This is a genomic window from Dyadobacter alkalitolerans DSM 23607, assembly GCF_000428845.1.
GTDB classification, from domain to species: Bacteria; Bacteroidota; Bacteroidia; order Cytophagales; family Spirosomataceae; genus Dyadobacter; species Dyadobacter alkalitolerans.
The window spans coordinates 1-212,324 of record NZ_AUAS01000013.1; the positions used below are offsets into that span (position 1 = coordinate 1).

183 protein-coding genes, 7 tRNA genes and 1 riboswitch are annotated in these 212,324 nt (G+C 44.9%); of the genes, 110 read left to right on the forward strand and 80 right to left on the reverse strand.

Annotated elements, in window-relative coordinates:
- The coding region (locus G395_RS29855) for a transposase (RefSeq protein WP_035361821.1) at positions 1–189 on the forward strand (189 nt) is incomplete at its 5' end.
- A 150-nt stretch (positions 190–339) separates the two neighbouring features.
- On the opposite strand, the gene G395_RS0120125 is transcribed toward G395_RS29855, so the two are convergent.
- Positions 340–603 (reverse strand): hypothetical protein, encoded by a 264-nt coding sequence (locus tag G395_RS0120125; RefSeq protein ID WP_229204237.1) that lies wholly within the window; start codon positions 601–603, stop codon positions 340–342.
- Positions 604–723: 120 nt separating this feature from the next.
- Here G395_RS0120125 and G395_RS0120130 point away from each other — a divergent pair, with 120 nt between their 5' ends.
- Together G395_RS0120130 and G395_RS0120135 are read left to right on the forward strand one after the other, a co-directional pair.
- The gene (locus tag G395_RS0120130) at positions 724–2,664 is read left to right on the forward strand and encodes an SGNH/GDSL hydrolase family protein (RefSeq protein ID WP_051350271.1); all 1,941 of its coding nucleotides are present in this window, start codon (positions 724–726) and stop codon (positions 2,662–2,664) included.
- A gap of 16 nt (positions 2,665–2,680) precedes the next feature.
- Positions 2,681–2,980, forward strand: coding sequence for a hypothetical protein (locus tag G395_RS0120135; protein WP_026631721.1), 300 nt, complete (start codon positions 2,681–2,683; stop codon positions 2,978–2,980).
- Between the two features lies 1 nt (position 2,981).
- Here G395_RS0120135 and G395_RS0120140 read toward each other — a convergent pair whose 3' ends face one another.
- Both G395_RS0120140 and proC read right to left on the reverse strand, forming a co-directional pair.
- On the reverse strand, positions 2,982–3,890 hold the full coding sequence (locus G395_RS0120140; RefSeq protein ID WP_026631722.1) for a DUF1338 domain-containing protein: 909 nt from the start codon (positions 3,888–3,890) through the stop codon (positions 2,982–2,984).
- A gap of 70 nt (positions 3,891–3,960) precedes the next feature.
- A complete protein-coding gene (gene proC / locus G395_RS0120145; protein ID WP_026631723.1) occupies positions 3,961–4,764 on the reverse strand; it encodes a pyrroline-5-carboxylate reductase in 804 nt (267 codons plus the stop codon).
- Positions 4,765–5,076: 312 nt separating this feature from the next.
- Here proC and G395_RS0120155 point away from each other — a divergent pair, with 312 nt between their 5' ends.
- From G395_RS0120155 to G395_RS0120175, 5 genes are all read left to right on the forward strand, one after another.
- Positions 5,077–8,505 carry a transglutaminase family protein gene (locus G395_RS0120155; protein WP_026631724.1) on the forward strand — a complete coding sequence of 1,143 codons (3,429 nt, stop codon included), beginning with the start codon at positions 5,077–5,079 and terminating at the stop codon, positions 8,503–8,505.
- A 30-nt stretch (positions 8,506–8,535) separates the two neighbouring features.
- Positions 8,536–11,091: a circularly permuted type 2 ATP-grasp protein gene (locus G395_RS0120160; RefSeq protein ID WP_026631725.1), complete on the forward strand. Its 2,556-nt coding sequence runs from the start codon at positions 8,536–8,538 to the stop codon at positions 11,089–11,091.
- A complete protein-coding gene (locus G395_RS0120165) occupies positions 11,081–11,956 on the forward strand; it encodes a transglutaminase family protein (RefSeq protein WP_026631726.1) in 876 nt (291 codons plus the stop codon). Before G395_RS0120160 ends, G395_RS0120165 begins: the two co-directional genes overlap by 11 nt.
- Positions 11,957–12,129: 173 nt before the next feature.
- Positions 12,130–13,110, forward strand: coding sequence for a pyruvate dehydrogenase complex E1 component subunit beta (locus G395_RS0120170; RefSeq protein WP_026631727.1), 981 nt, complete (start codon positions 12,130–12,132; stop codon positions 13,108–13,110).
- A 34-nt stretch (positions 13,111–13,144) separates the two neighbouring features.
- Positions 13,145–13,528, forward strand: coding sequence for a TraR/DksA family transcriptional regulator (locus G395_RS0120175; RefSeq protein WP_026631728.1), 384 nt, complete (start codon positions 13,145–13,147; stop codon positions 13,526–13,528).
- A 67-nt stretch (positions 13,529–13,595) separates the two neighbouring features.
- Here the strand turns inward: G395_RS0120175 and G395_RS0120180 are convergent, their stop codons facing one another.
- A complete protein-coding gene (locus tag G395_RS0120180; RefSeq protein ID WP_026631729.1) occupies positions 13,596–14,819 on the reverse strand; it encodes a metallophosphoesterase family protein in 1,224 nt (407 codons plus the stop codon).
- Between the two features lie 117 nt (positions 14,820–14,936).
- On the opposite strand from G395_RS0120180, the gene G395_RS29860 reads away from it, so the two are divergent.
- Positions 14,937–15,689 carry a polysaccharide deacetylase family protein gene (locus tag G395_RS29860; protein ID WP_051350273.1) on the forward strand — a complete coding sequence of 251 codons (753 nt, stop codon included), beginning with the start codon at positions 14,937–14,939 and terminating at the stop codon, positions 15,687–15,689.
- 2 nt (positions 15,690–15,691) lie between these two features.
- On the opposite strand, the gene G395_RS0120190 is transcribed toward G395_RS29860, so the two are convergent.
- From G395_RS0120190 to G395_RS29865, 4 genes are all read right to left on the reverse strand, one after another.
- Entirely contained in the window at positions 15,692–16,807 is a 1,116-nt protein-coding gene (locus tag G395_RS0120190) for an acyltransferase family protein (RefSeq protein ID WP_026631730.1), read from the reverse strand.
- A 30-nt stretch (positions 16,808–16,837) separates the two neighbouring features.
- Complete coding sequence (locus tag G395_RS0120195; RefSeq protein WP_026631731.1) at positions 16,838–17,359, reverse strand: KdsC family phosphatase; 522 nt, start codon at positions 17,357–17,359, stop codon at positions 16,838–16,840.
- Positions 17,360–17,424: 65 nt separating this feature from the next.
- Positions 17,425–18,228 (reverse strand): Rossmann-like and DUF2520 domain-containing protein, encoded by an 804-nt coding sequence (locus G395_RS0120200; protein WP_026631732.1) that lies wholly within the window; start codon positions 18,226–18,228, stop codon positions 17,425–17,427.
- Positions 18,229–18,278: 50 nt separating this feature from the next.
- A complete protein-coding gene (locus tag G395_RS29865) occupies positions 18,279–18,998 on the reverse strand; it encodes a 3-keto-disaccharide hydrolase (RefSeq protein WP_035361822.1) in 720 nt (239 codons plus the stop codon).
- A 139-nt stretch (positions 18,999–19,137) separates the two neighbouring features.
- Here G395_RS29865 and G395_RS0120210 point away from each other — a divergent pair, with 139 nt between their 5' ends.
- The 14 genes from G395_RS0120210 (at position 19,138) to ftsZ (ending at position 32,880) form a co-directional block, all read left to right on the forward strand.
- Positions 19,138–19,842 carry a hypothetical protein gene (locus G395_RS0120210; protein ID WP_035361823.1) on the forward strand — a complete coding sequence of 235 codons (705 nt, stop codon included), beginning with the start codon at positions 19,138–19,140 and terminating at the stop codon, positions 19,840–19,842.
- A gap of 166 nt (positions 19,843–20,008) precedes the next feature.
- Positions 20,009–20,452 (forward strand): 50S ribosomal protein L13, encoded by a 444-nt coding sequence (gene rplM, locus G395_RS0120215; RefSeq protein ID WP_026631734.1) that lies wholly within the window; start codon positions 20,009–20,011, stop codon positions 20,450–20,452.
- Between the two features lie 3 nt (positions 20,453–20,455).
- Complete coding sequence (gene rpsI, locus G395_RS0120220) at positions 20,456–20,842, forward strand: 30S ribosomal protein S9 (protein ID WP_026631735.1); 387 nt, start codon at positions 20,456–20,458, stop codon at positions 20,840–20,842.
- 87 nt (positions 20,843–20,929) lie between these two features.
- Entirely contained in the window at positions 20,930–21,760 is an 831-nt protein-coding gene (gene rpsB / locus G395_RS0120225; RefSeq protein WP_026631736.1) for a 30S ribosomal protein S2, read from the forward strand.
- 184 nt (positions 21,761–21,944) lie between these two features.
- A complete protein-coding gene (tsf, locus tag G395_RS0120230; RefSeq protein WP_026631737.1) occupies positions 21,945–22,781 on the forward strand; it encodes a translation elongation factor Ts in 837 nt (278 codons plus the stop codon).
- Positions 22,782–22,917: 136 nt separating this feature from the next.
- Positions 22,918–23,520, forward strand: a complete 603-nt coding sequence (locus G395_RS0120235; RefSeq protein WP_026631738.1) for an RNA polymerase sigma factor — start codon at positions 22,918–22,920, stop codon at positions 23,518–23,520.
- A gap of 188 nt (positions 23,521–23,708) precedes the next feature.
- The gene (gene mscL, locus G395_RS0120240; RefSeq protein ID WP_026631739.1) at positions 23,709–24,041 is read left to right on the forward strand and encodes a large-conductance mechanosensitive channel protein MscL; all 333 of its coding nucleotides are present in this window, start codon (positions 23,709–23,711) and stop codon (positions 24,039–24,041) included.
- Positions 24,042–24,189: 148 nt separating this feature from the next.
- Entirely contained in the window at positions 24,190–25,542 is a 1,353-nt protein-coding gene (gene murD, locus G395_RS0120245) for a UDP-N-acetylmuramoyl-L-alanine--D-glutamate ligase (protein ID WP_026631740.1), read from the forward strand.
- A gap of 21 nt (positions 25,543–25,563) precedes the next feature.
- Entirely contained in the window at positions 25,564–26,718 is a 1,155-nt protein-coding gene (locus tag G395_RS0120250; protein WP_026631741.1) for an FtsW/RodA/SpoVE family cell cycle protein, read from the forward strand.
- A gap of 1 nt (position 26,719) precedes the next feature.
- The gene (gene murG, locus G395_RS0120255) at positions 26,720–27,817 is read left to right on the forward strand and encodes an undecaprenyldiphospho-muramoylpentapeptide beta-N-acetylglucosaminyltransferase (protein WP_026631742.1); all 1,098 of its coding nucleotides are present in this window, start codon (positions 26,720–26,722) and stop codon (positions 27,815–27,817) included.
- 33 nt (positions 27,818–27,850) lie between these two features.
- Complete coding sequence (gene murC, locus G395_RS0120260) at positions 27,851–29,242, forward strand: UDP-N-acetylmuramate--L-alanine ligase (protein WP_026631743.1); 1,392 nt, start codon at positions 27,851–27,853, stop codon at positions 29,240–29,242.
- A 103-nt stretch (positions 29,243–29,345) separates the two neighbouring features.
- Positions 29,346–30,044 (forward strand): cell division protein FtsQ/DivIB, encoded by a 699-nt coding sequence (locus G395_RS0120265; protein ID WP_229204238.1) that lies wholly within the window; start codon positions 29,346–29,348, stop codon positions 30,042–30,044.
- 15 nt (positions 30,045–30,059) lie between these two features.
- Positions 30,060–31,421, forward strand: a complete 1,362-nt coding sequence (gene ftsA, locus G395_RS0120270; protein ID WP_026631745.1) for a cell division protein FtsA — start codon at positions 30,060–30,062, stop codon at positions 31,419–31,421.
- A 34-nt stretch (positions 31,422–31,455) separates the two neighbouring features.
- Entirely contained in the window at positions 31,456–32,880 is a 1,425-nt protein-coding gene (gene ftsZ / locus G395_RS0120275) for a cell division protein FtsZ (RefSeq protein WP_026631746.1), read from the forward strand.
- Positions 32,881–32,918: 38 nt separating this feature from the next.
- Here the strand turns inward: ftsZ and G395_RS0120280 are convergent, their stop codons facing one another.
- A complete protein-coding gene (locus G395_RS0120280; protein ID WP_084439741.1) occupies positions 32,919–33,461 on the reverse strand; it encodes an NADPH-dependent FMN reductase in 543 nt (180 codons plus the stop codon).
- Between the two features lie 238 nt (positions 33,462–33,699).
- Between G395_RS0120280 and accD the strand changes: the two genes are divergently transcribed.
- Both accD and G395_RS0120290 read left to right on the forward strand, forming a co-directional pair.
- A complete protein-coding gene (gene accD, locus G395_RS0120285; RefSeq protein ID WP_026631748.1) occupies positions 33,700–34,542 on the forward strand; it encodes an acetyl-CoA carboxylase, carboxyltransferase subunit beta in 843 nt (280 codons plus the stop codon).
- Position 34,543: 1 nt separating this feature from the next.
- Positions 34,544–35,521, forward strand: a complete 978-nt coding sequence (locus G395_RS0120290; RefSeq protein ID WP_026631749.1) for a radical SAM protein — start codon at positions 34,544–34,546, stop codon at positions 35,519–35,521.
- 3 nt (positions 35,522–35,524) lie between these two features.
- On the opposite strand, the gene G395_RS29870 is transcribed toward G395_RS0120290, so the two are convergent.
- Positions 35,525–36,004 carry a nuclear transport factor 2 family protein gene (locus G395_RS29870; protein ID WP_035361825.1) on the reverse strand — a complete coding sequence of 160 codons (480 nt, stop codon included), beginning with the start codon at positions 36,002–36,004 and terminating at the stop codon, positions 35,525–35,527.
- A gap of 60 nt (positions 36,005–36,064) precedes the next feature.
- On the opposite strand from G395_RS29870, the gene smpB reads away from it, so the two are divergent.
- From smpB to G395_RS0120400, 21 genes are all read left to right on the forward strand, one after another.
- A complete protein-coding gene (gene smpB, locus G395_RS0120300) occupies positions 36,065–36,523 on the forward strand; it encodes an SsrA-binding protein SmpB (RefSeq protein WP_026631750.1) in 459 nt (152 codons plus the stop codon).
- 144 nt (positions 36,524–36,667) lie between these two features.
- The gene (locus tag G395_RS0120305) at positions 36,668–37,177 is read left to right on the forward strand and encodes an HNH endonuclease (protein ID WP_026631751.1); all 510 of its coding nucleotides are present in this window, start codon (positions 36,668–36,670) and stop codon (positions 37,175–37,177) included.
- A gap of 199 nt (positions 37,178–37,376) precedes the next feature.
- Entirely contained in the window at positions 37,377–39,203 is a 1,827-nt protein-coding gene (gene rpsA, locus G395_RS0120310) for a 30S ribosomal protein S1 (RefSeq protein ID WP_026631752.1), read from the forward strand.
- Between the two features lie 81 nt (positions 39,204–39,284).
- Positions 39,285–39,355: transfer RNA gene (locus tag G395_RS0120315), tRNA-Cys, on the forward strand.
- Between the two features lie 342 nt (positions 39,356–39,697).
- On the forward strand, positions 39,698–40,936 hold the full coding sequence (locus G395_RS0120320) for a c-type cytochrome (protein WP_035361842.1): 1,239 nt from the start codon (positions 39,698–39,700) through the stop codon (positions 40,934–40,936).
- A 46-nt stretch (positions 40,937–40,982) separates the two neighbouring features.
- Complete coding sequence (locus tag G395_RS0120325; RefSeq protein WP_026631754.1) at positions 40,983–44,075, forward strand: TAT-variant-translocated molybdopterin oxidoreductase; 3,093 nt, start codon at positions 40,983–40,985, stop codon at positions 44,073–44,075.
- A gap of 48 nt (positions 44,076–44,123) precedes the next feature.
- The gene (nrfD, locus tag G395_RS0120330) at positions 44,124–45,557 is read left to right on the forward strand and encodes an NrfD/PsrC family molybdoenzyme membrane anchor subunit (protein WP_026631755.1); all 1,434 of its coding nucleotides are present in this window, start codon (positions 44,124–44,126) and stop codon (positions 45,555–45,557) included.
- 34 nt (positions 45,558–45,591) lie between these two features.
- Positions 45,592–46,122 (forward strand): DUF3341 domain-containing protein, encoded by a 531-nt coding sequence (locus G395_RS0120335; RefSeq protein WP_026631756.1) that lies wholly within the window; start codon positions 45,592–45,594, stop codon positions 46,120–46,122.
- Positions 46,122–46,745: a c-type cytochrome gene (locus G395_RS0120340; protein ID WP_026631757.1), complete on the forward strand. Its 624-nt coding sequence runs from the start codon at positions 46,122–46,124 to the stop codon at positions 46,743–46,745. The genes G395_RS0120335 and G395_RS0120340 overlap by 1 nt, the downstream gene beginning before the upstream one ends.
- 33 nt (positions 46,746–46,778) lie before the next feature.
- On the forward strand, positions 46,779–48,131 hold the full coding sequence (locus G395_RS0120345; protein ID WP_026631758.1) for a hypothetical protein: 1,353 nt from the start codon (positions 46,779–46,781) through the stop codon (positions 48,129–48,131).
- Between the two features lie 22 nt (positions 48,132–48,153).
- Positions 48,154–49,260, forward strand: a complete 1,107-nt coding sequence (locus G395_RS0120350; protein ID WP_026631759.1) for a cytochrome c oxidase subunit II — start codon at positions 48,154–48,156, stop codon at positions 49,258–49,260.
- A gap of 28 nt (positions 49,261–49,288) precedes the next feature.
- Complete coding sequence (locus G395_RS0120355) at positions 49,289–51,169, forward strand: cytochrome c oxidase subunit I (protein WP_051350275.1); 1,881 nt, start codon at positions 49,289–49,291, stop codon at positions 51,167–51,169.
- The gene (locus tag G395_RS0120360; protein WP_035361826.1) at positions 51,147–52,172 is read left to right on the forward strand and encodes a COX15/CtaA family protein; all 1,026 of its coding nucleotides are present in this window, start codon (positions 51,147–51,149) and stop codon (positions 52,170–52,172) included. Before G395_RS0120355 ends, G395_RS0120360 begins: the two co-directional genes overlap by 23 nt.
- Before the next feature lie 18 nt (positions 52,173–52,190).
- Positions 52,191–53,084 carry a heme o synthase gene (cyoE, locus tag G395_RS0120365; protein ID WP_026631762.1) on the forward strand — a complete coding sequence of 298 codons (894 nt, stop codon included), beginning with the start codon at positions 52,191–52,193 and terminating at the stop codon, positions 53,082–53,084.
- Positions 53,085–53,103: 19 nt separating this feature from the next.
- A complete protein-coding gene (locus G395_RS0120370; protein ID WP_026631763.1) occupies positions 53,104–53,691 on the forward strand; it encodes a cytochrome c oxidase subunit 3 in 588 nt (195 codons plus the stop codon).
- 10 nt (positions 53,692–53,701) lie between these two features.
- Positions 53,702–54,472 (forward strand): cytochrome c oxidase subunit 3, encoded by a 771-nt coding sequence (locus G395_RS0120375; protein WP_026631764.1) that lies wholly within the window; start codon positions 53,702–53,704, stop codon positions 54,470–54,472.
- A 29-nt stretch (positions 54,473–54,501) separates the two neighbouring features.
- Positions 54,502–54,831: a cytochrome C oxidase subunit IV family protein gene (locus G395_RS0120380; RefSeq protein WP_026631765.1), complete on the forward strand. Its 330-nt coding sequence runs from the start codon at positions 54,502–54,504 to the stop codon at positions 54,829–54,831.
- Positions 54,832–54,840: 9 nt separating this feature from the next.
- Entirely contained in the window at positions 54,841–55,464 is a 624-nt protein-coding gene (locus G395_RS0120385) for a hypothetical protein (RefSeq protein ID WP_026631766.1), read from the forward strand.
- A 2-nt stretch (positions 55,465–55,466) separates the two neighbouring features.
- Positions 55,467–56,006, forward strand: a complete 540-nt coding sequence (locus tag G395_RS0120390) for a DUF420 domain-containing protein (RefSeq protein WP_026631767.1) — start codon at positions 55,467–55,469, stop codon at positions 56,004–56,006.
- Positions 56,003–56,284: a CAMCR motif-containing small membrane protein gene (locus tag G395_RS0120395; RefSeq protein ID WP_026631768.1), complete on the forward strand. Its 282-nt coding sequence runs from the start codon at positions 56,003–56,005 to the stop codon at positions 56,282–56,284. The genes G395_RS0120390 and G395_RS0120395 overlap by 4 nt, the downstream gene beginning before the upstream one ends.
- Before the next feature lie 130 nt (positions 56,285–56,414).
- On the forward strand, positions 56,415–58,931 hold the full coding sequence (locus G395_RS0120400) for a glycosyl hydrolase (RefSeq protein ID WP_035361843.1): 2,517 nt from the start codon (positions 56,415–56,417) through the stop codon (positions 58,929–58,931).
- A 3-nt stretch (positions 58,932–58,934) separates the two neighbouring features.
- On the opposite strand, the gene murI is transcribed toward G395_RS0120400, so the two are convergent.
- On the reverse strand, positions 58,935–59,744 hold the full coding sequence (gene murI, locus G395_RS0120405; protein ID WP_026631770.1) for a glutamate racemase: 810 nt from the start codon (positions 59,742–59,744) through the stop codon (positions 58,935–58,937).
- Positions 59,745–59,906: 162 nt separating this feature from the next.
- Here murI and G395_RS0120410 point away from each other — a divergent pair, with 162 nt between their 5' ends.
- The 21 genes from G395_RS0120410 (at position 59,907) to G395_RS0120510 (ending at position 81,134) form a co-directional block, all read left to right on the forward strand.
- Entirely contained in the window at positions 59,907–60,497 is a 591-nt protein-coding gene (locus tag G395_RS0120410) for an RNA polymerase sigma factor (RefSeq protein WP_026631771.1), read from the forward strand.
- Positions 60,478–61,278 (forward strand): hypothetical protein, encoded by an 801-nt coding sequence (locus G395_RS0120415; RefSeq protein WP_026631772.1) that lies wholly within the window; start codon positions 60,478–60,480, stop codon positions 61,276–61,278. The genes G395_RS0120410 and G395_RS0120415 overlap by 20 nt, the downstream gene beginning before the upstream one ends.
- Positions 61,279–61,288: 10 nt before the next feature.
- A complete protein-coding gene (locus G395_RS0120420; protein WP_026631773.1) occupies positions 61,289–62,392 on the forward strand; it encodes an outer membrane beta-barrel protein in 1,104 nt (367 codons plus the stop codon).
- Between the two features lie 169 nt (positions 62,393–62,561).
- Positions 62,562–62,644 (forward strand) — tRNA-Tyr (locus G395_RS0120425).
- Between the two features lie 59 nt (positions 62,645–62,703).
- A tRNA-Gly gene (locus tag G395_RS0120430) sits at positions 62,704–62,776 on the forward strand.
- Between the two features lie 121 nt (positions 62,777–62,897).
- Positions 62,898–62,969 (forward strand) — tRNA-Thr (locus G395_RS0120435).
- A gap of 126 nt (positions 62,970–63,095) precedes the next feature.
- Positions 63,096–64,283 carry an elongation factor Tu gene (gene tuf / locus G395_RS0120440; protein ID WP_026631774.1) on the forward strand — a complete coding sequence of 396 codons (1,188 nt, stop codon included), beginning with the start codon at positions 63,096–63,098 and terminating at the stop codon, positions 64,281–64,283.
- A 103-nt stretch (positions 64,284–64,386) separates the two neighbouring features.
- A tRNA-Trp gene (locus G395_RS0120445) sits at positions 64,387–64,457 on the forward strand.
- 16 nt (positions 64,458–64,473) lie between these two features.
- Positions 64,474–64,665 (forward strand): preprotein translocase subunit SecE, encoded by a 192-nt coding sequence (gene secE, locus G395_RS0120450; RefSeq protein ID WP_026631775.1) that lies wholly within the window; start codon positions 64,474–64,476, stop codon positions 64,663–64,665.
- Between the two features lie 36 nt (positions 64,666–64,701).
- A complete protein-coding gene (gene nusG / locus G395_RS0120455; RefSeq protein WP_026631776.1) occupies positions 64,702–65,256 on the forward strand; it encodes a transcription termination/antitermination protein NusG in 555 nt (184 codons plus the stop codon).
- A gap of 77 nt (positions 65,257–65,333) precedes the next feature.
- On the forward strand, positions 65,334–65,783 hold the full coding sequence (gene rplK / locus G395_RS0120460) for a 50S ribosomal protein L11 (RefSeq protein ID WP_026631777.1): 450 nt from the start codon (positions 65,334–65,336) through the stop codon (positions 65,781–65,783).
- A 37-nt stretch (positions 65,784–65,820) separates the two neighbouring features.
- A complete protein-coding gene (gene rplA / locus G395_RS0120465; protein WP_026631778.1) occupies positions 65,821–66,519 on the forward strand; it encodes a 50S ribosomal protein L1 in 699 nt (232 codons plus the stop codon).
- 1 nt (position 66,520) lies between these two features.
- Positions 66,521–67,051, forward strand: a complete 531-nt coding sequence (rplJ, locus tag G395_RS0120470) for a 50S ribosomal protein L10 (RefSeq protein ID WP_026631779.1) — start codon at positions 66,521–66,523, stop codon at positions 67,049–67,051.
- An 85-nt stretch (positions 67,052–67,136) separates the two neighbouring features.
- The gene (gene rplL / locus G395_RS0120475; protein WP_026631780.1) at positions 67,137–67,523 is read left to right on the forward strand and encodes a 50S ribosomal protein L7/L12; all 387 of its coding nucleotides are present in this window, start codon (positions 67,137–67,139) and stop codon (positions 67,521–67,523) included.
- 321 nt (positions 67,524–67,844) lie between these two features.
- Entirely contained in the window at positions 67,845–71,711 is a 3,867-nt protein-coding gene (gene rpoB, locus G395_RS0120480) for a DNA-directed RNA polymerase subunit beta (RefSeq protein ID WP_026631781.1), read from the forward strand.
- 79 nt (positions 71,712–71,790) lie between these two features.
- Positions 71,791–76,113 carry a DNA-directed RNA polymerase subunit beta' gene (gene rpoC / locus G395_RS0120485; protein WP_026631782.1) on the forward strand — a complete coding sequence of 1,441 codons (4,323 nt, stop codon included), beginning with the start codon at positions 71,791–71,793 and terminating at the stop codon, positions 76,111–76,113.
- A gap of 136 nt (positions 76,114–76,249) precedes the next feature.
- Complete coding sequence (locus G395_RS0120490) at positions 76,250–76,579, forward strand: DUF3467 domain-containing protein (RefSeq protein WP_026631783.1); 330 nt, start codon at positions 76,250–76,252, stop codon at positions 76,577–76,579.
- A gap of 139 nt (positions 76,580–76,718) precedes the next feature.
- Positions 76,719–77,180 (forward strand): (2Fe-2S)-binding protein, encoded by a 462-nt coding sequence (locus G395_RS0120495; protein WP_026631784.1) that lies wholly within the window; start codon positions 76,719–76,721, stop codon positions 77,178–77,180.
- 2 nt (positions 77,181–77,182) lie between these two features.
- Positions 77,183–79,327 (forward strand): xanthine dehydrogenase family protein molybdopterin-binding subunit, encoded by a 2,145-nt coding sequence (locus G395_RS0120500; RefSeq protein WP_026631785.1) that lies wholly within the window; start codon positions 77,183–77,185, stop codon positions 79,325–79,327.
- Between the two features lie 108 nt (positions 79,328–79,435).
- Positions 79,436–80,401 carry an aldose epimerase family protein gene (locus tag G395_RS0120505; protein ID WP_026631786.1) on the forward strand — a complete coding sequence of 322 codons (966 nt, stop codon included), beginning with the start codon at positions 79,436–79,438 and terminating at the stop codon, positions 80,399–80,401.
- Between the two features lie 337 nt (positions 80,402–80,738).
- Positions 80,739–81,134 (forward strand): hypothetical protein, encoded by a 396-nt coding sequence (locus tag G395_RS0120510; RefSeq protein WP_026631787.1) that lies wholly within the window; start codon positions 80,739–80,741, stop codon positions 81,132–81,134.
- A 99-nt stretch (positions 81,135–81,233) separates the two neighbouring features.
- Here G395_RS0120510 and G395_RS0120515 read toward each other — a convergent pair whose 3' ends face one another.
- Entirely contained in the window at positions 81,234–81,485 is a 252-nt protein-coding gene (locus G395_RS0120515) for a hypothetical protein (RefSeq protein WP_035361827.1), read from the reverse strand.
- 255 nt (positions 81,486–81,740) lie between these two features.
- On the opposite strand from G395_RS0120515, the gene G395_RS0120520 reads away from it, so the two are divergent.
- Positions 81,741–82,052 (forward strand): hypothetical protein, encoded by a 312-nt coding sequence (locus G395_RS0120520; RefSeq protein ID WP_035361828.1) that lies wholly within the window; start codon positions 81,741–81,743, stop codon positions 82,050–82,052.
- Between the two features lie 100 nt (positions 82,053–82,152).
- Here the strand turns inward: G395_RS0120520 and G395_RS0120525 are convergent, their stop codons facing one another.
- The gene (locus G395_RS0120525) at positions 82,153–83,517 is read right to left on the reverse strand and encodes a YihY/virulence factor BrkB family protein (protein WP_229204239.1); all 1,365 of its coding nucleotides are present in this window, start codon (positions 83,515–83,517) and stop codon (positions 82,153–82,155) included.
- Between the two features lie 61 nt (positions 83,518–83,578).
- On the opposite strand from G395_RS0120525, the gene G395_RS0120530 reads away from it, so the two are divergent.
- The gene (locus G395_RS0120530) at positions 83,579–83,941 is read left to right on the forward strand and encodes a hypothetical protein (RefSeq protein ID WP_157486752.1); all 363 of its coding nucleotides are present in this window, start codon (positions 83,579–83,581) and stop codon (positions 83,939–83,941) included.
- 106 nt (positions 83,942–84,047) lie between these two features.
- Here the strand turns inward: G395_RS0120530 and G395_RS0120535 are convergent, their stop codons facing one another.
- On the reverse strand, positions 84,048–85,064 hold the full coding sequence (locus G395_RS0120535) for a LacI family DNA-binding transcriptional regulator (RefSeq protein ID WP_026631792.1): 1,017 nt from the start codon (positions 85,062–85,064) through the stop codon (positions 84,048–84,050).
- 128 nt (positions 85,065–85,192) lie between these two features.
- Between G395_RS0120535 and G395_RS0120540 the strand changes: the two genes are divergently transcribed.
- The 8 genes from G395_RS0120540 (at position 85,193) to G395_RS0120575 (ending at position 97,628) form a co-directional block, all read left to right on the forward strand.
- Positions 85,193–86,608: a Gfo/Idh/MocA family protein gene (locus G395_RS0120540; RefSeq protein ID WP_026631793.1), complete on the forward strand. Its 1,416-nt coding sequence runs from the start codon at positions 85,193–85,195 to the stop codon at positions 86,606–86,608.
- A 41-nt stretch (positions 86,609–86,649) separates the two neighbouring features.
- A complete protein-coding gene (locus G395_RS0120545; RefSeq protein WP_026631794.1) occupies positions 86,650–87,399 on the forward strand; it encodes a glucosamine-6-phosphate deaminase in 750 nt (249 codons plus the stop codon).
- Between the two features lie 12 nt (positions 87,400–87,411).
- Positions 87,412–88,713, forward strand: a complete 1,302-nt coding sequence (locus G395_RS0120550) for an alpha/beta hydrolase family protein (RefSeq protein ID WP_026631795.1) — start codon at positions 87,412–87,414, stop codon at positions 88,711–88,713.
- A 60-nt stretch (positions 88,714–88,773) separates the two neighbouring features.
- On the forward strand, positions 88,774–90,042 hold the full coding sequence (locus G395_RS0120555) for a Gfo/Idh/MocA family protein (protein WP_229204240.1): 1,269 nt from the start codon (positions 88,774–88,776) through the stop codon (positions 90,040–90,042).
- Between the two features lie 3 nt (positions 90,043–90,045).
- A complete protein-coding gene (locus G395_RS0120560) occupies positions 90,046–91,083 on the forward strand; it encodes an FAD:protein FMN transferase (RefSeq protein ID WP_084439745.1) in 1,038 nt (345 codons plus the stop codon).
- A 239-nt stretch (positions 91,084–91,322) separates the two neighbouring features.
- Positions 91,323–94,451 (forward strand): SusC/RagA family TonB-linked outer membrane protein, encoded by a 3,129-nt coding sequence (locus G395_RS0120565; protein ID WP_026631798.1) that lies wholly within the window; start codon positions 91,323–91,325, stop codon positions 94,449–94,451.
- An 18-nt stretch (positions 94,452–94,469) separates the two neighbouring features.
- Positions 94,470–96,245, forward strand: coding sequence for a RagB/SusD family nutrient uptake outer membrane protein (locus tag G395_RS0120570; protein ID WP_026631799.1), 1,776 nt, complete (start codon positions 94,470–94,472; stop codon positions 96,243–96,245).
- Positions 96,246–96,419: 174 nt separating this feature from the next.
- Positions 96,420–97,628: a dienelactone hydrolase family protein gene (locus G395_RS0120575; protein WP_211237793.1), complete on the forward strand. Its 1,209-nt coding sequence runs from the start codon at positions 96,420–96,422 to the stop codon at positions 97,626–97,628.
- Between the two features lies 1 nt (position 97,629).
- Here the strand turns inward: G395_RS0120575 and G395_RS0120580 are convergent, their stop codons facing one another.
- Positions 97,630–98,337, reverse strand: coding sequence for a LytR/AlgR family response regulator transcription factor (locus tag G395_RS0120580; RefSeq protein ID WP_026631801.1), 708 nt, complete (start codon positions 98,335–98,337; stop codon positions 97,630–97,632).
- A 24-nt stretch (positions 98,338–98,361) separates the two neighbouring features.
- The gene (locus G395_RS31215) at positions 98,362–99,402 is read right to left on the reverse strand and encodes a sensor histidine kinase (RefSeq protein WP_051350276.1); all 1,041 of its coding nucleotides are present in this window, start codon (positions 99,400–99,402) and stop codon (positions 98,362–98,364) included.
- A 251-nt stretch (positions 99,403–99,653) separates the two neighbouring features.
- Here G395_RS31215 and G395_RS32925 point away from each other — a divergent pair, with 251 nt between their 5' ends.
- From G395_RS32925 to G395_RS0120600, 3 genes are all read left to right on the forward strand, one after another.
- On the forward strand, positions 99,654–100,922 hold the full coding sequence (locus G395_RS32925; RefSeq protein WP_026631802.1) for a TonB-dependent receptor plug domain-containing protein: 1,269 nt from the start codon (positions 99,654–99,656) through the stop codon (positions 100,920–100,922).
- Positions 100,919–101,878, forward strand: a complete 960-nt coding sequence (locus tag G395_RS32930; RefSeq protein WP_169720056.1) for an outer membrane beta-barrel family protein — start codon at positions 100,919–100,921, stop codon at positions 101,876–101,878. Before G395_RS32925 ends, G395_RS32930 begins: the two co-directional genes overlap by 4 nt.
- 207 nt (positions 101,879–102,085) lie before the next feature.
- Entirely contained in the window at positions 102,086–103,552 is a 1,467-nt protein-coding gene (locus G395_RS0120600; RefSeq protein WP_026631804.1) for a Gfo/Idh/MocA family protein, read from the forward strand.
- A 57-nt stretch (positions 103,553–103,609) separates the two neighbouring features.
- On the opposite strand, the gene G395_RS0120605 is transcribed toward G395_RS0120600, so the two are convergent.
- Positions 103,610–104,335: an NUDIX hydrolase gene (locus tag G395_RS0120605; protein WP_026631805.1), complete on the reverse strand. Its 726-nt coding sequence runs from the start codon at positions 104,333–104,335 to the stop codon at positions 103,610–103,612.
- Between the two features lie 151 nt (positions 104,336–104,486).
- Here G395_RS0120605 and G395_RS0120610 point away from each other — a divergent pair, with 151 nt between their 5' ends.
- Complete coding sequence (locus tag G395_RS0120610) at positions 104,487–107,912, forward strand: ThuA domain-containing protein (protein WP_051350277.1); 3,426 nt, start codon at positions 104,487–104,489, stop codon at positions 107,910–107,912.
- 42 nt (positions 107,913–107,954) lie between these two features.
- Positions 107,955–108,338: a hypothetical protein gene (locus G395_RS0120615; protein ID WP_026631807.1), complete on the forward strand. Its 384-nt coding sequence runs from the start codon at positions 107,955–107,957 to the stop codon at positions 108,336–108,338.
- Between the two features lie 80 nt (positions 108,339–108,418).
- On the opposite strand, the gene porU2 is transcribed toward G395_RS0120615, so the two are convergent.
- The 10 genes from porU2 to G395_RS0120665 form a co-directional block, all read right to left on the reverse strand.
- Positions 108,419–110,299 (reverse strand): putative type IX secretion system sortase PorU2, encoded by a 1,881-nt coding sequence (gene porU2, locus G395_RS0120620; protein WP_026631808.1) that lies wholly within the window; start codon positions 110,297–110,299, stop codon positions 108,419–108,421.
- Positions 110,290–110,628, reverse strand: a complete 339-nt coding sequence (locus G395_RS0120625; RefSeq protein WP_026631809.1) for a hypothetical protein — start codon at positions 110,626–110,628, stop codon at positions 110,290–110,292. Before G395_RS0120625 ends, porU2 begins: the two co-directional genes overlap by 10 nt.
- A gap of 38 nt (positions 110,629–110,666) precedes the next feature.
- Positions 110,667–110,981 (reverse strand): hypothetical protein, encoded by a 315-nt coding sequence (locus G395_RS0120630; protein ID WP_157486753.1) that lies wholly within the window; start codon positions 110,979–110,981, stop codon positions 110,667–110,669.
- A 189-nt stretch (positions 110,982–111,170) separates the two neighbouring features.
- Positions 111,171–112,619: a baeRF7 domain-containing protein gene (locus G395_RS0120635; RefSeq protein WP_026631811.1), complete on the reverse strand. Its 1,449-nt coding sequence runs from the start codon at positions 112,617–112,619 to the stop codon at positions 111,171–111,173.
- 82 nt (positions 112,620–112,701) lie between these two features.
- The gene (locus G395_RS32175) at positions 112,702–112,902 is read right to left on the reverse strand and encodes a hypothetical protein (RefSeq protein ID WP_026631812.1); all 201 of its coding nucleotides are present in this window, start codon (positions 112,900–112,902) and stop codon (positions 112,702–112,704) included.
- A 431-nt stretch (positions 112,903–113,333) separates the two neighbouring features.
- A tRNA-Pro gene (locus tag G395_RS0120645) sits at positions 113,334–113,407 on the reverse strand.
- A 115-nt stretch (positions 113,408–113,522) separates the two neighbouring features.
- Complete coding sequence (locus tag G395_RS0120650) at positions 113,523–116,954, reverse strand: efflux RND transporter permease subunit (RefSeq protein WP_026631813.1); 3,432 nt, start codon at positions 116,952–116,954, stop codon at positions 113,523–113,525.
- A 32-nt stretch (positions 116,955–116,986) separates the two neighbouring features.
- Positions 116,987–118,123, reverse strand: a complete 1,137-nt coding sequence (locus G395_RS0120655) for an efflux RND transporter periplasmic adaptor subunit (RefSeq protein ID WP_026631814.1) — start codon at positions 118,121–118,123, stop codon at positions 116,987–116,989.
- A 50-nt stretch (positions 118,124–118,173) separates the two neighbouring features.
- Complete coding sequence (locus tag G395_RS0120660) at positions 118,174–119,535, reverse strand: TolC family protein (RefSeq protein WP_229204241.1); 1,362 nt, start codon at positions 119,533–119,535, stop codon at positions 118,174–118,176.
- Positions 119,525–120,151 carry a TetR/AcrR family transcriptional regulator gene (locus tag G395_RS0120665; RefSeq protein WP_026631816.1) on the reverse strand — a complete coding sequence of 209 codons (627 nt, stop codon included), beginning with the start codon at positions 120,149–120,151 and terminating at the stop codon, positions 119,525–119,527. Before G395_RS0120665 ends, G395_RS0120660 begins: the two co-directional genes overlap by 11 nt.
- Before the next feature lie 344 nt (positions 120,152–120,495).
- Here G395_RS0120665 and G395_RS0120675 point away from each other — a divergent pair, with 344 nt between their 5' ends.
- A complete protein-coding gene (locus G395_RS0120675) occupies positions 120,496–121,977 on the forward strand; it encodes a type III PLP-dependent enzyme domain-containing protein (RefSeq protein ID WP_026631817.1) in 1,482 nt (493 codons plus the stop codon).
- Between the two features lie 236 nt (positions 121,978–122,213).
- Here G395_RS0120675 and G395_RS0120685 read toward each other — a convergent pair whose 3' ends face one another.
- The 5 genes from G395_RS0120685 to G395_RS0120705 all read right to left on the reverse strand — a co-directional run bounded on the left by G395_RS0120685 (position 122,214) and on the right by G395_RS0120705 (position 127,469).
- Positions 122,214–122,744, reverse strand: coding sequence for a D-glycero-alpha-D-manno-heptose-1,7-bisphosphate 7-phosphatase (locus tag G395_RS0120685; RefSeq protein WP_026631819.1), 531 nt, complete (start codon positions 122,742–122,744; stop codon positions 122,214–122,216).
- Between the two features lie 12 nt (positions 122,745–122,756).
- A complete protein-coding gene (gene hemE / locus G395_RS0120690) occupies positions 122,757–123,782 on the reverse strand; it encodes a uroporphyrinogen decarboxylase (RefSeq protein WP_026631820.1) in 1,026 nt (341 codons plus the stop codon).
- Positions 123,783–123,844: 62 nt separating this feature from the next.
- Complete coding sequence (locus tag G395_RS0120695; protein WP_026631821.1) at positions 123,845–124,246, reverse strand: PIN-like domain-containing protein; 402 nt, start codon at positions 124,244–124,246, stop codon at positions 123,845–123,847.
- Positions 124,243–124,917, reverse strand: a complete 675-nt coding sequence (locus G395_RS0120700) for a DUF433 domain-containing protein (RefSeq protein WP_026631822.1) — start codon at positions 124,915–124,917, stop codon at positions 124,243–124,245. Before G395_RS0120700 ends, G395_RS0120695 begins: the two co-directional genes overlap by 4 nt.
- A 101-nt stretch (positions 124,918–125,018) precedes the next feature.
- Entirely contained in the window at positions 125,019–127,469 is a 2,451-nt protein-coding gene (locus G395_RS0120705; RefSeq protein WP_026631823.1) for a TonB-dependent receptor, read from the reverse strand.
- Between the two features lie 38 nt (positions 127,470–127,507).
- Positions 127,508–127,603, reverse strand: a riboswitch (TPP riboswitch).
- 81 nt (positions 127,604–127,684) lie between these two features.
- On the opposite strand from G395_RS0120705, the gene rocD reads away from it, so the two are divergent.
- The 5 genes from rocD to G395_RS0120730 all read left to right on the forward strand — a co-directional run bounded on the left by rocD (position 127,685) and on the right by G395_RS0120730 (position 135,414).
- Positions 127,685–128,938, forward strand: coding sequence for an ornithine--oxo-acid transaminase (gene rocD / locus G395_RS0120710; protein WP_026631824.1), 1,254 nt, complete (start codon positions 127,685–127,687; stop codon positions 128,936–128,938).
- A 6-nt stretch (positions 128,939–128,944) separates the two neighbouring features.
- Positions 128,945–130,336: a S41 family peptidase gene (locus G395_RS0120715; RefSeq protein WP_026631825.1), complete on the forward strand. Its 1,392-nt coding sequence runs from the start codon at positions 128,945–128,947 to the stop codon at positions 130,334–130,336.
- A 63-nt stretch (positions 130,337–130,399) separates the two neighbouring features.
- Positions 130,400–130,654: a GlsB/YeaQ/YmgE family stress response membrane protein gene (locus G395_RS0120720; RefSeq protein WP_026631826.1), complete on the forward strand. Its 255-nt coding sequence runs from the start codon at positions 130,400–130,402 to the stop codon at positions 130,652–130,654.
- Between the two features lie 143 nt (positions 130,655–130,797).
- Positions 130,798–132,312 carry a GH3 auxin-responsive promoter family protein gene (locus G395_RS0120725; protein ID WP_026631827.1) on the forward strand — a complete coding sequence of 505 codons (1,515 nt, stop codon included), beginning with the start codon at positions 130,798–130,800 and terminating at the stop codon, positions 132,310–132,312.
- Positions 132,313–132,315: 3 nt separating this feature from the next.
- On the forward strand, positions 132,316–135,414 hold the full coding sequence (locus G395_RS0120730) for an SbcC/MukB-like Walker B domain-containing protein (RefSeq protein WP_026631828.1): 3,099 nt from the start codon (positions 132,316–132,318) through the stop codon (positions 135,412–135,414).
- Positions 135,415–135,514: 100 nt separating this feature from the next.
- Here G395_RS0120730 and G395_RS0120735 read toward each other — a convergent pair whose 3' ends face one another.
- Both G395_RS0120735 and G395_RS0120740 read right to left on the reverse strand, forming a co-directional pair.
- Entirely contained in the window at positions 135,515–136,624 is a 1,110-nt protein-coding gene (locus G395_RS0120735) for a hypothetical protein (protein WP_026631829.1), read from the reverse strand.
- Positions 136,625–136,716: 92 nt separating this feature from the next.
- Positions 136,717–137,262, reverse strand: coding sequence for a hypothetical protein (locus G395_RS0120740; protein WP_026631830.1), 546 nt, complete (start codon positions 137,260–137,262; stop codon positions 136,717–136,719).
- A 113-nt stretch (positions 137,263–137,375) separates the two neighbouring features.
- Between G395_RS0120740 and G395_RS0120745 the strand changes: the two genes are divergently transcribed.
- The 5 genes from G395_RS0120745 to G395_RS0120765 are packed head-to-tail and all read left to right on the forward strand — an operon-like array spanning position 137,376 to position 141,810.
- Positions 137,376–138,611 carry a hypothetical protein gene (locus G395_RS0120745; RefSeq protein ID WP_229204242.1) on the forward strand — a complete coding sequence of 412 codons (1,236 nt, stop codon included), beginning with the start codon at positions 137,376–137,378 and terminating at the stop codon, positions 138,609–138,611.
- A gap of 34 nt (positions 138,612–138,645) precedes the next feature.
- Positions 138,646–139,032: a sugar 3,4-ketoisomerase gene (locus G395_RS0120750; RefSeq protein ID WP_026631832.1), complete on the forward strand. Its 387-nt coding sequence runs from the start codon at positions 138,646–138,648 to the stop codon at positions 139,030–139,032.
- Positions 139,029–140,126 carry a DegT/DnrJ/EryC1/StrS family aminotransferase gene (locus G395_RS0120755; RefSeq protein WP_026631833.1) on the forward strand — a complete coding sequence of 366 codons (1,098 nt, stop codon included), beginning with the start codon at positions 139,029–139,031 and terminating at the stop codon, positions 140,124–140,126. The genes G395_RS0120750 and G395_RS0120755 overlap by 4 nt, the downstream gene beginning before the upstream one ends.
- The gene (locus G395_RS0120760) at positions 140,123–141,043 is read left to right on the forward strand and encodes a glycosyltransferase family 2 protein (protein WP_026631834.1); all 921 of its coding nucleotides are present in this window, start codon (positions 140,123–140,125) and stop codon (positions 141,041–141,043) included. The genes G395_RS0120755 and G395_RS0120760 overlap by 4 nt, the downstream gene beginning before the upstream one ends.
- Complete coding sequence (locus tag G395_RS0120765) at positions 141,040–141,810, forward strand: class I SAM-dependent DNA methyltransferase (protein ID WP_026631835.1); 771 nt, start codon at positions 141,040–141,042, stop codon at positions 141,808–141,810. Before G395_RS0120760 ends, G395_RS0120765 begins: the two co-directional genes overlap by 4 nt.
- Positions 141,811–141,822: 12 nt before the next feature.
- Here G395_RS0120765 and G395_RS0120770 read toward each other — a convergent pair whose 3' ends face one another.
- Entirely contained in the window at positions 141,823–142,701 is an 879-nt protein-coding gene (locus tag G395_RS0120770; RefSeq protein ID WP_026631836.1) for a PIG-L family deacetylase, read from the reverse strand.
- A gap of 56 nt (positions 142,702–142,757) precedes the next feature.
- On the opposite strand from G395_RS0120770, the gene G395_RS0120775 reads away from it, so the two are divergent.
- From G395_RS0120775 to G395_RS0120785, 3 genes are all read left to right on the forward strand, one after another.
- Positions 142,758–143,552, forward strand: a complete 795-nt coding sequence (locus G395_RS0120775; RefSeq protein ID WP_026631837.1) for an SDR family NAD(P)-dependent oxidoreductase — start codon at positions 142,758–142,760, stop codon at positions 143,550–143,552.
- 85 nt (positions 143,553–143,637) lie between these two features.
- Positions 143,638–144,216, forward strand: coding sequence for a TetR/AcrR family transcriptional regulator (locus G395_RS0120780; protein WP_026631838.1), 579 nt, complete (start codon positions 143,638–143,640; stop codon positions 144,214–144,216).
- Positions 144,217–144,269: 53 nt separating this feature from the next.
- On the forward strand, positions 144,270–145,271 hold the full coding sequence (locus tag G395_RS0120785; protein ID WP_035361846.1) for a quinone oxidoreductase family protein: 1,002 nt from the start codon (positions 144,270–144,272) through the stop codon (positions 145,269–145,271).
- Positions 145,272–145,274: 3 nt separating this feature from the next.
- Here the strand turns inward: G395_RS0120785 and G395_RS0120790 are convergent, their stop codons facing one another.
- The 14 genes from G395_RS0120790 to G395_RS32185 all read right to left on the reverse strand — a co-directional run bounded on the left by G395_RS0120790 (position 145,275) and on the right by G395_RS32185 (position 162,018).
- Positions 145,275–146,660, reverse strand: coding sequence for a high affinity choline transporter 1 (locus tag G395_RS0120790; RefSeq protein ID WP_026631840.1), 1,386 nt, complete (start codon positions 146,658–146,660; stop codon positions 145,275–145,277).
- A gap of 10 nt (positions 146,661–146,670) precedes the next feature.
- On the reverse strand, positions 146,671–147,642 hold the full coding sequence (locus G395_RS0120795; RefSeq protein ID WP_026631841.1) for a hypothetical protein: 972 nt from the start codon (positions 147,640–147,642) through the stop codon (positions 146,671–146,673).
- A 32-nt stretch (positions 147,643–147,674) separates the two neighbouring features.
- Positions 147,675–149,084, reverse strand: a complete 1,410-nt coding sequence (locus G395_RS0120800; RefSeq protein WP_026631842.1) for an MBOAT family O-acyltransferase — start codon at positions 149,082–149,084, stop codon at positions 147,675–147,677.
- Between the two features lie 7 nt (positions 149,085–149,091).
- Complete coding sequence (locus G395_RS0120805) at positions 149,092–150,285, reverse strand: cytochrome P450 (protein ID WP_035361832.1); 1,194 nt, start codon at positions 150,283–150,285, stop codon at positions 149,092–149,094.
- Between the two features lie 49 nt (positions 150,286–150,334).
- Positions 150,335–150,583 carry an acyl carrier protein gene (locus G395_RS0120810; RefSeq protein WP_026631844.1) on the reverse strand — a complete coding sequence of 83 codons (249 nt, stop codon included), beginning with the start codon at positions 150,581–150,583 and terminating at the stop codon, positions 150,335–150,337.
- A 111-nt stretch (positions 150,584–150,694) separates the two neighbouring features.
- Complete coding sequence (locus G395_RS0120815; RefSeq protein WP_026631845.1) at positions 150,695–152,335, reverse strand: fatty acyl-AMP ligase; 1,641 nt, start codon at positions 152,333–152,335, stop codon at positions 150,695–150,697.
- A gap of 78 nt (positions 152,336–152,413) precedes the next feature.
- Positions 152,414–152,728 carry a hypothetical protein gene (locus G395_RS32180; RefSeq protein WP_157486754.1) on the reverse strand — a complete coding sequence of 105 codons (315 nt, stop codon included), beginning with the start codon at positions 152,726–152,728 and terminating at the stop codon, positions 152,414–152,416.
- Between the two features lie 219 nt (positions 152,729–152,947).
- Positions 152,948–153,247: a Dabb family protein gene (locus G395_RS0120820; protein WP_026631846.1), complete on the reverse strand. Its 300-nt coding sequence runs from the start codon at positions 153,245–153,247 to the stop codon at positions 152,948–152,950.
- A gap of 28 nt (positions 153,248–153,275) precedes the next feature.
- Positions 153,276–154,367 (reverse strand): sensor histidine kinase, encoded by a 1,092-nt coding sequence (locus G395_RS0120825; RefSeq protein ID WP_026631847.1) that lies wholly within the window; start codon positions 154,365–154,367, stop codon positions 153,276–153,278.
- Positions 154,368–154,568: 201 nt separating this feature from the next.
- On the reverse strand, positions 154,569–155,843 hold the full coding sequence (locus tag G395_RS0120830) for a Glu/Leu/Phe/Val family dehydrogenase (RefSeq protein ID WP_026631848.1): 1,275 nt from the start codon (positions 155,841–155,843) through the stop codon (positions 154,569–154,571).
- A 292-nt stretch (positions 155,844–156,135) separates the two neighbouring features.
- Entirely contained in the window at positions 156,136–157,950 is a 1,815-nt protein-coding gene (gene typA / locus G395_RS0120835) for a translational GTPase TypA (RefSeq protein WP_026631849.1), read from the reverse strand.
- A gap of 270 nt (positions 157,951–158,220) precedes the next feature.
- Positions 158,221–158,607 carry a hypothetical protein gene (locus tag G395_RS0120840; RefSeq protein WP_157486755.1) on the reverse strand — a complete coding sequence of 129 codons (387 nt, stop codon included), beginning with the start codon at positions 158,605–158,607 and terminating at the stop codon, positions 158,221–158,223.
- Positions 158,608–158,727: 120 nt separating this feature from the next.
- Positions 158,728–159,825, reverse strand: a complete 1,098-nt coding sequence (locus G395_RS31220) for a T9SS type A sorting domain-containing protein (RefSeq protein WP_051350279.1) — start codon at positions 159,823–159,825, stop codon at positions 158,728–158,730.
- A gap of 24 nt (positions 159,826–159,849) precedes the next feature.
- A complete protein-coding gene (locus G395_RS32185; protein ID WP_157486756.1) occupies positions 159,850–162,018 on the reverse strand; it encodes a hypothetical protein in 2,169 nt (722 codons plus the stop codon).
- 653 nt (positions 162,019–162,671) lie between these two features.
- Here G395_RS32185 and G395_RS0120860 point away from each other — a divergent pair.
- From G395_RS0120860 to G395_RS0120885, 5 genes are all read left to right on the forward strand, one after another.
- The gene (locus tag G395_RS0120860) at positions 162,672–166,157 is read left to right on the forward strand and encodes a histidine kinase (RefSeq protein WP_169720057.1); all 3,486 of its coding nucleotides are present in this window, start codon (positions 162,672–162,674) and stop codon (positions 166,155–166,157) included.
- A gap of 524 nt (positions 166,158–166,681) precedes the next feature.
- Positions 166,682–167,428, forward strand: a complete 747-nt coding sequence (locus G395_RS0120870) for a hypothetical protein (RefSeq protein ID WP_026631854.1) — start codon at positions 166,682–166,684, stop codon at positions 167,426–167,428.
- Positions 167,429–167,446: 18 nt separating this feature from the next.
- Positions 167,447–167,668, forward strand: coding sequence for a DUF2158 domain-containing protein (locus G395_RS0120875; RefSeq protein WP_026631855.1), 222 nt, complete (start codon positions 167,447–167,449; stop codon positions 167,666–167,668).
- Between the two features lie 219 nt (positions 167,669–167,887).
- Positions 167,888–169,480, forward strand: a complete 1,593-nt coding sequence (locus G395_RS0120880; protein WP_026631856.1) for a M28 family peptidase — start codon at positions 167,888–167,890, stop codon at positions 169,478–169,480.
- Between the two features lie 11 nt (positions 169,481–169,491).
- Positions 169,492–170,352, forward strand: coding sequence for a TraB/GumN family protein (locus tag G395_RS0120885; protein ID WP_026631857.1), 861 nt, complete (start codon positions 169,492–169,494; stop codon positions 170,350–170,352).
- A gap of 2 nt (positions 170,353–170,354) precedes the next feature.
- Here G395_RS0120885 and G395_RS0120890 read toward each other — a convergent pair whose 3' ends face one another.
- Entirely contained in the window at positions 170,355–171,812 is a 1,458-nt protein-coding gene (locus tag G395_RS0120890) for an NADH-quinone oxidoreductase subunit N (RefSeq protein WP_026631858.1), read from the reverse strand.
- Between the two features lie 102 nt (positions 171,813–171,914).
- On the opposite strand from G395_RS0120890, the gene G395_RS0120895 reads away from it, so the two are divergent.
- Positions 171,915–172,577 carry a hypothetical protein gene (locus G395_RS0120895; protein WP_026631859.1) on the forward strand — a complete coding sequence of 221 codons (663 nt, stop codon included), beginning with the start codon at positions 171,915–171,917 and terminating at the stop codon, positions 172,575–172,577.
- Positions 172,578–172,659: 82 nt separating this feature from the next.
- On the opposite strand, the gene G395_RS0120900 is transcribed toward G395_RS0120895, so the two are convergent.
- The 5 genes from G395_RS0120900 to G395_RS0120920 form a co-directional block, all read right to left on the reverse strand.
- Positions 172,660–173,160 (reverse strand): hypothetical protein, encoded by a 501-nt coding sequence (locus G395_RS0120900; protein WP_229204243.1) that lies wholly within the window; start codon positions 173,158–173,160, stop codon positions 172,660–172,662.
- A gap of 38 nt (positions 173,161–173,198) precedes the next feature.
- Positions 173,199–174,521, reverse strand: a complete 1,323-nt coding sequence (gene ffh, locus G395_RS0120905; protein WP_026631861.1) for a signal recognition particle protein — start codon at positions 174,519–174,521, stop codon at positions 173,199–173,201.
- 132 nt (positions 174,522–174,653) lie between these two features.
- Complete coding sequence (locus G395_RS0120910; RefSeq protein ID WP_026631862.1) at positions 174,654–174,983, reverse strand: DUF6787 family protein; 330 nt, start codon at positions 174,981–174,983, stop codon at positions 174,654–174,656.
- A 129-nt stretch (positions 174,984–175,112) separates the two neighbouring features.
- Positions 175,113–176,261, reverse strand: a complete 1,149-nt coding sequence (locus G395_RS0120915) for a cytochrome-c peroxidase (protein ID WP_026631863.1) — start codon at positions 176,259–176,261, stop codon at positions 175,113–175,115.
- A 15-nt stretch (positions 176,262–176,276) separates the two neighbouring features.
- On the reverse strand, positions 176,277–177,092 hold the full coding sequence (locus G395_RS0120920; RefSeq protein ID WP_035361836.1) for an MbnP family protein: 816 nt from the start codon (positions 177,090–177,092) through the stop codon (positions 176,277–176,279).
- Positions 177,093–177,362: 270 nt separating this feature from the next.
- Here G395_RS0120920 and G395_RS0120925 point away from each other — a divergent pair, with 270 nt between their 5' ends.
- Entirely contained in the window at positions 177,363–178,046 is a 684-nt protein-coding gene (locus G395_RS0120925) for a MotA/TolQ/ExbB proton channel family protein (RefSeq protein ID WP_026631865.1), read from the forward strand.
- A gap of 15 nt (positions 178,047–178,061) precedes the next feature.
- Positions 178,062–178,454 (forward strand): ExbD/TolR family protein, encoded by a 393-nt coding sequence (locus G395_RS0120930; RefSeq protein WP_026631866.1) that lies wholly within the window; start codon positions 178,062–178,064, stop codon positions 178,452–178,454.
- A gap of 4 nt (positions 178,455–178,458) precedes the next feature.
- On the opposite strand, the gene G395_RS0120935 is transcribed toward G395_RS0120930, so the two are convergent.
- The 11 genes from G395_RS0120935 to G395_RS0120985 all read right to left on the reverse strand — a co-directional run bounded on the left by G395_RS0120935 (position 178,459) and on the right by G395_RS0120985 (position 189,907).
- Positions 178,459–179,484 carry a Gfo/Idh/MocA family protein gene (locus G395_RS0120935; RefSeq protein ID WP_026631867.1) on the reverse strand — a complete coding sequence of 342 codons (1,026 nt, stop codon included), beginning with the start codon at positions 179,482–179,484 and terminating at the stop codon, positions 178,459–178,461.
- Positions 179,485–179,607: 123 nt separating this feature from the next.
- The gene (locus tag G395_RS31225) at positions 179,608–180,975 is read right to left on the reverse strand and encodes a M56 family metallopeptidase (RefSeq protein ID WP_051350281.1); all 1,368 of its coding nucleotides are present in this window, start codon (positions 180,973–180,975) and stop codon (positions 179,608–179,610) included.
- A 52-nt stretch (positions 180,976–181,027) separates the two neighbouring features.
- Positions 181,028–182,341: a M56 family metallopeptidase gene (locus tag G395_RS29900; protein WP_051350282.1), complete on the reverse strand. Its 1,314-nt coding sequence runs from the start codon at positions 182,339–182,341 to the stop codon at positions 181,028–181,030.
- 11 nt (positions 182,342–182,352) lie between these two features.
- Positions 182,353–182,727, reverse strand: coding sequence for a BlaI/MecI/CopY family transcriptional regulator (locus G395_RS0120950; protein ID WP_026631868.1), 375 nt, complete (start codon positions 182,725–182,727; stop codon positions 182,353–182,355).
- A gap of 200 nt (positions 182,728–182,927) precedes the next feature.
- On the reverse strand, positions 182,928–183,575 hold the full coding sequence (locus tag G395_RS0120955; protein ID WP_229204244.1) for a Uma2 family endonuclease: 648 nt from the start codon (positions 183,573–183,575) through the stop codon (positions 182,928–182,930).
- Positions 183,576–183,717: 142 nt separating this feature from the next.
- Positions 183,718–185,157, reverse strand: coding sequence for a pyruvate kinase (pyk, locus tag G395_RS0120960; protein ID WP_026631870.1), 1,440 nt, complete (start codon positions 185,155–185,157; stop codon positions 183,718–183,720).
- Between the two features lie 26 nt (positions 185,158–185,183).
- Positions 185,184–187,676, reverse strand: coding sequence for a replication restart helicase PriA (gene priA, locus G395_RS0120965; RefSeq protein ID WP_026631871.1), 2,493 nt, complete (start codon positions 187,674–187,676; stop codon positions 185,184–185,186).
- Between the two features lie 81 nt (positions 187,677–187,757).
- The gene (locus G395_RS0120970; protein ID WP_026631872.1) at positions 187,758–188,057 is read right to left on the reverse strand and encodes a type II toxin-antitoxin system RelE/ParE family toxin; all 300 of its coding nucleotides are present in this window, start codon (positions 188,055–188,057) and stop codon (positions 187,758–187,760) included.
- A complete protein-coding gene (locus G395_RS29905) occupies positions 188,048–188,278 on the reverse strand; it encodes a hypothetical protein (RefSeq protein WP_157486757.1) in 231 nt (76 codons plus the stop codon). The genes G395_RS0120970 and G395_RS29905 overlap by 10 nt, the downstream gene beginning before the upstream one ends.
- A 44-nt stretch (positions 188,279–188,322) precedes the next feature.
- A complete protein-coding gene (locus G395_RS0120980; protein ID WP_026631873.1) occupies positions 188,323–188,925 on the reverse strand; it encodes an aminotransferase class IV family protein in 603 nt (200 codons plus the stop codon).
- Positions 188,903–189,907, reverse strand: a complete 1,005-nt coding sequence (locus G395_RS0120985; protein WP_026631874.1) for an aminodeoxychorismate synthase component I — start codon at positions 189,905–189,907, stop codon at positions 188,903–188,905. The genes G395_RS0120980 and G395_RS0120985 overlap by 23 nt, the downstream gene beginning before the upstream one ends.
- A 123-nt stretch (positions 189,908–190,030) precedes the next feature.
- Here G395_RS0120985 and G395_RS0120990 point away from each other — a divergent pair, with 123 nt between their 5' ends.
- Entirely contained in the window at positions 190,031–191,038 is a 1,008-nt protein-coding gene (locus G395_RS0120990) for a YpdA family putative bacillithiol disulfide reductase (RefSeq protein ID WP_026631875.1), read from the forward strand.
- 1 nt (position 191,039) lies between these two features.
- Here G395_RS0120990 and G395_RS0120995 read toward each other — a convergent pair whose 3' ends face one another.
- Positions 191,040–192,056, reverse strand: a complete 1,017-nt coding sequence (locus tag G395_RS0120995; RefSeq protein ID WP_157486765.1) for a WD40/YVTN/BNR-like repeat-containing protein — start codon at positions 192,054–192,056, stop codon at positions 191,040–191,042.
- 168 nt (positions 192,057–192,224) lie between these two features.
- Here G395_RS0120995 and G395_RS0121000 point away from each other — a divergent pair, with 168 nt between their 5' ends.
- On the forward strand, positions 192,225–192,524 hold the full coding sequence (locus tag G395_RS0121000) for a YtxH domain-containing protein (RefSeq protein ID WP_026631877.1): 300 nt from the start codon (positions 192,225–192,227) through the stop codon (positions 192,522–192,524).
- Positions 192,525–192,577: 53 nt separating this feature from the next.
- Here G395_RS0121000 and G395_RS0121005 read toward each other — a convergent pair whose 3' ends face one another.
- From G395_RS0121005 to tgt, 12 genes are all read right to left on the reverse strand, one after another.
- Complete coding sequence (locus tag G395_RS0121005; RefSeq protein ID WP_026631878.1) at positions 192,578–193,129, reverse strand: DUF4136 domain-containing protein; 552 nt, start codon at positions 193,127–193,129, stop codon at positions 192,578–192,580.
- Positions 193,130–193,153: 24 nt separating this feature from the next.
- Positions 193,154–195,160 (reverse strand): DNA primase, encoded by a 2,007-nt coding sequence (dnaG, locus tag G395_RS0121010; protein ID WP_026631879.1) that lies wholly within the window; start codon positions 195,158–195,160, stop codon positions 193,154–193,156.
- A 435-nt stretch (positions 195,161–195,595) separates the two neighbouring features.
- Complete coding sequence (locus tag G395_RS0121015) at positions 195,596–196,552, reverse strand: glycosyltransferase (protein ID WP_026631880.1); 957 nt, start codon at positions 196,550–196,552, stop codon at positions 195,596–195,598.
- Entirely contained in the window at positions 196,545–197,948 is a 1,404-nt protein-coding gene (locus G395_RS0121020; RefSeq protein ID WP_157486758.1) for an O-antigen ligase family protein, read from the reverse strand. The genes G395_RS0121015 and G395_RS0121020 overlap by 8 nt, the downstream gene beginning before the upstream one ends.
- Positions 197,936–199,321 (reverse strand): CDP-glycerol glycerophosphotransferase family protein, encoded by a 1,386-nt coding sequence (locus tag G395_RS0121025; protein WP_026631882.1) that lies wholly within the window; start codon positions 199,319–199,321, stop codon positions 197,936–197,938. The genes G395_RS0121020 and G395_RS0121025 overlap by 13 nt, the downstream gene beginning before the upstream one ends.
- Positions 199,291–200,013 carry an acylneuraminate cytidylyltransferase family protein gene (locus tag G395_RS0121030; RefSeq protein WP_026631883.1) on the reverse strand — a complete coding sequence of 241 codons (723 nt, stop codon included), beginning with the start codon at positions 200,011–200,013 and terminating at the stop codon, positions 199,291–199,293. Before G395_RS0121030 ends, G395_RS0121025 begins: the two co-directional genes overlap by 31 nt.
- A complete protein-coding gene (gene neuC / locus G395_RS0121035) occupies positions 200,013–201,152 on the reverse strand; it encodes a UDP-N-acetylglucosamine 2-epimerase (RefSeq protein WP_026631884.1) in 1,140 nt (379 codons plus the stop codon). Before neuC ends, G395_RS0121030 begins: the two co-directional genes overlap by 1 nt.
- On the reverse strand, positions 201,149–202,153 hold the full coding sequence (locus G395_RS0121040; protein WP_026631885.1) for an N-acetylneuraminate synthase family protein: 1,005 nt from the start codon (positions 202,151–202,153) through the stop codon (positions 201,149–201,151). Before G395_RS0121040 ends, neuC begins: the two co-directional genes overlap by 4 nt.
- Positions 202,154–202,184: 31 nt before the next feature.
- The gene (locus tag G395_RS29910; RefSeq protein ID WP_051350283.1) at positions 202,185–204,515 is read right to left on the reverse strand and encodes a GumC family protein; all 2,331 of its coding nucleotides are present in this window, start codon (positions 204,513–204,515) and stop codon (positions 202,185–202,187) included.
- Positions 204,516–204,655: 140 nt separating this feature from the next.
- Entirely contained in the window at positions 204,656–205,759 is a 1,104-nt protein-coding gene (gene glf, locus G395_RS0121050) for a UDP-galactopyranose mutase (RefSeq protein ID WP_026631886.1), read from the reverse strand.
- A 103-nt stretch (positions 205,760–205,862) separates the two neighbouring features.
- The gene (locus tag G395_RS0121055) at positions 205,863–207,317 is read right to left on the reverse strand and encodes an OmpA family protein (RefSeq protein WP_026631887.1); all 1,455 of its coding nucleotides are present in this window, start codon (positions 207,315–207,317) and stop codon (positions 205,863–205,865) included.
- A 220-nt stretch (positions 207,318–207,537) separates the two neighbouring features.
- Positions 207,538–208,671: a tRNA guanosine(34) transglycosylase Tgt gene (tgt, locus tag G395_RS0121060; protein ID WP_026631888.1), complete on the reverse strand. Its 1,134-nt coding sequence runs from the start codon at positions 208,669–208,671 to the stop codon at positions 207,538–207,540.
- 110 nt (positions 208,672–208,781) lie between these two features.
- Between tgt and G395_RS0121065 the strand changes: the two genes are divergently transcribed.
- The 4 genes from G395_RS0121065 to G395_RS0121080 all read left to right on the forward strand — a co-directional run bounded on the left by G395_RS0121065 (position 208,782) and on the right by G395_RS0121080 (position 210,986).
- Complete coding sequence (locus tag G395_RS0121065) at positions 208,782–209,912, forward strand: glycosyltransferase (protein ID WP_035361839.1); 1,131 nt, start codon at positions 208,782–208,784, stop codon at positions 209,910–209,912.
- Positions 209,903–210,523 carry a 16S rRNA (guanine(527)-N(7))-methyltransferase RsmG gene (gene rsmG, locus G395_RS0121070; protein ID WP_026631890.1) on the forward strand — a complete coding sequence of 207 codons (621 nt, stop codon included), beginning with the start codon at positions 209,903–209,905 and terminating at the stop codon, positions 210,521–210,523. Before G395_RS0121065 ends, rsmG begins: the two co-directional genes overlap by 10 nt.
- 22 nt (positions 210,524–210,545) lie before the next feature.
- Positions 210,546–210,827 (forward strand): hypothetical protein, encoded by a 282-nt coding sequence (locus tag G395_RS0121075; RefSeq protein ID WP_026631891.1) that lies wholly within the window; start codon positions 210,546–210,548, stop codon positions 210,825–210,827.
- Between the two features lie 85 nt (positions 210,828–210,912).
- A tRNA-Asn gene (locus tag G395_RS0121080) sits at positions 210,913–210,986 on the forward strand.
- 153 nt (positions 210,987–211,139) lie between these two features.
- Here the strand turns inward: G395_RS0121080 and G395_RS0121085 are convergent.
- Positions 211,140–212,263, reverse strand: a protein-coding gene (locus G395_RS0121085) for an IS3 family transposase (RefSeq protein WP_157486759.1) whose coding sequence is annotated in 2 segments (ribosomal slippage) — positions 211,140–212,017 and positions 212,017–212,263 — 1,125 coding nt in all. Because the reading frame shifts where the segments join, the coding sequence is not laid out codon by codon here.
- Positions 212,264–212,324: the final 61 nt, after the last annotated feature.

Sequence of the window (212,324 nt, forward strand, 5' to 3'; positions counted from 1 at the left end):
GACGAGCTGCTAAAAAGTGAGGAAGGCATTGTCAAACGAAAGAAGCGGTGCTATGACGTAGAACCCGTCTTTGGCAACATTAAACATAACCACGGCTTCCGCAAGTTTATGCTCCGCGGCAAACAAAAGGTCGAAATAGAGTGGGGATTGATCGCACTAGCCCAGAATATCAGGAAAAGGGCGGCCTAGGAGGGCTGTTTACGCGCCTACCTGGCAAATCCAGTAAGCTAGCTTTTAACGGCGGATTTTGAATCTTAATTCTCAGTTACAAAAACCAGAAACGAAAGAGGGTGCCCCATTTTGAAATGAGACACCCTCTTTTCATTGATTAGCAACGAATTAATTGTTCTCGCTAAATTCAAGTAACATCTCATCAGTTATATTATTCTTCTCTTTGAAGTCAGAAACCGATTCTGTGAAAGAGGTATGAAGACCTTCTACGAGTTCAAGGTTTTTATAAATACCATCGTAGATTTCATTTAATGTTTTATCCAAACCTTGAACATTCAAATTCATGTTCTCCGTCTCGATCTGACCTATTTTTTTGATCACCGCAGTCTCACTGTTTTTCAAATCCTCGATTTCACGAAGGACTTTCTCCATAGTCTTATATTTCTCGATCTTATCCATAAGTCTTGTTTATAGTTTGCTGTAACACTTAAAATATCATACCAATACGGAAAATTTACCGGTAAATCCGGTCTTCATTTTCCTTTGTTTGCCATGATTAAGAGAAATTTAGCATTTATATATTTCGTGCTTTTTGTGACGTCTGGACAGGTTATCCAGGCTCAGTCCACTGAAAAGACATCATCCTGGAAGGGATTTGCGAAGGTGGAATTCACTTTTGAGAACAGGAATGCCTGGTATGTGAAACCGCAGAAGGCCGCGGCCGGAAACCCCTGGGTGTGGCGCGCACATTTCCCCACCTGGCATACCGAGATGGATAGTATTCTGCTGTCTCGCGGCTTTCACATTGCTTATATCAACACCAACGACATGTTTGCCCATCCCAAAGCCATGGAGGTTTGGGATGCTTTTTATGATTATTTGGTAAACCAAAAACAGTTTGCACCCAAAGTCGCGCTCGAAGGCGTAAGCCGGGGAGGCTTGTATGTGTACGGCTGGGCCAAGCGAAATCCTGACAAAGTAAGCTGCATTTACGCCGAAGCGCCTGTTTGTGATCCGAAAAGCTGGCCGGGAGGGAAGGGAAAAGGGCCGGGATCGGAAAAGGACTGGGCTGCATGGCTGAAACTTTTTAATCTTTCGGAAGAGGAAGCCGCAAAATTTACAGACATTCCTTTGAATGATCTGGCGGGTTTGGCGGCTTTCAAAGTGCCTATAATTCATGTTATCGGATTAAATGACAAGCATGTGCCGGCGGAGGAGAACAGTGATTTATTGGTCAAAAATTACATGCAGCTTGGCGGTCTCATCAGCGTTTATCCGATGACACGCGGCGAGCAGGAAATGGAAGGGCATCATTTTCCCATCGAGCATCCCGAATATTTTGCGAATTTCATTGAGCAGCACAGTGTTCCAGTGCAAAAGCCATTGTCGCATAAGCCTTATATTCAGGTGAATAAGGGTTTGGGGAATGCCTTGGAAAAATTCAGAAAAGAGAAAAAGGGCACGGTTGCATTTCTGGGCGGATCCATCACGCACAACCCTGGCTGGCGTGATAAAACGGCTCAATATCTTCAAGAACATTTTCCGGACACCGACTTTACCTTTATTGCGGCAGGTATTCCGTCGCTAGGGAGCACGCCGCACGCGTTTCGCTTCGAGCGCGACGTGCTGGCAAAAGGCACGCCCGATTTGCTCTTCCTGGAATCGGCCGTGAATGATCGGGGCAATGGTTTCAGCGAAAAAGCGCAGGTAAGAGGCTTGGAAGGGATTTTAAGGCATTTATATGCGGTAAATCCGAATGCTAATGTTGTATTGATGGCCTTCGCTGAGCCTACAAAGAATGCGGAATATGAAAAAGGGAAGGAGCCCATAGAAGTGGCTGTTCATGAGCGCATTGCCAAACATTACGGCACAGCTTACATTAATCTCGCCAGGGAAGTCTACGACCGTATCACCGCTGGGGAATTTTCGTGGAAATACGATTTCAGAGACCTCCATCCTTCGCCCTATGGCCAGGAAGTGTATTTCCAAACCATCAAAGAACTGATCAAAACCGACAGCAGCGCCTCGACAAACGCCATCAAACTGCCCGCGCCTCTCGACAAATTTTCCTACGAAAAAGGAAGTTACCACGAAGTCGCCGAAGCCAAAAATCTGGCAGGATTCACGCTCGTCCCCGACTGGAAACCAGCGGACAAAACGCCCACCCGCCCAGGCTTTGTCAACGTCCCCATGCTCGTAGGCGAACAACCCAACGCCTCCCTCGACTTCGAATTCAAAGGCCGCGGCATCGGCATAGCCATCATTTCCGGCCCCGACGCCGGAAAAATCACCTACACCATCGACAATAACCCACCCAAAACCCTCGAAACCTTCACCCCATGGAGCAACCAACTCCACCTGCCCTGGTATCTCATGCTAAACGACGAACTAAAAAGCGGCAAACACAAAGTCCACCTGACCATCGCTGGGGATAAGAATGAAAGAAGCACAGGAAATGCTTGCCGGATTGTTTATTTTTTAGTGAATGAATGATGGTAACTTTGCAATAATGAATCCGAGGGTAAAAAAAATATTATCGATTGAGCCATTCGTTATCACAGCTTTATGGAGCGATGATAGGGTACGGGCAACCGATTTTGGCTCGTTCCTTTCCGAATATTTTCAAAAAGAGCAAAGCGTTTATTTCAAAGTCTTGAACGAAAACCAATTCCGCAGGGCAAAAACCGACGGAAAAACAATCTACTGGGAAAACATCGCCGAAATGGTCGACTGTGATGGCAAACTAATCCCTGCACCGCTAGATTTCTGCCCGGATGTGCTGCTTCAATATTCGGTTCTGGTGGATTAACTCACTTACCAGTCTGGGTCGTGTACGTACTTTCGAAAATCTTATCGGCGTTGGCGGCTTCGAAGCCGTCTCGGCGGTGTTTTCTGGTGATTTCGGCTGGGGGGATGTTTTGGAATTGGGGGAGGGCTTTTCTTTCGGCAAATTCTACGTAGGAGCCGGAAATTTCCAGGTGTTCGTTGTTGGCGAATTTGGCGTTGATCATTTCGGCAATGGTGGCACTTTGTAGCAGGCCGCCGTCTGGGCTGATCTTTATTTTTCCTCCCGAAGTGTTTAAGCGAATGCCATTCTTTTCCAAAAACTCATTAAATGCTGCCACGGTGTTGTAACCTTCCGGCAGATTATGCACGCTGATCGTGAAGTGGTTGAGATAATAACGATTGTAAATTACCCACGCGGCATACTCGCTTTCCAGCAAAAGGGATTTGTAATCTGCCACCGTCGGCGTGCGCCACAAAGGTTTGTGCAGAAATGCGTCGACTTCTGCGCCATTGTCCAGATCCAATGCGTCAACCGGATCGCTGGTAACTTCATCGGTGTAACTTTTTATAATGCGCTGGCTTTCTTTGGACAGGTCATTTACTCGCAATTCACTTACGAAAATCCGTGGATCAGTTTCTCTGGGCGGGCTGTACCACCATGCATCGAGCTTTTTGCCTTCGAAAAAATAATGATCGCGCTTTTCGTATCCGTAATGCAGGAAGATCTTCTCAAATGATTGCACACCGAGGTTGGCAACGCCCATAGTGCGGAAGGCAATGTGGTCATTTTCAATGTTATCTGCGCTGGTCACAACGCCATCTGCGACCATGGCGTTCAGGATTACACCCACGTCAGGAACGCGCTCTTTGTAGCGTCGCATCAGGCCATTTAGTACAATGTCCAGTGTTTCAAGTCTGTGTGTTGCGCTCATAGTGTAAGTGTTTTAATGTTGTGTTAACGTGCAGCCTATGATGTAATTAGCAAGAAAATTCGCTTTGTAATTAGCCTTTTGACAATTCGGTTGACCTTACTTGTGCTGCTATGATGCCATTCTTCAAGGTCTCGTCCAGTTTTCCGGCTTCGAATTGCCTTAATGCTGCTTCTGTGGTGCCGCCTTTGGAGGCGACGGCTTTGATCAGCTCGTCCAGCGATTTATCTGCGGTGTTGATCAAATGAAAAGATCCCAGCATGGTTTGTTTTACCAATAATGCAGCCACAGACTCTTCAAAGCCCATTTGCTTGCCTGCTTCGATCATTGCTTTTACCACATAAAAGAAATAAGCTGGTCCGCTGCCGCTCAATGCCGTAACCGCATTCAATTGGTCTTCATCTTCCAAAAACACCGAACGCCCCGTCGCATTGATCAAGTTTTCGATTTTTCTTAGTTGATTAATGTCTACTTCCGGCGACGCAGAATAGGCCGTAATGCCCATTCCAAGCATGGCAGGCGTGTTGGGCATGGCGCGGATCACCGCTTTATGGTCGAGTGCATTTTGTATAATTTCAATGGTTACACCCGCCATAATAGAAAGGACAACCTGATTGGGCTTCACAACATCGCGCAGAGACGCGGAAACGGAAGTAAAATCCTGCGGTTTAACAGACAAAATAATAAGATCATATTCACCGATCTGCGGACCAATGATGCCGGTAATGACGCCCGGCTGGAAGCTGTTGAGGCTTTCCATACGGTCTTCGCTTTTCTCAACCAGGAGAAAATCTTCCTTTTTTACCAGATCAAATTTCAGGAACGCGCGGGCGAAGGCCATTCCCATATTGCCGCAGCCGATGATTGCAATTTTCATTGAAGGATAATGTATTTGTATTAAAAGGTTTTGAGCGAATTACGTAACTTTTATACAATTATCGGCTTTGGAAAAACAAATAGCGAAAATTTCCGGCGGAATGAATCCCGCGTGAGGCATGTTAGAAAACATATGCCGTTATTGCAGCGCTTAAATCAGGAATTTCGAAATACACAGTGGAGGAAATATAATATTCTGCATATGTATTTTTATCCTGCTTAATATTTTGAAAAATTGATATAATACATTTTTTTACAAGCACATACATTCTCACGAGCCGAATTAACCTAACACTATTGCAATACTTCAATTATGGCTATAAAAGTTGCTATTTCTCATAAAACCAAATACCAGTTTGACCGGAGCGTTTCCCTTTCACCGCACATTTTCCGACTTCGCCCCGCCCCGCATTCTAGGACAGCCATTGAAGGTTATTCATTAAAAATCACCCCAGAAAATCATTTCATCAACTGGCAGCAGGATCCCTTCGGCAACTATCAGGCGCGGGTTGTTTTTCCTGAAAAAACGACTGAATTAAGCGTGGAAGTGGAAGTGATCGCCAAAATGCAGGTGATCAATCCGTTTGATTTTTTTGTGGAAGAATACGCGGAAATGTATCCGTTTGCTTATGAGCCGACATTAAAAAAGGAACTTGGCCCTTATCTCGAACCCAGAGAGGCGGGTCCGGCGCTGATGGAATGGGTTGAGAAGGCGAAAGTGAACCGTGATATCAAGATCGTAGATTTTCTGGTCTACCTTAATCAGCAGATTTACAACGCTATACACTATAACATTCGCATGGAAGTGGGCGTCCAGACTTGCGAAGAAACATTAAACATTAAAAGCGGCTCCTGCCGGGATTCGGCTTGGTTACTGGTCCAGATTCTGAGACATTTGGGCATTGCGTCGCGTTTCGTTTCGGGTTATCTGGTGCAGCTGACTTCGGACATCAAGTCACTGGACGGTCCGAGCGGCCCGGAAGAAGATTTTACGGATCTGCACGCGTGGACGGAGGCTTATGTGCCAGGTGCTGGCTGGATCGGCCTCGACCCGACTTCCGGACTTTTTGCGAGCGAAGGCCACATTCCGCTTTGCTGCACGCCCGATTATGCCAGCGCTGCGCCGGTTTCTGGCGCGACGGACGTTTGCGAAGTGACCTTTGAATTTGATAACAAAGTTTTTCGGATCCACGAAGATCCCCGCGTTACCAAGCCTTATACAGAGGAACAATGGGCGGCGGTGATGCAGGTGGGGCACGATGTGGAAAAGGATTTGCAGGAAGGTGACGTGCGCCTGACGATGGGCGGCGAGCCAACATTCATTTCGATCGACGACTTCGAATCGCCAGAATGGAACACGGCTGCGGACGGACCATTGAAAAGACAATTGGCCTATGACCTTTCATTAAGGCTTAAAAAGCGCTTTGCGCATGGCGGATTGCTGCATTTCGGTCAGGGCAAGTGGTATCCCGGCGAGCCTTTTCCGAGATGGCAATATGCGCTTTACTGGCGCAATGACGGCGTTCCAATGTGGCGCAATGATGAGCTGGTAACCAAAGAAGGCCAGACCAAATACACATTCCGTGAAGCTGAAATCTTCACAACAGAACTCACAAAATATCTTGGTTTAGACACCAACAACATTACGCCGGCTTACGAGGACCCGATTTACTGGGCGATGGAAGAGGGCAAATTGCCTGTGAATGTGGATCCTTTGAAAGTGAATCTCAAAGATTCTATTGAAAGACGGACACTGGCCAAATTGCTCGAAAAAGGCCTTAACAATCCTGCTGGCTTTGTTTTACCTATTAAATGGAATGAGAAAGGACAGCATTGGTCTAGCTCAGCTTGGCAGTTTAAACGCGACCATTGTTTCCTTGTTCCCGGAAATTCGGCAATCGGTTTCCGTTTGCCGCTGAAATCCTTGCCAGAAGTTGCCAAAGCACATCGCGAGCAGCCGGTGGAGCGCAGTCCGTTTGAAGATTTGCCGACGCTGATCGATTTCAAGCCGGTTGTTGAGTCACGTTATGGGTCGGTGGCGCCTCCTTATGAGCTGCCGGTGAATGCAATTTTTGAAGAGGAGGAGGATGATGGAAAAAAGACATTAACCGAGAAAGAGACCGAGGATAAGCTGCTTTTTGAGCTTCCAATCATTAAAACGGCGCTTTGCGTAGAAGAGCGGGAGGGAATCATTTATGTATATCTGCCGCCGACAGATTATCTCGAACATTATCTGGACCTGATGGCGTCCATAGAAGCCACGGCCGAAAAGCTGAAAATGCCCGTCCGGATCGAAGGCTATGCTGCGCCAACGGATGCAAGGGTTCAAAAACTGATTGTTACGCCCGATCCGGGGGTGATTGAAGTGAACATTCACCCGGCAAAAAACTGGCAGGAACTGGTTGATAATGTGAGTGCGCTGTATGAAGAAGCATTCTTTTCAAGATTAGGCACGGATAAATTCATGGTTGACGGGCGTCACACCGGAACCGGCGGCGGTAACCACGTGACCATTGGCGGCGCCAAACCTGCCGACAGCCCCATTCTGCGCCGCCCCGATCTGCTGAGGAGCTTGCTGACTTACTGGCAGCATCACCCTGCATTAAGTTATCTATTTGCCGGACCATTCATTGGCCCTACAAGCCAGGCGCCGCGCATTGACGAAGGCCGGGATGAGAAGCTTTATGAAGTCGAAATTGCATTTGAGCAAATTCCCGAAGGAGAAGAAGTGCCATTCTGGATGGTCGACCGCATTTTCAGGAACTTGCTGGTGGACATTACGGGCAATACGCACCGTTCGGAGTTCTGCATGGATAAGCTTTATTCGCCGGATTCCGCAACGGGGCAACTTGGGATTCTGGAATTCCGGGCATTTGATATGCCGCCGCACAAGCACATGAACCTGGTGCAAACGCTGCTTGTAAGGGCATTGATTGCGAAGTTTTGGAAAAACCCATATAAGCACAAGCTCATCCGCTGGGGAACGGAACTGCATGACCGCTTCCTGTTGCCGCATTTCGCGTATCTGGACATGGTGGATGTGGTGAAGGATTTGAAAGATGCGGGCTATAACTTTGACATTTCCTGGTTTGACCCATTCTTTGAGTTCCGTTTTCCACATTATGGCGGTATTACGGTGGACAACATTCAGCTCGATCTGCGACTGGGCATCGAGCCCTGGCACGTCTTGGGAGAAGAATTGTCCAACAGCGGCACCGCCCGTTTTGTGGACTCTTCGCTGGAACGCTTGCAGGTGAAAGTGAGCGGATTTGTAGAAGGAAGGCACATTCTGGTTTGCAACGGCTGCCGTGTTCCGCTGCGCAGTTCGGGAATTAAGGGCGAGTTTGTTTCGGGAATTCGATACAAGGCCTGGAACCCGCCATCGGCATTGCACCCGACCATCGGGGCGGATGCGCCGCTGGTTTTTGACATTGTGGATACCTGGAATAACCGTATATTGGGCGGTTGCACTTACTTTGTTTCGCATCCGGGAGGCCGCGCTTTTGACACTTATCCGGTGAACAGTTTTGAAGCAGAATCACGCAAAATAAGCTTATTCCAGGGTTTTGGGCATACGCCATCTGCCAAGCAGGAAGTGCCTATATTGGAAAAATCGACGGGTGCGGTGTCACGGTTTATTGCTGAGACGAAAAAAGAAATGAAGAGCGATACGCCGATCGAATTAATCAATCCGGAGTATCCTAATACGCTGGATTTACGTAAATACTGGAAATCAAAATAGGTTTTCAGTACAAACCCTACTTACTACATTATGCTTACCGAGGCTCCTGTGGATCTTTTACAATCCTATCAAAACGGACTCACTTCTTACGACGAAGTGCTGGATCGGAACGGGAATGTAAAGCCGTACTGGAAAGCACTTTTTTCGCAGCTGGAAAGGCTGGGCATGGATGAACTGAAAATCCGGAACCAGGAAATCATCAGCAAGCTCCGGGAAAACGGGGTGACTTATAATGTGTACGGCACGCCCGACGGCCTCAACCGTCCCTGGCAGCTGGACCCTATCCCTTTTTTAATTGAACAAAAAGAATGGAACGGCATTGCCAAAGGCTTGCAGCAGCGCGCAATCCTGATGGATCTGATCCTGAAAGACCTTTACGGGCCCAGAAAGCTGGTGAAAGACGGCATTATCCCGGCAGAACTCGTTTTTGACAACACCGGCTTTTTCCGCCCGTGCATCGACATAAAAGTGCCGGGCAATAATCAGCTGACCATGTACGCGGCCGATATGTCGCGCGGTCCCGATGGGCAGATGTGGATTGTGGACAACCGCACGCAGGCTCCTTCAGGGTCGGGTTATACATTGGAAAACCGTGTGGTAATGAGCAAGCTGCTTCCTGAATTGGCTGAGGGAATGTATGTTAGCAAGCTGTCGCCTTATTTTAACAGTCTGCAAAACACAGTTTTAAAATTATCGGATAAAAGAAAAGACGCGCCGAACATTGTTTATCTCACGCCGGGGCCAAATAACGAAGCCTATTTCGAGCACGCTTATCTGGCTTCCTATCTGGGTTACACGCTTGCGCAAGGTGATGATCTGCTGGTGCGGAATGGCAGTGTCTGGCTGAAATCCATTGATGGTTTGCAAAAAGTGGACGTGATCATCCGTCGTATCGACGACGACTGGTGCGATCCGCTTGAACTGCGTGAAGATTCCCGTTTGGGCGTTCCCGGATTGTTGCAGGCCATCAGGCTTGGTAATGTGCAGGTTTTGAACCCGCCTGGGACGAGTGTTTTGGAGAATCATGCGTTTCATGCCTTTATGGGCAATATTTCCAATTATTTTTTAGGTGAAAAACTGATTATGCCCTCCGTGGCCACCTGGTGGTGCGGGCATGTGAAAGAGCTCAATTACGTACTGGAACATATGGATGAGCTGATCATTAAGAAAGCAAATCGCAAAACAAAATTCAGGTCGATTTACGGGAGACTGCTGACTTTTGCAGAGAAAGACGAGCTGAAAAAAATGATCATTCAGCGGCCGCACGAGTTTATCGCCCAGCAGGAAGTGAGCTTATCCACAACGCCGTCGCTGATCAATGGCAACATTGAGCCGCGTTATGCTGCATTAAGGGCATTTATGGTGGCCGATGAGAGTGGCTACCACGTCATGCAAGGCGGACTGACGCGGAGCTCACCGGTGAAGGACCGTTTTGTGATTTCAAATCAATACGGCGGGTTGTCGAAAGACACCTGGATTGTGTCGGACAAAACGGAAGACATTCAGGAAAAGATCGTTCTGACTTCACCGATCTCGGTTAACAAGCACGTCTCGCTCCCCAGCCGCAGCGCGGAAAACCTGTTCTGGATCGGGCGTTATTGCGAGCGGACGATGGCGGTGATCAAGTTTATGAACATTACGATCAATGTGCTTAACCTGGACAGGAATTTCGGCGGCTCGGCCAAGCAGGAGCACATTAAGATCCTGCTGCAGTCACTCACACATTTGTCTTCCACTTATCCGGGTTTTCTGGAAGAGGAGGATTTAATGTCAGATCCTTATACTGAGATCATTGACCTGATTTCCAACACCAGCCGTCCCGGCACCATTGCGGCCAATATCGGCGCGTTTCTGAATGCTGTTGGAGCGGTGCGGAACCAGTGGGACCAGGAGATCTGGCGGATCGTGGATCTGATCGATAATGGTTATCATGAGATCCGCAATGCGTCGTCGATGCATAACAATAACATTCAGAAGACTCTGGATGGATTGTTCAATAATATGTTCACGTTTTTGGGCGTGATCGCAGAAAGTATGCCGCGCGACAACAGCTTTTTGCTCCTCGAAACAGGCAAGCTGATCGAGCGCATCCTGTCGCGGATCAGTGTTATCCAATCTAATTTTGGTGTAAAAAACACGCCTGGCGTTGAAAATGAGCTGATCGAGGCGACATTGATCAACCATCATTTGCTGGTGAATTACAGGCAGATCTATAAGTCACATTTGAGCGTGGAAGCGATGCTGGATATGGTTTTGTTGGAAAAAACATTGCCTTACTCGCTGGTTTATATGCTCGATGAGCTGAAAAACAACATTAGCAAGCTGCCCGTCACGACCCGGAGCGAGAGGCTTAATGAAGCGCAGAAATTCGTTTTGAAGGCGGCTACAATGGTCAAGCTGGCTGATGTGAGCGATTTGAGCAAATGTAATGTGGGATTGGAAAGACGGGAATTGTTCAACCTCCTTTCGGAAGTATCCAAGCTCATCAGCTCCGTTTCGGTGAACCTGACGAACATGTATTTCAGCCACACTTTCATGCATCATTCATTTTACGATCCGATGGATTACGATACGGATGAAATATAAGCTGATCCATAAGACGGAATATAAATACGCGGAGGCGGTCAATAATTACCATAGTCTGGTGTGCCTCGCGCCGCGCTCGCTGCCGAATCAGCTGTGCCAGAATTTTGACATTAAAATTTCCCCCGAACCTTCGCAGATCATCGACCGGAAGGATTTTTACGGAAATACAACGCATTATTTTTCCCTGCATTCGCCGCACAAAACCCTTACCGTGCTCACAACGGCCATGGTGGAACGGCTTACCGAGGAAACGGGCTCTTTGTTTTTGCCCTCCGAAATTTCCTGCGAAGCAGCCCGACAGCAACTTCTGCGCGACCGGGCATTGAAGATTTCGCTGCTGGAATACATGCTGCCGAGCCCGATGATCAAATGGGACCACGAGGTGCTGAATTTTGCGAAAGATTGTTTTCAGGAAGGAGTGCCGCTATATGCTTGTGTGGAAGCGCTTTGCGCTAAAATTTTCCATGAATTCGATTTCGTCCCGGATTTTACAACCGTACACACGCCTATTAAGGATGTTATTGCAGCTAAAAAAGGTGTTTGCCAGGATTTTTCGCATCTGGCCATTGCCTGCATCCGGAGTTTTGGCTTCGCGGCGCGCTATGTGAGCGGCTATCTGGAAACGCTGCCGCCGCCCGGAAAGCAGAAATTACAAGGCTCGGATGCGTCGCATGCCTGGATCTCGGTGTACATTCCCGACTTCGGCTGGTGCGATTTTGACCCGACGAATAACATTGTTCCCGGTGAACGGCACATTGTCACTGCCTGGGGCCGCGATTACAGCGACGTGCCGCCATTGAAGGGCATCATTTTCAGTTATGGAAAACACACGCTGAAAGTAGAAGTGGATGTGATTCCGGTGTGAAGAATAGTTAATATAAAGAATTTGAGAATTGGCCTCGTTTCTCTAATTTTACCAGATCATTTTGAAATAAGTATACAAAACGTCTTTTAATGTAACCGAGCAGTTTAAAATCCTACACATCGCATGGATTGGCAATGGTTTCTTCTAAGAATTAAATAATTATAAAATTACGAATGAAAGAATTAGCATTCAGAGATGCCATTCGCGACGCCATGTCGGAAGAGATGCGCCTTGACAAGAGTATTTTTTTAATGGGAGAGGAAGTTGCAGAATACAACGGCGCCTATAAAGCAAGTCAGGGAATGTTGGACGAATTCGGTCCCGAGCGCGTGATCGATACGCCTATTGCTGAGCTTGGCTTTGCCGGGATCGCAGTAGGAGCTGCCGGAAACGGACTTCGCCCGATCGTTGAATTTATGACTTTCAACTTCTCTCTTGTTGCGATCGACCAGATCATCAACAGCGCAGCGAAAATTCTTTCCATGTCTGCCGGCCAGTATGGCTGCCCGATCGTTTTCCGCGGACCAACCGGTAACGCAGGACAGTTGGGAGCGCAGCATTCGCAGAACTTTGAAAACTGGTTTGCCAACACGCCTGGTCTGAAAGTGGTGGTTCCTTCGAACCCATACGATGCGAAAGGACTTTTGAAATCGTCTATCCGCGACAACAACCCGGTGATCTTCATGGAATCGGAAGTAATGTACGGTGATAAAATGCAGGTTCCGGAGGAAGAATATCTGATTCCGCTGGGCAAAGCAGATGTGAAACGTCAGGGCAAGGATGTTACCATTGTTTCTTTTGGTAAAATGATCCCCCGCGTTGTGATGCCAGCCGTTTTGCAATTGGAAAAAGAAGGCATTGACGTGGAAGTGGTTGATTTGAGAACAGTTCGTCCTATCGACTATCCTGCTGTAATCGAATCTGTTAAGAAAACAAACCGCTGTGTGGTTGTGGAAGAGGCCTGGCCGCTTGCGTCTATCTCAACAGAGATCACTTATCACATTCAGCGTCATGCATTTGATTACATGGATGCACCAGTTATCCGCGTAACCAACCGAGATGTGCCGCTTCCATACGCACCAACATTGATTGAAGAAATCCTGCCTAGCGTTAAGCGTGTGGTGGAAGCAGTAAAGTCGGTGCTTTACAAATAAGAAGTTAAAGAAAAAGACAAAGCCATTTCTCGTTATGCAAGAAGAACGCACAAGATATTCGGAGGAAGAGTTGAGGGAATTTGAAGAACTCATTCGCGGAAAACTCGAAGCGACCATGAGTGAGCTTAATTATATCAAGGGAGGTTTAAGTAAGAAGAACGACAGTGGTACAGAAATCACTGCTGGTTCAGCCAAGCTTGTGGAAGACGGCGCCGATGCCAGCGAACGTGAGAACCTGAGCCAGTTGGCTGCCAGATTACAGAAATACTCGATCCAGCTTGAAAACGCCCTGGTCCGCATCAAAAACGGCACCTATGGCATCTGCATCGACACCGGCAAGCTGATTCCTAAGGAAAGACTGAGAATCGTTCCTCATACCCAGCAAACCATCGAAGCAAAACTGAGAAGAGCGAGCTAATTCAGGCTTCTGAAATTTATTGTGAGCGACAAGTGATCTGCGGATCGCTTGTCGCTTTTTTTGTTTGTTAGTTTTCCTCCTCAGTCCCTAAAACCTCCCTAAAAACCGCCATCAAACCCTCCGATGGTTCCTGGCCTTTGTTTTTGGTTTTAAAGTATTCCTGGAAGAGCTTTTCCATGCTTAGGGAAAGGTCGATTTCGGAAGTGGTGGTTGCTAGCTCGCTTTTTTTGATTTGGGGGATGATCTGGATGATGCCGGGATGGGCTTCGTTCAGGCGTTTTTTGTCGGTGGCTTCCAAGTAATTGTCGGAAACGATGGTGAGTTCGATGAGGTCTTCGTTGTGCTCGCCGAGCCATTCGATGGCTTTATCAATGTCGTTGAAGCTTTTTCTGCGTAGTTTTTTGCCTTTGGTGAGCTCGATCGGGCGGCAGGAAACGAGTTTTCCGGCTTCGGCTTCTATCAGGACCACATATTTGGTTTGGTTCGCTTCCGAAAAGCTGTATGCGAGCGGGCTGCTGGAATAAATGGCTGGCGCTGGTGTTTTATCAATAACCTGGTAGCGGTGCAAGTGTCCCAATGCAATGTAATGAACTTTGTTGGGAAAATTTTCAGTGTAAATGGCTTGTGCGCCACCAATGTGCAGGATAGGGCGTTCTTCCTCAGGCTCTTCGGGCATCGGCTCGCCTTTTTTCATGACAAACAAATGGGTAATAAGTAAATTGAAGCCCGCATCATCCAGATACTTGTCTGCCAGTTCCTGCCAATGTTGCTGCAAATGGACACGCAGCGCTTCTTCGGAATCTTCTACACCCAAAAAAGTCTTCAAACGCTGCTCGTTTGCATAAGGCGTGTGCAGAATTCTTAACGGGAAACTGACATTAGGAAGCTCTATTTCCACAAATCCTTTCGTAGTCCGCAGAATGTCAACCTTCGCCTGCGTGCAGAATTGCGAGATTTCGGTATTTGGAAAACCAACAAAAATGATCCCGCAGACTTTCGCCAGTGCATCCGGAACCTGAATGCGTTCAGGGGAATCGTGGTTGCCTGCAATGGCGATTACGGCGCGGCTTCCGTTGGCGGAAAGGCGGTGTAATGTGCTGTATAATAGCTCTGTGGCTTCCGAAGAGGGATTGAAATTATCAAACAAATCTCCTGCTACGACAACTGCATCGACCTGCTCGGCTTCGGCGATCTTACAAATTTCTGCCAGCACGAGCCGTTGTTCTTCGAGCCTGGAATAATTGTCGAGCTTTTTACCAATGTGCCAGTCGGCGGTGTGGAGGATTTTCATTTTGTGTGATTAATTTAGCGAAAATAACATTTCATCCGGTAAGAATTGAAATATTCAACTGCAACATTCCTGCGTCATTGCTTCCTAAAATGCATTTTTCTATGTGTCGGAATCAGCATGACGCATTGTCGGCAAGACGCTGAAACGCATGAAAAAGCGGGTGTAGCAATTTCCTTCGACGATCATTTTATCAACGAGTGGTTTGCATTGCGGCCAATGTTCCGGAAATACAATGCGAAAGTCACTTTTTTCATAACCTGTCCCCACAGCCTGACAGCCGACGAAATTTCTAAACTAAAAACATTGCAAGCCGACGGTCATGAGATCGGTTTTCACGGCACAATTCATGGTAAATCAACAGAATTGATTGCGACAGGACCGGATAATTATAAAAATATAGAACTGACACCCGGCCTTGCACATATGGCCAAAGCAGGCTTTAAACCCACTTCCTACGCGCATCCCGGCGGGAACCATAATGACCAGGTCGACTCCGTGTTACTAGCCAGCGGTTTCAAGATCTTACGCGATGTGGCTATATCAAGAAGGAAAATAATGGGTTTTCAAATGTATGCCCTGGCGCCACGACTAATGCCCTGGATTTACTATAATTTTGATAATGAACGCATTGTGGATGCGCTATTAATCGATGAAGACTCCGGATTAACCGACCCGGAAATGAAAGAAGCGCTGGAAAAAGCAAAAAATGATAACAAGGCTTTAATGTTATTCGGACACGAGCCTTTGTACGGAAAGCCGCAAAATGGTGAATACGGCTTTCATGTGCCGTTTCTCGAAAAAATATTGAAGGAAGCGGCCAGCCAAAATTTGAAATTCTACACCATGTCGGAGTTGGCCGATATGAAATGATATTATCTTCCGAAGCGCTTGTCTTTGTAGGCCAGCAACGGTTTTTCGAAGTAAGAGTAGGAAAGCGATGCCACTGCAACCGATCCTACGAAAGTCAACACATACAAGCCAACATGGTAAGACGTGCCGGTCCAGTTGGGTAGATATTTGTTCAAAACATTGATAATGAACACAATCACAGCTACGTGATATAAGTAAAGTCCATAACTGATTTTACCCAAATGATTCATCACATCATTGTTCAGATTGACTATCGTATTTGGATTACAGGAAACATTCAGAATAAAAAAGGCAAAGAAAAGAGCGTACACTTCAAGGAAACCGTAAAAATGGATTCCGGAGAGAAACAGGGCGATTAGCAGCGTATAAACGACAATTTGAAGATCTTTTCTGAAAACCACTTGCAGGACGTTCATTTTTTGCTTGTAAACCAGCCAGGCGCACAACCCACCCAAAGCCATCGTCTGGATCCGGAATTGGCCCAGAAAAGTTGAGATCATCGTGCTTTTTGTTTCTTCGCCGACATTCACATAATGCAAGCCAATGAACAGGATTGCGGCCGTAATGCCCAGGAAAAGGAGAATGATCGGAATGCGCTTTTTTGGATATTTGATCAGCCAGGGCCACAGATAGTAAAACTGCTCCTCTACACCGATGGACCACGTTTGAGCGCACCAGTAAGGCAAATCATACAGCACGAAAGCGAAATTTGGCAAAACCAAAAGCAGTAATGTTAACCGCTCGGCGGCGTGAATGGTGATTTTCTCGTCGGTCCCGGGAAAACTTAGCAACTCAATGTGCGGGAAAACGAAAAAAGAGAGGCCTATAATGAGGAAGTAAATGGGCCAGATCCGGAAGACCCGTCGCAAGTAGAACTTTTTAGCATCCACATCACCAAAACGCCCGCGTTCTTCCAATAATAAATAAGTGATCAAAAAGCCGCTAAGCACGAAGAAAAGACCGACGCCAAGCCTACCGGCGTGCTGAATAATGGGGAGCTCGTAAACATTGGCAATCCCCAAAGCATGTTTGGCCTGCTCCAAATGATGAAAAACAACCAGCATGGCCGCAATGCACCGGATTCCGTTGAGATTTGGGAAGTAACGCTTTTTTTCCACTTAGTTAAGCCTGATTTCTGCTTTTGAAGATTATTGAAACCAAGCCATCCATTTGCCCTGAGCCTTCATTACTTGTTCGATCAGGTCGCGTACTGCGCCGTGACCGCCGTTTTTAGGAGATATATAGTCGGATAATGCGAGGATTTCATCCACCGAATCTGCCGGGCAAGCGCTCAGCACATTGGTCCGCATCACTTCGTAGTCGGGCAGATCGTCGCCCATGAAAACGATTTCGTCTTCGGTGAGATTGGTTTCTGCGAGATATTTTTTGAAAATGGGCAATTTACCGTCAGGTGAAGTGCCGATGAAAATGTCACTTATGCCCAGATATTCAAGCCGTTTGCGAACACCCATTTGATTTTGTGCAGAAATAATAGCCACCCGGTAACCCATCTTAATCGCACGATTGATGCCGTAACCGTCTTTTACATTAAAACTCCGAGGCTGTTCTCCGCTTTCGAGCGCAATCACGCTGCCATCTGTCATGACGCCGTCGATGTCGAAAATAAAGGTTGTAATGCGTTTAAAGCGGTCTATTAATGCTGCATTCATGAAAAATCCGAATAATGAATCCCGCAAATATAGCCTAACTTTTCAGGAGACAGCACGGGTTCCTATTATTTTGAAATGTAGAAGTTCCTGATTTTATCCGTCAGCAGCCTGTAAATCTCAGTCCAATCCTCATTGGTTTCCTGCAAATATTCCAAATGCCGGTTGGTCGTTTTCCAGTCGCCCCGCCTTGCCGGGCCGGTCTGGCCCAGCGAAGGATCATTGGAAAGTAATGCTTTGTGGATGGTGGTTTGGATAAGGGGTTTTAGTAAATCAAAATTCAGCTGTTCGCTTTCGAGCATATTTTGGGAAACAGTGAGGAGATAATTGGTAAAGTTGCTGGCAAATACGGCTGCCACATGCAGGATAAAACGCTCATCGGAATCCATGCGGCTTACATTGTCACTCACGCTCTGCGCCAATTGAATGAGCTTATTCTCAATCAGTTCGTTTTTTGATTCAATGCAAAATGGAAGTTCTTTGTAATTCATTTCCAATCCTTTTGTGAAGGTTTGAAGCGGGTAAAAAACACCGGTATGCACATATACGTCGCTGTAAATCTCGACCAGGTTCTGGAATTCTGCTAGTGATCTGGTTCCTGAGGTGTGGACCAGCATTACGCCTTCGGGGAGCACGATGCGTTCGATCACACTTTCCAGAGCATCATCGGAAACGGCTATCACGATGAGATCAGCTTCACTCTCAGCAAAATTAAGGTCCGGCTGAATGTTGGTATCATACAGGTAGGAAGCCAGTTGACGGGCTTTCTGGGTGTCGCGGCTATATACTTCACAAATCCAGTGCCCGGCATCTTCAAAGGCCTGGGCAAGGTGCCAGGCCACGTTTCCGGAACCAACGAAAGAGATTTTCATTCACAAAACGTTATATCCGCCTAAGATATGGCATAAAGTTAATTTCACAATCAGTTGACGAGTGGGGCGGTTTGTGCTGCGCTGGTAATGCCATCGGGCAATTCCATAATGCGCATGTTACGGAAATGGATTTCAGCGCCTTCCGCTTCCAGACAAATGTAGCCGCGTTTTCTTTCAGAGTTCCGCAAACCATTGACAAACTTGCCATTAACAGAAAGCTTCACAGTCCCGTCTACGCACACCACTACATATTTATTCCACTCGCCTTTGCCTTTACAGCGCTTTTCGAGGGATTTGCTTCTGATTCCGCGGGGGTTATCCGGAATGGCTGTCATACCCATGGTCGGGAACAGCTCGCCGTGCACGTAATCTTCTGTCGCATTGTGCTGGGGCGCGTAATCCAGTTCCAGCATTTGGACCTCAATGGCCTTGGTAAGCGGATCATGCTCCTGGGGCGTGCCTTCGCTCCATACGAAAATGCCCGAATTGCCGCCCGCTTCCATATGTTTCCATTCCACTTCCAGGATAAAATTTTCATACTGCTTGTCAGATCGCATCACGCCTATGGGCTTGCCGGAACAAATGAGCGTACCGTTTTTTACCTTCCATGTGTCTTTGGAGGTGTTTACATCAATCCACCCGTCCAGGTTTTTGCCGTTAAAGAGCGGCCGGAATGATAGGTTTTCCGCATTCTGAGCAAGGCTCATGTGAAGCGACAGCGCGAAAGCCAGCAATGTCATTGCTAAATGTTTGGGAGAAGTGTTTTTCATGTTAATAATTTTACGTTTAAGGTTTAGGATCGGAAAGGTGCAATATCGCAATTCTTCAAATGCTGTAAACTATATTTGAATCCAGGTTGATTTGTTTAAAATAATTTCTCACACTAAAAATTTAATTAAAATGTTTAGAATGAAGGTTTTCTGCTTTTTCGCAGCGATTACAGCAGCCCTCGGCACAGTTCAGGTTTATGGCCAAGGCCAATCACAGCTCAGTGCGGTTATTGACGTCGGTACCGGTTTCAGCGATGATAGATCTTGGGCACCCTCTGTATTGTATTATGAGCAGATAGGTCTGAACCGTGTTCCATGGTTCCGGCTTGGGCTGGGGATAAGAGCATGGGGTTATTATGCCAACCGGACCAATTTATATACAAAAACCGGCTCTCCGCAGGATTACCTGGAATACAGAAAAGTATCTGCCAATGGGTTAAGCTTTGTGGTTGGGGCAAACCTGCGATTCTGGAAAATTGATCTTGGCGTTAATACCGACGTTATAGGAGCTTCTTTTGGATCAAAAAGGAGGGCTTTTTATGAAAAAACGACAGCCACGCCAGGCACCGGCGCGCCTCATTTCAATCAATGGTTATCGACCTCTCCGGTAATTTTCAACGCGGCTCCCTTGTTTTTGGAAAACTACAACGGGCAGTCCGAAGCATACGCACGCATTTATCTGACCAGGGGAATTGGCCTTAAAATCGGATATCTCTATGGGCACATTGCGTATCGCACACACAATGCAGATGACCGCAAGGTGTTCCTGGACAACAAGCAGCGCCGCGTTTCACAAAACTATGGCATGCCGTATGCGGCGCTGAGTTTCCCGTTGCAACATTAAGCGCCCTACAACCTGAAACAGGCGTTGATTCCCCGCAGCCAGGTGAAATTTCACAAACATACTTGTTATTCAATTTGTTAAACTCTATATTTGCACTCCCATTTTGCGATGGGACTGTCTTGTTACAGTGTAATTTATTGAAAATCAATTAAAATTTTTGTTAATCGTGGATACGTTAAGCTACAAAACCATCTCGGCGAACAAAAACACAGTGAACAAGGAGTGGGTTGTTGTGGATGCTCAGGATGCAATTTTAGGCCGTTTGGCTAGTGAGGTTGCGAAAATTATCAGAGGCAAGCACAAGGCAAATTACACTCCTCATGTGGACTGTGGTGATAATGTTATCATTATCAACGCCGATAAAATCAAGTTGACAGGTAAGAAAATGACCGACAAAATTTATGTTCGTCATACAGGTTACCCAGGAGGTCAGCGTTTTCAAACTCCTCGTGAGTTGCTCGAAAAACACCCAGGTCGTGTAATCGAGAAAGCCGTAAGAGGCATGCTTCCAAAGAACCGTTTGGGACGTCGTTTATTCACAAATCTGTTTGTTTATGCTGATGCAACACACCCGCACAGCGCTCAGCAACCAAAAGAAATCCAGTTGTAATTCATGGAAGTTATCAACACAATAGGTAGAAGAAAAACAGCCGTGGCCCGTATTTATATGACGCCCGGTAAAGGAGATATCAAAGTAAACGGTCGCGATTACAAAGAATACTTTCCATTTGAAGTTCACCAGATTGTTCTTCAGCAACCTTTTGCTGTGATCAGCGGAGGCAATGGTTATGATCTTAAAGTAAATGTAAGAGGCGGTGGAATTTCAGGACAGGCGGAAGCAATCCGTATGGCTGTTTCCCGCGCACTTTGCGAATACAACGGAGAATTCCGTGGCGCGTTGAAAAAAGAAGGATTCCTTACCCGTGACCCTCGTATGGTTGAACGTAAGAAATACGGTCGCGCTAAGGCTCGTAAGAGATTCCAGTTCTCGAAACGTTAATATTCAAATGTCCAGACAGTACTTATCGTGCCCGATGTGCTGTGCTGCGTAATTTATTAAGACATTTTTTCAAAACATTAATCTGTAATGGCACAAATAGAATATAAAGAACTATTGGATGCAGGTGTACACTTTGGTCACCTTACCCGCAAGTGGGATCCACGTATGGCTCCATACATCTTCATGGAGAAGAACGGGATCCACATCATTGACCTGAACAAAACATTGAGCTGCATCAACGACGCTGAGGCTGCGTTGAAGCAAATCGTTCGTTCAGGACGTAAGATCATGTTTGTTGCTACTAAAAAACAAGCGCAGGAAATCGTAACGGAAGAGGCGAAACGCCTTAAAATGCCTTACGTAACTGATCGCTGGTTGGGTGGTATGCTTACAAACTTCGGCACAATTCGCAAGTCTTTGAAAAAAATGCAGACTCTTGAGAAGATGCTAAAAGACGAAACCACGGTTAGCAATATAGCGAAGAGAGAACGCCTGATGCTTACACGTGAAAAGGATAAATTGGAAAGAGTGTTAGGTGGTGTAGCTGACTTAACACGTCTTCCTGCTGCCCTTTTCATCGTTGATGTAAAACGCGAGCACATTGCAGTTTCAGAAGCAAAAAGATTGAACATCCCCATTTTTGCAATCTGCGACACCAACTCAAACCCAGAACTGGTTGACTTCCCAATCCCAAGCAATGACGATGCTTACAAAGCAATTTCATTGATCACTTTGGCGATCGGAAAAGCAATCGAAGAAGGTTTGATGGAACGCAAACAAGATAAAGACGATCAGCGCCTGGTAGAGGAAGAAGAAGCGAAACGTCAGGTTGATAAAGGCAATGAGGAAACTGCAGCAGCAGCTCCTCGCGCCGAAGCTCCTGCGGAGACAAGTGTTGCTGAAAGTGATGAAGAGTAATCAGGGCGATACGGAATAGGTTTCTGACCTTTCCTGTCTGAACAGATAAAGTAGCCCATAGCCTATTGCTATGGGCTACAGTTTTTTAAAATTCTACCGGATGATGATTTGTTAATCGTTTTCTAACACAGCATTAACAGCCGTTTCCTTTCAAATCAGTAATAACCAATATTAAAAATAGATCATGGCAATTACCGCACAAGATGTAAACAAACTCCGCCAAATGACCGGCGCGGGCATGATGGATTGTAAAAAAGCACTTCAGGAAGCTGATGGCGATTTTGACAAAGCCGTTGATATTCTTCGTAAGCAAGGACAAAAAGTAGCAGCGAAACGTGCTGATAATGCAGTTTCAGAAGGAACAGTGGTTGTACAGATCAGCGCTGACGGAACAAATGGTAAATTGATCGCCTTTGCTTGCGAGACTGAGCCGGTTTCTAATGTTGAAGATTTCAAAAACCTTGCACAAAGCATTTTGGACAAAGCCGTAGCAGACAACATTGCTGACAAAGACGCTTTGCTTTCCGCTACATTGCCTGACGGCCGTCCGGTTAGCGAGCACATCGTGGATCTGGTAGGTAAATTGGGAGAGAAACTTGAAATCACTGCTTACGAAAATGTAACAGCTGACAAAGTTGTTCCTTATATCCACTCCAATGGCAAATTGGGCGTTCTGGTAGCGTTCGAAGGCGTAAACGGAACAGACGTTAGCGACCTTGGCAAAGACGTTGCTATGCAGATCGCTGCTATGAAGCCTATCGCTTTGGACAAAGACGAAGTGGATTCTGCAACTGTTGAGCGTGAAATCGAAGTAGGTAAAGAACAAGCAAGAGCAGAGGGTAAGCCAGAAGCAATGCTTGAGAAAATTGCACAAGGAAAATTGCAAAAGTTCTACAAAGACAACACTTTGTTGAACCAGGAATTCGTAAAGGATTCTTCGCTAACAATCCGTCAGTTATTAGAGAAAACCGCTAAGGGCTTAACGGTTAAATCTTTCAAAAGAGTGTCAATCGGCGCTTAGAAGCCACTTTTTATAAAATAATATTGACAACGCCTGGTATCTATTTGTATACCAGGCGTTGTTTTTTAATATTTACAAAAAATTAATTAATCCATTAATTTTTTGGACACGCGCTATACAGTGATTTTGAATTAAAATGGTTGACAAACTTGCAAATTATGCAGCGCATAATGTAACAGACGAGGAATTGGTTAAGCTTTTTCTGGAATCCGGGGAAAACCGATATTTTGAAAAACTCTACGACCGATATGTGCTGAAAGTATTCAAAAAATGCCTTTCACTTACGCGCGACGCCTCCAAGGCAGAAGACATTACCCACGACGTATTTCTTAAATTGGTATTTAAAATGAATACTTTTAAGAAAGGAGCAAAATTCTCCACCTGGCTTTACACTGTTACGTATAACCACTGCATGGATCTCATGCGATCCAACAGAAAGAAAGTGATCATTGTGCATGCAGAAGATGCGGACTGCATTGAGCACATAGATCTGGACAGCGCTTTTACCACCGAGGAGGTCGATACCAAGATACTAAAACAAGCGCTCGACCAATTACCTGCGGAGGAAAAAGCCTTACTTTACATGAAGTATATGGATGACCGGAGCATCCGGCATATTGCAACAATGTCCCAAATAACAGAAAGTGCGGTTAAAATGAGGCTCTTACGCTCCCGCGAAAAGCTGAGAATTATATATCTGGAAATATCATACGCCGTGAATTTCGGGCAAGAGTTATGAATTCTGGTAATCTATTGATTACTTACCGTTGCAGTTTCTCTTCCTACGAGCCAGAGTTGAGACTCTGCATTTGAGCTTGTTTTCAACGCGCTTAATGAAAAAGATTAAAGGCGCAAAGTGCAGTTTGCTCAGGCTTAAAACATCGGATTTTTATACTCATTTAATCTTCTAACTAACCTCAACTTGTTATGCTCCAGGAGTTCAAAATTTTTATTGCAAAGGGAAATGTCCTCGATCTGGCCGTCGGTGTGGTCATTGGTGCTGCTTTTGGAAAGATCACAACCTCCCTGGTTGAAGACATTATCAATCCGATTTTGGGTCTGATTATCGGCGGAGTGGATTTCACTCAGCTGAAAATTGTGTTAAAAGAAGCAGTGGGCGATACGCCCGAGGTGGCCGTTAAATACGGTAATTTCATCCAGATTCTGATCCAGTTTATCATCATCGCATGGGTGATTTTCATGATCGTAAAACTGGCTAACAGGCTCAGGATTTCGGAATCACTGGTTAGAAAAGAATAGTCGGTTTTATATAGAAAAATGGCAAAACGAGGCGCATTTAATGTGCCTCGTTTTTTATTGAGTTATTAGTTCAATAGGCAAAACTTTTTTCTGGAAAAGATTTACCTTCGTGTTCAATGCTGTTTGTTCAACGTTTAAAAGAAGTCTTGTGCGAAAAAGGGTCGTTATTTTGGGTGGGGGAGAAAGTGGCACCGGCGCTGCAATCCTTGCCAAATCAAAAGGTTTTGACGTGTTTTTATCAGATCGTGGCCAATTGAACCAAAAATACATTGACGTCCTTGACCGCGAGCAGATTTCGTTTGAACAGGGAATGCATTCAGAGTCAAGGGTTCTTGAAAGTGACCTCGTTATAAAGAGTCCCGGCATTCCGGATACGGCCGCGCTGATCGTTGCATTGAAGGAAAAAGGAATTCCTGTTATCTCTGAAATCGAGTTTGCTTCCCGCTACACTGATGCCAGGATAATTGCCATTACCGGCAGCAATGGTAAGACCACTACAACGCTGCTCACGTATCACCTTTTGAAAAATGCAGGAATAAATGTTGGCCTGGCAGGCAACATTGGAGACAGTTTTGCATGGCAGGTTGCTGAAAAGGAATTTGACTATTATGTGCTGGAAATCAGCAGTTTTCAATTAGATAATATCCAGGATTTTCATCCGCAGATCGCCGTTCTGCTGAACATTACACCCGATCACCTAGATCGGTATGGCTATGATTTCCAGAACTATATCAATTCAAAATTCAACATTGTTCAAAATCAGACTGCGGAAGATCATCTGATCTTTTTTGAAGACAGCGAAGTGATCGCCGCCGAGCTTTCCAAACGCAACATTGATTCTCATCAGATAAAAGTATCGCTTGCGCATAAACCTGCGGAAGGCGCTTTTCTGCATGAAGGAAAATTGATTTCAAATGTTGCCAACGGCTCGTTTGAACAGGTTTTTGATGAATTACCCATTAAGGGCCCGCATAATGCAATCAATGCAATGTCCGCAATAGCAGTTGCGCAGCTTGTCGGCATTAGTTCCGAGAAGATTTCAGAGGGCTTGAAATCCTTTACCAACGCGCCGCATAGGCTTGAATCAGTGGAAGTTATCGATGGTGTGACTTACATTAATGATTCAAAAGCAACCAATGTTGATTCTGTATTTTACGCATTGGGCAGTTTTGAAAAACCGATCATTTTAATTGCAGGCGGAGTGGACAAAGGCAATGATTATAGCCAGATAGAAACGCTTGTACGTAATAAAGTGAAGGGTTTAGTAGTTCTTAGTAAAGATTCCGAAAAGTTGGAAAAATACTTTTCCGGAATTACTCCTCAAATATACATAACCCAGGACGTCCAGGATGCGGTAAATAAAGCGCAGGAATGGAGTATTCCGGGGGATATTGTACTTCTTTCTCCTGCCTGCGCAAGTTTTGATTTATTTAAAAACTACGAGGACCGGGGTGAAAAATTTAAAGCTGCTGTCAGAAACCTTACCATTCATAATAACTAATAAGCATTACCGGTTACCATTATGGATTTCTTGCTCAAATCAAGAGAAGACACGCAGGCATGGTTCAGCAAAAATCTGAAAGGCGATCCCTGGATCTGGGGGATCTGCATTGTAATGCTGATGTGGAGCATTGTGGTGGTGTACAGCGCAAGTGTAAAGGACGCGTACAGCCAGATGGACGGGAACACCGAATACTATCTTTACAAGCACGTCCTGTTGTGCTTTCTGTCGCTGATGGTTATGTATTTCGTCCATCGCATTCCCTATATCAAATTTGTTTATGTGACCCGGCTCGCCGTCTGGAGTTCAATTTTGCTCTTGATTTTTACAATGTTCTTCGGGACGTCGGTGAATGATGCAGCCCGGTGGATAGAAATTCCTGTTATAGGCCAGCGCTTTCAGCCTTCCGAGTGGGCGAAAGTGGCTTTGATTGCGCATTTATCATTGATCCTGGCCAGGCACATCAAAGGCGGCTGGAACACGCGGGAGCTTTTTACAGAGCCGCTGGCATTGGTAGGAATCGTTTGCGGGCTGATTTTTACAAGTAATGTTTCTACGGCAGTTATGCTGGCGGGCATTTGCTTTCTTTTAATGTTTGTAGGCAAAGTGCCGTTACACTATCTGTTTTTCACCGCACTAGGGCTCGTTTTCTTCGCGACCATTGCCATTTTGCTTAATTCAACACAACGATCGGGAACGGCCCAAAACCGGATTTCCGCTTTTTTTGATAAAGATGTTGTGGTATATCAATCTCAGCAATCTTACATGGCCATGGCCCGAGGCGGATTGTACGGAGAAGGCGTCGCGAAAAGCCGTCAGCGCCGCTTCCTGCCTGAGCCTCAAAAAGACTTTATTTTCGCTGTTGCCGTGGAAGAATACGGCACATTAGGTGGCACCATTCTGATCATTCTCTATCTCATTCTTTTATACAGGGGCTTAAAAGCCATTGAAGCAACAAAACGCCCGTTTGGCGGGCTGCTTTCCGCCGGACTCACATTCATTGTCGTCAGCCAGGCATTCTCGGCTATGGCCGTTACGGTAGGGCTGGTGCCGGTTACGGGGCAAACATTACCATTTTTTAGTCAGGGCGGAACGTCTTTGCTCTTCACCGGGATCGCGATGGGCATGATCCTGAGCGTAAGCCGCGGGGAAACAGTAGAAGAGAAAAAGATTTAAAATGTCAAAAAAGGTCATTATCAGCGGCGGCGGCACGGGCGGACACATTTATCCGGCCATTGCAATAGCCAATGCTTTGCAAAAAAAGGATCCGGATCTCGAAGTGCTTTTTGTGGGTGCTTTGGGAAAAATGGAAATGGAAAAAGTGCCGCGCGCAGGTTACGAGATCGTAGGTTTGCCCATAGCGGGTTTAAAAAGATCCTTGTCTTTGGATAATCTCCTGGTTCCGTTTAAGCTTTTAAACAGCCTATCCAAAGCAAAACGGATCATAGCAGATTTTAAACCCGACGTTGCGGTAGGAGTGGGCGGTTTTGCGAGTGGTCCCTTGCTCATGATGGCGTCACTGGCGGGCATCCCGACATTGATCCAGGAGCAGAACTCTTATGCGGGCATTACCAATAAGTTTTTGGGTAAAAAAGCAAATAAAATCTGCGTGGCATATCCGGGAATGGAGGCATTTTTTCCTGCCGAGAAGATAGTGCTTCTGGGCAATCCGGTAAGGAGCGACATTGTGGATGTTTCTGCCAGAAATAAGGAAGGGCTGGTTGAATTTGGCCTCAATGGTGCGCATAAGACTTTGTTTGTCATGGGTGGAAGCCTTGGAGCCAGATCAATTAATGAGGGCATTAATGCAGGCTTGCCCCGGTTGCTCGAAGCGGGTTATCAGGTTTTGTGGCAAACGGGAAGAAGTTACATTGATACGGCCAAGCAAACCATTGCAGACCTTGGAACAGATAAAATAAAAGCTTTCGACTTCATATATACGATGGACCTGGCTTATGCGGTTGCCGATGTCGTGATTTCCAGAGCAGGCGCATTGTCTGTTTCGGAGCTATGTCTGGCTGCAAAACCATCGATCCTGGTGCCATTTCCGGCCGCGGCTGAGGATCATCAGACGAAAAACGCATTGACATTGGTGGAGCAGGATGCAGCATTAATGATCAAAGATTCAAAAGCCATGCAAGATCTTGTTCCTCAGGCGCTTCAATTGTTAAAGGATATTGCAAAACAGGAGGAGTTGAGGCTAAACATCAGGAAGCTGGCCCGGCCCAATGCTGCTGATGACATTGCAGCGGAAGTTTTTAATTTAATTAAGTAAATAATCTCAGGAATTGATCTTATGTCGTCATCTATGACAAATTGGAAATACGTATATTTTGTTGGAATCGGCGGAATAGGCATGAGTGCATTGGCGAGATGGTTTAAGGCCAATGGTTTCAATGTAGCAGGTTATGACAAGACATTGACAACATTAGTCCAAAAGCTCCAAGATGAGGACATTACTGTAACGCTTGAAGACGAAATTGGCACTATTCCAGCCGAGTTCGCGGCAAATCCTGATGAAACGCTTGTGATCTACACGCCGGCAGTTCCTGTTCAGCATAAGCAAATGATCTATTTCCGGGATAATAACTTCCTGATTTTAAAGCGTTCGCAGGTTTTAGGATTGTTAACCAAAAATCTGAGAACAATTGGTGTTGCCGGAACGCACGGAAAAACAACAACTTCCTCGCTGGTAGCACACATATTACGTCATGCGAAGGTGAACAGCACTGCTTTTCTTGGAGGAATTACGCAAAATTATGGAACAAATCTCCTCCTTAATGAGCCAACAGACAACCTGGAAGAGGTTTTTTGTGTGGTGGAGGCCGATGAGTTTGACAGATCCTTTTTAACCTTGTTTCCAGAGATCGCGATTGTTACTTCCACCGACGCGGATCATCTGGACATTTATGGAAAGCATGAAAATGTGCTCGAATCGTTCCGGGATTATGTAAGCCAGATTGACGACAACGGTGTACTTTTTATGCGGGAAGGATTGGAGCTGGCTTCATCAACAAAAGCAAAAGTGCTGACCTATTCGCTCAATTCAGGAGATTATCATTCAGCAAACATTCACATTGAAAACGCCCGTTTTGTTTTTGACGTCATTCATCCTGACGGTAGAATCGAAGGGATTGCGATGAAAATCCCAGGTTACCATAACATTGAAAATTCCATCGCAGCTAGCGCGGTGGCTTTGCATTTGGGTGTGGATCCGGAAAAAATCAAGGAAGCACTCGAAAATTATGGCGGCGTAAAACGGCGCTTCGAATATCAGCTTGAAGAGGACGGCCACATTTACATTGACGATTACGCCCATCATCCGACGGAAATCGAAGCATTTCTCTCGTCTGTAAAGGGCCTGTATCCGGGAAGACATGTAACGGCGATTTTCCAACCGCACCTGTTCACCCGCACACGCGATTTTGCGGACGGATTTGCCGAGAGCCTCTCACTGGCTGATCGGCTTCTTCTGCTGGAAATTTACCCGGCGAGGGAACAGCCTATTGAAGGAGTGAATTCGGGAATGCTGATGGCAAAGATTACTGCAAAGGAGAAACAACTTATCACAAAAGATAAAGTTTTGAACGTTTTAGCTGATTTAAATACGGATATTGTGGTGACAATAGGGGCCGGAGACATTGATACATTGGTAGAACCGATCAGGAACTTGCTGAAAAATTCAATTGTGAATAATTAGTCAAAGCATTTTTAATATTACTAAGATGTTACGTAAATTTGACTATCCATGGCTTTTGTTAAAACGTAGTTTATGGCTCATTTTGCCAATAGCCGGGATAGGCATGGCAGAAAATAAGCTTGGTAATCAGCGTTGTACAAATCTTGTGATATCCATTGAAGGAGATTCGGGAGCAAGGTTCCTTAATCAGATGGATGTACGCATGCTGGTAACTGAAAACGGAGCAGATCCGCTGTTAGGCAGCAGGTTAAGTGACGTTGCACTCAATGATTTAGAGCATCGGGTGCGCAGGAACAAACTGATCAGGAAGTGTCAGGTTTATCGTGACTTGAAAGGGAATGTGGTGGTAGAAGTGGAGCAGGAACGGCCGCTGGCCAGATGGATCAACACTTCTGAAAATGGCGAAATGCGCAATTCATCTGGTTACTATATCAGTGATGAGGGCGTTTTTTTTCCGTTATCGGATAGTTACTCGGCCAGGACATTGCTGGTTTCCGGTTCATTTTTCAATGATCCTGAAAAATTAAAGACAACCAAAGGGGCTTCATTGATGGAGCTTTTGCGCTTTATAAATGCAGATCCCTTTTGGAAAGCACAGGTAGCACAGCTGGACGCTGACAAAGATGGTGAAATTCATATGATGACGGTCCTGGGGGACCAGCGCATTGAGTTTGGATCGGCAGAAAATTATGAATCCAAATTCGATAAGCTCAAAATGTTCTATAACAAGATATTGAGCCAGGACTGGAGCCGGTATAAAAAAATTAGTATTAAGTTTCAGAATCAAATAGTTTGTGAATAATAATTCACCATCAGCATGGCACACGAAAAAATTGTAGTAGGCGTAGATATTGGGAGCACGAAAATTACCGTGGTTGCTGCACAGGGAGCCGCGTCGGGTTCTCGTCAAAACAATATTGAAATTTTAGGTTTTAGCGAAGTCCCTGTTCCCAAAGGCGCAGTTGTAAACGGAGCCGTTGAAAATATAAAACAAGTTGGAACCGCAGTTCGTGAAGCACTCGCGGAAGCATCTTCCCGCTCGGACCTGGACATTGCCGTTGTGAATGTTAGTTTTGGCGGCACACAGGTAAAGGTAAGTCAGCATAATGATGGCGTGATCCGGCCTTCGGCGTCTTCCGGCGAAGAGGTTACACAAAGAGATGTGGACCAGCTTGTTGACGATATGTACAGGGCTAAAATTGAGCCTAATTACGATGTTCTGCATGTTTTACCCATGGAGTTTGTCGTAGACAATTCTATGAATGTGCGGGAACCTGTGGGCAGGACGGGTATTAAACTGGGCGGTAACTTCCTGATTATCTCGGCAAACAGTCAGTCTGTTCTGCGTACGAAAAAGAGTCTGGCAGATGCAGACCACAATTTGAAATGCGACAAGATGGTTTTTGCGCCGTTGGCGACCAGTCTTGCGGTTTTAACAGACAATGAAACAAAAGCCGGCATTGCGCTGGTGGATATCGGGGACCATACGACGGACCTCGTCATATATCATGACAGCATTGTACGCCACATTGCTACTTTCCCGATTGGCGGCAGGCATATTACGAATGACCTCGCAACAGGTTGTGGCATTCAGGTGGAAAATGCAGAGCGGTTGAAACACGAATACGGCGTGGCCATTGCTGCCGACGTTCCGCTAAACATTGAAATCCTGGTTAACTTCCTGGCCGGGCGTGCTCCTAAGGCGGTTTTAAAGAAAAATGTAGCATTGATCATTGAAGAGCGATTGAAAGAGATCGCAGCGATGGTTTATGCAGAAATTATCAAATCAGGATATCTGGATAAGCTTATCGGCGGCATAGTGCTTACGGGCGGGTCTGCGAATATTGATGAGATTGAAAAGCTCTTTGAGAAAGTAACCAACATGTCAGTTCGGGTTGGGTATCCTGAAAACCTGGAAAGAACCGCCAAAGCAGATGCGGTCAGCAATTCTTCATATAGCACAGCGATCGGTCTGGCCTGGGCCGGACTTCGTAATATAGATCCCCGGGTAAAATCGGTTTGCAAGCCTACGACTTCATTTAACACAGGTGCTGTTGTGCAACGTGAAAAGGTAAAGGAAATTCCCCCTAAGGAAGAGCCAGGTAAGAAAGTCGGGACTTTTTGGGATAGCTTTAACAGCATTATTCGCAAAAAAGATGATGGTCTGAGTGACTATTGAAAACAAAGCATAAACGCATTCAATCTCCGAAAATATGAATAAAAGCTTGTTGCAATCTTTAGACCAGGACTACATTGTGAACGAAATAATTAAAGACCAGCCCACCGGCGAACACCAGGTAGAGCCAGCCATTATCAAGGTGATCGGTGTTGGAGGTGGAGGAAGCAATGCGGTCAACTACATGTTTGAGAGAAAGATCAAGGATGTAGAATTTGCAGTGTGTAATACCGACCGCCAGGCGCTTGCGAACAGCCCGGTGCCTGTAAAAATCCAGCTTGGTGCAACATTAACGCAAGGCTTGGGAGCCGGAACGGATGCTACCAAAGGCAAGGAGGCTGCGTTGGAAACGATTGAAGAAATTAAAAGCCTGCTCGGCGGATCGACCCAAATGGTGTTTATCACGGCGGGTATGGGTGGTGGAACAGGAACAGGCGCCGCGCCAGTGATTGCACAGCTTGCAAAGGAAATGGGCAAGCTTACAGTGGCGGTAGTAACTGCGCCTTACACCTGGGAAGGACTTGATAAAAAGGAACAGGCACTCGAAGGGATTGAGCAATTAAAGGAGTTCAGTGACACGGTGCTGGTGGTTTTGAATGATAAGCTGGAAGAGCTTTATGAGGATATGACCCTGACGCAGGCATTCGCCGAGGCAGACGGAATTCTTCTTAATGCTGTAAAAAGTATTTCTGAGATCATCACGACAAACGGAAATATCAACACGGATTTTAAAGATGTTGAGAAAGTCCTTAAGAATGCAGGCCAGTCGGTAATGGGAACTTCTGAGGCGACCGGAGCTGATCGTGCTTCAATGGCCATTAAGGAAGCGCTGGATTCGCCGCTTTTGAATGACAGGGATATCCGCGGAGCAAAACGCATCCTGGTAACGCTTGCTACAAGCAAGAAAAAGGAAGCGACCATGAAGGAGCAGCGCGAAATCTGGCGTTATGTGCTTTCACAAGTGGGCGGAGAAGCGCGGATGTTTAAGCTGGGAACTATTACAGATGATTCTTTAGGCGATAAATTACGCGTAACGATTGTTGCAGCGGGATTTGATAGCATTGAGTCACCTATTCCGGGAATCGAGCTTAGAAACGGCATTAAATCCAAAACACCGGACGCTAAGCCTGTTATAGAAGAAATTAAAGCGCCGGAATACGAAACAGAATTGGTTGTGACCAGCGAACTGGAAGAAAGCACGCCAACCGGCCCGATTGATCTGATCATTGACCGGGAAATTGAACCAAGCGGATTTGCTCAGTTGCCGATCACAGATGTTGAAGGCAATAGTGACTGGGACAATGAAGAAATTGGAAAACTGGATGTAATGATCGCTTCGTTCAAAGACGGGCTGGTTAAATTCGGAGATCTAGAAGGCCCCGCATTCCGCCGGAGCCGCGTGGAGCTCTGGAAACGCCCGACAGTTCCAGCGACTGAAATGGAGCAGCACTGGTTGAAATAATTGAATACAAAAAAGGGAGCAAACGCTCCCTTTTTTGTTTAGAAATGGATCATTTGTCCGGCTTGAAGTTCTAGTAGTTCTTTGTACAACGCATTAGATATTACATTATCATGATAATGCGAGCGGATCTGCCCTAACTTCACCCGTAATGCCAATGTGTTCATGCCGAGATAACTAAATACATCATTCAAATGGCTCAATGCTAATGCAGCCCCTTGCATATTAGAAGATAAGCCCACCAGCGCGGCCTTCTTATTGGTAAAGCTGTTTGGATAGGGAAGTCCGTCAATAAATGCTTTGAGAACGCCTGGATAGGAACCATTGTACTCGGGAACGATAAAGATAAATTTGTCCGTTTGTTCCAGCAGGGATTTGAGATTATTAAAATCTGAGTTTTTTCCTGAATTTTCGTACATCGCCGACACGGTGAAATCATGCGGCAGGTTTATCAGATCAAGGATTGTACTGGGAACATTGAGCTTATTGAATATTTCCTGATAATAGTCGGCTATTTTTCGTGACATGGAATTGGGCCTGTTAGTGCCCACAATGATCACGATAGGAGAAGAAGTTGTTGTCATGAAAGTAAGGTAAATAGGCGGATAGCGCCCGTAAGTCGCCCCTTAATGGGCTGATTTAGTAACAAATTAAGGACAAAATTGTTCAAGATAGTGCCGTAAACAGCTTATCAATGTAATGCTGCTGCATAGTTCATTTTACTATGCTTGACATTTATTGCTATCTTTGAGGCCAACATTCATCATGAAAAGCAGTTAAAAATCTGATATTCAGATTTTTAGAATTAACTCACGTAATAGTATGTCCTGGTTTATTCGTAAAGAGAAAGGTATTAATACACCCACCGAAATGAAGCGTGAAGCTCCTGACGGTTTATGGTACCAGTGTTCTAATTGTAAAAAAATTACGCCTACCAGAGAGCATAAGCAGAATGCGTTCACTTGTCCGCATTGCAATTATCACGAAAAGGTGGGTTCTGATGTTTATTTCAACCTGTTATTCGATGATAATGAATTTATAGAGCTCGACGAAAATCTCATGTCGGGCGACCCGCTTCATTTTGTTGATACAAAAGCTTACCCCGACCGCATTAAGTCAACAATACAGAAAACGGGTTTAAAAGATGCGGTCAGGACGGGTCACGGCAAGATGAATGAGCTGGACATTGTGATCGGTTGTATGGATTTCAATTTCATTGGCGGATCTATGGGTTCGGTTGTAGGGGAGAAGATTGCCCGGGCGATCACTTATGCATTGGAGCACAAGCATCCGTTCCTGATGATCTCAAAATCAGGTGGAGCGCGTATGATGGAGGCAGGATTTTCATTAATGCAAATGGCAAAGACTTCTGCGCGCCTGGCCCAACTATCAGATGCTAAAATACCTTATATATCATTGCTGACGGATCCTACAACGGGTGGTGTTACTGCATCCTACGCAATGTTGGGAGACTTCAACATTTCAGAGCCGGAAGCGTTAATTGGTTTTGCAGGACCGCGTGTTATTCGTGAAACGATTGGTAAAGATTTGCCAAAAGGATTTCAAAGCGCAGAATTTGTGCTGGAACACGGCTTCCTCGACTTCATTGTGGACCGCAAAGACCTGAAAGATAAATTAACCAGCCTGCTTACCATGCTTCGTTGATATGCGTTTGATTTCTCATCCGGTCCTTTGCAATTACTATGTGACTTATCGCTGCAATGCATCATGTAGTTTCTGCGACATTTGGGAAAAGCCTTCGCCCTACATTACGGTTGAAAATTTAAGAGAAAATTTAAGGGATCTCAAAAAGCTTGGCGTTAAGGTCATCGACTTTACCGGCGGCGAACCATTGCTTCACCGGCAGCTGGATGCGCTCTTAAAAGAAGCCAAGAATCACGGCATGATCACCACCGTGACCAGCAACGGCCTGCTTTATCCAAAACAAGCGGAAAAGCTTCGCGGCCTCATCGATATGCTCCACTTCTCGCTAGATTCCCCGGACCGCGATGAGCATGATAAATCGAGAAATGTCAAGTGTTTTGATAAGGTGATGGAATCGATAGCGATCGCTAAATCTCTAGGCGAGCGTCCAGACATCATTTTCACGGTTTGTGAAGATAATGTTGGTAAAATCCGGCAGCTTTGGGAAGAAGTTTGTTTACCCAATGATCTGATCCTAATCCTGAATCCGGTTTTTGAATATAATAAGGTCGGTTCCAATCTTTCCAAAGAAACATTGAACGAGCTGACGTGGTGGGGAAAACAGAAGAACATTTACCTTAATGATGCTTTTGTGCAACTTAGGTTGGATGGCGGAAACCATGTCGATGATCCCGTCTGCAAAGCTGCCAGCACAACCATTGTCATTTCTCCTGAAAACAAGCTCGTTTTGCCTTGCTATCATTTGGGCCTGAAAGATTTTGAGATTGAAGGAAATCTTTATGATCTCTATCATTCAGACGAAGTTCAGAAACTCGTAGCGCTCGAGGGGAAACTTCCCGCTTGCGAAAGCTGCGCGATCAACTGCTATATGCAGCCTTCCTTTGCAGTTGAGATGAATAAATACTGGTGGAAAGCGCTCCCGAGCACCATTAAGTACAACCGCATTAAAGGCACCTGGAAGCAAATGGTGCGGTTTTAGTTTTCAAAAAGAGCATTCCTTTCTTCGGGTATCCGTAACGGAAGTAATTTTCCACCCACCGCTCAGTTTAATCAAGGTAAAGACATTAACCCCGCAGTGCGAAAATTTATCTCCTAAAAAGAACTTGTAAGGTGCCCACACGATAGCCATTGGTCCGTCGACCGAAATCTTAGGTTGGAAAATCTGCTCATCCCACTTTTCAGAATGTGGCTTTCCAACTGCTTTCACAAAGCCATCGATCGAACTTTTCTTTACAGCAATTGAATCTTGTGGATTTTCCGGCACCGACATCATCGTTGCACCCAGCGCAAAAGCATTTCGCACCTTTGTTGAATCTCCGGCTCGCATTCCATCGAACAATGCATTAACAGTGCCCATAATGCCGGGATCATATTGCTGGCTAAACGCGCTGTTTGCAAGGAAAAACATTGATATCATCGTCAGGACTAATCTCAGACGGTTCATGCGTGCGTGCTTTTTCATTAATTGGTATAGTTTTAACAAAAGCTTAATTTTGAGCCCCTTTTGAATTTGAGAATTAATATGTCTGAAAAAATAGTTAAAAAAGTAGATATAAAAAACCGCAAGGCCTCCTTCGAATATTTCTTCCTGGAAGAGTTTACGACCGGAATGGTGCTGACGGGAACTGAGATAAAGTCGATCCGGCAAGGCAAAGTGAATTTCCAGGATGCATACTGTCTGTTTATGGACGGGGAGCTTTATATAAGGAGCCTGCACATTTCCCCCTACACCGAAGGAACACATTACAATCACGACCCAATGCGTGACCGTAAGTTGCTAATTACCAAGAGAGAACGACGGAAATTGAATGAGAACCTGAAAGATCAGGGCTTAACGATCATTCCGGTGAGGCTTTTTACCAGCGAGCGCGGGTTAGCGAAGTTGCACATTGCCTTGGCCAAAGGTAAAAAGTTGTATGACAAGCGCGATTCCATCAAAGAAAAGGACATGAAGCGCGAAACGGATCGCATGAATCTCTAGGTCATTATTCTTTACTCTAAAAACAGCTAAACGGGTGATACAGGGCATCTTCTGCAAATTATTTTTTCACAATAATTGAATTTGCGGGCGCGTTTTGTAAGGTAAAAATTCCTATATTGTCGGAATTAAATACCTCTAGGGCTCATGGGTAAAGTACTGGTTCTTAATCAAGATTATAGTGCGTTAAGTGTTTGCACCGTTCCAAAGGCGTTTTTATTAGTCTACATGAACAAGGCCGAAATGCTGGCCGAATCGCCGAGACATTATCTCCGAACGGTCAACGATCAGTTTCCCATGCCCGTTGTCATCCGCCTCAACCGCTACATTCATATTCCTTACAGAGGTGTCGTCATGACAAGGCAGAACCTTTTTAAGCGGGACAGTAACCGGTGCCAATATTGCGGAACACACGATAATCTCACACTTGATCACGTTATCCCGAAATCGCGCGGCGGAAAAACTACCTGGGATAACCTCGCCACTGCCTGCAAGCGCTGCAATTCAAGAAAAGGAGACCATACACCAGAAGAAGTAGGCATGCCACTTCGCCAGCGCCCTTTCCGTCCTTCCTTCCTTATGTTCATCCGGGATTTTTCCGGTTTAGCTGATGCAGAATGGCTTCCGTATCTGGGTGTTAAGGAAAGATCATATTAAATTTATAGCCTGAATTTTCCCTCCCGAGAGCTTCATTTCTTCCCGTCTATTATTGATTTCAAAAAAATCCGTTCTTACTAGGGATTTTATTTTGAATAATGCGTACTTTTGCGCTCTATTTTTTCAAAAAATACTTGTTTAACTAATTTTCAGCTATTTAGCTCGGAAGCTGATGTACACAGAGCAGTAATTCCTATTTATGTCTAAGGAAATTCAACATCAACCTCTTCCTGATTTCGATTGGGATAAAGCAGCAGACAAAGGTTTCGGTACTGGCTATTCAAACGCCGACCGTGATCGTTTCGAACAAATGTATGAGACTACAATTTCTCCTGTTCAGGAAAAAGAAGTAGTAAAAGGTATTGTAGTAGGTATTACAGACCGCGAAGTGATCCTTAACATCGGTTTCAAATCTGATGGTATCGTATCTTCAAATGAATTCCGCGATTTGCCAGGAATGAAGATTGGCGACGAAGTGGAAGTTTACGTAGAAAACCAGGAAGACGCACAGGGTCAGCTTGTTCTTTCACGCAAAAAAGCAAAAGTTATTACTGCATGGGATAACATTCAGAAATCGTTTGATGAGGATGTGGTTATTGATGCGAACGTGAAAAGAAGAACCAAAGGTGGTCTTATTGTTGATATATTCGGCATCGAGGCTTTCTTGCCAGGTTCACAAATCGATGTTAAACCTATCCGCGATTTCGACATTTTTGTTGGAAAGCGTATGGAGGTTAAAGTTGTTAAGATTAACTACGCAAATGATAACGTAGTTGTATCTCACAAAATATTGATCGAAAAAGATCTTGAAGCACAACGTCAGCAAATCCTGAACAACCTTGAAAAAGGTCAGGTTCTGGAAGGCGTTATCAAGAACATGACAAACTTCGGTGTGTTCATTGACCTTGGTGGTGTAGATGGTCTTCTTCACATTACAGATATTTCATGGGGCCGTATCAACCACCCATCTGACCTGCTTGCGCTGGATCAGAAATTGAATGTGGTTGTGTTGGATTTCGACGAAGAGAAAAAACGTATTTCTCTTGGCTTGAAACAACTTCAGTCTCACCCATGGGATTCTCTTGCAGAAGAGATGCAGGTTGGATCAAAAGTTACAGGACGTATTGTTAATGTTGCTGATTACGGCGCATTCCTTGAAATCAAACCGGGTGTTGAAGGTTTGATCCACGTTTCTGAAATGTCATGGTCTCAGCACCTGCGCAATCCTCAGGAGTTCATGAATGTTAATGACGAAATCAGTGCAGTAGTGTTGACACTGGATCGTAACGAGCGTAAAATGTCTCTTGGTATTAAGCAATTGACTGAGGATCCCTGGACACAAGCTTCGTTGAAAGACAAGTATGCAATCGGAACACGTCACAAAGGAGTAGTTCGTAACCTTACTAACTTTGGCTTGTTCATCGAGCTTGAAGAAGGTATCGACGGTCTTGTTCACGTTTCCGACCTTTCATGGACTAAGAAAATCAAACATCCTTCTGACTTCGTGAAAGTAAATGACGAGCTTGAAGTTGTTGTTCTTGAACTGGATGCGGACAACCGTCGTCTGGCTCTTGGCCACAAACAACTTGAAGAAAACCCATGGGATACTTTCGAAAGCATCTTTGAAGTGGGTTCTGTTCATAAATCTACGATCGTTGCAAAAGGTGATAAATTCGCAACTCTTGAACTTCCTTACGGAATCGAAGGTGTTTCGGCTATCAAAAACCTGACGAAAGAAGACGGCACAGTGGCAGAAGTAGGTGAAAGCCTTGACTTCACTGTTCTTGAATTCCTGAAAGACGAAAAGAAAATCGTTCTTACGCATTCCAAAGTAACGAAAGCGGCGCCTGCTCCTGAGGAGAAAAAAGAAGACCGTCCTGCAAAGGCACAATCTTCTGCTCCTGCGAAAAGCGCTCCTTCTTCGGACTCAACAAAAGAAGGTGAGAAATCAACTTTCGGAGATCTGAGCGTTCTTTCAGCATTGAAGGAACAGATGGAAGAAAGCGAAAAGAAAGGAAAAAAGTAATAAATAGTGCGGAGTAGCGAATTTTTTTGATACTTTTGCACCCGGATTAGCTGCCAGCGAGAGCAGCAGCTAATCCAAATTGGTTCCGTGGCCGAGTGGCTAGGCAGAGGTCTGCAAAACCTCGTACAGCGGTTCGAATCCGCTCGGAACCTCCCGTGCCTCGATGAAATTGGCACACAAATTTATAGTAGAAAAATGCCATTTGTTTGAAACCCAGAAGCTGGTTTCCAAATGGCATTTTTTGTTGCTAAGTATCTGAAAATCAGCGAAAAATTCCATCATTCATTGATCTAAAATATGTATACAAATTAGACAAATTATAAATAAGATAGGTGCCCAAAATATCCCTTAAATACTTTTGTGGATAAAAAATCGTGAACTAGTTTTGTCTGTTGAAGAATAATGAATAGTTGATTATGAATATACCATTCCGAAAGGGCGCTAAGTTTTGTTCCTTCTTTAGTTACTCAAAAACATTTATAGCTGCCATCGCCGTGGCTATATTATTAAGTGTACCAAGCTTAATATATGCTCAGGACAGCACTGCTGCTGCGGGAGCTGCACCGGCTGCTGGTGCGCCAGCTGGCGGTGGAGATGCTGCCAAAGGCGAGGCACTTTTCAAAAATAACTGCGCGCAATGCCACGCTGTTACGGATGAACGTGTGGTTGGTCCGGGTCTTAAAGGGGTGAGCGGACGTCATGACTTTGCATGGCTTTCAAAGTGGGTTCGCAACTCCCAGGCTGTCATTGCTTCCGGCGATCCTTATGCCGTTAAGATCTACAATGAGTATTCAAAAGCGCAAATGACAAGCTTTCCTAATTTATCAGATGATGATATAAAAGGAATCTTCGCTTATATCGATCAAGCTGGAACCGCTGCTCCTGCGGCTGCCGGAGCTCCTGCTGCTGGTGGCGCTGCTGCCGGTGGTGCTTCTGCACAAGGCGATGGTCCTTCTGATTTGTTTGTGATTGTGCTTGCGGCACTTGTAGTGGTCATGCTTTTGGTGCTGGGTGTTCTTTTAGTGATTGTATCATTGCTTTCCAAAGCAGTGAGCGGTGAGCCGGGAACAACGGTTGAAAAAGGGGATTTTATGAGTCGCCTGGGCAACTCGCTGAAAAGAATCGCTTCTGATCCTGCCATTCGTTCTGCTACTATCTGGATCTTTGTTCTGCTTGTTTTAAAAGCAACATTGGACGGTGCGTATAGTGTAGGTGTGCAACAAGGTTACGCACCAAAACAACCGATTTCATTCTCTCACAAATTGCATGCAGGCGAATATAAAATTGACTGTAACTATTGCCATACTGGCGTAAACCGCGGTAAATCAGCACATATTCCTTCTGCTAACATTTGTATGAACTGCCACGGCGTCATCAAAAAGGAATCACCTGAAATTCAAAAAATTTATACTTCTATTGAAAACAACCAGCCTATTGAATGGGTAAGGGTGCATAACCTTCCTGATCTGGCATATTTCAATCACGCTCAGCACGTTAATGTGGGTGGACTTGAATGCCAGAACTGTCACGGAGAGGTTGAGAAAATGGAAGTTATCCAGCAACGCTCATCCTTGACAATGGGATGGTGTATTGACTGTCACCGTAAAACGGAGGTTAATACAAAAGACAACAAGTACTACGATAAGTTGGTACAACTGCACGCTGGCGAAAGCAAAGAAGCATTGAAAGTTGCTGATATAGGTGGGTTGGAATGTTCTAAATGCCACTATTAATCAAAACAATATTACCTGATACAACTCATTTGTATTGAATAGTTTTATGGAAAATACTAATAAAAGATACTGGCGGGGACTAGAAGAGCTGCGGAATGACGAGAAATTTGTAAAAGAAGCGCGTTCTGAGTTTTCCGACGGTCCGACCGAAAACCAATACGAAAGTTTGGTAGATGGAGCCGGAACCCACCGCCGAGATTTTTTGAAAGTGCTGGGTTTTGGAATGGCTGCAGTATCATTGGCAGCTTGCGAAGCACCTGTAAAGAAAGCAATACCGTACGTTAATAAGCCTGAGGGCGAATTCCCAACCATAGCCAACTGGTACGCATCGACATATGCGGAAGGTGGCGATTACGCAAGTATCCTCGTTAAGACACGCGAAGGGCGTCCTGTTAAAATTGAAAGCAATTCACTTTCCAAAACATCTTTTGGTGTCAGCGCTCGCGCTCACGCTTCGCTTTTGGGATTATATGATAACGAGAAATTAAAAGGCCCTAAAAAGGGTTCGGATACAAAAATTAGCTGGGACGCAGTTGACAAAGAGATCTTAGATCAACTTACCAAAATTTCAGCGCAGGGCGGAGCGATCAGAATTCTTTCTTCTACGATCATGAGCCCTTCCACAAAGTCGGTTATCGCCGATTTTACCACAAAATATCCTACGACTACGCATGTCATGTACGACGCTAACTCGTCGTCAGCGATTTTAAAAGGAAATGAGCTTTCATTTGGCAAAGCAGTTTTCCCATCTTACGATTTTAGCAAAGCAAAGGTTATCGTTGGCATTGACGCTGATTTCCTTGGAACCTGGGTTTCACCGGATACATTCTCGGCCCAGTTTGCTGAAACACGTAGACTAGGCAGCGACAAAGAAGGCAAGAAAGAAATGTCCCGTCATTATCAGTTTGAAGCGATTCTTTCTGTAACGGGTTCAAACTCAGATTATCGTACAGCAGTTAAGCCATCACAACTGGGTTTGGTTGCAGCTGCTCTTTACAATAAAGTAGCCGCTAAATTAGGCGGATCGCCCATTTCAACGGCTGCAATTAATGTTCCTAATCTCGATAAAGCAGCAGCTGATTTGGTAGCTGCAAAAGGACAGGCGTTGGTTGTAAGCGGTATCAATGATGCATCTGTTCAAGTAGTTATCAATGCTTTGAACGGCTTGCTTGGAAGCTACGGAACGACCATTAACCTAGATAAGCCTGCTAATTACCGTCAGGGTAATGACGTGGCAATGAATGGCTTGGTTGACGAAGTGAAGAGTGGAAAAGTGGCGGCATTGATCTTATTCGGTGCTAATCCGGTTTACGATCACCCTCGCGGTGCAGAACTGGCAGCAGCTTTACCACAAGTTTCACTGAGCGTTTCATTTAATGACCGCGCGGATGAAACCTCTTCATTGCTAAAATACATTTGCCCAGCTCCACATTACCTGGAATCCTGGAATGACGCAGAGCCGGTTGCAGGATCTTACAGCCTTGGACAGCCTGCTATCAGCATGATTTTCAGCACACGTCAGGCGCAAGTTAGCTTGTTGAAATGGGCTGGATTGCCTACTGACTATCACGAATATGTTAAGGCATATTGGAAAAAGAATGTTTATACTCAGGGTGGAACAGGAGATTTCGAGAAATTCTGGATTAAGTCCCTTCATGACGGTGTGTATGACGTGCCTGCAACTTTGATGGCATCGGGAGCAACATTCTCAGGTGACTTAAGTGCAGCAGCAGCAGGAATTGCAAAAAAATATAAAGCTTCTACTTCCGGAATAGAACTTGCCTTGTTCGAAAATGTCGGCCTTGGTAACGGATTTGCGGCAAATAACCCATGGCTTCAGGAATTGCCTGAGCCGGTTACCAAAGCATGCTGGGATAACCACGCATGTGTTTCCCAGAAGACAGCGGCAGATCTAAGCCTTGCACAGGGAGATGTGGTAAAAGTGGATATTAAAGGTAAAGCGGTTGAAGTACCGGTTATCATTCAGCCAGGTCTGGCCAATGGCACAGTTGCTATTGCAATTGGATTTGGTCGCGAAAAAGCAGGGAAATCTGCAAATGGAGTTGGAAAGAATGTTTATCCGCTTGCAGCGTTCGCTGACGGTTATCTGACATTCGCTCCTGGTGAAGTAACTGTTTCTAAAACAGGTGATACAAGAGAAATAGCACAGACTCAGACGCATAATACGGTGATGAACCGTAAGTCAGTTTTGCAGGAGACTGTGTTGGCTCATTTCCAGAAAGATCCAATGGCGGGCCGGTTCGTTCCGAAAATCCCGACATCAGACGGCGTAGTAGATGCGACTGATCTGTCTCTTTGGAATGGACATAAATACAAAAACCATTCATGGGGAATGGTCATTGACCTGAACACATGCTTTGGCTGCGGCTCATGCGTGGTTAGCTGCCAGGCTGAAAACAACATTCCGGTTGTAGGACGTCAGGAAGTAATCAATGCGCGTGAAATGCACTGGCTGCGTATCGACCGCTATTACAGCAGTGACGCAGACGTTGAAGATTTGAGAGGATTGGAAATCGCTTCTGAAAATCCGGAAGTTACATTCCAGCCGATGCTTTGCCAGCACTGTAACAATGCGCCTTGCGAAACGGTTTGTCCTGTTTTGGCCACTACGCACAGTTCAGAAGGGCTTAACCAAATGACTTACAACCGTTGCGTTGGTACGAGATATTGTGCGAATAACTGCCCATATAAAGTACGTCGTTTCAACTGGTTCAAATATTTTGATAACGAAAACTTTGATTACCACTTCAATAATGATCTTGGAAAAATGGTGATCAACCCTGACGTGACTGTACGTTCAAGGGGAGTTATTGAGAAATGCTCAATGTGTGTTCATAGAATCCAGGAAGCGAAGCTGACTGCTAAGAAAGAGAGAAGACGCATCGTAGATGGAGAGGTAAATGTGGCTTGTGCTTCGTCTTGTCCTACCAATGCAATCACTTTCGGAGATATGAACGATCCGGAAAGCAGAATTTCGAAATTGCTTGAAGTAGAGAAAGAAGGCCGCGCATTCCACATGCTGGAAGAGATCAATGTTCGTCCTCAGATCTCTTATTTAACCAAGGTTCGTAACAAAGATGCTGCTGCGAAGGCTCCTGAAAAAAAGGAACACGCTTAATTTGAAAATAGAGTTTTAGAAGATTAAATCATTATAAATTATAGTAGTATGCATGTTACTTCACCTGTAAGAGAACCGCTGATTCAAGGTGGGAAAACGTACGCAGACGTAACGGAAGACATATGTCGGCATGTTGAAGGAGCCCCAACCAAGGAATGGAAAATTGCTTTTGGGCTTTCTCTGATTGTGTTGGCTTATGGATCGGTTTGTCTTGCATGGACTTGGTGGGAAGGGCTTGGCGTATGGGGTCTTAACAAGACAGTTGGCTGGGCATGGGATATCACTAACTTCGTTTGGTGGGTTGGTATCGGTCACGCCGGAACGCTGATCTCTGCGATCTTGCTTTTGTTCCGTCAGAAATGGAGAACATCTATCAACCGTGCAGCAGAAGCGATGACAATTTTCGCGGTTATCTGCGCAGCATCATTTATCCTGATGCACATGGGCCGTCCCTGGATGGCATACTGGGCGCTTCCGCTTCCAAACGCATTCGGATCTCTTTGGGTTAACTTCAACTCGCCGCTGGTTTGGGACGTGTTTGCGATCAGTACATATTTCTCAGTTTCATTGGTGTTCTGGTATATTGGTCTTATTCCTGACCTAGCTACAATCCGCGACCGTGCAACAAGTAAAGTGTCTCGTTTAATGTACGGAACATTCGCAATGGGATGGGACGGATCAGCAAAAACATGGGCCCGTTATGAATACATCAGCTTAATTCTTGCCGGTCTTTCTACACCACTTGTACTATCAGTTCACACGATTGTGAGTATGGACTTTGCAACGTCGGTTATTCCAGGATGGCATACAACTATTTTTCCTCCATACTTCGTTGCGGGTGCAATTTTCTCCGGGTTTGCAATGGTGCAAAACCTGATGCTGATCACAAGGGTTGTTTACAAGCTTGAAGATTACATTACCCTTGAGCACATTGAAACAATGAACAAGGTTATCACATTGACCGGTTCTGTGGTTGGTGTGGCATACATTACCGAGTTCTTTATTGCTTGGTACTCAGGTGTTGAATACGAATATTATGCATTCTTCAACCGTATGACAGGTCCTTACTGGTGGGCATACTGGGCGATGATGACCTGTAACGTAATCTCTCCACAACTTTTCTGGTCGAGAAAACTACGTAGAAGCATCACCTTTACATTCTTCATTTCAGTAGTTGTAAACATTGGTATGTGGTTCGAGCGTTTTGTAATCATTGTTACGTCACTGCACCGTGACTACATTCCTTCTAGCTGGGCAATGTTCTCGCCTACACGCTATGATATCGGTGACTACATCTTCTCATTCGGTTTGTTCTTTACTCTATTCCTATTGTTCTCCAAATATTTGCCGGTGATCAATATGGCGGAAGTTAAGGCAGTGATTCGTTCTACATCTGCTAATCTGCCTACCAAAATTGCTGGTGTGGCGAAGGTGAGACAGCGTGGTACAGCTGAACCGGCTTTTGATAAGGACAAAGAATAATTAGACTGACAGGTATTTTAATATAAGTATTGATATGGCAGAATTATCTGGTAAATATTTGGTCGGAGTTTACGACGATGACGATACTGTTCTTCATGCAGTGCCAAAGCTCAGAAAAGCAGGAGTAAAAATAAAAGAAGTGTATTCTCCATTTCCGATTCACGGATTGGACGAAGCATTGGGTCACCCAAGAACAAGAATCGGGATTGCCGCATTCATGTTTGGTGTAACAGGATGCTGCGTTGCATTAACGCTGATGATCTGGACGATGGGAATTGACTGGCCGATGATTGTCGGTGGTAAGGATCCTATTTCAATTCCTAATTACATTCCGATCACATTTGAGCTTACTGTTCTATTCACAGCTTTTGGAATGGTTACAACATTCTTTATTTCAAATGGCCTGGGACCCGGTACGCATTTCCATCCAAGATTTGATTTGCGCTCAACAGATAACAAGTTTGTAATGGCGATTGATCTGGGAAGAAATTCAATGTCAGAAGATGAAATTTCACGAGCATTGAAAGACAGCGGAGCAGAAGAAGTCAACATTAAGCAATTTTAATGGAGTTTGAGAAAATGAAATTTAAAAATTTATATAAATATCTGTTAGTTGCTGCTGTAATCCTTACTGCTGCGGCTGGTTGCACAAGGGATCCTAATGATCCTGGTAAAGAGTATGCACCAAATATGTACTTACCTGTTGGTTATGAACCATACAAACAGGAAAAGGCGAACCCTATTAACCCAATGGGTCTGACGATGAGATTACCTGTGGCCGGAACGGTTGCAAGACGTAATTATCAGACCTCCTTCGGTGAAGCGGATTCTGTAAGTACAGATCTGATGGTTTACAACATTCCTGCTGACAGCATTTCCATTTCGGAGCGTGTGTTGAAAAACCCTATTCCATTAAACGAAAATACTTTGGCAGAAGGGAAAGTGCTTTATGACAGATATTGCCAGCATTGCCATGGCGCAACAGGAGCCGGAGACGGAAAAGTTGCAGCGATGTATAAAGGGGTTCCCAACTATGCAAGCGACGCCTACAAAAATCTAAATGAGGGTCACATTTTCCACGTCATTACACATGGAAAAGCACGTATGTGGCCACATGGATCTCAGATCAATCCTGAGGAGCGTTGGAAGATTGTACATTATGTACAAAAATTGCAGAAGGGAGCTTAATTAGTTTTTGATAACAGAGAAATAAAATATATAATGGCATCAGCACATTCGATTCCTTCTATTGAAGAACGGTTTGAATTTACATCGGGGGCTAAAAGAAATTTAATTATTGGTGGTGGCATCGGCATTGCGCTAGTTGCATTAGGTGCTTTCCTGGCAGCTAATGGTGGCGGACACGAAGCCGTAGCACATGGTGCAGAAGCGGCTGCCGCAGTTGGACATGAGGCAGCAGAACATGGTGCTGCGGGACATGAAGCTGCTGCTGCAACGGGACATCACGAGGCCGGCTTGATGACTCGCATCTGGGCTAACCTTTGGGTAAATGGTGTTTATTTCACTGGTATGGCCGTTGTGGGAATGTTCTTTATTTCTTACAATTATCTGGCGCAAGCGGGATGGTCTGCAGTATTCAAAAGAGTTCCTGAGGCATTACCCGCATTTTTGCCGTTTACGGGGATTGTGATGCTGATCACATTTTTCTTTGGAGGTCACGATTTATTTCACTGGACTCATGAAGGACTTTACGAAGTAGGCGGACCTGAATATGATCCGATTATAGCTGGAAAAAGAGGCTTTCTGAATACACCGTTTTTCGTTTTCAGACTTGTATTTTATTTCGCTGTATGGTATTGGTTGTGGCGTGTGATCCGTAATTTGTCTTTGAAGGAAGATGAAATAGGCGGAACTGAATTTTACGAAAAATCGATTCGTTTCGGGACTGCGTTCCTTGTCGTATTTGGTGTTACTTCTTCGACTTCCGCATGGGACTTTGTTATGTCTATTGACACGCACTGGTTCAGCACAATGTTTGGATGGTATACGCTTGCTAGCTGGCACGTAGCTGGCCTTGCAGTAATCACTCTGGTTATTGTAATGCTAAGAGAACGTGGATATTTACGAGCAGTGAATTCAAGTCACCTTAGAGACTTAGGGAAATTCGTGTTTGCATTCAGTATCTTCTGGACTTATGTGTGGTTTGCGCAATTCCTTTTGATTTACTACGCAAACTTACCGGAAGAAACGATTTACTTTTTGGAGCGTTTTAGAGGTCACGGTGGGTTTTTCAAGGCGCCATTCTTCATCACGTTGTTCCTGAATTTCTTCTTCCCATTCCTTGTCTTGATGACGCGTGATGCGAAGTATACACATTCAATTCTTAAAGTGGCTTGCTGGAGTGTGATCATTGGGCATTATATGGATTTTTATACCAACATAATGCCGGGTACGCTTGGGGCAAGTGCAGGTTTCGGTCCGTTGGAATGGGGATTCTTCCTTGTCTTTATATGTGCGTTTGGTTATTCAATTGCAAGTCAGTTAGAAAAGGCAAACTTGATACCAAGGAATCATCCTATGTTGGAGGAATCATTGCATCACGATATAGCCTAATTGCAAAACCCAGTTTATTATCATGAATATTATTATCGCATTAGTTGCTCTTGTTTTTCTGGTTCTCACAGGCGTTGTGATATCCAGGCTTCAAAATGTTCTTAAAAATGTAAATAAAATCGATTCGCCTGATGCGGAGCCGTCGGGTAATAAATGGAATGGTGCCATGTTTATTGTAATCCTCATTATCGGGGCTATTGCGATTACTTGGTCTTATCTTCATGCCCGTGAGTTCTTTCTGCCTGAGGCATCTTCGATTCACGGAAGAAGAACAGACGACCTGTTTTGGTTTTCAATGGGTATTTTAACGATTCCTTTCATCATTGTTAACTTCCTCATCTTCTTTTTTGCCTGGAAATATCAGCATAAGAAAAATCACCGTGCATCCTTTTATCCTGATAACCACCGGCTTGAACTTATCTGGACTATCGTTCCGGCTATTGTAATGGCACTTTTGGTATTTACAGGTTGGAAAGCATGGTCGGATATAACTTCTGATGCACCGAGAGATGCGGAAGTTATTGAGATCACAGGTAAGCAGTTCAACTGGATTGCCCGCTATGCAGGGATGAGCGACAATAAACTGGGAGATTATAACTACAAATTGATCGATTCTCAAAATGAAGTTGGTATAGATCTTTCTGATGAGAATTCTTTTGATGATTTTACCAATCCTAGTGAAATGCACATTCCGGTAAATCGCCCCGTGTTGCTTAAAATACGCGCCAGGGATGTTTTGCACAGTGTATTTATCCCTCACATGCGTGTGAAAATGGATGCTGTTCCAGGTATGCCGACTAAATTCTGGTTCGTGGCGGACAAGACAACAGCCGATATGCGCGCTGAAACGGGCAATGCTAATTTTGATTACGAAATTGCATGTACTGAGGTTTGCGGACAGGGACACTTTTCAATGAAAATGCGATTGATAGTTGAAGACGAAGCGTCTTATAAGAAATGGTGTGCTGAGCAAGCTACTTTCCTTCAAACTTATCCTGAGTATCTTGCGAAAGTGCCAGAGAATTTGAAAGCGAAGGCGATGAAATATGTGCCAGCCGAAGCGGCAACTCCTGCTGATAGTTCAGCAACTTCCACAGGAGGAGCAGGAACAAGTACAAGTCTACGCTAATTTGTTAATTTAAATACATTAAAAGTATATGTCAGCTATTGAAGGATTGGAAACAGCTCATCACCACGAAACTGAGCATGAACACCACCATGAAGCACAAAACTTTTGGCAGAAATATATATTTTGTGAAGACCACAAAGTTATAGCGAAGCAATATTTGATCACCGGGATTTTGTGGGCGGTGATCGGGATTTCCATGTCGGTGATTTTCCGTATTCAATTGGGTTTGCCGGACTCTAATCTTTCCTGGCTAAAACCTGTGTTGGGCGGATGGATCAGTGATGCTGGTAAATTGGATCCCAATTTCTACCTCGCCTTGGTTACAATGCACGGAACCATTATGGTATTCTTTGTATTGACTGCCGGCTTGAGCGGAACATTCAGTAACTTCTTGATTCCTTTGCAGATCGGCGCACGCGATATGGCGTCTGGTTTCATGAACATGTTGTCTTACTGGTTTTTCTTCCTAGCCAGCGTTATCATGTTTGCATCATTGTTCTTGCAAGCAGGGCCAGCAGCAGGTGGTTGGGTGATTTATCCACCATTGAGCGCATTACCTCAGGCACACCCAGGCTCTGGAATGGGTATGACGCTTTGGTTGGCTAGTATGGCATTTTTCATTGTATCTCAGCTTTTGGGCGGGATCAACTACATTACTACAGTTATTAACTTGCGTACAAGAGGAATGTCGTTCGACCGTCTTCCGCTAACAATCTGGTCTTTCCTTATCACAGCAGTTTTGGGTCTGATTTCTTTCCCTGTTCTTTTGTCATCTGTACTGCTTCTGATTTTCGACCGTCACTTCGGTACAAGCTTTTATCTTTCAGATATTTATATCAATGGTGAAGCGCTTCCTAATGTAGGTGGTAGCCCGATCTTGTTCCAGCATTTGTTCTGGTTCCTGGGTCACCCTGAGGTTTACATTGTACTATTGCCAGGACTTGGTATCACTTCCGAAGTTATTGCAACCAATGCACGTAAGCCGATTTTCGGTTACCGTGCGATGATCGCATCCATGTTGGGTATCGCGTTTCTTGCATTTATCGTGTGGGCTCACCATATGTTTGTAACAGGTATGAATCCATTCCTTGGATCCGTATTTATGTTCCTTACATTGATTATTGCGGTTCCATCTGCTGTGAAAGGCTTTAACTACATTACAACACTTTGGAAGGGAAACATTGTTTTTACACCTGGAATGCTGTTCTCGATCGGTCTTGTTTCGTTGTTCGTATCTGGTGGTTTGACGGGGATTATCCTTGGAAACAGTGCGCTTGACATTCAGCTACATGATACTTACTTTGTTGTAGCCCACTTCCACCTTGTAATGGGAGCTGCATCTGCCTTCGGACTTTTCGCAGGGGTTTATCACTGGTTCCCTAAAATGTTCGGTAGAATGATGAATACGACATTGGGTCAGATTCACTTCTGGTTGACATTCATTGGTATTTATCTTGTATTTATTCCAATGCACTATGTGGGTATCGCAGGTTTCCCCCGCAGATACTACCAGTTCACCAGCTACGACTTTACGCATAAGTTTATGGACATGAACATGTTCATATCTATCGCGGCGATCCTCTCATTCCTTGCACAGTTCATCTTCCTATGGAACTTCTTTTACAGCATTTTCAAAGGTAAGAGAGCCCCACAAAATCCATGGAGATCAAACACATTGGAATGGACTACACCAATTAATCCTGGTCACGGAAACTGGGTTGGAGAGATCCCGGCAGTTTACCGCTGGTCTTATGATTACAGCAAGCCTGGCGCTAAGGAAGATTTCATCCCACAAAATGTACCATATTCTCAAACACTGGAATCCAACTTCCCGCATGAGAATGAACTGATAGCCACAGAAAAGGCGATTGAGTCACAAAATTATAATGACCAGTTCAACGCACATTGATATCAAGGCCAACCGGCGATTTCGTCGGTTGGCCTTGAATACTGTCATTGTACTCTATTTTCTTATTATAGCGGGTGGGGTAGTGAGGAGCACGGGTGCTGGAATGGGTTGCCCGGATTGGCCACGTTGCTTCGGACGATGGGTTCCACCGACTGAAATTTCGCAATTACCGGCCAACTACAAGGAAATTTATGGCGCTAAGCTAAAAGGAGAGATTGAATTTAATCCGGTTAAGACCTGGATTGAGTACCTGAACAGACTTTTAGGCGCTTTCACAGGGGTAATGATCTTCCTCACACTATTAGCCTCCATACCTTTCCTTAAATCGGGAAACAAGCGAATCTTCTATTACAGTTTGTCAGCGTTCATTCTGGTAGGTTTTCAGGGGTGGCTAGGTGCCAAAGTTGTGTCCTTTGAATTGCTGCCAGTGGTTGTAACGCTCCATATGCTGTTAGCCATTGTGATCGTATTTCTGCTCTTGTTTCTCTACACCTGGTCGGCTTATGCTGGCAACATTTTACAGTTGAAAGAGTCAAGTAAGAAGGCAATCGGAGGGATTGGCGTAGTGGTGATTACGTTGTCATTGATTCAAATCTTGCTTGGAACTCAGGTGCGGGAGGCAATTGATGAGGTCGTTCATAGGTTAGGTTATCAGGCGAGAAGCCAATGGATTGATGAGTTGGGTTTGAATTTTTATATACACCGGTCCTTTTCAATTTTTCTTTTTGTTGTAAACCTTTATTGGATCAACAAAATTTTAAAAGCAGAAGGCGGGTATTCGATAGCAGGAAGGATTGCAATTGCTTGCTTTTGTATATTGATAATTGAAATTGCCACGGGTATTTTGATGGCTTATTTTGGAGTGCCAGCATTTGCCCAGCCATTGCACCTTACATTTGCAATATTATTGATCGGCCTTCAATTTGTGATCTGGCTTGTCGTAAATGGAAATAAGTATTTAAAGTATTCGTCAGATATTTGTCTGGAAAAGAGTACGATTTAGAAACAAATAGTTGTAGTAATGATATCAGCTGAGGGAAGCTTAGGAGGCGTAGGGAAGTTAAGAGAGAGGATAGGCGTTTTATTTGAGTTGCTAAAATTCAGGCTGGCTTCGCTGATCGCGTTTTCTGGCGCTATGGGTTACTGCCTGGGTGCGAAGGAAGTTGAAACAGGAAAATTGGTGCTTTTCATCATTGCATCAATCGGAATCACCGGAGCAGCAAACATTATCAATCAGATTCTCGAAAAGGACTTTGATAAATTAATGAAGCGGACTGCCAACCGACCGCTGCCTAGTGGGCGCATTACGGTAGATCAGGCAATCATCTGGGCGGTTTTTCTGGGAATTACTTCTCTGGCGATTTTCGTGCTGGTATTTAATCTTAGCACAGGTTTAATTTCTCTTTTGTCGCTGGTGCTGTATGGTTTTGTTTACACACCATTAAAAAGGGTTGGTCCGATAGCGGTTTTTGTCGGAGCTTTTCCGGGGGCATTTCCTCCGATGATCGGCTGGGTTGCAGCGACAAATCATTTCGGCTTAGAACCGGGAATCTTGTTCGCGATTCAGTTCTTCTGGCAATTTCCGCACTTTTGGGCGATTGCCTGGGTGCTTGATGAGGATTATAAAAGAGCAGGGTTTAAATTGCTTCCTGCCAACGGCCTGAAGGACGTTAATACGACATTGCAAATAATGATTTACACGGTGTTCCTGTTACCGATTGGCTGGCTGCCTTACGAATTGGGCATGACGGGGATCAATTCGGCTTTTGTTGCAACCGTGTTCGGCGTTTTGTTCCTTGCTCAGACGTTCCATTTGATGCGCACTTGCACTGATAAAACGGCAAAGCAATTGATGTTCGGATCGTTTATATATTTGCCAATTGTGCAGATCGCGTTTTTGTTGGATAAATTGTGAAAATGAAAAATCAGTGAAAATGGAAAGTGTTCAGCAGTATAAAGTAGATAAAGAACCGCAGGAAACATTGGCTATGGACCCAATGAAATTCATTCTGTGGCTGTTTTTGGTTAGTATTATCATGTTATTTGCTTCTCAATCAAGTGCTTATTTGGTGAGAAGAGCCGAGGGGAACTGGTTGGAATTCTCAATGCCACCGATTTTCTGGTATAGCACAGGCGTTCTTTTAATGAGCAGCGCAGCTATGCAATGGGCGTTTTATTCGGCAAAAAAAGATCAGTTCAAACAATTGAAAATAGCAATTTCTATTACTTTTGTACTTGGTCTGGCGTTCCTTTGGATGCAATTTGAAGGATGGAAACAGCTGGTTGCCATGAATGTTTATTTCGTTGGAAATCCGTCTGGTTCGTTTTTTTATGTGTTCACAGGATTACACGGTTTTCACATCATTAGCGGATTAATCGTGTTGCTTTATTCCTTGACAGCCGCGTTCAAGTTGAAAGTGCACGCAAAGAATTTGAGACGCATTCAGATCTGTGCCACTTACTGGCATTTTCTAGATTTACTTTGGTTATACCTTTTTGTTTTTTTATTGACTTTTAATTAATACTTTTTCAATGGCTGCAAATGTAACAACACCTGGCGCGGTAGAACCCAAAATGTGGATGGGGGGAATTGAGCCTATGAGAGCTAGTTATGGTAAACTGATGATGTGGTTTTTCCTTATCTCGGATACCTTTACTTTCTCAGCCCTGCTCGTTGCCTACGGTACAGCAAGGTTCGCCTTTCCGGCATACTCCGGAAACGTGGATGACTTTACATTTTCAAACATGTATTGGCCGATTCCAGAGAAGGTTTACGAGGCGGTGCCTTTCCTTCACGGAATTTCTCTTCCCCTGGTCTTTGTAGGGATCATGACATTCATCCTGATCGCGAGTAGCGTGACGATGGTTCTTGCAGTAGAAGCAGGTCACCGTATGGACCGTGCCAATGTTGAAAAATATATGCTTTGGACTATCCTTGGCGGATTTACTTTTCTGGGTTGCCAGGCTTGGGAATGGGCTCACTTTATCCATGGAACGGATACAGGAAGTGTAATGAAAGTGATCGAGAATGGAGCTTGGGTCGAAAAGACAATATTCGGGGCAAACCTCACGGAAAACCAGTATGGCCCGCCTGCATTTGCTGACTTCTTTTTCTTTATTACAGGTTTCCACGGAACGCACGTATTTAGTGGTGTGATCCTGAACATTTTGATCTTCTTCCGTACCGCCACAGGTTTTTATGATAAAAGAGGAAGCTACGAAATGGTCGAGAAAGTTGGACTTTACTGGCACTTTGTAGACTTGGTGTGGGTATTCGTATTTACATTCTTTTATCTGGTTTAAATCATCCAATAATATTAATTCCTAATCAAATGTCGGAAGTACACCATATTCATAACCAGGATCCAAACGCAGGTGCTGAGCAACGCAAAGCAATCTGGAAAACCTTTTGGATTCTCCTTATCCTGACTGCCGTAGAGTTCCTTATCGCATTCACGGTCCCTCACGGAATATTGAAGGTTACCATTTTCATCGTGATGACGATTGTTAAAGCGTTCTATATCGTGGGTGAATTCATGCACTTAAAGCATGAAACAAAGTCACTGATCTGGTCGATCCTGGTTCCCGTTATCTTTGTAGCCTGGTTAATTTTGGCGCTTATGTTAGAAGGTAATGCGATTTTTGAAGCCATATTCGATTAAATAATACGCATGAAGAATTTTCCCAAGGCCGGATTACTGATCGTAACATTAGTAATACCGGCTTTGATTTTTGTACTCCTCAGACTTTTTGCAACCAATCATTATGATCTTCCTTACTTTAACCCGGAGATTAATAGTGAGGGAAAGGTGGCAATAGCAAATGGAGATACGGTTTTTCGCAAGCAGTCAGTGGTGCAACTGTCATCGGGAAGTTATCATATTGCAAACCAAATTACGGTAATCAGTTTTTTACCAAAAAATTGCCCGGATACTTGCAAGCTTGTGCTGTCGAATCTGAAAAGGATCTTTGATATGCGGAGCGAGACCAATAACCTCACTATTAAAACGCTTACCGAAGATAGTTTATCCGCTTCCTCAACCTATCCAAGTGAGTTAGGTAAGGAAGGATGGGAGACTTGGAAAGCTTCAATAAAGGACGCCGAACGTTTATTGGAGTTGCCATCTTCGCAAGATACTCCTGAACTTTATCCGATCGAAAGCAGGTTAATGTTGATAGATAGCAGAGGCTACACAAGAGGTTACTACAATGGAGTGGATCCCGAGGAGATTGATCGCCTAATGGCGGAAATAAAGATTTTAAATTACGAGAATAAAGCAAGTGCTGACAAATAGTTATGGCTTCATTAGTATTAGAAAAGAAACCCAAATACGAACGCATTATTAACATTCTCGCCATTGTAATCCCGATTGCAGTTGCGGCGTTATTAGGCATTCGGCAGAAAGTTGAGTTAGGAGCGTGGACGAAGGTTTTGCCTCATGTTATCGGGGTGATCAATACGCTGACGGCGGTGTTTTTGATTGCAGGATTTTATTTTGTCAAAAACAATAACATTAGTGCGCACCGTAAAGCCATGACAGGTGCATTCTTGTTGGGCGCTGTATTTTTGGTTTGTTATATTTTATATCACATTTCAAATCAATCCACGCCTTTTGGTGGCGAAGGAGTTGTGCGGCCGATCTATTACTTTTTATTGATTTCGCACATCACATTGTCTATTGTAGTCGTTTGGTTTGTGTTGCGTGCCGTGTATTTTGGTTATACTAATCAAATTATTGAACACAGAAAGGCTGTGAAATGGGCTTTTCCTATCTGGCTTTACGTGAGTATCAGTGGCGTTGTGGTTTACCTGATGATTAGTCCTTATTATGTATGAAAAACTTTAAGATCATATTCGGTTTTGTAATGCTGTTTGTGCTCTCAGGCGTCGATACCTGGGCGCAATGTGCCATGTGCCGCGGTTCTGTGGAAAGTTCTATGGGAAATGGCAGGAACAATGTAGGGGTTGGGCTTAACACCGGCATTATGTTTCTATTTGTGATGCCTTACTTGTTGGTTGGGGTAATTGGTTACCTATGGTATCGCAATAGCAAAAAGAATTTACAGGAACGCCAGTTCATCGCTTCGCGTGTGAAGCAGGCTTATCAAGGTTAAAACTGAGAACAGAAATCGGCAAAGCGAAGCGATAAGCTTCGCTTTTTTTTATGTCCAAATGAATATATAAATAATGTGGTCAAAAGGCGTAGAAAGATTTTTTCATGCCTTTATTGAGAAACTCGGAATTATGCGACGGATACTTTTTCTTCTCCTGCTTTTTAATTGCACATTAGTTAATGCTCAGATCATTTCGACTTCAAAACCCTGGACTTTCTGGTGGTGGATGGGCAGCGCGGTGAACGAGAAGAACATTACGGCTCAATTGGAATACTTTCAAAAATCAGGAGTAGGCGGCGTACACATTATCCCAATTTATCAGGTGAAGGGTTACGAATCACAATCCGTTCCGTTTTTGACGCCAAAATGGCTGGATCTGATGCAGTATACAGTGCGCGAAGGCAAGCGGCTAGGATTGGGTGTCGATATGACGACTGGAACCGGCTGGCCATTTGGTGGTCCCAATGTTTCGCCGGAGCTCGGGGCAAAGCAAATGATGGTTAAAAATGGAGCTATCGTCATTGAACCCACAAAACAAAAAGTAAAACGTGCGGCGCCAGGTGGAGAAGGACTGGTCCTCGATCCGTTTCATGCGACGGCAATGCCACGCTATCTTACAAGGTTCGATTCTGCGTTTGCCGATAGAAAAGATCTGCCGCGCTCCATGTATAATGATTCCTATGAGGCATATGGAGCTAACTGGACCGACGATTTTTTGCAGGAATTTAAAAAAAGACGCGGTTATGAAGTGGGTGAAAATTTGGCTTTACTGACTGATTCAATTGGAAAAGCCGGCTCAGATCTTGTCCGGATCGACTATCATCAAACATTATCGGAGTTATTGAGAGAGCGTTATGCCAAGCCCTGGACCGATTGGAGCACAAAGCACGGTTTTCTGACCAGATATCAGGCGCACGGTTCGCCCGGAAACCTGCTCGACTTGTACGACACCGCTGATATTCCGGAAACTGAATCTTTTGGAACGAGTCGTTTTTCAATTCCCGGTTTACGCATTGATCCTGATTATTCCATCGACCAGTTTGGGACACCCGATCCTTTGGCAATGAAATTTGCCTCATCGGCAGCGCATTTTTCTGGTAAAAAGCTTGTCAGTTCCGAAACCGGAACATGGCTTGCAAACCATTTCAAAGTTTCGCTGTCGCAGGTCAAGCCGCAAATTGATGAACTTTTCACGGCTGGCATTAATCACATCTTTTATCACGGAAGCACTTATTCACCTGCTCAGGAGCCATTTCCAGGCTGGTTATTCTACGCTTCCACGAACTTCGGATCGACTTCACATTTCGCTGAACACTTTCCCCTGCTAAATAAATACGTACAGCGCTGCCAGGAGCTGCTTCAAAACAGCAAATCGGACAATGATGTGCTCGTGTATTTTCCAATACATGACCTTTGGGCAACCAAAGCGAAGTCGTCCGGCAATGTGCATTTACTGGAAGTGCATCATGTGGATCGCTGGTTGCTGGACCTGCCTTTTGGTAAGCTTGCACAGCAACTTTGGAAAAAGGGTTTTGGATTTGACTACGTTTCGGATTTGCAATTGAGCCGTTTAAACCTTGATAGCAATGGTAATCTTCCCAGCGGAGACGCAGTTTATAAATCCATAATCATTCCCGAAAGCACCTATATGCCCGGCGAAACATTAAAAGAATTACAACGACTCGCCAAGAATGGAGCAAAGATCATATTTCAAAACCACATGCCGGAAAAAGCAACTGGTTACGGTGTCGAGACTGAAAGGCAAAACAGCTTCGAGAATGGGTTAGTAATGCTAAAAAAAGAAAAGAATGTCCGCATTTCGAATGATTTTGAAAAAGAATTGGTGGCAAGCGGAGCACTTAGGGAATCATTCGCAGAAAATGGCTTGACATTTATCCGTAAAAAAACACAAGACAACAAACGACTTTACTTTGTCAGTAACTTGGCTGATCAGTTTAAGGAAGGTTGGATTAAGGTTAGCAATGTCGGCGGGTTTGAAAAATTTGATGCACTGGATGAAAATGCTACCTGGAAGCCGGTCCCGCGAAATGGAGATGCGATTTATTTAAGGCTTTTGCCAGGACAATCATGTTTTTTAAGAGAAACAGTAAAAAATACAGGCACAGAGAAAATGAACATTGCGGATAAGCAATTTGAGATAAAAGGTAATTGGAATTTAAAATTTCTAAAAGGCCGGCCTTCGATCCCAGCCTCCGCCAATCTGAACGAACTCAAAACCTGGACGAGTTTGCCTGATTCAGCAGTATACTTTTCAGGAACAGCCAGATACGAGATTCGTTTCGATTGTCCTGACAATCTGATGAAGAGTGACGCTAAAATCTTGGACCTTGGTGATGTTAGAGAAGTGGCCACCGTAAAACTGAATGGTAAGCCCATAGGAACAGCTTGGAGCATTCCTTTTCAATTAGGTTTTACAGATAAGCTTAAATCAAAAGATAATGTGCTTGAAATTGAGGTTACCAATCTTTCAGCCAACTATATGCGCCTGAGAGACACGCAAAAGCCCGATTGGAAAAAATTTCATGAGATTAACATTGTCGATATCACTTACAAAAAGTTTGACGCTACAAAATGGGAGCCCATGCCATCGGGTTTGCTGGGACCAGTGAAAATCCTTTTCCGCTAAATGTTACTCCCAAAGCGGGTAGTGTTCAAGCTGGATCTGCCTGCCAAAGAATATGTTTGTCGATTGTTCGAAGGACAGCGTGTAGTCGGACACATAAAATGCGCGCTTGCCTTCTCCCTTTTCATTGACCAGATAATGTTGTTCCAGCCAGGATTTTAATGAGAAAGCCACTATCTCGGATGTGTCGAGGATTTCTACATTGCTTTTATAGAATTCGCCGATCTGGTTTTTGATCAGCGGATAATGCGTGCAGCCAAGAATCAATGCTTCAATATCTGTCAGCGAAGGATCAGACAAATAGCTGGTTATAATGCTTTCACTAATATTATTGTCGAAAAAACCTTCCTCAATCATGGGCGCCAGCAAAGGAGTAGCCAGTGACTTCAACTGAATATTCTTACCCAAAGCGTCCACTTTCTTTTTGTATACATTGGAAAGGACCGTTTGCTTCGTCCCGATCAGGCCGATCGTCTTGCCGTCATAATGTTCCTTAATGTAATCCACCACCGGATCAATTACATTCAAAACCTTCGCCTTGCTGCCCACATATTCCCGCACCAGCTCATAAGCTGCAGCAGAAGCCGAGTTGCAGGCAATGAGGATAAGCTTGCAATTTTGCTGCAGAAGCATGTTGCAAATTTTGATAGAATAAGCCTGAATTGCCGCCTGAGACTTATCGCCGTAGGGAAGGTGCGCCGTGTCGCCAAAATAAATTGTATTCTCTTGCGGCAGAAGCCTGGTAACTGCACTGGCAACGGTCATCCCGCCAATGCCACTATCAAAAATCCCAATAGGCGCCGAAGAATCAAACATAATGGATAGGGGTAAATCTTTTAGTTAAGCGATATTTGATCCAAAACTAAAGGAACGGTACGAATAACTTTTTTAAAAATTAAATCAATTCGTAAATTTTTTAAGATCTGATGCAACCTACCGTTCGGGAAAGAGCATCTTGATATTGAAACCACCAAATGAATGGGTCGAATTTTATCACTTTTCAGTAACGAGGCACAACTCATCAAAGCGCTTAGGAAGGAAGATCCGAAGGCTCAGCGACAGTTGTACGATAAATACAGCGCTCGCATGCTGGCTTTATGCTTTCGTTATATCTGTGATGACATGGCGGCTGAGGATGTGATGGTTGAAGGTTTTATAAGAGTGTTTGCGAAAATAGAGCAGTTCAGCGAAGAAGGCAGTTTTGAAGGATGGATCCGTCGCATTATGGTAAATGAGGCGCTGGGTTATTTAAGAAAACAAAAACGTAGCCTGGAAGACACGCTGTCAGACGAGGCCAATAACATTCCGGATTATGCACACGCTGATCAGAATCTGGAGACGCAGGAGTTGCTCGCATTGATTGAGTCGCTGCCCACAGGATACAGAACGGTTTTCAATTTATATGCAATTGAAGGTTATCCGCACATTGAAATTGCACAAATGCTTGGCATAACCGAAAGCACATCCAAGTCGCAATTGCACCGGGCAAGGGCAATGCTGCAAAAAATGGTGGCGGATTGGGAAAATGATTTTAAAAAAAAAGTAGAATATGAAAAAGCATCCGGTTGATGATCTTTTCAAGCGCAGGCTTTCGGAGTTGGAAAAAAAGCCATCTGCCGCTGCCTGGGAAAAAATCAAGACAAGCACAAAAAAGGAGCGTAAGCTGGCGGGCTGGGTCTGGTATGCCGCAGCAAGTGTTGTCATCACGCTTGTAGCAGGTTATATCGTCTGGAATAGCGAGCGCCCAAACATTGAAACCATTGGTAAGGAGAGGAAACGTGTAATCGTTTCCAAGCCAAAGGAACTTGTCGGGGAACAGGAAAAAGAAACTGTTCAGCAAGTGGAGGTTGAAAAGATTCCCGTGCCTGCTCCTGAGCTCGCGGGCGATGAGAATAAAAGGGAATTGGAAAAGACTGATCATGCGGAGCACGTTACGAAGGAGCCAATCCATGTTGGTAACCACATTCAAGATGCTGAACCCCAAAACGTGGCGAAAATTGATATCGACGTAAAAGAGGAGCCTGTTACAGAGCTGCCTACTATTGAAAAGATTACCCCAAAAGCAGAAGAAGCCCTTTCCGCGAAGATCACACCAATGCCGGTTGAACAGACTAGGGTTGTTTTAGTGGAAGTGGAAACAAATGATCAGGATGAGGATAAACCTAAATCCTCCAAATTCTCGAAAGTGTTTCGTCAGCTGAAAAATGCGAGAGCGGGCGAGCGCGTGGATTGGGAAGAAGTGGGTTTTAATCCAAAAAGCCTCGTTGCGAAAGTAGACGATCGCTTGCGCAACGGAGAAGAAAGAGTGTCGGAAAAGTACCATAACCTCAAAGACAAAACCAAACTTTAAAATCACAGCCATGAAACTGAAATTGTATATAGTCGGCCTATTCCTCGTTTTTGGAATGAATGTGCGTGCAGGCGGTCTGAAACCTGCGCAACAAAATTCCCCGCAGGAGAAAGATTCAATTATCGTGACCTTTGGCGACAGGACAAGACTTATTATTTATGGAGAAGACCGCAAAGAACTCGAAAAGATCATGAAGTATGACCTGAACACATTGTTGAAGGACTTGAAAATCAGGCTTGATAGCACCGATGCAGACACAACTTATTTGCGGGAGGAAATTAATGGCAGCAAATACTTAAAAGATAAATCGAATGATGAGGATTATGTAAGAATTGGCCTGCGGGGAATCCACATTAAAAATGGGGACACGGAAGTCAAAATTAATTCGAAGGGAGTCGAGGTGGAAGACGAGGATGATGACGACGGGAAATCAGATTCAAATTACAGGCGCACGGGCAAGCGCTTCTATCGGTCAGGCGGTGGTTCCAGTCCACGAAAAGGATTCAATATCGCATTAGGCCTGAATACTTACGGCACAAATGAAACGACGCCAGGCTTCTCCAAGGACGACTACGACCTTAAACCCTTCGGGTCACGATATATCAGCTTAGGCTACATTGCGAGTACAACCATTGCAAAAGGTAAAAATGCGCGTCTTCACCTTGATTTTGGGGTTGATTTCTCCTGGTACAATTTAATGTTTGATGGGAATAATACGGTTGCGAAAGATTCTCTACAAATTAGTTTTCCGCTTGTTACCAATGAAAACGGAGAGGAGATTGAGATGAAAAAAAGTAAGCTAACGGTCCCGTACGTAAACATCTCTTTCATGCCGACCCTGAGTTTCTCGCGATCATTCATCTCATACATTAGTGCAGGCGTTTATGGAGGTTACCGGTTGGGCAGCTATACCAAGTTAAGACGCGAGGGAAGTAAGGACGTGGACCATGTCCGGAAAAACTTTTACATTGAAGATCTGAGATATGGTCTGTCCGCAGAGCTAGGCATCAGAAATTTCCCCGATTTCTTTGTCAACTACGATTTCAATAATCTCTATCAGGATGGCAAAGGGCCGTCTGTAAGGATGCTTAGTTTTGGAGTAAGGTTATTTTAAAAAGCGTTTAAATGCGCTTAATAGCGGTTTAAAACAATGTATTTTGTTTAAGCCGCTATTTTTCTTTATTTTTTTTTCAAAAGAATTTGAGAATTTAAGAAAAGGGTATAATTTTGCGACTCCAAAAAGTGAGACAAGCGGTTTTCACGGTTGTGTTGAAATGTTGATTGGGGGTGTACCAGAGCGGCCAAATGGGGCAGACTGTAAATCTGCTGGTGTATGCCTACGGTGGTTCGAATCCATCCGCCCCCACAGTTAATGCCAAAATGAGCTTCTGAGATTACCAGTTTCAGGAGGAGGCAAAAACAAATGCGGAAGTAGCTCAGCTGGTAGAGCGATAGCCTTCCAAGCTATAGGTCGCGAGTTCGAACCTCGTCTTCCGCTCATTTAAAACACCATCGAAGCGATTAGCGAAAACATTCATTAGATACTTTTTCGCTAATCGCTTTTTGGTTGTAATAGCCCAGAATTGCTTAACGTAGCATTTCAAATGTATTGAAATTTTGCTTTTGTAGCTCAGGGGTAGAGCACTTCCTTGGTAAGGAAGAGGTCAGGGGTTCAAATCCCCTCAAAAGCTCGGAAAAGATTTTGATCCTTGTATTTAGTTAAATTGATTTTGGGGTGCTTGGCTAGTGTAAGCTAAACAGGATCAATCATTAGTGTTTAATAAATTGTAACTTTTAATTTTAAGCGTACTTAAGTCATGGCAAAAGAGACGTTTGACCGCTCGAAACCCCACGTAAATATTGGTACTATCGGGCACGTTGACCACGGTAAAACTACCCTTACTGCTGCTATCACAACTGTGTTGGCGAAAAAGGGTTTAGCAGTACTTCGCGATTTCTCATCAATTGATAATGCTCCTGAAGAGAAAGAGCGTGGTATCACGATTAACACATCCCACGTTGAGTATTCGACAGCAAACCGTCACTATGCTCACGTTGACTGTCCAGGTCACGCGGATTATGTAAAGAACATGGTAACTGGTGCTGCACAGATGGACGGCGCTATCATTGTAGTTGCTGCTACTGATGGACCAATGCCACAAACTCGTGAGCACATTCTTTTGGCTCGCCAGGTTGGTGTTCCTCAGCTTGTTGTGTTCATGAACAAAGTGGATATGGTTGATGATCCAGAACTTCTTGAACTTGTTGAAATGGAAATCCGTGAGCTTTTGAGCTTCTACGATTACGATGGAGACAACATTCCTGTAATCCAAGGTTCTGCTTTGGGTGGTTTGAATGGCGAAGAAAAATGGGTTAAAACGATTGAAGAATTGATGGATGCTGTTGATAGCTACATTCCAATTCCTCCACGTATGACTGATCTTCCTTTCCTTATGCCTGTTGAAGACGTATTCTCGATCACTGGTCGTGGAACTGTTGCAACTGGTCGTATCGAAAGAGGAGTAATCAACTCTGGTGAAGCAGTTGATATCCTTGGTATGGGTGCAGAAGGTCTTAAATCGGTAGTAACTGGTGTTGAGATGTTCCGTAAGATCCTTGACCGTGGAGAAGCTGGTGACAACGTAGGTCTTTTGCTTCGTGGTATCAACAAAGAAGATATCCGTCGCGGAATGGTAATCTGCAAGCCAGGTTCAGTTAAGCCTCACGCTGCATTCAAAGGCGAGGTTTATGTACTTTCGAAAGAAGAAGGTGGACGTCACACTCCATTCTTTAACAAATACCGTCCTCAGTTTTACTTCCGTACCACGGACGTAACGGGTGAAATTTCTCTTCCAGCTGGTGTAGAAATGGTTATGCCTGGTGATAACATCACAATTGATGTGAAATTGATCAACAAGATTGCTATGGAAAAAGGTCTTCGTTTCGCGATTCGTGAAGGTGGACGTACCGTAGGTGCTGGTCAGGTAACTGAAATTCTTGACTAATCAAGATTAGCATATTAAAACAAGTGCATTTCTTATGAGATGCACTTGTTTTTTATAATTAAATCGTATCTTTGCAGCCCGAAAGTACCGGGTCGTTAGATAAACGGGTGTAGTTCAAGGGTAGAATAGCGGTCTCCAAAACCGTTGATGGGAGTTCGAATCTCTCCACCCGTGCATATTAAAAGGAAAAATGGAAAAATTTACTTCTTTTTTAAAAGCTTCCTGGGAAGAAATCACCCAGCACGTAACATGGCCTCCTTTTAACGAGCTTCAGGCTAATACGACACTAGTGCTTGTCGGTTCCCTCATTTTTGCCTTCGTTGTAGGCATTATGGACTTTGTCTTTGAGAATGCACTGAATCTTTTTTATCAGTCTTTCTAAGGCTATTTTTATTATAGTGGCAACCCCCGGAATGGTATGAGTAGTCTAAATTGGTTTGTATTGAGAGCGGTGTCTGGACAAGAGAAAAAAATCAAGTCCTACATTGAAAATGAAATCGCTCGGCAGAAACTGGATGAATTCGTTCCGCAGATCCTGATACCTTCTGAGAAGATATATGAAATGCGTAACGGTAAGAAACGGGTTAGAGAAAAAAACTTCTTTCCTGGTTACATTATCATTTCAGCGGATTTGTCAAAAGGAGAGGTTTTACACATTATAACCAGTATTCCTGGTGTTATAGGCTTCTTGGGAAGTGCAGAAGGTAATTCAAAAGTGCCTGTGCCGCTTCGTCAGTCAGAGATCAATAGGATCTTGGGTAAGGTAGACGAGGCAGAGCAGCATGAAGAAGCGCCAAGCATGTCATTCATCAGAGGAGAAACTGTCAAAGTTGTAGACGGTCCTTTCAGCGGCTTTATCGGAGTGGTTGAAGAAGTATTCGACGAGAAGAAAAAACTCAATGTAGTTGTAAAAATATTCGGGCGTAATACACCCGTGGAACTCAGTTACGCACAAGTAGAAAAGGATAGTTGAAAGAGTAACGGGCAGGGTAAGCTTCCACTTGCATGTTAAGCCGTTAAACAATCAATGAACCGACAAATTACAAAACAATGGCAAAAGAAATAGGTGGATACGTCAAACTACAGGTAAAAGGTGGCCAAGCCAACCCTTCACCTCCAATCGGTCCTGCATTAGGATCGAAAGGTTTGAATATCATGGAGTTTTGCAAGCAATTCAATGGCCGTACCCAGGATAAAATGGGTGTGGTGTTGCCGGTAGTTATTACATACTATAAGGATAAGTCTTTTGACTTCGTCATTAAGACCCCCCCGGCCGCGATTCTGCTTCTGGAAGCATCAAAAGTAAAGACAGGTTCGGCTCAGCCAAACCGTTTGAAAGTAGGTTCGGTATCATGGGATCAGGTTCGTACGATCGCTGAAACCAAAATGCCTGACTTGAACTGCTTTACAATTGATTCTGCTATGAAAATGATAGCGGGAACGGCTCGTAGTATGGGTATTACTGTAGCAGGCAAGGCCCCGTGGGAAGAAAACAACTGAGCGTAAAAATATTTATACGCTGAAAGAAACAAAGAACATGGGAAAATTAACCAAAAAGCAAAAAGAAGCTCTTTCGAAATTCGACGCGAATCAAGTTTACTCTCTTGAGCAAGCAGCGGACGTACTTAAGACGATTTCTTATACCAAATTTGATTCTTCCGTGGATATCGACGTTCGTTTGGGCGTAGATCCTCGTAAAGCTGATCAAATGGTACGTGGCGTGGTAACATTGCCACACGGAACCGGAAAAGAAGTTCGTGTATTGGTTTTGTGTACTCCCGATAAGGAGGCAGAAGCGAAAGAAGCAGGAGCGGATTATGTTGGTCTTGATGAATATATCCAAAAGATAGAGCAAGGCTGGACAGACATCGACGTAATTATCACAATGCCGAGTGTGATGGCAAAAGTGGGACGGTTAGGTAAGGTTTTAGGTCCTCGCGGACTGATGCCAAACCCTAAATCAGGAACGGTAACTCCGGATGTAGCGAAAGCTGTGAAGGAAGTAAAAGCAGGTAAGATTGATTTCAAAGTTGACAAAACAGGAATCATTCACGCAAGTGTTGGTAAAGTTTCTTTTGGAAACGAGCAGCTTGTACAAAATGCTACAGAAGTTATCAATACTCTGGTTCGCCTTAAACCATCATCGGCAAAAGGAACTTACGTAAAAAGCATTCACTTGTCAAGCACGATGAGCCCGGGTGTTACTATTGATAAAAACACAATTCCAGGATTATAATATGACACGGGAAGAGAAAGCAGTAATTATAGACGAGTTAAGTCAAAAATTCGCTAGCACCCCATACTTCTATATCACCAGCGCAAACGGAATGTCTGTAGGTGAAACAAACCAGCTAAGAGGCCTTTGCTTCGAACGCGGTGTGGAGTATCGTGTTGTTAAGAATACATTGATTAAGAAAGCACTAGAGACATTAGATACGGATTATTCCTCTTTTGACGAAGTTTTGAAAGGATTTTCCGGAGTTATGTTTCACCCGGAGTCAGGTAAGGTTCCTGCACAATTGATTAAAGAATTCAAGAAGAAATCAGGTACTGACAAGCTTAAATTTAAAGGAGCTTCTGTTGATTCATCTGTTTTCGTTGGTGAAAGCCAGCTTGACGTTCTGATCGCTCTGAAGTCAAAACAAGAAATGATCGGAGAGATTATCGGATTGTTGCAATCACCTGCTAAAAATGTTATCGGCGCCCTTCAAAGCGGTGGAAACAAATTGGCTGGTATTTTGAAAACCTTGTCTGAGAAAGAGGACTAATATTAATAGCCAGGCTGAGCTCTCCGGGAGAAAAAATGGAGCTTTTAAAATCATCTTATTGTATAATCAAAAAATCTAAATAAAAATGGCAGATTTGAAAGCATTCGCAGAACAGCTTGTTAACCTTACGGTTAAAGAAGTGAACGAATTGGCTACAATTCTTAAAGACGAATACGGTATTGAGCCTGCAGCGGCTGGTGCGGTAATGGTAGCAGGTCCTGCTGCTGGTGGTGGTTCTGATGCTCCTGCAGCAGAAGAGAAAACATCTTTTGATGTGATCTTGAAAGCAGCTGGCGCAAGCAAACTTGCTGTTGTGAAATTGGTTAAAGACCTTACTGGTCTTGGCTTGAAAGAAGCAAAAGAACTAGTTGACGGTGCTCCAAAGCCTGTTAAAGAAGGAGTTGCAAAAGACGAAGCAGAAGCTTTGAAAAAACAACTTGAAGAAGCAGGTGCAGAAGTTGAAGTGAAGTAATTTGCTTTATACCAAAAGCCTATAATTCTTAGGAATGAGGCCTGATTAACGTCAGGTCTTTTTCCTATTTATGTGTATACCAAACGAAAAATACTTTTTTTGCGTTTGTACTTAGATAGCCCTTCATTTAATCCGGGTTTATCATTCTTCTTTTCAAATAATTTGCGCGAAACACTTCTTTACTCGTAGGAAAGGAGAATAGGGGCAGTTATTTATCTCTACGAGGCAATAGATTAGGTTTAAAACTAATTATTACGATTGCGGCGCGTAAAGGTTACTCCGGCGCATTAGTTTTTCTACTAACCCAAATCAAACATAGCCTTGGCTACAATTAAAGCAACAACACCTAGAAAAAACTTTTCAAGGATCAATCAGATTATCGATTATCCGGATTTGCTAGGAATCCAGGTACAATCGTTCCGCGATTTCTTCAGTCTTGATACATCGGTTGAAGATCGTTCCGGAGAAGGATTGTACAAAGTTTTCGCAGAAAACTTTCCTATTGCCGATTCACGCGACAATTTCGTGTTGGAGTTCATTGATTATCTTCTTGAACCACCAAAATATTCAGTCGATGAATCCATCGACCGCGGACTGACTTATGCAGTGCCGTTGAAAGCAAAATTACGTTTGATTTGTAATGATGCTGATCATGAAGAATTTGAAACCATTGAGCAGGAAGTTTTCTTAGGAAACATTCCTTATATGACCGAAAGAGGTTCTTTTGTAATCAATGGTGCTGAGCGCGTTATCGTTTCACAACTTCACCGTTCACCAGGTGTGTTCTTCTCCATGAGCAAGCACACCAACGGTTCTAAATTGTACTCTGCACGTATTATTCCATTCAAAGGATCTTGGATTGAATTCTCGACAGACGTTAACAATGTGATGTACGCGTACATCGATCGTAAAAAGAAATTCCCGGTAACAACATTGCTTCGTGCCATTGGTTTTGGATCTGATAAAGATATCCTGGACCTTTTTGGCTTGTCAGAAGAAATCAGTGCAACACCAACAAACTTGAAGAAAGCTGTTGGCCGTCGCTTGGCTGCAAGGGTTTTGAGAACCTGGACAGAAGATTTCGTTGATGAAGATACAGGCGAGGTTGTTTCGATTCAACGTAACGAAGTGTTGCTTGAACGTGATTCAACAATTTCTGCCGAGGATATCGAAGTGATTGTAGAGTCAGGACAGAAATCTGTCATTCTGCATAAAGAAGATATGAATGTTGCGGATTATAACATTATTTATAATACGCTGCAAAAAGATAGCTCAAACTCTGATAAAGAGGCGGTTGAGCAAATTTACCGCCAATTGCGTAATGCTGAGGCACCGGACGAACAAACTGCTCGCGACGTAATTCAGAGCTTGTTCTTCAGTGACAAACGTTACGATCTTGGTGATGTTGGCCGTTATAGGATCAACAAAAAACTAGGTTCTGACACGAGTTTGGACGTTCGCGTTCTTACAACCGGTGATATCGTTTCAATCGTGAAGTATCTGATCGGTTTGATCAATGCTAAGGCGGTTGTCGATGATATTGACCACTTGTCAAACCGTCGTGTACGTACCGTTGGTGAGCAGCTTTATGCTCAGTTTGGTGTGGGTCTTGCACGTATGGCGCGTACCATTAAGGAGCGTATGAATGTGCGTGATAATGAAGATTTCAAGCCCGTTGATTTGATCAATGCGCGGACATTGTCTTCTGTTATCAACTCATTCTTTGGCACAAACCAGTTGTCACAGTTCATGGATCAGACCAATCCGTTAGCTGAGATTACGCACAAGCGTAGAATGTCGGCACTTGGACCTGGTGGTCTTTCTCGCGAAAGAGCCGGTTTCGAGGTTCGTGACGTTCACTACACGCACTACGGTCGTCTTTGTACAATTGAAACTCCGGAAGGACCAAACATTGGTTTGATTTCATCCCTTTGCGTATTTGCAAAAGTGAATGGAATGGGCTTTATCGAAACGCCATATCGTGTAATCGATGGTGCTGGTAAGCTAACCGATGAGCTTATATATATGACTGCCGAGGAAGAGGATTCCAAATACATTGCACAAGCAAATGCTTCTGTGGATGACAAAGGAAACTTTACGGTAGAAAAAATCAAAACGCGTTTTGAAGGTGACTTCCCGATGGTTGATCCTTCGCAAGCATCGTTCATGGACGTTGCTGCAAACCAGATCGTTTCGGTTGCTGCTTCATTGATTCCATTCCTGGAACATGATGATGCCAACCGTGCATTGATGGGATCTAACATGCAGCGTCAAGGTGTTCCATTGTTGCGCCCACAAGCGCCAATCGTTGGAACTGGCCTTGAAAAGCGTGTTGCAATGGATTCAAGAGCATTGGTTGTTGCAGAAGGCGACGGTGTGATTGAATTTGTAGATGCTAAGAAAATCGTTGTTAAATACAATAGAACAGATGATGAGCGCCTTGTAAGCTTTATTGAAGATAGCGTTTCTTATGATCTTGTTAAATTCCGTCGTACCAACCAGGACACTTGTCTTAACCTTCAACCAATGGTTCTTAAAGGCCAAAAGGTGAAAAAAGGTGAAGCACTTTGCCAGGGATATGGTACAGAAGGTGGAGAACTTGCATTGGGCCGTAATCTATTGGTTGCCTTCATGCCTTGGCAGGGATACAACTTTGAGGATGCGATTGTAATCTCGGAGAAAGTGGTTCGTGAGGATATCTTCACTTCGATTCACATTGAAGAATTCGAATTGGAAGTGCGTGATACGAAACGTGGAGAAGAAGAGCTTACTGCTGAAATTCCAAACGTAAGCGAGGAAACGGTTAAGAATCTTGACGAGAACGGAATTGTTCAAGTCGGTACAGAAGTAAAAGAAGGAGATATTTTAATTGGTAAGATCACTCCAAAAGGAGAATCTGATCCAACTCCGGAAGAAAAACTGCTTCGTGCGATTTTTGGTGATAAAGCTGGTGATGTGAAGGATGCTTCGAAAAAAGCGCCACCATCGATGAAAGGTGTGGTTATTGACACTAAACTTTTCTCTCGCCCAACGAAAGAAGAACGTGCAAAACACAAAGACGAACTTCGTCTATTGATGAAAAAATACGGTCGTGAGCTTACTGCGCTTCGTGGACGTATCATCGAGAAGTTGGTTGCATTGGTTGACGGTAAAACTAGCCAAGGTGTTAAACACAAGTTTGGTGATGAATTGGTAAGCAAAGGAATGAAGTTCAATGTGAGAAACATCTCGGAGAACCTTTTCCCTGCAAACAACCCTTACCGCGATGAATCTCAATATGCAGTTGCCGAAGAAGTTAACTTGATCGGTGACGTGTTGACAGATTCTTGGACTGAGGATTCAGAAACCAACTTGCAAGTTTCGTTGGTTTTGAAAAATTACCTGAATGCCCGCAGTGAATTGATGGGCCGTTTCAAACGCGATCGTTTTGCACTTGAAGTAGGTGATGAGCTTCCAGCTGGAATCGTGAAATTGGCAAAAGTATACATTGCCAAAAAACGTAAATTGAAAGTTGGGGATAAAATGGCAGGTCGTCACGGTAACAAAGGGGTTGTTGCCCGTATCGTTCGTGACGAAGATATGCCATTCCTTGAAGACGGAACACCAATGGATATCGTGTTGAACCCACTTGGGGTGCCTTCACGTATGAACATTGGTCAGATATATGAAACCATTCTTGCCTGGGCAGGTCTGAAACTGGGTCGTCGCTATGCTACTCCGATCTTTGACGGAGCTACGGAAGCAGAGGTTGCGGCTGAGTTAAAAGAAGCCGGATTGCCAGATTGGGGACGTACATTCCTTTACAATGGTTTGAGCGGAGAGCGCTTTGATCAGCCGATTACAGTTGGTTTGATGTACATGATGAAGCTGGGTCACTTGGTTGACGATAAAATGCACGCGCGTTCTATCGGGCCATACTCGCTCATTACACAGCAACCATTGGGTGGTAAAGCACAATTCGGAGGTCAGCGTTTTGGAGAAATGGAAGTGTGGGCGCTTGAAGCATTCGGTGCATCGCACATTCTTCAGGAGATCCTGACAGTTAAATCCGATGACGTGGTAGGCCGCGCCAAGGCATACGAAGCAATCGTAAAAGGTGAAAACCTTCCGAAACCAAATATTCCGGAGTCATTCAACGTACTTGTTCACGAGCTTCGTGGATTAGCATTGGAGATTACACTGGACTAATATTAGTCGTTGGCGCGGGAAACCGCGCCATAATGAAATCAATTTGAGTTTCGACTAACAGACAAACGACTTTTTAATTATGTCTTTCAAAAAGAACAAAAAACTTAATAGTGATTTTTCCAGAATGACGATCAGTCTGGCTTCACCTGAGTCTATCCTTGAGAGCTCTTTCGGTGAAGTAACCCAGCCTGAAACCATCAACTACCGGACTTACAAGCCGGAGATGGGCGGATTATTCTGCGAAAGAATCTTCGGACCTGTGAAGGACTGGGAATGTCATTGTGGAAAATACAAACGTATCCGTTACAAAGGAATCATCTGCGACCGTTGCGGTGTAGAGGTTACTGAGAAAAAGGTGCGTCGCGAGCGTATGGGCCACATTGAACTCGTTGTTCCTGTTGCACATATCTGGTATTTCCGCAGCTTGCCGAACAAAATCGGTTACCTGTTGGGATTATCAACCAAGAAATTGGATCAAATTATTTATTACGAGCGATATGCAGTCGTTCAGCCTGGTGTTAAAGAAGAAGATGGCGTTGGCTATCTTGACTTCTTGACCGAAGATGAATATCTGGATATCATCGATAAGCTGCCTCGCGAAAACCAAATGCTTCCGGACACGGATCCAAATAAGTTTATCGCGAAAATGGGTGCGGATGCGCTTGAAATGCTTTTGAACCGGATTAAACTGGATGAGCTTTCATACGAACTTCGTCACCAGGCAGCAACGGATACTTCGCAGCAACGTAAAGCAGAAGCATTAAAGCGTCTGAAAGTTGTAGAAGCATTCCGTGATGCAAATACACGTATCGAAAACCGTCCTGAGTGGATGGTGATCAAGATGGTTCCGGTTATTCCACCAGAACTTCGTCCGCTTGTGCCTTTGGATGGTGGTCGTTTTGCGACTTCCGATTTGAATGACCTTTATCGCCGTGTTATCATTCGGAACAACCGTCTGAAACGTCTGATTGAGATCAAAGCACCTGAGGTGATCTTGCGTAACGAAAAACGTATGTTGCAGGAAGCGGTTGATTCGCTTTTCGACAACAGCCGTAAAGTAAATGCGGTGCGTTCAGAAGGTAACCGTGCATTGAAATCACTTTCTGACATGCTTAAAGGTAAGCAAGGACGTTTCCGTCAAAACTTGCTTGGTAAGCGTGTCGATTATTCTGGTCGTTCGGTAATTGTTGTAGGACCTGAATTGAAATTGCACGAGTGCGGTTTGCCAAAAGATATGGCGGCAGAATTATTCAAGCCGTTCATTATCCGCAAGCTGATCGAACGTGGAATTGTTAAAACTGTAAAATCAGCGAAAAAGATTGTAGATCGTAAAGATCCTGTGATCTGGGATATTTTGGAAAACGTGTTGAAAGGACACCCTGTGTTGCTTAACCGTGCTCCAACATTGCACCGTTTGGGTATCCAGGCATTCCAGCCTAAACTGATCGAAGGAAAAGCGATTCAGTTGCACCCACTCGTTTGTACAGCATTCAACGCTGACTTTGACGGTGACCAGATGGCCGTTCACGTGCCATTGGGTCAGGAAGCCGTTTTAGAAGCTTCAATGTTGATGCTTTCGTCACATAACATTCTTAACCCTGCGAATGGCGCGCCGATTACGGTTCCATCACAAGACATGGTTTTGGGTCTGTATTATGTTACAAAAGGCCGCGTAAGCACAGAAAACTATCCGATCATTGGAGAAGGAATGATTTTCTACGGTCCGGACGAAGTTATCATTGCCATTAATGAAGGCAAATTGTCAAAACATGCGAATATCAAATGCCGCCTGCGCGTTCGTAACGACGACGGAACATTTGAAACGAAAATGGTTGACACCGTTGCCGGACGTATCCTGTTCAATCAGGCTGTTCCTGAGGAAGTTGGTTACATCAATGAATTGCTGACTAAGAAGAAATTGCAGCAGATCATTGGTTTGGTGTTCAAATTGGCTGGTGTTGCCCGTACAGCTCAGTTCCTGGATGAAATTAAAGAACTTGGTTTCCAAATGGCCTTCAAAGGCGGTTTGTCAATGGGATTGAACGACGTAATGGTGCCAGACGAAAAGGTGAAATTGATCGAGCAAGCGAAACTGGACGTGGAAAACGTTTGGAGCAACTACTTGATGGGTCTTATCACTGAAAACGAGCGTTATAACCAGGTTATTGATATCTGGACACGCGTTAACTCACGCATTACAGAGACGTTGATGAAGCAATTGGAAACAGACCAGGGCGGATTTAACTCAATTTATATGATGATGCACTCAGGTGCACGTGGTTCGCGCGAGCAAATCCGTCAGCTGGGTGGAATGAGGGGTCTTATGGCCAAGCCTCAGAAAAACATCGCGGGTGGTGCAGGTGAAATCATCGAGAACCCGATCCTTTCTAACTTTAAAGAAGGTTTGGACGTTCTTGAATACTTTATCTCAACACACGGTGCACGTAAAGGTCTTGCCGATACAGCTCTGAAAACGGCTGATGCGGGTTACCTTACACGTCGTCTGCATGACGTTGCACAAGATGTAGTTGTGATCGAAACAGACTGCGGATCCCTTCGTGGAATTGCAATCTCTGCTTTGAAAGACAACGAAGATATCGTTGAGCCACTTTCTGAGCGTATCCTGGGTCGTGTAAGCGTTCACGATGTATTTGATCCTTTGTCTAACGAAATGATCTTGGCTTCTGGTCAGGAAATCACGGAAGAAATCGCTTCTTACATTGACGAAACGAGCATTGAAACAGTTGAAATTCGTTCAGTATTGACTTGCGAAACACGTAATGGTGTTTGTGCGAAATGCTACGGACGTTCATTGGCATCTGCGCATATGGTGAACATTGGTGAAGCTGTGGGTGTAATTGCATCGCAGTCCATCGGTGAGCCGGGAACGCAGTTGACACTTCGTACATTCCACGTCGGTGGTACGGCTTCCAACATTTCTGTTGAAGCAAACATCAAGGCGAAATTCGACGGTGTAATTGGTTTTGAAGATCTTCGTCTTGTTCAGTCTGTTAACTCAGAAGGAGATGACGTAACAGTAGTAATGGGTCGTTCAGGAGAGGTTAAAATTACTAATCCAGAAACTGGCCAGCTATTGATCTCAAATAACGTTCCTTATGGAGCACACCTTTTGGTAAAAGATGGTGACAGGGTTCAAAAAGGACAAGAACTTTGTACCTGGGATCCATATCACGCAGTAATCCTTTCGGAATTCACCGGAGTAGTATCGTTCGATGCAATTGAAGAAGGCATTACATATCGTGAAGAATTTGATGAGCAAACTGGTTTCCAGGAATCTGTGATCATTGAAACACGTGATAAAACCAAAAACCCGGCTATCGTGGTAAAAGGTAAGTCTACGTTGTTGAAAGATCAGACAGAAAAAGGCTATAACCTTCCTGTTGGAGCACGTTTGGTGGTGAAAGCCGGAACGAACATTAAAGCAGGTCAGCCATTGGCGAAAATCCCACGTGTTGTTGGTAAAACACGCGATATTACGGGAGGTTTGCCACGTGTAACTGAACTTTTCGAGGCTCGTAACCCGTCTAACCCAGCAACTGTTTCTGAAATCGATGGTGTAGTTTCTTATGGAGGTGTGAAACGCGGTAACCGTGAAATTCATATCGAATCAAGAGACGGAACACAACGTCGTTACATGGTTGCCCTTTCGAAACACATTCTGGTTCAGGATGGTGACTTCGTGAGAGCAGGAGATCCATTATCCGACGGAGCGATCACACCAGCTGATATTCTTTCTATCAAAGGACCAACAGCGGTTCAGGAATATCTTGTAAATGAAATTCAGGAAGTATACCGTCTGCAGGGTGTGAAGATCAACGATAAGCATATCGAATGTATCGTACGCCAGATGATGCAGAAAGTTGAGATCCTGGATGCAGGTGATACCAACTTCCTCGAAATGCAACCGGTTGACCGCGTTGTATTCCGTGAAGAAAATGATAAGATCCTGGATTTGAAAGTTATTGAAGACGCTGGTAGCTCTGAGACTTTGAAACCAGGTATGATCGTTTCTGTTCGTCGTTTGCGTGATGAAAATTCAAGCTTGAAACGTCGTGACCTGAAATTGGTTACTGCGCGTGATGCGCAGGCGGCTGTTGCGAAACCTACTTTGATGGGTATCACACAAGCTTCATTGGGTACTGAAAGTTTCGTTTCTGCGGCTTCGTTCCAGGAAACAACCAAAGTATTGAGCGAAGCAGCTGTTCGTGGAAAACGCGATGAACTGAAAGGCTTGAAAGAAAACGTGATCGTAGGTCACTTGATCCCAGCCGGAACAGGAATGCGTCAATACGAAAGCTTGATCGTTGGATCAAAAGAAGAGTTCGATGCTTTGACTGAATCTCGTGAGAAGCTTTCTCGCAAGAAAAAGGAATTAGTATAGGTCAATTCAAGTAAAATAAAAAGAGCCGGTTCTGCGATGTGGAACCGGCTCTTTGCTGTTTTAATACTAAATTTTAGTAATTTCCGCAGAGATAATCATTTGCTGCCAAGCACTGTAATGCCAATAAAACCAACCGATGGAAGATAACACAAAAGAAAACGAACAGCAGATCAATGTAGAATTGTCAGAGGAAATGGCCGAAGGAGTTTATTCCAATTTAGCCATGATCGCACATTCAAACAGCGAATTCATCCTTGATTTTATTCGCTTAATGCCGGGCGTTCCACGCGCAAAAGTGAAGGCACGAATCATTATCACGCCGGAACATGCAAAACGCCTCATCGCAGCATTGCAGGACAATATTCAAAAATACGAAGATCAATACGGCCAGATCCAAAGCTCACAGGATAACGAGCCATCATTTAATTTTCCAATCAGTTTCGGAGGGCCAGGCGGCGAAGCATAAGCATTTGATTGCAGCATTTATTGACCTATTCTGATAAGCGATTTAACTTTAAGTTGCTTACAGTCACCATCCTTTTGACATTTTTTGTAACTTCGGTATCTGCATAAGGACAATCATTTCCGAACCCAATCAATTCACCATGGCGTTATTCAAACTTTCAATTAACAACCGTGCCTATGACGCGGATGTGGAGCGGGAAACTCCGCTTTTATGGGTGCTCCGAGATAACCTCGGTCTCGTAGGAACCAAATACGGCTGCGGGATTGCGCAATGTGGCGCATGCACCGTTCATGTAGACGGCAAAGCGGTGCGCTCTTGTGTGCTTCCAGTTTCGGCTGTTGGTAAATCCAAAGTAACCACCATTGAAGGACTTTCAGAAAAAGGCGATCATCCGGTTCAGCAAGCCTGGGATGAGGTGGACGTTGCACAATGCGGTTACTGCCAGGCTGGCCAGATCATGACGGCGGCAGCATTGCTCAAAGAAAAACCAAAGCCAACCGAAGAAGAAATCGTCTCCACCATGAGCGGCAACATTTGCCGTTGCGGCACTTACCACCGCATTCGCGAAGCAGTGAAAGTAGCAGCATCCAAAACCAACTGACCATGCAGACATTAGAACAAACTTCGAGGCGCAATTTTATGAAAATTGCGGCTGCGGCAGGCGGTGGACTGTTTTTAGGTTTCAATTGGACCAATTCTTCTGCCTTACCAGTTGTTGTTGATGCCAAAAGCATTGCAGCCGGCTCTATAAATTTTAATAGTTATTTGTCGATCGGGACAGATAACATTATCACCATTGTTTCTCCAAATCCTGAAATAGGACAAGGAATCAAAACGGCGTTTCCAATGGTCGTGGCCGAGGAGCTGGACGCGGATTGGAAACAAGTGAAAACCGTTCAGGGAAACCTGGATACGGGGATCTTTGAAAGACAGGTTACCGGCGGAAGCGGCGCGGTCCCGCATTCCTGGGAACGCCTTCGCAAGGCAGGCGCAACGGCACGCCATCTTTTAATAGAAGCTGCTGCAGCCAAATGGAATGTTCCCGCCGCCGAGCTGACCACTGAAAACGGCAAAGTTCTGCATAAAACCTACGGCAAATCTGCCACTTACGGCGAACTGGCAGAAGCAGCCTCCAAGCTCACTGCTCCAACCGAAATTAAATTAAAAAGCGAAAAGGATTTCAAACTGATCGGACAATCCATTCGTAATGTTGATAACCATAATATAGCCACGGGCAAGCCACTTTTCGGACTTGATTTTTACAAGGAAGGAATGTTGTTCGCCTTGATCCAGCGGCCCAAAGCATTTGGATTAAAATTGAAATCCGTAGATTCGGCAGCAGCCAAGGCTATGCCAGGCATTGTGGATGTGGTAACCTTTGAAAATAGCGTTGCCGTCGTTGGGAAATCAACGTGGCAAGTGAAAAAGGCCAAAGACGCATTGAAAATCGAATATGAGAAAGCAGCAGAACTCGAAAGCACTGCCGATCATAATCGCATTTTTTCTCAGTTGATGGATAATGGCGAAGCAACCGTAAGGCGCAAAGACGGCGACGTGGACGCAGCATTTAAAAACGCTGCAAAAGTCATCAAAGCCGAATATCAATGCCCATTCCTGCCGCACAGCCCATTGGAACCCATGAACTTCTTTGCGCACGTGCGTGAGGACGGCGTGGAACTCGTGGGCCCGACGCAAACGCCCGAGCGCGCGCGTACGGAAGTAGCGAAAATCACCGGCATAGCACCCGAAAAAATAACGGTCGAAATCACTCGTCAAGGCGGCGGATTCGGTCGCAGGCTTTCAGCAGACTTTGTAATCGAAGCCGCGCATGTTTCCAAGCTCGTGAAAGCACCGGTTAAAGTGGTTTGGACGCGGGAAGATGATATGACAGGCGGCACTTACCGCCCCGCAGTGCGTTACCGTTTCGAAGCAGCATTGGACAAAGACGGAACCATGATCGGTTACAAGTTGCGCGGAGTTGGCATGAACTCCGGAAATTCAACAAGAGAAGATAATTTCCCTTCCGGATCCGTAGACAACTTGCTAATCGATTCGGTTGAGCACAAATCCCCGATCACAACGGGCCCATGGCGCGCACCGATCACCAACTTCCTTGCTTACGCCGAACAATCGTTCCTCGACGAAGTCGCTGAGGCAGCAGGCAAGGATCCGGTCGCATTCCGACTGGAACTGCTCGAAAAAGCGAAAAAATCACCCGTTAATGCGGTTAAATATGACGTGGACAGAATGATCGCTGTGGTGAAAATGGCGGCGGAGAAAAGCAACTGGGGCAAAAAGAAAGGCGTTTATCAAGGGTTCAGCGTTTATTTTTCTCACAGATCTTACGTAGCGCAAGTAGGTGAGATCGTAATGCAGAAAGGCAAGCCGGTTCTTAAAAACGTCATTGCAGCAGTCGATTGCGGCATAGTGATCAACCAAAGCGGTTCTTTGCAGCAGGTTAGGGGTGGCGTCGTGGACGGCTTGGGCCACGCAATGTATGGCAACATGACATTCAAGGACGGCGCGCCGGATCAGACCAACTTCAATGGTTTCCGCCTGATCAGGATGAACGAAATCCCGGAAGTGGATGTGCATTTTGTGAATAACGGCATATCTCCCACAGGTTTGGGCGAACCAGCATTGCCACCTGCTGGCGCTGCTATGGCCAATGCATTTTATAAAGCAACAAAACAGCGCTTGCGCAACCAGCCTTTTGTAAACGAGGAAGCTTTCAAAGGCATTTCTTAACATTGCATAGGCTTACATAATTTAATCAGACAGTAAGAAGAAAATGTCCATTCGCATTTTTATCTTACTGTCTTTTATTTAATCCCCCATCATTCCTGAACCATTATCATGAAGAAAATCCTTCTGCTGATTGCCTGCATATGCCTGCTCATTACTGCATTCCGATTCGCCGATTTCCCGGAGGCAGTCATCTCAAACGGCATCATCAATGCGAAGTTAATGCTGCCGGATGCCAGCTCCGGCTATTATCGTGGCGTGCGTTTCGACTGGGCAGGACAGGTTGCCAGCCTTGATTACAAGGGACACTCTTATTTTGGGCAATGGAACAGCACCTATGATCCCAAATTGCATGACGCCATTATGGGGCCGGTTGAGGAGTTCGTCGCATTGGATTTTGATGCGGTAAAGCCAGGGGAGACATTCGTAAAAATTGGCGTTGGAGTCCTGGTTAAGCCTGATGATAAAAAATATTCATTCGCAACGAACTATGAATTGAAAGATGCAGGTAAATGGACTGTTGATAAGAAGAAGGATAACGTAACATTCACGCATACATTGAAAGATGCATCAGGCTACGGTTATGTGTATACAAAGACATTAAAACTGGTTAAAGGAAAGCCCCAACTCGTTTTAGAACACAGCCTTAAAAATACCGGCTCAAAAGAAATTTCAACCAGCACTTACAATCACAACTTTTTCATGATCGATAAAGAGCCAACGAACGAGCATATACGGATCGTTTTTCCCTTCGAAGTAAGTGGGGAAGGAGCAGGTTTTGGGACCATTATCAATGTAAAAGGCAAAACGCTCAATTATGCAAGGCCGGTTGTAAATGGCGATCAGATATTCAGCAGTGGGCTGAAAGGCTTCGGGTCAGGCGCAAAAGATTATGATATACGCATTGAAAATACCAAAACATCAGCTGGCGTAAGAATTACGGGTGATAAGCCTTTGGAGAAATTGGTATACTGGGCTAGTCCCACCACCTCATGCCCTGAACCCTACATTCATATCAGCGCAAAACCGGGTCAGGAAACAAAGTGGAACGTCAACTATGAGTTCTACACTTTTTGACCCGCTAAACCTTAGCGTTATAGTTCTATTCTTGATTCGTGCAAAAGCAAACACTTTCTCACTAGAATTACTTCGTAGGTGAAAAATTTATTTAATGCTGTTCCAACGATTTCAACGCAGGCAGGTTGGGTAACACAATGCGCAATTTGTGGATAAGATACTTATTGTTAATAAGATAACTATTTTGATGTCTAAGACCCTCGGTCTAAAAATGCCTCTGATTAATTTTAAACAGACAATATTGAAATAAAATTTGATAGCACGAAAATGTCACCCTTAGGAATAGTTTTGGATGTCACTGCGAGTATCAGACCATCGACAACTAAACTGAACTAAGATGAAAACTTTAAAAGCACTTATCCTGATCGCAGCACTGGGATTTTCTGCCGCAAGCTATGCGCAGACTGTTCCCACAACGCCAACATCCCCATCGCAGCCACAGAGCGTGCCTACGCAGGATCCAACCACCACAACGCCTTCATCGTCTAATCCGACGACTGAGAAAAAGGCAGAGTTTAACTCTCCTCAGTCGCCCGTAAAGCCTTCAAATACACCGTCGGAGGATACATTGATTAAATCCCAAGGTGCTTCCGGCGCAGTAATGAAGGATTCGCTTATGCCAGCGAGTGATAAAAAGATGGATAGAAAAAATCGGAAGAAAAATAAAAAAGATGCCAACGCAACCGATACAAATTCATCAGGCTCAGCAACTGAAGCTGACAGAAAACCATAATCATCAACGAACGAAAATCAAAATGCCCGAAATTCAATTTCGGGCATTTTAATTCAATGCAATTGCTTGAATGGTCGGGAGACGAAAGTCGTTGTGAAATCAGTAATGTGCAACTTGCTGGGGTACAGCCGGTTCAAGATCTGATTCTAAAAAAGGCTGGGTAACCACTGCTTTATTCTCATTTACCCAGGTACACCAAACTTTTCCGTTATAACTTCTTTTCGTTACAGGTGTTGAGTTACCATTTACATAAGTTACAATATCTACAATTTGATATTCATCAACTTGCATAATACGGGTTCCGTTCTTCTCCTTCACCCAGTCATCCTTCATATAGTTCAATGTGACCATCGGTTTATGTGTTTTCGTCCGATGGTGTTTAAAATTTTATGCCACTTTTTAAAAGCCCCAAAACATAAATATAAAATTTTAAAATGTCATATAGAAACGTAGAACTACTTGTATTCAACTTGTGGCAAGAATTTTATATAAAATAGAAGATCCGTTGTATAACCCGGGTTACAACCGATATGCGGCGTATAAAAGGTTAATTCCATTTATATTACATTATTTGAGTATTTTTTAGGACAATTAAATTAGCATATCATGAAACATGCAGACACTAGAAAAACGATATTGTCTTTAAGCAACGAAAGTTTCAAACACTATCTTTTGCTTCGTTATGTAGATGATTCCAGCGATCCGAAATGGAAGAAGCTAAGCTTTGTTTCCGTAGAATTGATTGCGCCGGAAGTTTGGATACAGCTTCATAATTACGCCCGTGCAGATGTGGAAAGTCAGGGAGGGCGATTGGTTGGCTATGAGGTAATCGATGAGAAGCTCGTCCGACACGATAGCATTCGCTCCAATTCATGGCCGGCAGATTGGATGTGGGTTATTCAAAAGTGGGACAATTGAACGAATAATTTAATGCAAGCCGTTCATAATTTAATAGGGAACGTGAGCAACGAAAAAAGGGGACAGAAGTCCCCTTTTTTCGTTGCTATATCAATAAAAATCACGGTTCATTACTAGATTGCACCTTTTTGGCAACTGCCTTTTTGATGCCTCCCAGCAAGCTTTCCCTGAAAATAAAACATAGCGAGAACAGGACTAACGTAAAGCCCAGCAACACAACAAAGCCGAGATAATCGCTGTTGAACGCATTGTTCAGGAAATGGCCCAGCAAAACGACCACCATGATCACAATCATAAATATAATGATCGCAATAAACGCGTAGTAGGAAAAAGGTGCGGTGATCTGGGCAATTTTCGCCTTGATCTCAGCCCTGATCGCATTCAGCTTGTCATCGATGAACTGCGTAACCGTGTCCATCATTTTATGCGTAACTTCCTTTGGATTAACAGAGGTTGTGGCGTGCTGTGCATCTGCAACAGCCTGTGCTGGCTTATCCTGTTCCATTTCCCTCCTTACCATGAGCACCGCATGCTCATTAGGCGAGATTCCTACACCGTCTGTTTTCGCATAAACTTTGGTAAACTCTGCCCCGAAATAGAGGATAATAGAGGAATAATAAACCCAGGTCAAAAGGATGACGATTGAAGCGGAAGCACCGTAGGTTGCACCAAGATCCTGTTTTCCAAGATAAAAGCTGATACCAAACTTGCCAATTGCGAAAAGGATAGCCGTAAATGCCGCGCCGACAATGCACTCTTTCCAACGCACATGGCCATCGGGCAATATTTTAAATATGACAGAAAAAAGTGCCGTAATGATCGCCATTACCAGGACGACATTCAATACAGAGAAAAAGATCACGGACACTTCCGAGAAATAGCGCTCCAAACGCGCGCTCATCAGGTCAACCAGAGTATTCACACCCAGGGAAACGATGAGCAAAAAACCTAAGGTGATAATGATAGAGAAAGACAGCAGCCGGTTTTTAAGATATTGCAGCCATCCTTTTTTGGGTTTGGATTTGATAGACCATATGTAATTAATCGAATCCTGTATCTCGGCAAAAACCCCGGTCGCACCAATGAGCAGCGTCACAATCCCGATTGTGGCGGCAAGTCCTGATTTATTGGATAGCTCCGCATTTTTTATCAACTCCTGCAACTGCAAGGCAGCCTCCTTGCCGACCAGACCACTTATTTGCCCAAACAGCTCACCTTGAAATGCTTCCTTCCCAAATACAATGCTTACGATCGAGATGATCACCAGCAGCATTGGAGCAAGGGAAAAAATAGTGTAATAGGATAGCGCGGCGCTTAATTTAAGGCAATTGTCTTCCATGAACTCTGAAAAACTGTCCTTGAAAAGCGATAAGAAAAACTTAGGTTTTGATGTAGTAGCGTCCATTGTGAAGCATGCTTTCGTGTAAACGCCATTGGTAAATATCCATGCCAGTTTGGGCCGCATTGCTGCGGGTATGATTTTTAAAGAAGCAGGCATCAACATTCAACAACTAATAATTCCAATCATGAAAAAGGTAATTGCAAGCTTGATATTTACTTTCGCTGTTTCTGCATCGGTATACGCACAATCTACTACGCAGTCGACCAATCCGAAACAACAAGGAACTGCTACTGCGGACAGCAGCAAATCCGGCGGAAAAAATGAAGGAACAGATACGCAGGGAACCACGCAAGGTGCCAATCACGAGATAGGGAACTCGAATGCCACCCAGCCTGGCAAAGCCGGACAAGTGAATGGGTCTAACAAAACCAGCGGAACGGGTAAGGAAGGTAACGGCGCCAATGGCAAATCCAATGTGAATAAAATGAACAAAGGAGACGCTACATTGAACAAAGGAAACAAATCAACTCCGAAGAAAGAGAACTGATCGAAAGGTAGAAACTGATTAAATAAATTGGTAAGAATGGTCTGTCCCGTCATTGGGCAGGCTATTTTTTTATAATTAAATCGAAAAGATGATCAGTCATAATGTGTCAAATCCTTGAAGTGGATTCGCGTACGATAAGCTCTCCCGAAAGCACCACTTCTTCGCCTGCAAAACCTGCTTTTTTAACGTGGATCAACAACAATTCACAGCTCTTGCGACCGATTTCGTAAGCAGGCTCAGCTACGGTGGACAATGTAGGTGATATAATCTCACAGATCGGATCATTCGTAAACCCAATAACACCGACTTCTCCCCCAATCCGAATGTTTTTACGCTTTAAAGCCACCATCGCACCAATGGCTTTACGATCATTGACTGCAAAAATCGCGTCAGGCTTTTCAGTATTTTCTGTGAATAGCTGGGCAACATCCGATTCTCCGTCTTTTTGAGAAAATCCCGAATAAACCACCCAATCATTATCAAAATCCAGGTCATGCTCCCGGAGTGCTTGCTGATAGCCGCGAAGTCTGTTTTCAGTCAGCAAGACACCTTTTGGGCCGGTAATATGCGCTATTTTTCTATATCCCCTTTCAATAAGATGATTTACAGCCTGATAGGCGCCGTTATAGTCGTCCTGCATGACCTTTGAAATACTGATCTCCTCGGGAACACGATCAAAAAACACAACCGGAAGCCCGTCGTCAATGAGTTCCTGGAAATGCCTGCAAGCGTCGGAAGGTGAAGAAACGCAAGCCAGTAAACCGTCCAGGCTGCTTAATGAAAGATCATGAACGATCTTTTTTTCCAGCTCCGGTGAATCGTTTGTAATGTACAAAATAATGCTATAACCCTTATGCTGAGCTACTTCCTGAATGCCGGTAATAACCGTTGAAAAATAATAATTGGTTATAGCCGGGATGATCACGCCAATCTTATGCGTGCTGCTTTTGACCAAACCCGTTGCATTAAAATTAGGCTTATAATGCATTTCCTCCGCTTTTTCTAGCACCAGCGTCCGCGTCTGCGGGCTCACGTCATAGGCATCCCGCAACGCCCTGGAAACCGTCGCGACGGAGATGCCGAGTGCTTTTGCAATGTCCTTGATGGTGGCTGGTCTTCGCATTGGTTTAGGGTCTGAAAGCTTGAAAAAACGTCAGTCGCTTTCGATAACGTTCTCGTTAATAATTAACTGCAATGTCAGCGATAGCTAATCGAATCGTTGTAAAATTGTAAGTATATCAAACTAAACCCATGAAAAAAAGAGATTTCCTCAAACTTACCGGGCTGAGCAGCATCGGGTTGCTAAATGCCGGTTATGCAGGTGCCAGCCCGCTCGATCTGCCTGCCAGGATCGTCCCTGCGGCTCCGAAGTTTAACATGAGTGGTTATGCCGCGCCGAAAATTGAAACCGTTCGTATCGGATACATTGGGCTTGGTAACCGGGGCGGCGGGGCCATTCAAAGGATCAAAAAGCTGGAAAATGTGCAGGTAACCGCACTTTGCGATATCCGGACAGAAAAAGCCGAGGAAGCAAAAAAAACTTTTGAAGGCACGGGCCATAACCCCAAAGTGTATTCCGGAACGGCCGATGCCTGGAAAAAAATGTGCGAGCAGGAAGATCTCGACCTCATTTACATTTGCACGCCATGGAGCCTGCATGCACCAATGGCCGTTTTTGCAATGGAACATGGCAAGCACGCGGCCGTAGAAATCCCCGCCGCCGTCACAGTGGACGAATGCTGGCAGCTGGTTGAAACGTCAGAAAAAACAAAGAAGCATTGTATGATGCTCGAAAACTGCTGCTATGATTTTTTTGAATTACTAACCCTTAATATGGCCAGACAAGGCTATTTTGGCGACATTATTCATGCCGAGGGTGCTTATATACACGACATTTATGATTCCTTTTTTGATAAATCCAAACGTTTCGACCTCTGGCGTCTGAAAGAAAACCAGCGTAACGGTAACCTCTATCCGACGCACGGGCTGGGGCCTGTTGCGCAGATCATGGACATTAACCGGGGCGATAAGATGGATTATCTGGTAAGCATGGCAAGCAACGATTTTATGCTGCAAGCACGCGCTGAAAAGTTGGCGGCCGAAGATCCCGAGTTCAAACAATTCAAAGGGAAAAAGTTTCGTGGGAACATGAACACGACAACCATCCGGACTGCAAAAGGCAGAACCATCATGTTGCAGCACGACGTGACTTCGCCGCGCGTTTATTCCAGGCTGCATGTGATCAGCGGCACCAAAGGCTCCGCGCAAAAATATCCATTGCCCGAAGGCCTGGCAGGAACTCCCGAAGGACGCATTGCCAAGGGTCATGAATGGTTGAAAGACGCGGAATTTAAAGCATTGGAACAAAAATACCAGCCCGAAATCGTGAAAAGAATCGGCGAGCTGGCAAAGAAAGTAGGCGGTCACGGCGGCATGGATTTCCTGATGGACTGGCGCCTAATCGACTGCCTCAGAAACGGCCTCCCACTGGATCAGGACGTTTATGACGCCGCTTCATGGAGCGTGATCTCGCCGCTGAGCGAATGGTCCGTAGCGCATCGCTCCAATTCCATCGACATTCCCGATTTCACTGCCGGGGCCTGGAAATCCAACAAGCCCGTAGACATTGCCCTTTCGCAAGGCGGCAATACGGGTGTGAAATCGTAATTTTTGAGTTAAAATAAAATCTTAATCAAGAACAGATTGTAATGAAAGTTGTCATTTCGGAGACTAAGGAAGAGTTGGGAACACAAGCGGCAACGCTTGCAGCAGAGCTGATCCGCAAAACCATCGCAGAAAAGGGGTTTGCGAACATTATCCTCGCCACAGGAACCAGCCAGTTTCAAACTTTGGAACAATTAATAAAAGAAGAAAACATAGACTGGGACAAGGTTACCATGTTCCATCTCGATGAATTCATCGCTTTACCATTGGCCCATGCAGCGAGTTTCAGGAAATATTTAAAGGAACGTTTTCTGGATAAAGTGCCTCCGTTAAAAGCCGTTCACCTGATCAATGGCGAAGGCAACATTACGGCGGAAATCGAGAATCTGAACAGCATTATCAGCAACCACCCGATCGACGTAGCATTGGTGGGCATTGGTGAGAACGGGCATCTGGCTTTCAATGATCCTCCCGCAGATTTTGAAAACGAAAACCCATATCACGTCGTGAACCTGGACGAACCTTGCCGCATGCAGCAAATGGGAGAGGGCTGGTTTGGTTCGTTGGACGAGGTGCCCTTGCAGGCCATTAGCATGACAGTGAAGCAGATCATGAAGTCGGAACACATTGTCTGCTCAGTGCCGGATGAGCGTAAGGCGCTGGCTGTGAGGAATAGTCTGATGGAGGAAGTAAGCAACATTTATCCGGCGAGCATCTTGCAAAATCATGCACATTGCACATTTTTCCTGGATAAAAGCTCCGCATCCCTGCTGTCCGAAAGTGTGATTGCCTAACCCAACTACGATATGAAACCTGAAAATCCGGAGGGAAACAATGAGCGGCGGGAATTTTTGAAAGCGTCATTGACTGCCATGGCAATTCCGCTTAGCTTTGACATTCATGCAATTTCAAATTTTATCCCAGCGCAAAACATGGTTTCTGAAAACGCATCTTTACCTGGCAAAAGCATTATCGGCGACTATGGAAGCTGGGCTGCCTCATTATTGAAGCCCGTTCCGCCGCTTTCGTTCAGGGATCCCAAATGGAAAGATCTTGCAACCTGGAAAAAAGAAGCCTATGCAAAAGCGCAGGAACTGATCGCCAGCCCGCCGAAGTCACCTTTGCCAAAAGTTACGGTCGAAAAAAAATACATTTACGACGGTCTGGAAATCGAAGAAATTTCCTGGCAATTGCCGTACGGCCGCAAAACCCAGGCCATTGTATTGAAGCCGCAAGGCACCACCAGGCCGCTTCCTGCTATCCTGGGCTTGCATGACCATGGTGGTAAGAAGTATTTCGGATATCGTAAAATTGTCAAAACCGCAGATGAACAGCACCCGCTGCTGGTGGAGCACCGCGCAACCGATTACAGCGGAATAGCCTGGGCCAATGAAGTCGCCAAGCGTGGCTATGTGGTGCTGGTCCATGACACGTTCACATTCGGGAGCCGTCGCGTCATGTATGAAGATGTGGAAGGTTTAACCTGGGGCGACGTGGACACAACGGGAAAGTCGGACCAGGATCCTGAAAAAAGTGAGCACATTGAAACCTATAATCAATGGTCCGGCGCGCACGAGCATGTCATGTCCAAGTCGCTTTTCAGTGCCGGGACAACCTGGCCGGGCGTTTTCCTGGCCGAAGATCAGGTCGCGCTCGATATTTTGGAAAAGCGTAAGGACGTGGATCCGCAACGTATAGGGTGTGGCGGTTTGTCTGGTGGCGGTTTGCGGACTGTTTATCTGGGCGGAATGGATCCGCGCATCAAATGCGCAGTATGCGTTGGTTTCATGACCACCTGGACAGATTTGATTTTAACAAAATCTGTAACCCACACCTGGATGACTTACACGCCGCTTTTGCCCAAGTATATGGATTTTCCAGAAATCCTGGGGCTAAGAGTGCCCTTGCCAACATTGGTTCAGAACAACAACCAGGACGAACTTTACACGCTTCCCGAGATGAAAAAGGCAGATAAAGTTTTAGGAGATGTGTACAAAAAAGCGGGTGCACCGGATAAGTATCTGGCCAAATTCTACGACGGCGAACACAAGTTTGACGCTGCAATGCAGAAAGACGCATTCGACTGGTTTGACAAGTGGCTTAAATAATGTTGAAGGTCAGAGTCATAATCAATAATAAAATAGTAATCAGGAGACTCACCATTATGGATGAATCACAAAATTGCTTACATTTACGGGTACGTGCCCGTAACCAAATCACTCATGGCAGCTCAATCCACTTCCCGCAGACATTTCATTACAACTGGCTTAACCGCAGCCGCAGGGTTGTCGGTGATCGCCAATCCGCTTTTTGCAGCGCGGTCAGGAGCCGTTGACAGAATTCGTTTGGGCATCATCGGCACGGGTTCCCGGGGAGCCGGCCTGTGCACATTGATCAAGGAAATGCCGGAAATTGCGCTGGTAGCATGCTGCGATACCATTCCTGAAAACCTGCAAAAGGGATTAAGCCTGGCCGAAAAAGGAGCAAAAGGTTATTCGGATTATCGCAAGTTGCTCGAAGATAAAAGCCTGGATGCGGTCATTATAGCCACACCGCTCTATCTGCATTATCCCATGGCTGTTGCCGCTATACAGGCTGGGAAGCACATTTATCTTGAAAAATCAATGACTTACGACATTCCGCAGGCCATTGATCTGGTCAAAAAAGTGCGTGATTCGAAACTCATTTTTCAAATCGGCTATCAGTATCGTTACTATGGCCTTTATCATCGCGTTAAGGAAATAATCAAGGAAAACTGGCTGGGCAAAATCACCCATTTCGAATGTCAGTATAACCGAAATTCCAACTGGCGTTTTCCTGTAAAAGACCCGAAAATGGAGCGCCAGATCAATTGGAGAATGTATCGTGAATATTGTGGCGGTCCGCTTTCTGAGCTTTGCGCGCACGAAATTGATGTCGTAAATTATCTCGTCGACAGCCATCCAATGAAGGTGGTCGGGCTGGGAGGCATTAATTATTGGAAAGATGGCCGCGATACTTACGACAACATCCGGACGGTTTACGATTATCCGGGCGGCGTGAAAGCCAGCGTAACTTCGGTGTTATCAAATGCTTATAATGGTTATAGCATCAGGATTTTAGGGGATAAAGCAACCGTGGAAATCCTGCGCGATAAAGCATACATTTACGCAGAATCCACCAACAATGCCAAAGGAACCGTGGACGGGGTCACAGGCGCAACATTGGCTGTGACCACGCAAGGTAAAGGCATGGAAGTAGTTTACGGAAAACCCGGCGAAGAAAGTCTGGAACCCACCGTTTATGCTTTGCAGGATTTTATAAAATGCATTAAGGATAAAAAACAGCCTATTTCCAATGTCGAAACGGGCCGCGACGGCTCTATTGCGATCCATATGGGCAATGCGGCTGCGGACACGGAAGCTGTGCAGATCTGGAAACCGGAATACTCCGTTTAAGCCATGCGGCTTTCAAACTATAGACAATTTTTGCTCGCAGGCATAGCCATCCTGGTTTTGCCTGCTTTTTGCATTCTGGATATTCGGGAAACTAAATCGTTCAAGCGTTTTCAAATCACTGGTTTAGCACAGGGAACGAGCTATGCGATCACTTACTATGCTGGATTTGAATCAGTGAGAAAATCGCAGATCGACAGCATTTTCGGCCAGCTGGATCATTCACTTTCTATTTATACTCCCAATTCAATCATCAGCCGGTTCAATGCATCCGATTCCGGTGTGGACATTGATGACCATTTTTACAATGTGGTCAGGAAATCGCAGGAAATTTTTAAGGAAACGGAGGGCGCATTTGACATAACCGTTTATCCACTCGTTCGGGCGTGGGGATTTGGGAATGAACGGGTTAGTGCCATTCCGGACTCTGCTGAAATTCAATCTTTAATGCCTTGCATTGGCTCGGAAAAGCTGCATTTAAGCCATAGCCGGCTTACTAAGGATCTGCCTTGCATTAAAATTGACGTTAATGGCATTGCACAGGGTTATAGCGTAGATGTAATGGCTAATTTTCTGGAATCCAATGGTATATCAAATTATTTGGTCGAAATAGGAGGAGAAATAAGGGTTAAGGGTAAAAAGTATCCCGAAAATACGGCCATGTCCATCGGCATTGAAAAACCTGCTGAAAATGAATTCCAGGCCGCAGGCATCCGGCAGGTTATTCAGGTTCCGGATGGCGCGGTTACCACATCGGGAAGTTACCGCAACTTCCGCAAGCTCGGTTCGCGGCGGATCTCCCACATTATAAATCCGAAAACGGGTTATCCCGCATCGACAGAAATAATCAGCGCAACCGTGATCGCCGACGATGCTATAACCGCCGACGGATATGATAATGCATTGCTCCTCATGGGTTTAGATCATGCAATGGAATTTTTGAAAAAGCGTAAAAACCTGCACGCCTATTTCATTTTCCAAAAGCCGGACAGCACCATTGCCGACACAACCACCGCCGAATTCAGTAAGTTTTTAAAGCCCTGATAGAAGCGTTTATATTCCCAAACCTTCATTGTAACCACTTCTGCCATTTTCGAGAACGTTAACGGTAACGTTCTCGCTACTATTTTCAGCAAATGTCATTGAACCAGAATGAATTCATTGTAACATTGTTCTGTCTCCAAATTAAATTCTGACTAACGGCGAAATGCAGGTTTTAAATTTTCACAATCTCCCATTGTGAAGCAGAATTGCTATGCGAAAAAAATGATAACCAAACTCTTATGAAACTAAAATTACGACAGAACAAATCCATGAAGATCTGCATGACGCTCGCATTGCTGACGAGCTTGTTGTGGATAGGGCCTATGTGGCTTGGGCAGAAGCTTCATGCGCAAGATTTGAAAAACATTTCGGGCAGTGTCCTGGACAGCGTGACGACCGTTGGCCTGCCTGGCGTTTCGGTGATCGTGAAAGGCACCCAGCGTGGAACCACCACCGATGCCGAGGGTCGTTTTTCGATCCAGGCGGGCGGTTCGGAGGTGCTGACTTTCAGCTTTGTCGGATATAATCTGAAAGAAATCCCCGTAGGAACGAAATCGGTGATAGAAACCACGCTGCAACCAAGTGTAAATGCATTGGATGAGCTGGTTGTGGTCGGTTATGGCACAATGAAAAAGAGTGATTTAACAGGCGCGGTGATCCGGATCGATGCCAAAACATTTAAAAATCAGCCCATGACCCAGCTTACCGACATGCTGACCGGAACCGTTGCCGGTTTCAATGCGAACCAGGGAGCAACGGCGGCAGGCGGAAGTTCACTCCAAGTACGCGGTCCCAAATCGCTGAATGCGTCCACAAATCCAATGGTCGTGATGGACGGAGTGATCTTCAACGGCAGCATTGCGGACATTAACCCGGCCGACATTGAAACGATGGACATTCTGAAAGATGCCAGCTCAGCGGCCGTCTTTGGCGCAAGAGCAGCAGGTGGCGTCATTTTGATTACAACCAAAAAAGGCGCAACCGGAAAGCCAATCATTAATTTCTCTGCAAATGTGGGGATTACCGAGCCCACCAATGACTTCAAGCCTTTCGATAAGGATGGTTATCTCACATTCAGGAGGGATCTGCTGAAAGCCACGAACCCGAATAATCCCACGTTCTACTATGATAACCCGACCCAACTGCCTGCTGGCGTGACCATTGACCAATGGCGGAATGCAAGTAACAATCCGCAGCAGGACAACACCCAGGAATGGCTGGGACGCCTGCGTTTTTTTCCTATTGAAACTGAAAATTTCCTCGAAGGCAAGTCTGTGGACTGGTATAATGAGGTCATACGGAAAGGTAAACGACAAAATTACGATGTCAGCATCGGCGGCGGATCGGATAAAGTAACCTATTACTGGTCATTGGGTTATCAAAATAATGAAGGCGTTTTACGCGGGGACAAATTTTCAACCATCCGGTCACGATTGAATGTAGATTTCAAGGTTACCGACTTCCTGAATGTAGGTGTGAACACGCAGTTTGCTGACCGGGACGAGAGCGCCGTGACGGCAAATCTGGGCCAAATGTTCATTATGAGTCCTTATGGGTCCATGTTTGAAGACAATGGCGACGTTTCCTGGTATCCCAACAGCTTCGCAACAGCCAATCCGCTGATCAATTATTTTGGGCAGGAAAAAATGAGAAAGATCAACACTTTGTTCGCGTCCATGTATGCGAAGATCAAGCTGCCCTTTGGTTTCGACTACAAAATTTCTTTCCAGCCACGTTATGAAACGCTGAAAGATTATAGTTTTTGGTCGTCCAAAACGCTGGACGGCGGTTCTACACGCAGCAACGGTTACGGAACACGCGATGATTCTTCCACGTACGAATGGATTCTGGACAACCTGCTGCACTGGAACAAAGAATTTGGCGCACACCGTTTTGATCTCACATTGCTTTACAGCTCCGAGCGGAACCGCGGCTGGGCTTCCACAATCAGCAATCAGACTTTTGTACCCAATCAAAATCTCGGATACCACGGCCTGCAATATGGCACAAACCCCGCATTGCTGACCAACGACACGCAGATTACGGGTGACGCCGCAATGGCGAGACTGAACTACACATTATTGGATAAATATCTGATCACGGCGTCGCTCCGGAGAGATGGCTTCTCCGCGTTTGGAACAAAACAACCAAGGGCAACTTTCCCGGCAGCAGCGGTGGCCTGGAAAATTTCGGAAGAAAAATTCTTTCACCTCGATTTTGTAAGTCAAATGAAGCTCCGTGCTTCCTGGGGAGTGAATGGTAACCGCGATATCGGCGCATATTCGGCCCTTGCGCAACTTCTTTCGACCCAATATTATGATGGTTCCAATGTGCAGGTCGGAGTTTACAATAACTCGCTGGCTAATCCCGATCTGGTTTGGGAAAAAACGCGCTCTATTAACCTCGGGCTGGATTTGAGCTTGTTGAAAAACCGCGTGGATCTGAGTATAGAATATTATGATATGACCACTACGGATTTGTTAATGAACCGCTTACTCCCTGAAATCACAGGTTTTAAGAACATTACATCCAACCTGGGTGAATTGGGAAACAAAGGTTTTGAAATGACAATCAACACCATTAACACCGAAAAACGCAATTTCAGCTGGCGATCGAATTTGGTTTTTTCCTTTAACAGAAACAAGATCAAGCGTCTTTTTGGGGATTATGAAGAAAAAACGGTGGATGGAAAGACCGTTACCACCGAGCTGCCGGATTATTCCAACGAATGGTTTCCCGGACAAGCACTGGACCGAGTCTGGAATTACGACGTCACGGGAATCTGGCAGTTGAATGAAAAGGAGGCGGCAGAAGTCTACAAGCTGCAACCGGGCGATTTCAAGGCAACGGATGCAGACGGAAATGGCAAATATGAGGCATTAGCAGACAAAATGTTCATCGGTTACCGCCAGCCCCGGTTCAGGGTTGGGCTCCGGAATGAATTTACATTCCTCAGATATTTCTCGGCATCCGTGTTTTTGCGGGGTGAATTTGGTCACATCGCACCTTTCCAGGAAGGTTTAAGATCAGGCGGATCAGACACTTACGATCGCCGCAATACCAATGATTTCCCTTATTGGACGCCGGAAAACGGCAACAACGAATATGCGCGGCTTAACACCAACACAAACGTTTTCGGCGGCGGAATCCAGATTTACAGACCCCTTTCCTTTGTGAGGATCCAGGATGTGAACCTTTCCTATGCATTGCCCGGGGCAATATCTGAGCGGTTGAAATTGAGCAGCTTACGCATATTTGCGTCTGTACGCAATTTATACAGTTTTGATAAATGGCCCGGCTGGGACCCTGAGTCGGTTAATGTCGCCATGCCCCGGAATTTTACACTCGGTTTGAACTTGTCATTGTAATTAGAAGAAATCAAAATCATGAAACGTCTCATTAACATATCCCTGGCAATGGTTGTGCTGCTTTTGACACAATCGTCCTGCGACAAAGACTGGCTGAAACCGGAACCATTGTCTTTTTTCAGTCCCGAAAACGTATTTACAGACAAAGCGGGTTTCGAATCTTTGCTCATCACCATGCGCAAGGATCTCAAAACAGAGAACACAGGCACAGCGTCCACATCCACGATCATGCCGAACCTTACCATGGAATTTGCGGCATCGGATCTGGCCTCGCCCTGGTCGCAGCTGGATTTTTACAATCTCACCCCGAACACCGACATGTATTACCGCTATCTGTCGATGTTTACAGTCATTTATTCATCTGTTAAAAATGCGAATGTGCTCATTTCCAGGATCGATGACATTGAATGGAAGTCCGATCAGGAGCGGAATGCGATATTGGCCGAGGCTTACTGGCACCGCGCTTACTGGTATTATCGTTTGGTGAATTCCTATGGCGATGTTCCTTTTATCAATGAAGAAATTCAGGGTGCCAAGCTCGATTTTCGCACGCATAGCCGCTGGGCGATCCTGGCCAAAATCCAGTCGGATACGGAGTATGCGGCGGAATGGCTGCCCGTTGCTGCCAAGCCCGGTGTCATTACCAAAGGCGCTGCCCATCATTTACTGGCAAAAATTTATCTTGCCAACCTGGAATTTGATAAGGCCATTGAAGCTGCTACGAAAGTCATTAATGGTCCCTATGCCTTAATGAACCAACGTTTTGGACTGGATGCGGACAAAGCTTACCGCAATCTGATCTGGGATTTGCACCGCTCCAAGAATTTCAGCATCGCCCAGAATACGGAAACCATTCTGGCATCCATCGATCGCTATGAAGCGCCTCCGGGAGCCCGCTCGGAAGGACTTTACACAATGCGCATGTATAATTGCCAGTATTTTCAGCCACAGGTTTTGGATAGCCAGGGAAAGCCAGGCATGGTCAGGAGCGGGCCTATGCTGGATTCGCTGGGCATTGGCAACGCAAATGTGCGGCTGACGGGTTATTATCAATATGATATCTGGGCTTATAAAGGGCAAACCTGGAAAAACACGACCGATTTGCGCCGAAGCGACATCAACTGGGTGGATAAGCACGAGCTGCGCTACAATAATCCTGCATCGGTAGACTATGGAAAACAGGTGAATATTGCGTTCCTGGCCAACCCGATCGATACATTCAAGCACGTGTACGCAATGCCGCATTACATTATGTACAACCCCATGGACGATCCGCTCGCCCGCACTGTGGGCGGCAATGGTGACTGGTATATTTTCAGGTTAGCAGAAACTTATCTGCTGAGAGCCGAGGCGTATTATTGGAAAAATCAGCATGCATTGGCAGCAGCAGACATTAACAAAGTCCGTGAAAGGGCCAAAGCATTGCCTATTTCCGGTGGCGAAGTGACAATCGACTTCATCATGAACGAGCGCGCCCGCGAACTGTTCGCCGAAGAGCCACGCCATTCGGAACTGGTAAGAGTTTCTTATATTATGGCAAAATCCAACCTGGGCGGCTACAATCTGGCCAGTTTCAGCGAGAAAAACTTTTTCTACGACCGCGTCATGCGTTACAATAACACATACGAAAAAAAGGTGCAATTGCTGGGTAACACCGCTAATATGGCCCCATTCCATGTCCTATGGCCGATTCCTTCCCTGGTTATTACAGCCAATACCAAGGGAGTGATCAATCAGAACGTAGGCTATGACGGAGCCGAGCGAAATGTAGAACCGCTGATGACGATTGAGTAGGGAGGGCATTGTGCTTGCGCTTCGGCTCCGCTCAGCGTGACAGGTCGTTTAGCTAGGACTCGACTTTGTTACGTAGGCGGTGCCGGCGGGCGGCTAAGCCAGACCGGCCGTTCAGCGGACGCAGTCGCCAATCTAAAAGCCTGTCACGCTGAGCGGAGCCGAAGCGTAAGCACTATGACCCCCAAACCACCACTTTTACCAACCATGAAGCACGACCATCCAACCCAGCCACCCGAAAAAAGCCTCATTGGCGCATACGGAAACAATTTTGCCAATCTTGCAAAAAAGCCAGGAACATTATCCTTCCGAAACGCTTATTGGGAGAACCTATCTGACTGGCAGACAAAAGCCAGGGCGAAAGCGGCTGAGTTGCTTTCTGCGCCTGAAACGGGGAAAATGCCGGTGGTGAAGGTGGAGAAAAAGTATGTTTACGATGGCTTGGATATTGAAGAACTGTCCTGGCAATTGCCTTATGGGAAGCGTACTAAGGCTGTTTTTTTGAAGCCACAAGGAAGCTCAAAGCCTCTGCCCGCCATTCTTGCGCTGCATGATCATGCGGGGAAAAAGTATTTTGGCTATCCGAAGTTGGTAAAGACTTCCGACAACCAACCTCCGCTGATCGTAAAACACCAGGCTGCGGTTTACAGCGGTAACGCCTGGGCCAACGACATTGCCAAGCGTGGTTATGCTGTGCTGGTGCACGACACATTTGCTTTTGGAAGTCGGCGTGTATTTTATGGTGATGTTGAAGGGTTGGATCACGGCCCGTTGAAAACGCAGGATAAAACGGACCAGAATCCGGACGAGGAAGCTCACATTTTGACCTATAATGAATGGTCCAAAGAGCATGAGCATGTAATGTCCAAATCCCTCTTTTGTGCAGGAACAACCTGGCCGGGCGTTTGTCTGGCAGAGGACCAGGCAGCATTGTCTGTGTTAAGCGCCCGAAAAGATGTTGATAACGAGCGTGTTGGATGTGCGGGACTGTCCGGAGGTGGCGTTCGGACAGTTTATCTGGCTGGTTTGGACAACCGTATTAAGTGTGCGGTTTGCGTTGGTTTTATGACCACATTCAATGACCTTGTGCTGAATCGGTCTTACAACCATACCTGGATGACCTTTGCGCCGTTGCTGGCCAACTATATGGATTTTCCCGAAATACTGGGTCTGCGCGTTCCGTTGCCCACTTTGGTCCAGAACAATAACCAGGACGCTTTGTTTACATTATCAGAAATGAAGCAGGCAGATGATATTTTAAAACAGGTTTTCAAAAAGGCAGGCGCAGCGGAGAAGTATAAGGCAGGTTTCTACGACGGTCCACACAAGTTCGATGCACAAATGCAGGCTGACGCATTTGACTGGTTCGACAAGTGGTTGGCTTAGCCTATAATCCAATATTTTTCAGAAAGCCTTCCCGGTAATTCTGCCCGATGGGAATTTCTGTTCCATTGATAAAAACGCGGTTTCCTTCAATGTGGCTTATTCTGGCCTTGTTAATGATGAAGGAACGGTGAATGCGCGGAAACAATGTGGCCGGCAGCAGCTCTTCAAAGCCTGAAAAGGTCATAGCCGGCATAAGCGTGTGCTGCGTGGTAACGATTTTGGTATAATTTCCGCTGGCCTCAGCATAGAGCAGCTCGTCGTGCTGGATTTTGTAGATCTTGTCGCCGGCTTTTATAAAAATATAATCCGTTGTCTTATCATTAGAAAGCGCTGCGACTGGCCCGGGCTGCTGCAAATGTTCCAGCGCCTTGTCCACAGCCATGATGAAGCGTTCCAGCGAAAACGGCTTCAACAGATAATCACAGGCCGAAAGGTCGAATGCATCCACTGCGTGCTCCTTATATGCCGTGGTGAAAATTACTTCCGGTTGCTTTTTAAGCGTTTTCAAAAAAGCGATCCCGTCCATAACAGGCATATTGATGTCCAGGAACAGGATATCCACTTTTTGCTGCTGCATCACGGCCTTTGCCTGCAACGCATTGCCGCACAAGCCCACCACTTCCAGGTTATTCAGATGCCCGCAATAGGTTGTCAGGATATCCCGCGCAATAGGCTCGTCGTCAACAATAAGGCAATTAAATTTTTGCATGAATGGGCTTCCAATGATGGTATTTTACTTGGTCTTCAACCTTAAAACCACCTGATAAAAAGTCTCTTCGTTCTTTATGGCGAGTTCGTGTTCATTGGGATAAAGCAATTCCAGCCGCTTATTTACGCTTGCAAGCCCGAACCCGCTGTGTTTTTCCACGACTGAAATTTGTCTTTCTTGCTTATCGTGGGAGTTTTTGATAGAAAAAAGGATCAGGTCTTCCCAGGTTTTTAATTCGATAGAAATATAGATCTTTTCATCCGCCGTGTTCTTGGAATGTTTGAATGCATTTTCAATAAAAACAATCAGCAGCATAGGGGCAATTCTGATGTCGGCATTTTTAATTTCTTCAAAATTCGTGGTCAGGATCAGCCGGTCACCAATGCGTATTTTTTCAAATTCAATATAATTCTGAATGTAAACCAGCTCGTCTTTCAGCGGAACAAAAACTGCATTGGCTTCATAAACAGAATATCTGAGCAGGTCCGAAAGCTTCAAAAGCAACGGCGGGATGCGCTCGTGCTGCGTGAGCGACAAACCGTAAAGGTTATTCAATGTATTAAACAAAAAATGCGGGCTCAGCTGCGATTGGAGCAAATGGAGCTCACTTTTGTTGTGCTCCGCCGCCGCGCGAGCCTCTTTCAACTGATTCTGCGTAACGCTGCGGCCAAGTTTAATAAGCATTCCCAGCGACAGGCCACTCAGCAAAAAAGGAACCCAGTATAGCAGCAGGTTCAGCGGCCCGTAATCGTCGTGAAGATATTCGGCATGCACAAACAGGAATACGATACTGCCAAACGTGATAACAGACAGTGCAACAAGGATCTGATTAGAGACCGTTTTATGTTTTAATGCCCAAAGTTGCCCGAAATGCCTGCCCAGAAAAATGCAGAGAATCAGGCAGCCCGTCGCTGCGGCTGCCACAGCTTCATCATTGTTGGTGCCAACTGAATTAGCAAAAGCATCAGCAGCCAGCCAAATCGGCACCGCCGCTATCGCCGCCAGCACATAATACAGGTTGTCGCGCACAATTTTCACCGCTTCATTATCTTCTAACTGCTTCATGGCCGATGCTGGTTACTATCTGTCAAATACGTCACAAATGTCCATAACCCCCATAATTTAATAAAGTTTTCGGGTCAGAAATGGCTTGCTTCCTGACGAAACGTCGTTTGGGTTAGTCGAACTGGTTTGACATGCGAAAAAAGCATTCTGTCAGCAAAAAGCCCAGGTCTGACAGTCACATTATTAATGCGATTTCTTCGCTTCTATATTTGAACCGTCAAAAAAATTGACTGGCCATAAAAACGGAAAAGATGAAAACGTACAACATGATCCTGCTTTTTGCATTGCTCTGCTGCCATGCGATCGCACAAACACCCGCACCCCAAAAAGTGCCAATCGAAAAAGCGCCGGAAAAGGCCAAAGATATTAATTTGAATGAAGTGGTTATTACGAAAAAGAAGCCGCTTATTGTCCAGGAAATTGATAAAACGGTTGTGAATGTGGAAGCAATGATCAGTGCGGCGGCCAGCAACACTTTGGAAGTTTTGGAAAAAACACCGGGCATTTCCATCAACAGCAGTGGCGAGATCAGTCTCAACGGCCGTAGCGGCGTGCTGGTGCTGATCGACGGGAAAAACACTTACCTGTCGGGGCAGGATCTTGCGGCATACCTGAAATCCTTGCCGGGCGGCAACCTGGATAAGATCGAGCTCATTGACAATCCATCGGCGAAGTACGACGCTTCGGGCAATGCGATCATTAATATCAAGCTGAAGAAGAACAGGATCGGTGGACTTACCGGCAGCGTCTCCCTGGGTGCATCGCTTGGCAAATACGCCCGGAACAATGATGCGGTTAACTTGAATTACAATCACAAAAAACTGAACCTCTTCGCGAACCTGGGCTATAATTATGAGAAAAACTATCGCAAAGATCATTTCGACAGGCGCTTTTTCAGTGAAGGCGGCGCACTGATCTCGACGGTTGACCTGCAAAATAATGTAGTGTACAAAGACCGCGGTTTCAACGCCAATATCGGAATGGATTATGCAGCAACTGCAAAGACAGTGTACGGTTTTATCTTCAATGTAAATAAGGGTGGGAGAAATGGTGTGTTTGATTATGAAAGCAGTGATTTTGATTCAAAAAATCGGCTGGAACGCACCGGAGAAGGCGATACGCGAGCCAAAGACACCAGGACGAACCTGGGTTTCAATTTCAATTTGCAACATAAATTTGATAACAAAGGCAACGAGCTTTCAGGAGATATTAACTATCTGAACTATAAATCAAATGGAAATCAGGCCTTGCAAAACTTCGCCTACGCACCGGAAGGCGCATTAATCGGACAAGAAACGTTCCGTTATGTCATCCCGGCCGGCATTGACATTTATACAGCCAAAGCAGACTACGTGCACCCACTGAAAAACAAAGCAAGGATTGAGGCGGGTTTCAAATCGAGCATTGTGGACAATGATAACCTGAACGAATTTTACAATGTGAACGGCGCTGAGCAGACGATTGATAATAGCCAATCCAACCATTTTAAATACCATAAAATATTAACGCATTGTATTTGAATGGGCAGAAATTGTGGAAACGGCTGGGCGTTCAGATGGGATTACGTGCTGAAAATACATGGGTTAAGGGCAATCAGCTGGGCAACGACGAAGTGCGGGGCAGCAGTTTTACTAAAAACTATACAGGACTGTTCTCGAGCGCCTACATTAGCTACAAACTGGATACGCTGGGCAATAATACATTGGGCCTGATGGCCGTCAGAAGGATCACCCGACCGAACTATCAGTTGCTCAATCCGTTCCTTTTTTATCGCGACCAATATTCGTACATATCCGGAAATCCGATGCTTAACCCGCAGTATCAGAGCCGGATAGAGTTAAAATTTCAGCATAAGCAGTTCCTGAATATGGGTTTGAGTTACAACAAATTTTCGGATCTTATTTTCCAGACCACAGAGGCCGTTAATGACGTTTTCACTACAAGGCCCAAGAATATTGCAGGTGGATTTATGGTTTTACTGAACACAACCGTGTCTACTTCTCCCACCGAATGGTGGTATCTGAACTATACCGCCCGCGTTTCACACATGGGCATTAATGGTCGCGTTTACACGGAAAACCTGCATTTTGACACGAATATTCTGCGTTTGGAAATAAATAATTTCTTCACGATCAGCCCAAACTGGAATGCAGAGCTGGGCGGTTATTACGCCAGTCGCGATATGAACGGGCAGACATTAACCCAGGGAATGTATCGGGTGAACGGTGCTTTGCAGAAAAAGATTTTGAAGGGAAAAGGCAGCCTGCGCGTTGCATTCGATGATTTGTTCCATTCGTGGGTTTATAATAACAGGTCGCTGAGCCTCAAACAGTCCGAATATTTCCAAACCAGTGAATCAGATACCCAGCGCATTAGTTTCGCAATGACCTACCGGTTTGGGAAGGAGACCTTCGCACGGAAACGTCGCCATAATAACAATGCTTCGGACGAGGAAAAGGGCAGAATTGACGGTTAACAGCGACCGCAGGAACATTCAGCTGATTATTTACGGAGGCAAATGGTCTCAACGGTTGGTTTTGGAGTAGAATGATTGTCGCAGGAAACGACCGGATTATTTTCGAGTAAATTATGAAAATAACCTGCTTAACAAAATAATAAACCTGTCCAAACTGTTGGATAAAGGCTGAATTGTTGCTGTCAAAGCACTAAACCAAAACCCGTGATGGAAAAAAAGAGTACAACAAGTGAAAAGTCAACCTCTTCCAGGAGAGACTTTGTTAAAGCTGCAGGTGTGACCGCGGCAGGTTTTATGATTGTCCCAAGGCACGTGCTGGGTGGAAAAGGCTTCACCGCACCCAGCGACAGGCTGACGGTTGCGGGTGTAGGAGTAGGCGGAAAAGGGACATCAGATCTAGCGAGCTTTGCAAAAAGCGGGAAAGCCGACATTGCTTATTTATGCGATGTAGACGACCGCCGTGCTGCTACAAGCATTGCCAATTATCCCAAAGCCAAGTATTACAAGGACTTCCGGGAAATGTTTGAAAAAGAATCCAAAAACTTTGACGCAGTTTCGGTTTCCACGCCCGACCATACGCACGCAGTTGTAGCCATGGCGGCCATGCAGCTAGGTAAGCACGTTTATGTGCAAAAGCCGATGACACATGATATCTACGAGGCAAGAAAACTCACAGAAGCTGCTGCAAAATATAAAGTGGTGACCCAGATGGGAAATCAGGGCTCATCCGGCGACGGCGTAAGGACATTGCACGAATGGTACGACGCAGGCATCATTGGCGACGTCGACACGGTTTATATCTGGACCAACAGGCCGATATGGCCACAAGGCATTCCCTGGCCGTCCGAAAAACCACCGGTTCCAAAGGAACTTGATTGGGATCTCTGGCTCGGAACAGCACCTAAAAAAGATTATGTAGAAAACCTGATCCCGGGAAGCTGGAGAGGATGGTGGGATTACGGAACCGGCGCACTAGGCGACCTGGGCTGCCACTTGATGGAAGCTCCGTTCCGCGTGCTGGGGTTGAAATATGCAACGGATATGCAGGCAAGTGTCGGCAGTGTTTTCACGGCTTTCGGCAAGAGAGGCATTTTCCCTGACAGTTGCCCGCCATCAAGCCACGCAACATTAACTTTCCCCAAAACAGCCAAAACAAAAGGCCCGGTAACCATGCACTGGATGGACGGCGGCATTAAGCCGGAGCGTCCGGAGGAACTTGGCCCGAATGAGTTGTTCGGAGATGGCAACAGCGGTATTTTGTTTGTTGGTTCAAAAGGCAAAATGATGGCCAGCGAATACGCTGCTAACCCACGTTTGCTGCCATTAACCAAAATGCAGGAAGTGAAAGTAAAACAAAAATTCGCCCGCGTACCAGGAAGTGCAGACGGTCACTACGCACAGTGGGTGGAAGGCTGCATCGCCGGTTACGGTAAGATGGAGCTAAGCTCACCATTCGAGCTAGCAGGTCCGCTAACCGAAGCAATCCTGGGTGCCAACCTCGCCATCCGCGGCGCAGATATGCCAAAGGCAAGAGAAGACGGAAAAGGCTTTACCTATCCAGGAAGCAACATGAAAATGCTTTGGGACGCTCAAAACATGAAGGTTACCAACTTCGACGAAGTAAACCAATTCGTCCGCCGGAATTACCGGGAAGGTTGGAGTTTGGGAGTTTAAGCTCTCAATAACTTTTAGCAAAAAAGGCCGTGACTACAATCACGGCTTTTTTGTGCCCTAACTCTTCCTGCGATACAGGTAGGGCGCCTTGTTAGCGGCGCCGGTGAATTTCTTTTCCAGGCGTTCCAACACATTCAGATCCAGGATCTTCTTTTGGAAATTGTTTCTTGCAAAAGGTTTGTCGAAAATGGTTTCGTAGAGCTCCTGCACATCTTTCATCGTAAATGTCTCGGGCAGGAGGTTGAATGCGATCAGCTTTTCGTCCAGGTTGAACCGGAGCGATTCTAATGCTTTTTCTACAATCTCGTTGTGGTCAATGATCATTTCCGGCAGTTCCTTGATGTTGTACCAACCAATGGACGAGTCCAGTTCTGTTACTTCCGGGACGACCTTATCCAGTTCCACAAGCGCATAATAACCGATTGATACGAAGCGTCTTGTAAACCAGTCGAATTCTTTACCATGTTTTCCATTCCCATGAAGCAGGTCCGGATTCAGTTCAATGAGTTTATTGATAAAAACCAGGCTGTTTCTTGCGGCTTTTCCAAAGATGTAGAATTGATCCAGATAGATTTCGCTGATTCCGGTCCGTTGCTGAAGAATGCGGTTTGCCGCTGTATCAATGTCTTCGTCCTGAAAAACAAAACCACCGGGTAAGGCCCAGAAATCACCGTTGAAATTGAGCTTAGGCACCAACACTTTCAATTGCTTGTCGTGATAACCAAATATCACACAGTCGATTGACAACTGCTCAATGTAATTCTGTTCACTCGGATTACGCATCATGTAGGTTTAGGAAATGTGGTATAATACAAATGTAAAATAGAAAAATATTTATTGTCTAATTTTTAGACAATAAATAAATTAATGATAACTTTGCTTTACTTAATCAAAACTAAGATAACGGATGAAAGTAAAGTCTCTACTATTAAGCATGCTCGCTTTGAGTTTTTGCTTAACGTTTCAATCTGCTGACGCGCAAACCCCAAAGGTGAATGTGTTGGTTTTCAGTAAGACCGCTTCTTTCAGGCACGAGTCCATTGCTGCCGGAAAAACAGCATTGACCAAAATGGCGAAAGACAAGGGTTTCGGTGTCAGCTTTACGGAAGATGCCAGCCAGTTTAATGAGCCTAACCTGAAAAAATACAATACTGTTGTTTTTCTAAACACAACAGGCGATGTGCTGACCAATGAACAGCAAGTTGCGTTTGAGCGATACATTCAGGCGGGGGGAGGTTATACAGGCATACATGCCGCCACAGATACGGAATACGAATGGCCATGGTACGGTCAGCTCGCTGGCGCTTATTTCCTGGATCATCCCATGACACCCAGCAATGTGCAAAAAGGGAAATTTATCGTGACCGAAAAAAATCATTGGGCAACGCAAGGGATGCCGGATGAATTTGAAAGAACGGATGAGTTTTACAGCTTCAAAGACATTTCACCCAAGATCAAAGTTGTACTTAAAATTGATGAAAAGAGCTATATAGGCGGTAAAAACCCCGATTTTCACCCGATGGGATGGTATCAGGAATTCGACGGCGGCCGCTCGTTTTACACGGCGATGGGACATACGGACGAGACATTCTCTGATCCTCTTTTCCTGAACCACCTGTATGCCGGGATTAAATATACAGCCGGCGGTGATTCACCAAAAACAGTGGATTTCTCCAAATCCCGACCTGAAGAGAACCGCTTTACAAAGGTGATCCTGGAAGAAAAGCTGGATGAGCCTATGGAGCTGAGCGTGCTGGACAGAGACCGTATCCTGTTCATTCAGCGCAAAGGAGAAGTGCGGCTTTATAATGTCAAAACGAAAGAATTGAAGAACATTGCTAACATTCCTGTCAGTACAAAATACAAAAACAAAGAAGGTAAGGAATCGACAGGCGAGGATGGGCTTTTGGGTTTGAACAAAGATCCAAACTTTGCTCAGAATCATTGGATTTACCTATATTATTCCATACCCGAAGCGCCTAAGAATGTGCTGGCAAGGTTTGAAATGAAGGGCGACCTGCTGGATCTTGCAACCAAAAAAGTGCTGCTGGAAGTGGAGACGCAGCGTGAAGAATGCTGCCATACGGGTGGTTCAATTGCCTGGGACAAAGCGGGTAACCTATATTTATCGACAGGGGATAACACTAACCCACATGGCTCGAATGGTTACAGCCCGAGTGATGAGCGCGAGGGAAGATCAGCCTGGGATGCGCAGAAATCTTCTGCCAATACGAATGATCTTCGTGGCAAAATCATACGCATTAAGCCGCAGCCGGATGGAACTTACACCATTCCGGAAGGCAATCTTTTTGCCAAAGGGACCCCGCAGACGTGTCCGGAAATTTTCACAATGGGTCACAGAAACCCATTCAGGATCTCAGTGGACCAGAAAACGGGTTACGTATACTGGGGTGAGGTTGGTCCGGACGCAGCCAAACCGGATTCTAGCAGAGGACCTGCCGGGCATGACGAAGTAGGGCAGGCTCGTAAGGCTGGGAATTTTGGCTGGCCGCATTTTGTGGGAGATAATAAGGCATATAACAAGTTTGATTTTGCAGCAAGCAAGTCTCTGGAAAAGTGGGACGTTGCCGCGCCCACCAACAATTCGCCGAGCAATACTGGCTTAAAAGTGCTTCCACCGGCTCAAAAAGCATTCATCTGGTATCCATATGGTGCATCAAAGGAGTTTCCGTTAACAGGTAGCGGTGGCAGAAATGCAATGGCAGGCCCCGTTTTTTACTCGGACGGCTTCAAAAATGCGACTAATGCATTTCCGGCTTACTACAACGGCAAACTGCTTACTTACGACTGGATGCGCGGCTGGATTATGTCTGTGACGATGGATCAGGAAGGCAATTATGCTGCTATGGAGCGGTTTATGCCCAGCTACAAGTTCTCCAATCCGATGGACATGGAATTTGCAGAAAACGGAAATTTGTATATGCTGGAATACGGAACAGGCTGGTTTTCAGCGAATGATGATGCGCGCTTAATCCGCATTGAATATAACGGTGGCAATCGCAAACCGCAGATCCAGATGGCTGCTAACAAAATGGGCGGCTCTGCCCCGCTTGCTTTGAAACTAGATGCAAAAAGAACGGTTGATGCCGACAATGATGTGCTGAACTATTCATGGAAAGTCACTTCAAAAAATGGTTTCTCAAAGCAGATCAACACTCCGGAAGCGAATTTGACGCTTACCAAGCTGGGTGTTTACAAAGCTACTTTGACCGTTAATGATGGTAAAGGCGGCGTCAGCACGCAGTCGATGGAAATCACGGTTGGCAACGAGCCGCCGGTATTAAGCCTCGATATGCCGATGGGTAACAAGTCGTTTTATGCTGCCAACAAACTTTTCAATTATGATGTAAGAGTTTCTGACAAAGAAGACGGAACATTGGAAAAAGGCATTGAGGCAGACCGCGTTGCAGTGAACATTGATTACCTGGCCGAAGGTTTTGATAAGATCGCCATTGCGCAGGGACACCGTTCGGCAGATGCCAGCGCTGCATTTGCTCCGGGCAAAAAACTGATCGAAGCCAGTGATTGCAAAGCTTGCCACAGTGTGGATAAAAGGTCGATCGGTCCTGCTTACCGCGAGGTCTCAGCCAAATACAAGGGCGATAATTCGGCCGTTGAGAAGCTGACTAAGAAAGTGATCGCTGGTGGGGGAGGCGTTTGGGGTGAAACGGCCATGGCAGCGCATCCCCAGCTTTCAGCAGCAGACGCTTCCGAAATGGTGAAATACATTCTGAATGTGACCAATGAAAAGCCGAAGGAGAAATCAATGCCTGCAAAAGGCAGCTATGTAGCCAAGGTTCCGGCGGGCGATAAAGGCAAGGGCGTATTCATTGTAAGGGCTGCCTATGAGGATAGTGGCGCAAGCGGCTTGCCATCATTGAAATCGGAGAAAACGCTTGTATTGAAAAATGCAAAAATGGATATGCACAATTTCGATGTGTATGAAGACATGATGAAGATAGCAAATGGTGGTATGAACCTGGCTATTGCTTCGAAATCAGGATGTTATGTTGTGCTTAAACAAACAGATCTGAGCGGAATTTCGGAGGTGCAGTTGCAAGCCATCGCACCAAAGCCGCAGGTTAATGCTGCCGGTGGAAAAGTAGAGCTGCGGCTCGACAGCCCTACAGGCCCGGTAGTAGGAACGTCCGAATTCCTCGAACCGACCGAAAAAATGGATTTCAAACCAAACATCCTAAGTATTCCAATCAAACTGGCAGGGCAACCGGATGGCAAACTGCACGATGTTTACCTGGTATTTACCAATCCCAAAGCCGATGGACATTCGCTGATGGTTGTGCTTGGAGCGGAGTTTAAGCTTGCGGAAATAAGTAATTAAAGAAAATAACAGTCAGTCTATCAATTTTAATTAACCAGAACAATGAAAAGAACCTGTATGGCCTTCGTATTTTTGTTTTTAGGATTTGCTATTAACGGATTTTCCCAAACCGCAACAACGAACGACTTTTTCCTGGGTAAGTGGGAAGTTTTGGTTGTAGGCACTCCCGACGGAGATTCTAAACTGGTGACCGAATTAACCCGGGAAGACGGAAAACTGACCGGCGAACTGAAAGATCCGACCGGAAAAAACCCAAATGCTTTGCCAATCTCAAACATCATGGAGGAAGGTAACAAAATGACCATTTTCTTCGAAGCCCAAGGAACAGAAGTGTCTTTGGACCTGGCAAAAGTAGATGACGATCATTTAAAAGGCTCGGTAATGAACGGAATGTTTGATGCTACGGCGGTCCGGATTAAGGAGTAGGTTGGAGTTAATAGCTGAGTAATAGTTTAGCCCGAAAATGAGGTTTCATTCAAAATGTTTGAAACCTCATTTTGGGCTTTTTATTTTCCATGGATGATTGCTTTGCCTGGCAATGTCGCCAAGGGTTCATTCCGTTCATTGATCAAGAAAACTTTATATACGTAAAGTCCGGGCACAGGATTGGCGGGCAGCCAATACCATTCATTTGTGAGTGTTCCCGGTAAGACTGTGATAAGCTTATCTTCCACAACAATGCCCTGCTGATTGTAAATGACAGTCCGGATGGCGCGTAGTTCGGCATTTTTTGCCGCTTTAAGCTCGAAACGCAAATACACTGATGTTGGATTAGGACTTACTACGAGTTCGGTAGGCGGGTTTTCATCATCAACCACTTCAACCCCACAATGCTTTAAGAATATTTCAACCAGCGAAGTGTCCGGCGGAAGCAGTCTGTCATCCGACAATAGCACCGTCACATTCGGATCAGCTGAAATGGTTTCCTTATGTTGTAATAATCTGTCATTGAACTCCACAGTGACTAATGGTGGCACAATGTCCTTCGTATTCTCAGAGGAAAATGTGGTTTTTGTCCTGATCATTTCCCAGTCAATGTCCAGTTCTGCAATGTTGTTACTTGTGTTTAGTTCCTCAATCAAATGATCAGGATCTACACGGACCTGGACTTTTTGGATATCTTTTGAATTAAGAAAAGTTACTTGTAATGTGTTTTGAGCAGGAAAAGATTTCAGCATTTGTGTTTTAACAACATTACCCTGCTTCCCAAAATAGGTCACCTTAACCTGCACGTCTTGTCCGGCAACGAATCTGCCGTCATTATGCATTTCGACTTTAACTTTTAAGGAGTCAGACGATTCAAACGACTGGCCCGCCGATTTTGAGTGTAGTGAAATGCTTTCCTCCGGATCAACTGAATAATCAGGTCTGCCTACCGTGACGAGCCGCAATGCCGGATCACCCTGCAACAAAGACTGATGCACATTGGCAATGCTGTATTCATCCTTATCCTTCGTGACAATGTCACTGGCAACTGCCATCTGGATTTTTCCGATCGGCAAGTGCACGGTGGCCGGGTCTGTGAACATATAATGATACAATCTGCGCAGATATTTCGCGGAGGGGCTTACGTAGCTTTGAAAGGAATTCGAAATGATTGCGATAGCGCCGCGGTCAGGGGCCAGCAGCCAGTCCAGCGAGAGGGTAATCCTGTCGTCTGACTTAGGCGTTTTCGGGTTCTGGTTGGATCTTCCGGTAAATATATTTCCTACCCCACAGCCATTAAAATACATCATCGGATACTTACGCAGGTTATTGTAGTTGCGAGGCGCATCGGTAATGTAGCCGAAATCCAAATCGGTGATGTAAGTCGACCCATGGCCAAAAAAAGTGATCAGCCCGGCTCCTGCATTGACATCTGCCGTTATGCTGACGGGTTCTGGCTCGGCCATCGCCTGTTGTTTGACATATTGTTTCACTTTACCACCCAGCTGACCGTTTTGAACATCGGGTTCCAGGATGCTTAGCAGCCCTTTTAATTGTGTGATCTCGCCGACGGTTTTGCCGCCATTCAGATGCAGGACATTCTTCCGCCAGGCGTAATCCGTGCTGTTACTTTCATACTGCTTTACCTTTTTCAGATAGTCGGTAACATGCCGGGGGATAAAAGCAGACAGCCTGCCGACCGGCATAGCAGGGACATCCCTGGCCGCTCCGGCAAGTCCCTCTACCAGCAGCACGTCAGAACCGGGATACCCGATCGTGGGCACTTCTCCTGGCAGCTCCCGTTTCATTTTTTCGTTGTGTGTGATCGATTTTCCGATCAGGAACAAATATTTGTCCTTTCCGCCCTCGGTAAGCATATAAGACATCAACTTCCTGATGGCAACCGGGCTGGGTTCGCCGTAGTTGAATTGATTGTATACCTCTTGGATTGCTATAACCAAAGGTTTAAAGCTCCCTCCGGTCTGGGATGCACGGTAATCAGCGAAATGATCCCTTTGTTTTCGGCATCGGTATCTCCGGGTTTTAAGTCGAACGAAAACGCAGCCGGACTAAATCTTGAAATCGCCAGCACATTTACCAAGCGCAATGACTTTGGATTTTTACCAACATAAATTTCGATCAGATGCTCCATGTCGCTTCTGCCGTGAATCAGCAGCTTAACATTGGGTAGTTGCGTACGGCTAGCCAGGTTTTTCAACTCAAAATTTCCCGTAATAGAACCAGCCCCGTCTCTATCCTGGATGCGGCTGGTCTTGCTGGCGCCGTTCACAAAAAAACTATTTAGAAAGGGCGGTGTGCTCTCATATTTCAGCTCCCCCCGTCATTGGGAAGCGCGTAAAACAGAACTTCTTTGTTATTGGCGCTTAAAATAGAAATTTGCTTTCCACGTCTCCATAATTGCAACTTATCAGGAGATCCGGTTGGAAAATCTTTGGGCAGTGAGGCTAGCGATATCCTGTGAATGCCCTTTTTCACAATCCCGATTTTTACATACGGCTTTTGATAATGTATCCAACCATTTGCAAACGGAGGCCCCCATTGCGCGCTGACTGCGTGCTGCATAAGCAAAGCAACAATGGCCAGTAACATTGTTCTGGCCAGGATTGAAATAGAATCTAGCATATGTAGTTTGGGAATGTGCGGGCTTGTTACCCGTGCATTGCACAAGAAAAAGCATGCGATTCACTAGTCAACTTCACATTGAGCAACCGTGCGGAATCAGTTATCCTGCGGCAAATAACAAAGCGGCCCGCCGAGCAACTCGGCGGGCCGCTTCATACGTTATCCCTACAAATGTATTAGCTCTACATGCTAATACCTGAACACCGCCGCAACAGGCGATTCTGCGGGCATTTTGTCTTCGTCAAGTACATAGACCTCGCCACCGTTCTGGATTGTTTTGATCAATGCTTCGTCCAGCAAGTCTTCCGAATCGGCACTTTCTGATTCACCAAGTGTGAGCTCGTTCGAATTTTCATCAAATGTGCCCCAAATGTGGTTTGCCTTTTTTACGAAAATATGGGATATCCTGCCGTAATAAGCTGCGGGAATGATTTCGTTGGGAGACGATGAAGTGAGTTCCGTAGCCGACTGATTGGCGAAGATTGTCAGCGCTTTTTCCATGGGTTGCTGGAAATAAGGCAACATGATTTCCTTGGCCAATTTGTACAGTTCATTCTTATCATCATGCTCATGGCTGCCGGTTAAAGATTCGCTGCAAACATTGTGATAATCGCAAACGGATTTATAGATCGGGATCAGATATTCCACCCCGGCCAGGAGAAGTGGCACATTCTCGGTATGCAATATTTGTTTGTACAGAATATCATCCACATGCTCGAAATAGGTGGCAATGTTGGCTTTCTCGTCCGGATTGCCTCCGCCCATTCCGTGAAAATTGGCGCCGCCTCCCGAGCTGTTTGCTACACGAACCGTGCTTGCATCTTTTTCGGAAATCCGTTTCACGTCCATCATTTCATCGGGCAGGTCGGGCACATTGATGTATTCCATTCCAAATGCATCCGCTCTGAACAACTTGCATTTCTGCTTGCTGATGACGAGCAGGAAGAAATGCTCTTTGCTGGCCATGATCGGGATCAACGGGGAGACGTAGAAGCTTTTTTCGCACATCAGCTCGTTTTCGGGAGCAACCGGCATTTTAATATACCTGAAATAACCCTCCGAAATGAAGACTGCAAGTCCTTCGTTCATGCCAGCCCAAAATGTATCGTTTTGCAGCAGCTCATAACCTGGCGTCAGCATTTGTTCGATTACCGCCTGAGGAATTTCCCTATCAGCCAATCGTTTTGAAACATCCTGAAGAGCATTTTTGAAATTAATCAAATCCTTTTTCTCGTTCACTTCCACACCCGACTTATGAGTAGGAATGTACATGGTAACGCAGCAGGGCGCCTGATAACTGGCTAGCTCAATAAACAAATCTTTATCCAGCACCTGCGGAAGCTCTTCGGGCTCAGTTTTATTCTCGTCATCTATCGAAAGCTCGGCTGTTTTATCACTTTCAGGCTTATTTTCCTTACCCTTGAAAGAATTTTCTCCTTTTGAGGTGTTCCTGTTCGGGTGCCGGATCGGCAGCGACGGATCCAGGGTCAGGTCGTCTTCGACATATTTATTATCCAATTCCAAAAACTCATCCAACTTCTCAGCTGGCGCATTGGAAATTCCTAATCCCTCCACTTTGTTAATGGTTGAAGGTTTTCCTTTGGGCGGATGAAATCCACCTGATTGATCTTTTCCCATAATTCAAACTGATTTTGATACTAACTGTTAGGCTGGCGATGCATTAAAAATTATGCCAACATTGACTCAGGCAAATAGTCGTTTAAAGGTCGCCGCCCGGCTCTGTCAGAATCTTATCCTCCTCATTCTTGATTTTTGCCTTATCTTTTTTTGTTTGGTTCAAGGGCCGATTGTAGGAAGTGCCGTCGGGCTTTCTAAACAGTCCCGGTGTGAACAAATCGTCTAATTTGACTGTGCCATGTTCATCAGGGCTGGGCTTATTGTCAGCTGTGTTGTCGTTCATGATTTCGCAATGTGGATGGGTGGTTGAAAAAATCCCGCGGTAGTAAATTTTCGTACCAGCCTGATGAGCCTCACATTGCGCTACACTTCGGGTTTTGAGAAAATTTTTTTGTCTGGAATCGGGACGATGCAGATATGCGTTCCGTTCACTTGCGATTCCTAGCACCCCTTGCCAGTGCGCCTTAAACCCAAAAAAGCCCGGTCGTTAGACCAGGCTTCGTCCGGATGACAAGATTCGAACCGCGCGGCGGCCGCTTGCGACCCCTAGCACCCTCTTGCCAGTGCGTCTTAAAACCAAAAAAGCCCGGTCGTTAGACCAGGCTTTGTCGGGATGACAAGATTCGAACCGCGCGGCGGCCGCTTGCGACCCCTAGCACCCTCTTGCCAGTGCGTCTTAAAACCAAAAAAGCCCGGTCGTTAGACCAGGCTTCGTCGGGATGACAAGATTCGAACTTGCGACCCCTAGCACCCCATGCTAGTGCGCTACCGGGCTGCGCTACATCCCGAAATGGGACTGAGCTGACTCAGATCCCGAACTCTTTGGGGTTGCAAATCTAGGAATTTTTGGAATACTGCCTATTCCAATTTGAAAAAAAATGAGACAGGCAGTATTTTCTAATGCTAAATCGTTTCGTTTTGCCAATTCGGGTTCACAACTTCCTGCTTGCCCTTTCTGAACCACTTATCCCGCACACGCTCGTTTACATAATACATGCACGGAACCATGATCAAGGTAAGTATCGTCGAGAATGTTAGTCCGAAAATGATGGTCCAGGCGAGAATGTTCCAGAAAATGGAGCTCGGGCCGCCGACGATGAGATGCGGTTCGAGGTTTCTGAACAGACCTACGAAATCCACTGTGATACCCAATGCAAGCGGAACAAGTCCGAGCACGGCGGCCGAGGCGGTCAGCAATACGGGTGTTAAACGGATCGCCCCGCCTTCGATAATGGCTTCGCGCATCGGGTAACCGCGCCCACGGAGCTCTTCGATAAACTCGATGAGCAGGATCCCGTTTTTCACCACAATCCCGGCCAGTGCAATGATCCCCACACCGGACATAATCACTGAGAAATCCTTTTTGAAGATGATAAAGCCGAGCAATACACCGATCAGTGATAACAGGATGGTGAAGAAGATAATGAATGGCTTCACAACCGAGTTGAACTGCGTGGCGAGGATCAGATAAATCAGCAGGATCGCGGCACCAAATGCGGTTCCGAGGAACGCCATGGATTCGTTTTGCTCTTCCTGTTCACCACCCATTTTGATGATATATCCATTCGGAACCTCCATATCCTGGATCAGTGCCTGAATTTGTCCCACGATTTCGTTGGCATTGTAACCCGGCAAAACGTCCGAGCCTAATGTTACGATCCGGCTTTGGTCCTGGCGGTTGATCTGGCTGAATGTTGTGGAATAATGAATGTTGGCCACCGACGTGATTGGAACCTGGCGCAATGCACCGCCCATATTCATGTCGCGGTAAACCACGTTTAGGCTCAAAAGCTTCTCAATTTGCTCGCGATCGTCTTTTTCAAGCCTTACCATGATCGGATATTCGTCCTTATCGTCGCGAAATTTCGAAACTTCAAGACCGAAAAGTGCGGTGCGGACGGCGAGGGCGATTTGCTGCGAACTAATGCCTTCGCGCTGTGCTTTTTCACGGTCAATGTCGATGACGATCTCTGGCTTGTTCGTTACCAAATCCGAACGCAGCTGGTCAATCCCTTCAATGCCCGATTGCTGTACTTTTTGCAAAACACTTTTTTCAAGTTTTTGAAGCACTTCAAAATCATCTCCCGAAATCTCAATCGAAATAGGCTTACCCGTTGGTGGTCCGACAGCTTCGCGTTCTACCGAAATTTCCGCTCCCGGGATGCCTTTTACAGCTTCGCGGATTTTGCGTAAAATGGCTTCTGATGAACGTCCGCCGCGTTCTGTTCCGTAAACGAACGCTACGGTAACTTTCGATTTGTGCGGCGTTGCGGCGCGGTCTGGGTTGTAAGGGTCACCGGCGTTTTTACCCACGTTGGCAATTACCGAGTTCACCATATCCATGGCTTTTTCTTTTTCCAAAACATCAAAAACCTTCTTTTCAATGATTTTGGTCACAGAATCCGTCACACGCGCATCCGTTCCGATTGGCATTTTATTGTACACATACACATAATCCGGGTCACCGCTTGGGAAGAAAAGCACTTTGGGCTGCACTATGCCGGTCAGGACAAATGTGAAGATCAAAAGTCCGAATACAATTGCAATCGCGACAACCGGTCTCCATCCGCGCAACAGCCAGTCGATCAGCTTGCGATAGTTGTTTTTCAAAGCCGGTAACAGGCGATCCTGGAAGGGAACAAGGATTCTAGGTGTCAGAATATAATGATTGAAAATCCAGAGGATCAGGATAAATATGAAGAAGTTACCCACGCCGCGGTCGATCAGATAACCGATTATCGCCGCTACTGCGAGGATAATTAATGGCCGGCGGATTCCCTTGAAACTGGTGTCATGCGCTTCCTTCTCATCATCATGGCGGCCCATGAACGAAACGGCGAAAACCGGGTTCATCACATAAGCTACAAACAGCGACGCTCCGAGCGTAATAATGAGCGTCAGCGGCATGAATTTCATAAATTCCCCAACTATACCCGTCCAGAAAAGCAGCGGGAAGAATGGCGCAATGGTCGTTAATGTTCCGGAAAGAACGGGAATAAATACTTCACCCGCCGCCGCTTTTACTGCCTGCTGGATTGTCCAGTCTTTATGGTTGTTGAACAAGCGGTGCGTGTTCTCAATAACCACGATCGCGTCATCCACCACAAGCCCTATCCCGAGCAAGAAGGCGAAAAGAACGATTGTATTCAATGTAAATTCGGTTCCTACCAACGGCCCGATGATCGGCATCATAACGAATGCAACCAATGCAGAAAGCGGCACGGAAAGTCCTACGAAAATTGCGTCACGGACACCCATGAAGAACATAAGCACCATTACCACGAAGATAAATCCGAGCACAACCGTGTTTATAAGGTCATGCAAATCAGCGCGCGTCTGGATGGATTGATCGGCTGTGATTTTTACGTCCAAGCCAGGAGGAAAGCGGTTTTCTTTGAATTCTGCGATTACGTCCTCGATCTTGTCAGCAGCGTCCACCAGGTTTTCACCGGAACGTTTGATGACGTTCAATGTGATTACCGTTTTGTTCGCCAAACGGGCAAAATCCTGCTGTTCTTCAAAGTTATCAGACACTTCGGCCACGTCGCCCAGGCGCACGGTTGCGCCGGTTGCCGTGCGGATGCGAATGTTCGCCATATCCGCAACATTGGTATACTCACCTTTTACACGAAGCGTCCTGCGCACACCCTGCACATTCAGCTCACCACCTGAAACGTTAATGTTCTCACTCTGAATTGCACTTTGGATATCAAAAAACGTCAGACCGGACGATTTCATGCGGTCCAGATTTACATTGATCTGGATTTCGCGGTTCAATGCACCCAAGATATCCACACGCGTAATTTCTGGCAATGCTTCAATTCCGTCCTGCAAATCTTCTGCGTATTGCTTTAATTGTTTCAGTGAGAAGTTACCCGCAATGTTCACGTTCATGATCGGGAACTCCGAGAAGTTCACGTCCTGGGCTGTGGGACCCGAATCGAGGTTTTGCGGCAAGTCGGTTTTGGCCTTGTCAATCGCATCCCGGACTCGCTGCAATGCAACTTCCACAGCCACATCCGGCGTAAATTCTACCAGGATTACAGAAACATCCTGCAATGCATTAGACTTGATCTTTTTAACACCATTGAGCGATTTCAGCTGCTTCTCAATGGGTTTGTTGATCGTGTTTTCAATATCCGCTGGCGCCGTTCCGAAGTAAATCGTGTTGATATAGATCTGCGGGATCTTTATATCCGGAAACTGCTCTTTGGGCAGGTTATTATAGACCATAAACCCGGCAAGCGTAATGATGAACGTAAAGATGTAAATCGTTGTCCGATTCTCTACGCACCAGTTGGTAAAGCCTAAGGTTTTATATTCGTTAAATTTCATAAATAGCTAATGTTGAATGAGATAAATAGCCCTTAATAGCTTATCGGCTGACCGTCGGAGACTTCCTGGTAACCCAATGTGATCAGCTGGTCGCCCGCGGTGAGGCCCGAAAGGATTTCAACTTTTCCGTTGTAGCTCAATCCCGTTTTCACCTCTTTTGCCTTGGCTACTTTCTTATTGCCTTCGGTTACAGCCACATATACAACATTTCCTTTTTCAGTGCTCTGAACATAATTCTGATCAATCGCCAATGCATTCTTGCTGATCGCATCATTGATCTGCACCTGTGCCATCATGTTTGGCTTAATGTCCTTGCTCGTTGGCAAGTTGGCTTCAATTGTGAATGTCCGCGACAAAGGATCCACCGCAGTGCTTACGAAAGTGATTCTCGCCTTATATTCCTTTTTCAAATCAGGAAATTTCACGATCACTTCATCACCTTTTTTCACACTGGCAGCATAAGTGTCAGACACTTTTGCAGTCACTTTCAGATTGCTCAGATTCACAATCCTCACCACCCCTACACCCGGAGAAGCCATTTCGCCTACTTTCACATTAACCATATCCACCACGCCGGCCATCGGCGACACAATGTTGGTCTGCGATAATTGTGCATTCAAAGTGCTCATCTTTCTTTCCAAAGCCTCTTTGTTGTTTTTGGCTTGCAGATATTGAATCTCTGTTCCGATCTTTTGGTCCCAAAGGTTTTTCTGCTTTTCGTAGATCGTGTTGGCAAGCGACATCTGCGTTTTCAGCTCCTCGATAGATTCCGTCAAAATGCTGTTGTCGATTTTACCAATAATGCCTCCCGCTTTCACGTAATCGCCTTCTTTGACATACATGGCCACCACAGCGCCGCCCGATTTCGGCGTTACCAGCACATTGTTTTTGGCATCCACAGTTCCCTGCAATTCCACGTAATGGCGGAATGTTTCTGCATTTAATGTGTCGATGCTGACCGGCTTTACTTTCGCCTCGGCGGCTTTGTTTGGATCCAATTTCGTGATCTCGATTTCAAGCGCTTTGATCTTTTTCTCAGTCTCTGCACGCTCCGCTTTCAGCTTGGCAAGCTCTTCTTTCTTGCCTGCCACACCTTCTTTCTTTTCTCCTCCGCCGCATGCTGAAAGCAGGACGGTCATGGCTGTAATAATTAAAATATGTCGTTTCATGATGTAGGTAAATAGCAGTTTCAAGTTTTGTTTTCGTGTTAATGTGATGCTTATTTTTCAGTATAAAGTTCGCCTTTGGCTCTGCTCAGGTCCACTTTTGCGATCATCAGATCATATAATGCGGTGAAGTAATTGGTTTGAGCTTCTTTCAGGGAAGATTCCGCGTTGATCACCTCAATGTTTGACCCAACACCTTCTTTGTATTTGATTTTCGAAACCCTTACAATTTCTTCGGCCAGCGTCAGGTTGCGCTTCTGCGTTTCCAGCGTTGCAAAGGCATTTTTAATGTTAATGCTCGCCTGGTTATTTTCCAGATCAATCGACTGTTTCAGCAATGTCTGGCTGTTTTTAACCTTGTCAATCGCGATCTTTTTCTGGTTAATCTGATATTTTTTTGAAAAACCGTCGAAAATCGGAATGTTCAGGTTGATCGCCAGCACCATGTTGGGAAACCAGTTGTTGGTAAATAATTGTGAAAATTTGTCTGCACCAGCATTGTATCCGTAGCCCAAAGAAGCCGATACACTAGGCAGGTAACCGCTCCTTACATTACGCAGATCAAGGCCGGCTAATTTTTCCTGTGTATTCAGCAACGAGTATTCAATGCGGTTTTCGTAGCTAAGTTCTGAGTTTGCAGATTCTGCTCTCAGCGAATCCACATTCACTGCATTAATGTCGTCGGTCAGCTTAATAGGCTCATTAGCAGGCATTCCCATTTGAAATTTCAACAGCGCATAACTAAGTTCGATGAGATTCTGGACCTTTTGACGTTCTGTTTGCAGGTTGTTGATCTGCACTTCCAAACGGTTTACATCCAGGAGCTCCACGAAACCGCTGGCATTCATCGCCTTGGTCTCACGCATGAGCGAATCCACGCGGGAAATGTTGAGGTCAAGTAGCTTGGCCCGTTCTTCTGCCACTTGCGCAGAATAATATGCTTTTGTAACCGCCTCTGCCACGGACACTTTCGATGAAGTTGTGCTTTTCTGCGCCAGTTCACGATAAGTTGCAGCAGCTTTCAGGCCAATAAAGTAAGAACCATTGAAAATAAGCTGGTTTAAATTAGCGGATGCTGCGCCCTGCCATGGAATACCGAATTCAAGAGCCGCAGGCGGGGCGTCCGGCGGGGTGTTGGGATCCAAACTGCCTCCGGGAAGGAAAAATCGCGGTATAATAATGTTATTGGTTACGGAAACAGTTGCGTTTACCTGCGGCAGACCAGCCGCGCGGATTTCACCAATGCGTGCTTCGGCCGACGTTGCATCCAGTTGTGCATTTTTAATGTTCAAATTATGCTTGATCGCGTAATCCACGGCTTGTTCCAGGGAAAAATCCTGCGCGCGGAGCGGGCCGAAGCCGAGTAAAATCGCCAGCAGCATCAGGCTGCGGAGTATTATTTGTTCATTTTTCATGGGTATTGATTTCAATTGCTGATCTGTCTTTTATGGTGTTGTAATATTCAAATCCTTTTTCCGATAAAACGCCCCTCAAAAAGTGGAGCAGGAACTGCATCTGGGTATGCATCATGTTAAATTTTTTCTGCGGAAAAATAGTCGGGTCAAAAGCCATAACTATCTGTTCTATACGAAGCAATGCAAGTACATCTACATCTATATCAGGCCTGTAAAGCCCCTGTTCAATGCCGGTAATCAAGTTCTCGCGAATGCTTTTGAGCAGGAATTCATGTTTATATGTTTCAAATTGCTCCCACGCCGTCGGATAATATTTTTTCAGGTCGTAAAGCAAAGCCGGGTTCATGTTGGAAAGCGTGTCCCGCATTTGTGCCGATGCATACATCATTTGCTCGATCGGGTTCGCTGCTTTCTCATCCAGTTTCTCCATTTCGCACTTTTGATCCATAATTTCATTTTGGATCACCAATGCCAGAATGGCCTCTTTGTCGGAATAATGCTGGTAAATGGTCCGTTTTGAAATCCCCAGATCTTTGGCAATATCATCCATGGTAACGCTCTTGATTCCATAGCGCCAGAATAGATTTAGGGCTGATTTTATAATTCGCTCTTTCACGAAAGCAAATTTGAAATATTAACTCGAAATAAACTAAGAAAACTTAGAAAATGCTGAAAGTTTTCTGCCGTTCCCTATGTGCTTGCATTCAGACGGTTAGGATAGCATACCAGCACTGAGAAGCTCAAAAGTAGGTCCGTATTGTCTGTTTGACCAATCAAAAACTTATTAAGCGGAAAATTTCAGGTATGAACTTGGCAAATCCCCAGATAAAATGCGCCGGTGAGGGAATGATTTACATCTTGCTGATGTTTGGAAATGACACATATTCTGACCAATTTTCGGGTCTTTTGTCTTAGTTATTAACTTCCAATTCACTAATTGCTATCGCGACAAACAAATCAATGAAAAGCTACATTGACCTGATTCAGCAGACATTCGAGTTTCCTACAATGGAATTCAATGTTGATAATAATGAGTTGCTGTTCAACAATGTACCACTGATGGATATCATCAAAGAACATGGTACGCCGTTAAAAATCAATTATTTGCCGAAAATAGGCGAGCATATCGAGAACGCAAACATGTTTTTTCGGAATGCTTTCAAAAGACATAATTACAAAGGAAGCTACACTTATTGTTATTGCACCAAATCTTCGCATTTCAGCTTCGTGCTGGAAGAGGCTTTGAAGCATAATATACATCTCGAAACTTCTTCGTCTTTTGATGTTCCCATTATCCGCGAATTGTATCGCCGGGGTAAGGTAACCAAAAACACTTACGTGCTTGCCAATGGTTACAAGCTGCCACGTTACACGCAGTATCTCAGCGAGTTGATCAACGAAGGGTTCAATGTTATCCCCATTTTGGATAACCTCAAAGAAATTGAATCATACGAACAGCAGGTTACAGCCGATACGGTCAATTTTGGGATGCGTATTGCAACGGATGAGGAGCCAAACTTTGCTTTTTATACGTCGCGTCTGGGGATCCGTTATAATGATGTGCAGCAGCTTTATAAGGAAAAAATTGAACCGAATCCCCGGTTTAAGCTCAAAATGCTGCATTTCTTCATTAATACGGGGATCAAAGACAGTGCTTATTACTGGAGCGAATTAACCCGGTTTATGTTCAAATACTGCGAAATGCAGAAAATTTGTCCTGAACTGGATTCCATCGACATAGGCGGCGGCTTGCCCATTCAGACTTCGTTGCAAGCAGGCTACGATTATCAGCAGATGATCGACGAGATTATTGAGAACATTCAGTGGATCTGTAACAAGAACAATGTTCCTGTTCCGCATATTTTCACGGAATTCGGCAGTTATACAGTGGGTGAAAGTGGTGCGGTTATCTATGAAATCATTGATAAAAAGCTGCAAAATGATAAGGAGCTTTGGTATATGATCAATGGCTCGTTCATCACGCAGCTTCCCGATTCTTGGGGCATGAACCAGAAATACATTATGCTGCCGATCAATAACTGGGATAGTCCTTATCAAAAGGTCAATCTGGGTGGATTAACGTGTGATTCGCAGGATTTTTACAACAGCGAAATGCACAGCGCCGACTTGTATATGCCGATTTTTGAAGAGGATTCGGAAAAACAATACATTGGATTCTTCCACACTGGCGCTTACCAGGAATCTCTGGGCGGTTACGGTGGCATTCAGCACTGCCTGATTCCGGCTCCTAAACACGTTTTGGTGGATAAGGATGAGGATGGCAAGATTGTAACGCGCGTTTTTGCAGAAGAGCAGAACAGCGATTCGATGCTTAAAATCTTAGGTTTCAAAGAAGAATCGTTTGTGGTTCCTGAAAAGAATGTCGGAACGGAAATGCAGCCGATCGACGAAGAGGAAGAATTGGTCGAAACAAAAATCTGACCTTTGATATAAAGTTCTTTGAATGAGTTCGTTATTAGTCCAACTAAAACGCTCATTCAAAGAATTATTTTTTATATTTTTGCGGTGACAAAATTTTACACGAACAGGAAAATGAAAAAGTTATTACTTCTCCTTACTATTTGCGGTTCGCTTGCATTTGCATCTTGCACTAAACATGCTTGCCCGGCTTACGGTTCTAAGCAGAAAATAACGCAGCCAGTCGCAGCTGAAAGAGTCTAAATTTTACCTTCCAGGATTATTTTAGCTGCCTCAAACAAACTTACAGCAGCGAAATCGCCTGTTGAGGCTTCATTTTCGGGAACAATCTGAATTGTTCTCACACCCGCATTTTTCCCAGCCTCCATATCCCTGTCCCGGTCCCCGATCATCCAGGACTGTGTTACATCTATATTATATTTCGCAATCGCCTTTTCTAGCATAAGCGACCCCGGTTTCCTGGAAAGCGAAACGCCTGAAATGCTCGGGTGATACGGCGAAAAATAAAGGTCGTCCAATGCGTTATCGGAGACTTTTTGCATCGCTTCGTGGATCGCATGAACATTATCTGCCGTGTAAAGTCCCTTTGCAATCCCCGCCTGATTTGTCACTACAATGAGCAGAAATCCTGCTTTTTTGAAAGCTTTAAGCGCCTCTGGAACACCCTCGGGAATTACCAGTTTTTCCAGCTCGTATAAATAATCCGGGCAATCCTCATTCAGCACTCCGTCGCGGTCGAGGAAGATGCATTTTGTTTTGTGTGAAGACATAAAAAGGAGTGACTAAGAAGAAAATTCTTTAACCGATTCGATGAAACAACGCACTTTATCGGGATCTGTGTCCGGGTAAACCCCGTGGCCCAGATTAGCGATATAGCGCTGGGTGCCAAATTGTTGCACCATGTTTTTCACCTCTTTCCGGATCTGGTCATACGAAGCATACAGCACACAAGGATCCAGGTTTCCTTGCAGCGTTTTGTTAGGAATCAGCTCGCGCGACTCGGCAATGTCCATGTTCCAATCCAGGCCAACCACTGAGCAGTTTAGCTCGCTAATCGCCTTCCGCGCGAAGAATGCGCCTTTGGCAAAAACTGTAACGGGCACTTCATCAATGGCGTCACAGATCTGCTTGATATAGGGCAAAGAAAATGTATTGTATTGCTCAGGAGATAGGATTCCGGCCCATGAATCGAAGATCTGGACCAGGTTAGCGCCTGCTACAACCTGCGCCTTGAGGTAAGCAATGGTGCTGTCCGTTATTTTCTGAAGTAATAAATGCGAGAATTCAGGATCCGCGTAAAGGTGTTTTTTGGCAACCGAGAAAGTTTTCGAGCCTTTGCCTTCTGTCATGTAACAGAAAATCGTGAAAGGCGCTCCCGCAAAACCGATCAATGGAACACGTCCGTATAGGCCTTCTTTTGTGAGCTTAATCGCATCCAGCACATATTTCAAATCCGTTTCCGGCTCCGCAATGTGCAGTCTGTCAAGATCTTGAATTGTATGAACCGTTGCAGGGAAAATTGGCCCGCTTTTTTCCACCATTTCATAGGGCAACCCCATCGCTTCTGGGATCACCAGAATGTCAGAAAATATAATGGCTGCATCAACACCCAGCAAATCAACAGGTTGCAATGTAACCTCAGCCGCCATTTCCGGCGTTGTTGCCAATTTTATAAAACTTCCGGCCTTCTCGCGAACGGCCCTGTATTCAGCCAAAATCCGGCCCGCCTGCCGCATCATCCAAACGGGCGTGCGTTCCGTTTTCTCCCCACGCGCTGCCCGAAGCAAAAGATCATTTTTCAATTTCATAGGGCAAAGTTAGGCAGAAAGCGGCAAGCCCACACCTTAATTTATCAAGAAAAGTGCATCGATTACAACCGCTCGAAATTGCTGCTTCTGGAAGTGCAGCGAAAGGCAAATGGCCGTCGCTCTCGGCACAGCTTTCTGATCTCCTGCCAGCGTTTAATGATCTGTTCAACCATTTCCCAATAATGGTAGCCGTTTTTGGAAGGAGGGCTTAAAAAAAAGACACCAACCTGATGTTCTTTAAAAAGCATTCGCTGACTTTTTGTTCTGTGAATGTTCAGGTCCTGCGTAATGACTACTGCACCTTCCGCACCGATTTTAGGCAACCCTTCCTCGTCCAAAGCGCCTCTGCCAAAGACACTTATAATGGAAACAACCTCAAAGTCGGAACCAAGCGGTTTTTCTAAAATATCCAATGCTGATGCGATGTGTGGGGAGATGTTTTCGTCTATATAAATCCTGGTCATGCCGCATGCTGATGATAGGAAATCGCATCTTTCACCTGGGCCTGTGTCAAGTCATTAAGTCGTTGGATCACTTCAACTGGCTCGCCACCGCGGAATAAGTTGAAAACACTTTCGGAAAGAATATTGGTAGTGCCAATCACAGGCCGCCCAAACTGCCTTTTCGGATCAATTACAATGCTATGGTCTTTTCCTAGCGGAAAAAATCGCTCAGCAAGGTCATTCTTGTTGAAATCTATTTTCTTGCAAAAAGGCTCAAAAACCTCCTTAATAGTTATCTGTAAAGTCTCGTCAGCCTTGATTATTTCACCGACTTTACCCGTAAACAATACATGACGGCCGTCGGTAAATATATTAGACTTCGCAAATGGGTATTGCGTTTCAAATGTTTCGCTAAGCACATTGTGAGCCTTAATGATCTTTTGCGTAGTCACACCTTCCTGCCTAAGCTGGTAAAATGCGAAGAACTCAATCAATGTATAGAAGTTCGTCACTAATTCACTTCCCGAACCGCTGGAAAATGGTTGTTGATGATGCTCTGCAAATCGATTGTTCCAATATTCTTTAAGCCACCTTCTGACCTTCGGCTGAGGCAGGTTCAATATGGAGGAAATATCAGGAACGGTGTAAAGACCAGTTCCTAACCCAAATGTGGTTTGATTTTCGTAGGTCATTTTTTAAGAAATAGTGTGAAAATTGGTCTAAGTAATATCCAAACTTAAATCAATTTATAGACAATCCACGACTTGCGCGCACAGACTTTTCAAGCGGCATATCAAAACCTAAAATTCACCCCAACCAGAAAATTCCTGCCGGCTTGCGGGAAGTAGAAATTCTCCTGCGTTAATGCGCCGCCTGCGAAATATCCGTACGTATATCCGTTGGATTCGTATTTTTCTTCCAGCACATTGTTGACGAGCAGGTTGAAGGAAATTTCGCGCGCCCAGCTTGGCCGGATGGTCCAGGAAAGGCGCAGGTCGTTGGTGAAATAGGCGTCGAGTTTGCGGGTTTCGGACGAAGTGTTGTCGAGATATTGCTTGCTAACATATTTGCTTAGCAATGCTAGTTCCAGGTCTTTCCTGATAATGTAAGTTAGCTGGCTTCCGGCGATGGCGTTGGGCGAGAAAGAAATGTCGGATTTTCCGTGGTTGATTATGTTGTAATCGCCGGTGTCGTAATTAATGACATACTCGGTGAAATTATTGATCTTGTTTTGGCTGAACGTTGCGTTTACATTCCATTTTAAGGCTTTGCTCAATGCAATGGCGCCTTCCAGCTCAATGCCCATGCGGTAACTTTTTGGCACATTTACTCGGATAGCGTTGCCCACGTCATTGATCTGGCCGGTTAATACGAGTTGATTTTTATAAGCCATCAAATAATAGTTCGCCGAGAAAGCCCAGATGCCGCGCTGCGTTTTGAAACCTGCTTCCACATTCTGCAGCTGTTCACTTTTTGGAAACAAACCAGCCGTCGATGAAGCAAAATCGTCCCGGTTAGGCTCGCGGTTTCCAACACTATAAGATGCATAAACCGAGCTTTGATCCGCCAATTGATAGGTTAAGCCTGCTTTTGGATTAAAAAAAGAATAGGCCTCGTCCGTTGCCAGGGCGATCTGATCATTGTCCGTGCCCTTAATGTTGTGACTCACATTTCTGAACTGTAAATCGGCGAATGCATTGAGTTTGGGCGTCAGTTGATAGTAAACTTTTCCGTAAATGTTGAAATCCTTCTTAATGCCTTTGCTGTAATAATATTGATGGTCGTTTTCAATGTTCCCGGAATTCCGCGCCCAGACGATGCGTCCGTAGTGGTCGCCGTCGTAATAGTTGTAGCCGCCTCCAAAGCTGGCAGTCAGCTTTTTGAAACTATTGTATTCCAATGAAAATGTGGAGCCGTAAAAGTAATTGTCCAGCCAGCGGCGACGGATCAGATCCGTGCTCGTAAGCGTATCCTGGCCGATAACCACATTGGGCAAATTGTAATTGCTGTAATCGTCGCCCATTCTGGATTGCTCATAATAACCCAAGCCACGAACCAGAAATGCATTGAGGTTAAAGATCCATTTATCGCTCAGATTATGCGATGAGACGATCTGGTAGTGATCCTGGCGGTAATTATCCACCTCATTCTTATAAGTGTAGGAATTGTAAGTCCGGTTATCCGAATCGAGCAGGTTCTGCGCATCTTTTTCGCCTAGGCCATTGCGATCAATGTAGCTCAAAACGCCTTCCCGATCGCCGCGTAACTTGGCTTCCGGCACGCCATTCCAGGATTGGTAAGTCCGCTCATTCCCGGAAAATACATTCACCCGCACAAAGCTCTTTTTACCAAAAAATCCTCCTGACAAATAATAAGAATGCAATTCCGAAGAAGCCCGGTCCACATAACCATCCGACGACACCCGCGATAGTCTTGCATCAAAGGTGAATTTATCCTTAATCAGCCCGGAACCGACTTTCAATGTGTTTTTGAATGTATTGAATGAGCCGTAAGAATTGTTCAGCTCCGCATAAGCTTCCTCGCGAAATGCATTTGTATTAATGTTCACCGAAGCCCCGAAAGCCCCAGCGCCATTGGTAGAAGTGCCCACGCCACGCTGGATTTGAATGCTGCTTACCGACGAAGCAAAATCCGGCATATTAACCCAAAAAACACCCTGGCTTTCCGCATCATTGTAAGGAATTCCGTTCACCGTCACATTAATGCGCGTCGCATCCGAGCCGCGTATGCGGATGCCCGAGTAACCGATGCCCGCACCCGCATCACTTGTGCTCACGAGCGAAGGCGTGAAGTTGAGCAAGACGGGTAAATCTTGTCCAAGGTTTTGTTTATCAATGGCTTCGGCAGAAACCGTGCTGTATGCCATGGCCGATTTGTCGTTGGCGCGGGTGGCGTTAACGATCACTTCATCCGCTTGGAATGTGCTTTTGGAAAGCTTTATTTCTAATTGGTTTTCGGAGGAAAGAGGAAGTTTTTGAGTCTGGTAACCGATATAGGAAATTTCGAGGATGGCAATGTTCTCTGCAATGTTCTTTAAGCTGAAATTTCCTGAACCATCGGTCTGCGTGCCGCGGATTTCGCCTGCCTTGATGGTTGCGCCGGGCAGTGGTTTTCCATCTTCCGTATCGGTAACGCGGCCCGAAATGGAGCGTTGCGCGAACGCAGAACAAAATGATAAAATGCTGATTATGAATATAAACAGATAGGTAGTAACGTTTCGCATTGCGATTTTTGGGTTACAACAGGCAGGGGCCACCTATCAAATGGTTGCTTTTTCTCTCCCTACGCCGGCATTACCCGGATCAGGTTCATGGGTTTGATCTCAGCCCGTTCGGTAGGGCACCCCTTGAGATTATCCCGCAAAGCTACGCCACAGCGACGAAATTTCAAGCTTTTCCTTATTTTTACATAACATATAAAACCAACCTGACTTCAAGAATGACGAGCTATACAGACACAATTGAATTGAATGCTTCGCGGGCGGCGATGGAACTGGAATATCGCTATGGGGCGCATAATTATAAGCCGATGCCCGTCGTGCTGGAACGCGGGCTGGGTGTGCATGTGTGGGATGTGGAAGGGAAGCAATATCTGGATTTTTTGTCTGCTTATAGTGCTGTAAGTCAGGGACATTGTCATCCGAAAATTGTAGAGGCGATGATCGCGCAGGCGCAGAAGCTGACGCTTACTTCGCGGGCTTTTTATAATGATAAGCTGGGTGAATGTGAAAAGTTTCTTTGCGAATATTTTGGGTTTGATAAAGCATTAATGATGAATTCCGGCGTGGAAGGCGGGGAAACGGCTTTGAAGCTGACGCGAAAATGGGCTTATAAAGTAAAAGGAATTGAACCCAATAAGGCCAAAACGATTTACGCTTCGGGCAATTTCTGGGGAAGAACATTGGCTGCGATTTCTGCTTCCACGGATCCTTCGAGCACGAATGATTACGGGCCGTTTTTGCCAGGTTTTGAAATAATCCCTTTTGATGATCTGGAAGCATTGGAAAATGCATTTAAATCCGATCCGAACATTGCGGGTTTTATGGTCGAGCCGATCCAGGGCGAGGCTGGCGTCGTAGTTCCTCAGGAGGGTTATCTCAAAGGCGTCCGGGACCTCTGTACCAAATACAATGTGCTTTTCATCGCCGACGAAGTGCAAACAGGCATCGGGCGAACAGGGAAACGCCTTGCCTGCGATTGGGAAGGCGTGAAGCCGGACATTCTGGTGCTTGGAAAAGCGCTTTCCGGGGGCGTAATGCCCGTTTCGGCAGCGTTGGCGGATGATGAAGTGATGCTCACAATTGGGCCGGGCGAGCACGGTTCGACATATGGCGGAAATCCTCTGGCTTGTGCGGTCACAGTGGCGGCTTTGCAGGTTGTTATTGACGAAAATCTGGCAGATAATGCTGAGAAAATGGGCCAGCTTTTCAGAAACAGAATAATGGATTTGCAAAAGCAATGTTCTCTGATTGAAGTCGTTAGAGGAAAGGGTCTTTTGAATGCGATCGTGATCAATGATACGGAAGACAGCCACACGGCCATGGATCTTTGTTACAAAATGATGGAAAAAGGGTTGCTCTGTAAGCCCACGCATGGCAACAAAATCCGCTTTGCACCGCCTTTGGTTATCAACGAAGAACAAATGAATGAGGCTTGTGACATTATAGAGCAGGTATTTTTAGAAAATGCGTAGCCGTTTATGAAAATAAAACTATTTCTGGCCATCCTGCTGACGAGTGCGGCGGTGCTTTCTTGCAAAGAAAAAAACATAGATCCCGCGACTGAAACGGAGACGAATCAGTGGATTTATGAAAACATGAAATATTGGTATTACTGGAATGATAACATGACGACCAAACCAGATTATACCAAAGATCCCGCCTCGTTTTTTGAATCATTGCTTTATAAATACGACGCCACATTGCGGCCCGACGGAGACCGCTTTTCCTGGATTCAGGAAAGCGCCGAGGAGCTGGAAGCTTCCCTGGGAGGCCAGTCGAAGGCGTCCGGGATGGAATATAAGCTGACTTATTTCCCAACAGGCAGCCAGAATGTGATCGGCGTGGTGCTTTACGTGCTGCCCGATTCCCCCGCGGCCAAAGCGGGCTTCAAAAGGGGCGATATTTTTAATAGCATTAACGATCAGAAACTTACCGGCAGCAATTACAGCAAGCTCCTGAATTCACAGGAAAAGCTTACTTATACATTGGCGACGCTCTCAGCCGATGATGTATTGACGGACGGCACAACCAAGCGTGACGTTACGCCGGTGGTGTTGCAGGAAGATCCTGTTTTCTTTGACACGCTTTACAACATTGGCACAAACCGGATCGGCTATGTGGTTTACCATCAGTTCATTCCGGAGCCTTACCAAGCCGACAATAAGCAATATGACAAGAAGCTGGATGCTATTTTTACCAAATTCAAAGATGCGAATGTCAATGCGTTGATCGTGGACTTGCGCTATAACCCGGGCGGTTATGTGAGCTCTGCGACCAATTTTGCGAGTCTTATCGCCAAAGCGACGGCCAGCGATATTTTTTATTACAAAGAATACAACACCGAGGTTACGGAAACGAACATGAAGAAATTCGGTGAAACTTATTTCTATGACAAGTTTGCCAGCAAAAGCCAGAACATTGGTAATCAGCTGAATGACGTGGTTTTCCTGGTGTCGTCGCGCTCGGCTTCCGCGAGTGAGTTGTTGATCAATGGCTTGAAACCTTATATGAATGTGACGCTCGTTGGCGGGAAAACGGTTGGCAAGAATGTGGGTTCGGTGACGTTGACAGATTCTAAAAAGAAAGTGAAATGGGGCTTGCAGCCTATTGTTTCAAAATCTTTGAATAAGGATAAAAAGTCGGATTACAGCGTCGGTTTTACGCCGGACATTGCGGCCAGCGAAGGCAACGTGCTTTATCCTTACGGGAATCCCAAAGACCCATTGCTGGGTGAGGCGCTTTTCAAGATCACCGGAAACCGCATTGTTAGACAAAAAAATGCCCGGACAGTGCAGGAGGAAGAGGATCAGGAGATTATATCGACAATCAGTCGGAAAGCGGGCGGCAGCAATATGTTCTATGATAAATAGATATCCGAGGGCACAGTTTTTGTAATTAATGCTGCAAACAAACATTAAACTAAACTGAGCTTTATGGGAATCATAACATGGATCATCGTCGGCCTCATTGCGGGCGCAATTGCAAAAGCCATTCACCCGGGAAAAGATCCGGGGGGCTTTATCGTTACTATTTTGATTGGTATCGCGGGTGCAGTCATAGGTGGCTGGATTTCTTCCATGCTGGGCTACGGAACAGTGGATGGTTTCAATATCGGAAGTCTTTTTATAGCGATTTTAGGAGCGGTAATTTTGCTCTTTATTTATAGAAAGTTTAGCACAAGGTCTTAACCGGCCTATCGTAAAATGTATGGTGGAGGAACACGGTCAAACTGTTCTTCCACCATTTTTTATTGCTATTTTTACAAATTGCAATGCGAATGCAATGCGGATGCAATGCCGATGCAATGCCAAAGTTCCTAACTGATTAACTCATGAAGCTGGTTAACGATATGACTGTCTGGTTTTTGAAGCGACGCTTCGAAAGGATCGAGCAGTTTATGAAAAACCCGATTGAAACCCAGGAGCGCATTTTTTCTGAATTAATTGAAACGGCGCGTTATACGGAATGGGGGAGTAAATACAATTATGGCCAGATCCGGACTGTCAAAGAGTTCCAGGACCAGGTGCCCGTTTCAACTTACGAAGAAATTTATCCCTATATCGAACGCGTCCTGCGCGGCGAGCCAAATGTGATGTGGCCGTCGCAAATCGACTGGTTCTCAAAGTCTTCCGGGACCACCAATGCAAGAAGCAAGTTCCTGCCCGTTTCGCCCGAAGCCTTGGAAGAATGCCATTATGAAGGCGGTAAGGATATGATGACATTGCTCATCAATAACCGTCCCGATACGCGGGTTTTTGATGGTAAAGGTTTGTCGATAGGGGGCACATTGCATGCCAATCCATTTGATGACTATACTCAAATCGGCGATGTTTCGGCGGTTATTATGCAAAATCTGCCTTCCTGGGCAGAGTTTATGCGAACGCCGCCGCTGGATGTTGCCTTAATGGATCATTGGGAAAGCAAATTGGAAAAAATGGCTTCCATATGCTCGCAGGAGGATGTAACAAGCATTCTCGGCGTTCCTACATGGACCATTGTTCTACTGGATCAGATCCTGGAACTGACGGGCAAGAAAAATATGCTTGAAGTGTGGCCTAATTTCGAGGTTTTCGTCCACGGCGCGGTTTCTTTTGAGCCATACAGGGATTTGTTTATGACCAAATATTTCCCTTCCGACCAGGTTTTATATCTCGAAACTTACAGTGCATCCGAAGGTTTCTTTGCCATTCAGGACGACATAAATCGCGTTGGAGAAATGCTGTTAATGCTTGATTATGGCATTTTTTACGAGTTTGTGCCGGTGGAAGAAGTCGGTAAGCCGCATCCGAAGGCGTTGCTTTTGGATGAGGTTGAGATTGGTAAAAATTACGCGCTGGTCATTTCTACAAATGCCGGCTTATGGCGCTATCTAATTGGGGACACGGTTAAATTTACTTCAACTTATCCTTTCAGGTTGAAAGTAAGTGGCCGGACGAAACATTTTATCAATGCATTTGGTGAGGAAGTGATTGTGGAAAATGCGGACTATGCAGTGAAAATAGCAACCCAAAAAACCGATTCGCTGGTGGCGAATTACACAGCCGGGCCCGTTTACATGGGCGACGGCTCGCGCGGAAGGCACGAGTGGATCATCGAATTTACAAAAGAGCCCGACGACCGCGAATATTTCATCGCCTTGCTCGACGAAGCTTTGCGCGAAGTCAATTCAGATTACGACGCCAAGCGTTACAAAGATATGGCGCTGCTGATGCCAAAAGTCCATTTTGTTCCATCGGGCACATTCTATGCCTGGATGGGAAAACTCCACAAGCTGGGCGGACAAAACAAGGTTCCAAGACTAAGCAACAGCCGGGAATATCTGGATGATCTGCTGGCAAGTTTATAGCACATGATCCCTATCTATCTCAAAATCAAAGGTCTGTATTCCTACCAGACCGAGCAGGAAATCCATTTCAATGCGTTAACGGATGCATCGCTGTTCGGGATTTTTGGTGCGGTAGGAAGCGGAAAATCATCCATTCTCGAAGCGATCACATTCGCCTTGTACGGCGACACCGAGCGGCTCAACAGCAAGGGAGACGACCGCACTTACAACATGATGAACCTGCGTTCGGATGAGTTATCCATTGATTTTGAATGCATTGCAGGGAAAAATGGAGATCGTTATCGCTTTACCGTTCGTGGAAAACGGAATAGTAAAAATTTCAAAGACGTAAAAACCTTCGACCGTCGCGGCTATGTGTGGCAGGGCGAAAACTGGGTGCCGCTTCCGGAAAATGAGAATGCAGAAACGATCATTGGGCTGAGCTATGACAATTTTCGCAGGACAATCATTATTCCCCAGGGCCGTTTCCAGGAATTCATCGAGCTGCGCGACGCCGATCGGACGCGGATGATGAAAGAGCTTTTCCAGCTCGAAAAATACGATTTGAGCCGAAATGTAGGTTCACTAACCAAGCAAAATGACCTTGCCACGTCCAATGTGGACGGCCAGCTAACCGGCTTAGGCGAAGTGACGGGTGAAATGGTGGCAGCGGAAGAAAAGCGGCGGGAAGAAGTCAGGCTTGAAATCCAGAAAGTAAGCGAAGAGCTGCGCATCCAAACCGAATTGGAAACGGCATTTCAAAAACTGAAATTGACCGCTGAAAAAGTCAGGTTGCTGCAAACGCAACTGCAAACATTAGAAGCCGAGCGTCCGGTTATGCTGGAACGGGAAGCGATGTTGAAGATATTCGAAACGTGCTCTATTCATTTCAAATCCATTTTAGATCAAAAAAATACATTGAATGCGGGCATCGCCCGGGATCAGAAAATAGTTGAAAACAACAAAATACGCCTGGACGAGCTCACAAAGCTGGCCGAAAAACAACAGGAATTACTAACCCGCCTGCAACCGCAATACGAAAAGCGTGAAGAACTGCTTGATACGGCGGATGAGCTCGAGAAGATCATTCAAATCCTTGATAACAGGGTTTCTGCGGAAAAAAGGAAAGAAGCGTTAACGCGTGGAAATGAGCAACTGAAAGAAAAAGAAGCATCCATAGCCCGCTTAACCAAACAAAAGCAGGAAAAAGAATCTGAAAATGAGCAGCGTAAAAATGCCCTTTCGGACATTCAGGAAATCAGTGAAATCAAGGCCTGGTTTACGACTTGCGATGCATTAATAGAAAAGCGGCAATCCGTAAAAATCGAAGCGGAAACATTGCAGGCGGACATTACTGCCCAGCAACAAATGTTAATTGCGAAAATCGACGACATTAAGTCCAAATTCCAGCTCAATGTCGCTGAAAATGCTTCATTAGAAGCTTTCCAGCAGGCTATCCAATCATTTTTAACCCATTCAGAAGCAGAAACGAAGGAGAAAAGCGGGGAACTGCTTTCGCTTCATACCAAACTCGCATTACACCAATATGCGGGTGCGATCGTGGATGGTGAGCCTTGTCCATTGTGCGGTTCGGAGCATCATCCGGCTGTTTTGCATCCGGATCATGCTGTCGGAGAGCACATTAGAGTTGCGGAAGGCGCGCTTGCAACATTAGCCGCGCGGGAGAAAGCCATCCGCACATCCCAGGCGCCGGTTGAAAGAATTTACAATCAAATCGACAATCTTGAAAAGCTGAAAGCGACCATTAAGCAGCGCTGGATGGATGCAAAAACGCAGATTGAAGCACATGAGAAGCTTTTTGTTTGGAATAAATTTGATAAAAATGATCGTGCGGGTTTTGAAAAGCATTTTACAGAGATTACTAAAAATCAGTCTGAAATAAAGGAGGCGGAGGCCGCGATTAAGGCTTTGTCTTTGCAAATCGAAACTGAGAATCTGGAAAAAACGGAGAAGATTGAGAAACCGTTGCAAAGTTTGAAAGATGAAATCCTGCGCTTTGAAAACACAGTTCTAACGTTAGCAGGCCAACTTCAAAGGGTCAATTTGCGCGAATTTGACGATCAGCCCAAAGCAGCGATTTTAGAAAAAATTACTGCTTTCAAAAGCAGTTACAAAGAAATCACCAGCCTTTTTGAAAAATCTGAAAAGGATCTCGATGGAGTGCAAAAAGAAAAAGATGTGCTCTCCGGTGCCCAGCAGACATTAAAAACAACACTGAATTCCAGCCAGCGCGACCTTGCTAAATTGCAAATCAATGTGGAAGCGCAGTTGAAAGCATTCGATTTCGAATCCGAAGATCAGGTAAAAGCTATTTTGCAAAAGCCCATCCAGATTGAGTCCGAAAGAAAGGCGATTGAGACATTTAAATATGCTCTGGATACGACCTCGCGGGATCTGGAAAATCTTTTGAAGGAAAATACAGAGCAGCAATATGATCCCGAGCAGCACGAAACGGTCATTAAGGCGAAAGACACATTAACCGAAAGCCTCAATGCATTCCGCAAAGAAGAAGGCGGATTGGACCGGTTACTGAAAAAAATGGCCGAAGATCTGGCCAAAAAAGCAGCATTGCTAACCGAAAAAGCCCGTTTGCAATTACGGAGAGAACATCTGGACGATCTTACCAAGCTGTTCCGTTCCAGCGGTTTTGTGGATTATGCATCCAGCATTTACCTGCAAAATCTCATCCAGGCCGCCAACCATCGCTTCCATCAAATGACGCATCAGCAGCTGCATCTGGAATTGGGCGAAAGCAACAGTTTCTGGGTCCGCGATTTGCTCAACGGCGGACATCTGCGCTTGCTGAAAACATTATCAGGCGGCCAGAAATTTCAGGCCGCGCTGTCATTAGCACTAGCCCTTGCCGATCACATTCACGTCCGGAACGGCTCGAAGCATAATTTCTTCTTCCTGGATGAAGGCTTTGGCTCGTTGGATAAAAATGCATTGCAAACTGTTTTTGAGACCCTGAAATCCCTGCGAAAAGAAAACCGGATAGTTGGCATTATCAGCCATGTGGAGGACCTGCAACAGGAAATCCAGACGTATCTGAGCATTGAGGAAACCGAAGAAGGCAGCCGGATTGTGCCCAGTTGGAAGTGAAGCAGGGATTGTCACGCTGAGCGGAGCCGAAGTGAAGGCAGGACGGTATCCTTCGTCCCTAGCGACATTTCGACTACGCTCAATGTGACAGCATTACGTCCTAAAACCAGCGACTTACACTAAACGATATCAGATAATCTGCAAATGCAGCGTCGCCATGCGATTTTCCAGTAACATCCTGCTTGTCAGCATAGCTTTTCGTCCTGTTGCGGTAGAGGGCGATGGGGACGGAGAGGGATGCTGAAAATTTGTTTTTGATGTAGGCAACGCCTGGTTCGCCGGAAATCACGTATCCCGGACGGCGGTAACCCTTGCTGCTGCCGATCAGGTCGTCAGAAGGAACGCCTTCGGCGCGACCGCCTAGTAATACGGAAAATCCACCACCTAATGACTGGCTTACACCAAGGCGGGCTGCAAATTGGTCTACGGCAGCGAAATAGCCTACGATGGGGTCGATAGTCGCTGATTGCGGGTTCCGGTTGACGCCGTTATGCTCTTTGGGATTGGACAAATAGAAACCGTTGAAATATAGTGCCGTGCGGGGCGTAAAAGAAAGGTATCCCTGCGTTTCCAGAAAAAATCCGACAGCGCCATCGCCCAATTGGATGGACTGATCCACCGGTTTTACGATTGTGTAATCATTGCCTTCTTTGTCCAGCTTGTGAAATTCACCTTCCACCGCCTTGTCGCCCGTTGGAAGTTTTATGCCACCGCCGATAGCAACATTGAATTTCGGCATCTTCATGGGATCCCGTAACCAGTAACTTGTAGAAATTCTCAAGTCACCAATTCCTTTGGAGCTTGTATGAAAGCGTTTTTGCTCCGGATTGGCCGTAATGGCATTTCCATAGTGTTCGTATAGCGACGAGCGGTCATTGTGCTGAACAGGCAATGTTACCGAAATAGACCAACGCATATTAGGCTGATAAGTAAGTCCTAGATCCAGTGCATGCGCCACATTGATCACTTCCGTTCCCTGCTCCACGCGCTCCTTCTCTTCATGGTCGCCGCGGAAATGTTTGTATGACCTGAAAAAGCGATATCCGGCATTCACCTGGAATTTACCGTTTTGTTGTTTAAAGAAATCTGCAGAAGTCGCGCCGGCATGGCTCATGCCGCGAATTGCCACACAGCCTTGGGCGAAAATCTCATTTGAAAATTGCGTGATCAAAAGGCACACCGTAAACAGGAGTGTAAATATGTTTTTCATTGTCTTAAATTTTTAGAATATAAAATGGAACATAGCAGCAGCAATTCCCAAACAGGAAGCTGAGCCACAGTTATTTATAAAGTCCTTAAAAATTAAGACAATTCAGGCGGAGGCGATTCGGCCAAACGGGGGGAAGATGGTAATAAAGCAAAATAGTCGGGGAAAGAAACGGAATTGGTCAGCTGATAACATTCAAAGGCCAGCGGTGAGCGCGTTTCAATGGGCAAATAACTTTTGACCAGGTCATTAAGTAGTTTGAGTGCTCGCTTAGATGGTGATTTTTTAGCTAGATCAGTTTCCGGCAAATCATTCATACTGCCCGCTAGCTCAAAGAACCGTTCACGCGCCGAGGCGTTGGACTGGAGTGTGACGAACAGCGTATCGTTCTCGATTTTTTGATGAACAACATTGTAAAATTCACCATCTTTTTTGATCAGCCCGGCTGCTCCATCTTCGTTTTCCCAGGAAGTCGTATAAGGAAGAGACGGCGCAGGAATGGCCAGAACTTCGTGTTTTGACGCAATTTCGGACTTTTGGGCAGTTTCAAATTCCCTATCAAAACATAGCACGGCAACAGCTAGTCCAAACGTGTTGTACAAGAGTAAACCCAGAAGCGCTATGGATAGAAGTCTTTTCAAAAAGTCTAAATTTTTCCAAAAATAGTATAGTATTTACGATTTATCTATATACGCTGATATTTAATAATGGTTTGTGGGTGTAAACGCAGCCTATCGTTGCATGTAACATTAAAATGTATATTTGGGTACAATTTGCCCTACACGAGTTTATGCTTTTTGAGAATTTCTACGAGTCTTTTAGTTTTTGGTTTGCAGCGAAATTATCGGACAAAAACTGGTTGTTGAAACTGGCGCTTTTCTCTGTCCTGATTTCTCTTTTTCTAGCATTTCCGCCGTATTCGCTGCTTGTCTCGCATCTGAAAACCAATGGTGTAAGGCTGGATGCATGGGTTTTTATCCAAAATCAGGCACAAGATCTTTTTCATCCGAAAGACATGGACTACGATGTCCGCCGTGAAAATATGATCCTGAGATGGACATTGCCGTTCCTGTCGTTCATTACCAACCATAATGTAGTCCTGATCCTGGTGGCGCAGGCGTTATGCGGCGTATTATTTCTTCATAATATTGGCAAGTATATTTTTAAGGTTTCGGGGGACAAAGTCATCACCGGTTTTTTTGTCCTCGGCATTGCAAATATCTTCGTCAGCGTCTGGACATTCGCAGACATTCACGGCTACGGCGATGGTTTTGCCTATTTTTTCTTGCTGACAGCATTGCTCAGCCGTAACCCTTTCGTCATTTTTATTTCATTACAAATCGCCTTTTTTACGGACGAGCGAGCGGTTGTCGCGGGCGGTTATCTGTTGCTTTGGTGGATTGTTGTAAAAGCTTACGAAAAGAACAATTTCAGCCTTTCAGGGATGATTAAGGCAGGATTGCTGGGCGAGAGTGCTGTTGTATGGGTCGCCTGGATCTGTTATTTTGGGGTCCGGAACTATGTTCTGGCCACCTACTTTCCCAATCACAGCTATTCAACCATCGGAACGCCCGTTTTATTTGCCAGCGCACACCGGAACGGGCTTGGCAGCAGCATCTGGTCGGCTTTTGAAGGGACCTGGCTGTTAATGGGAAGTGCTTTGCTGGCGTTGTTCCTGACCAGGCGTTACTGGCTGATCGGCGCATTGTTCATTGGTTTTTCAATCCTCGTAGCAACAGGCATTTACGTACACGATATCGACCGGGCGCTTTCCTATGGCTTTCCTTTTATCCTTGCCGCATTTTTTATTTTGTATAAAACGGCGTCCTTATCGTCATTGAAGCTTATACTTTTTTTTACAATGCTCATTTGTGTCGGGCATCCGCAGGTTTTTTATATGGGTTATAACAAGATATTATGGCTGGAACCACTTCCTATGAAGTTATTCATGCTGTTGGATCAAATGATGTCCTGGAATCTATTTCGCTGAAAATTATAAAACGCTCTTACCTGTAAATCTCTTTATGCCACTATTAGTTGAGTTAAACACCTTCAATACCGGTGCAGGCAATCTGACGGTCTTTGAAAAGATCATCCCGGGCACAATCAAACGTGTATTTTACATTTATGGAGCCGGGGAAACCCAGCGTGGCGGACACAGGCATCACAAAACGTGGAATGCGCTGATCTGTATTCACGGAAGCTGTCGGGTGTATTCCAATGATGGAGAAAAAGAGGAGTATTTCAATCTCGATAACCCTGCTTCCTGTCTCATTCTGGAACCCAAAGACTGGCACATTATGGACTCATTTACGCAAGACGCCATCCTGCTGGTGCTTTCCAACGAGTACTACGACGTTGCCGACTACATTGACGAACCATATTTGCAGAAACACACCGTATCGCAATGATCCCTTTCCTGGATTTGAACGAGGTTAATGCACCTTACCTTGATGCCATTGAAGAAGCCTCGCTGCGGGTTATCCGCTCGGGCTGGTATATTCTGGGAAATGAGCTGAAAGCTTTTGAGAAATCATTTGCAAGTTATTGTGGCGTGGCACATTGCGTGGGCGTAGCCAATGGCCTTGATGCCATTAGTTTGATTCTCATGGCTTACGAATTTCCCGGGGAGAGCGAGATAATTGTTCCTGCAAACACCTATATCGCATCGGTTTTACCGGTCGCTTATTTAGGGTTTAAACCCATTTTTGTCGAGCCGGATCCGGTTACAATGCTTTTGGATCCTGATAAAATTGCTGAAAAGATCACCTCAAAAACCAGGGCGATCATTGCAGTCGATCTTTACGGGCGCATTTGCGAAATGGAACCGATCATGGCGCTTGCCCGAATGCATGGCCTGAAAGTAATTACCGACGCCGCCCAGGCGCACGGTGCGATCTATCAAAATAAAAAAGCCGGCAGCATGGCCGACGCAACAGCATTCAGTTTTTATCCTACCAAAAATCTGGGTGCCCTTGGTGACGCGGGTGCTGTTACAACCGCAGACGAAGCGCTGGCTGAAAAGATCCGATATCTGCGTAATTACGGGTCGCAGGTTCGGTATAAAAATGATTATCAGGGTGTTAATAGTCGGCTGGATGAAATTCAGGCTGCGATATTAAATGTCAAACTTCCCTTTCTCGACGCGGAAAATGCTCGGAGAAGAGAAATTGCAGCGCGTTATTTAAGTGAAATCAATGTAACAGATTTGATTTTACCGCCAGCTGACCGCATTCAGGACGATGCGTGGCATTTGTTTGTGAGCAGGCATGCGGATCGCTCCAAATTTATCGCATATCTGGATGCTAATGGCATTCAAACCAATGTGCATTATCCGTTGCCCATCCATAAGCAGCAGGCTTTTTCGGAATATAACGATTTGATATTGCCGATAACGGAAAGAATTCACAACGAAGTGATTAGTTTGCCATTAAATGCGGTGCTAACGAACGAGAAGGTTACTTATATCATTCAAACCGTTAATCAATTCGATTATCAGCAATGAAATTATCCGTTGTCATTCCGGTATATAACAGCGAAAAAACGATCGGGCCGCTCGTGAAAACTTTGCAGACCGCATTGGCGGAGGTCAGTTTTGAAATAGTGATGGTAAATGACGGCAGCAGGGATGGCTCGGAAAAAGTTTGCAAGCAACTGGCTGAGCATTATGCCAATGTCCGTTTCATTTCGCTGCGCCGGAATTACGGCGAATTCAATGCCGTCATTTGCGGCCTGAACTGGGCATACGGCGATTATTGCGTCATGATCGACGATGATTTTCAGAACCCGCCGGAAGAGATTTTGAAACTGATAAAAGTGGCCGAAAACGATGGTAATGACGTTGTTTACACTTATTATTCCAAAAAAGAACATTCAGTAGGGCGTAATCTAGGAAGCAAGCTGGTCAACTGGCTCACGAGTTATCTGCTGAACAAACCAAAGGACCTTTACTTGTCGAGTTTCAAGCTGATCCGTCAGGAGGTTGTGCAGGAAATTACGAAATACAAAGGCCCTTACCCATACATTGACGGGCTCATTTTCAGGATCACACGCAACATCGGAACCGTTCAGGTTACCCATTTAAAGCGGGAAGAGGGAACCTCCAATTATACCTGGCAGAAGCTTATTTCCTTGTTTCTCAATATCTTATTTTGCTATTCCTCTCTTCCTATCCGCATATTTTTGCCCATCGGTCTGGGTTTGTCCCTGTTTGGATTTCTGCTGCTTTGCTATCTTACCATACAATGGGTGATGGGGCCTGATCCAAAAGGCTGGCAAGTCGTCACCGCAACATTAATCTCCATCGGCGGCATTCAATGTACATTACTGAGTGTTTTGGGAGAGTATATCGGTAAAAGTTTTATGGCGCAGAGTGGTCAGCCTCAATATGTTATAAAATACAATAGCGCGGAGGCCATATGATTAATAACAGACTCGAGTACCAGCGCATGTATGAGGTGGAGCGGTCGCTATGGTGGTATCAGGTGCTGCACGAAAAGGTTTTAAATGCGATTAAAGCGCATTTCGGCATTGGTAAGCATAACCTCAAAATACTCGATGCTGCGTGCGGAACGGGCGGTCTACTGTCATTTCTGAGAGACGCCGGCTATGCCGATCTTGCCGGATTTGACTATTCGCAGCACGCCATTGATTTTTCCCGGGAGCGAAATCTGAATGTTCGTTTCGGCGATTTAAAGAACGTCAATGCATTCCAGCCGGGCGAGACGTTTGACCTGATCTCCTGCAACGATGCGCTTTATTTCCTAACCGATGAAGAGATCATTCAGGCGTTAGCAGCATTCAAAAGAAAGCTTAACAAAAATGGCCTGATCATTATTAACATCCATGCGTTTGAAGCCTTTTCCGGCACACATGACTTGGCCGTTGGGAGTTTCAGGAGGTTTAAACTGGAACAATTTATACATTATGCAAAAGCCTCAGGATTAGTCATCGAGCACAACACTTACTGGCCCTTCGCATTGTCTCTGCCCATTTTAGCTGTCCGGCAATGGCAAAATTACCAGATCCGCAAGCAGAAAATCAATACGGAACATTTAGATTCGGACGTGAAATTTCCTGGTAAACTGGTCAATTCCATTTTAAAAGGGATCACCAAAACCGAGCAGTTCCTGATCCCGAGAGCGCCATTTGGCAGCTCTTTGTTTATGACATTGGTTTCCAAAGATTAGCAATCGCACTGGCTATTTTTTGGAAAAACCTGCATTATTGATCTTTTCAAACAGATCTTTCACTTCACCGATCCGGGCAGCGCCGTTCAACTCGAAATAGAGAAATGTTTCCATGTCGCCGCGATGCATCGCCTGGTTCATATCGCCGCTCTGTGACTTATGCGCCGCCTTAACCCAGTCCGCTACGATCATGTAACTGTGTTTTTTATCTTCCCCAAAACCGTAAGTCCGGTCAAATTCGAAGATCGGGGCTGTTAAGCTGATCGCTGTTTCGGGATAACCATCCAGTCGGGTAAATTTTGAAATAGTGCCTTTGTTTTGCGTTTGCCCGCCTAGTACAATGGGTTTTTTATCACCTTTAAAGCGCTGAACAGCCCTTATAGCGCTGATTGAGGCCGTTTTATGATGGGCGTGCTGGCCTTCATTTGGAACGAGGCAAAAGACATAGCCGTAATTTCCTTTTGCCAGAATCTCATCCAGGCGGCTTTCTACGTATTTAATGTTCCAGTTTTTCCCTTCCAGATAGGGCTTTTCGTCGCGGTTGTAATAATCATCAAGCTGGTCCAGAAAGAAAAAGTTGCCAATGCCAAGCACTTCGCCGGCAGCCAGGATTTCCTTTTTTCGGATCAAAGGCAGATGTTTCCTGCCAACGACAGAATCCACCAGGTTCATGCCATAATAGGACGATGCCACGAGCCCGTTATAACCACCTGATGCATCCGTAATTAAGGCAAGGTCTGCCGACCCTTTCAGCTCGTGCGTAATTTTGAAAATGGTCACTGGGAATGTTGTCTCGTCATCAGGATGTGCCGTAACGATCAATACGCGAGGACTTTGTGCGTGTGCGGCAATGGCAACGATCAAGAAAATGAAAAGATAAATGTTTTTCATGCGGACGATTTCTTAAAGTGAAGTGTTATCAGGATAATTTACAAAATTTACATGACATGGATTTACAATTGAAAGGGAAAACGGCATTTATCAGCGGTTCTACCCAGGGAATAGGCTTTGCAATTGCTCAAAATTTATTAAAAGAAGGCGCAAATGTCGTGATCAACGGCAGAACGCAATCGAAAGTAGCTGAGGCTGTTCAGCGCCTGCAAGAAAATAATCCATCCGGCACTGTTTCTGGTTTGGCAGCCGATTTTTCCAAAGTGGAAGAAGTGAATGCGTTGCTGGAAAATCTTCCTGAAATTGATATACTGATCAACAATGCCGGAATATTTGAGCCTCAGGCATTTACAGACATTACGGACGCAGACTGGTTCAAGTTTTTTGAAGTGAATGTGCTGAGCGGCGTGCGCTTATCCCGTCACTATTTTCCAAAAATGATCGCGAAGGATTGGGGCCGTATCATCTTCATTTCCAGCGAATCGGCTGTGAATATTCCCGAAGAAATGATTCATTATGGGATGACAAAAACAGCTCAATTGGCTGTCAGCAGAGGATTGGCCGAATTGACAAAGGGCACAAATGTTACGGTTAATTCCGTGTTGCCGGGGCCAACGAAGTCGGAAGGCGTTGCGGAATTTGTAAAGCAGCTTGGTGCTGCAAATAACGTCTCAACAGAACAAGCAGAAACAGATTTCTTTAAGGATGCGCGGCCTACTTCGTTGCTGCAACGATTTACATCGGTTGAAGAAATCGCGAACCTGGTTACTTATGTGGCTAGTCCGCTGTCTTCCGGCACCAATGGCTCGGCGTTGAAAGTAGATGGTGGCGTTGCCAAATTTATCATTTAGTGAATTGACTTTCATGGTGTTGCATGTATTTGGCTAAAAATGGTTTATTTTGGAACAATCGTTCTGCAATAATTGTCTGTTAATTATGGCACGTACCAAAGCATTTGAACCCGCAGAGAAGCTGGAAAGAGCGAGGGATATTTTTTGGCAAAAAGGATATCAGGCAACCTGCATGCAGGATCTTGTAAACACCATGGGCCTGAACCGAGGCAGCATTTATGACACTTATGGCGACAAGCACAGCTTGTTTTTAATGTGTCTGAAAAGCTATTCGGACGGCATGCTGAATGATTACCTGCAGGCAACCGACGCTGCAAAGTCTCCTGTTAAGGCGATTGAAAAAATCATTAAAAGAGCTGCCGCCAGGACCATTGAGGAAGGAAAAACTTGTATGGGCGTGAAATCAGCCTTTGAGCTTGCTTCGGATGACGAAGAAGTGCATGCGATATTAAAAGAAAATACGGGCAGCGTAGTGAACGTGCTCAAAGACCTGATCAGAAAGGCTCAAAAGGCGGATGAAATCAATGCAAAAAGAGATCCTGCCATGCTGGCCAATTTTATCGTTTCTAATTTTACGGGATTCTGGCAACTGTTTCTCGTATATGGGGATCCGGAAATGGTGAAACAGCAGGCCGACTTTCTGATCAGGTCAATAAAAAAGTAAGATGAATGCCGATTATGGAACAACCGTTCCGTAATTATTTTGAACAGATAGCCATGTTAGATATCATTAAAGAGACAACTTATAAATCGAGCTCTATAAAAATCAGCAAACAGGGAAGTCCTTCCGTGCTTACATACAGCAAAGATATACTGGACCAACCTGGGCCGGGAGAGGTGTTGCTCAGGCAGGCCGCTATCGGATTGAACTTCGTGGATACGTATTTCAGAAGCGGCATGTTTCCTGTAAAATCGTTTCCTTATGTGCCTGGAATTGAGGCTGCCGGGGTTATAGAAGCAATCGGGCCATGGGTTACTGATTTCAAAGTTGGTGATCGTGTGGCTTATCATTTTATCCCGGGCGCTTATACCGAAATGCGCATGATCGGGACGCACCAGCTTGTGCATGTTCCCGATGGTGTGAGCCTGGAAGAAGCTGCTGCCATTATGGTTAAAGGCTTTACAGCCAGAATGTTGGTAAAAGAATCTTTCAAAGTCAAACGCGGCGATGTAGTGCTTGTACACGCTGCTGCGGGCGGTGTAGGGTCACTCGTTGCCAGCTGGGCCAAAGCGCTGGGTGCGACGGTGATCGGAACGGTAGGTTCGGAAGGAAAGAAGCAGACAGCGCTTGATAATGGTGCAGATCATGTTTTTCTGGTGGGCTGTGAGGGTTTTGCGAAATCGGTTTTGGCAATTACAGATGGCAAGGGAGTGGATGTGGTGTATGACGGTGTTGGTAAGGACACATTTTCTGAATCTGTGGGAATTGTGAAAAAAGGCGGAAAAATCGTGTTGTACGGGTCATCGTCGGGCCAGCCCGAACACATTGATCATGCAGCTTTACGCGCAAAGTCGATTGCTATGCTTACACCGGTGCTGAATGCTTACATTTCGGATTACGATAGTTTGCATTTGTTTGCCAGCGATACATTCTCAGCGTTGCAAGCGGGGATATTTGGCAAAATAAACATTACAAAATATCCGCTTTCGGAAGCAGCGCAGGCACATAGTGACATTGAATCGCGCAAAACGACAGGGTCCGTGATAATGATCCCGTAGGCACTAGGAAGCCGTTTTTATTGCTGAGACCTTTTCCCAGAGTATGCCCGTGAGCATGCCAATAATACTGGCAAGCAGGCCGAAGATCAGCGGCGGATATGTTGTTTCCATGTATGCGCAAACCAGCCATGCGGCCAGGCCTGCGATCATTGACATAATACAACCCAACTGATTCGTGGCTTTCCAGTAAAGGCCGGCTGCGAGCGGAACAAACAGGGATACCAGGCTGAAAGCGGAGGATTCTGCAACCAGTTCGAAAATGCTGTCGCCCCGAACGGCCATCGCAATACATATGCCCGTAATCACCACAATACCACAGCGAATGATGCGAAGTAATTGCTGGTCGGTTAATGTCGGGTTGAAAAATTTAAAAATATTCTCTCCCAAAACCGCTGCCGGCGCCATAATCGCGCTGCTCGTCGTGCTGAGGATCGCAGAAACCAATGCACCGAAAAACACGATTTGCAAAGGCAGTCCCATATGCTTTAAGATCATGTTGGGAATGATCAGCTGCCCGTCATTGTCCGATTCGGGGTAAAGGTGATGGCCGCATAAGCCTATAAACAGCGGAAGCAATGCCACTGTCAGATACATGAGCGATGACAGCAATGTTGCTTTTACCGAAACATTAGCGGATTTGGCAGACATAACCCTTTGAAAAACATCCTGTTGAGGGATCGAGCCGAGTCCGATCGTGATCCAGGCAGCGAAATATTCAACGGATGCCTTGAATGTAAAATCCGGATAAAACTTAAAAAACCCTGGCGGTGCAGCTTCAATCAGCGGCGTAAAACCACCCACTTTATTGTAAAGAACGGTTGCCACAATGGCGAGGCCGACGATGATCATAATCGTTTGCACAAAGTCTGTAATGGAGATAGACCACATTCCGCCCCAGATCGTATAAAGGATCACGACCACGGAACTGCCTAAAATACAAGTGATCAACGACCAGCCCAGCACGACTTTCAATACAATGCCCATCGCAAGCAACTGCGCGGCAATCCAGCTGAAATAGGAGGGAATGATTAAAAGAGCCGACAGCAGCTCGGCGTTGCGACCATACCGGATCCTGAAAAAGTCGCAGAACGTGATAATGTTCATTTTATAAAACCGCCTGGCGAAAAATAATCCCACCAGCAACAGGCACAACGAAGCGCCAAACGGGTCTTCAATGACGCCTAATACACCATGCTCAACGAATTCTGTGGGTGCGCCCATAATGGTTTCTGAGCCGAACCACGTAGCGAAAGTTGCCGAAGCGGCCAATATGAGCGGCAGCCGCCGGCCTGCCAGAACAAAATCCTGTGTTGTCGAAATTCTGCGAGACGCCCACAGGCCAATGCCCAGGTTAGCCAGCAGATATGCGAGAATGGAAAAAGCAAGCATTGAAAATCAATTATAAATTGGCGGGTTTTTTAGAGAACTCCTCATACAAATAGCGCGTGTAAATGCCTGATCCCTTTGCATTGAGATGGTGCGAATCAAACAAATTCCCGGGTTTTAAGATAGCTTCCAAAGTTGGATCTTTCGGTAAGGAAATGAAATTTGCCTGCGAGATGTAGGGCGTAACCTGCGCCAGCAGCTCATATTCGCCCTTTGTAACATTATTGGGCATGTAAAAAATGACCCGTTTGCGATAGGCTTTGCTTAGTGTTATCACTTCATTTATTGCGGTAAGAAAATATGCATTCGGAGCGGGGTGATGAGATGGTGCCGTGAGTTTTTTAGTATAAAAACGATTGTTGACGACCATTGTATTCAAACCCGGAATTGTCAGATCCACATCCTGAAAGCCGTTCGTTTGCAGATTTGGTGGTCCTTCAATGGGATCATTTACCGGGTTGATCCATTTTTTAAATGTTGCAATTTGCGGCGCAATGGAGAATATCTGGAAAAGGGTTGTGTTAAAGTCGCTTAGGAAATCGCTCCATTTGCCGTGATCATCAGGATTAACAGTTGCTTCGTCTACGCGCATCCTGAAATAGACATCATTAAAAACCTGGTCCGGCGTCATATGTATGGTGCTGTAATCAAGGGCGCTTAGTTCTATAAAAATGGTCTGGGTTTTAGGGTCATTTTCAATAATATGACGCGCGATTTTAAGTGAATTAGCTATGGAAAGGCTGAATAACCCCATGTTATAACTGCGTGTTTGCCCAGCATTCAGCGAATCAAAAATCAAAGGATTGATTCCATAAAGCGTGCGGCTGGTTCCGATAAAAACAGCGTTAGGAGCGAACGCCTGCCGATGCTTTTCCCGTATTGCAATGTCGCGGCGCGGGTCTACCGGCAGCAGACCAATAACCAGGGCAATAGCTATTTTAAAGCCAAGAAACAGCGCGATCCAGAGCAGTATTTTTTTAACCATCGTGTGTTCGGGAGTACATAAATGGTTGGTTTTCAGAATTGAATGTAGTAAAAATTAGCAACGGTGATCTGCCCGAATATGAGAACGAGCTGGACCAAAACCAGGAAGGAAAGGTTTCGCTGCACGGGATTTCTTTTTAACAAAAAGGAAGCAATGTCCTCTTTTTCACCCATTTGATAATTTATAAAATCCAAAATTAAAAACAAGGCAAGCGTCAAGCCGAAGCCGGAAGTGAAAATAGAAAGCGCGCCCGACTGAAACCCGAACATTGCACTGTACAACCGCAAACCACTGTCCAGCTCCGCCGCCCGAAACCAGCCCATAATGAGCGTTCCTGTGAGCAGACGGACGATGATGCGTAAAACAGTATGTGGATTTGACCCAATCCTGAGACCGAGACGGCCATAAAACCGCTCCCAGAAGCGTTTTGTCCTGATCTCAAAATTAATGTAGGCCCATTGTAAAAAGCCCCAGATCACAAATGACCAGCTCGGTCCGTGCCATAACCCGGTAACTACAAATGTGAGCAGGCGGTTAAATTCCAACCTTGTTTTGTTGGTGACGCCTTTGCTAATGTTGAAAAACACATAATCGCGGAACCAGGACGTGACCGTAATGTTCCAGGAGTTCCAGGATTCGGTTCGGGAAGGCGTAAAGTAATAGCGGTTTGCGAAGTTTTTGCTTAGTCGGATGCCGAGTAACCTGGCTGATCCGGTTGCTATGTCGCAGTAACCTGAAAAGTCGCAATAGAGTTGGATTGAGAAAAGCAGGACGGCTAATGTTACCGAAATTGCGGTATATTTTTCTGGTTGATCGAATACCGGATTAACATGATCTGCGAACCGGGCGGCCAAAACCATTTTTTTGAATAAACCCCAGACAATGAAAAAAATCCCAGCCTTAATGTTCTCAGGATCGTAGCTGACAGGATTTTTCAATTGCGGGATCAGCTGCCTGGCACGCTCCAGCGGACCGGCCAGCATAGTCGGGAAAAATCCCAGGTAGAGTGCGAGATAGCCAAAATGCGGCTCGGGTTTAATGTATTTCCGCTGCACGTCGGTAAGATAGCCTATGATCAGAAATGTATAATAGGATATTCCGATAGGCGCTAACCAGTTCAAAATCACCGGCGAAAAGGAATTATTGATGGGAATCAGATATTTGAAGAACAGCAGCGGCAACAGGCAGATGACGATTAATAAGGTCAGCAGCGTTTTGCGCTTCTTTTTTGAATGTGCCGGATTTCCCAAATATTGACCACCGAGAAAACAGATCGCCGTCAGCCCAAGCCAAACAAACACATAGTAGCCGCTCCAGCTCATATTAAATAGCACGCTCAGGATCAGCAGAAAGATCCATTTCTTGGCTTGGGGCGTGTTATAGTAAGCTGCAACAATCAGAAAAAGGAGCAGGAAGTATGTAAAATCGGTGAATTTGATCATTAAGCCTTTATTTTAGAAGCACAGGCAAATGCTTATGACCTCTGAAAAACACTTTCGAATCCCATTCGCCAGGCTTGTCGGGATGCAGGCGGATATTCGGGAACGCGGCCATGAACCGGGGCAGGAATTTCTGCATCTCGAACCGGGAAAGACGGGCGCCCATGCAATGATGGATTCCAAATCCGAACCCAATGTGTGGATTGGGTTTACGTGTAGGTATAAACGTTTCGGGATTTTGAAAAATGTCAGGATCACGGTTGGCGGAGGCAATGCCTAGCAGCACGGTTTTTCCCTTTTTGAGCTGTAAACCTGCAAATTCCATATCCTCCTTCACCTGCCGAGGAATCCAGTTTACAGGGCTAACATAGCGGATCAGCTCTTCAACTGCAATTGCGCAGCCGTCGTGCGCATTCCAGTCTATGGCGATGTCTTTATGCTCAATCAACGTAGCAATGCTTCTCGTAAGCAGCAATGTGGTGGTTTCTGTGGCAGCATTGACCAGAAATTCCCATGTTCCGATCAGTTCATTCACGCGGGTGCTGCCCATAATTCCCTGCATTTCCAGTAACAGGCTGTTAGTCAGTTCTCTTTCCTGCCTGGAAAGCGTCTCGCCAAGGTAACTACGGAATTGCCTCGACATATGCACGCATTCCAGCAAGTCTTTTACATTTAGTGTTTTTTCAAAAATCAGGGTAATGACGTAGGAGAATTTTTGGATAAAATCGTAATCCTCACTTTTTAAACCACAGATCTTGCTGATAATGAGGAAGCTGAATTTCCTTGTGATCTCTACCAGGTCCGCTTCTTCCTGATCCTGATAGGCGCCTATCACTTCCTGGATCGCTTCCAGGGTAATGTGCTCGTAATTAGCCTCGTAGAACTTTTTATTAACCATTTTCCGATGTTCGGCATGGGCTTCACCATTCATGAACAGCAGCCAGTGCCGCAAGCTTTCGCCGAATTCCAGGAGTGCCGGATCATTGTTTGCAATAGCAGAAACGACTTTGAAGCGTTCCTTAAAATCGAAGTTTTGAAAGTTTTCGGAGTCGGCAAAGATCTTCTTAACGTTTTTGTAATCCATCACAACCAGGTCCCCAAACACATTCAAATGCACGGGATTGGTTTTTCGCACATCATCGATCAGGTCAGCGTAATTTTGACTGATTTTGTTTTGAGATGACCAGATAGCCGCTACGGACATATGCAAGACGTTAAATGAAAGGTTGAATTAAGGCAGTAGGGGCAATAAATCAGGCTTCCTGATTTTCCAGGATCCATTCGGTCGTGGCTGCAATGGTGCCCATTTCCCAAAAAATAGAAGGACTAAGTTCCATTCCCAGCCATTCTTCGAGCTCCGAAGTGATGTTAACCATTAAAAGGGAATCGAGGCGGAAGTTGACAATGTCTGTGTCCGGCGTCACTTTTTCAGGATCGAGCTCTGCATGATGCGCTATACGCTCAATGATCCAGCCGGAGATTTCGGTATAAGTCTTATCCATGGTGCGGTTTAATGGAGCGTTAGTAAGATTTCAATGCGGTGAAAATAGGGATTTTATCCGTTTTTAGTGGAAAACAGCGGTTTAATTGATTAAGTGGTGATAAAATAAAGCCTAATTTATATTAAAAACTTCCCGTGCTTTCAGTCTTTGAATTTTTCCGCTGGATGTTTTCGGCAACTTCCCAACCGCTGCGAGCACAATTTTATGGGGCACCAACCCAAATGCCAGACCTACGCTGTTTGCAATGTTTGTTTTAATTTCATCCGTATCACCTTCATTTTGAGCATTGTTTCTAACCTCGCTCACGATCATCAGTTCTTCACCTTGTTCGGTTTCAATAGAAAATGCCGCGGTTCCATGTGGCTGAATATGTTCATGGCAGGCACTCACCACTTCTTCAATGTCCTGCGGATAATAGTTTGTCCCGCGAATAATGATTAGCTCTTTCTTTCTGCCTGTAATAAAAAGCTGTCCGTCAGACAAAAAGCCTAAGTCGCCGGTCCGCAGAAACGGACCTTTTCCACACGCCGTAAATGCTTTAAAAGTAATATTGGTGGCAGCAGGATTTTCCCAGTAACCCAGCGCAACGCCTTCATTACTCACCCAAATTTCTCCTATCTCTCCGTTTTTTTGAATTGAATTCAGCTCCGGTTCGACAATAGTAACATTAGTGAACTCAACAGGCGGGCCGCAAGCCACCACCATTTTCGCGTTCGTCTCCGATATGGGCCGGAAATTCATAGGCGCGCCATGCAAATGCAAGCTCACAGCCAGCGTTGCCTCCGCTAGACCATAGGCCGGAACCAAGCTTTCTCTCTTGAAACCAGTTACCTGCATGGTTTCTGCAAATTTGTCCAGGCTGGCGATGCGCACGGGTTCCGCACCCACATATAGCACGCGTAAGGAACTGAGATCCAATGTTTCCAGCTGCTCGGGCTTTATGCGGACCACACAGTGATCGAGTCCAAAACCGGGGCCGCCACAAACCGCTGCCTGATGACGGGAAATTGTTTCGAGCAGCAATAATGGTTTGGTAATGAATAAAATGGGAGAGATGATCAGCCCGGTGCCGCCCGTGAAAACAGGAGAAAGCAGTCCGTCCACCAAGCCCATGTCGTGATAATGCGGAAGCCAGGTTACGGAAGTGTCCGCAGCCGTACGGCCAAAGCAGTTGTTGATCGCATTTAAGTTGGCGGTAAGATTAGCATGGCTAACCATAACGCCTTTGGGATGACCTGTTGAACCCGACGTATATTGGAGATAGGCAGTTTCATTGGATGCGGAAAGTTGCTTTGCCGTTGGTTCAGAAGCATCATTACTAAGCTCATCTGTAAAAAACCACTGAATGTCCAATGCTCTTAAAGTCCTGGAAGCCTCCGTTTGCCTCTGAGAAAGCATTTTAAGGGACTTCTGATTGGTAATGATGAGCGAAGCTTCGCAGTCTTTTATAATGTTTAAAATCCTTTGAATAGCCGGTTCGGAATAGCCAATAGGGCATGGCACCGCAATGAGGCCGGCGTGCAATGAACCGAGGAAAACTTTAATAAATGCCGCTTCGGCAGGCAGCAGAATAATAACCCGGGAATGCGGATTGCAAATGTCGGCTAGTTGTTTGGAAGCCGCGTAAACCGCTTGTAGCAATGTTTTATAGCTAAGCTCCTCCGATAACTTTCCCTCTTTCTCCACAAATCCATAAGCAAGCTTGTCCGGAAACTGCCGGGCATAGACTTCCAGTCTGTTAAATAGATCCATGAAACCAAAGGTATAAAAAAAGCAGTACGACTAAGAAATGATCTCAATCGTACTGCTTCTCAATGCTTTATTTCAAAATTATCTCGGCCCGCGCGTTCTGTTTCGCTGCCCGTAATGATTGCCATTATTGTATTGGCGTTTGTAAGCTTTGTTGCTATAACGGCTGGAATTATAACGATCGGCGCGAATTACTCTCCGGTGCTGAGGATGCGGTTTTACAACCACAACTCTTGGTGGCGGAGGTGGCACTCTGTGATAACGGTAACCATAGCTAGGTCCGTATCCGTAGTCATAACCATAACCTGGCCCGTGTGACCTGTATGTACAGGAAGATATGCTTATTGCTGCAATGATCGTCACGATAACAGACAGCACCATTCTATTTGATCTCATGGCTTTAAGTCGTTTTGTACTATTTATAAAACGATTTTCACCATTTATTAGTGCCTGTGAATGACCTGGCAGAGAATTAGGGGGAAGCTTTGAACCAGTTATCCACACCATATGGATAACCTAAATAGCAGGTAAGGCGCTGTAAATGCAGAATTTATAACTTTGTTAACAAGTTATCCACAGGGTCGGTGTGGATAACTTGTTAACAAACATTTGCAATTATGCTTCCACGTCATAGATCAATACACGCTCCCAAAGATGCGCGCATTCGTCTACGAATTTCTTATGCAAAGGATGAACCTGATATACGTCATGCGCTGCCTCATCGGCAAAAACCAGGATTTCAGCGAAGTCGTAAGTCGCGTCAATCACGGGGCGGCGCGTAGCGGCAGGAGGGCCAATGAATACGGAGTCGATAGATTCAATGGCTTCCAGGGATTTGATGCCGGCAAGAAGTGCCTGCCTTGCTTCCTCGTTATCTTTTTCTTTCAGCCAAAAAAATACGTTGTGAACAAACATGGGTAATCGTTTATGAGTTAAAAATATATTAAGGATTCGCTTGTGTAGCAGCCGCTTCCGGAATGCTTTCAGAGGCGGGACTAATGTATGCCTTTTCGAGCTTAAATGAAAAAGTGGTTCCTTTCTCGGGTTTGGACATGACTGCAATTTTGGTGTCATGCGCATTCAGAATATGCTTTACAATCGCCAAACCTAGCCCTGTTCCGCCAATTTCTTTGCTGCGACTCTTGTCAATTCTATAAAAGCGCTCAAAAATGCGGTTCAAATGCTCGTGCGGAATTCCGGGCCCGTTATCCCGGACGGCAACCTCTACAAATTTTTTCCCCTCACTAAAATGCACGATAACTTTTCCGCCTTCATTGCCATATTTAACAGCATTCTCGATGAGGTTCAGCATCACCTGCTCCATACGGTCCGCATCCGCCAGCACCCACACTTCGGCCAGCTCATCGGGCTTTACCTTGAATGTCACGTCTTTATCCTTCGCAATGTTTTCAAGCCTGCTGAAAATATTTATTGCCAGCAACCGAATGTCGATAGGCGCAATGTTCATCTTAATGTCACCCGTTTCCATTTGTGAAAGCACCAGCAGGTCCTTGACAAGCACATCCAGGCTGTCCAGGTTTTTCGCGGCTTTGATCAGAAAACGCTCTCTCACATTCTCATCATCCATCGCACCGTCGAGCAATGTGTGGATAAAGCCCTGTGCAGCGAAAATCGGTGTTTTGAACTCATGGGAAACGTCTGCTAGAAATTCGCGGCGAAACAATTCCAGCTTTTTCAGCTCATCGATCTCCTTTTGTTTTTTGGTTACATAAACAAAAATCTCATCGTTTATAGTTTTGAGCGGATTGGATTCTGTGATGAGTTTCTTCCTTGGAGCGAGGTTGAAATCCTTCATTTTAAGCTTGTGGATTGTCCTGTACATTTTGTTCACTTCCCGGAAAACCAGGATGTCAACTGCATACAAAACCAGGAAAAATGAGGAAATAAAGGCCGATATAGCCGAAACAAACATCATTCCCCTCGAAACTCCTTCCACAAAAGCCAGAAAAGAAGTGGTAATCAGGGAAATCAGAAATGCCAGTATAAAAGCAATAAAGCGGGGGCTTAGAGACATGATCTTGGTGTAAAAAGCGTTGGCATTCAGCCGTTCGCCGTCTTAGTTTCGACCTTAAAGTTAACATTCTGTTTGCAAGAAAACTCTATTGCGTAGGTGGGCTTGTGGTTTAATAATATTTCCTTAATGTTAACAAGCGGATTAAAATGTAAAAAGGCAGTTCTCTGTGACGAAAACTGCCTCTTGTCAGATGGATAAAAATTAAAATCCCCCGCGGAATTTATAAGTGCTGCTCACTTTGTCAATGGCAACAATGTAGGCGGCGATCCGCAGCGATACTTTGTATTTCAATGACGTTTCGTACACCTTATCAAACGAATCCTGCATGATCCGGTCTGTCCGGCGGTTAATCCGTTCCAGCGTCCATTTATAACCGATCCGGTTTTGCACCCATTCGAAATAAGAAACCGTTACACCTCCTGCATTGGCCAGAATGTCCGGCACAACCATGATTCCTTTTTCATTTATAATGTCGTCTGCTTTGAATGAAGTAGGGCCATTTGCACCCTCTACGATCATTTTAGCCTGAATTCCAGCAACATTTTTTCTTGTTATAACATCCTCTTTTGCAGCAGGCACGAGCACGTCAACGGGCAATGTCAGCAAATCGTCGCCGGGGATAGGCTCTGCTCCGGAAAAACCTTCCAGTGAGCCCTTATTTGCATCCCGATACGCCACTGCTGCCGCGATGTCGATCCCTTTATCATTATAATAAGCACCGGAAATATCGCTGATCGCGTGGATCGCAACACCTCTTTCGCGTAAAAGTAAGGCGGCATGTGAACCCACATTACCAAAGCCCTGAACCACAGCCGTTGCGCGATACGGGTTAATGCGCAGTTTTTCCATCCCGGCCAGTGCCGAAACCATTACACCGCGGCCCGTCGCCTCTGTACGGCCCAGTGAGCCGCCCAGTACCAGGGGTTTGCCCGTAACCACGGCCGGGATCGTCATGCCTTTTGATTTCGAATATTCGTCCATAAGCCATGCCATTTCTCGCGGGCCCGTTCCCATATCCGGCGCAGGAATATCCTGATCCGGCCCCAAAACGTCCAAAAGCGCAGTTGTATAAGCACGCATCAAACGTTCGATTTCTCCCGCTGACATTTCGCGTGGGTTACAAGCAACACCTCCTTTTGCGCCGCCATAAGGAATATCCACCACCGCACATTTCCAGGTCATCCACGCAGCGAGCGCACGTACTTCATCCAGGTTCACATCCGGATCAAACCGGATGCCGCCTTTGCTGGGGCCTAGGATTGTCGAATGTATAACGCGGTAACCTTCAAAGGTTTTAATTTGTCCTGAGTCCATCATAACAGGCAGTCCTACAATGACTTGCTTGCGCGGCACTTTCAAAATATGATACATTTCCTCTGAGATTCCCAAAAGATCAACGGCCTTATCAAACCGCTGCATCATTGATTCCAATGGATTTTCTTTGTCCTTAATTGGAGCCGGTTCTATATATGACATTTTTGATTATTTAAAGTATTGATATTAAGTATGTTAATGAAAATTTCGTCTTAGTCAACACAAACATAATTGATTATATTTTATAAAAATAAAAAACCAATTAATCTTGAAATAGTATAAAAAATGCAAATGCGTAGAATGTTTTATGCGTAATGCGATCCTTAAAATTATGGCCTTAGTTTCTCCGATTATCCCAAATTTCCTGCAAGGGTTTCTCCGAAATCTGAATTCGTAAAAAATAAAAAAGGAGGCATAAAATTTATGCCTCCTTTCAGTATATGCTAAATCGCTGTTACGCCATTTCCATTTTTCCGGAATTACGTTTACGATCGTTTTCTTCCAGATATATTTTACGCATACGCATGCTCTGTGGCGTAACTTCCAGATATTCATCCTTCTGGATATATTCCATCGATTCTTCAAGAGAGAAGTTGATTTTTGGAGCGATCCTCAAACCATCATCTGTTCCTGATGCACGCATGTTTGTCAATTTCTTAGCTTCCTGCAAATTCACAACAATGTCATTCGGGCGGTTGTGCTCGCCAATCACCTGGCCACCATAGATTTCATCACCCGGCTCAACGAAGAAACGTCCGCGATCCTGCAATTTATCAATGGTATATCCTGTTGCAGGACCCGTGTTTTTCGAGATAATCGATCCGCTGATACGTCCTGGAATTGGTCCACGGAATGTTCCGAATTCTTTGAAACGGTGCGTCATAACCGCTTCACCCTGTGTTGCAGTCAAAACGTTAGAACGCAGTCCGATCAAACCTCTTGAAGGAATCTCGAATTCAAGGTGTTGCAAATCTCCTTTTGGTTCCATGATCAACAACTCACCTTTACGCTGTGTTGCCAGTTCGATCACTTTTCCAGCAGTTGCTTCCGGCACGTCCACAACCAATGTTTCGATTGGTTCAAGGCGCTCGCCCTTTTCGTCTTCTTTAAAAAGAACCTGAGGCTGACCTAGTTGCAATTCATAACCTTCACGACGCATTGTTTCGATCAATACAGACAAGTGAAGGATACCACGTCCGAAAACAAGGAATTTATCTTCTGTATCTGTTGCTTCAACGCGCAATGCAAGGTTCTTTTCAGTTTCTTTCATCAAACGGTCACGAAGGTGGCGAGATGTTACAAACTTGCCTTCTTTACCGAAGAATGGAGAATTGTTGATTGTGAATAGCATGTTCATCGTAGGCTCATCCACAGCGATACGTGGAAGCGGCTCAGGATTTTCAGCGTCGGCAAGTGTATCGCCAATTTCAAAATCTTCAATTCCAGTCACTGCACAAATATCACCAGCCGTAACTTCGGAAACCTTCACACGACCAAGTCCTTCAAATATCTGCAATTCTTTAATTTTCACTTTCTTAAAAACGCCGTCAGCTTTGCAAAGCATCATGTTAGCGCCTTCTTTCAACACACCACGCTTCACACGACCGATCGCGATACGGCCTACGAATGCGTTGTAGTCCAGAGAAGTGATTTGCATTTGCGCATTTCCTTCGTCAATAACCGGTGCAGGGATTGATTCGATAATGGTATCCAACAGGAATGTAATGTTATCCGTTGGTGTTTTCCAATCCGGGCCCATCCATCCTTGTTTCGACGAACCGTAAACGGTTACGAAATCAAGCTGATCCTCGGTAGCGCCCAGGTTGAACATCAGGTCAAATACATTTTCCTGAACTTCTTCCGGGCGGCAGTTTTCTTTATCTACTTTATTTACAACCACGATTGGTTTCAAGCCAAGGCCGATTGCCTTGCCTAATACGAAACGTGTTTGCGGCATAGGGCCTTCGAATGCATCAACAAGCAACAAAACGCCATCCGACATTTTAAGTACGCGTTCCACTTCACCACCAAAGTCTGCGTGACCTGGTGTATCAATTACATTGATTTTTACGTCTTTGTAACGCACCGATACGTTCTTAGAAGTGATGGTGATACCACGCTCCCTTTCAAGATCATTATTATCAAGGATTAGGTCATCAAACTCCTGGTTATCGCGAAATAACTTTGAAGCGTGAATGATTTTGTCAACCAATGTAGTTTTACCGTGGTCAACGTGCGCAATGATTGCGATGTTACGAATGGCTTGCATTGTTTTATAGATCAATTGTTTACGGTTTTTCTTTCGGCGGCTTAAAACCGGCAGTAAACCGTTTTGCTTTTAGTTTGACTGATTTTTTGTCAAATAGGGTGCAAATGTACGGACTTTTTCTGCTGAATAACAGTATTTTACAATTAATTTATTGTTACCTGCCGAAAAATGCGGTTTGTAATGAGAGAAGTGCAATAAAACAAGAAAAGAGACGCCGATAGCAGCGCCTCCTTTTACTTCAACACACCTAATGAAACACCTGCATTAGTCTTATTTCCGTTTCAGAAATATTTTGTCAACCCCCCCACCGACATCCAGCACAATGGAGTCGCAGGTGTTGGTCAATGCTGGTAAAGAGTAATTTTTGATTCCTTTATCCTTGAACTTTCCTGTGATTTTTAGAGAATCTCCTTTGACAGTCCAGGTCAACGGAGATTCGTTTTTATGGCCAAAGAGCAATCCACCTGTATCGTCAAACTGACCGTTTTCAGAAAATGTGAGATCCTGTTTTATTTTAGGTGTAAGCTCAAAGTTGCCTGTCCAAGTTCCGATAATATTCTTGCCGAAAACAGGCGCCACACAAGGTTTCTCTTTGTCCTTCTCACAGGATGACGTTGCAACAACGACCATGCAAAATATAAGGATTCGCTTCAACATGATAATCTAGTTTACAAGTGTGGTATCGCTTATCTCATTTTAAAGAGCTTCATGAAAGGCCAGACTCGTTTCGTTATAATTTTAATCGAGTCTGACCAGTGTAAACATTAGTCTCCTTGACTAGTTATTTACCACTATTTTATGAGTTGTTTCAGATCCGTTTGTATTGGTCAAACGCACCAGATAGACTCCATTCAACAATTTCTTAACATTAACATTTGGTGAAGGTTTTCCGGAAGACTTATAGACAGCTTTGCCGTTGGGACCTACTATTTCCACTTTCTCAATTTTGCTCCAATCGGCCGCTTGGATAGTTAACTCTTCCGATACAGGATTGGGATACATGTAAGTGGCAACGCCTTCAAACTTTACGGTACGAATTTGGCTATAAGCGCTTGTGCCGTCTTTATCGATCATATGCAGACGATAGAGGTTTTCACCTTGAATCGGATCAGAGTCAACCGCAGAATACTCAACTTTGGAATTGCTTTCACCCTTCGCACCTACAGTTTGAATAACTTGCCATTGCTTGCCGTTTGAACTGCGCTGAACATCGAAGCGATCACTATTTGTCTCTGCCGTCGTAGCCCATGTCAAGTTAACCGCGGAGCCTTCCTTATTTAGGTCAAAAGATGTCAGCTTTACAGGCAAACTCTGGTCAACCGGAAAGGTTTGGAAAATTCTTCTTACAACTGACCCATCAAGATTAGCCCAAAATGAAGTTTCTGCGCCCTGCATCTCACTGATATCAAAAGGACGAACTGTTATTGTATTAGAAGGAGGCACCGGGCCAGAGAAATTGATGGTAACAGTTCCCAGCATACATCCTGTAACGGCTGGAATATCACTCTGATCCTCATCCCGCAACAGGTTAATACTGAAACTATTTTTGTCAGCTACGACGTCTCCGGGTGCGGGGAAAGATACACCGCCTAGGGACGTATATGTGAAATTCCTTGCAATTGTGGCAGTGGTTATGGTTACGCCAACTGGTACATTAATGTCAGCACGAATGTTCATTCCTCGCCAGTTGCTTTCATCAGGGTTAGCTGTGTTGTAACCCTGACCTTGGAACGCCCAAAGGTCAAATTTGTATGTTAATCCATCCGCAGACATAGACGTATTTTGAAACTGAAGGTCGATAGTCTGTGCTCTTAACATATTTGCAAATAGAATGAATGCAAACAGCAAGATTGTTCTTTTAAAAGTCAAGTTCATATTGTAGATAGTTATAGGTTGTTATTAATTGGATGAGAATTTGGTCATGCTTGAATAATACCCCGTCTTGAAGTTATTGTTGAAAATGGTTACATCAGCGCTATCAAGATACCCATCCATATTCAGGTCAGCCTTATGATAGGTTTTGTTTAAGCTTGCTTTAAAGCCATTTTTGAAAGAAGTCACATCGCCTGAGTCAACGTAAAAGTCCGAATTAACATCAGCTGCAATCATGCACCATACGCCATTTTTCAGGATCATTTGCGGCTTGGGCACAACTTGGTAAGCTTTGGAAAGATCCGCAGAGAAGTCATAACTAACGGTTCCAGCATTAAAAGACACGATGCCAAGTCCTAATACAGGCAAGTGGTTCCTATGCTTGATAGCAATCCGAGCACCTCCAAACTGGGGATTAAACTTCGGAGCAAAGCCATCCACGTCTACGACCGTTCCGTCTGCTCGGAGCAGGAGACTTTTAGATTCCAGGATTATCAACGGATCTTGCATGCCGCGGATCTCCACTTTCACCCAGTCGACTATTTTTCCTACACTGGAAAGAGTGTTATTTATTTCTGGATAAACCACTCCGCCGCCGTAAGGATCCTGCGTAGGAAGCAATCCGAAACTCGAAGCGCCAGTTGGATAAACTTGCAGATCATTCCGCATTGTTGCCACGCCGTTTTCTTGCGTCGTTGCACCTTGGAGGAAGACTTTCAGGTTGAGCGAGACAGCTGCTACTGGACAGCTTTCAATGGTTACAGCGACATCGGAATCTTCACCCGTGCTGAAACAATCGTATGCGGCATTATAAAAGAAGGCATAATAGACTCCTGATGCCGACTGCTGTGAAGGATTTGCAAGTGGCTGTCCACTGTGTGTGGGATTATCGAACCAGTAAATTGTCTTTTGAGGACCACCGTTTAGCACTAAACTATTAAGGTTGACTGTTGAGGCAGGGCATTCATTCACTAAGACGGCACTAGATAGTTCAACCGCATCCGTTTTAAGGCATGGACTCTCGCAGGGTGTTATGCTTACGGTGACTTTTGCAGTGGATAAATCCGTAGAATAGCAATTATTTATTTCGTCATATAAGAACGCATAATAAGATCCAGAAATAGAAATCAATTTTGGATCGACCGGTACGCCTAAATGGTTTGCATTGGTAAACCATCTAATACCTACGCCAGCAGCAAGAACCTGTTTATTTACGAGGAACTCCAGATCCACACTATTAGACGGGCAGCTGTTAGCAACACTACTCCTTTTGAGTGAAACTTGTGTTTCAACATAATTCACCTGTACTCCAGCGGTGGACGAGTTAGTATTATAGCAGTCATTTACCTCACTGTAGTAGAAAGCCATGTATTTACTTCCTGCAACTCCAGCCGCCTCTGAATTGGCATCGGTCAAATGAGAGGCATAACCCTTTGGGAAAGACGTCCCGTACTGCCACACCAACTTGCCTCCGTCAGGAGTTGTACTAGTGACCACTGAGTTTAAATTTACTTTTCCGCAAGGAAATGGAGTAGTAAGAACTGTTTGTGACAACTGCACTTGGTTAGTTGGTAATATGCAATCAAGTGGGTAAGACGTTATGTCAAAGTTTACATAACCTAAGTTATTATTGACAGCCGAGGCACTCACGCCTCCTGTTAAATGGAAGACTAATTCAGTAGCAGAAGCAGTAAAAGTGAAGGCTTCGTTAATCCAGACATTAGTATTGGACCCGAAAGTTGTCGTGCGGGATCCAACCGTAGTCACGAATGGGAATTCACCAGTTGTAGTAATTGTCATGGTTGCAGACTTTCCGTAACCGGAATTTGCTGTCCTGGATGACAAGACATTATAGCGAATTGTATAGGTTTTGCCTGGTTGAAAACCACTAATTTTTTTTTGTACTTTCGACTGGCTTATATTACTATTCTCAAGAGTCAAAATAGTATAGCTGTCCACGAAATCACCATATGGCATGGGGAGCTGTTTTGTCCCTAGCTGGCCCTGCCATGACAATTGTGGTTCTCCGGCTAATGCAAATATGTTCGACAAAGAAGGATTTCCAGATACTATGTCATAGCTGCCGGCACAAGAGGCGCAAACAATTCCGCCTCTTGTATTTGGGAATTTTTGCGCATGCACACTCGCAATGCTCGCAATCAAAAATATCAGTTTGTAAAAAATTAATCGTTTCATAATCTTCCTTTTTTAGTGTGTCAGGCTTGTAGCCTGGAGAAATTTTTTGTTATCATGTTATAAATTGATAGGGAGGGAAATGTTAGGCGTCTTGATCTGTTTGACGCGGTGCCGTTCTTTTGGGGCGAGCGTCGGGATGAGTTGGATTGTATTCATATGCGTATCGTCATATATGGAGTGATGGTTAAAGTGAAAAAATGTTAAGTCTGAATCCCGTGATTCGAATCGAGGCTTAAAATTGTGGGATGGAATTGGAGATTCTGAAATGCGTTGATTGTTGGGCGGGAATGGGTGAATTAACGGTAATTTTTACGCTTTTCGCTTCTGAGCCGGGCATTAAGGGCTGATATTGTCTGAGTTAGCTTGTAGGATTACATCTAAGCTGATAGCAGCAATTACAAAGGCAATGAATTAGAATTATTCAATGTCCAGAATTTTGTAAAGCGGCAATTTGAGCTGGAAAGGGCGATTTGGTGTGAGAATATGTCCTTTAAAGAACTTATCCTAACCGTTTAATAAACGGAAAATAGTTTTCCCGAGAAAAAAATGAACTTAGGTTTTATTCTGATTTAGGGACTGAAATGCTATATAAGATCTGCCTGTTTTTATGTCTTTTACCTGGGTTGGTCAGCGGCCAGTTCATTTTTCAAAATTTGCGTACGAATGATGGGTTGAGCAGCAAGGTGATCAGGAGCCTTCATAAGGATAGCGACGGTTTTCTTTGGATAGGGACGATAAAGGGATTGAATCGATTCGATGGTGCGGCCATAAGACAATATGGAAATGAGAATGGGTTGAAAGATTTATATATCAATGGTATCCAGCCGCTGGGTCAGGATGAATTGATTATTGGGACAACACAGGGCATTAAGATTTTCAATCGGAAGGAAGGCGCATATGTAAGTGATCCGCGTTTCGAGCAATTGAGCTCGATAGATATCTATAATATTTACCTCGACGGCTTTTCCCGCTTATGGTTTTTGACGCAATCAGGTATCTATATATACATCAATGGGAACCTTGCAAAGCTGGAAAGTCAAGTGTCGGATGCGCGGATTCTGCAAGGTGTGAGATACGACCTTGCGACACTTGTCTGGGATCATGGCAGGGGTGGGTTTTGGATGGGTGGCCCGGAAACTTTTTTTATTGATCTCAGAAAAAAAACGATTTATCACAAATTAAATAACCCAAACAATGTACCCATTTTTGATGCAGCCGATGTTTTTGCGATTGGAGTTGATGCAGAATCCAACCTTTGGTATGGAAGTAACAAAACCAAATCCCTGAATTTTTGGAATCACAAAACCAATAAGGTCATTTCGTATTCTGAGTTGGACGGCGAGCGAATTTATGAAGGATGTAATAGAATTTTCATAGATAAAAAAGGTCGTGTCTGGATTTCGACCTGGGCATTTGCAGCTTACGTAAAAGAATCCGGCGAGCCTATCAGGAAGATTCCGTATAGCCAAAACCGTAAGTATTCAATCGGGTATGGATTCTTCTGGGCGGCTATCGAAGACATGGAAGGAAATGTATGGCTCGGCACATTAAATGGAATCAGTAAAGTTCAGGCCAATGCTCCGGTTCAGGCGATTTACCAGTTGCCTAGCTTTAAGTATTTTTTGCACACAGGTTTTGCACATGCAAACTCAATAGTAGTTGATGGGAGTACCATAATGGCCGCCAAAGAGGATGGGATTGTCCGGTTTAATATGAAAACAAGACATTATCAGCGGTATATCTCCAACAATGGTCCTGATTTGGTTAAAAACAAATTTTTTATGTCTGTTAAGTCAAAAGGAGTTTGGTGGTTTGCAGGCCTGGATGGAATACATTTTCTGCGGCCTGGAAGCGAGAGGTTGGAACCATTGATTGCAGATGGAGTCAAATTCAAAGCAAAGACTTCAAATTTTATTTTTGCTGATCCGGTCGGTAATATCTGGTTTCAAATTCTTGATGATGCCCTGTACAGATATAATCCTTCAAAAGATGCCATCACTCGCTTCGACGGCAAGAGTGAGCGTTTTGGAGCGTTTCCGCTGGCTAACGCTTATAGTTTTCTGATACAACGCACTGGGAACATTCTATTTGCCAATAAATACGGCATTTTGAAATTTGATACATTTAAGCAGCAGTTTTTTGAAGTTTATTTTAATAAGACGTATGGTTTTATGGTCAACCAAATGGTTGAGGATAAGCTGGGAAACATTTGGTTGGCGGTTTGGGGGAGAGGTGTCCTTAAACTAGATGAAAATTATAATGTTACCGACAGTTTAAACACAGGAAATGGGCTCCCATATGACAATCTGAATAACATTGCCATTGACCATCTGAACAATATATGGGTTTCGGGCATTGAAGGGCTTCTTTTCTTTAATCCGGAATCAAAGGCGCTTACAAAGGTAGACGTAGATCTCGGGCAGAATCTTCAAGACTATTATAATGATTTGTTTGTGGCAAATAAAAGGATTTATGCTACAATGCTTGATCATGTTGTAGTCCTTGATCCATCCAAATTCGCTGCCTTGAAAGTAAGGGAGCCGCCGCATATTACGTCGGTGAAAATTTTTGGCAAGGAAAAAGAGGATTTCATGAGAAACCCACAATTAGACTTATCACACGATGAAGATTATCTCACATTTCAATTTGCATCGCTGGTGCACCGGGACGTCCCAACATTGCGATACAGTTATATGCTCGAGGGTTTTGATCAGACGTGGATCAATTCAGGCCGCTCCTTAGTAGGATCTTATAAAAATCTTCCCTGGGGAAAGTACAAGTTTAAGGTAAGGAGCACTGATGAACGGGGAAATTGGATGAGTGTTGAAAAGACATTAATCATTAACATTCGACCTCCGTGGTGGCGAGAATCGTGGTTCCTTGGAGCTGTGGCAATCTTGGTTTGCGCGCTGTTGATTAACTTATATAATGTTTATCTAAAAAGAAAGCGGAACCTCATGATGGATGCTAGCATTGACTACTTCGCCAATGCCGTTTACCCTGAAAATTCTGTAAAAGAGATTTGCTGGGACATTGCCTACAACTGCGTATCCCATTTACATCTTCAAGACTGCGTGGTGTATCTGATGGATCATAAAAGGAATGTGCTCGTGCAGAAAGCCGCTTATACTTACAATAGCCCGAAGACGTCTGAACAGGACAGCCCAACAGAAATTCCGGTTGGCAAAGGCATCATTGGGACGGTTGCGGAGACAGGCAAGCACTTAGTCATAGGGAATACTTCCAGGGATCCGAGATATGTAGTGATCGAGCAAAGACGGTTTTCTGAGCTATCCGTTCCTATTCTGCATGATGGAAAAGTGATAGGTGTGGTGGATTCGGAGCATTATAAGAAGAACTATTTCAAAAGCGAGCATCTGAAAGCAATGTCAATTATTACATCTATATGTTCGGGCAAAATTGCGGAGGCAATCGCTCAAGCCGCAGCCAAAGAAAAGGAAATAGAGCTGCTTGAAATCAGTAAAGCACTCGCCGAGAGCCAGCTAATGGCTTTGCGTGCACAAATGAACCCGCATTTTGTTTTCAATTGCCTGAATAGTATTCAGGAATGCATAGTTTCTGAGAAATTTAAAGAGGCTAGCAAATATCTGAACCTATTCGCCAAGCTATTTCGCAATCTGTTAAATAACTCCGGCAGAAGCTTGATAACTATTGACGAGGAACGGGATATCCTGGAATTTTATCTCCAACTGGAAGAAATGCGGTTTTCCAACAGCTTTTCGTATGAAATCCGTTTCGATGGAGAACTTGAAGATGAGGGAATTATGATTCCTTCCCTGCTGGTCCAGCCGTATGTGGAAAATGCGCTTTGGCATGGGCTAATGCACTCCGAATTGGAACGGAAGCTGCTGGTGGAATTCAAAAAGATCAACGAGGATATTTTTGAGTGTAGAATAGATGATAATGGAATTGGCCGGAAAAAATCCTTTGAATTAAGGGCCATCAACGAGAAAAACAGGTATCATGAGTCCAAAGGGCTTGGTATTTCCAGCGACCGTCTGTCTGTGCTTAACCGGCAGGGACATCATGCGGAGGTTGAGTTTGTTGACAAGATGCACGATAATGGCGAGGCGGCAGGAACATTGGTGATCGTGAGGCTGTCCACTTACCTGAGATAAAGAAAGGCGTACGGAATTCTTAATTTATTCATTTAATACACGCACAGTGATGGGGTTTGGGATTTACGTTTTTACGTTTTCAGCACTTCTGTATGTCTATTCAAATTTTTATGCAAGATGTAAACGGAACAGGGGAAGGCATATAAAGCGCTTTGGGATAGAGACAGAAGCAACTATACTTTTTATTGACATACCCGAGAAACCTCAATCAAGACAAGCTGCGAAAATCCAGGTTCAGATAGAGCCGGTCCAAGGCAGAAATTTTGTAGCAACATTGACTGATGTCCCCCGGGCATTCATGGGTTCAATTAAGGTTGGGGATAAAGTGTACGTTAAATACCTTGCTAAAAACCCAAAAGAAGTGGCCTTCGTGAAGTTGACGAATCTGAATTGAGACCACATATCACCGATAAATAATTCAACCATTGCCGTTAGTTCAATGGTGCGTTAAGGAGTGATGGGACATATGGTGCGCTGATATATTATTGCGGTTGAAACATGATTCAACATCAAAACATCACCTTATGAAACGCATTTCTCTTCAACTCTCAACGCTGCTCGCAGCACTTTTTCTTTTCGCCTTTTCCTGTCAGGATCACTACGTGCCGGAGGAGCCGGAGACTTTACAGGTAAAGACCTTACAGATAGAATCCCCAACATCCGGTGAATACAATCGCGCGAAGTTTGGAATGATTATTGAAAAAATTGGCAATCAGCCCGTCAAGAAGTTTGGGATTATTATTTCCACGCATTCCATTGGGAGCAATAATTACACGACGGTTCCTACGATTGCAAATCAAAAATTAACGATCAACGAAGCTGCAACCATCGGAGAGCATACATTTGTAGAAGGTTCGTTTGATCGTAATGAATATGTTGAAGTATTTTACCGTGCCTATGCCAAACAGGCAAATGGTGATGTGGTATATGGCGAAGTGTTTAAATACACACCTGCTGACATTGTGAGTATACGCGTAACAAACCTTTCGGCAAATAAGGCACCAATTGAAGTGACCCTAGAGATAACCTATTTGGGAGCAACCGAGGTAGAAGAGTATGGTGTGGTATACTCTTACAAAGTAAACGTAAACGATCCGGTAACTCCTAATCCAACACTAGCCGACCACAAGGTTAAATCCGGGGTGGCTCTTAAAGTAGGTAAGCAAACTATTGGTTTACCTATTCCTGGAAATTCGGTTAGCACAATCTACACCCGTCCTTATGTAAAATATAAGAATGGTAACGTCTTCTATGGTAACATATCTGGCTAGTCCTCTAACATTTGTCAAATGCAACAACAAGAAATTCAAATAGGAGATGTTGTCTGGTTGAAATCGGGGAGTCCGGCTATGGTGGTGGATGGGTTTCACCAGACTTCGAAAAATTTTTATCGATGCTTTTGGTTTAACGAGGAGGCTAATGCTGTTTCTGAATATTTCAATCAGTTGAGCCTGACGACGACGAAAACTGAGCTGCAATTAGTCATTAAGGATAAGCCCAAAGAGCAATAATAAGTAGCGTGATTCTGTGAGAAGAAGTCCCGGACTACCTGACTTTACAAAGAAAGTAAGTTGGAGAGAGTTCGGGGCTTTTTTGTGCTTGAATGTTTTGGAGGATATGCTAATGTGTTGTGGCGTCGCAAGTAATCTGCGATGTGTAGGGTTTGATGAAATTTTGCATTGGCCGGGGCGTTTAGTTTCTTTGTGAGAATTGAATTTTTAACGCTTTATATGAATAAGAATTTGCTGGCAGGAATGCTCCTGTCCATATCAACCCTCACTTTTGCGCAGGATGATGCTGCGAAATATGCAGAGAGCATTACGCCCGATGACCTGAAAAAACATTTGGTAATCATTGCCTCAGACAGTCTTGAAGGACGGGATACGGGTTCGCCAGGTCAAAAAAAGGCTGCCGAATACGTTTCAAGCTATTACAAACAGTATGGTTTGACGCCAGCTGCCACAGCTGCGGACGGTTCAAAGAGTTATTTGCAAAAATATAATCTCCACAAAAGAAGCTGGGGTGAGGTTTATGTAAAAGCGGGCAGTAAAAAATATGAGTTTAATAAAGAATTCTATCTTAATGGGATTCTGAATGTTCCGCAGGAAACAAGCTCTGAGGCAATCTTAGTAGGCTATGGCATTGATGATCCGGCTTATACCGACTATAATAACCTGGATATCAAAGGTAAGGCTGTCGTTGTTTTTGAAGGCGAGCCGAAAAGTGCAGATGGGAAATATTTGGTTAGCGGCACGGGTGAGAAAACGAAGTGGAGCGGCCCTGTTTCCTGGCAGGCCAAAGCAAGGGTTGCGTTGGACAGAGGGGCAACATATGTGTTCATCGTTACTGATAAAACGGGCGACGATCTGGACAAGGAAATCCGTCAGCGGGCGGTTATGGCGAGGCGTTTCAGCGCTCCTACATTAAAACCCGTGGTGGAAGCGCCAAACAGCCTGGCTGCCTTTGCGGTTCCGGCGAGCATTGCTGCGCAGATTCTCAACACGTCTACCAGCAAACTTCTGAAAGAAAAAGCTTCGATCGATAAATCCGGTAAGCCGCTTTCAAAACAAATGTCAGGCAATGTGGCGGTGAAAGCCGAGCGCGTGAGCGAGACGATTGAAACCGAGAATGTTGTTGCCTTTATGGAGGGATCGGACAAAAAAGATGAAGTCCTGGTCATTAGCGCACATTTGGATCATATCGGAATTTCGGATAACGGTGAAATTAACAATGGCGCGGATGATGACGGATCGGGAACGGTTTCACTGCTCGAACTTGCGGAGGCATTCAGCAAAGCGAAAGCGGAAGGCAAAGGGCCGCGCAGAAGCATATTGTTCCTGAATGTTACAGGTGAGGAAAAGGGGCTTTTCGGTTCCGAATATTATTCTGAAAATCCGCTATTCCCGCTTAAAAATACGATTGCTGATTTGAACATTGACATGATCGGTCGTGTGGATAAGGCGCATGAGAATGATCATAAATACGTTTACCTGATCGGTTCTGACAAGCTTTCTTCCAAGTTACACGCGATCAGTGAAGAAGCGAATAAGAAATACATCAATTACAATCTGGATTACACATTCAATGATCCGAAAGATCCAAACCGATTCTATTACCGCTCAGATCATTATAATTTCGCTAAAATGGGCGTTCCGGTTATTTTTTATTTTACCGGGGTTCATGAAGATTATCACAAGCCAGGCGATGATGTCGAAAAAATCCTTTTCGACAAACAGGCACCCATCGTGAAATTGGTTTTTCATACGGCATGGGAGTTGGTTAACAGGGAAGAACGCATTGAGGTTGATAGCAATAAGGAATAATTAGCCAAGCCATGAAAAGATCGCTTTTGAGTATTTTTCTGTTTGTCACCAGCTTGTTTGCCAACGCACAGGCACCAACAGAAAATTCCCTTCTTTGGGAAATTACATCGCCCGGACAAGCAAAGCCTTCCTATTTGTTTGGGACGATCCATTTGATCTGTCCGGCCGATTTCTCACTAAGTGACTCATTAAAAGCGACATTAGCCAGAACACAACAGGTTGCCCTGGAAATTGACATGGACGATCCCGGCATGATGGCAGGCATGATGAAATCGATGAACATGACCGATGGTAACGAGTTGAAAAAACTGGTTACTGAGCAGGAATATGCAAGACTGGCGAAGTTTTACAAGGATTCAGTTGGCGTGGGGATTGCAATGTTCGAGAAAGCTAAACCATTTATATTGATGGGACCGCTTTTCAACGCAGTCCTCGCGTGCCAGCCTCAGTCCTACGAAATGTCATTAGTGGAGTTGGCCGCAAAGCAGGAATCCGAAGTGATCGGGATTGAGACGCTGGATGAACAAATGGCAATTTTTGATACAATCCCTTACAAAGAACAGGTGAAGACGATCATCAGCATGATAGACAGTCTTCCGCAGGCGCGCAAAGAGTTCAGGAATTTGGTAGCATTATACAAGTCTCAGAAAATCAATGATCTGTATAATCTAATGATGGCCAGTAACTATGGTATGGATGGGAATGAAGAAGTAATGCTGTTTTCCAGAAACCTGAAATGGATCCCCAGGATTCGTAAAATTGCCGGCGAAAAGCCAACGTTCTTTGCAGTAGGCGCCGGTCACCTTGGTGGTGATCGCGGTATTATTTCATTATTACGGAAAGATGGTTTTAAGGTCCGGGCGATAAATTGACCCTAAAAAGCAGATATCCATCTGGTAAGCAGGCCGGGATTGAAAAATAGCAGGAGGATCGCAACGACAAGAAGCCCTGCAATGAATTTGCCCGTTAAGCTCTGGTTTGCAGGAGCTTTTTTCTGCGCCAATGCTTTAAAGAACAATAAATACGGGATTCGCAGATAGTAAGCAAGCGATATCGCTGCATTAAGGATTCCTCCAATCAGCAACCACAGCATCCAGGGGAAATGTTGCTGATGATAACTTTCCCAAAGCGCTGAAAATACAAGTAACTTTGAAGTAAATCCGGCAGTTGGCGGTAACCCGGCCAAGGCGATCATGACGATTGTCAGAATGCTGGAAATCCACATATTTCTGCGTCCTAACCCTTCAAAGCACGTAAGATTTGTGTTTGACACGGGTTGCAAAAGATCAATTAAAAAGAAAACAGCAAGATTGATAATCAGGTAAGCGGCCGTATAAAAAACGGCTGACTCAAACCCAAACCGGCTGTAAGCGGCTATTCCAACCAGTAAGTAACCTGCTTGCGCAATAGAGGAATAGGCTAGTAGTCGTCTTGCATTGGTTTGCAGCAACGCTGCAACATTGCCAATGGTCATGCTTATCAATGCGATCCCGCCCAAAATCGGGAAATATTGGGCCGGTAATATTCCGGCCAGACGCATAAGCACAAGCACCACGGCAGCCTTTGGTGCAACAGACAAAAACGAAACAAGTGGAGTAGGGGCTGCTTCGTAAACATCAGGTGTCCAGACATGAAACGGCACAAGTGAAAGCTTAAAAAGGAGTCCGGCGAGCGTCAGTACAATGGTTACCGTTATCACCAGGGGAGAATTATTCATCAATCCCGTGGTCATGGCTTCGCTGGTAATGTCCATGGTTCCGGTGATGCCGTAAATGAGCGATATTCCGTAAAGCATTACTGCTGAGCTTGCTGCGCCGAAAAGCAAGTATTTAATCCCTCCTTCGGCCGCCTTTTTGTACGGTGACATCGCAACCAGCAGATAGGAGCTAACAGAAATCAGTTCCAATGAAAGGTATATAGTCAGCAAATGTGTCGACATTGTCAGCAGATTCATGCCGGCAACTGCTGCAATGAGCAATGCATTAAACTCTGGCGGGAAGTCGTATTTTAATACTCGGACGTGGATTAATGTGAAAATCCAGGCAAGCGTAATCATGATTTTGAAAAAAACAGCCTGTCGGTCGAGGAACAATAGGGGTTGAAAACGAAATGAAGGTTCAGTATTCCACTGGCCCAAAATCAGTAAAAGTGTGATAATGCTGCCTGAAAGGGCTATATTTTGCAGGTAAGAAGCGATTTTCTCTTTTTTAAGCCAACGCAAAAACACAAGTTCCGCAAACAGGAAAAAGCAAAAGAGCAGTGCCAAAAAAATCTCAGGAGTGATTCCTGCCAGGCTTCGGCGTATATGTATAAGCTGTTCGTTAATATCCAATTTGAGCGGGTACAATTTTTTTGGCAAAAGTACAGAAAGATGCCAGCAATCTAAATTCTGGCATGTTCAGACTTCGAACTTATCAAATTAACCAACTTTATCATGAAATATGTACTAAGATTTTTTTTGCTCTCCTCTTTTCTTTGGACGAATGTTGCCATAGCACAGGATTTCACAGGACTATCGGGAACGCCTTATCAGGAAACCGCTGCTGATGGAGAGAATTCACCATATCTGTTTAAAGAATGGTATTCCGGAACGGTCCGCACGAGCGACGACCGGGTACATGATGGGGTAAAAGTTCGGTATGATCTCAAAAAAGATGAGGTAGAATATAAGGCTGACTCAGGATTATTTCGGGTGTCGTCCGGCGTGAAGGAGTTCACAATCCCAACAGGCACTGATCTTTACATTTTCAAGAATGGTTATCCTGCCGTTGGGGAGCAGACAGACAAAAGCTTTTACAGGGTTCTTTATGATGGCAATACGAAGCTGATAAAAAAATATGTTAAGCCTATTAAAGTGGAGAAAGCAAGCGCAACGCGAACACTGGAACCGAATGCTAAGCTGTATATCCTGAAAAATGACAAGCTTAATCCTGTGCAGCTCAGCAACAGAAACAGCTTTTTGAAACTGCTTAGCGAAGAAAAAAACAAAATGAACTACATCATCCGGGAGTCACAGCTGGACTTTGCGGCAGAGGATGACTTAATCACTTTACTTGAAGAGTTTGACTCTTACAAAGCAGGGCGCGGCGGAAACTAGTGCCGCATTAAGACATTAAAAAAGCCGGAATTGATATTTTTAGGTATCAGTTCCGGCTTTTTTATTAGTATACAAGTAATTTTTATGGGACTAACGGCGCTTCCGGAGCCTCTTCTTCTTTTTTTGGTTTACCAAAAACATAAACGAGTCCGAAATGACTTTTCAAAACACCGCTGTCAAATTTGTCTTTAACATAAGGATTTAACTCCAATGCAACCTGGAACCGCCTGTTCTGCTTCAACGGCGAAATGCGAACACCTACATTTAAAGAGTAACCGTCAATTGTGATCAGATCTGCGTCGGCATCGGCAATGCGGTAAAGTGGGTTTAATCTTAATCCTCCACCCAGATACCATTGCACCACCTCGCCTCTTTTCAGATTGATCATTGGCAGCAAATCCACACTGAGACTGCTGAACAGCGAGTTGGTTTGAAACCTTGTATCCAGCCAGATTGCCTTTTTTGAATTGGTGCTGATGGTTAGCAAGCTGCTCCATGGATAATAACCCACCGAAGCCTGCGCCCGAAGTTTTTGCTGATTAAGAAATAAAATCAACGTGAGTACAAAAATAATGCGTTTCATGAACGAGGAATGAGTAAGTGGCACTTGCAATGTTGAGACTAGCGGCGCAGTGCCTTGCCCAGCTTGCCAGCCGCTTGCATGGTGTTCATTTTCTTCATCATCTTGCGCATTTCATCGAATTGCTTAATCAGGTTGTTAACCTGCAAAATGGATGTTCCGCTTCCGGCTGCAATGCGTTTTTTGCGGCTTCCGTCGATCATATCGGGATTTTCACGCTCCTTTTTGGTCATGGACTGAATGATCGCTTCAATAGGCTTAAAGGACTCATTATCAATGTCCATGTCTTTCATCGCATTGCCCATTCCGGGAATCATGCCAATCAGATCTTTAACATTACCCATCTTTTTGATCTGCTGCAACTGACCCAAAAAGTCGTCAAAATCGAATTTGTTCTGACGCATTTTGGCATTGATGCGTTTGGCTTCATCTTCGTCAAAAGCCTGCTGCGCACGCTCTACAAGCGAAATAACGTCACCCATGCCCAGGATTCTGCTCGCCATACGATCGGGGTAGAAGGAATCAAGCGCCTCCATTTTTTCACCCGTACTGATATATTTGATAGGCTTGTCAACAATCTGACGAATCGAAAGGGCCGCTCCACCACGCGCGTCACCGTCTAATTTGGTCAGCACAACGCCATCAAAATTCAGGCGCTCATTGAACGTTTTGGCTGTATTTACGGCATCCTGACCCGTCATAGAGTCAACCACAAACAAGATTTCAGAAGGCTTAACAGCAGATTTAATGTCCTCAACCTCCTGCATCATGACCTCATCCACAGCCAGACGTCCGGCCGTATCGACAATCACAATTTTCTTTCCTATTTTCCTTGCATGTGCCACTGCATTACGCGCAATGTCAACTGCATTTTTATTGTCAGGCTCCGAATAAACTTCCACACCCACCTGCTCTCCAAGCACTTTCAGCTGCTCAATCGCAGCCGGACGATACACGTCGCAGGCTGTAAGCAGAACCTGGCGGCCTTGCTTTTTGAGCAATGTGGCCAGTTTTCCGGAGAAAGTCGTCTTACCCGAACCTTGCAAACCGGCAATCAGGATAACCGCGGGGTCGCCCTTAATATTGATTCCTTCTGCCTGGCCGCCCATGAGCTCGGTAAGCTCTTCCTGAACGATCTTGACAAACATTTGGCCCGGTTCAACAGAGATCAAAATCTTCCTGTCGAGTGCTTTTTCGCGGATCCGGTCTGTAATTTCCTTGGCAACTTTAAAGTTAACGTCTGCATCGACCAATGCTTTGCGGACTTCCTTTGTGGTTGCGGCAACATTTATATCTGATATCCTGTCCTTTCCTTTTAGTGTGCGAAAGGCGTTATTTAGCTTGTCCTGTAAGTTTTCAAACATGGAATGATATGTATGATTCTAAACCTTAATTGAAATAAAACACAAAGGTATAAATAAAATAAGGAGTACAGGAAGGTTAATTCCGGCACTCCTACAATATTTGGTGCGAAGCCTAAGCTGCTGAAATGACTGTTATTTGCTGAATTTTGCCTTGATCCAGCGGAACATTTTCTTTTCCTTTTCCCAAAAAAATGAAAACTGGCCCAACAGGAAGCCGTACATCAGTAAAAGCGTCTGGTAAGTTGGAAAAATAAAGAGAATGTAGGTAATCGTTTTAAGCCACATCGGGGTCAGCTCGTCGTAACCCAGCAGGAAGAAAAGTCCTTTTCTAAGCCAAACTACGGAAGAGCCGGCTAAGCTAAAAACTGCTAAAACCAAAAGAACTTGTCTGGTTGTCTCCAATCCCCACTTTTCCTGCATTTTTCCCAACCAGGGTTGTGCGCTTTTTTCTCCGCCTTGCATATTTATTGAATTAAATTTTTACAAAGTAACAACCCAACGGGCAATTTTCCGCTATTTTAATGGATGTTTAATCCTTGTTAAAGACATGATCAGGATCATTTTTACTGTTGAAAAAAATCGCAATCATGATTACAAAGACGTTCCTATGCCCGGGTCGGAAAAGCGCTTGTCGTTGATAAATTGCTCATCATTTAATGTCTTCAAAAAAGCAATGATTGCTTGCTTATCCGTGGCAGAAAGCTTAATTCCCCGTTTTTGTCCCGCAACCTGCAACAACGGATCGAGCGACGGCGAGACGAAAATGCTGTCCTTACTGCTGCTCTCATCATTGGCATAATGATCCAAAACCGCTTCCAGAGTCGTGAAACGCCCGTCATGCATGTAAGGCGCGGTCAGGCCCACATTGCGCAGGCTCGGAACCTTGAATTTGAGCCTGTCGGCTTCGTTTAATGTGATGGCATATCTTCCCTGATCATTGATTTTGGCAGGAATCAAACCATTATTTCTGAAACTATGATCTGTGAAAAGCTCACTGCTGTGGCAGGAAGCGCAATTTTGTTTGAAAAGGATCATTCCCTGCTTTTCCAATGCTGTTAAAGCGGACGCATCGCCTTGTAAAAAATAATCGTAACGGGAAGTGGCAGAAACGAGGGTCATCATAAACTGCGATAACGCTTTCATCATCCGGTCCGCATTGATTTCATTGGTTCCAAATGCTGCTTCGAACATTTTGGGATAATTAACCTGCTTCTTAGCTCCTGCCATCGGCGTTTTGCGGAGCTTTTCAATGACATTTCCCACGCGCTCACCCATTTCTACTTTATTCTGGATCGGAACGGGCGGAACCAGATCCATATCATGCACACCTCCATCCCAGAAGAATGTAGGGCTAAAAGCCATATTCTGAATGGAGGGCGAGTTGCGGGTGCCCAGTAAATCATCGACGCCGTGGCTCAGATCGTGTCCGTGATGGGTAAACGCGGCTTGTTGCTGATGACAGGTTCCGCAGCCAATGTTATCCGTCCGGGACAGAATGCCGTCGTAAAAAAGGAAGCGTCCCAGTTCAACACCTTCGGGGGTTAATGGGTTTTTGGACAGATCATAAACGGGGTCAGGAAAATAAGCAGGTTTTTTCCATTCCAAAGGCAGCGGATCAGTGGGTGGCGGATCAGTAATGACAGGAGGCTTCGGATCAGGCGTTTCTGACGCTTTATCACAAGAAATCATTCCCTGAAATAAGAGTAAAAGCACACCAAAAAGCAAAACCGCTTTTTTCATATTAACCCAACTTCCTTATTTGTTAATGATCTGGTCGAGACTGAACATAGTCGCGTAATTATCTGCAATATTTTTTGAAAAAGGAATAAACATTACGCTCCCGTTTTCCTTAATGCGCACTTTGGTCGGGCCATTGAAGACTTTGAGTATATCTGCTTTCAGGTTAATCTGCGTCGCTGCATTTTCCGAAACAGCCGCCCGCTGATCGCCAAAATCTATTTTCGCAACCCGAATGTTGTTCAATGTCTTGGTGGTAAGCCCGCCGAAACCGCCGATATGATAGTAAAATTTGCTGTTCGACGATGTTGCAGAGTCCGAACTGCCTTCCAGTTTCAGGAAAATATAACCCGGATTCCAATCCCAATACATTGCTTCCTGGTTGGTGGGGCCCGAATCTTTATCCAGAATCCCTTTGCGTTTTGATATATCGGACACACTTCTCAGGCTGTCAACCCCTATGACGAATTCAATGCCTGTATAGTTGCGCGCCGGGACATTATTAAATGTAATTTTCTGAGAATCAACATTGCCTTCGCGAATCAGGAAGTAACTGGAATCCTGAGGAACGGCGTAATTGTTTCCGCCCGCAGCGATAAACTTAATGTTGGATATGTAATAATTGAGCGCGCTGACCGTAAATTCTTCCCCGGCAGCATTAACATAAGTCTCTGAATTGAATTTCAAATCTTTGGAGCCAACCACATTATCGAATTTTACTCTGATACTGCCCTTCGGAAGCGGAACAGGGTCGTCGGTACAGGAGGAAATAAGAGAAGCACTGAAAATAACTGCCGTAACAGACAGCAACAGATATGAAAATGTCCTTTTCATGCCGTTCAGGTTAGAGAGAATGAGAGTCTATATCATTTACTAAACAGAAAAATGGTCGGATTTATGCGAAATCAGCTTATCGGAGGGCGAAAAATATTCTTTATTGACAGAATCCTGCTGGGATTGGTTTTCCGTGGAATCGCGAAGAGTAATTTTCCTATATTTGCCCTTTAAACAATAAGGGGGCACTAAGGCCGTTTATGTTCAAAGCTGTTTTTTGACCGGATTGACCTCTTTTTCATTAGCTTAACATTCACTTTTATAACCAATATGATGCTTCTACAAGCACTTGCTGATTCTACTTTGGCCGCACCCGTTGCCACAGAGGGGCTTTCTATTATTGATCTTCTTGCAAAAGGAGGCTGGGTCATGTTGCCACTCGGACTACTTTTTCTGGCAACGCTCTTCCTTATTATAGAGCGTTTTCTTGGCATTGGAGCCAACGGAAAGATTGATCCGGGCGTGATAGACAATGTGAAGGATTTTATTCAGCAAGGAAACCTGAAATCAGCCGAATCGCTTTGCCGCAACCAGCGCAATGCTTCCGGGCGGATTTTGGAAAGAGCCATTGGCCGCATTGGTTACCCGATTAAGGACATTGAAACGACGATAGAGAACGCAAGCCAGATCGAGATTCAGAGAATGGAGGGGAATCTGCCTTATCTGGGGGTTATAGCGGGTATCGCGCCTATGCTTGGTTTCGTCGGAACGATTTCAGGGATTATCCGGATTTTCTACGATATTTCTATTTCTAACGACTTCAATATCAGCACCATTGCAGGCGGTATGTATGAAAAAATGATCACTTCCGGTTCCGGTCTGATCATTGGTTTGATCGCCTATGCAGGTTATCACTTGCTGAATATGAAAATTGACCGTTTTGCTTTGCGTTTGCAAATGGCCGCTTCCGATTTCCTTGACGTATTGCAGAAACCTGTTGCTGCAAAGAACTAATATCATTTCCAAAATATGAAAATACGTCGTAAGGCTCGTTTTGCCCCAGAGGTGTTCACGCACTCGCTGAACGATATTATGTTTTTCCTCTTGCTGTTCTTTTTGATCATCTCCACGATGTCTAATCCGAACGTGATCAAGCTGATGTTGCCTAAGGCATCAGCGACGCAGCAAATGTATAAGAAGCAGATTACCCTTTCTATTGATGAAAATAAGGGTTATTTTATTGATAAAGAGCCTATTCCGTTTGATCGCTTAGAGACCGAACTGCAAAATATTTTCGCCAATGTGGAGGACAAGACCATTGTTTTAAGGGTTGATAAAAACCTTGCTGTTCAGGACCTGATGGATGTGCTGGAACTCGGCGCGAAAAATGAGATTAAAATGGTGATGGCTACTGCAAAGTAAGCCATCACTTTTCTGCACTTTTATAAATTGCTTCCACGATTTTTTGTAAAACAGCGCCCTGCGAAGCATTACAAATGTTACTAGGCTTTCCATCACAAGCATCCAGGAAAGCAATAGTATTTTTAAGCTGAATGTCGGTTTCTTCCAAATGTGGAAATTCCATATCAACGAGCTCTCCTTCCACTTCGCTGTATAACGAAAACGGGTTCAGCACTGCGCCGGCCTTTGTTCCAAAAACTTCCAAATTGACGTTTTTCGGTATTTTTGTATTCAATGCAAATGACGTAGACAGCGTGATGCTGGCATTATCAGGAAAAGATAAATGAGCAAAACAAGCATCCTCAACCTCAAACTTTTCTGCGTCCCAACCTCCCATTAAGCCTTTTCCACCTGCTTTTCCAATGTAGTCATATGTGTTCGCAATGACGCGGTCGGGCTCGCTGTAACCGAGCAGTCCCAACGCAAGATCCAACACATGAACGCCCAGGTCCATCAACGCACCGCCACCTTGAATGGATTTATTCGTAAAATTTCCCCAGCCCGGAATGCCGCGTCGACGCAGGAAATTGGCCTTAATGTGGTAAATTTCACCCAGACGCCCGTTGTCCAAAGCGCGTTTAAGTAAACTGTATTCCGGCGTTTGCCTGAGTTGAAAATTGTAAGCAAGCACTTTTCCATTTTTCTGTGCCAAATCCGCCATTTCACCAGCCTGAGCCGCATGAATCGCCGGTGGCTTTTCACAAAGCACGTGGCAATTATTTTCCAAAGCCTGCATGGTAAATGGATGATGCAGATTATTGGCCGTGCAGTTAATGATCAGATCGGGTTTGTTGTCGTTTTCAAACATTTCAGCGGCATTGTCAAAAGCGAGCGGAATGTCATGCTTATCCGCCAATGCGCGTGCCTTGTGAATGTCACGACTGCAAATGGCAACAAGCTCAACACGCTCAGGAAGTGCTTTTAGTGCTGGAATGTGGTTCTGATCAGCAATATGGCCGCCGCCAATGATGGCTGCTTTAAGGATTGGCATAAATAAGGGTTCGGAATGAATGCTAGGAAGGCAAAAGTATCAAATCGTTCCGAAATGTCTAACAAAAATGCCCGGAACGAGCTGGGCATTGGTATTACGTATAAGCTAAATGTCAGCCTTGCTTTACTTTTTTGTATTGATAATGATAACGCCATCTTTTCCTTCATTTCCATAAATATCAATCGCACTTTGATTTTTAAGCACATTGATAGACTCGATCTGTTCGGGCTTAATGTGATGATGTCCCATCGACCCACGCTGCTCCTGCTTGACGCCGTCAACAATTATCAATGCATTACTTCCCGGACCATTGTAACCTCTGATGCTTATCGTCCCACCGACTTTTGGAAACGAGTCCATTTTTGCGATAGGCCCAATGTTGGCTGCATAACGATAATTCGAGAATGTTGCTGCTTTTGCAGGTGATTGCGGAAGCGTATCCTGGGTTTGAGATGTATAAGAAGTCGTGGAGAATAAATTTGCATTGGCCTTTTTCGAAACCTTACTTTTTTTTGATTTTGGTGCGGCTTTCTCAGTTACGGCCTGTTGCATTGGCGTTTCAACTGCTTTGAGGTCATCCAGTTTAGCATGCTCAACAATCATCTGACCAATTGCAGCTGGTGTCAGTTTTTCGATGGATTCTACAACTCTTTCCCGTGCTGCCGTTGTCACCAGCACGATGCAGATCAGCGGCAGCACGATGAAATATTTGCTTCGCAGCCATTCCGCATTGCGATTTTTATAGATCATCTTAATCCGGCTTTTTAACAGCGGACCATTGAAAAAATGGTTGGTTAATGCCGCAGCAGGTGCATTGAATGCGTAAGCGACCAGAAACCGTGCATATCCATCCCGGTCCGGGGCATGCTCATCGGCCAGATATTCATGAACTTCCTGTAAAGAGCGCTTGTAAAACCAGAGCACGGGATTGAACCAAAATACAATTTTCAAAAGCTCAATAAAAACAATGTCCAAACTATGCATCTGATGAATGTGGACAGATTCGTGTCTCAGGATCGGTTCAAAGCTCTCTTCATAATCCCTCCGGTTCATAACCAGCCATTTAAAAAATGAAAATGAACCAACCTCATTATGCGGAAGCAGCACCAGTTTCACATCATTTAAATCCATTACATCATCCTGCCTGATCATCACAAAAACGTCCCGGATTGACCTGACAAAGGCGGAAAGCAGATACAATGAACCCGCCGCACACAAAGCGAACAAGATAGGGCTCCATGTAGTAAGCCAGGAAACCGGCTCGGGCGACTCCATGTAAGGAAGGCTTGCAGCCGCATATATCGCAGGTTTTGAAGTAACAACTGCCTCAGGAAAGCTTACCAAAGGCAGCAGAAATGCAATCAATAACGAGCCAACCAGGTAAATCCGGTTCCAGGTAAAGAAGGTATGATTGCGCAGTAACAGTCTGTAAGTGAGGTAAAAAAGCACCCAAAACAAATTGACCTTTGCGAGATACAGCAGTGTTTCCATTTTTGTACTTGAATGTTAATGTGAACTCAGCGTTGGTATTTTTATCCGGGAACTAACGCGATACAGGGCCATAATGTACAACCGTCGCCGCGGATTTCGCCGCTTCTTTGTGACTGCTTGATGTTTTCTCGTCGCTTTCTTCCAGTTGGAAGTTTACCGGCAAGTGGTATTTTACATTAACCGGTTCCCCATTTTGTCTCCCGGGTTTCCATTTCGGAAATAGTGCAAGCACTCTTGCAGCCTCCTCGTCACAGCCTGACCCAATGCCTTTTAAGACCTTGATGTCTCGAACATCGCCGCTGGTAGTAACAATAAATTGTAAAAAGACCCGTCCCTGAACATTGTTCTTTGCCGCAGCAGTAGGGTATTTTATTTTTCTTCCAAGGAACTGAAACATAGCCTGTTGCCCACCTGGGAATTCGGGCTGTTCTTCAACGACTGTGAAGACTTTTTCATTTGCAAGTGCATCGTTAGCTGCCTTTTCTGAATTTCTAAAGGCCAATTCTGCTTCATTCTGCTCGGTTTGTTCACAACCTGCGACAAATAATGCCGTACTTCCTATAACCGTCAGGGCCAGCATATAGGTGCTGAGCATCCATTTCGAAGTTCTGTTTTTGTAGATCATACGAATGCGATTTTTGATTTGCGATGGTTTAAAAAAATGATTCGTTAACGAAGTGATAGGCGCTTTTAATGCATAGGCGACCAAGAAACGGGCATAAAGATCCCGGTTAGGCGCCTGGGCGTCCGCAAGAAATTCGTGGATTTCCTGCATGGAGCGCTTGTAAAGCAAAAGGAATGGGTTGAACCAGAACAAGACTTTCAAAATCTCGATAAAGAGAATGTCCAAACTGTGCATTTGCTGCGTATGGACCATTTCATGTCTCAAAATGGCATCGAAATGATGCTCGTAATCGTTGCGATTAATCACAATCCACTTCAAAAACGAGAATGAGCCAGTGTTGTTAGAATCGATTAAAACCACGGTGCAGTCATCGAGCTTGATGATTTCACCGGCTTTTAAAAACATCCGTAACTGAATAATATGCTTCAAAAACTGGAATGCGGCAATCATCAATCCAATGGCATAAACAGCCCAGATTGCCTGCGTTTTACTCAACACCGGCGCCTCTTCGTAATTTGGTGAAACGGTAAAAGTGGCAGCATTAATCTGATATACGACCGGAATTGTAGGCGCATTCTCAGGGTAGATCAGCAGTGGAAGCAGAAACGCCAGGCACAAGGATCCGAGCAAATAATAGCGGTTCCATTTGAAGAATGTATGGTTCCGCAGCATGAGCAAATAACACGCAATGAGCAAGATCCAATACAAGTTAACCTTTCCAATGTACAATAGCGTTTCCATGGCTAACGGATTTATTCTTCGCTTTTATGATCATTAATCAGCTTCATGATTTCATCCAGATCCTTGGTTTTGAGATCATTATCCTTTACGAAAAAGGAAACCAGGTTAGGAAGCGAGTTGTCAAAATAATTGACCATCAGCTGCTGTATTTCATGGCGCTTGTATTCTTCCTCGCTGATCAGCGGAAAATATTCGTGCGTTTTGCCATAAGCCGTGTAACCCACAACTTCCTTCTTCTCCAAAATCCGGATGATCGTGGAAACCGTGTTATAAGCAGGCTTAGGTTCAGGCATTTCGGCCAAAATGTCTTTTACAAAAGCCTTTTTCAATTGCCACAAGATCCGCATGATCTCTTCTTCGGCCCGCGTTAATGTGCGTATTTCCATAATGTTATTTTGTCTTTCCAGTATTTCGAACTACTAATTCAAAGGTAATACTATTTACTTAGTTTCAAAACTATTTTATTAGTTATACGAGAAAAGATAAAAGCGAAGGTGTTTTGCTTCGCTTTCTGAATGTGTTTAAATAGAGCTAAATGATTTACGAATCAAGCTTTTACCAGATGCTGCCTGTGGCTTTTAACAGTTCATGCAAACTCCGAGCCTTTGTCTTTTAAATACTGACCAACATTGCAAGTAATACTGTCTAGTATTTCCACATCACGATTCCAGTCAAACGACTGCCATCCCTCATCGTGCGTTGCAACCATGACCTTTTTTGATTCTGTCAGAAACCAAATGACTTTCTCGGTGCCAAAATCCAGTAATTTTCCAGTTTTCAGATTGATGTAGCTGTGAGCAGTTAAGTCTTCCAGCGCAATGTCAATGTCCACTTCAATTGAAATAAGCGGTGGAACACTCGCGTAATTTTTATTGATCTTATCAATGGTCAGTTTACTGCTGTCAAAAATTAACAAATCTCCCGCCAAATTATTCTTTCGATCGAGATGCAACCCTGCTTCGTTTGTCAGAATATGATATTTATGCTCATCGATTTGCTTGCCAATCCAAATCGTTAAGTATGTGATCAGGAAAGCCTGCAAAGAACTCGAACCCATAATGTCTTCAACCGTTTTCGTTTTGGCCAGTACGTCGCGGTAACCTTTGCGATACAAGGGTATGCCGTCAATTATTTCATGGATCAGAACGTCAGGTATATTTTTCGCAGAGATTGTCTTTTGCAAAACCCTCTGCGGATTGGAAGAAGCTATCATATGTCCTATTGATTTGCTCATAAGTAAATATAATGATTTTTGCTTTGGGGCGGAAGAGCATTGTCCCACCGGTTTACTGCCATTTTTCTAACGGTAATCTGCCGTATAAAGCAAAAGCAGCAAGAGTTGCCTCCTGCTGCTTTCTAATAAGAATTCCTTCTATTTATTCTACAACGCTCAATTTTACAGTATTCGTCTTGCGCTGTCTTGAAACCGGGATGCTAAGCGTGTTGATGAAAACATCGCCTTTTTGCAATTCACCTTTTTCAACTAAAAACTGCTTGATATCCTCAATCAGATCGTCTGTAGAAGCATCTTGGTCGCGGTCGTAATAGTATACTTTTGTTCCCCAATACAATGCTAGTTGATTCATTAACACTTTATTGGAAGTGAAAATCAACAAGCCAGCCTTTGGGCGGTGATGCGAAAGACGGAAAGAAGTGTATCCAGAACGCGTGATACCAATGATCGCTTTGGCTTGCGTGTCACGTGCCAGACGGCAAGCGCTCATTACCACGTAATCATTCAGTTTGTTAATGCTTGTGCTTTCGCTAACAGCAGCGTGGTGTTTGAAATAAATGCTGTTTGTAGACGATTCAACTCTTTCAATGGTTCTTGTCATGCTTTCAACAGCCAGCAACGGATACTTTCCTGATGCCGTTTCAGCGCTAAGCATTACCGCATCAGCACCATCCAGAACGGAGTTAGCAACGTCGTTAAGCTCCGCACGTGTTGCGCGCGGGCTATCAATCATGCTTTCAAGCATTTGCGTAGCAACGATAACCGGTTTTCCAGCCTTGTTACATTTGTCAACGATCATTTTCTGGATCATTGGCACTTCTTCCGCAGGAAGTTCAACACCCAAGTCGCCGCGGGCAACCATGATGGCGTCTGTGGCTTCGATGATCTCGTCGATGTTCAGGATTGCTTCCGGCTTCTCGATTTTTGCAACCAAACGTGCCGTTTTGCCTTTGCTCGCAATATATTCTTTTACTTTAATCAACTCTGAGGCTGTGCGAACGAATGATAATGCCACCCATTCGACATTATTCTCAAGACCAAAATCAAGATCTTCGTAGTCTTTCGCTGTTACGGAAGGCATTGAAACCTTCGTATTTGGCAGGTTTACACCTTTTTTGGATTTCAGATAACCACCATAAATTACTTCGGTTACCACGTCTGTTCCATCCATTCCGGTTACCAGCACTTCCAGTTTACCGTCGTCCATCAGGATGCGGTCGCCGATTTTTACATCATTGTACATGCCATCGTATGGCGTGCTTACTTTTTCAGCAGTTCCCAGCACTTCTGTGTTGGAAAGTATTAATTTATTGCCTGCTTCGATCAAAACGCCATCTTTTTCGGCAACCATGCCGATACGGATTTTTGGTCCCTGTAAATCTTGCAGAATAGCGAGGTTTAAACCATGCTCTTCGTTGATTTCCCGAATGGTCGTTAATCTTTGGAGGTGATCAGCGTGAGAGCCGTGAGAGAAGTTAAGGCGAAAAACGTTTACCCCGGCTTTTGCCAATGCATACAATGTTTCTTTTGTTTCGGAGGCTGGACCTACGGTAGCAACAATTCTGGTTTTTTTGGAAGACATAGATTAATATGCAGTAAAAATGATTTTTATAAACAATCCACGTCAATCACGACCTGGATGCTTTTGAGCGTCTTATCGGTTAAAATATCAATAACCTTTTCTTGTATAAATGACTTTGCCGCCTTAAAATTAATCTTTTCTCGTTCAAGTTTAATGAGAATGTCGAACAAAAACTGATTTCTTACTCTTTCCACCAGCGGCGGTTGCGGTCCGAGAACCCGGCTGGCTCCCAGGTTGGCCGTCAGTTTGTCTGCCAGGATCTTGGCAGCCTTGTTGGAAGTGGCTTCATCGACGTGCTTAACAGTCACTTTTATAAGCCTTGTAAAAGGCGGATAGTGGAATTTTTCACGCTCCTCAATTTCAGAGGCATACATGCCCTCGTAATCGTTGTTAATGATCTTTTCCAGCAGCTTTTGGCTAGGATTACTCGTTTGAATAAGCACTTTTCCAGGCTTTTCCGCACGCCTTCCCGCTCTGCCGCTGACTTGTGTAAGCATTTGGAACGCCCGTTCCGAAGCACGGAATTCGGGGAAATGGATCATCCGGTCGGCATCAAAAATCCCGACAATGCTAACATTATCAAAATCAAGGCCTTTGCTTACCATTTGTGTACCGACCAGAATGTCGATTCCTCCTTCCTCAAATTCGGAAATGATTTGTTGATAAGCGTTTTTTGCCCTTGTCGTATCCAGGTCCATTCGCTGCACACGGGCTTCCGGAAACATCGAATGGATCTCATCTTCAATCTTTTCTGTCCCGTAACCCATTGTTTTCACCTGAGTCGAGCCGCATTGCGGGCAAGTTCGCGGAACTTCTTCTTTGTGGCCGCAATAATGGCAGCGCACTTCGCCGGCTTTCATATGGTACGTAAGGCTCACGTCACAATTCGCACATTCAGGAATCCAGTTGCAGATTTCGCATTGCAAATAGGGAGAGTAACCGCGGCGGTTCTGGAAAAGGATGGTCTGTTCTTTATTTTGAAGATTTAATTTTAAATGGTCAATTAGCACAGATGAAAATTCGTTTTTCATTTTCCGTGACTTCTTTTCCTTTTTTGTATCAATTAATTCAAACGTCGGTAACGCAGCATTGCCAAACCGCTGCTTCATTTCCACAAACCCATATCTGCCCGTTTGTGCATGGTAATAACTTTCTAATGAAGGCGTTGCGGAGCCAAGAAGCGTTTTGCCCTTATGCATATAGGACATGATCACAGCCACATCGCGCGCATTATAGCGGGGCGCCGGATCATGCTGCTTGTACGAAGTTTCGTGTTCTTCGTCAACGATGATCAGGCCAAGATTATCAAAAGGAAGAAAAACTGCGGAACGCACACCGACTACAAACTGAAATTTTCCATCCAGAATGCCTTTCCAAACTTCAACGCGCTCATTATCAGAAAATTTGGAATGATAAATGCCCATTGTGTCACCAAAAACTTTCCGCAGCCGGACAACAATCTGGGTCGTCAGGGCAATTTCAGGCAATAAAAACAGAACTTGCAGGCCACTTTCCAGGACTTGTTTGATGAGTTCAATGTAAACTTCGGTTTTGCCGCTGCCGGTTATGCCGTGCAAGAGCACAACTTCTTTTTCTGTAAAGAGTTCGTGAATTTGTTGAGAGGCTATTTTTTGCGTTTCCGTCAATGTAATGACCGCATTGCTGGCTGGAATGTCGTCAAATCTAGAAATGAAAATTTCAAATTGTTCAAAGATTCCCTTCTTAATCAATGTGTTTAGCGAAGCATCCGAAACATTGTCATCCTGGCTAAAAATAGATTTGTCAAGCCCTTTCTGATTTAAATCAGGATTGTTATAAACCGGAATGTAACTCAAATATTTTAGGAGAATTGCCTGCTGCTTCGGCGTTTTATCCAGCGAGCCTGCCAATTTGGAAAGTGCATCATTGGACGTGTAAGCAGCATTCAACCTGATTTTTCGAAGAACTTTCGGCTTATATCGTTCATTAACCTCTTCAAAAAGAATCACGGCACGTTTGCCGACCAGTGATTTGATGATTGCCGTTATGTTTGAACGCTGCAAAAGCCGCTCAACCTCCTCATAGGAAAGGGTTTGGTGCTTTTTGATCTCATCAACCACAATCCGCTCCTGATCTGTCAGCAGGTCATCATGATCAAATTCAGGGTTGATCTGGATCCGTGACTGGCTTGTGATTTTCAGTCCCGCCGGAAGAGCAATGTTAAGCACGTCGCCAATATTGCATAAATAATATTCCGAAACCCAATTGAACAATTCAAGCTGTCGCTTGGTGACAATAGGTTCATCATCAAGCAGTTCAAGAATGTATTTCGCTTGGTATTTGGAAGGCGGATTCGAATGTATGTGAGCGACAACCGCCGTAGTTACCCTTTTTTGTCCAAACTGCACAATCACCCGCGCCCCCACCTTAATCATCCCGCTCATTTCCCTGGGAACCCTGTAAGTAAACAAAGAAGGAATCGGAACCGGTAATATCAGATCGGCAAAAAAAGTAGTTTCTTCCTCAAAAAGGGAGGCCATTGGCTGCGGGGAAATGTTTTAATAATTAACGCGCAAAGTTACGATTAATCGCACGGATGGTCTATAAGTAGATAGTGGAAGCTAAAAGATGCGTTTCTTTTTGGGATGTTGGCGTGTATCAAACACTGCTAAAACAAAGACTTTGGAATCCGTTACTTTGTATATCAGTAAATTATGTTTGGTTATAACAGCTTCACGCATTGGGCTATTCTCTGAAATTTGCCTAAACATGCCAGGATGATCAGCAATCATGTGCAGGACATGTTCAGTTCTTTTAACAAAATCCCTAATAACAGCTTCGTGCCAATTCTCTTCCAAGTAAGCGATTACACCATGGAAATTATCTAACGCACGCGGTGTCCAGACAATCTCTAAAGCCATTTTTTATAAGTTTCCCTGGCTCTGTCATGTGATATCTCCAAGCCGGCATCGATTTGCCTGATTGATTCCTGAACATCGGAAATAACCTTTTCTGGAAGGTCGCCCCATTCATGATCTGCGTCAAAATTCTTGAAAATCGATTTGACCGCATCTATAATGTTCTTGTCCTCCGTGTCCAGAAGTCGTTTAGCTAATTCGATCTTTTCAGTTTGCATATCCATATGACCAAATTTACTGTTTTTGTGCATAAATAATAATTCCCAAATCAAACAATGCAATCCATCCCCAACTCCACCGCATTTTCCCAACCAATCATCGCATTGAACAACCTAATCTTACTAAAATTCGCAAGATCATCTTCGCTAATCCTTTCCTCTTTGATAACCCCCAATTCCAGTAAAAACGCCCGCTGCGTGCCTGGTAACAGCGTTGAATTAGGGGTAACCCAGGTAATTCCATTGTAAAAAGCAACATTGCCGTAAAGGGAATCGGTTACCAGACTGTTTTTGATGATCAGGATTTCGTCGGCGTCATTTCGTTGGGCGAAAAGGGTGTTAAGTTCTTCGCGGTCTTCGTATTTGTAACGGTAATCAATGGCGTCGTGATATACGCGCTGGATTTTGCGGATGTTCCTGAATGAGTATGGCTCCCATTTGATGGCTTCTATTTCCTGGCTGTATGAAATGCGGCATTTGTGCAGCGTATGGTCAACATTGTCGGGGATAATGAGGAGTTCGGACAAGTTCCAGTAATCGGAATAACCCCAAAGTTCGTGGCGCGTTCTGTTGAGCCGGGCTTCGTGGTAAGCAAGGTTTTTCAATTCGCGATTCTCACAGCAAATTGTTTCAAAACATAATGTGCGGGACATGGGCGAAGGGTAGGTAAACTTTGTCGATTAATTCCTGATATTCTTTTTCCGCATTGCTTTGCGCTGTGATCCCGCCGCCGCTTTTGAAAACCAGTTTTCCATCCTGATTTTCGATGAACCGGATCATGACCGCACTCTCAAAATTTTCTCCGTCAAAATAACCCATAACCCCCGTATAATAACCGCGGTCATAATTTTCTGCTTCCTCAATGATCTTTAATGTGCTCGGTTTCGGCGCTCCGGTGATGGAGCCGGCGGGGAGCATTTGAAGCAATAAATCACCAAATTTCCCATCGAAATCATCAGGCAGAATCCCCGCGATCTCCGAGCTTACCTGCAATAATGTCTTATCATTTGTCTGAATGCGATCAATGTAGCGGTATTTTTCGACCCATACTTTTTCGGCAACCATACTCAGGTCATTGCGGATGAGGTCTACGATTGTGGCGTGTTCGGCGGCTTCTTTGGCATCGGATAAAATTACATGCGCTGCATTCGGAACCGATGCGTCAATGGTGCCTTTCATCGGATATGATGCAATCCGGTTGCCGTTGATCCTGACAAAAATTTCAGGAGAAAAACAGACGAACTCATTTTTATACAAAAACCGGTAAGGAGCCTCACTATGAACAAAGATCTCCTCCAAAGTAAGGTCCGTAGTGATGTTTGTTGGAACCGAAAGATTGACCAAAAACGAATTCCCGGCCTTTAAATTAGCAACCACCCGATCAAATTTGACAACATAATCGGTAAAAGAGATGGGCTTTTTATAAAATTCAAAGTCGGAAAGGGGAGGTTGCTTTTCATCTCTGCCGACATTACTAAAACCATTCAGATCGAAGCGAATGTTGGTCAATGCATTGTCGTCCAATGTCCAGGCTAGCGGCTTTTCGATGCGGTAATCTACAAGAAAAAGGAAGGGAGTTTTTGATTTTCCCCACTCGTTCAGCTTTTCTGCAAAGTCCCTTGCCCGGTCTTCCAATCTTGATTCTAACTAAATAATGAACATTTTGAACAGCCAGCTAATTTACAAAGTTCAGAAACCAATATCTAAAATAGCGGGTTTATTGAAGTAGGAAAGCACAATCGAATTAAGATTATCGCAATGCATATATATGATGTAATCGTTATTGGCGGCGGGCCATGCGGGCTGGCAATGGGCGTAGAATTGGCGAAAAGCGGCCTGGATTATCTGATTCTGGAAAAGGGAAATCTCACCGAATCGATTCGCAGATATCCGAGGCGCATGAAGTTCTTTTCAACCGCTGAAAACATTGAGATCGGCGGAATTCCTTTCGCTATTTCCGAAGTGAAGGCCAACCGGAACGAAGCATTACAATATTATAGAAAGGTTGCAGGCTATTACCACCTGAATTTTAAGCTTTTTATCGATGTGGACCGCGCGGAAAAGCAGCCTGACGGAACATTCCTGACTTATGCTAATGATGGTCAGATCTTTCAATCTAAAAATGTGGTTCTGGCAACAGGCTATTTTGATGTTCCCCGACTATTGAATGTGCCCGGCGAAGACCTCCCGCATGTATCGCATTACTATGATGAGCCTTTCAAATATTCTTTCACCAATGTGGTGCTCGTAGGCGGGTCCAATTCATCGGTGGAAGCTGCTTTGGAGCTTTACAGGCATGATGCACATGTGACAATTGTACATAAGGAGGCTGATTTTCGCACAAAAGTGAAATATTGGCTTGTGCCTGATGTGAAAAACCGGGTTAAGGAAGGCAAGATACACACGCGTTTTAATTCTATTACAAAAAGCATCGAGCAGGGTAGGATTGAAATTGAAAACCTTGAAACTGGCGAGACGGAATGGCTTCCGGCGGACTTTGTGTTCTTGCTCGTAGGATACCTTCCCGATGAACATTTGCTCGCAAGATGTGGCGTAGCCCTGGATGAAGTGACCAAAGTTCCGTCTTTTGATAAAGAAACCTTTGAAACGAATGTGCCTGGCCTTTATCTCTGCGGAACGGTTATGGCGGGTGTTTTTACAGAAAAAGTCTTTATAGAAAATGGTCGTGATCATGCAGCCGCGATTGCAGATCATTTGTCCGGAAGGGAAGTTAGGGTGGTTAAAGAACTGATAGAAAGGATCTGATTTACTGATCTACAAAAACCAGTTTCCTTTTTTTCTTTTTGGTCGAAAATTTCTCAATTTTCCCGATCAAGCCGTTGGCTCCGACTGCATAGCCCACATTCCCTGCAAAACTCATGGCGTGAAATCCTTCTTTGCCCAATTCCTGCCAGGTTTTGCCCCAATCCGCCGAAAAGCTGCTGCCCGAAGGGCCGCTTGCGATTAATGCGTAATCATCGGATCTGAGCTCCGATTCGCCCGTCCAAACTGCATCCGTTTTATGATATAGTGCAACGCTTTCCTTCAAACCGGTAGGCTTGGTCATGCCCATTAGTTTCCAGGTAATGCCACCATCGCGTGTAATGAGAACATTCTGGGTTGAATCAGTCGTTTTCTTAAAATCACCGCCTACTGCAATGCCACTGCTTTTGGACCAGAACCGTAATCCAAAAATGCCGCTCGTTGGCCCGGCAGGCAACGGCGTTGCCGATACTTCCCAGGAACGGCCGTAGTCATCTGAACGGAAAACGCGCGCCATTTTACCTCCCCCCGTTCCAATGAATACCTTCTCCTTACCGGCAACAAGAATGGAGGTGCCGCTGGCAGCAAAGCAGGCCTCACCCGGTTCAGCAACCGGCCGCTTTTCAACCGGCAACTCCTGCCAGCTTTTTCCGCCGTCTTCCGTAGTCAAAATGAATAACCTTCCATTGATCGGATCGCCCAGACAGATGCCTTTATTTTTATCCCAAAAGTCGATTCCATCCAGAAAAACCCCATTTTGTGTAGTTTGGTACACAAGCGACCAGGTCAATCCACCGTCTTCTGTGCGGTAAATTTTGGCCTTATCGTGCTGTGCTTCGCCCGCGCTCATAGCTACCGCGACCTCCCTATTGAAGGCATGAATGTCCCTGAAATCAAGCGAATCTGCACCCGAAATTTTTGAGGTTAACCATTTCTTACCCCCGTTCACCGTTTTCAAAACAGTTCCCCCTGAACCGCCAATCCAGCACGTGGTAGGCGAAACGGCATGCACTGCGCGCATGTGGATTTTAGTTGTTATATCAATGACCCTCCATTGCGCTGTTACCCATTGTGGCGTGAGAAACGTGATAATCAATGCAAGCCGCTTGAAAATTGTTGAACTTAGTGGCACAGTATTTTTGTTATTTTACAGTTCAAACTTATTATTCTCACAAAATAAGAAATTCATATGAACAAGAATCAAAAATTTCTGATAGGCTCAATAGGTGCACTTTTGACAGGTATTGCGATTGGCCTTTTAGTTGCTCCTAAGGACGGGAAAGACACTCGTAAATTGATCAAAAATAAAGCAAATGATCTTGGCGGCAATGCAAAAGACAAATACGAAAAAAGCCTTGAAGAGTTGTCTGTTCTAGCTGACAGATTGAAAGATGGCTTCTTGAAAAACGTTGGCAATGCAAAAGACAAAGCTGGATCCGTTGCTGACAATGTGAATGAGCGAGCACGTGGAGTAGTAAATAACGGATAAGCATCTGACATCAACCATATTGGGAGGGCTGTTTCTTCAATGAAGCAGCCCTCTTATTTTGGGATTTTGTCAACGATTTCTTTGATAGCCTGATTAATATCTTCTGTAAAATTGCTGCTCTTCTCTGGAATGATGCCTTCCGCGCCTCCCTGCCATACCATCTTGTTAGTCGAAGAATCTACCAAGTCGATCATGATTGTGCCTTCGCGATATTTGCCGACAACAACTTCCTCACTTTTCCAGGAATAACGCCTTTGCCCCATATAACGGGGGAGCCCGTCGGTGCGAAAATCTGTTTGCCGGGTTTGTGATTTTTCTTCAACATTTAATGCAATGTTGATTTTCAAATTGGCATCCCGGGCTTCGTCAAGGCCTCGTGCTTGCAGATTTTGCGCAATTGCCGTTTTAATAATGCCTATATTTTTCTCAAAGTTTTGAGAAACCGTATCGCCTCTGGCTTCAATATCATAAAATCCAAAAGTGTCATAGTTTGACAGGCTGAAATCTTCTTCTTGTCTGGAATTGAGGATCTTATAAGAAGAATTGCATCCTGAAATGACAATCGCGGCAAAGAAAAACAAGATTGAAATACAAAAAGTCTTCATAACATCAGCATCTAAGTTGACCATTTATCCAATTACGCTACCCAACTCTTTCGCAGCCGCCATGCTAATGCCCTTATAATACATGAATTCACTCATCACGGCGGTTTGCTCTTCCTCCGTTTTGGCATGAACCGCTTGCTGCAAGCACACTTTCATTTTTTCTTCAATAAATGCCTTTTTAAGCCTCAGAATGTTTATAAAGGCTGTTTTGTCTAAAACGTCAGTTTCAAAAGGAACAAAAATCTCATACTTTTCAGACCATAATTCGCTTAACTCATATTTGTTGGCAAGCCAGTCAATGGTCAGATTTCTGATCTCCGGTTCGTGATGGTTTAAAAAATAATCCGTAGTAAGCACGTGATTCCGGTTGAAATTTTCCCGGAAGAGCACCAGCAAATGGTGGAAAACCGTGTCCTTGAAATCAATGCCTTCAATCTCGCTTAATACATACTGGCAAACGGTTATGGACGGTTCCAGCTCGCGCGCTCCGTAAACCACCAGTAATCTGATAAATGCTTCTTCCTGATAGTACAACTTGCTGCGCTGGGGCGCCTCTGTCTGGGAAGTTTGTGGCGCAAAAAAGTCAGAAGGAGGCTCGTTCTGTCCAGTTTGGGAGTCGCCGGAGAACAATGCATCAAGATCTGCCGGGCTCTCGGGTGCCTGGTAATTTTGGCGGGGCGCCCTTTCCTGCGGCTTTTGTGTATGGAGCTTGCGCAGAATTTTATTGCCTTCCGTGATCAGCATCTGCTCATCCACCTTCATCATTTCGGATGTCCGATGGAAAAAAACCTGCCGCTTGATAGCGTCCGGGATCTTCACAATGCTATTAACGACTTCCCCGATCACTGCTGCCAGTCGAAAAGGATCATTTCCAGCATCCTGCAACAACATTTCTGTTTTGAAGGTGATAAAATCCTTCGCGTTGTTTTTCAGGTAAGCTTTAAAAGCCTCCGCACCGACCTTCCGGACGTAGCTATCCGGATCGTCGCCGTCCGGGAAGAGGACAATGCTAACATTGAGGCCTTCTTCTAAAACAAGATCCAGACCGCGTAATGCAGCTTTTATTCCGGCAATATCACCATCATAGAGAATCGTGACATTTGGAGTAAACCGGCCAATGAGCCGGATCTGCTCTACGGTCAGCGAGGTTCCGGACGAAGCCACAACGTTCTCGATTCCTCCCTGATTCAGCGAGATCACATCCGTATAACCCTCAACCAGATAACAATGGTCAAGCTGTCGGATCGCATTTTTCGCCTGGAAAATGCCGTATAGGACATCACTTTTGTGATAAACTTCGGTTTCCGGCGAGTTGAGATATTTGGGCTGATTAGCCGCTTTGCTTTTATCGGATTTAAGGATCCGCGCGCCAAAAGCAATTACTTTTCCGGCCACATTATGGATCGGAAAAATAACCCGGCCGCGGAAACGGTCATAACCGGCAGTCTGGCTGCCTTCTTTATGAATCAGTAAGCCGGCTTTTTCGAGTAATTGGGTAGAATAACCTTTTGCCAGGGCCACTTTTGAAAACGCGTCCCACGTATCCAGGCTGTAACCGAGCTCAAATTTCTTACGAATTTCACTTGTGAAACCCCTTTCCTTGAAATAGCTAAGCCCCACAGCCTGCCCTTCATCACTTTCATGAAGCTGCTGTACATAGAAATTTTTAGCGAAATTGAGAATGATATAAAGGCTCTCCCGCTCATTCTGCCGAAGTGCTTCCTCATCCGTAACTTCCTCTTGCTCAATCTCAATGTTGTATTTGTCGGCCAGATAGCGCAATGCTTCGCCATAACCGACGCCATCGATGTCCATAACGAACTTAATCGAGTCGCCAGCTGCTCCGCAACCGAAGCATTTATAAATCTGCCGGACAGGGTTGACGTTGAATGACGGCGTCTTTTCGTTGTGAAACGGGCAGCAGGCGGAGTAATTGGCCCCTTTCTTTTTTAACGACACAAAATCCCCCACCACTTCCACAATGTCAGCGGTTTGTTTGATTCTTTCAACGGTTTCGGGGTTTATGCGCATATGAGTATTTTGAGCGGCTTTTGCAATATTATCGTTCTATTTGCCGCTTTGGAGATCCGAAGCAGCGCGTAATCTGTAACAAAAAAGATAGTGCTTAAATTTTGAAGACCTGCGATTATTTACAAATAAATAAGGTAAAGACACATTGAGCAATAATTAGGCAATATTTCCGTAGATTTGATGACAGCCGTTTAATCAGTCAAAATTTTTAGAGAAATGTCTACGTTTTTCTCATTTTAGCTAAGAAAATCACAATAGAAAGCTTTTTTCTAATTACTTTAATTTGTTATTTTGCGGTGTTGAAAGTTATCGGAGAAATTATCAGATGTTTATATAGATAATAAAAATATAGTGTGTGTATAGTGTGAAACAGGGCATGGAAATTTTTCTATGCCTTTGTTTTTTTTATAACCACCTCGTTTTCAATTATATATATTACTGATACAGGTTGATTAACTTACCTACTGCGTTCGTTTCCTCCGTTTCGCATTCGTTTTGCAAGCGAATCCTCCCTCTTTTGAGTTCTTCGACCAGGTTAATGTGTGCAATGTCCTCATACACAACGCAAAAGCGAGCTCTGGAGACGCTGTTGGAAGCCAGCACCACTACATTACACGCATGTGCTTCATATATGGAGAGCGAAACACCGTCCGTCGTTGTGTTTCTGATAAATGCGTCTGAAACGCGCAAAACATTCATGAAATCATGCTGACCGTCAATGAATAGGACATTTTCCGGAATGCTCCCGAAGGATTTTTCGATGAAAGGTCGATAGTTACCGGAAGGATCAGAGATGACCATGCCACCAGAATTTACATTACTGATATTGCTAATGATCTGCGAAATCCCATACGTCTCGCTTCCGTTTTTGTCAAAAGCCAGATTCCATGCATTTGTACAGAATAAAAATTCAAAGCGTTTCCGGAAATCGCTTAGCTGGTGCGCACATTCTGGGTCCAGTGGAATGACGCGGGCAGCGGCGATGAATGTGGAGATAAGCAGCGCGTTGGGATTACAACATTTGGCTTTTGTCAGGCTTTCGTTGTTTTGGACAATCGGCACTGTGCAGAGAAAGGCGGACACGCGAACTGCCCAATTCCCCGCCAAACGATATCGTCCCCAATTTCCGTGATAAGTCAGTAGCAGCCGCTTCCTTGTCGGGACACATAACATGGCAAGCAGCAACTGAAAATAGGGGTTGGATGCATGCAGGTGAATGGTCCGATGTCTTTTAATCGCTTTCATAATGTTCACCCATTTGTCAGTTTTGAGATCACAAAAAGTGAAACGGTCAAATCCATTCTGGGGCAAATGTTCAATTAACCGGCTTACATGCATGGTTACCCCTCCGATCGGTGGCGGAAGCTGCCCAATGATCAGCACCTTATTCATCTGCTAATTCAATATGCTCTTTTTGAACATGTTGAGAATAGAAATAAATGCACATTAACAGGATAGGTGCCAGGCAATTGATCGTCACGCTCTTTGCTGGCAGGATCACGAAAACACTGCCAACTGTGTGATTGTAAATCAGATAAAAGGTGAAACTGACTGACAACAAGCCCAGCTTTCTATCCATTTTGCATACGGAAATAAGCTGGATTAGCAGTCTAATAAACAAGCCGTAAAAATAAACCAGACCAAGCATTCCATTTTCGGCGAGTAATGTATAAAACAGCGAATGCGCTTCGCGGTAACCTGGTCCAAGGGTTTCAAAACTGCCGGTTCCATGGCCGGTTAGCGCTTTCAGGAGAAATAAATGATAGGCTATTTCATAAATTTCAGCCCGTCCGCTAATCTCCTGCAATTTGTCAAGCAGAGAATCTGTGGCCAGCATATCACCAAACCGCAATGTCCAGAAATAAGCCATATCCGAGTCCTGGTATTGAGAAAGAAGATCCGGGACAAAACCGATTATCCCGAAAGCCAGGAGCAAAAAGTGCAAAAGCCGATAATGATTTCCGACCAGAATTGACGTCAGTATCATATAGGGAATGACCAGCAGGACAGCGCCGCGGGAGAATGAGAATACGACCACACTGAGTAAAATTGCAGAAAGCGCCAGTCTGACCAAGCTATTTAATGCACGCCGGGACGCATAAAGCAATACAAATGGCCATAGAAGAATGAAATATGCCATTGTAACATTCGTATCGGTAATGTTCCGGGTCGCCAGTAAGTTATCCGAGCCTGTGTAACTGGCCCCGGCAACGACTAATCCGAAAGTCCCGATGCCAAGAATAATATATAAGGTGCAGAGATAAAGTTCCAGATTTTCAGCAAAGTCAATAGCTGTGCTTACTTGTTTCAGGTAAATGAAAAAGAATGGCAGCACTATCAAATAGAACAGAAATCCACCAAAAACAATGTTCCTAAAATTGGGCGAAATCAGGAGAAAGAATGCCTGAATAATGATCCAGGAAAACAGAAACAGCCTTTCACCATGAGTAAGAGAAATGGGTTTTCGAAGGGAAAAGTAAACCAAGTAGCAGCTCAGAATTACAAAGGGCAGCAACCGCCAAATTGAGTTGGCACCCGCAGTAAATGAGTATTTTTGAAATAAATGCAAAAACTGCGTAAAAACCGGAATGGCGAGCACGTGGAAAAGCTTGTGTTTGGAGACGGAAAACAGACTGATAATGCAGTAAATGTAGAATGCGAGAACCAGGGAAGTCTGCATTTCATCCTCACCCAATCGCAAAAGCTGTTCAAACAACTTTTCTAAAATCAATACGAGCATACATGCAGCCAGCCACTTCACCGCCGCTTCAATTCCTAGTCGAGCCATTCAGCAATGATTTTAGCAGTGACATCCACTGATGCACATTTCGTGAAATGTGTGAATGGCGCAATGGCTGCAAGCTTTTCTTGGTGATCTGTGTCTTGCAAGCTGGTTTTTAATGCATTATATAATTGCTGTCGGTTTGTCACGACTTTGTCTATTTGCAGAGCATTCAGCGGAATCTGATGCGCATAATCGTAAAGCCTTTGTACGGATTGGTGATAGGGGAGTGGGATTTTGCCATCATAAGCAATGCTGATAACCGGTTTTTTGCAAGCCGCAGCATCCAGTTTCATCGTGGAAGCAAATTGAACGCACACATCACAAATCCGCAGCATTTGGGCTAGCGAATGCAGAAAGTCTAGCTCAGGAAACCAATTATAGAACAATTCCTGGTTCCTGGCAGGCAGATTTTTAGGATGCCATAATGTGACAAATTGCTCGCGGGCGATGTGCGCATAAGCATTTACATCATCCCCCGGATGGCATCGGATGATGACATGCACGTTGTTTTCGTCTCTTGCAAATTGCAGCACATCTTCTATGATTTCCAGTTGATTGGGAAAATGCCGACTGGCACTCGTAGCGATCAGGATGATAAATTTGCCGCTTTTCACATTGAAAAGTCTTCTGGCGTGCGCATCATATGCTTCGGGCTGATGCTGAAAATAGCAGTCAAATCGTGGAATGCCGGTGGCGATAACCTTTGGCTGCTTCAACTCGAAAATGGAATAGAAGTGCAGAAGCTCGTTTTTCATGAAATCATTCCAGACCAATGTGTAATTATGGTCAGCGTTAATAAGGCCTTTGGACGTCAGATTATCCCAACTGATGATCATTGCAAGTGACTTGACATGATGTCTTGCAAGAAAGTTTACGACCTGATTTTCTCTCAAATCCAACGGCGACGAGGAGATCACGCCTTTGAAGTGACAGGGAAGGAGAGGTTTTAACCTGATTGAGAAAGACGTGAGAGTGATAATAACCCGTCTTAATGCACATAACGCAGTTTTGGTAATGTGCAAAACGCTCAACATCCAAAGCAACTTCTTAACCAGCAAAGCTTTCCATTTTCCTTCATTTTGATATTTAATAATTTGAGTAATAATGTTAAAATGATGCGCAAAAAGGGCCTTTTCTATTTTTCTTAAATAGGAGAGCCAGGCCGCATCACGCGGAAAATCTACATGAATTAGCTTCAAGTGAAGATTGAAATGCTTGTTAATCTCGGCTAGTTCAGCAGTACGGATCATCGTTGACATGATATAAACGTCATATTTAATTCCCAATCTTTTAATCAAACCGCTGTGAATGATATTCATAGCCGCAAAACTGTTGGTTACGAGAATTAAGAGACGTTGCTTTGTTGCTTCCTCCATATTTTAAAAAAGATTTCAGCGAGCTCCCAATCCTCCGGTGTATTGATGTTGATATCGGGTAAACTCTTGTCTTCATAGCCAACCATTTTCCCGCCCATCAGCAGCCCCTTATCGAGCAATGTGGTTTTTAGCAGGTAAATCTTCCCATCCCGACAAAAAGCGTCGGGTAAATCCTGTCGTCGCGTAGGCAGATCTTCATGCTGCACAAGCCGTTGGAATGCGTTGCCGGTTACACCAAGTGCCCAAAGTGGATGGTACTTCTCCGGAATCTTTCGAATGGTTACCAGGCTATCCGCATCCGTTTCCAGCATGTGCGCAATGGCTTGATCGATCAAATCCGGGGGCCGACATGGCGAGGTTGGCTGCAACAGGCATATATAGTCAAACTCCGTTTGTTGTTCTTTGTAAAAGTTTACGGCATGTTTTACCACTTCCAATGATGGCGTGTTGTCGGCCGCCAGTTCGGCAGGCCTTATAAACGGTGCTTCCACCCCTTCCCAACTTTCTGCAAAAGCAATGGTTTCCGCACAATCACTCGATACGGCAATCCTGGTAAGAAGCTCGGATGCCAATGCAGATTCGATCGAATATTGAATAAGGGGCTTGCCGGCAAGCAGTCTCATGTTTTTCCCCGGGATTTCCCTGGAGCCTTTCCGGGCTGGAATGATGGCTAATATTGTTTTAGAATCCATTAATAGGTGATTTGTTTGTGGGTGTTCAGCTCTGTTTTGGCCAGCAAATCGGCAATTTGTAGCCCCGCATGTCCATTGCCGTATATGAATGAGCTCTTGTAAAGACCGTTTGCAACCTGTTTCTGCACTGCTTCTATGATTGCTCCGGGATCAAAATTCACGTCAATTACATTGCAGGACCTTTCCCGACCGTTTTGCCGGCTGCCAATGTTCACAACCGGAATGCCAAGCAACGAACCCTCCCTGATGCCTGTGCTTGAATTTCCGACGAGGCATGCACAGTGTTTGACGAGCTTCAAAAATGTTTCTGGAGTCAAGTTTTGCAGAAAATGGATCTTGTGATTCTTCGTTGTTTCGCTATATCGCTGGATTTCTTTCATAATGCGGTCGGCTCCATAATCTGCATTGGGAGTAACCCAGAATGTTGGAATTTGCAGCGCCTCAACGGCCGTAAGCAAACCCTCAAACTGATCCTTAATCAACCCGCCCTCATTCGTCACCGGATGCTGCATGACTACCAGATATTTGCTTGCAGGGAATTTTGACTGGCCACATTCATAGTCAAATTGCGGGGAGGCATCACTCTTCGCCTGTATCGCAAGGTCGATGGACGGGCAACCCGTATGCCATACCTTTTCAGGATTTTCGCCCATACCAATCAGGCGCTCGCGGGCGGACGCCGTCGCTACGAAATGCACATCCGCGAGCTTGGAAACTGCATGCCGCACACGCTCATCTATGTTGCCGGTCACTTCGCCACCTTGTACGTGCGCCAGTGGAATGTTCATAAAGGAAGCCGATATGGCAGCAGACATTGTTTCGTATCTGTCGGCAATGGTTACCACGATATCCGGCCGTATATTTTCCAATACAGAAGCCAATTCAATGATTCCCAGGCCGGTTGTCTTTGCAGCAGCCGTGGCATTTTCGTTTTCGAGCAGGTTGGAAACCTTTATGATATTCCTGAAACCGTCCCGGGCGAGGAGGTTCAACATTCCGCCATACTTATCCAGCAGACCGCTGCCGGTAAGCACAAGTTGCAGCCGGAGTAACGGATGTGCTTTTATAGCGATAAGAAGTGTTTTGATCCTGCTGTAACTGGCTCTTGCTGTGATTACTACGCAAATTTTTCGTTTCATAGCAAATCACTGAAATTCAAAAATGACGATTTAGGAAGATCGCGCTGCAACTGCCTGCCAATGACCGTATCAAAATGCGTAGCCGACACACCATATCCCGCCGGTTTCTTCGCTTCCAGGTCATACAATGTCAAAATGTGACCCTTGTTCAAGTCATCGTTGACTGCCAGCGACTTACCAAAAATTGTCTTCAACATTGCATACTCTGAACTATCAGTTTTATCAACCGGATATTTCATTGCCGTTTCAATGTGCCGGACGCCCTTTACAAGCTGCTTGACCTGATCAATATTTATGGAAGACGTGGAGTCGGGGCCAAACATTCTCTGATCAAATGTGACATGGAATTCCAGGATCTCGGCTCCCGTCGCAGCCGCAGCAAGACAAGCATAGATGTCTCCCGAATGGTCGGAAAACCCAATCGGGATCTGGAAACGATCTTTCAGAAGAGGGATCACATTCAATCCCCACTGATGCGGGCCGGTAGGATAGGACGATGTGCATTGCAATAATGAAAGCTTGCATTTGCCCCTCACCGCCGCTATCGCGCTGTCCAGCTCGGCAAGGGGGCTCATTCCGGAGGAGAGCGTCATTTCGGTGGCCAGCTTTGCAGCGGAGGAAAGTAGCAGAAGATTACTCATTTCCCCGGATCCGATCTTGATCCTGCTAACGCCAATTCTTTCCAACAATCCAACTGCGCTGATGGAAAACGGGCTTGCCACGAAATCCAGATTTTTTTGCTCGCAATGTGCCTTTAAGCCTGCCCATTCTTCTTCGGAAAACTCCATCCTTTTCCAATAGTCCATTCGGGAAAGGTCGTTATAGGAAAAATTTGTCCGGAACGGCTCGTGAATGCTGCTTTCCGCCTCCGCAATGTGAACCTGAAATTTGATGGCATTAATGCCGCTTGATGCCAGCGCATCAATGTAAGAGTGCGCCAGCCCCAAGCTTCCTTCATGCGCCTGGCCGATTTCCGCCATCATGTAAATGTTGTTTTGCATAGTGTGATCGATGATTTGATATAATGATAGGTTATGATTTTCGCCTCATAGCATTGAACAAATGACGTTTCTCTTTTTTGTAATAACCGTGATTGTATCCAGGCATTGCCTTAGTGTCGTTTAGTATCAAATGCAGCTTGGGCAACTGTTTGGCATCCTGGATATCCTTGATAATTTCCAACTGGCTTTTGAATGTAAATTGCTGTCGAACGACATATAAGGACATGTCAGCCAAATGGCTCAGCAAGCGTGCATCTGTGACCAATCCTATTGGCGGTGTGTCCAAAATGATATAGTCGTATCGCGTTTTTAGTGAGGAGATCAGTTCCTCGACTTTCGGTAAGCCTAGCAATTCTGCGGGATTAGGTGGAACGCTGCCCGCTGTGATGAACGCAAACGGATGTTTTGAAGACGGGTGCTGGATGTATTCCTCGAAATTCGCATCAGACAAAATGTAATTTGTGAAACCTTCTTCTTTGAGCATGAGGTCCTTTGCCAGCCGCGGCCTGCGCAGGTCAAGTTCCAGAAGCAAGACCTTCTTATTTGTGAGTGCAAGCGAGCCGCATAGGTTAACGGCAATAAAAGATTTTCCTTCACCGCCCATGCTGGATGTTAACAGAATAACCTGATTTTGTCGAGGCGCCGAAAGAAATTGTACATTGGTTCGCAAAACCCGGAACTGCTCGGCAATAGGACTTTGCGAATTTGAGTAAACACTTGTTTCCAAGCTATGATTATGAGATATCTCGGCTAGCAAGCTGATGTTGAGAAGATCAGCAATGTCATGTTTGCCCGTAACTTTAGTGTTTAGAATATGCCTTAAATGAATAATTGCCAGCGGTAAGCCGATGCCAATAAAGCCGGATATCAGCATGACCAATTCCTTATTCGGTTTAACAGGCTCGGGACCAGCCTTGGGTTTATCAATAATTCGGGCATTGGCAAACGTCGATGATCTCGAAATGGAAGTTTCAACATGCTTTTTCAGCAACATAATGTAAAGCTCCTGCTTAATTTGCTGCTGCCTTTTCGCTTCAAAAAGGAGCCGTTCAATTGCGGGAACTCCCCTTAATTTTCGTTGAACCCTATCATAATAGCTGCTCATAGCCAGCCTTCCTATTCGCAAATCGCCTTGTTGGGCATTTAGGTTTGCAATTAGATCTTGTCTCAGTTGACTGAGTTGCGCTTTCAAACCCAGGACATTGGGATGCGATTCATGCATTGTCACCAGATCATTTGTCAAGGCCAGCTGGGTTGCATTGTATTTTTCGACAATAGATAGGAAACCAGGATCTTGAATAAATAGCTGAGTAGGAACGATATGTTGCGGATTGGCATGAAGAAATTGAAGCAGGGAATCGACAGTTCTCGCCTGAACTTGGTACTTGCTTTTATCGCGCCCATATTCAGCTGACTGATTTAAAAGTTGCCGCACGTTTTCACTCAAATCAGTGATATGATGCAAACTTTGAAAACGCTCAATCGCTTTCTCACTATCCGTCAGCTCCACTGAAACCTGGTTGAGATTTTGATTAATAAATGCAATGGTGCTATCAGCAACACGATTTTTATCATGAACACTGGCTTTGAAATAATTCCGTAATAGCCTGTCGAGGATAGCTTCGCCCTTTGCCGGAATTGCTTCAGTAAGCGAAATATTTATGGTGCTGACAAATTTATTGGTAGCCGCAACGGAGAGTGCTTTTCTGTAATGATCAACCAGGATCTGCGGGTCCTGGATCACGATCGAGTGCTGATCCTCGGTATTCAGCAAGTGGGAAGTGCGGTATACTATGCAGTTGCCATGCGGTAGGGCTATGCTGTCTCCAAAAGTGCCAGCAAATATCTGCGATCCTAGTTGAAGCTTATAGAGCCCCTTCTCTTCAATTGTCACAACATAGGTGCTTGGTGGACTTTTGGAATTATGTGACTGGCTTACAAATCTTAATTTGAAGGGCGACTTCTCGAACAGCTCCGTCGTTTTCACGTGTCCGGTGGAGTAGTAACGGACATTTAATTGCAGATCCGCCACGATGCTCTCCATAAGTGTCCTGCTTTTCAGTATTTCAATCTCATTGTCCACGCTGCTTTGCATGGACGATAAGCCCATACTTTCCAGGAATGCTGCATCGCCAAATTCTGAGCCTTTCGCATCATCACGAACCAGAATTGAAGCTTTTACCAGAAATTGAGGCGTGTTATAGCGGAGGTAAATGAGTCCGAAAGCTAGGCTGAATGCCAGGGAAACGGCTATCCAATGCCAGTTGTCCCTGGCATTGTTCAGTAATGCCAGCGCTTTTCTGACATTTGCTGAATCTCCCTTCTTTATGTGCGTAATGTGTTCCAACCTCTTCCCCTGCATGTGGTCTAATTTTTCAGTTTAGACGTAGAAGCAAGATATCGGTCACTCGAAAACGATCATTTTTTTCAAAAAAAAGGAAAATAAAAATCCATGACCCGCTATGTGTCAGCAGATCAGGGATTTAAGAGTTAAAATATTTTTTAGTCGAAATGCACTTTTACCTTTTTTAAAGCAGATCCTACAACCTGGTGCATGTCATAATAACGATACTCGGCCAAACGACCGCCGAAAATGACGTTAGGCTCCTGTTCTGCCAGCGCTTTATATTGGCTAAAAATGGCAGAATTTTTGTCATCATTTACAGGATAATATGGCTCAGAACCTTTTTCCCACTCCTGCGGAAATTCATGAGTAATCACCGTTTTGGGCTGTGTTCCGAATTCAAAGTGCTTGTGCTCAATGATCCTTGTGAAAGGTGTTTCTCCATCAGTATAATTCACAACTGCATTACCCTGGTAGTTTTCCTGATCAAGCAGCCGGTTCTCAAATCGCAAACTTCTGTATTCAAGTTGCCCGAACTGGAAGCCGAAATATTCATCAATCGGGCCCGTGTAAACAACCGTTTCTGCAAGTGCTGTCAGTGCCTCGCGCTCTTTGAAAAAGTCAACGCCCGTTCTAACTTCGATACCTTCTAGTAAACCTTCGGTCAGTTTATTATAACCGCCGATAGGAATGCCCTGGTAACGATCATTGAAATAGTTATTGTCAAAAGTAAACCGAACAGGCAGGCGCTTGATGATGAAGGCAGGCAACTCAGTCGCTTTTCTTCCCCATTGCTTTTCTGTATATGCTTTAATCAGCTTGTGGTAGATATCTGTTCCTACCAACGAAATGGCTTGTTCTTCCAGGTTTTGCGGGTCTTTTATACCAGCTTCTTCAACCTGCTGCTTTATTTTTTCCTTCGCTTCTTCCGGCGTTTTTACTTTCCACAATTGGTAAAAAGTGTTCATGTTAAATGGGAGGTTATACAGCTCTCCGTTGAAATTGGCTACCGGCGAATTGGTATAGCGGTTGAACTCCACAAATGAATTCACATAGTCCCAAATGTCTCTATCATTCGTATGGAAAATATGCGCACCGTATTTGTGAACATTAATTCCTTCTACATTTTCACAAAAAATATTACCTCCTGTGTGGTCGCGGCGGTCGATAACCAGGCACTTCTTTCCTCTCTTAGTTGCTTCGTGTGCGAAAATAGAACCCCATAGCCCTGCGCCAACGATCAGATAATCGTATTGTTTCATTGTTTGTATGCCCTAATTAATAGTTGAGATGAATTTTTACGGTCTTATCAAAAGAGAAAGGCTCCCATCAGGAGCCTTTCTCTTTTCAATTTATCGGTTACTTCTATGGAAGAAGTTTAAGTTCTACACGACGGTTTTTCAATAGACCTTCACGTTTTGCGCTGTCAGCTATTGGTTTGAATGAACCGAAGTAGTCAACAATCACTTTGCTAGGATCTGTCAAACCAGCTTCGTTGATCAGGAAGTTCTTCACTGCATCTACACGACGTTTCGAAAGAGCAATGTTGTAACGATCTGTTGCACGACGGTCTGTGTGACCCGCAAGTTGCAGACGGCATCCGTTCAAGTTCATCAAACGAGCCACATTTTTAAGCATCTCTTGTGCCTCAGGCTTGATCGTGTTTTTATCTGTATCGAACATTACGTTAGCAAAGATCTCTGCGCAAGCTGCACCATTTTTAAGTGCATTTTTAACGTAAGCATCGAAGTCAAGAACGCGACCACCACCATCAACAATACTTCCAGCTGGTGAATTAGGCTCTTTATCGAAGAAGTCAGAAACACCGTCACCATCTGTATCAAGCAACAATCTTGGGTCAATATCCTTAGGACGGTTTGCCTTAGCAACTGAGTCCATTTCTTCAAGTGTAAGAATTTTTGGTGGTTTGATCAACACTTTAGGATCTGTGTAACGCAAGTGGTAGTAACCGCCTTCTTCTGGTTTGTAATCCCATTTGCCGTCTACTTTCGCAACTTTCAATGGATTTTTACCCAATTTGTAAGTTACCTGAACCGATCCGTATCCGTAGCTGTCAAGCTCAGAATTTCCTTTGCGAGAAGTTTTTTGATCTGCGATATCGAAGCTGCCTGGGGTTCTGTCGTAGTCACCACCGTAGGTTGCATCGATATAGTCAGAGTTTGTATGGTTCAAACGGAAGTCTAGACCAATGTCAATTCTTTTTGTTACTTCGTAGTTCACATTAAGACCTGTAGGAATAATCCAGTCGTTCATGTTTCCTGTTTCGCGAAGTTTAACACCGCCTGTCAGGTCATATGCAGTTGCATCGTAAAATACTTGACCAACACCCACATATGCATCAACTTTCCATCTTTTCATCTTATTTGGTCCCATCAAAAGACCTTTAAGATTTACTGTTCCTGCAAGAGAAACATCGAAGTAGTTGCCTTCAAAGTAACGGTTGTAATTGCGGCGTTTCATACCTCTCAAATTACCGATAGAAGCATCAAGTCTTGCACCGAATAAATATGAAAGTTGTTTGTTTAATGTCAAGCCTCCTTGAATAGTACCGGATTCTTTGTGGCTGTCAGAAGTTGTTTTCGTTACAGGCCAGAAATCATATTCTCTCAAATCGCCAAAGAACATAGAAGGGCCGATATGTGCAGAAATTGACCATGTGTTCAATTTGTAGGGGCCATCATAGGTTGCTTTGGGATTGTAATCCGGAGAATTCGGCTGCTCTAGTGGTTGTGCCAATGAAGGCAGCGCCATCATTGCCGCCAGGGCAAACGAACAAATCAACTGGGATACTTTTTTCATACTATTCAAGTTAGCGTTATTAAGATTAACTAGGATTGATCTATAGTCAATTATGAGTAAAAGATGTATTTATTCATGGCCAAACTTACTTTAACCAAATGCCTAGTGGGCACAAAAATAGGTTAACAATATCATTTAATCAACCGAACTAGATACAATTGAAAAACTTTCCTGCTTTTCAATCAAATTTTACCCGAAAGAAACTTCCTTTTATGAACTTTCAAAGCCGTTGATTTATTTTTTTTTCTATTTCCGCCTTCCACGGAATGAAATCACCAGCTATAATCCGCTCTCTCGCACTGTTGACCAGCCACAGGTAAAAAGTGAGATTGTGTACACTGGCAATTTGCGCCCCCAGCATTTCATCCGACTTAACAAGGTGGCGAAGATAAGCTTTGCTGTAAATCGTACTTACATAACCTCCGAGCCCTGCGTCTATCGGTGACAAATCATCCTTCCACTTTTCATTGCGAATATTGATTACACCGTCTGTCGTAAAAATCATGCCATTGCGCGCGTTCCTAGTAGGCATTACACAATCAAACATATCCACGCCCAGGGCAATGCATTCCAGTATATTTGCCGGCGTTCCGACACCCATCAGATATCTCGGTTTGTCCTTTGGCAAGATGTCGCAAACGACCTCTGTCAGTTCGTACATGATCTCGGCCGGCTCGCCTACCGAGAGGCCGCCAATTGCATTTCCTTCACGTCCGTATGAAGCAATTGTTTCTGCGGATTGTGTTCTAAGATCTTTATAAACACTTCCTTGCACAATCGGGAAAAGCGTTTGGCTATGGCCGTACAGGTCGTTTGTGCTGTCAAACCTTGTACAGCAGCGTCCCAGCCAGCGATGCGTCATCTCCATGGATTTTCGGGCATATTCATAGTCGCAGGGGTACGGCGTGCATTCATCGAAAGCCATGATAATGTCAGCCCCAATGATCCGTTGGATGTCCATTACATACTCTGGGGTGAATGTGTGTACGCCACCGTCAATGTGTGACTTAAATACCACACCTTCCTCATTGATCTTTCTTCCCGTGCCCGCAAGCGAATAAACCTGGTAACCGCCACTATCAGTGAGAATGGGTCTGTCCCAGCCGTTGAAGCCATGTAGTCCCCCTGCTTTTTGCAAAATGTCCAGGCCCGGACGCAGGTATAAATGGTAGGTGTTGCCTAATATGATTTGTGCCTTTATGTCTTCTTTCAGTTCGCGCTGATGAACAGCTTTCACAGTCCCCGCAGTGCCGACGGGCATAAATATGGGTGTTTGAATAGTTCCGTGATCTGTTTCAATAAACCCTGCCCTGGCTTTCGACGCGGGATCTTCAACTTGTAATGTAAACTTCATTAAAAGGTTTTAAATTGTGGTGTGCAAAAATAGGGTTAAGGTCTCGAACATTGCTGACAATGACCTTATATTTGTATGAATATGATTAAATTTTACAACTCTCTTCCATTGTGGCCGATTCTTTACTCTTTGCGCTCGGAGCATTTGTGTTCGTTCAGTTATGTTATTACTTCTACTTTTTTACAAGACTTGCATTTTACAGTAAAGGCGCCAATTATGACAATGAATTACCCGGAGTTACAGTGCTTGTTTGTGCCTGGAACGAACGCGATAACCTTACCGAACTGATCCCGCTCCTCGACGCCCAGGAATATCCTGAATATGAAATAATCCTGCTGGATGATCGTTCCGACGATGGAAGTGAAGAATTTATCAGGCAAAACATCTTTCAGTGGAAACACATTCGCTACATCAGGATCAATGATCAGTTTGACCACGTAACGCCCAAGAAATACGCGCTCACTGTTGGCATGAAACAGGCTAAATATCCAATTGCGCTGATGACCGACGCAGATTGCCGTCCGTCTTCCAATCACTGGATTACCGCGATGACTTCCCGCGTAAGCCATGACAAGGACATTGTGCTCGGCTTTTCCCCTTATATAAAGCAGCCCGGATTGCTGAACTGGTTTATCCGCTGCGAAACGTTTTATACTGCCGTTCAATATCTCTCGTTCGCGCTTGCCGGCTTTACCTATATGGGTGTAGGTCGCAACATTCTTTACAAGCGTTCCGTTTTTTTTGCCAACAAAGGCTTTTATACGCATAAGCATGTATTCGGCGGCGATGATGATATCTTTCTGAATGAAGTATCAACAAGCTCCAACACAACGATATCTATAGAAGAAGATTCTTTCGTATACTCTGTTCCGAAAACCACCTGGAAAACCTGGTATAAGCAGAAGCAGCGGCATATGTCGGTAAGCATGTTTTATAAAATGCGTAACAAGATTTTGCTCGGGCTGCTTTCCGGCACGCACGTTGCGGTATGGATGGCGGGCATAACTATACTGTTGGTTGGATTGCTTACAAAAGACATTTATCTGTTGCAGGGGCTTGGGATTGTTTTTGCTGCAAGATGGTTTATCCAGTGGTTTTTGCTGATCGTTATCAATCTGAAATTAGATAAGACCGTAGAGTGGTTCAGCTTTTTATTCATGGACTTTGCACTCTTTGTCTATTATGTCGTCTTTGGATTTCTGACCTTTACAAAAAGAAAACTTCGTAAATCGTGGAATTAATCAATAAATACTTCCCGGATCTAACTGCTGATCAGCGTGATAAGTTCGGGCAGATGGAGGAGTTGTACCAATTTTGGAATGCCAAGGTCAATGTAATTTCCAGGCAAGACATTGATACATTATATGAAAGACATGTGCTGCATTCATTAGGAATTGCAAAAGTGCTCGAATTCAAATCAGGAACCGGCATCCTGGATGTAGGAACCGGAGGTGGCTTTCCGGGAATCCCGCTCGCCATTCTTTTTCCGAAAGCGCAGTTTCATCTCGTTGATAGTATTGGCAAGAAAATACGGGTGGTCCAGGAGATCGCTGACGCCTTGAAGCTGGACAATGTCAAAGCAGAGCAAATCCGGGCTGAGCGGCTGGATGATTCCTACGAATTCGTCGTTAGCCGGGCCGTTACCAGAATTACACCTTTTATTGGCTGGGTTAAAAAGAACATCAGCAAAAACTCATTTCATTCCCTGAGGAACGGAATTTTATATTTAAAGGGAGGAGACCTGACTGAGGAATTGTCTGAATTGAATCAAAAGTCTCGCACTTACGAGCTTTCAGGCTATTTCGAGGAAGAATTTTTCCAGACCAAAAAAGTCGTCTACGTACCATTATAACTCAATATTTAACCTAAAAACAATGAACGAACGATATAGCGCCAGCGGGCTGATGAACCCATTTTTTCCAGATTCGGTATCATTTGGCGATAAAGGAGTGACTTTCACCGTAAAGAAGCTTTTCAAGAGCAACGACAATTTTGTTTTTTACTCTGATATTTCCGGCGTTGAGATTGAGAGCGGGATGTTTTTTTCCACCATTAGAGTGATTCCGCGGATGCGTCCAGAAATTATTATCAATAATTTTACGAAATCAGATGCTAAGAGGGTCAAGGAGTTAATCCTTCAGCAAGTGCAGGGCTGACATTTTTTTTAAAATTATCCTTGCGCTGTATAATTCAAATTCTTAGATTTGCACCAGAATTCAGATAGATAATCGGATTTGAAATTCCTGAATAGCTCAGCCGGTTAGAGCATCTGACTGTTAATCAGAGGGTCGTTGGTTCGAGCCCAACTTCGGGAGCCTAAAAATAAAGCACTTAGCATTAATTTGCTAAGTGCTTTTTTCTTTAGTTGCAATAAAAGTTGCAATAGTTGTCAAATAGGCAGAAAGTGATTGCGAGCTTCAACCATCGGCTCACAATTACAAACGGGCTTACTGTATGTACCCCGTTTTTCAGACAGCCATTTGTTGTTGTATTTCCTTTTTCAGCAGCAAGTCTTTCCATTCAAAAGGCGTCATATTGCCGAGTCCTTCATGAGGTCTTCGGTGGTTATATTCATCAATCCATTCTGCGGTCAATCGCCTGACCTGGTCTAGGTCGAAGAACAAATAAGCATCTAGTACTGCTTCTCGATAAAGCCGATTAAATCGTTCAATAAAACCGTTCTGCGTGGGTTTTCCTGGTTGAATAAACCGTGTTTCGATATTTCTATCAGCACACCAAATTGCAAAAGTTTTCGATGTGAATTCTGGTCCGTTGTCCGACCTAATCGCTTTCGGAAAGCCTTTACTCAGCCCAATCCGTTCCAAAACCCTGGTAATTCGCTTCGAGGACAACGAAGTATCAATCGCCAGGCGACCCTGCTCAATGGCCAAGGCCTCACGAGAGCAATCATCGATCACGTTGAACGTCCTGAATTTACGATTCCCAATCATAGAATCACTCATAAAGTCCACGCTCCAAGTCTCATTCACCTGCGCAGGCTGAACCAGCGGTTGTTTAACGCGATCAGGTAATCGGCGTTTACCTTTTCGCCTCTTATTAAGCTTCAAAACTTGATAAATGCGGTGAACTCGCTTATGATTCCACAGCTTACCAGATCTGCGCAGGTAGGCAAAAAGTTTCCTGAACCCGTATGAAGGGTGTTTAAATGCCAAGTCTTGCAACGACTCTATCACCTCAGAATCATCTCTCTTACTGCTGTAATAGTATTGAGAACGAACGAGGTTAACAATTTTACAGGCTCTGCTCACAGCGATGTTGTGCTCTCGAACAATCTCCTCGGTCAATTCCCTTTTTGCGGCAGAGCCCAGCCCTTTTTTGCGAACAGCTCTTTAAGTATTTGATTATCTAGGCTCAGATCGGCAAACATCTTTTTCAAGCGTGAATTTTCTTCCTCCAAATCTTTCAGGCGTTTAACGTCTGAAGCTTCCATGCCGCCATACCGGCTCTTCCAATTGTAAAAAGTGGCTTCGGAAATGCCATTCTGCCTGCAAATCTCCTTGGTTGGAATGCCGGCTTCCTGTTGTTTGAGGATCGAAACGATCTGTGTCTCGGTGAATTTGGTCTTTTTCATCAGTTTAAAATTAAGTGATATTCTCTAATTTCAAACTGTCTGTGCTTACGGGATACTTACA

Bases quoted from the DNA above. Each gene is read 5' to 3' on its own strand.
- G395_RS0120125 (WP_229204237.1), bottom strand. From the start codon at position 603: ATGGAGAAAGTCCTTCGTGAAATCGAGGATTTGAAAAACAGTGAGACT.
- G395_RS0120130 (WP_051350271.1), top strand. From the start codon at position 724: ATGATTAAGAGAAATTTAGCATTTATATATTTCGTGCTTTTTGTGACG.
- G395_RS0120135 (WP_026631721.1), top strand. From the start codon at position 2,681: ATGAATCCGAGGGTAAAAAAAATATTATCGATTGAGCCATTCGTTATC.
- G395_RS0120140 (WP_026631722.1), bottom strand. From the start codon at position 3,890: ATGAGCGCAACACACAGACTTGAAACACTGGACATTGTACTAAATGGC.
- proC (WP_026631723.1), bottom strand. From the start codon at position 4,764: ATGAAAATTGCAATCATCGGCTGCGGCAATATGGGAATGGCCTTCGCC.
- G395_RS0120155 (WP_026631724.1), top strand. From the start codon at position 5,077: ATGGCTATAAAAGTTGCTATTTCTCATAAAACCAAATACCAGTTTGAC.
- G395_RS0120160 (WP_026631725.1), top strand. From the start codon at position 8,536: ATGCTTACCGAGGCTCCTGTGGATCTTTTACAATCCTATCAAAACGGA.
- G395_RS0120165 (WP_026631726.1), top strand. From the start codon at position 11,081: ATGAAATATAAGCTGATCCATAAGACGGAATATAAATACGCGGAGGCG.
- G395_RS0120170 (WP_026631727.1), top strand. From the start codon at position 12,130: ATGAAAGAATTAGCATTCAGAGATGCCATTCGCGACGCCATGTCGGAA.
- G395_RS0120175 (WP_026631728.1), top strand. From the start codon at position 13,145: ATGCAAGAAGAACGCACAAGATATTCGGAGGAAGAGTTGAGGGAATTT.
- G395_RS0120180 (WP_026631729.1), bottom strand. From the start codon at position 14,819: ATGAAAATCCTCCACACCGCCGACTGGCACATTGGTAAAAAGCTCGAC.
- G395_RS29860 (WP_051350273.1), top strand. From the start codon at position 14,937: ATGACGCATTGTCGGCAAGACGCTGAAACGCATGAAAAAGCGGGTGTA.
- G395_RS0120195 (WP_026631731.1), bottom strand. From the start codon at position 17,359: ATGAATGCAGCATTAATAGACCGCTTTAAACGCATTACAACCTTTATT.
- G395_RS0120200 (WP_026631732.1), bottom strand. From the start codon at position 18,228: ATGAAAATCTCTTTCGTTGGTTCCGGAAACGTGGCCTGGCACCTTGCC.
- G395_RS29865 (WP_035361822.1), bottom strand. From the start codon at position 18,998: ATGAAAAACACTTCTCCCAAACATTTAGCAATGACATTGCTGGCTTTC.
- G395_RS0120210 (WP_035361823.1), top strand. From the start codon at position 19,138: ATGAAGGTTTTCTGCTTTTTCGCAGCGATTACAGCAGCCCTCGGCACA.
- rpsI (WP_026631735.1), top strand. From the start codon at position 20,456: ATGGAAGTTATCAACACAATAGGTAGAAGAAAAACAGCCGTGGCCCGT.
- rpsB (WP_026631736.1), top strand. From the start codon at position 20,930: ATGGCACAAATAGAATATAAAGAACTATTGGATGCAGGTGTACACTTT.
- tsf (WP_026631737.1), top strand. From the start codon at position 21,945: ATGGCAATTACCGCACAAGATGTAAACAAACTCCGCCAAATGACCGGC.
- G395_RS0120235 (WP_026631738.1), top strand. From the start codon at position 22,918: ATGGTTGACAAACTTGCAAATTATGCAGCGCATAATGTAACAGACGAG.
- mscL (WP_026631739.1), top strand. From the start codon at position 23,709: ATGCTCCAGGAGTTCAAAATTTTTATTGCAAAGGGAAATGTCCTCGAT.
- G395_RS0120250 (WP_026631741.1), top strand. From the start codon at position 25,564: ATGGATTTCTTGCTCAAATCAAGAGAAGACACGCAGGCATGGTTCAGC.
- murG (WP_026631742.1), top strand. From the start codon at position 26,720: ATGTCAAAAAAGGTCATTATCAGCGGCGGCGGCACGGGCGGACACATT.
- murC (WP_026631743.1), top strand. From the start codon at position 27,851: ATGACAAATTGGAAATACGTATATTTTGTTGGAATCGGCGGAATAGGC.
- G395_RS0120265 (WP_229204238.1), top strand. From the start codon at position 29,346: ATGGCAGAAAATAAGCTTGGTAATCAGCGTTGTACAAATCTTGTGATA.
- ftsA (WP_026631745.1), top strand. From the start codon at position 30,060: ATGGCACACGAAAAAATTGTAGTAGGCGTAGATATTGGGAGCACGAAA.
- ftsZ (WP_026631746.1), top strand. From the start codon at position 31,456: ATGAATAAAAGCTTGTTGCAATCTTTAGACCAGGACTACATTGTGAAC.
- G395_RS0120280 (WP_084439741.1), bottom strand. From the start codon at position 33,461: ATGACAACAACTTCTTCTCCTATCGTGATCATTGTGGGCACTAACAGG.
- accD (WP_026631748.1), top strand. From the start codon at position 33,700: ATGTCCTGGTTTATTCGTAAAGAGAAAGGTATTAATACACCCACCGAA.
- G395_RS0120290 (WP_026631749.1), top strand. From the start codon at position 34,544: ATGCGTTTGATTTCTCATCCGGTCCTTTGCAATTACTATGTGACTTAT.
- G395_RS29870 (WP_035361825.1), bottom strand. From the start codon at position 36,004: ATGAAAAAGCACGCACGCATGAACCGTCTGAGATTAGTCCTGACGATG.
- smpB (WP_026631750.1), top strand. From the start codon at position 36,065: ATGTCTGAAAAAATAGTTAAAAAAGTAGATATAAAAAACCGCAAGGCC.
- G395_RS0120305 (WP_026631751.1), top strand. From the start codon at position 36,668: ATGGGTAAAGTACTGGTTCTTAATCAAGATTATAGTGCGTTAAGTGTT.
- rpsA (WP_026631752.1), top strand. From the start codon at position 37,377: ATGTCTAAGGAAATTCAACATCAACCTCTTCCTGATTTCGATTGGGAT.
- G395_RS0120325 (WP_026631754.1), top strand. From the start codon at position 40,983: ATGGAAAATACTAATAAAAGATACTGGCGGGGACTAGAAGAGCTGCGG.
- nrfD (WP_026631755.1), top strand. From the start codon at position 44,124: ATGCATGTTACTTCACCTGTAAGAGAACCGCTGATTCAAGGTGGGAAA.
- G395_RS0120335 (WP_026631756.1), top strand. From the start codon at position 45,592: ATGGCAGAATTATCTGGTAAATATTTGGTCGGAGTTTACGACGATGAC.
- G395_RS0120340 (WP_026631757.1), top strand. From the start codon at position 46,122: ATGGAGTTTGAGAAAATGAAATTTAAAAATTTATATAAATATCTGTTA.
- G395_RS0120345 (WP_026631758.1), top strand. From the start codon at position 46,779: ATGGCATCAGCACATTCGATTCCTTCTATTGAAGAACGGTTTGAATTT.
- G395_RS0120350 (WP_026631759.1), top strand. From the start codon at position 48,154: ATGAATATTATTATCGCATTAGTTGCTCTTGTTTTTCTGGTTCTCACA.
- G395_RS0120355 (WP_051350275.1), top strand. From the start codon at position 49,289: ATGTCAGCTATTGAAGGATTGGAAACAGCTCATCACCACGAAACTGAG.
- G395_RS0120360 (WP_035361826.1), top strand. From the start codon at position 51,147: ATGACCAGTTCAACGCACATTGATATCAAGGCCAACCGGCGATTTCGT.
- cyoE (WP_026631762.1), top strand. From the start codon at position 52,191: ATGATATCAGCTGAGGGAAGCTTAGGAGGCGTAGGGAAGTTAAGAGAG.
- G395_RS0120370 (WP_026631763.1), top strand. From the start codon at position 53,104: ATGGAAAGTGTTCAGCAGTATAAAGTAGATAAAGAACCGCAGGAAACA.
- G395_RS0120375 (WP_026631764.1), top strand. From the start codon at position 53,702: ATGGCTGCAAATGTAACAACACCTGGCGCGGTAGAACCCAAAATGTGG.
- G395_RS0120380 (WP_026631765.1), top strand. From the start codon at position 54,502: ATGTCGGAAGTACACCATATTCATAACCAGGATCCAAACGCAGGTGCT.
- G395_RS0120385 (WP_026631766.1), top strand. From the start codon at position 54,841: ATGAAGAATTTTCCCAAGGCCGGATTACTGATCGTAACATTAGTAATA.
- G395_RS0120390 (WP_026631767.1), top strand. From the start codon at position 55,467: ATGGCTTCATTAGTATTAGAAAAGAAACCCAAATACGAACGCATTATT.
- G395_RS0120395 (WP_026631768.1), top strand. From the start codon at position 56,003: ATGAAAAACTTTAAGATCATATTCGGTTTTGTAATGCTGTTTGTGCTC.
- G395_RS0120400 (WP_035361843.1), top strand. From the start codon at position 56,415: ATGCGACGGATACTTTTTCTTCTCCTGCTTTTTAATTGCACATTAGTT.
- murI (WP_026631770.1), bottom strand. From the start codon at position 59,744: ATGTTTGATTCTTCGGCGCCTATTGGGATTTTTGATAGTGGCATTGGC.
- G395_RS0120410 (WP_026631771.1), top strand. From the start codon at position 59,907: ATGGGTCGAATTTTATCACTTTTCAGTAACGAGGCACAACTCATCAAA.
- G395_RS0120415 (WP_026631772.1), top strand. From the start codon at position 60,478: ATGAAAAAGCATCCGGTTGATGATCTTTTCAAGCGCAGGCTTTCGGAG.
- G395_RS0120420 (WP_026631773.1), top strand. From the start codon at position 61,289: ATGAAACTGAAATTGTATATAGTCGGCCTATTCCTCGTTTTTGGAATG.
- tuf (WP_026631774.1), top strand. From the start codon at position 63,096: ATGGCAAAAGAGACGTTTGACCGCTCGAAACCCCACGTAAATATTGGT.
- secE (WP_026631775.1), top strand. From the start codon at position 64,474: ATGGAAAAATTTACTTCTTTTTTAAAAGCTTCCTGGGAAGAAATCACC.
- nusG (WP_026631776.1), top strand. From the start codon at position 64,702: ATGAGTAGTCTAAATTGGTTTGTATTGAGAGCGGTGTCTGGACAAGAG.
- rplK (WP_026631777.1), top strand. From the start codon at position 65,334: ATGGCAAAAGAAATAGGTGGATACGTCAAACTACAGGTAAAAGGTGGC.
- rplA (WP_026631778.1), top strand. From the start codon at position 65,821: ATGGGAAAATTAACCAAAAAGCAAAAAGAAGCTCTTTCGAAATTCGAC.
- rplJ (WP_026631779.1), top strand. From the start codon at position 66,521: ATGACACGGGAAGAGAAAGCAGTAATTATAGACGAGTTAAGTCAAAAA.
- rplL (WP_026631780.1), top strand. From the start codon at position 67,137: ATGGCAGATTTGAAAGCATTCGCAGAACAGCTTGTTAACCTTACGGTT.
- rpoC (WP_026631782.1), top strand. From the start codon at position 71,791: ATGTCTTTCAAAAAGAACAAAAAACTTAATAGTGATTTTTCCAGAATG.
- G395_RS0120490 (WP_026631783.1), top strand. From the start codon at position 76,250: ATGGAAGATAACACAAAAGAAAACGAACAGCAGATCAATGTAGAATTG.
- G395_RS0120495 (WP_026631784.1), top strand. From the start codon at position 76,719: ATGGCGTTATTCAAACTTTCAATTAACAACCGTGCCTATGACGCGGAT.
- G395_RS0120500 (WP_026631785.1), top strand. From the start codon at position 77,183: ATGCAGACATTAGAACAAACTTCGAGGCGCAATTTTATGAAAATTGCG.
- G395_RS0120505 (WP_026631786.1), top strand. From the start codon at position 79,436: ATGAAGAAAATCCTTCTGCTGATTGCCTGCATATGCCTGCTCATTACT.
- G395_RS0120510 (WP_026631787.1), top strand. From the start codon at position 80,739: ATGAAAACTTTAAAAGCACTTATCCTGATCGCAGCACTGGGATTTTCT.
- G395_RS0120515 (WP_035361827.1), bottom strand. From the start codon at position 81,485: ATGGTCACATTGAACTATATGAAGGATGACTGGGTGAAGGAGAAGAAC.
- G395_RS0120520 (WP_035361828.1), top strand. From the start codon at position 81,741: ATGAAACATGCAGACACTAGAAAAACGATATTGTCTTTAAGCAACGAA.
- G395_RS0120525 (WP_229204239.1), bottom strand. From the start codon at position 83,517: ATGCGGCCCAAACTGGCATGGATATTTACCAATGGCGTTTACACGAAA.
- G395_RS0120530 (WP_157486752.1), top strand. From the start codon at position 83,579: ATGAAAAAGGTAATTGCAAGCTTGATATTTACTTTCGCTGTTTCTGCA.
- G395_RS0120535 (WP_026631792.1), bottom strand. From the start codon at position 85,064: ATGCGAAGACCAGCCACCATCAAGGACATTGCAAAAGCACTCGGCATC.
- G395_RS0120540 (WP_026631793.1), top strand. From the start codon at position 85,193: ATGAAAAAAAGAGATTTCCTCAAACTTACCGGGCTGAGCAGCATCGGG.
- G395_RS0120545 (WP_026631794.1), top strand. From the start codon at position 86,650: ATGAAAGTTGTCATTTCGGAGACTAAGGAAGAGTTGGGAACACAAGCG.
- G395_RS0120550 (WP_026631795.1), top strand. From the start codon at position 87,412: ATGAAACCTGAAAATCCGGAGGGAAACAATGAGCGGCGGGAATTTTTG.
- G395_RS0120555 (WP_229204240.1), top strand. From the start codon at position 88,774: ATGAATCACAAAATTGCTTACATTTACGGGTACGTGCCCGTAACCAAA.
- G395_RS0120560 (WP_084439745.1), top strand. From the start codon at position 90,046: ATGCGGCTTTCAAACTATAGACAATTTTTGCTCGCAGGCATAGCCATC.
- G395_RS0120565 (WP_026631798.1), top strand. From the start codon at position 91,323: ATGAAACTAAAATTACGACAGAACAAATCCATGAAGATCTGCATGACG.
- G395_RS0120570 (WP_026631799.1), top strand. From the start codon at position 94,470: ATGAAACGTCTCATTAACATATCCCTGGCAATGGTTGTGCTGCTTTTG.
- G395_RS0120575 (WP_211237793.1), top strand. From the start codon at position 96,420: ATGACCCCCAAACCACCACTTTTACCAACCATGAAGCACGACCATCCA.
- G395_RS0120580 (WP_026631801.1), bottom strand. From the start codon at position 98,337: ATGCAAAAATTTAATTGCCTTATTGTTGACGACGAGCCTATTGCGCGG.
- G395_RS31215 (WP_051350276.1), bottom strand. From the start codon at position 99,402: ATGAAGCAGTTAGAAGATAATGAAGCGGTGAAAATTGTGCGCGACAAC.
- G395_RS32925 (WP_026631802.1), top strand. From the start codon at position 99,654: ATGAAAACGTACAACATGATCCTGCTTTTTGCATTGCTCTGCTGCCAT.
- G395_RS0120600 (WP_026631804.1), top strand. From the start codon at position 102,086: ATGGAAAAAAAGAGTACAACAAGTGAAAAGTCAACCTCTTCCAGGAGA.
- G395_RS0120605 (WP_026631805.1), bottom strand. From the start codon at position 104,335: ATGCGTAATCCGAGTGAACAGAATTACATTGAGCAGTTGTCAATCGAC.
- G395_RS0120610 (WP_051350277.1), top strand. From the start codon at position 104,487: ATGCTCGCTTTGAGTTTTTGCTTAACGTTTCAATCTGCTGACGCGCAA.
- G395_RS0120615 (WP_026631807.1), top strand. From the start codon at position 107,955: ATGAAAAGAACCTGTATGGCCTTCGTATTTTTGTTTTTAGGATTTGCT.
- G395_RS0120630 (WP_157486753.1), bottom strand. From the start codon at position 110,981: ATGCTAGATTCTATTTCAATCCTGGCCAGAACAATGTTACTGGCCATT.
- G395_RS0120635 (WP_026631811.1), bottom strand. From the start codon at position 112,619: ATGGGAAAAGATCAATCAGGTGGATTTCATCCGCCCAAAGGAAAACCT.
- G395_RS32175 (WP_026631812.1), bottom strand. From the start codon at position 112,902: ATGAACGACAACACAGCTGACAATAAGCCCAGCCCTGATGAACATGGC.
- G395_RS0120650 (WP_026631813.1), bottom strand. From the start codon at position 116,954: ATGAAATTTAACGAATATAAAACCTTAGGCTTTACCAACTGGTGCGTA.
- G395_RS0120655 (WP_026631814.1), bottom strand. From the start codon at position 118,123: ATGAAACGACATATTTTAATTATTACAGCCATGACCGTCCTGCTTTCA.
- G395_RS0120660 (WP_229204241.1), bottom strand. From the start codon at position 119,535: ATGAAAAATGAACAAATAATACTCCGCAGCCTGATGCTGCTGGCGATT.
- G395_RS0120675 (WP_026631817.1), top strand. From the start codon at position 120,496: ATGAAAAGCTACATTGACCTGATTCAGCAGACATTCGAGTTTCCTACA.
- G395_RS0120685 (WP_026631819.1), bottom strand. From the start codon at position 122,744: ATGTCTTCACACAAAACAAAATGCATCTTCCTCGACCGCGACGGAGTG.
- hemE (WP_026631820.1), bottom strand. From the start codon at position 123,782: ATGAAATTGAAAAATGATCTTTTGCTTCGGGCAGCGCGTGGGGAGAAA.
- G395_RS0120695 (WP_026631821.1), bottom strand. From the start codon at position 124,246: ATGACCAGGATTTATATAGACGAAAACATCTCCCCACACATCGCATCA.
- G395_RS0120700 (WP_026631822.1), bottom strand. From the start codon at position 124,917: ATGACCTACGAAAATCAAACCACATTTGGGTTAGGAACTGGTCTTTAC.
- G395_RS0120705 (WP_026631823.1), bottom strand. From the start codon at position 127,469: ATGCGAAACGTTACTACCTATCTGTTTATATTCATAATCAGCATTTTA.
- rocD (WP_026631824.1), top strand. From the start codon at position 127,685: ATGACGAGCTATACAGACACAATTGAATTGAATGCTTCGCGGGCGGCG.
- G395_RS0120715 (WP_026631825.1), top strand. From the start codon at position 128,945: ATGAAAATAAAACTATTTCTGGCCATCCTGCTGACGAGTGCGGCGGTG.
- G395_RS0120720 (WP_026631826.1), top strand. From the start codon at position 130,400: ATGGGAATCATAACATGGATCATCGTCGGCCTCATTGCGGGCGCAATT.
- G395_RS0120725 (WP_026631827.1), top strand. From the start codon at position 130,798: ATGAAGCTGGTTAACGATATGACTGTCTGGTTTTTGAAGCGACGCTTC.
- G395_RS0120730 (WP_026631828.1), top strand. From the start codon at position 132,316: ATGATCCCTATCTATCTCAAAATCAAAGGTCTGTATTCCTACCAGACC.
- G395_RS0120735 (WP_026631829.1), bottom strand. From the start codon at position 136,624: ATGAAAAACATATTTACACTCCTGTTTACGGTGTGCCTTTTGATCACG.
- G395_RS0120745 (WP_229204242.1), top strand. From the start codon at position 137,376: ATGTATATTTGGGTACAATTTGCCCTACACGAGTTTATGCTTTTTGAG.
- G395_RS0120750 (WP_026631832.1), top strand. From the start codon at position 138,646: ATGCCACTATTAGTTGAGTTAAACACCTTCAATACCGGTGCAGGCAAT.
- G395_RS0120755 (WP_026631833.1), top strand. From the start codon at position 139,029: ATGATCCCTTTCCTGGATTTGAACGAGGTTAATGCACCTTACCTTGAT.
- G395_RS0120760 (WP_026631834.1), top strand. From the start codon at position 140,123: ATGAAATTATCCGTTGTCATTCCGGTATATAACAGCGAAAAAACGATC.
- G395_RS0120765 (WP_026631835.1), top strand. From the start codon at position 141,040: ATGATTAATAACAGACTCGAGTACCAGCGCATGTATGAGGTGGAGCGG.
- G395_RS0120770 (WP_026631836.1), bottom strand. From the start codon at position 142,701: ATGAAAAACATTTATCTTTTCATTTTCTTGATCGTTGCCATTGCCGCA.
- G395_RS0120775 (WP_026631837.1), top strand. From the start codon at position 142,758: ATGGATTTACAATTGAAAGGGAAAACGGCATTTATCAGCGGTTCTACC.
- G395_RS0120780 (WP_026631838.1), top strand. From the start codon at position 143,638: ATGGCACGTACCAAAGCATTTGAACCCGCAGAGAAGCTGGAAAGAGCG.
- G395_RS0120785 (WP_035361846.1), top strand. From the start codon at position 144,270: ATGTTAGATATCATTAAAGAGACAACTTATAAATCGAGCTCTATAAAA.
- G395_RS0120790 (WP_026631840.1), bottom strand. From the start codon at position 146,660: ATGCTTGCTTTTTCCATTCTCGCATATCTGCTGGCTAACCTGGGCATT.
- G395_RS0120795 (WP_026631841.1), bottom strand. From the start codon at position 147,642: ATGGTTAAAAAAATACTGCTCTGGATCGCGCTGTTTCTTGGCTTTAAA.
- G395_RS0120800 (WP_026631842.1), bottom strand. From the start codon at position 149,084: ATGATCAAATTCACCGATTTTACATACTTCCTGCTCCTTTTTCTGATT.
- G395_RS0120805 (WP_035361832.1), bottom strand. From the start codon at position 150,285: ATGTCCGTAGCGGCTATCTGGTCATCTCAAAACAAAATCAGTCAAAAT.
- G395_RS0120810 (WP_026631844.1), bottom strand. From the start codon at position 150,583: ATGGATAAGACTTATACCGAAATCTCCGGCTGGATCATTGAGCGTATA.
- G395_RS0120815 (WP_026631845.1), bottom strand. From the start codon at position 152,335: ATGGATCTATTTAACAGACTGGAAGTCTATGCCCGGCAGTTTCCGGAC.
- G395_RS32180 (WP_157486754.1), bottom strand. From the start codon at position 152,728: ATGAGATCAAATAGAATGGTGCTGTCTGTTATCGTGACGATCATTGCA.
- G395_RS0120820 (WP_026631846.1), bottom strand. From the start codon at position 153,247: ATGTTTGTTCACAACGTATTTTTTTGGCTGAAAGAAAAAGATAACGAG.
- G395_RS0120825 (WP_026631847.1), bottom strand. From the start codon at position 154,367: ATGTCTCTAAGCCCCCGCTTTATTGCTTTTATACTGGCATTTCTGATT.
- G395_RS0120830 (WP_026631848.1), bottom strand. From the start codon at position 155,843: ATGTCATATATAGAACCGGCTCCAATTAAGGACAAAGAAAATCCATTG.
- typA (WP_026631849.1), bottom strand. From the start codon at position 157,950: ATGCAAGCCATTCGTAACATCGCAATCATTGCGCACGTTGACCACGGT.
- G395_RS0120840 (WP_157486755.1), bottom strand. From the start codon at position 158,607: ATGTTGAAGCGAATCCTTATATTTTGCATGGTCGTTGTTGCAACGTCA.
- G395_RS31220 (WP_051350279.1), bottom strand. From the start codon at position 159,825: ATGAACTTGACTTTTAAAAGAACAATCTTGCTGTTTGCATTCATTCTA.
- G395_RS32185 (WP_157486756.1), bottom strand. From the start codon at position 162,018: ATGAAACGATTAATTTTTTACAAACTGATATTTTTGATTGCGAGCATT.
- G395_RS0120870 (WP_026631854.1), top strand. From the start codon at position 166,682: ATGAAACGCATTTCTCTTCAACTCTCAACGCTGCTCGCAGCACTTTTT.
- G395_RS0120875 (WP_026631855.1), top strand. From the start codon at position 167,447: ATGCAACAACAAGAAATTCAAATAGGAGATGTTGTCTGGTTGAAATCG.
- G395_RS0120880 (WP_026631856.1), top strand. From the start codon at position 167,888: ATGAATAAGAATTTGCTGGCAGGAATGCTCCTGTCCATATCAACCCTC.
- G395_RS0120885 (WP_026631857.1), top strand. From the start codon at position 169,492: ATGAAAAGATCGCTTTTGAGTATTTTTCTGTTTGTCACCAGCTTGTTT.
- G395_RS0120895 (WP_026631859.1), top strand. From the start codon at position 171,915: ATGAAATATGTACTAAGATTTTTTTTGCTCTCCTCTTTTCTTTGGACG.
- G395_RS0120900 (WP_229204243.1), bottom strand. From the start codon at position 173,160: ATGAAACGCATTATTTTTGTACTCACGTTGATTTTATTTCTTAATCAG.
- ffh (WP_026631861.1), bottom strand. From the start codon at position 174,521: ATGTTTGAAAACTTACAGGACAAGCTAAATAACGCCTTTCGCACACTA.
- G395_RS0120910 (WP_026631862.1), bottom strand. From the start codon at position 174,983: ATGCAAGGCGGAGAAAAAAGCGCACAACCCTGGTTGGGAAAAATGCAG.
- G395_RS0120915 (WP_026631863.1), bottom strand. From the start codon at position 176,261: ATGAAAAAAGCGGTTTTGCTTTTTGGTGTGCTTTTACTCTTATTTCAG.
- G395_RS0120920 (WP_035361836.1), bottom strand. From the start codon at position 177,092: ATGAAAAGGACATTTTCATATCTGTTGCTGTCTGTTACGGCAGTTATT.
- G395_RS0120925 (WP_026631865.1), top strand. From the start codon at position 177,363: ATGATGCTTCTACAAGCACTTGCTGATTCTACTTTGGCCGCACCCGTT.
- G395_RS0120930 (WP_026631866.1), top strand. From the start codon at position 178,062: ATGAAAATACGTCGTAAGGCTCGTTTTGCCCCAGAGGTGTTCACGCAC.
- G395_RS0120935 (WP_026631867.1), bottom strand. From the start codon at position 179,484: ATGCCAATCCTTAAAGCAGCCATCATTGGCGGCGGCCATATTGCTGAT.
- G395_RS31225 (WP_051350281.1), bottom strand. From the start codon at position 180,975: ATGGAAACACTGCTGTATCTCGCAAAGGTCAATTTGTTTTGGGTGCTT.
- G395_RS29900 (WP_051350282.1), bottom strand. From the start codon at position 182,341: ATGGAAACGCTATTGTACATTGGAAAGGTTAACTTGTATTGGATCTTG.
- G395_RS0120950 (WP_026631868.1), bottom strand. From the start codon at position 182,727: ATGGAAATACGCACATTAACGCGGGCCGAAGAAGAGATCATGCGGATC.
- G395_RS0120955 (WP_229204244.1), bottom strand. From the start codon at position 183,575: ATGAGCAAATCAATAGGACATATGATAGCTTCTTCCAATCCGCAGAGG.
- pyk (WP_026631870.1), bottom strand. From the start codon at position 185,157: ATGTCTTCCAAAAAAACCAGAATTGTTGCTACCGTAGGTCCAGCCTCC.
- priA (WP_026631871.1), bottom strand. From the start codon at position 187,676: ATGGCCTCCCTTTTTGAGGAAGAAACTACTTTTTTTGCCGATCTGATA.
- G395_RS0120970 (WP_026631872.1), bottom strand. From the start codon at position 188,057: ATGGCTTTAGAGATTGTCTGGACACCGCGTGCGTTAGATAATTTCCAT.
- G395_RS29905 (WP_157486757.1), bottom strand. From the start codon at position 188,278: ATGGATATGCAAACTGAAAAGATCGAATTAGCTAAACGACTTCTGGAC.
- G395_RS0120980 (WP_026631873.1), bottom strand. From the start codon at position 188,925: ATGTCCCGCACATTATGTTTTGAAACAATTTGCTGTGAGAATCGCGAA.
- G395_RS0120990 (WP_026631875.1), top strand. From the start codon at position 190,031: ATGCATATATATGATGTAATCGTTATTGGCGGCGGGCCATGCGGGCTG.
- G395_RS0120995 (WP_157486765.1), bottom strand. From the start codon at position 192,056: ATGCGCGCAGTGCATGCCGTTTCGCCTACCACGTGCTGGATTGGCGGT.
- G395_RS0121000 (WP_026631877.1), top strand. From the start codon at position 192,225: ATGAACAAGAATCAAAAATTTCTGATAGGCTCAATAGGTGCACTTTTG.
- G395_RS0121005 (WP_026631878.1), bottom strand. From the start codon at position 193,129: ATGAAGACTTTTTGTATTTCAATCTTGTTTTTCTTTGCCGCGATTGTC.
- dnaG (WP_026631879.1), bottom strand. From the start codon at position 195,160: ATGCGCATAAACCCCGAAACCGTTGAAAGAATCAAACAAACCGCTGAC.
- G395_RS0121015 (WP_026631880.1), bottom strand. From the start codon at position 196,552: ATGAATAAGGTGCTGATCATTGGGCAGCTTCCGCCACCGATCGGAGGG.
- G395_RS0121020 (WP_157486758.1), bottom strand. From the start codon at position 197,948: ATGGCTCGACTAGGAATTGAAGCGGCGGTGAAGTGGCTGGCTGCATGT.
- G395_RS0121025 (WP_026631882.1), bottom strand. From the start codon at position 199,321: ATGGAGGAAGCAACAAAGCAACGTCTCTTAATTCTCGTAACCAACAGT.
- G395_RS0121030 (WP_026631883.1), bottom strand. From the start codon at position 200,013: ATGGATTCTAAAACAATATTAGCCATCATTCCAGCCCGGAAAGGCTCC.
- neuC (WP_026631884.1), bottom strand. From the start codon at position 201,152: ATGAAACGAAAAATTTGCGTAGTAATCACAGCAAGAGCCAGTTACAGC.
- G395_RS0121040 (WP_026631885.1), bottom strand. From the start codon at position 202,153: ATGCAAAACAACATTTACATGATGGCGGAAATCGGCCAGGCGCATGAA.
- G395_RS29910 (WP_051350283.1), bottom strand. From the start codon at position 204,515: ATGCAGGGGAAGAGGTTGGAACACATTACGCACATAAAGAAGGGAGAT.
- glf (WP_026631886.1), bottom strand. From the start codon at position 205,759: ATGAAACAATACGATTATCTGATCGTTGGCGCAGGGCTATGGGGTTCT.
- G395_RS0121055 (WP_026631887.1), bottom strand. From the start codon at position 207,317: ATGAAAAAAGTATCCCAGTTGATTTGTTCGTTTGCCCTGGCGGCAATG.
- tgt (WP_026631888.1), bottom strand. From the start codon at position 208,671: ATGAAGTTTACATTACAAGTTGAAGATCCCGCGTCGAAAGCCAGGGCA.
- G395_RS0121075 (WP_026631891.1), top strand. From the start codon at position 210,546: ATGAACGAACGATATAGCGCCAGCGGGCTGATGAACCCATTTTTTCCA.